Source organism: Citrobacter sp. RHBSTW-00986 (genome assembly GCF_013783065.1).
In the GTDB taxonomy this organism is placed as follows: domain Bacteria; phylum Pseudomonadota; class Gammaproteobacteria; order Enterobacterales; family Enterobacteriaceae; genus Citrobacter; species Citrobacter braakii.
The window spans coordinates 2,186,486-2,417,171 of the sequence record NZ_CP056200.1 but is presented as its reverse complement, the minus strand read 5'-3'; the positions used below and the strand labels follow the sequence as shown (position 1 = coordinate 2,417,171).

The window sequence follows — 230,686 nt, the reverse complement described above, 5'->3', positions numbered from 1 at the left end:
TCGATCATGCGTTACCTGCGGGATCGCCAGCGTTTGATGTGCTGAGCGTGCCGTTACAGGTGCAGTTCAGGCAGTTACAAGAAGCGTTACTGGCGGGCCAGTTTACCCTGACCTCCCCACTGCACGCGGTCTGTGAGGCCATTTCACACTATCGCTGCGATATTTTATTAGTGACCGGCAGACCCGCCTGTTTACCTGGCGTACAGGCGTTGATCCGCCATCTGCAGCCCGTTCCGGTTAATCGTATGATCTGGATGGATAACTACCGCGTACATGAGTGGTATCCGTTCAGCCAACAAGGGCGGATTGGTAACCCCAAATCCACCGCAGCAGTTGGTGCCATGTTGTGTAGCCTGGCGCTGGATCTACGCTTGCCGCGATTCAACTTTAAAGCTGCCGATATCGGCGCTTACTCGACCGTACGTTATCTCGGCGTGTTGGATAATACGGTCAATACGCTGCGTGATGAGAACATCTGGTATCACGATATCGATCTGGATAAGCCCGGCGCGAAACTGGATGCCCGCCTGCACTTCCCATTGCGCGGCAACGTAACATTAGGTTTCCGTCAACTGGCCAACAGCCGTTGGCCTGCCACACCGCTGTATACGCTCAGCATAAATTCTGCCGAACTGGCAAAAACCATCGCCGGAGATGGTGTGTTGAATGCACGGCTGCAGCTACGCGGTGGTAGCAAAGAAAGCGGCCCGGAATTTTTCGTACTGAGCGATGCGTGGTTACAGGATGGCACTCCCGTTGCCGCCAATGCCTTAACGTTAAAACTGAATACGCTGGCAGACCGACGCCATAGCGGGAGCCATTACTGGATTGATAGCGGGAGCGTGTACCTGAAATGAGTAAGATGTTAAACACCGCGCAGGCCGCCATCGAGTGGGTAACTGATACCCGTCAGCGTGCGGCGCGTCTTGATGATGAAGCGGATGCCCTGTTGGCACAGCTCACCCTGGCCACCGTTAATGAGTCTGCATTGAAGACAACCTTTTCATCGCGAGGATGCGTTGGGCTTTACGGACATTCGCAATCGGCAAAAGCGCACCTGCTCACAGCATTGTGCAGCAACGCCAATGGCAAAGTGAATATCGTTACCCCGGATCGCAGCTTTGATTACTTTTCACATATTAATCCTGGTCATGCGCCAACCAATATGGCGATCCGCTTTACGCGTGATGAAAATCCGCTCGATGGTGAATGGCCGTTGCGCCTGCGGCTACTCAGTGAAGCCGAACTGGTACAGCTATTTATTACCCAGTTCTGTGCGCTTGCGGACAACCGCCAGGTCGAGAAATTGATTATTGAAGCGCGCCTGGAAAAATGGCAAACGTTGCGCCAGCGTCATCCGGTGCCGGGCATTACCGCGCATGATGTCGCGGCAATTGGTCGTTTCTGGCGCGCCTGCGTACCGGCCAGACAGCAGCAATTTGACGACGCGCTATGGCATCAGTTTGCCACGCTGCTACCCGCTCTGGATCTGACTACCCGGGCAAACGCCTGGGCGTTACTGTGGGGAGAACAACCAGAGTTGACGCAACAGTGGTTGGCGCTGGCGCATACGCTGCAACAAACCGGGAGCGCGCAAGAACTCGCGGCTCCGCTGAGCCTGCTGGTTGACCATTTTGGTTTACCTGCAGAGAGTTTCCTGACTCAGGTAGCATTGAACGGGAATGAGGCGCAAAGCGATGTGGTGGTTCATCCAATAGAAAATGATCAGTTGCTCAATGCGGTCAGCCTTTCTCAGGCTTCGCTGGCGCTGCTCACGCGCGAGCTGGTCCTGACGGTTGAAGACGCGGTACTGGAGAATGTCGATCTGCTGGATATTCCCCTCGCCCCGGATGTTCATCCCCATCCATTGTGGCAGGCCAAATTAGGCTGGATGCTGGAACATTATCGCCAGCATCTGCAACCGGATGTACTTTTAATCTGTAATGCGGTATCTACCCGCTCCCAGACGCCCGCCATCACCCGCAAACTACTGGGCTGGGTTAACGACACTCAGCCCGTACATGACGCCGCATTGCCGGGAGTGGTCTGGGCCATTACTCCGCAGGATGCGCGGTTTAGCACTCAGCAAAATCTTGATGAATCTGTGCAGCAATTAATGGGCAAGCCCGGACTGCACTGGGGCACGCTGCAGGCGCTGGATAAACACAGCTTACAACGCCTCGTCGAATGGCTGACTCAGGCAACCTCGCCCCAGCAACGCCAGGCGAGATTGACCTCCCTGCGTGAGCAGCACCAGCAGCGCGTACGCGAAACCCTGATCGGCTGGATTAATCCCGTTGAAACCGAATCGGGTAGCAATGAGTCGGTGATCCGCCAGCTCCAGGCCCAGGCGGCAAAGCATGGCGAACTCCTGGACGGTTTGCTCCCGCCGATGCGCCTATTTGAGTCGCTGCTGCGTGTTCAGCAGCCGCGCGAGGAACAGGTGAGCGGATTATTTAATGAAGAGATTGACCTGTTTGCCGAGGTGCGTGACACACCGCACTCGCCGGAAAGCAAAGAGGCCGGGTATCAGGCGCACAAAATGTGGGTTAACCACGTGCGCCAGTGGTGTCGCGATGAAAATAATGCGCGCCGTTTACGTCTCGAGCCGCGTACGCTAAGGCAGGTTGCTGATATCCTCGTTACCACCAGCTATCGGCTGGAGATGCCGCAACGCTTACAGCGCATTATGCAGCGAGAAAACGTCTGCGCCGCGCAGCTTCACGCCGATATTGGGGATTTTATTACCTGGCTTGGATTTGCCAGCGTGGCAGAGGAACAGCGTCCGGCCAGCAGGATCCAAAAAGGATCGGCTATTTTTAGTGCCCCGGCGCAACAGCCGATGTTACGGTTGACGAAACTGGATGAACAACCTTCGCATGGCGCAAGCCGTTACGTTTACGACTGGCTGGTTGCTTTGTATACCCGCGCCAATGAAAACGTGGGATATCAGCATCCGCAGGATGTTTGCGCAGCCGACAAAAAACGATTAGATGCCCTGCTTTCCTCCTGAAACGGCGTTTACGCCGTCATCAGAAGAGAGAAAACATTAACGCGACGGGAAAACTCATCGGCCAGGTCGCCCCGACTAATACCGCGCTGAGAAAACGAATCCGCTTTTTATCGCGGGAAAGAAACCAGGTGATGATTGCCGTGATAGCGGCCATCACCGCATAAAAAACCAGCATTTTTTGGTACAGAGACATGTCAGGCATCCGGGCCGAAAGGTAAAATCGCGCGCAATATGCTCTTTTTCATGACCCACATCAAGTTTTATTAATTATTTTAAGAGAAACGCCGGTAAAACAAGCCGTTTTCATTATGTTCAGAATCCGTACTATTGCGGATAGTTATAACCCGTACTATACCCATAAGGGTTAAAACGAAAGGTGGCACAAATGAATGTTTCCAGTAAAACTGTGGTGCTGATAAATATATTTGCTGCTGTAGGACTTTTCAGTCTGATTTCCGCAAGGTTTGGCTGGTTTGCTTGATGTCGTTCTTCTTGATTAATTGCAGCGTCCGCTGGCAGAGAGGCTCTTCTCTCTGCCATTAGTACACGATTTTCCCACTCTCCTGCCACCCGGTAAATTATCCTTAGTATGTAATACCCCTAATCCTTCTGCGGCATTATATTGCCCGCATAACGGCTCGGTGTTGTGCCGGTATGCTGATGGAAAAAAGCGATAAAAGCACTGTCACTGACAAATTCCAGATATTGCGCCACCTGGCTGATCTGCCCCCCGTCAGCCAGCATCTCCATGGCTTTTAATAGTCTAAATTGCTGCCGCCAGCTCTGATAATTCATCCCGGTATCCCTGGTAAATATTCGACTGATCGTCCTCTCGCATGCCCCAACCCGTTGGGATAATTGATTTAGTCGTGGTGGCAATTCGCCCATACGTACTCCTTCAAGCCACACGTTCAGCCGTGGATCTGAGGGAAACTGCAACGTCCAGTTTTCACTGCGGGCGGCCCGCATTTCCTCACAGAAAACGGTGATAAGACTGGCCTGCTGCGCGGCAGGCATTTCCCACGGCCAGAAAGCCATACGTTCTATTACTTCAAAAAAGAGAGGATTAACGTCGACTATCTGCAGCGGTAACTTAGATAACGGCAATGTAGTTGAAAAATACAACGAACGATAAGCCATCACCCCGCGCATTATGGCGCGATGTACCGTACCAGCCGGGATCCAGACCGCGCGCCGTGGCGGTAGCAGACACAGGGCATGCTCCAGCTCAATCGTAATGCTTCCCGCTGCCGAAAAAAGTAGCTGATGACGAAGATGGCTATGCCGGCCGGAATCGTGTACGGCCATCTCGGAGGCAATCCCGATTACCGGTTTATCAAAGCTATCCGCATCGAAATCATCATCCGGGGCAATTTCCATTATCTGTCCGATATTTGATATTTAAAGTCTTGATAATGGTAATGCGACACCTCCCTTTCAGCAATAATGCCCGCCAGTTTTCTGTCTCTCTGGATATTGCTATGAACACTCTTCGCCGCCCGCCGCTGTGGCTTCTTACTTTGCTGATTATGTTTCCGCAACTGGTGGAAACCATTTATAGCCCGGCATTGCCAGGAATCGCCACGTCTTATCACGTAAGCAGTGAGCGCGCGGCGCAAACACTCTCCGTTTATTTTATTGCCTTCGCCATCGGCGTGGCGATGTGGGGTTGGCTGAGCGACTGCATCGGTCGACGTTGGGCGATGCTGGCAGGACTTATCAGCTATGGGTCAGGTTGTGCCCTGGCCGTGGTTGCCACTGACTTCAGCGTTTTGCTGCTGGCGCGGATGATCTCAGCCATCGGCGCGGCTGCCGGGTCAGTGGTGGTACAGACCATGTTACGGGACACTTATGAATCAACTGCGCTATCCCGCGTCTTTTCCGTGATGGGCGCTGCGCTGGCATTGAGTCCCGTTTTCGGCCTGCTAAGCGGAGGTTGGTTGGTTAGCCTGTATGGTCATACCGGTGTATTTATTGCCCTTGTGCTGCTGGCGCTGCTACTGCTACTACTGACTGCGACCATGCTGCCAGAAACCCGGCCCGAAAATACGCTCAGCCCCAGCCTTGCTGCACTGCTCTCCCGCATGATGCGTGACCGCGAGCTGTGGAAAAATACCATGCTGGTTGCGCTGCTGAACACCATGCTGTTTAGCTATTACAGCCTGGCTCCGTTTCTTTTCGGTCAATTGGGATGGAGTTCCAGAGCCTTTGGCTGGACGGGGGGACTACTTGCGTTTGCTTCGCTGTCGGGCAGCCTGCTGAACCGGAGATTATTGACGACAGACCTGACGTCGGAACAGAGGGTACGTTATGCCTGTGCGCTGGCAGCATTGTCAGGCCTCGCCGCGTGGTGGTTACAGCACTCCGCGTGGATTCTGATACCGGTTTTCGGCGCGGTGATTGCCTATGGCATCGCGATCCCTAATGTGCTGAGTCAGGCCCTACGCCACTATCGTGAACAGGCCGGGGCCGCCGGTGCATTATTCGGATTAAGCTATTACCTGTTGCTGGGAATGATGCTGGGGGCTGCAGGCATGGTGCAACAATTGGGGCTGGTTCTGAGCGTCTGTGCGCTACTCGCCTGGATTTGCAGCTTGCGCCGCGGATAACCGGATGAGGTTCCTGAAAGCACAAAGCCCTGACATTAATAAGCCGGGGCTTTGTTGTATTAATAGCCTGACCTCGCGGATATTTCCAACTTACCGCCGTCCGATGGCGACGAGGCCAGTGGCGCGAATAATATAGACACACGTTTGCCAGTATTTAGCTATCCGTGCCGCATTTATCGCTCGCGCTTAATACATTACTCATGCTTGATCATGACATGGCGAACAATCGTGTAATCTTCCAGCCCGTAAACCGACATATCCTTGCCATAACCAGACTGTTTTTGTCCGCCGTGCGGCATCTCGCTGACCAGCGTGAAGTGGGTATTGACCCAGGTGCAACCATACTGCAGGCGAGCGCTAAATCGATGCGCGCGCCCCACATCCCGAGTCCAGACGGAGGATGCCAGGCCGTATTTTGAATCGTTAGCCCACGCCAGCACCTGATCTTCATCCTCAAATACGGTGACGCTGACCACCGGACCGAAAACTTCCCGCTGCACGATAGCATCTTCCTGCTTCGCCCCGGCCAGTAGCGTCGGAGCAAAGTAGTAGCCTGCGCCGTCCACTTTTTTACCACCGGTGATGACTTTGATATGCCCCAGTGCTTTGGCTTCATCGACCGCTTTAGTCACGCGATCGAGGTGCGCCTGCGAGCTTACCGGCCCCAGCTCCGTCGATTCGTCATTTGGTGCACCGATTTTCAGACTGGCAACCGCGGCACCGAGTTTCTCAACCAACGCGTCATAAATGCCTTTCTGGGCATAGATTCGACAAGCGGCGGTACAGTCTTGCCCGGCGTTGTAATACCCAAAGGTTCGCACGCCGCTCACCACAGCATCCAGATCAGCATCATCAAAAATGATGACCGGGGCTTTGCCGCCCAGCTCCATATGTGTGCGCTTAATCGAAGGCGCGGTGTGCTGGATAATGTGTTCACCGGTCGCAATGGAGCCGGTCAGGGAAACCATCCGGACTTTTTCATGACCGGTCAGCGGGTCACCCACCGTTTTGCCACGGCCAAACAACACGTTGATAACGCCAGGCGGATAAATATCTTTGGCAAATTCTGCCAGTTTAAGTGCCGTTAGCGGGGTAATTTCTGACGGTTTAATCACCACACAGTTACCCGCCGCCAGCGCCGGTGCCAGCTTCCACGCCGCCATCATCAGCGGGTAGTTCCACGGCGCGATAGAGGCCACCACGCCCAGCGGATCCCGACGAATCATCGACGTATGCCCTTCCAGATACTCTCCGGCCGCCTGCCCTTGTAGAGTACGAGCAGCCCCGGCGAAGAAGCGGAAAACGTCGACGATTGCCGGAATTTCATCGTTAAGGACACAGTGCAGCGGCTTACCACAGTTAAGCGATTCCAGCTCAGCGAAGGTTTGCGCGTTATCGGCGATAGCATCCGCCAGTTTCAGCAGCAGTTCGGAACGAACTTTCGGTGTGGTTTGTCCCCAGGTGGCAAATGCGCTGTCTGCTGCACGTACCGCCGCATCAACCTGCCCGGCTGACGCCTCGGCAATCTCCAGAATGCGTTCTCCAGTGGCAGGGTTATAGACTGGCTGCTTTTCACCTTCACCGTTGACCAGCTCGCCATTAATCAGTAATTGATGTTGCATAGCAATTTCCCATATCGTCGTTTATTTACCGTTTCCGGCGAGAGTGTCGCCTTCACGCGTTAGCCACCAGGCCCCTAAAATTGGCAGTGTTGTCACCAGCATTACCAGCAATGCCACAACGTTGGTGACAGGCACATCTCGTGGTCGACCCAGTTGATTGAGCAGCCACAAAGGAAGTGTTCTTTCATGTCCGGCGGTGAACGTTGTCACGATGATTTCATCAAACGACAAAGCAAACGCCAGCATCCCTCCCGCCAGCAGTGCCGATGCCAGGTTTGGCAGCACGACATAACGAAAGGTTTGCCAGCCGTTGGCGCCAAGATCCATAGACGCTTCAACCAGACTCCATGAGGTACGGCGAAAACGCGCCACGACGTTGTTAAATACCACCACCACGCAAAACGTCGCATGGCCGACCACGATGGTGAGAAAACCGGGTTCCAGGTTGATAGTTTTAAACGCCGTCAGTAGCGCCAGACCGGTAATAATCCCCGGCAGCGCGATCGGCAACAGCAGCAACAGCGATATTGCGCTTTTACCAAAAAAGTCCCTGCGCCACAGTGCGGCAGCGGCCAGCGTCCCCAGAACGAGGGCAATGGCCGTCGACAACGCAGCGATTTTAAGTGACAACGTCACCGATTCCAGAATATCGCTACGTTGCGCCGCAACGCTAAACCACTTCAGCGTTAACCCCTGCGGTGGAAAACTAAAAGCAGCCTCCTCAGTATTAAAAGCATAGGTGGCGATGATGAGGATGGGAAAGTGCAGGAAAATAACCCCGCCCCATGCCGCCAGTTTGAGTAACCAGGGCGCGCGTTCAGAGTGCATCGAAAGCTCCCAGACGCTTCACGAACGCCAGATACAGTGCGATTAACACAATCGGCACCAGAGTAAATGCCGCCGCCATCGGCATATTGCCGATCGCCCCTTGTTGCGAATACACCATATTGCCGATGAAATAGCCTGGCGGTCCCACCAGTTGCGGCACGATAAAATCGCCCAACGTCAGAGAAAAAGTAAAGATCGACCCCGCCGCGATACCGGGTATCGCCAGTGGCAGGACCACATAGCGGAAAGTCTGATGCGGACGTGCGCCCAAATCAGCGGAGGCCTGTAAGAGCGAAGGCGGAAGTCTCTCCAGCGCGGCTTGTACCGGCAGGATCATAAACGGCAGCCAGATGTAGACGAACACCAGAAAACGCCCTAACCCTGAAGTCGACAACGTATTGCCGCCTACCGCAGGCAGCGTCAGGAACGAAAGCAGCAGCGGCTCCAGTCCCAGATGAGTTAAAAACCACTGCGCCACCCCGTCTTTAGCCAACAGTAACGTCCATGCGTAGGCTTTAACAATGTAGCTGGCCCACATCGGCAACATCACAGCAATGTAAAAAAAGGCTTTCATTTTGCCACTGGTATATCGCGCCATATACCACGCCATCGGAAACGCCAGAATCGCGCTGGCAATGGTGACCGCCACCGCCATCGTCAGGGTACGCAAAATGATGTCGTAGTTGGCGGGATTAAACAGCGCCTGCAAATTCGCCAGCGTCAGGTCGGGCGTGACCGACATGGTGAAATCATCGAAGGTATAAAAACCTTGCCATAACAGCGTCAGTAATGAGCCGAAGTAGACGATCCCAAACCACATCAGCGGTCCGAGGAGCAGCAAAAACAGCCCCAGACCTGGATTACGCCAGAAGAACCCTGAGATCCGGTTCAGACTTGTCGACTGTGGAGGCGAATGTAAGACATTCATAGCCATTCACCTCTCCTCAACCAGCGGTACCATCACGTCGCGTGACCACGATGCCATCACCTGTTGACCCGGCGACAGCGTTGTTGGCAGCATTTCTCCCGTCAGGTTCGCCTGGCTAACCAGTAATTTTTCACCGCCGACAAGTTTCAGCTCAAAACGTGTCGCCGCGCCCTGGTACTGCACCGCCTGGATAACCCCCCGGGCCTGGACTTCACCACTGGTATCATTCAAGCGAATGTGTTCCGGACGCAGGGAAAACATACCCTGTAGCCCGCAAACGTTCGCTGACATCGTTTCATCAAAAACATTTGACGTCCCGACGAAACTTGCCACAAACGGTGTGCGCGGACGCATGTACAGTTCACGCGGAGAATCCACCTGTTCGATGCGACCATTATTAAACACCGCCACACGATCGGACATCGACAGGGCTTCACCCTGATCGTGGGTGACAAAAATGAAGGTGATACCCAAGGATTGCTGTAACTTTTTCAGTTCCAGCTGCATCTGCTCACGCAGCTTAAGATCCAATGCCCCGAGCGGTTCATCCAACAGCAGGACCCGCGGTTCATTGACCAGCGCGCGGGCAATCGCCACGCGTTGCCGCTGACCACCGGAAAGTTGCGATGGTTTGCGTTCATAAACAAAACCTAGCGCAACCTTATCCAGCGCTTCACGTGCTTTTGCGTGACGCTGTTTTTTATCAATACCTTTGACCATCAGCCCGTAGGCGACATTGTCGAGAATCGACATATGCGGGAATAGCGCATAATCCTGAAATACCGTATTGACGTCCCGTTCCCAGGGCGGCAATTCGCTGGCCTGCTTACCAAAAATGGTGATTGCGCCGCCTGACAGTTGCTCAAACCCTGCAATAAGGCGCAGACAAGTGGTCTTGCCGGAGCCGGATGGCCCCAGCATAGAGAAAAACTCACCGTCGTTAATCGCAATACTCACCCCATCAACTGCACGAACATCCCCGTACAGACGCGAGACGTTATGAAACTCCACTGCGTACGTCATAAAACCCCCAGCGGAATTAACGACCGCCCATAATGGCGATGTAATCCTGCGTCCAGCGACTGTAAGGAACGAATTTGCCACCTTCTGCGATCGGCGTTTTCCAGAAGGCAATTTTGTCAAAGTAGCTATAGCCGTTGGTTTCACAGCCCTTTTCACCCAGCAGCGGGCTGGCTTTACAACCTTCAGGCACGACTGGCAGAGAACCAAACCAGGCTGCGACGTCGCCCTGAACTTTCGGGGTTAATGACCAGTTCATCCATTTGTAAGCGCACACCGGGTGTTTGGCTTCGCTGTGCAGCATGGTGGTATCAGCCCATCCGGTAACCCCTTCTTTTGGGAAGACCGTGGCAATAGGCTGACCTTCTCCTTTCAGGGCGTTCGCCTGATAAGGCCAGGCGCTGGACGCCACCACACCTTCGTTTTTGAAGTCGCTCATTTGCACGGTGGTATCGTGCCAATAGCGATGGATCAGCGCGTGCTGATCGCTCAGGACTTTGATCACCGCCTGATACTGTTGTTCGGTGAGCTGATAGGGATCGGTAATGCCCAGTTGCGGCTGAGTCGCCTTAACGAATAATGCAGCATCGGCAATATAGATCGGGCCATCGTAGGCTTGAACGCGCCCTTTATTGCTTTTTCCGTCCCCAAGTTTTTGCTCAACAAATACCACGTTCCAGCTATCCGGCGGCGTTGGGAAAATTTTGGTGTTGTACATCAGCAGGTTTGGCCCCCACTGGTACGGTGTGCCGTAAACTTTTCCGCCAACGTTAAACCACTCGCCTTTTACCACGCGCGGATCGATGCTTTTCCAGTTAGGGATCAGCGCGGTATTAATCGGCTGAACGCGTTTTCCCATAATCAGACGCAAGGAGGCATCACCGGAAGCGGTAACCAGGTCGTAGCCGCCTTTTGCCATCAGGCTGACCATTTCATCAGAAGTGGCCGCTGTTTTAACATTGACCGCGCAGCCGGTCTCTTTCTCAAACTGCGAGACCCAATCATATTGTTTATCGGTCTGTCCACGTTCGATGTAGCCCGGCCAGGCAATAATATCCAGACGGCCTTCCGGTTTATCTAAGGATGTCGGGGGTTCGGCTGCCTGTGCAGTCATCAGTGTCATACTGAGTGCGCACAGGCTACTGAGGGCAAACTGCTTGCTCATAACGTCTTACTCCTGTCTAAAAAATATTGAGCGGCAGCCTTGCCGTAAATATATGTCCTTTCCTAAAAATAGTCGGGGTGTTGTAAGCGTTCCTGCTGGCGCAAGGAAATTTAATCAGGTTGTGAGCTAACGCTCATTACGCTACTGACGCTAATCGGGAGCTTTAATCTTCTGGAGTATAGACAAGGAGTTAGGTGCAACGGTGGCAATAGTAAGAACTATTGATTTTTTGTATGGTAGCACCCGATATAAATAACATCGGGGTTAGGTATTCTCTATTTCGAAAATAAGAACGCGCTATTCTTTTATATTGAATAGCGCGTTACGTTTTATTTCATCATCTCGCGAATTAATTTTCCCAGCTGTTTCACAGCCTGTTCCTCACGCTCTCCCCAGTGCCATGCGGTATTAAAGCGAAAAAAACGAGTCCAGCTCCCCGAGGTCGAAAACATTTTTCCCGGTGCAATGCTGATATGGTGCGCCAGTGCCTGGGTGCTGAGCACGCCTGCATCAAGCGGTTCAGGCAGTTCCAGCCACAGAAAATAGCCGCTGTCGTTATGGTGAATTTTGACTTCCGCCGGAAGATGGCGCAGCAACGTTTGCCAGGCCTGCTGTTTGCGTTCCGCCAGTTGACGGCGTAAGCGGCGCAGATGCGCGTCATAGCGCCGGGTTGACAGATAATCCACGAGCGCAAGCTGCATGGGGGAACTGGTGGATAACGTGCTCATGAGCTGGAGTCGCTGAATACGTCGAGCATGCTTCCCGGCCGCCACCCAGCCCACTCGAAATCCGGGCACCAGGCACTTCGAGAAAGACGAACAATGCAAAACGCTGTCGGCGCGATCCCAGGCTTTGGCAGGCAGTGGTTTTTCGCGACCAAAGTACAGCTCGCTGTAGACATCATCTTCTATCAGCATTACATGATATTTTTCCAGCAATGCGACCAGGTGCGCCTTTTTCTCTGGGCTGAGCGTAAAACCCAGCGGATTTTGGCTGTTGGTCATCAGCCAGCAGGCTTTTACCGGATACTCCTGCAACGCTTGCTCCAGCGCGGTAAGATCGATCCCCTCTATCACGTCGGTGGCAATCGAAAGCGCCTTCAGCCGTAATCGCTCCAGGGCCTGCAACGCCCCATAGAAACAGGGATTTTCGACAATCACCCAGTCTCCCGGTTCGGTAACCGCCTGCAGGCTCAGGTTGAGGGCATCCAGCGCACCGGTAGTGATGACAATTTCATCAGGTGAAATGGTCATCCCCTGTTGAGCATAGCGGCGGGCAATGGCATGGCGCAGCTCATCATTTCCCGGCGGCAGGTTTTCTATCACGCTCATGGCGGTCGCGGTTTTACTGACCTGCGCCAGCGAGCGGTTCAACTGCTGGAGGGGAAACAGACGCGGATCGGGGAATGCAGAGGCAAATGGCATCACTGACGCATCCCGGCTGGCCTGCAGCATATCAAAAATATAGGTGTTGATATCCACCGCTTCATCGCGCATCACCTGCGCCTGCGGCGCTGCCAGCTCACGTTCAGGGCGCGCGGCAACATAGTAACCCGACTGCGGCCGGGCGATAATCCGGCCCTGACTTTCCAGCAACTGATATGCATGTCCGACGGTCATAAAACTCATGCCGCTGCTGACCACCTGCTCGCGCAAGGATGGCAAGCGATCGCCGGGCTGCCATACGCCAGACGCGATTTGATCGCGAATTTGCTCAGCCAGTCGCTGGTATTTTTTCATTTTTCGTCCTGATAATCGGTGTCGGTGACACGCACTGTATATATCAGTTTACATAATCAGGGCATTTTTTATAACTGTTATAGTTAACAGTTTTACAACATTGTTACTGACAGCTCCTTGCCTAAGGCGCGTGTTTCAAGACGTGGACGCTATTTGATAACAGGAATCCAGGTTCCAGATTTCATATCAGCCAGGCTAACCTATAACAGCACGACAACTGTTATGGTTAAAAAGAACTGTTCTGTTTCTGCCTTCCATTGCTTCGCAGCCTTAGAATTGCGCTAAATCAATTTTGCCTGCGGAGCTAAGCATGTTCGGTCTTGACGCGTTTCACCTGGCGAGGATCCAGTTCGCGTTTACGGTATCCTTTCACATCATCTTTCCGGCGATTACCATTGGCCTCGCCAGTTATCTGGCGGTGCTCGAAGGGTTATGGTTAAAAACGAAAAATCCGACCTGGCGCTCGCTATACCATTTCTGGTCGAAAATATTCGCCGTAAACTTTGGTATGGGCGTGGTTTCCGGGCTGGTGATGGCTTATCAGTTCGGCACGAACTGGAGTGGTTTTTCCGAGTTCGCCGGTAGCATCACCGGGCCGCTGCTGACCTATGAAGTATTAACCGCCTTCTTCCTCGAAGCGGGCTTCCTTGGGGTAATGCTGTTTGGCTGGAATCGGGTTGGCCCAGGACTTCACTTCTTCGCGACCTGTATGGTTGCGCTGGGTACTATTATTTCTACCTTCTGGATCCTCGCCTCCAACAGCTGGATGCAAACGCCACAGGGCTATGAAATTGTTAACGGGCAAGTCGTTCCCGTCGACTGGTTCGCCGTGATTTTCAATCCTTCCTTCCCTTATCGTTTGCTGCATATGTCCGTTGCTGCCTTCCTGAGCAGCGCGCTGTTTGTCGCGGCATCAGCCGCATGGCATTTATTGCGCGGTAATAGCACGCCAGCAATTCGCGCTATGTTTTCAATGGCGCTGTGGATGACGTTAATCGTCGCTCCGCTGCAGGCCTTAATTGGCGATATGCACGGGTTGAATACGCTGAAGCACCAGCCTGCAAAAATTGCGGCGATTGAAGGACACTGGGAAAATCCGCCTGGTAAACCGACCCCGCTGCTGTTGTTCGGCTGGCCGGATATGGAGCAGGAGCGCACCCGCTATGGGCTGGAAATCCCGGCGCTGGGCAGCCTGATCCTGACTCATAGTCTGGATAAACAGGTCCCGGCGTTAAAAGAATTTCCGAAGGAAGACAGGCCCAATTCCACCATCGTGTTCTGGTCGTTTCGCATTATGGCAGGGTTAGGCATGCTGATGATCCTGCTGGGCGCGTTTGCCCTGTGGCTGCGTTATAAGGAGCGGCTATACACCTCACGTCCTTTCCTGCGTTTTGCATTGTGGATGGGGCCCTCCGGTCTGATTGCCATCCTTGCTGGCTGGGTGACCACCGAAGTTGGCCGTCAGCCGTGGGTGGTTTACGGTTTGCAACGTACGGCGGATGCGGTTTCCGCACATGGTGATTTACATATGAGCATCAGCCTACTGTCTTTCTTTGTGGTGTATAGCTCGGTGTTTGGCGTGGGTTACAGCTACATGATCCGCCTGATCCGTAAAGGACCACAGGAAGATGAGCCGACCATTCCACCAACAGGCACGCCGGCACGGCCGCTTTCTGCTGTCGTTCTCGATTCTCAACCGGAGGCACACCGCTAATGGGTATCGATTTATCAGTTATCTGGTTTGTAATTATCGTGTTCGCCACGCTGATGTATATCGTGATGGACGGTTTTGATCTCGGGATCGGTATTTTATTCCCTGCGATTTCGGATGCGGATGACCGTGATGTGATGGTCAACAGCGTCGCCCCGGTATGGGACGGTAATGAAACCTGGCTGGTGTTGGGTGGCGCCGGATTATTCGGCGCTTTTCCCCTGGCCTATGCGGTGATTGTCGATGCGCTGACGATCCCGTTGACCCTGATGCTCATCGGCCTGATATTTCGCGGCGTCGCGTTTGAGTTTCGCTTCAAAGCCACGCCGGCGCATCGACCATTCTGGGATAAAGCTTTTCTCGGCGGTTCAATCCTCGCGACATTCACTCAGGGTATTGTGGTCGGTGCCGTACTCAATGGATTTTCCGTCACCGGACGCAGCTACAGCGGCGGTCCGTTCGACTGGCTGACCCCCTTTACCCTGTTCTGCGGCGTGGGCCTGGTTGTAGCCTGCGCCCTGTTGGGGGCAACATGGCTGGTGATGAAAAGCGAAAATCCGTTGCAGGATAAAATGCGCTGCGTGGCAAGAAAACTGCTGCTGGCGATGCTGGTTGTCATTGCCATTATCAGCCTGTGGACGCCGCTGGCGCACAGCGCCATTGCCGAGCGTTGGTTTAGCCTGCCCAATCTGTGGTTCCTGATGCCGGTTCCGCTCCTGGTTGCGCTGATTAGCCTCTGGCTGTGGCGCTCGCTGGGTCAGCAAAACAGCCATACGCTGCCTTTTGTATTGACGCTGGGGCTGATTTTTCTCGGGTTCAGCGGGCTGGGGATCAGTATCTGGCCCCACATCATTCCACCGTCCATTACGCTGTGGCAGGCGGCAGCTCCGGCGCAGAGTCAGGGCTTTATGTTGGTTGGCGCGCTGCTGATTATCCCGATAATCCTGGTGTACACCTTCTGGAGCTACTACGTTTTCCGCGGCAAAGTTCAACATGGTGAGGGGTATCATTGATGCAACAAACAATCTGGAAACGCCTGATGTGGCTGGTGATCCTCTGGGGTGGCAGCGTGCTGGCCCTGGCCGCCGTTGGTATGTTCTTTCGTCTCCTGATGACGGCCGCCGGATTTAAATCCTGATTCTCTCTCTGATAACAACCGGGCAGCGCTGCACTGCCCGGTTGTGACAAATCCCAACGTTATCTAAACAAAAATGTAAAAAACATCGAAATGACAAAACAGAGATTGTCATTAACCCGATTAAAATATTGAATAGTCACCTGGCGAAATTATCGTCAATTCCGCAGCTAACGTACCAGAGGGTGCATGATGTTTAAGAAAGGGTTAACGGTGTTATTGCTGGCCAGCGCGCTTTTTTCCGGTCAGCTTCTCGCTACTAATCAGGGACATGAATATATTCAGGTGCAGGATGCCGATCACTTATTACGACACACGGCCGACAGCGATGAGCTACGAATGACGGCGGAAGAATCCGCCGCCGATCTTCGCGAACACCATTACTGGCAAAAATCACGCAAACCCGATACACATCAGAGCTAACCGTTAGCTTTTACGCTTTGGCAACGTTTTCAGCAGTTCTTCAGGGCTGACGGAAGCCACCACGCTGCCCGGCAACGGCATCTTCAGAATGTGATGTTTCATCTTGCCGATCACGTGCATTTCGCACGGTCGGCAATCAAATTTCAGCGTCAGGACCTCATCGCCGTTAACCAGTTGCATCGGCGTGGCTTTCCAGCTTTTGATATTTCCTTTCGCCTGTTTCGGACACAGGTTAAACGCAAAACGCAGGCAATGTTTGGTGATCATCACCGGCACATCGCCCTTTTCTTCATGCGCCTCATAGGCGGCATCAATCAACTGCACGCCATAACGGTGATAAAACTCTCGCGCTTTATGGTTGTAGACGTTAGCCAGAAAGCTCAGATGTGTTTGCGGGTAAACCGGCGCCGGCTGGGCAACCGGTTTACGGCGACCGCGCTGATAGTTTTGCAAACGAGCTGCATCCAGCATGTCGACCGCTTCACGTCGCAGCTGATTCAGTTGACCGTTAGGCACGAACAATGCTCCCGGCAGATTCACCTGAATATTACGGGCGTAATACAGCGTTTGTCCCAGTTTTGCCAGGCCATCCTGCAGGTTGCTCAACGCTTTTTCTGCATTGTTCGCTTCCTCAAACTGGCCGGCCAGCGTATGGGTGATACTCACCCCCTCCTCACTGGTGAGCGTCAGGATCAACTGTTCCTGCCAGCCGCCCAGCTCAATATCGACCGCGACGCGGCGTTCGCTGGAGGTTTTGGTCAACGCTTGCTGCCAGTTATGATCGAGATTGCGGTTCAGCGGATGGTTGGCGCGCACTTTGTGCAGGTCGGCGGGCATTTCATTCGGCCACACCCGATAACGATTGTGCCCCGTTTTTTCAACGGTGTTGGCGCGAAATCCGACGACCTCACGCTTGATTAACACGTTCAGACCATCCCCGTTGGCCAGCGGTTCTGTTACCTCAACATCGAGATGATCTTTTGCCACCTTCAGGACTTCGCCAACCGGCAGACCGATGAACTTTGGTGAGTCGAATGCGCCGATATCCCCCTTACGGGCATTCACAAAATAATCGGTGCTGCCGCGATGGAAGGTCTTTTCCGTGGATGGAGTAAAGAAATGTTCGGTACGCCCGGCTGAAGAACGGGCAAGATCGCCGCGCTCTTCAATAATGGCGTCCAGCATCTGACGATAATGCGCGGTAATATTCTTCACATAGCTCATGTCTTTATAGCGCCCTTCAATTTTGAATGAGCGCACGCCTGCGTCAATCAACGCGCCGAGGTTGGCGGTCTGATCGTTATCTTTCATCGACAGCAGATGTTTTTCATAGGACACCACGCGCCCCTGATCGTCTTTCAGGGTATACGGCAGGCGACAAGCCTGAGAACAGTCACCGCGGTTAGCGCTACGTCCGGTTTGCGCATGTGAAATATAACACTGGCCTGAATAGGCGACGCACAGCGCACCGTGAATGAAAAATTCAATAGTCGCATCCGTAGCCTGATGGATGGCGTTTATCTGCTCAAGGCTTAGTTCGCGCGCGAGGACAATTTGGGTGAATCCGACGTCAGAAAGAAACTTCGCCTTCTCGACGCTGCGAATATCACATTGGGTGCTGGCGTGTAGCTCAATGGGAGGAATATCCAGCTCCAGAATCCCCATATCCTGCACAATCAGGGCGTCAACGCCGGTCTGATACAGATCGGTAATTAATCGCTGTGCGGGCTCCAGCTCATCATCATGCAAGATTGTATTCAGCGTCACAAAGATTTTCGCCCCGTAACGATGCGCAAACGGCACCAGTTCGGCGATATCTTTCAGGCTGTTACTGGCGTTATGACGCGCGCCAAAACCCGGTCCGCCAATGTAAACGGCGTCAGCGCCGTGCAAAATGGCTTCACGTGCAATGGCGGTATCCCGGGCCGGGCTTAACAATTCAAGGTGATGAGGCTGCTGACGCATACAGTTGTTACCATCCACAAGTGGTAAAAATGGCGGCTATTGTAGTCACAAGCGCGGCTTTTCGGAATAGTTTTCCCGATTAACCGCGCGGGTAATGGATCAGGGAATGAAAGTGAACCGTTTGTTCGCTACTGTTACGGTAGCTATGCGCCCTGTCTCCCGCAAAACGCACCCCCTCGCCGGATTTCATGGTGCGCCACTGCCCCTCAATACACATATCCAGCAGCCCATTTATCACCACCACGTGCTCTATAACGCCGGTTTCATGCGGAGTCGATTCACTGAGTGCGCCAGGTGCCAGCTGTATCGAAAAATGATCGAAGCACAGCTGTGGATCCCACGGAAACAGTGGCGTGACGACCATCGCCTGCTGCTGGGGATCGAATGTTGGCGCGCCGTCTGACTCTGGCGGTGAAATAAACGTCGAGAACGGCACGTTCAGTCCGGTGGCAATTTTCCACAATGTCGCCACCGTTGGGCTGGATTCGTTGCGCTCAATCTGCCCCAACATGGCTTTTGACACGCCGGTTTCCTCCGCCAAACGTGACAGGCTCCATTCCCGCTGGTGACGTAGCGTGCGGAGCGTTGTGGCCAGATAGTGAGTTAAGTTTTCCATTTTTCGCCTTCCTGACTCTCCTTTCTCAAGGCTACAGCTTAGCACTTGTACGCTATAACGCACAGTGCTACATTAATTGACCGTTATAACGCACACGGAGTGACTATGCGCGCATTTTCTATCCCACTACCCACCGTATTATCGGGTTTTGTGGCTGTCCTGGTCGGTTACGCCAGCTCGGCTGCCATTATCTGGCAAGCGGCCCTGGCCGCAGGTGCGACCACCGATCAAATTGCGGGCTGGATGACCGCGCTGGGAATTGCAATGGGCGTCAGTACGCTGGCGCTGACGTTATGGTATCGCGCTCCTGTGCTCACGGCCTGGTCAACACCTGGCGCCGCGCTGCTGGTTACGGGTCTGCACGGGGTATCGATTCAGGATGCTATCGGCGTTTTTATCGTAGCTAACGCGTTGATTGTGCTGTGCGGCATAACCGGATTGTTTGCCCGTCTGATGAAAATAATCCCTCACTCACTGGCATCAGCCATGCTGGCCGGGATCCTGCTGCGCTTTGGTCTGCAGGCCTTTAATAGCCTCAACAGTGAGCTTATTTTGTGCGGTAGTATGCTGATGGCATGGCTGGTATTTAAAGTCACAGCCCCACGGTACGCGACGATCGCCGCGATGCTGGCGGGTATCGCTATCGCGCTAATAAAAGGTGACATTGTCACAAGCGGAGTGAATTTATCGCCGGTCATGCCTGCGTTTATTGCCCCACACTTTTCATTTGCCCACAGTATCAGCATTGCGCTACCGCTGTTTCTGGTTACCATGGCTTCACAAAATGCCCCTGGTATTGCCACTATGAATGCCTCGGGCTATTCATTACCCGTTTCACCGCTCATTATCTTTACCGGCCTGCTGGCGCTGCTGTTTTCGCCGTTTGGTGTCTACTCCATCTGCATTGCCGCCATAACCGCCGCAATTTGCCAAAGTCCCGAAGCGCATCCTGATGCCAAACGACGCTGGCTCGCCGCCGCCGCGGCTGGCGTCTTCTATCTTCTGGCAGGGGTGTTTGGCGGTTCAGTCACAGGACTAATGGCGGCACTGCCCGTAAGCTGGATCCAGATGCTGGCCGGTCTGGCCTTGCTCGGGACAATTAGCGGTAGTTTGTATCAGGCGTTGCATAATGAAGCGGAACGCGACGCAGCCATCGTTACGTTTTTGGTCACGGCCAGCGGCCTGACGTTATTGGGGGTTGGATCTGCATTCTGGGGGCTGGTCGTCGGCGGTATCTGCTACGCCGTGTTGACGTTATTTCGCCGCACGTAGCTGCGTTGGCGTTTTACCGGTTACCTGTTTAAACCGGTTACTAAAATGGCTTGCCGAACTGAATCCGCAGGTCATCGCAATATCTGACAAACTGCGTGAAGTGTAACAGACCAGATGCTGTGCCAGCGCCATACGACGTTGCATCACGTACTGATGCGGTGCCATATTCATCGACTGGCGAAACATTCTGGCAAAATGGAATTCGCTAAGCGCCGCCTCGCTAGCCAGATCGTTCAGGGTGATTGGGTACGCCAGATGCGCGTCAATATAGGCCAGCACGTTACGCAAGGTGACGGGCGCGAGTCCCCCGGTGACGGTGGGCAGTCGCCATTGAACGTTGCTGTAATGCTGGATCAGATGCGTTAACAGTAGCGAAGATGCCGCGCTGAGCGTGAGGTGATTGGCCGGTTGCTGCCAGTCGTTATCAAGCAGAAACTGACGGTAAACCGCCGTGATCCCCGGGTCACTGCCAAACGTGTGCTCGTCCAGCGTGAAGCTATAGGGGCTTTTATCCCAGACTTTTTCACCCACTTCGCGCAGATGTTCGTCGGTACAATAGAGATGAACAAAGGAGAGAGCGTCGCGGATATCCCAACTTGACTCGCTCTCTTTCGGCATCAGGCAAAAACGGTCCGGTCCGCCGCCATTCTTCCAGCCCCCCGCCGTTTTGTGATAACTCTCGTAGCCATCCGCGATATATAAACTGAGCGTATGGTGATCGCAATACTGGGTGATGGTATCGCGCTTGTTTGACCAGGCCGCCAGTTGGATCCCTGAATGTAACGCAACCGATTCATGCAGCACGGCATTATGTTTGCGTAAGTTTTCAAAGGCATCGTAGGGCTGAGGCATACCATCACATTCAAAATAAGTTAGCAGGCTTTCAGTCTATAACAGCCACATATTGTTAACAGCTTCCTTTTCGCTTTTACGCTAAAAAAGCGCAAGATTTTGCAAGTCCGCCGCAAACCGATGAAAGCCTCCTGCCGCCAGACATGACACAGTGTGAACCTGAATCCAAAAAAGAGAGAGTTGTATGAACGCACTGTTGTACTGCCTGGTGGTGGTAATTTGGGGAACGACATGGATTGCGATTTATTTGCAGCAGGGCCCGGTTTCAGCGCCGGTTTCTATCTTTTGGCGCTTCGCCGTTGCCAGTTCGCTGATGATAGTGATCCTGCTGGTTAGCGGTAAATTACGCAAACTGTCTGGTCGCGATCATCTGTTTTGTCTGTTACAGGGTGGATGCGTTTTTTGCTTCAACTTCTGGTGTTTTTATACGGCTGCAGCCTGGATTAATACCGGCCTGGAGTCGGTGATTTTCTCAATGGCCGTCCTGTTCAATGCGGTCAATAGCTTCATCTTTTTTGGGCAAAAACCACCGCTGCGTTTCTATATAGCAGCCGGTCTTGGACTGACGGGCATTGTGACTCTGTTCTGGCAGGATTTGCTCAACAGCGGATTCAATCATTCCTTGCTGCTGGGTATCGGCTTAAGCGCCCTTGGAACCTTCGGTTTCTCATTGGGTAATATGATCAGCATGCGTCACCAGAAAAAAGGGCTGGAAGTGTTAACGACCAACAGTTGGGCCATGCTGTACGGCACGCTGTTGATCGCTGCCATTGCGCTGATGCGCGGGGACAATTTTACGCCACAGTGGACATTCAGCTATCTCAGCGCACTGTTATATCTGGCTATTTTTGGCTCAGTGATTGCTTTCGGCGCTTATTTCACACTGGTAGGTCGCATTGGTCCCAGTAGGGCGGCATACAGCACCCTGCTTTTCCCGCTGGTTGCGCTAACGCTGTCAACATTGTATGAAGGATACGTCTGGCAGGTTAACGCTATTGCCGGATTAGTGTTGATTTTACTGGGGAATATGGTGATGTTTGCCCGACCAGAAGTGCTGATGGGTAAACTATTCTATCGACGCCGGGTGGCATAAAAAAACGCACCATCCTGAGATGGTGCGTTGATTATTATTGTGGTTTTTTGTTCACGTCAAACATGGTGGCATCCGTCGCCATGTCATCAACAACTTTCTTCAACGTTTCGAATGTCATCGGCGTATTTTCGTTGCTCAGATCTTTACCTTCACCCTTACGTACAACTTTAACTACCGGTTTATTGGTCGCCGCATCAATCAACTCACCCTCGAAATAGAGGTTGGTATCCATGGTACGGTGACCCGTTGCCATTTGTGTTCCCGCAACGAGTAGCGCAACCGGGATCACTTCATAGAACTGCAGTCCTTCTTTGCTCGTTGCAACACCGGTAATCGCTCCGCGGAAAATCAGGCTACGTGGCCCAGGGGTAGTAACCAGGGGCTTACGCTTGCTGATGGCGGATTTCAACTGGGTATTGGTGTAGGTCAGCAGTTGATCAAGAACCTGCTGCCCTACCTGCGTGGTAGGTTTAGGAACCGGATAATACGTTACCGGGTTATATACAATGTTGTCATATTTGGATTCGTTGTAGCTTGGATCAACCCAACGGAGTACGGTTTGTCCCGATGCTGATTGTGTTTCCTTCAAATCAGAGTAATTTTTTAAAAACCCAGAATATTTATCCGGCGCGGTCACTTTTGACGCACAGCCGGATAATGCCAACAAGCCAGTAAGCACTGCAACTTTAAATAAAGTTTGAGTACGCATGAAACGATCCCTTTAGTTTTCGCAATGATGCTTAAAAAGGATAGCAAAACCGTTTCATTTTGGATGTACTAAAAATGGTAAACACCGCACAATTTTCTCTCTGCACCCGGCACAAAAAATGCTGAGCGCAGAAAGAGTTAACCCAGGCGGGAGGTTCAGGCAGTTTTGCGTGCCAGCATTGTGGCAAAGCGCAGTTTAATTCGATTACCGTTTTCATCCGTACGATGAAGTTCACCCACGTCTTCGTTATATTTCAGCAGATCCCATCCGCTGTAATAGTTGCGCAATTCTCCGGTTTTAAACGCGAACGGGAACCCCACGGTACACGGAAAATCATCGGTATCCATCGCCGCGACGATTAAGTTATATCCGCCCGGTTTAGTGCACCGCTGCATATTTTCAATAAGGCCAGGGATAGTTTTGGCTTCAAGGAACATCAGCACAACGGTAGAAAGAATAAAATCATATTCGCCATCAAAGCGTAATGCGTTGAGATCCGCGACGTTCGCGTGCAGATTGGTCAGCCCTTCCGCCGCTTTGATACGCTCAAGGTTAGCGATGCTCATGGGGTTTTTATCCCATGCTGTCACGTCATAACCGTTTGCCGCAAGGTACAGGCTGTTACGACCGTTACCGCAGCCCAGGTCTAACGTTTTACCTGGCTTAACAATTTTTGCCGCTTCAACAACATCGGAATGCGTACGAGTTAAATCGTATTTCTCAGTAAAGTAGTTTTCGTCGCAAAGGGTCATTATTTATCCTCAGATTTCAGTAATGCAGCACGCTCCGTGCGGATGAGCAGTTTCCCCTGCATCAGCAATGCAAACGTACGTACCAGTAATAATGCAATGACAAAATTGGTAAAAATAAACAGTGGGATCGCCAGCGTATGAAAAAATCCTGACTCGCTACCGTGGCCCAGATGCAGCCCTGTTGTTGCCAGAGCCGACACGCCAAACGAGAAGCTCCAGAAAGACGCATTAAATGGCTGTGACAAATACCACGGCATGAGCCGTAGCATGAACAAAAGTTGCAGCAGACCATAGCCGAACAACATTTTGGCTAACGTATCGCCCTCGCCGCCGTTGACGCTAAGCCAGGCGCTGCAGGCGACCAGCGCAGGCGCCAGTTGAATGCCAAGTGAAGTACGTAACACCGCAGGCAACTCGCCGCAGCTACGTAAACGTTGCAGAATCACCGGCTCCAGGCTGAGCCAGGAAAAAACCCCGGCGCCTAAAAACACCAATCCTGCGTCGTTGAAACCCAGTGCGCCACAGGCCATTGCACTGATAAAGTTATTGGCGACGGTCGGCAGATACAGACCCGGCGTGGTGGCTTCCTCTGGATGCGATCCACGCCACAACCCTGCCGTTTGCCAGGCGGCGTAGGCCAGCTGTATCACCACGCCAATGCTGAACAACCCAATCGCCAGCGGTCGATACCACGGGACAAAACCAATCGCGACCAGCATCGTTGTGGCCGGAAACAGACTGACAAAACTGCTCATCACCGGGTGACGAATTTCCGCCAATACGCTATGCGGAAAACGCAGTAAACGGCTCAGAAAAGCCAGCGTCAGCAGCCCCCAAATGACCATTGCGAGGATCACTAAACCTTCGCCAATCAAGTGACTCACTGGCCACACCTGACTGGCATAACGCCACGCAAACCCCATCCCAATGATGCCCAGTACCATGCCAAAATAACCGGCCGGAAGATTGAGGACCCGCTCACTCTGTTTGTTCTTACTCATTTTGTTTATTTTTTAAAGTATATTTGAAATGCATTTTATGGAATTTCCGCTGATTTAGCCAGTGCGGAAAACTTTGCTACGTTTAACTAAGGTGCGCAACATGGAAATGAGCTATGACCAAATATCGTCTCAGCGATGAGTCTCGATCCTTTAGTTACCAGGATAATGGCAATAAAAAAAGCGTATTACTACGCCAAATCATTGCGCTCACTGATTTTAATGATGTCCAGGCCGGCACGCCCGGTGGCTGGATCGACAATGAAAGCGTGCTGTCACAAAGCGGTGATTGCTGGATTTACGATGAAAACGCGCTCGCATTTTCCGGCGCGACGATTACAGGAAACGCCCGCATTACTCAGGCAAGCGTGGTCAGAGATGGCGCGCAAATTAGCGATGACGTGTGGATTGACCAGGCTGAAATCAGTCATAATGCGCAAATACGTGACAACGTCACCATTCAGGGTTCTGTGGTTCGCGGCGAGTGCCTTCTCTTTGGTGATGCGCGCGTGGTGTGTGACTCTGAAATCATCGCCGCCAGGGGGCTAACCCGTGAAAACGACCAGTTCTTGCAAATTTATGATCGGGCTTTTGTCAGCCACTCACGAGTGGTGCATCAGGCGCAGATCTATGGCGATGCGAAAATCAACTATGCCTTTATTGAACATCGGGCGGAAGTTTTTGATTTCGCACAGGTGGAAGGTAATGAAGAGAACAATGTCTGGATTTGCGATTGCGCCAAAGTCTATGGATATGCGCGCGTCATCGCCGGGAGCGAAGAAGATGCCATACCTACCCTACGCTACAGCTCCCAGGTGGCGGAGCACGCGGTAGTTGAAGGTAACTGCGTGCTGAAACACCACGTGTTGGTCGGCGGTCATGCGCAATTACGCGGTGGACCGCTCCAGTTAGATGACCACATCCTGATTGAAGGCCACGTCTGTGTGCTGGGCGAAGTGCTGATCGAGCATCACATTGAGATAACCGGTCAGGCGCATATCCAGGCGTTTGATGGCGATGCCATTCACCTACGCGGACCGAAAGTGATTAACGGTGAACAGCGCATTACGCGCACGCCTATCGCAGGTTTATTCTGAAGAGCCATCAATGATGCGGGCGTAGAGATTCACATCATAGTAATCACCATTAAGGAATTCCGCCTGTTGCATACATCCTTCCAGTTGGAAGCCATTACGTAGCGCCACCTGGTTGCTCTCAACATTTTCTACGCGACATTTAATCACGAAGCGGCGAATCTCCTGACGCTGCGCATAATGATGAATTAAGGCTTGTAGCGCCTGGGACATGATGCCTTTACCCTGATGCTCCTCATCCAGCCAGTAGCCGATATAAGCCGCTTTGTTCAACGGTTCTATCTGGTTAAACGAGATAACCCCGACCACATTTTCTTGCGCAAAAATCAGGAACATTTTGGCGTAACCGCGCTGGTGCAACATCATATTGCCCTGCACATTCTTGCGGGTGTCCTCCTCAGAGGCAACAAACTGCGGCCAGTTCAGCGACTGCTGGAGCCAGCTTTTATTTTTAAGCACCAACTGATGCAGAGGCGTGACGTGTTGCTCTTCTACGGCACGCAGTTCCAGCGTGTCATTGATGGTAATCACTTCTGACATTTTCATTCCGTTATGATGGTTAAGCAGGCCACCCTGCTCAATCAAATAAAAACAGGAAGGGCTCCCTTTTGGAAGCCCTTTTACACAGCGAGCGCCGTTTTACTTAGCTCTCACTGACACTCTCTTTTTGCAATATTTTGAGCAGATCTTCCTTCAGGTGGAGTTTCTGTTTCTTAAGGCGAACAATGTCCAAACTATACCCCCGACCATCCGAACCTTCCAGTCTGGAGATCTCATGATCAAGGCTGTTGTGTTTTTCGAATAAGGACAGAAAGCGAGGGTTCTCGGATTTCAGTCGGGAAATAAGGTCTCTGTATTCTGGAAACATACTTTCTCCCTGTTAGTGGAAAAGAACGTGTATAAGAAATACACACCTCCAGAGTACCCACTTGACTTACAGAAAAATGCGAACGGGATCGAGTAAATAGTGTACAGAATGGTTGTGAAGAGGATTACAGATACGGCTCCCCATTCGGAGAGCCGTAAAGGGAGTGATTAACGCATCTCGCGGTCGTCAACGTACTGACGTTTATCCGGCGCTGGCGGGAAGTACTGATACAGCCAGGTTTCACTGATGGCGTCGCCCTGACAACGCAGGAACATACGCATATCTACCGGATCGGTTGAGTCAGAGGTCGGATACCAGTCAAACTGAATGCGATAACCGTCGATAGGTTCCACGTAAAGGATCTCAATCTGTTTCGCTTCACCGCTGGAGAGCGTAATCACCGGTTCAATACCCTTCGGCGCGGCGGCTTTTAGATCGCCACCGACGAAATCAACAGCAAAACGTCGCGCCCATTTTTCCGGGTAGTGCTCGCCCGGCGCCCATCCTTCCGGGAAGCCGCCCATGCCTGTTCGGGTCGCCATCACGCGAGCCAGCGGTGAACGCACCGGCGGCTGAGCACTCCAGTACAGGCGATATTTGAATTCCAGATCATCGCCCGCTTTGATCGACCTTTCAGGCTGCCAGAAGCAGACGACGTTATCCAGCGTTTCGCCGGTCGTCGGGATCTCCATCAGGCCGATAGTCCCCTTGCCCCACTGGTTACGCGGTTCGACCCACAGGCTCGGACGCTTGTTGTACCAGCCCATGATATCCTGGTAATGGGAGAAGTCGCGATCGAGCTGCAGCAAGCCAAACCCTTTCGGGTTGTTATCGGTATAGGCGTTGAACTGCAGTTTTTGCGGGTTATTCAGCGGGCGGCAGATCCACTCGCCATTGCCCCGCCACATCGCCAGACGGTCGGAATCATGAATTTGCGGGTGAATGGTGTCACACATCCGACGTTCGTTGTTGCCGCAGCTAAACATGCTGGTCATCGGAGCAATACCGAGCTGCTTGATGTCTTTGCGCGTATAGATGTGGTTTTGTACATCCATGATCACCTGCGTTTTCTCGCAGTGGATCACGAACTTAAATGCACCGGTTACGCTGGGGCTGTCGAGAAGCGCATACACGGTAAAGGAGGTTGCGCCCGGTTTGACCGTTTCAAACCAGAAAGAGGTGAAATCAGGAAACTCTTCTTTGCTGTCGGTGTAGGTATCTACCGCCAGACCGCGGGCCGATAAACCGTACTGATAGGTGTCATCCACGGCGCGGAAATAGCTGGCGCCCAGGAAAGAAACGATATCGCGACGGGCTAATTCTGGCGCTTTAAACACGCGGAACCCGGCGAACCCGAGGTCAGTCTGCCCTTCCAACTGTTTGGTATCCACACCCGCATCATTGTATTTAAACAGTTCCGGACGGAAGTGGATTTCGCGCGCCATATGCGTGCTGCCATCAACCGAGAACATGCGTACGCGGCGACGGAAGCCCATTCCCACGTGGAAGAACTGCGCATCAAGCTGACGATTTTCAACATTGTTCCACAGAGACTGCTCTGCGTCATATTGAATGCTGTTGTAGGCCTGCGGCGTCAGTTTGGCCAGCGTGTCAGGTAACGCGCGCGGTGCGCCGCCCCAGGGCTTCTGTGCTAAGTCATGGGCCATCGATTGCAGAACGGAAAAATCAAAACGTACGGTTTTTCCGTCTGCAATGTCAGACTCTGCCGCAAAGGCGGCGCTGGAAAAGAGTGATGCAATACCACTGGTTCCGCACACGGCGGCCATTGCCATTGAACCTTTAATAAATCGTCTGCGATTCATGCCTGAAAGTAAGTCCTTCTGGTCGTGTAAATGGTCCCGCGCCGGCCATAATCAGCGGCAAGAGAGTGCACATTTCTGACCGCTCACTCTAGACAAAATTCATTAATAATCCAATTGTTGGTCGCCGATTATCTGTACAAAATCGAAAATATTTTATGTCGATGGGAACAGACCGAATCCCATGTAAATTCAATTAAAGTAAACCACACCGCCGTTTACTGCGATCTTGCGCCTCCTGATACAACGCAAACTCATCATAAACCGCACAACCCAGCGCCTGTTCAAACGCGTCGCGGCTGGAATTACCGTGGCTACGGGCCTGAGTTTCATTCCCCAAATTAGACTGGAAAATCCCTGCGGCGCTCACCGGTAAAAAATCTTCGTAGGTAATGGGTTGAGCAACCAGCCAACCCCGCTCAATGAGCGGTTGCGGGTCGTCATCCGGGCGAATCGCCTGTCGATGCGCCTCGCCCGACGGCGTCAGCCGGTAGCGGAACCAGGCAAGCCCCTGCTGGCGCAGCAGAAATTCGCTGTCCGGGAATGCTTTGAACACCTCCTGCAAATGCAGCTGATGCGTCAGGTTGTCTTTTCCCGTTCCCGCTTTATTCAGCAATTCGTCGTACAATGCTCTGCCTTTCGGCGTCAGGGCCACGCCGCGCTGTTCGATTTCACCAAAACGCGCCGTGTGAGTGCCACGCATTTCACCGGCAAATAACACCGGCTCTTCCAGCGCTTTAAAACTGGTCTGGCGCAATAAAATGGGCACCTCGCGGCGCGGCGGCCCTTCAATCAGTATTTTGGGTTCAATGCCGCACTCCGGCATCATCGACTGAACCCGGTCGATATCCAGCGTACGCGGCGTCAGATGGTTGATATGACACCCAGGGAAACACACCACATCAGCAATCAGCCGGTGCTCATTGTGCAATGCGTGATAGGTCGCCTCATCGACCGTGGCATGCTGATGCCAGCGGAAAGTTTCCAGCGCTTCTTGCACAAACTCCTGCGCCTGCTCAGACGTAAAACTGCCCTGCACATCAAACTCATCCAATAGTTCGTGACAACGACGGGTGAAAATATCGCGTTTCGCGAGGATCTCCGCGGCTTTTTGCCGTAGCGCGGCGTTTTCGATTAATTCGAGCCGCAATAACGAGGTGAATACCCGAAACGGGTTGCGCGAAAGCGACGCATCGTCAATGGGACGAAACGCGGTGGAATGCACGGGAACACCGGCCTGGGAGAGATCGTAATAACTCACCGGATACATGCCCATAATGGCAAACATCCGGCGTAGCGTAGAAAGCTCCTGCGCAGTGCCCACCCGAATGGCGCCGTGGCGCTCAACGTTTAGCCGGGCCAGCTCATCTGCATTCGCCAGTTTTTCATGCAGCGTAGGATTATTTTCCAGTACCGCCAGATTCACATCAGCGACAAGTTCCAGCAACGTGCCATATTGCGGGACTTCCTGCTGGTACATTGCTGACATTGCCTGCGAAAATTGTTCCCGAATCTCATCTGCCGTGATGGTGTTCGCCATAATGTCATGCCTCCAGTGAATATTACCTGGAGTGTAGAAAACGCCGCTGACTCCGGTGGGAAGAATTTACAAAGTGTGACCCCGCGTAAATTTCCCACCCCTACAGACGGTGAACAGAACCTACTGGCGTGGTTTTAAATGACTTTCCAGCCAGGGCAACATCTGTTTTTTACGGCTGAGCATCCCCTCCACCTTACAGGGCTGCGGGATGTCTGACAGCGCTGAACCGGCAAACCACAGGCTGGTGTCGCCCAGATTAATATCGGTGAGCATCAGTACAACCAGCGCGGCATTCTTTTCCTCTGCATAGCGCGCCATTTCCAGACGGAGATCGTCCAGCACCGCATCCACCTGTTGCAGCGCATACAGTTCAAGCTGCGCCACACAAACAGAATGTCCATGAATGGTGAAGGTTTTAATGTCTTTCTGCAGAAGCTCGCGAGCGCTCATGCCTTCCACGCTTGTTTTAGCAGACAGCAGGTCGCGACTAAACGCCTCGAGATCCACACCGGTTTTTTGGGCCAGGGCCTCCACCGCCAGGCGATCGTCAGAGGTGGTCGTTGGTGAGCGAAGCGTGACAGTGTCACTCAATGCGGCACCCATCAATAAAACAGCCTCAGCGGCAGACAACTGGCTGCGCTCCTCTTCCGTCATCAGTTGCCATAACAGCGTCGCGCTACTGCCGACTGGCTTCACCCATACTTCAGGTGGCAGACGAGTGACTAATCCACCGAGTCGGTGATGATCGATAATTCCCACGACGTTACTTTCTGCCAGCGATGCCGGCCCCTGGGCAGGCTCGGTGAAATCGACCAGCCACACATCACGATCGGTCAGTTCAAACGTCAGCCGTTCGGGCATCGTCAGTCCTGCATGTTCAAAGATAAATTGCGTTTCGCGGTTAGGTTCGCCCAGACGCCATGCCGTCGCCTGCTGGCCACGTAAAGTAAGCCAACGCGCCGTCATGGCGGCGGTACAAATGGCATCACTATCGGGGTTAAGGTGCCCTATTACATCTATCATTAATCAGTACCTTGTGAAGAGAATGGTTCAAAAGCAAACAATAACGAAAGTATATCGACTGGACGGATTCTCTTCCATGATCCCACCACCCGGTGGCGCTGTACAAAACATAAGCAAAACAAATCAGTTGTAAGTAAAATAGGATAAATGTTAATAATATTTTGCTATCAAGTTATCAAAATCGAACAACTTCACTTGTCACCGATACGACTCTGTTTTTAACATCGCTTATGGAAAAAAATGTTCTGTTCAATCAGCGCATTCGCTTGCGCCACCTTCATACTTTTGTCGCCGTTGCACAGCAGGGAACGTTGGGCCGCGCGGCTGAGACCCTTAACCTGAGCCAACCAGCCCTCTCCAAAACGCTGAATGAACTGGAGCAACTGACCGGTACCCGGCTCTTTGAGCGTGGTCGCCTTGGCGCACAATTAACGCTGCCCGGAGAACAGTTTCTTACCCACGCAGTCAGAGTGCTGGATGCGCTCAACACCGCCGGACAAGCCTTAAACCAGCGCGAAGAGTCACAGACGGATGTCGTACGGATTGGCGCCTTACCCACCGCGGCCCTGGGTATTCTGCCGGCGGTCATTGGCCCGTTCCATAAGCAGCAAATGGAGACCACGCTGCAGGTTGCCACCATGAGTAATCCGATGATCCTGGCGGGTTTAAAGTCAGGGGAAATTGATCTCGGCATTGGCCGTATGGCCGATCCGGAATTGATGGTTGGTCTGAACTACGAGCTGTTATTTCTGGAATCGCTTAAACTGGTCGTGCGCCCTAACCACCCGTTGTTGCAGGAAACCATCACGCTGAGTCGGGTGATGGAGTGGCCGGTGGTGGTTTCACCAAAAGGAACCGCCCCTCGCCAGCACGCAGAGGCGTTGTTGCAAAGTCAGGGCTGCAAAATGCCGCCGGGCTGTATTGAAACGCTGTCAGCATCACTCTCCCGCCAACTGACGGTCGATTACGACTATGTGTGGTTTGTCCCTTCAGGCGCGGTTAGAGAAGATTTACGCCAGGCGACGCTGGTGTCGTTGCCGATACCCACCCACGGTGCGGGTGAACCCATCGGCATTCTTACCCGTGTCGATGTGCAACTCTCTCAGGCCGCGCAGATCCTGATCGCCGCAATACGCAAAACTGTACCGTTTTGATGCCAAAAATTAAGGGACCATCAGGTCCCTTAATTGATTTTATTGTTAAAACGTTTCCCAGTTATCGCCACTGGCAGTTGCCGCCTGCGGGCGTGAATGGTCAGGCTTTGTCGTCACAGGCGCGCGTTTAATAGCACTTGTCCCTGTTAAACGGAATGTGCCAACAGCTTCCGTTAAGCGCGCCGCCTGCTCTTCCAGCGATGCCGCAGCGGCAGAGGCTTCTTCAACCAGCGAGGCATTTTGCTGCGTTACCTTATCCATTTCTGAAATTGCCTGGCTCACCTGGACGATACCCCGGCTCTGCTCATCAGAGGCCGCTGCAATTTCCAGCATAATGTCGGTGACGCGTTTTACCGCATCGACAATATCCGTCATCGTATTGCCCGCAGCGACCACTTCTCCGGAGCCCTGGTCAATCAGTCGGACTGATTCGCTGATCAATCCTTCAATCTCTTTTGCCGCCTGAGCGCTGCGGCTTGCCAGCGTGCGCACCTCACTGGCAACCACGGCAAACCCACGGCCCTGCTCTCCTGCCCGCGCTGCTTCAACCGCTGCGTTCAGCGCCAGAATATTGGTCTGGAAAGCAATGCTGTTAATAACGGCTGTGATTTCGGAGATTTTCTTCGAACTCGTTGAGATATTGCCCATGGTTTTGACCACGCCAGAAACCATCTGACCGCCCCGACTGGCCTTACCGGAGGCATCTTCTGCCAGCTTGCTCGCATGATGCGCGTTATCGGCGTTTTGCTTCACCGTCGCAGTCAACTCTTCCATGCTGGCCGCCGTTTGTTCAATCGCCGCAGCCTGTTGTTCGGTACGTGAAGACAGATCGGTGTTCCCCGCCGAAATCTCACTGGTACCGCGATAAATCTCTTCCGCGCCCTGACGCACCGTGCCTACCGTTGTCCCCAGCGAACGTTGCATTGTTTGCAGATGGCGGCTCAGGCGACCAATTTCGCTGCGCCCGGTCGGTTCCTCCGGCATGGTGAGATCCCCCGCTGAAATTTGCTCAATACGCTGGGCGGCACGCAACAGAGGATGAATGACGGTACGACGCAGAACAATGAACGTCATCACGGTCAGCGCCAGCGCAAGAACAAATGCGCCCAGCATAAAAGCCATACCAAGCTGTGTACGCTGATGCGCCTGTTCGCTTAACTGATTCGCCCTGGTGGTACGAATGTCGATCGCCTTTAACAGCACCTTGTTGTAAGCAGAGTCCAGCGGTCTGGCCTGTTCATTTTCATGGTTGATGATCGCTTCAAACATGCCGTTTTTAGCGTACTTCAGCATCGGCTGTAAGCCGTCGGTATAGGCTTTGAAGCTGGCGCTCAGTTCAGCGTCTAACGCTTCATCGGCAGGCGTTTTTACCGCGCGTGACATATAAGCATTGAAACCGTCCTGCGATTGCTTAATCCGTTTTTCTGCCTCGGCGATATTGGCCTTCATGTCATCCATTTCGGCAATACGGCTCGCCGCGCCGGCGTGGATCATGTTGATACGCGCGGTACGCAAGTGGTTAGAGCTGTTAGATAACCCCATCCTGACCTGAATCTCATCGGTTACGTCGCGCTGATCGCGATCGGCCTGCATAAGAAAATAGCTTGCCAGCCCGGAACTTAAGGCGAACAGCAGAAGGATGCCACCGAGAATGGAGGAAAACAGCGGAACCAGCCGGATTTGATGCAGAAAGCCCAGTTTATGCTGGGCTTGCATCGATGTAGTGTTGTCCATGACCGTCGACTCTCTTGTAGGGTTTATGCGTGAAAACACGCCCGTTAGATAGTCATCGGCAATCCGGGAAGTTTACTTACCGTGAAAAGCGCCGGATTCGTCACACTTTCACAACATAATTCTAAAAAATTCAGGAAAGTGCCAGCGGAGAAATCCGCTGGCCAATGAATCAGTTATCACCAAAGTGGATAACGGTACGGATGGATTTACCCTGATGCATTAAATCGAACGCGTCGTTAATCTGCTCCAGCGGTAAACGGTGGGTAATAAACGGATCCAACTGAATTTTCCCGCTCATCGCATCTTCAACCATACCAGGAAGCTGAGTACGCCCCTTCACGCCGCCAAACGCGGAACCGCGCCAGACACGCCCGGTAACTAACTGGAACGGACGTGTTTTGATCTCTTGCCCGGCTCCTGCCACGCCAATAATGATGCTTTCGCCCCATCCTTTATGGCAGCATTCCAGCGCCGCGCGCATCACGTTAACGTTACCGATACATTCGAAACTAAAGTCCACGCCGCCATCGGTAAGCTCGACAATCACATCCTGAATCGGTTTGTCGTAATCCTTCGGATTGATGAAATCGGTCGCGCCCATTTCACCTGCCAGCGTAAATTTTTCCGGATTGGTATCAACGGCCAGAATACGCCCGGCTTTCGCCTGCGCCGCGCCCTGAATCACCGCCAGGCCAATGCCGCCCAGACCAAATACGGCGACGGTATCGCCTTCTTTCACTTTTGCGGTGTTATGGACCGCTCCGATACCGGTGGTCACGCCACACCCCAGCAGACACACTTTGTCCAGCGGAGCCTGCGGGTTAACCTTCGCCAGAGAGATCTCCGCGCAAACGGTGTATTCGCTGAAGGTGCTGGTGCCCATATAGTGATAAATCGGCTCGCCGTTATACGAGAAACGGGTGGTGCCATCCGGCATCAGACCTTTGCCCTGGGTCGCACGTACGGCCTGACACAGGTTAGTTTTACCCGATTTACAGAACTTACACTCGCCACATTCTGCGGTGTATAGCGGGATCACATGATCGCCCGGTTTCAGGCTGGTAACGCCTTCACCCACTTCAACCACAATGCCGCCACCTTCATGGCCGAGCACCGCCGGGAAAACCCCTTCCGGATCGTCGCCTGAGAGCGTAAAAGCATCAGTATGGCACACGCCTGTGTGGGTAATTTTAACCAGCACTTCACCTTTCTTTGGCGGTGCGACATCGATTTCGACAATTTTTAACGGTTGGCCGGGGCCGAATGCAACTGCTGCACGTGATTTCATTTGTCTCTTCCCATTATTGCGAGGTGATGGTGTTATTTTAGATAAGCACGCAGAAGATGGCCGATTTCAGCCATGCGCACGGCACGCTGGTCTGGGGTTGTTTCCCCGCTGACCAGTTCGTCTTTCAGGTGGATCTCAACCATTTCGCCCATCAGGCCATTGGATGCGCCGCGCACGGCGGCAATTTGTTGCAGGATAGCCAAACACGGCTCGCCGGACTCCAGCGCGCGCTCAAGCGCATCAACCTGACCGCGAATACGGCGTACACGGGTGAGAATGCGTTTTTTATCTTCGGGTGAATGCGGCATACGCCCTCCAAATACTATAGGGGGGTATACTATCAGTATTTTTAACTAATTGTAAAATAAATAACTTGTTATTATTTAATACGTTGTACAAACAGCACATTTAGACATATGTGGACATATCACCGTGTAAAGCGGTTTTAGAGCTACAACACCGAGCGCTTTGTCGATGTATTCTGCATCGCTGAACAGTCCGGATTTTTTCTGGAGCAGCGTAACTGGATTGTCACTCGCAAAGAACAGGCAATTGAAAGACTCATGTAATTATGATCAATACGAATACCCCCGACTACAAACCGGGGATTTCTATTTTTTAATACGCTATATATAATAATTAGTTACTTATTCCGTAATTGCACACTCTGGCACGCGAATTTCCTTAATGAGCCTGGAAAAACTTTTTAACGAACACATTCCCTGACTATTTTTCTCTTCACATGCAATTAATTTTAAATCAACTTTGCCGGCAGGTTTTTCTAACGACAACGGTTGTATATCCCTCATATCTCTCAGCGTCTGATAAACAAATGAAACCTGAACCCAATCCGTATTATCACTGGTTCTTTTCCACTTTTCGAATACAAGCTCCCCACCAGGAGGGGTATTATCGGGTTGACCGGGTAGCGACCAGTTAAGATCTAAAGCCCCGCTTAAATTTGCAAGATTGGTATCATGACCAGCAATAAACAACAGAGATACGGGTAATTTTATGCCATACCTGTTTTCTGTTGTACCATTTGTCAATAATGCAGTGTCTATCATATCGAGTAATGGTGTGGCTCTACTACGGGCAACTTCTGGAGTTCTTTGCAAAAGATCAAACTGAGCGTTATGCAGACTTAACAAATCTCTCCATTCTTTTTCTCCCGTAATACGCCCCCAGGCTACCTGTGGCATTCCCTGGGCCTCTTGCAACAGAAATATCTCAGTCAGCGTGGAAGAAAGACTCCAGGCACCAGGTAATGATACATTGTCAGGAGTTACCTTAAGTTCAGACGGTAAAGCCTCTGGTAATGTGCATTTCGTAGACTTTTCTGTAGTCTTACATGTCTCCGATTGTGAGAAATTTAAAACATTTTCCAGGGTCCGAAATGAAGATTGATAGCGTTGGGTATACAGTTCAATATTTCCTCCGGCCCGTTCCAGAATAGAGTTTTTAACCTTCAATGTGTTAAACGAACATGTCCCCATTTTTACTGGATTAAAAAGAGGATCAGTTTTTTCTTCATCCTTCTGATAATGCACTTGAATTTGACATTTTGGTGCTAACCCAGCCAGAAACGCCTCACCCGTTTTACGGGTGCGTTGATCCGTGTCTGCAATAACAGCAACCTGCCCTGGAGATGGGCACGTTTGATTATTCAACAGACCTTTGCTCGTGAACCATAAACGTTGATACTGACCTAATTCAGAAACAAGTTCTCCCCCACGAGGCGTTAGCCATCCTAACGGCACATCCCATTGTGGCCATTGATCGGGTGTGACATCTTTCATTATTGGAGTGAACTTCGTAGGTGCTCTTACTCCATGACGACTCACTATCACAACCCGCTCAAGTTTCATACCGTTCTGCTCTTCAGCATGTATTGAGAAAGAACCGCATAAGAGAGAAAAAAATAATAAACGAATGATGAATGTACTCATTACCAGCACCACCTTTTCGTAAGTGAAAAACAATCAACTCGTATAAGCCAGTTCGATACCTGGTTCTATCAGATAGAAATAATCCTACTCCTGAGTTCACAACAATCCAACTTTTTGAATATCAACTTTGTATCTTATCGAAGTATTAAAGGAGCGCTAATTTAGCCGCGCTGGAAAGGTATCCAAGGTTATGTAATCGTTGGCAATTTACAACGTCCTGTCATTGAAAGGATAATTGATCCGGTATAAATAAGGTGGGCGGAAGCCTTGTTTGGCTATCAATTTACCCGCAGCAAATCACTGTATCTCGTTGTATAACGTGGTGAAAGCATGTCTCGCTTCATCGCCCACGGCTGCTGTATCCCTTGCCCGGCAAAGTAGAGCGTTCCTTTCCCCTTTTCAGCATTAAGAGTATCCAGTAGGTCCATCAATTTATCGCTGTTACGCCGCGGGGCGTTATTATCAAAAAGATTCAGCTGTGCAACGCCAGAGCTAAAAAAATCCCCCAGCATAACGCCCGCTTTTTGATAACGTAGCCCCTCTCGCCAAACGGCGTCCAGGCTGCGCGTGGCTGCTGTAATAATGTCCCGGCTATCCTGAGTTGGCGTCAGCAGTTTTATCGATGCGCTGTTACCGTAATAAGGTTCATTCAGGGCAAACGGACTGGTTTTGATAAACGTAGAGATAAACCGGCAGTACTGGTGTTCTCTGCGCAGCTTTTCCGCAGCACGTGAAGCATAGGTGCAAATGGCCTCTCTCATGGCGTTGTAATCCGTGAGTTTTTCACCAAACGATCTTGAGCAGATAATTTCCTGCTTATCCGGCGCAAACTCTTCCAGCGCCAGACAAGGCTCACCGCGCAATTCCCGGACGGTTCGCTCAAGCACGACGCTGAAATGTTTACGAATGAAGCGAATATCGGTATCCGCGAGGTCGAGAACCGTTTTAATGCCCATAACGTCCAGTTTTTTGCCGATACGGCGTCCGATGCCCCAGACTTCATCAACCGGGAGTGCTGCCATCAGCTTACGCTGGCGTTCAATATTTGAGAGATCCACGACTCCGCCCGTCTGTTCCTGCCACTTTTTGGCCGCATGGTTCGCCAGTTTGGCCAGGGTTTTGGTCTGAGCAATGCCGACCCCAACCGTGAGACGTGTTTTCTGCAAAATGGTTGCTCTGATTTCCTGACCAAAATCCGTAAGATCCCTGCAGTTTCGCACGCCCGTTATATCACAAAAGGCTTCATCAATACTGTATATCTCCACGCGTGGCGATAACTCCTCCAGAATCGACATCACCCTGCTGCTCATATCCGCATACAGTTCGTAGTTCGAACTAAAACAGAACACGCCATAGCGCCTGAACAGATCTTTCTGTTTGAAGTACGGAGCGCCCATATTAACGCCAAGCGCCTTTGCCTCTACGCTACTGGCAATAACGCAGCCATCGTTATTTGAAAGAACGACAACGGGCTTCCCTTTCAGATCAGGCCGGAATGCCGACTCACAGCTGGCATAAAACGCGTTAACATCCACCAGTGCAAACATCATCAGCCCGCTGCTTTAATGATAAATGTCACCACGCCAAATATATCCAGCGTGTCCTCGCTGCTAATCATGATCGGCGCGTAGGCGCTGTTCTCTGGCTTCAGCATCACAACCGGATGTAATTGCAGGCGTTTAACGGTGAATTCGCTCTCAACGGCGGCAATAACGATGTCTCCATGGGCAGGTTTTCTGGCGCTGTCGACAATCAGTAAATCACCCTCGCCGATCCCTGCTCCCCTCATAGAGTCGCCAGATGATTTAACAAAATAGGTTGCGCTGGGATGCCGTACCAGCAGGTCATTGAGGTCGATACGTTTCTCAACGTAGTCCTGTGCAGGAGATGGAAAACCGCAGGGCACAAGATCGCTAAATAACGGAAAGTGTTTAATTTCGCGGCGTTCCGCAGGCTGGAAAAACAACATAATAATCTGCCTCTCATTTACTGTATTTATATACAGTAGTTTTAATAAGAGCAGCAATCAAGTAGCGAGTGTGATGAATTGGACGTTGTTTAACCATCTTGCCGGTAAGTTTTTATGATGTCTGGAAAAATAATCGGCTAAAAAAATACCCCGCATTTGCGGGGCATTACATCAGGAGCGTTTTCGCGGCATCATGCGCAGCAGCGTATTGTCCTTCCAGAAATAGTGGTGCATCAGGGCCGCAGCGGCATGCAGAGCAATAACAAAATAGCCCAGATTTGCCAGCGTCACGTGCCAGGACTTCAGCATATCCACTACATCAAAATTGGCCTCTGCCGCATGCGGCATAACGATGCCGAATGCAATCCACGGGTTACCCCGGTTGTACATCATCACCAGTCCAATAATCGGCAGAACAATAAACAGCAGATAGATAACCAGATGCCCCAGATGCGCCATTCCGGTCATCATCGGCTTCGGTTTTGGCACAATCGGCGGTGCCGGATATTTTAGCCTGACCAGCAGACGCGCCACCATCAGCGTTAAAATAGTGATGCCACAGGATACGTGCACCATGTTAAATAAGGGACGATAGCTGCGCGGGAAAAATCCGCGAAACTCCATAGCGCTGTAGGCCACAATGACCAACAAAAAGACCAGCCAGTGAATGCCAATTTGCAGGCCAGAATACTTATTCCCCATAACACTTCCTGAATAAAAACAATAATGCGTCACCATAACGGGCTTTTGTTAAAAATTCATTAACTTTTGCTCACCCGGCTTATTCTTATGGATCGCCAGCAAAGTGTGAGAATTGCGCCGGGTGGCGTACAGGCTCACCCGGCGAAAACTTAGGACTGCAGATACACCACCTGCGTTTGCAGATATTCGTTCAGACCGTGTTTACCGTCAGCCCCGCCAATCCCGGACTTGCGCCAGCCAGCATGAAAGCCCTGCATCGCCTCGAAGTTTTCACGATTAATATAGGTTTCGCCAAACTTCAGCCCTTTAATCGCTTTCATCGCCGTATTCAGATTCTGCGTATAGATCGATGAGGTCAGACCGTAATCGCTGTCATTGGCCATCATCAGCGCCTGTTCCAGCGTATCAAACGCTACCACCGGTAGCACCGGACCAAACGTCTCCTCGTGCATAATCGCCATCTCCTGGCGCACGTCTAACAGTAACGTCGGTGGATAGTAATACCCTTTGCCGGAAACGGCCTTACCGCCCAGCACCACTCTGGCGCCTTCCTGCACCGCTCGTGCAACTTTCTGCTCTACACGCTCCAGCGCAGCGGCGTTAATCAGCGGCCCCATTGCAATATCATTGCGCTCAGCCGGATTGCCAAACTGCACGGCTTTCATCGCCTCGCCCAGACGATTGACGAATTGGTCATAAATACCTTTCTGAACGTACACGCGCTCGGCACAGTTGCATACCTGTCCGGTGTTGATCACCCGCGAGTCAACAATTGCCTTTACGGCCAGTTCAAGATCGGCATCATCCATCACGATAGCCGGGGCCTTGCCGCCCAACTCCAGACAAACTTTGGTGATATTTTTAGCCGCCGCAGCCATAATTTTCTCACCCGCCCCGACGCTACCGGTCATGCTCACCATGGCCACCTTCGGGTTTGCGGCCAGCGCCTGACCGACCGTTTCACCACGTCCCAGCACCAGATTAAATACGCCGCGCGGCAAGCCAATATCATCAACAATTTTGGCAAAGGCGATGGCGTTATTCGGTGTAAATTCACTCGGCTTAATGACAATGGTATTACCCGTCAACAGTGCGGGAGCCAGTTTGCGGGCAATCAGGAAAAACGGAAAGTTCCACGGCAGAATGCCCGTAGTCACGCCCAAAGCGCGCTTAAACAGCAGAATATTCTCGCCCGGACGATCGCTTTGCAGGATCTCGCCTTCATAGCGACGCGCCCACTCCGCCATATAATCGATATAGTCGGCGGTAAACGAGACTTCGACCTCAGCCAGTTGCTGTATTTTTCCACCCTCCGCCACAATCAGCGCGCTGATTTCACTGGCTCGCTGACGGATACCCGCAGAAATTTTGCGTAACCAGTTCGCCCGTTCAATGGCGGGCAGCGCTTCCCATTGCGGCTGAGCGCGCTGTGCAGCATCGATCGCTTTACACGCATCCTCGGCACGTCCATCGGGAATACGCGAGATCACCTCTTCCGTGGCAGGATTGACGACATCAATCCAGGCATCATCGTGCCAGGTCACAAACTGCCCATCGATATACATAGGATGTTGTACGGGTACTGACATGCGGCTCTCCTGTGATTGATTTGTTTTTAACAAGTAAAACTATTGTTAATTAATATCAATCATGCAGGTCGTATTATGGCTGGAGTGGCTGTTCTGTGAGCGGCTTCATAAAAGCGTCTGGCAAAGTGATGATGAAGGGAAAAAACAGGTGTGATTTTTGCCCGTTTGCCGCAAAACGCCGACAAACGGGCAACAGGAATTACAGAGAGCGGCTCTCCAGTAAGTCAGTCAGCACGATGTCATTTTGCAACTGCTGCCAGGCTTGCTCAACGTTCTGAGGAATATCAACATGGGCAATAAAATCGCGGCCACAAGGCCCATAACCGGTGGCATCATCACGCAGGCGAGGAAGTTCACCGGTTATGAGAGACAGATAGCGATCCACTGACCACAAACCTTCTGCTGCTGGCACAAAATCCACGCCGTCTTGCTGTTGGGCCAGCTCAGGGATGAATCCAGGGAAACTCAACCAGCGCGGCGCATGCGGCTCATCGCGGGTTACACGCTGAAAGGTTGCCATCGTGCGACGTTGCATAGTGGGATCCTGTACCACAATGACGGTATGAATACTTTCCGTCGCCTGATTCAATAATGCACAGCTAAAACGGGCATTCTCACCGCAGTTTGTTGACTGGTCTTCCACCCAAATCTTCTCACCTGGGATTTGCCAGAACTGATGTGCGATATCGGCAAGGATCGCCGCTTCCGCGCGCCCGGTGGTACGAATGATATTGTAACGAGGATGCTCTGCAATCGCGTCATACAGAAATCGTGTGGAGTGACCGATGCCACCGCTAATCAACAAGGGAACCTGTTGCTCTTTCGCGATCCGGCAGGCGGCGTCGATGGTCGGAATAACCGCGTTCCCTGCCAGAATCACGCAATCTGACTGAACGGTGATATTCCCCGTAAAATCATTCTGCGCCAACCATCGCCCTACGGTATTGATCGCCGCAAGCGTGGTTGCGGAAAGTGTCGGAAACTGGCTCATACTCATGACTCCTGATCTTAATACTTTATCGGGTTGCATACAGGGCGGTGACGTCACCTTACCCGGTATGCTGTCTGGTACCGATTTATCCCGAAATTTGCTCCATCGCCTGCAAAATACGTTTATCGGAAATCGGATACGGCGTACCAAGCTGCTGGGCAAAATAGCTGACGCGCAGCTCTTCTATCATCCAGCGGATCTCTTTGACATCGTCATCTTCACGGCGAGCGGGAGGCAGTTTATTGAACCACTGCTGCCAGGCCTGCTGCACGCTATCCACTTTCAGCATCTGCGCACGGTCACGATGCGGGTCGATAGCCAGTTTTTCCAGACGCTTTTCGATAGCCTGCAAATAACGCAGCGTATCGCCCAGACGCTTGAAACCATTGCCGGTAACAAATCCACGGTACACCAGCCCGCCCATCTGCGATTTGATATCCGCAAGCCCCAGCGCCATGGTCATATCCACGCGCCCTTTCAGACGTTTGTTGATATTAAACACCGCGGTCAGAATTTGTTCGACCTGCTTAGCAATATCCACCACCGTATCGTTCAGTTCAGCCCGCACTTTTTCATGCAGCGCCGCAAAGCCTTCTTCGGTCCACACCGGACCACCGTTGGCGTCGATCAGTTGATCCACACCACAGGATATACAGTCGTCAATCAAATCCAGCACTTTACCGTACGGGTTAAAATACAGCCCCAGCTTGGCTTTGTTGGGCAGTTTTTCATGCAAATATTTGATTGGTGAAGGAATATTCAGTAACAACAGGCGGCGTAAACCGCACCACATCGCCTGCTGTTGCTCCAGCGGGTTATCAAACAGTTTGATGGCAACGCTGTCACGCTCATCCACCAGCGCTGGCCAGGCTTTTACCTTATAGTTGCCGCGTTTTTGCTCGTAACTCTCCGGAAGCTGACCGAAGCTCCAGATGTGCAACCCGCTCTGTTCGATACCGTCATCCGCCACCGCAGACAATGTTTCCTGAACTTTACCCTTCAATGCGTCTTTCAGATCCTGCAGCGAACGTCCTTCCTGCAGCTTTTTGTTCTTATCATCCACTACCCGGAAGGTGATTTTTAGGTGATCGGGCACCTGATCCCAATGCCAGTCTTCACGGTCAACGGTCACGCCGGTCATGCGGCGCAGTTCACGCTCCAGCGAGTCGAGCAGCGGCAGTTCCAGCGGCGTGACGCGGCCTAAAAACGCTTCCGCATAGTTCGGCGCGGGCACAAAGTTGCGTCGTACCGGTTTCGGCAGAGACTTAATCAGGGCGATAACCAGTTCACGGCGCAGCCCCGGAATTTGCCATTCAAAACCGCTCTCTTCGATCTGATTGAGCAGCGGGAGCGGAATATGTACGGTCACACCGTCCGCATCGGCTCCGGGTTCGAACTGGTAACTTAACCGTAGTTTGAGATTGCCCTGATGCCAGAAGTTCGGGTAATCCAGCTTACTGATTTTTTCCGCACCCTCTTTGATGAGCATGCTCTTTTCAAAGTTGAGCAGATCCGGCGTTTCACGGCTGATCTTTTTCCACCAGCTGTCAAAGTGACGCGCGGAGACTACATCATGGCTGATGCGTTGGTCGTAAAACTCAAATAGCGTCTCATCATCAACCAGAATGTCGCGACGGCGTGATTTGTGCTCTAACTCTTCCACCTCAGCGCGTAACTTCAAATTGTCACGGAAAAACGCATGGCGCGTTTGCCAGTCGCCTTCCACCAGAGCATGGCGGATGAACAGTTCACGCGACAACGCGGGATCGATCTGGCTGTAGTTCACCTTACGGGCTGCAACAATCGGTAAACCGTAGACGGTAACCTTTTCTGTTGCCATCACTGCGCCCTGCGCACGTTCCCAGTGCGGTTCACTGTATGAACGTTTGATCAGATGCTGGGCAACCGGTTCGACCCACTCAGGATCGATGCGTGCAGCAATACGTCCCCACAGGCGGCTGGTTTCCACCAGCTCCGCTACCATCGTCCACTTCGGCGGTTTTTTAAATAGACCAGAGCCTGGGAAGATCGAGAAGCGAGCGTTACGCGCCCCGGTAAATTCCTGTTTATCGGCATCTTTCATCCCGATATGTGACAGTAAACCGGTCAGCAACGCGACGTGGATCTCTCTGTATTCAGCGGGTTCGCTGTTAACAGGAATCCCTAACTCTTTCACCACCTGGCGCAGTTGCGTGTAGATATCCTGCCATTCACGCACGCGCAGGTAGTTCAGAAAATCAAGTTTGCACTGACGACGGAACTGGTTTGACGACAGCGCTTTCTGCTGCTCGCCGAGATAGTTCCACAGATTCACAAATGCGAGGAAATCAGACTCTTTGTCGTGGAAACGGCGATGCTTCTCGTCGGAGGCCTGCTGCTTGTCCATCGGGCGCTCGCGCGGATCCTGAATAGACAGCGCCGAGGTGATAATCATCGCCTCACGTACGCAGCCATGTTTTTGCGCTTCCAGCACCATGCGCGCCAGGCGTGGATCCACCGGCAGTTGCGAGAGCTGACGGCCCAATGGCGTCAGTTTGTAAGCGGTTGCCTGTTCGTCGGTGGTTATCGCCCCCAGTTCTTCGAGCAGGCGTACACCGTCCTGAATGTTACGTTTATCCGGCGCTTCAACAAACGGAAACGCCGCGATATCGCCCAGCCCCAAGGCGGTCATCTGCAAAATAACGGACGCCAGGTTGGTACGCAGGATCTCCGGGTCGGTAAACTCCGGGCGCGACAGGAAATCGTCTTCAGAATACAGACGAATACAGATCCCCTCCGAAACACGACCGCAACGGCCTTTACGCTGGTTGGCAGAGGCCTGCGACACCGGTTCAATCGGCAAGCGCTGAACTTTGGTGCGGTAACTGTAACGGCTGATACGCGCAGTACCCGGATCAATCACATACTTGATCCCCGGAACGGTCAGCGAGGTTTCCGCCACGTTGGTCGCCAGCACGATACGGCGACCGCTGTGCGACTGGAACACACGGTTCTGCTCGCTGTTGGAAAGACGCGCATAAAGCGGTAGCACTTCGGTATGGCGCAAATCCAGCTTATTCAGCGCATCGGCGGTATCGCGGATTTCGCGCTCGCCGCTCATGAAGATCAAAATGTCGCCCTGACTTTCACGGCCTAACTCATCTACGGCATCAAAAATTGCCTGCAATTGGTCACGCTCGGTGTCATCTGCGTCTTCAACAATTGGACGATAGCGAACTTCCACCGGATAGGTTCGACCAGAGACTTCGATAATTGGTGCATTATTGAAATGCTTTGAAAAACGCTCCGGATCGATGGTCGCCGAAGTGATGATAATTTTTAGATCCGGACGGCGCGGCAGAAGCTCTTTCAGATAGCCGAGCAGAAAATCGATATTCAGGCTGCGCTCATGCGCTTCATCGATGATGATGGTGTCGTACTGCATCAGCAGCCGATCCTGCTGGATTTCCGCCAGCAGGATACCGTCCGTCATCAGCTTAACCATGGTGTTGTCGCTGACATGATCGCTAAAACGGACTTTATAACCGATACAACCGCCCGGCTCGGTTTGTAGCTCTTCTGCAATACGGTTCGCCACGGTACGCGCCGCCAGACGACGCGGCTGGGTATGGCCGATCAGCCCTTTTACCCCGCGCCCGAGCTCCATACAGATTTTGGGTAACTGAGTGGTTTTCCCTGACCCCGTTTCCCCGGCGACAATCACCACCTGGTTATCGCGGATCGCTTCCAGAATATCCTGTTTTTTCTGACTGACGGGCAGGTTTTCCGGGTATCTGATGACCGGACGCGCGGCTTCACGCAGCACAACTTTACCTGCAGCGTGATCAATCTCTTTTGCCATCTCCTGGTAAATGGCCTGTTGTGCATCAGGATTTTTAACCTTCTTCACGCCCTGCAGGCGGCGGGCAAAACGCTGTCTGTCACGCAGCATCAGTGAATCCAGCTGTTGCTGCAACATGTTGAAGGTTAATTTTTGTTGTTCTGTCATAGCGTTAAAAGGCAGTGCTCTGCCGGGTTAAATCTCTTTTAGATGATAGGTATAGAGTACCACATCAGCGCTTTTCATGTGTTGTTCAATAATTTCGAACATAGGATTCGATATATTGCGCTATCACTGCGACAGGATTGTGAATAAAGTGTCAACAAGCAACGGGGCACTCCCCCTTCAAACACATAAAAGGAAACACCCATGAGCAAGGTATTAGTTCTTAAATCCAGTATTCTGGCAGGGTACTCTCAGTCTGGTCAGTTGTCTGATTATTTTGTTGAACAGTGGCGTGAAAAGCACTCCGCTGATGAAATCACCGTCCGTGACCTGGCTGCAAATCCTGTTCCGGTACTGGATGGCGAACTGGTGGGTGCGCTGCGCCCGAGCGATGCACCGCTGACACCGCGTCAGCAGGAAGCGCTGGCGTTGTCCGATGAGCTGATTGCTGAGCTGAAAGCGCATGATGTGATTGTTATCGCCGCGCCGATGTATAACTTCAACATCCCAACCCAGCTGAAAAACTATTTCGATCTGATTGCCCGTGCAGGTGTGACTTTCCGTTATACCGAGAAAGGTCCGGAAGGTCTGGTGACGGGTAAACGCGCAGTCGTGTTGACCAGCCGTGGTGGTATCCATAAAGATACGCCGACCGACCTGATCACGCCGTATCTGAACGTATTCCTGGGCTTTATCGGCATCACCGACGTGAACGTCGTCTTTGCTGAAGGCATTGCGTACGGCCCGGAAGTGGCGTCCAAAGCGCAGTCCGATGCGAAAGCCGCTATCGACAGCGTCGTCGCTGCCTGATAATTCACCCTCTCACCATCCGGTGAGAGGGTTTCTCCAGCATTTACTTCTTTACCTGCACCTGTTTGCCGTGAATGCGGTTAATATCCCGCCAGATGGTTGCATAATCTCTGCACTTCGCCAGATTCTCTTCCCAGCAATGCAGCAAAAATTGTTCTGGCTCGGCAACATCCCGGCTTAACAGCTTGAATATCCAACGATTCCAGACATACCACTTGAAAAGCCACATGATTTCACTCCGCAACGCGACCGGTGTTGAACTATATCAGCCTCAGTTTGATGCCGTGTGGCAACTATTGCGATGTCGATGAATAAGTCAGCGTCGTGCCTCTCCGGTTGTGTGCAGAGAAGATTTATTATTTTCTCAACCACTTACCATTGATGCCCTGGACGTACTCTCCTGGTTTAGCCCGAGCGACCAGCTTTTGTCCGGCCATTTTCGCCACTTCATCTGGAGGAATGTTATTGCTCTCAGCCAGTTGCTGATAGCTGGCGCTGCGTGCTTTATTAATCTCACTCACCAGCGCCTGCGTTTCGGCGTCAGTTTGCAATGCCACCAGATAACCATTAAGCGTTTCGCCCACCCGCCCCTGGGTTCTGGCTTCATTCAAGGTCAATGCCCACCCATTGCCACTGAATAAACTCAATGCCACCAGGATCACTGCAAGCTGTTTTTTCATCGTGACCTCAGAACAAATCGCTGCGCGATTTTAATAAGCTCTCAACGTCTTTATCGACTTTGATATGGATCTCATGCTCGATTTTGACGTTCATATTAATAGTGATCGGCTCTTTAGGCGCAGCCACTTCGATTCTGGGTGTGCACCCGATCAGCAGAGATGAAGCCAGCAGACCCAGCATGGCAGCTATCGTTTTCATTGTTGTTCCTCACATTCCTTGCCTTCCGGGCAATGGGATTCCGGCAGCGCTGCATTTTGTTCAAGCCATGCCTGTAAATTGTCGCCAAAACGCAAACTACGCCATAGCGTAAAGACGTTTTCCTCATGGGTGTAATTCAAATTAACCGTCCCCACTTTGCCATCCACCCGGCTATTGCCAGTTACGGTTGCCTGCATGGTTAAGACACCGAGATTATCCAAATTTATTTTCGTCCAGGAATGGCTTATTTCCATATAACGCAGCCAGTTAATGGCCGCACCAGCTGCCATATTATCTTTGACGACGGCATCCGCCGTGTCTTTATCAATACGCAGCGTCATAGGCCCCGGGTTGGTCAGCCAGCCGTCTTTAATGATCCACTTTTCGTTATCCAGCCATAACGGCAACGCACCGCTGACCGGGCCAGACATGGCGAATTGCTTGGGATTAACCGCGCTGATAAGCTCGCTGGAAGAGATATTCTGCACCCGTAATAATGCCGGATCGTGCTGCGGCATCCGCAGTTGTTGCATGATGACTTTGCCCCCCAGCAGTTCGGCGCTGACATCGCTTAACAGTAACGGATTGTCTTCACTCCAGGGATACGCCCCCTGTAGATCGGCGGCGATATTTTTCACCGTCACCTGATTCACCACTTCCGCAATACGCAGTGAAATAGGTCCACGCGTACCCAGTTGCCATGCGCCTTCACTAAACCGGAAAGGCAACACAAAATCGACGCCATTAATTTGGTTATCGGCATCCAGGCGCTACCGCCTTTTAATACCCCATGGCCGCCCGCTTCAAAGCCCTGTTCCGGGGCAGCCGAAAACGCAACCTGCGCATACAGTTCACCTTCACGTAGCTTCATTTTCCAGTCTGGTGGGATGAGCGGTTGGAATACGGTGAGCGATTGTTTTGGCCACCAGGCCTGTCCGCGCAGGCGGATCCCGTCCCAACGTCCATTTACCTGTACTGGACCTATCGCGCCCGCGTGAAGCTGGCCTTTAAACTGGAAAATCGTCGGGTCGGTGCCTTCCACGCTGAACTTCAGGGTTGACGGCGGTAACACGCTCCCCCCGGTAAAAGTGGTGTTCCCTGCGTCCAGCGACAGCGCGCCGCTAAAAGTCGGTTTGTTGGCATCCCGTACCCAGATGATCGGCTCGTCCATCACCAGGCGTGGGGTTTCTACCTTCATGGTGCCGTATTGCAGGTGGTCAAATCCGGTGGAGAGATCAAAAAGCTTCAGGGTGTTGTCATGCCATTCGCCCTTACCCGCCACGTCCCAACGCGCATGCATTGGCGTAAAGCTGCCTTTGCCCCAGTACCGCCACTGCCAGCGACCCGCGTCAGGGAGAAAATCATTTGCCAGACCATCCAGATGCAATTCAAAACCGCCCATCTGGTTTTCATGCGCGCGCAATATAGCCTGCAGACGGCCATCTACGCCGCGCTGCGTTACTTTTACGCCCGCCAGCGGCCAGCGAATTTCGTCAATATCCAGCGAGTCAATCACCCGTCCACGCGAACGCAGCAGCGCTCCAGGCTCGAAAGCCAGCTGCGGGTCGTTCAGGCTTCCGGTGAGTCTGGCGGGTAATTTGGCGTAGAAGATCAGGTCACCCTGTTTCGCCTCGCCTATCAACTGTAACGGCATGTCGCTACTATCCACACCCAGCTTACCCGGCCCCAGCGTTAATACGGCGTTTCCTTTACCTGCATCGCCTTGGGTCAGTATGTTCAGACGCCCGCTCACCACCGCATTTTCCAGCCCGGCCTGCCAGTTTTCAACTTTCATGCCCAACCGCCCGCTGAGCGGGAATCCCTGATAAGGCCAGTTCCAGCGACCGTCGCTGATGGTTAATTGCTGGCGGGTTATTTCCCACGGAAGATCGAGCAACGGATCGGCATTGTCCCGCGCCATGACGATCAGTTGTCCGCTGTTTTCTTGCCACTCCAGTTCGGCGTCCACCAGTGAGGGCTCCTGCGGCAAGCTCAGAGTAGCAACCGCATGACCGCTCACCGGTAGTCCATCAGGAACCAGCGGCATGGTAAATTCACCGACCAGTTTTACCGGCGGTTGCCCTTCAAACGCGGCTATATCCAGCTCATTTACCGTGAGATTTTGCCCGTGCAGACGCCCCTGGAATTTCACTTTTTCACCCTGGTAGCGCAGTTGCTGGGTCGATGGCGTTAGCGAGAGAGACAGTTTTCCCTGCCACTCCTGCCAGGGGGAGAGAATAACTTTGTCGATGTTAATCCAGGTATTGGGCAGCATCGATTGCCATTCAGCCAGCGTTTTGGGCGCTGCCGGAGACGCTTCTGTCTGCGGTAATTTAGCCAGGCAAGCGGAATCCAGCTCAATTGTCCCGACATTGAGCAACCAGCGGCTGGGATGAGAAAGATCGGCCTGAGTAATGCGCGCTAGCGGGCAATCATCGACCAGATAACGGAGTTCCGGAATATGCAGCCCATGCCGTGTCAGCCGAGGGCTCTCATCCAGCGCGATGCGCGTGCCAACAGGTAACCAGACGCCCACCAGCGTAGGAACCCACAGGCCAAGCGTCATCACCAACGTCAGCGGCACGAGAATCAATAATAAGAGAAGTGCCAGAGCGGCTTTATATTTACCCTTCATGGGTAGTTAATATCCTGATTTAGCGAAAATTTAAGCCGGTTTAGGCCAGTATTGTGGCATGTTTAACAGGATATGCCCACATTAAGAATAAATTCCCATGAAGTATATGCACTATTTATTAATCAACGGGAATCAATAAAATAATAATTAATTCAATAATATAGTGCATTATTTTATATGGCACGCTGTTACACGTGCCGTCGGGAATATAAAGAACTCAGACTCAATGAGGCCTCAGTTCTCCATCGCTATGTTTAGGTCCTAAACGACCAGCTTCTATCAGAATTTCCTCAATGAGCTCTTCGAGGCACTCTCTACCATGATGATCGCAGACCAGATGTACCTGCCGGGAAATCTCCTCAGGTTTCATACCATCACATAATGCCGCCTTAAGCATTAAGGTGGCCCATCGCTTTGCTTCAGAGTGAGTTAACATGACCCCTCCCGATATTTGCTACCTGTATAAGCGTAGCTGTCTGGATGTGATTCGGCTGGCTTTTTACCTGCATCGATTACGGGTATTGAGTTGGACGGAAAAATATCCAGTTGTTGAAATTGAGTAACCTGCCCACACTAACAACAGATGCGCTGAAATTATTCATTACGCCTATGACTATCAATAACTTTTTAGATTTTGTAAAATAATTTGAATTGGATTAATGTGACGTCAAAATCACTGGAGAAAGTCTTATGAAACTCGCCATCTATAGTACAAAACAGTACGACAAGAAGTATCTGCAGCAGGTTAACGAGGCTTTTGGTTTTGAACTTGAATTCTTTGACTTTCTGCTGACGGAGAAAACAGCCAAAACAGCCCATGGCTGTGAAGCTGTCTGTATCTTCGTCAACGACGATGGCAGCCGCCCGGTTCTGGAAGAGCTGAAAAAGCATGGCGTGAAATATATTGCGCTGCGTTGCGCCGGCTTCAATAACGTCGATCTCGACGCGGCAAAAGAACTCGGCCTGCAGGTCGTCCGTGTGCCAGCCTATTCACCGGAAGCCGTCGCTGAACATGCGATTGGCATGATGATGACGTTGAATCGCCGTATTCACCGCGCCTATCAGCGTACTCGTGATGCCAACTTCTCTCTTGAGGGGCTGACCGGCTTTACCATGTATGGCAAAACGGCTGGGGTGATCGGTACCGGTAAGATTGGGATTGCGGCACTGCGGATCCTGAAAGGTTTTGGGATGCGCCTGCTGGCGTTTGATCCCTACCCAAGCGCTGCCGCACTGGAGTTAGGCGTTGAATATGTCGATCTTAAAACGCTGTTCGCGGAGTCCGATGTCATCTCCCTGCACTGTCCGTTAACGCCGGAGAATTATCACCTGCTCAATCACGAAGCCTTTGAGCAAATGAAAAATGGCGTGATGGTTATTAACACCAGCCGCGGGGCATTGATCGATTCACAAGCCGCTATCGATGCGCTGAAAAACCAGAAAATTGGTTCTCTGGGTATGGACGTGTATGAAAACGAACGCGACCTGTTCTTTGAAGATAAATCCAATGACGTGATTCAGGATGATGTGTTCCGCCGCCTGTCGGCCTGTCATAACGTGCTGTTCACCGGTCACCAGGCGTTCCTGACGGCCGAAGCATTGACCAGCATTTCTGAGACCACGCTGCAGAATCTGGCACAGATATCCAAAGGCGAAACCTGTCCAAACGCCCTCTTCTAATCCCTGTGCTCCCCTGGATTCAGGGGGGCATTTTCAGATAATCACCGATGCTAAAATCTTCAGTATCATTATTATATTGAATATATTCCCGTCACAAACGTAGAGAAATTGAATGAAAAAAGTTGTCACGTTGATTGCGCTCAGCATGCTGATGGCTGGCTGTGTGAGCAATGGAAAAGTTTCCGTCAATCGCGAACAGTTGCAGCATCACCGCTTCGTTTTGCAGAGCGTGAATGGTAAAGCCGTCACCGTCGCTAATAACCAACCTGAATTGAGTTTTGGCGAAAACATGACGGTATCGGGAAAGATGTGTAATCAATTCCACGGTCAGGGCAAACTGTCCGACGGCGAGTTGAAGGTTAAAGATATGGCGATGACACGCATGATGTGCGCCGATCCGCAGCTTAACGCGCTCGACGGGATCGTCAGCGACATGTTTAAGCAAGGCGCACAGGTCGATCTGACTGCTGACCAGTTAACACTGGCGACAGCAGAACAAACGCTGACGTATAAACTCGCGGATTTAATGTAGGAAACGCGGTGGCTTAATAGTTGCCACAGCTTCCGGCGGCAAGCGACTGCTCACTACAGCGTTTGCCGTTGGGTAACGCACACATTCCGATAGCTGAACCATCAAGCTGACGGGCAACGGAGAGCGAACCACCAATCATGGCGCAATTAGCTTCTCCAGAACTGGACATTGCGGCCTTCATCCCCGGTGCGACATGCGCGGCGGTTGCCTGCTGAACAGGTTCACTACTACAAGCCGATAATAATAACGCGGCACACCCTACCCAAAACGCTGCGCGCATCTTACTCCCCTCTGAATATTAACCAAACGACACAGCCATAAATAATAGGCAGCGGAAACACCGCCGTCGAGAGGCAATATGCGCATTTATGCGCACTGTTTACATTTTCTGGCAATTTTTTGGCTGCTCCTTTGATCAAACCATTCATTCTGTTTATTCGGGGGACACAAAAGCGAAAATCTGTCTTTAGCGCTTTTGCTAAACTAAAAGGATAACTACAGGATTCGCCGCTGTTACGCGTGTCCCTTTTTTTGCGCAATGTAAGGGTGTCAGTATGATCACAATTGACGGTAATGGTGCGGTTGCTTCGGTCGCATTTCGTACCAGCGAGGTTATCGCCATCTACCCGATTACGCCCAGTTCGACGATGGCTGAACAGGCGGATGCCTGGGCCGGGAACGGGCTTAAAAACGTGTGGGGGGATACCCCTCGTGTCGTAGAAATGCAGTCGGAAGGCGGTGCGATAGCGACCGTTCACGGCGCGTTGCAGACCGGTGCGCTCTCTACGTCGTTTACTTCATCGCAGGGCCTGTTGCTGATGATCCCGACGCTGTACAAACTGGCTGGTCAGTTGACTCCGTTTGTGCTGCACGTTGCGGCGCGTACGATTGCCACTCACGCATTATCCATCTTTGGCGATCATTCCGACGTGATGGCGGTGCGCCAGACGGGATGCGCAATGCTGTGCGCCAGCAGCGTTCAGGAAGCACAAGACTTTGCGCTAATTTCGCAAATGGCCACCCTGAAAAGCCGGGTCCCGTTTATTCATTTCTTTGATGGTTTTCGCACATCGCATGAAATTAATAAAATAGTGCCGCTGGCCGATGACACAATCCTCGGGCTGATGCCGCAGGCGGAAATCGATGCTCATCGCGCGCGCGCGCTCAACCCGGAGCATCCGGTTATTCGCGGTACGTCTGCGAACCCAGACACCTACTTCCAGTCACGCGAAGCAACAAACCCGTGGTACAACGCGGTTTACGATCACGTAGAACAGGCGATGAACGATTTCGCTGCTGCGACGGGCCGTCAGTACCAGCCATTTGAATACTACGGTCATCCGCAGGCAGAACGCGTCATTATTTTGATGGGCTCGGCGATTGGAACCAGTGAAGAAGTCGTCGAAGAGCTGCTGGCACGCGGCGAGAAAGTTGGCGTTCTGAAAGTGCGTCTGTTCCGCCCATTCTCTGCCAGACATTTACTGCGCGCCCTGCCGGAAACGGTACGGAGCATCGCCGTCCTGGATCGCACCAAAGAGCCCGGCGCGCAAGCTGAACCGTTGTATCTGGATGTAATGACCGCGCTGGCGGAAGCCTTTAACTGCGGCGAACGAGAAACGCTACCGCGCGTGATTGGCGGGCGTTATGGACTTTCTTCTAAAGAGTTTGGCCCGGACTGCGTCATGGCGGTCTTTAATGAGCTGAGTAGCGCGAAGCCGAAATCTCGCTTTACGGTCGGTATCTATGATGATGTCACCAACTTGTCGCTACCGTTACCGGAAAACACCCTGCCCGGTACCGCGAAGCTCGAGGCACTGTTTTACGGGCTGGGCAGTGACGGTAGCGTGTCGGCCACCAAAAACAACATCAAGATTATCGGTAACTCTACGCCGTGGTATGCGCAGGGTTATTTCGTCTATGACTCGAAAAAAGCAGGCGGTCTGACGGTTTCTCACCTGCGCGTTAGTGAACAACCTATTCGCTCAGCGTATCTGGTGTCGCAAGCCGATTTTGTTGGTTGTCACCAGTTGCAATTTATCGATAAGTATCAGATGGCTGAGCGCCTGAAACCTGGCGGTATATTCCTGCTTAATACCCCGTACAGTGTAGATGAAGTCTGGACACGTCTGCCGCAGGAAGTTCAGGCTGTTCTGAATCAGAAGAAAGCGCGTTTCTACGTGATTAATGCGGCCAAAATCGCCCGCGAGTGCGGTCTGGCTGCACGTATTAACACCGTTATGCAGATGGCGTTCTTCCATCTGACGCAAATCTTACCAGGCGACAGCGCTCTGGCTGAATTGCAGGGTGCGATTGCGAAAAGCTATAGCAGTAAAGGGCAGGATCTGGTTGAACGTAACTGGCAGGCGCTGGCCCTGGCGCGTGAATCCATCGCCGAAGTGGCGCTTCAGCCAGTTGATCCACATAGCGCTAATCGCCCACCGGTGGTTTCTGATGCCGCACCTGATTTCGTGAAAACCGTCACCGCGGCGATGCTCGCCGGTCTGGGCGATGCCCTCCCCGTTTCAGCGCTGCCGCCAGACGGCACCTGGCCGATGGGCACCACGCGTTGGGAAAAACGCAATATCGCTGAAGAGATCCCCATCTGGAAAGAAGAGCTGTGTACCCAGTGCAACCACTGCGTAGCCGCCTGCCCGCACTCGGCTATCCGCGCCAAAGTGGTTTCACCAGAAGCGATGGAAAATGCCCCTGCCAGCCTGCATTCTCTGGACGTGAAATCACGCGATATGCGCGGTCAGAAATATGTCCTGCAGGTTGCGCCAGAGGATTGCACCGGGTGTAATCTGTGCGTCGAAGTATGCCCGGCGAAAGATCGCCAGAACCCGGAGATCAAGGCCATCAATATGATGTCGCGCCTTGAGCACGTGGAAGAAGAAAAAGTTAACTATGACTACTTCCTCAATCTGCCGGAAATCGATCGCACTAAACTGGAACGCATTGATATTCGTACCTCGCAGTTGATAACACCGCTGTTTGAGTACTCTGGGGCCTGCTCTGGCTGTGGTGAAACGCCGTATATCAAATTGCTTACGCAGTTGTACGGCGACCGTATGCTGATTGCCAATGCGACCGGTTGTTCATCAATTTATGGCGGTAACCTGCCCTCAACGCCTTATACCACCGACGCCAATGGTCGCGGGCCTGCGTGGGCAAACTCCCTGTTTGAGGATAACGCCGAGTTTGGGCTGGGCTTCCGCCTGACGGTGGATCAGCACCGTGTACGCGTCATGCGTTTAGTGGAACAGTTTGCTGATAACATTCCGGCTGAACTGAATGACGCCCTGCACGCTGAAGCTACGCCAGAGGTGCGCCGTGAGCAAGTTGCAGCACTGCGCCAGCACCTGAAAGATGTCGACGGCGCACAGCAGTTGTTAACCGATGCCGATGCGCTGGTCGAGAAATCTATCTGGCTGATTGGCGGTGATGGCTGGGCTTACGATATTGGTTTTGGGGGACTGGATCACGTCCTGAGCCTGACCGAGAACGTCAATATTCTGGTTCTGGATACCCAGTGTTACTCCAATACAGGCGGACAAGCGTCGAAAGCTACGCCGCTCGGGGCCGTCACTAAATTTGGTGAGCATGGCAAGCGCAAAGCTCGCAAAGATCTTGGCGTCAGTATGATGATGTACGGGCACGTGTATGTTGCACAAATCTCTCTGGGCGCGCAGTTGAACCAGACGGTGAAAGCTATCCAGGAAGCGGAGGCCTATCCAGGTCCGTCGCTGATTATCGCGTATAGCCCATGTGAAGAGCATGGTTACGATCTCGCACTAAGCCATGATCAGATGCGTCAGCTCACGGCAACCGGGTTCTGGCCGCTGTACCGCTTTGATCCACGTCGAGCAGATGAAGGTAAGCTGCCGCTGGCGCTGGACTCTCGCCCACCGTCTGACGCCCTGGCCGAAACATTGCTTAACGAGCAGCGCTTCCGTCGCCTGAACGCCCAACAGCCAGAAGTCGCAGAACAGCTCTGGAAAGACGCCGCAGCCGATCTGCAAAAACGCTACGACTTCCTTGCGCAGTTGGCAGGAAAAGCGGAAAAGAGCGGTACCGAGTAATGCGTTTATCTCAGTATTAACCTGGAACCCAAAAAAAAAGCCCGAACAGTTGTTCGGGCTTGTCAATTTATTCGCTGGCTAATTAATAATAGCTATCAATACGTCAACGAAAAATAAAACGTGACAATAAAGGCATATAACACGCGCAGAATAGCCCAACACACTTCACTTGTATAATTTTTATTTTATATATTTGTCACCAATACATTCACCACAACTATCATCATTTCCGTAGAATTATTTATTTAAGGTTTTACTTAAGGCGTAACAATTCATATTTATCCCTTTACGGAACTTCTCCTTTAGCATGCTTTTACTCCCTACATGGGTAGTCACAGGTTAATAAAAAAACTAAAGGATTATTTCAATGAACAGAAAAGTACTGGCTCTCGTAATTCCTGCCCTGCTGGCTGCAGGCGCTGCTCACGCGGCTGAAGTTTATAATAAAGACGGCAACAAATTAGATCTCTATGGCAAAGTAGACGGCCTGCATTATTTCTCTGATGATTCTTCCAAAGATGGTGATCAGTCTTATGTTCGTCTGGGCTTCAAAGGCGAAACTCAGATTAACGACCAACTGACTGGTTACGGTCAGTGGGAATACAACGTTCAAGCTAACAATACTGAATCTTCAGAGAATCAGTCCTGGACCCGTCTGGCATTTGCTGGCCTGAAATTTGGCGACTACGGCTCATTCGACTACGGCCGTAACTACGGCGTTCTGTACGACGTGGAAGGCTGGACTGATATGCTGCCGGAATTTGGTGGCGACTCTTACACCAACGCCGATAACTTTATGACAGGTCGTGCTAACGGTGTGGCAACCTACCGTAATACTGATTTCTTCGGTCTGGTTAACGGTCTGAACTTTGCCCTACAGTATCAGGGTAACAATGAAGGTGCTTCTAATGGTCAGGAAGGCACCAATAACGGTCGCGATGTTCGTCATGAAAACGGCGACGGCTTTGGTATTTCCACCACTTATGACTTTGGTAAGGGCTTCAGCGCTGGCGTGGCATACGCATCATCTGACCGTACGAATGAACAAGTCAGTGCAGGTAATGCTCTTGGTCAGTATGCAGGCGGTGACAAAGCTGACGCTTGGACTGCGGGTCTGAAATACGATGCAAATAACATCTATCTGGCAACCATGTATTCTGAAACCCGCAACATGACTCCGTTTGGAAGCACGGATAGTGATAACGGCGGTGGCATTGCAAACAAAACTCAAAACTTTGAAGTTACTGCTCAGTACCAGTTTGACTTCGGTCTGCGTCCGGCAGTGTCTTTCCTGATGTCTAAAGGTAAAGATCTGAACAATGTCGATGGCGACAAAGATCTGGTTAAATATGCTGACGTAGGTGCGACTTACTACTTCAACAAAAACATGTCTACCTACGTTGATTACAAAATCAACCTGCTGGACGAAGACGATAGCTTCTACGCTAACAACGGCATCTCTACCGATGACGTAGTAGCACTGGGTATGGTTTACCAGTTCTAATCCGTCAGCCCGCTGGCAACAGCGGGCTCTCTTTATGTTCTAACAATTCTGTTTTATCCAGATCAAAACATTATATCTGTTGCGCTAAAACACATCTCTGATAGATGATATCTTGCATTAAGACCTGTAGTAGAGGATACCTGCAATGAATCATCATCCTGTAAAATCATCCCGTATTGCATCCGTCGGCTATGACGAATCCTCCCGCACGCTAGAAATTCGCTTTCACCAGTTGTCTACTCTGCAATATCAGCATGTCCCTGCTCGTATTTTTCGTGATTTCCTGAGCGTCGTTTCTAAAGGTCGATTTTACGATGGAGTAATAAAAGGAAAGTTTCCTGAAATAAAAATAAAGTGATGCCAAAATGTGATCTTTGTCATTGTACATAAAGTGCCATTACGCGGTAAGCTTTGGGTGGATACTTAAACAGGAGGTTTTATGAACAGAACGATTCTTGTACCCATCGATATTTCAGACTCAGAATTAACTCAACGTGTTATTGCCCATGTTGAAGCAGAGGCAAAAATTGACGATGCACAGGTTCATTTTTTGACCGTAATTCCGTCACTACCCTACTATGCTTCCCTGGGATTGGCCTACTCGGCAGAGTTACCGGCCATGGAAGATCTGAAAGCCGAAGCAAAATCTCAACTGGAAGAGATTATCAAGAAGTTCAATATCCCAACGGACAGAGTGCACGTTCATGTCACAGAAGGTGCGCCAAAAGATAAGATTCTGGAGATGGCCAAAAAATTACCGGCTGATATGGTCATTATTGCCTCACATCGACCTGACATCACTACCTACCTGCTGGGGTCTAACGCCGCAGCCGTGGTGCGTCATGCGGAGTGTTCGGTACTGGTAGTCCGCTAAGCTGTCTGGCCCGCACATCGCTGCGGGCTTTTTGTTTCTACCTCTTATACCCCACGATTCCTGTCCTAAATGTGCTGACATTTTTCCCGCTTATCCGTACCATACACGCCACAGTTTTTATATCAGACTTCTTTTGCCGGACTATCCGGCGTGATGCATACTCTTCTGATGCCACACTATGAATTGAGCCTCTATTAAATGTCGCAAAATCAAGATATTAGTAAGAAAGAACAATACAACCTGAACAAATTGCAAAAACGTCTGCGCCGTAACGTGGGCGAAGCCATTGCCGACTTCAATATGATCGAAGACGGCGATCGCATTATGGTGTGCCTTTCCGGGGGGAAAGACAGCTATACCATGCTGGAGATCCTGCGTAATTTGCAGCAAAGCGCCCCGATCAGTTTTTCCTTAGTTGCGGTTAACCTCGATCAGAAACAACCTGGCTTCCCGGAGCATATTCTGCCGGAATATCTGGAACAACTGGGCGTGGAGTATAAGATTGTCGAAGAAAACACCTACGGGATCGTCAAAGATAAAATCCCTGAAGGTAAAACGACCTGCTCGCTCTGTTCTCGCCTGCGTCGCGGCATTCTGTACCGCACGGCAACTGAGTTAGGCGCCACCAAGATTGCGCTCGGTCACCATCGCGACGACATCCTGCAAACGCTGTTTTTAAACATGTTCTACGGCGGGAAGATGAAAGGTATGCCGCCGAAGTTGATGAGCGATGACGGTAAACATATCGTTATCCGTCCGCTGGCTTACTGCCGTGAGAAAGATATCGAGCGTTTCTCCGAAGCGAAAGGTTTCCCGATTATTCCATGTAATCTGTGCGGCTCACAGCCTAACCTGCAGCGTCAGGTCATTGCCGATATGCTGCGCGACTGGGACAAACGCTATCCAGGGCGTATTGAAACCATGTTCAGCGCAATGCAGAACGTTGTACCTTCACATCTGAGCGATATCAATCTGTTCGATTTTAAAGGCATCAGGCACGGTTCAGAGGTTGTGGACGGCGGTGATTTAGCGTTCGATCGTGAAGAGATTCCGTTGCAGCCTGCGGGCTGGCAGCCAGAAGAAGATGATGCTCAACTGGATGAGCTGCGCCTGAACGTCGTGGAAGTGAAGTAAGTCGATAGTACCGGATAAGCGGAGCGCCATCAGGCGCTCCGACGAGTGGTTATTTCAATAACCGAACCCGGCAAGTCTTGCCTTTTATCTTACCGTTTTGCAATTGCTTCCATGCCTTATGCGCTACAGTCTGGCGAACCGCGACATAGACATGCGCCGGATGAACGGCAATTTTGCCGATATCGGCGCCTTCCAGACCAATATCACCGGTCAGCGCACCGAGAACATCGCCGGGACGCATTTTAGCCTTTTTACCGCCATCAATGCATAACGTCGCCATCTCAGCTTCCAGCGGCAGGATTGGGCCGTTAGCTGGAGCTGGCAGCCAGTTCAGCTTCAGTTGCAGCATTTCAGAAAGAATATTGGCCCGCTGCGCTTCTTCCGGTGCACAGAAGCTTATCGCCAGACCACTGTTGCCGGCACGTGCGGTACGCCCGATACGATGGACGTGGACTTCCGGATCCCACGCCAGTTCGAAGTTAACCACCAGCTCAAGTGATTTAATATCCAGACCACGCGCGGCCACATCGGTAGCAACCAGAACGCGCGCGCTGCCGTTGGCAAAACGGACCAGCGTTTGATCGCGATCGCGCTGCTCAAGATCGCCATGCAGTGAGAGAGCGCTTTGCCCCGCCGCATTCAGCGCGTCACACACGGCCTGACAATCTTTTTTGGTATTACAAAAAACTACGCATGATGCAGGTTGATGCTGACTGAGCAATTTTTGCAGCAGCGCAATTTTGCCGTGGCTGGAAGTTTCGAAAAACTGCTGCTCAATCGCCGGCAGCGCGTCAACGGTATCAATTTCGATCGTTAATGGATTTTGTTGCACCCGGCCACTAATGGCGGCAATGGCTTCCGGCCAGGTCGCAGAAAACAGTAAGGTCTGACGCGAAGCCGGCGCAAAGCGAATGACATCATCAATCGCATCGCTAAAGCCCATATCCAGCATGCGATCGGCTTCATCCATCACCAGCGTATTCAGGGCCTCCAGAGAAACAGTGCCTTTTTGCAGATGGTCGAGTAAACGCCCCGGCGTGGCGACAATAATATGTGGCGCATGCTGCAGGGAGTCACGTTGTGCGCCAAAGGGCTGCCCACCGCACAACGTTAAGATCTTGGTGTTTGGCAGAAAGCGCGCTAAGCGACGCAGCTCACCCGCCACCTGGTCAGCAAGCTCGCGCGTTGGGCACAGCACCAGGGACTGCGTCTGAAACAGCGCGACATCAACATGCTGTAACAATCCAAGACCAAAAGCCGCCGTTTTGCCACTGCCGGTTTTAGCCTGCACGCGAACATCTTTCCCCGCCAGAATTGCCGGTAACGCAGCAGCCTGAACAGGCGTCATTTCAAGATAACCCAGCTCGTTAAGATTCTCGAGTTGGGCAGCAGGTAAAACATTCAGGGTTGAAAAAGCGGTCACAATTTAATCTCGCGGTAAAAACTCACAATCAGCAGGCGCGTATCCTCGCAGATCTGCGCCCGCGATGCGACAATTTAATCGGCTCTTCATCCGGTGGCGGATCCGGCATTGGCTGCGGACGAGGTATGGGATCGGGAATGGGAACCGGGTCGGTCGGTAGCGAATCAGTGTGCGGCGTTGCAATCAGACAGTTCATATACCCCTCCAGTTATTCAGGTTGGCTCTTTTAGGGTAGACGCTGATTTCCTGCAGGCAAAAAAAAGCCGACTAATCTAAGTCGGCGTCGTACGAATCAATTGTGCTATGCAGTAATTCAAAAAAGGAAGTAAGACAATATGGAGCGCAACGCCCATCGCTTGACGTTGCATTCACCTGCGAGAGAGATATTGCCCCGAATAGGTAGATGGTTTATTGACTTCGCTCAAAAACCAGGACGTTTTCATGCGCAAAAGTCACTAAAAAACGTTGTTGTTACAACCATTTACTACGATGCAACCATAAAGTAACACCACCAATCAGGACCACTAACAGAATACAAAAAAGTGAGAAGCCAAACTGCCAGCCACCGCCAGGGATACCGCCGAGGTTAACGCCAAACAGCCCGGTTAAAAATGTGCTGGGAAGAAAAACCATTGCCATCAATGACATTGTATACGTTCGGCGAGCCAGAGACTCCTGCATAACCTGCGCAATTTCATCCGCCATAATACCGGTCCTGGCAATACAGGCATCTATTTCATCCAGCCCTCTCCCTAGCCTGTCAGCGATATCCTGCATCCGCCGCCGATGGTCGTCGGTCATCCAGGAAAAACGTTCGCTCGCCAGCCGGGAATAGACATCGCGTTGAGGCGCCATATAGCGGCGCATCACAATTAACTGCTTACGCAGCAATGCCAGGAAACCACGCGGCGGAATCTGCTGATCAAGCAGGTTATCTTCCAGATCGATAATCTTATCGTGCAGTTGTTCGATAAACTCACTGGCATGATCGGTTAGTGCATCGCAAACATCCACCAGCCAACTACCACAATCAGCCGCTCCCGTGCCTTCCTGGAGATCGCTGACCACATCATCCAGCGCCAATACTTTACGTTGACGCGTTGAGACAATCAGACGTTCATCCATATATAAGCGCATCGCAACCAGTTGGTCAGGTCGCTCGTCGGTGCTGCCGTTAATACAGCGCAGCGTAATCAACGTACCTTCCCCTACCCGGCTTACGCGTGGGCGCGTGCTTTCACCCGCCAGCGCATCACGCACGTTATTGGGAAGTAAAGGCGTTGTCGCCAGCCATTGCGCGCTTTCAGGATGGGTATAATTAAGATGCAGCCAGCAGGGATGTTGACTGTCGATAACATCGTTATCTTCCAGTGGCTTCACCCCACCACGGCCATCCAACAGCCAGGCAAACACGGCATCCGGCACATTAACATCCGTTCCCTTAATGGCTTCCACAGCGCCTCCACAAAAATTCAGCTTTTTTCGTTAGTCTAGCTGTCAGAATATGTTAAGCAATATCTCATTGTCCCATTGTGCTGAAATGATTCATAAAAAGTATCTGATAATAAGAAAAGCGCCGACGAATGCGGCGCTGGTTACGAGATGCCCGTCTCAGGCCCGCTGGCGTCTCTCTGATTCAAGCGCATGACTTAAGCGAAATTTATGCGTTCGCGATTGAAGGTCAATCACCTGATTTTTCAGGATACCTGAGGAGTCAGAAAGCTCATCAACCATAATGGCATTACTTTGGGTGACGTTCTCCAGTTCGGCCAGAGCATGGGTAATTCTGATTATTCCTTTCTCCTGCTCCTGCGTAGTGGTTAATATCTCGCCCATCAGTTGGTTTAATTGCCCGGCCCCCCCGACAATATCATGCATGTTTTTCTCAGCTTCACGCACAATAGCAGCGCCTTGCTGAACATTTTGATGGGTTTGGGCAATCAGTTGCTTAATATTCTTAGCTGCATCTGCACTGCGGTGTGCAAGCATTCTTACCTCACCGGCCACCACAGAAAAACCTTTGCCATGTTCACCGGCCCTTGCAGCTTCCACAGCAGCATTCAATGCCAGAATATTGGTCTGGAATGCAATACCATCTATCAGCGTAATAATTTCTGTCATTTGCTGTGCGCATTCGGTAATTGAACGCATATTTGTCGCAACCTGCACCATTAATTCGCCACCCTGACGGGCGCATTGCGTGGCAATTGTTGCCTGGGCGCTGGCTATTTGCGTGTTATCAGCATTATTTCGCGTATTAACCGCTATTTCATCCATGTTGGCAGCCGTCTGCATTAATGCTCCGGATTGCTGTTCTGTTTTCACTGAAAGCTCGGCGCTGCGTTCCGCCAGCTGTTCAGAAAGCGTCATCGCCGTTTGCGAGGATGTTCTGATCTCATTAACGAGTGCTGAAATATTACTTGATAAGCTATTGATGCCAGGAATTAGTCTACCCGCACAGTTATTACCAAATTCGGGAATACTGATTGCCAGATTCCCGGATGTTACTTCTTCAATGCTTCTTTTAACCGTATTAATCGGCATGACCAGATATTTCGTCATGTACCACCACAAACATAATATAGAAATAATGCTTACCGCATTAGTGCCAATAATAATTTCTGGGGTAGCCGAAAAAATCATTTCAACAACATTGAGCGCAACCGCTGTAATGAGCAGAAATAAAATAATAAAGGTTCTGACGCTAATATCATTTAACATTTTAACCCTGTGCACCAAGAAATAACGTGGATGTTATTTTTATAGCATCTGCAATACAGATTTCCATTGCTCTGTGACGAAAGCTGAACTTTCAATGAGAGCCAGCAGACCTTTTACTTAAGTCAATAAATTACACTAGCCATTCATAATAGCTCAGCACTTTATCCCGCCAATGGCGGTAATGTTCCCCACCATCAGATTATTGTGATGGCGAGCACGTGACGAGCATAAAACACACAAAAACATAGTTTTTATGAATGCTTATATAAGTAATGGCTTGTCATTTTCAATATCTTGCCCTTCGCTCTAATACTCATTGTAAAAACACAAGAACATTCCTGGTTTTATCAGGTTAACTGGACAAAACCTGCTAGATTTATCATCACGGCTTTTTTTCGATAGGTAGCAAGATGTTGCACGTGTCGTGGGACCCTGTATTGATTGGGATTTCCTTTATTGTCGCGTTTATTGCCTCCTTTATTGCCCTCGACAGTGCGGGTAAGGTAGCAATCTCCAGCAAACGTGAATCTACCTTCTGGCGGCTATCTGGCGGCGCTACGCTGGGTATGGGGATCTGGTCGATGCATTTTATCGGTATGCTGGCCATGAAAATGACTATGCCGATCAATTATCACCTAGCACTCACCGCGTTTTCGTTCTTTATTGCGCTCATTTCTGCAACCCTCGCCATCAATATCGCTATTTCCGGTAATACGTTATCAACAAAACGACTGGTCATTGCCACCAGCATATTGAGTGCCGGCGTTGTCACGATGCACTACGTTGGCATGTATGCCATTATCGAACATGTGGCCATCTCATGGGATCGCTCGCTGATTTTTCTCTCTGTAATTATTGCCGTCGTTGCGTCTGGCGTAGGTTTATGGCTGGCCTTCCATTTACGCCAAAACACCCGTCGCGTGCTGATTAACCGACTTATTGCTGCCCTTATTATGGCGCTGGCAATTGCTTCTATGCATTACACCGGTATGGGAGCGGCAACGTTCACCCATTTTGGACACACTGTGCACGATGGGCTCAGTACGCTGGAACTCTCTGTCTGGGTCTGCGCCGTCACGCTGATTATTTTGGGTATCATGCTGGTCGTCTCGATGGTGGATTCACAACTGCGCACTTCCCGACTGGCTGACAACCTGCATCAGTTGAACTGCCAGCTTGAACATCAGGTCCACTTCGACGCGCTGACCGGACTAGCTAATCGAACGCAAATAGATACCCGCTTACAGGCCTGCCTGCGGCATTCCAAATTGCATCAACAGCATTTCGCGTTGGTATTTATCGACCTCGATCGTTTTAAAGTCGTTAACGATACCTGGGGGCATCACATCGGCGATCAACTGCTGATTGCCAGTACACAGCGTATCTACAGTTGCCTTGATGATTCAATGACGCTGGCAAGACTGGGGGGAGATGAATTTATCCTGCTGGTTCCAGACTGCAACCAGCAGGCTATCTCCGCCTTGCTTGCGCAAATTTCAGATGCGATCGGTGACCCCTTTACCTTATTCGGTCATACCATTCGGGTTTCGTTAAGTGCGGGGAGCAGTATTTATCCCGAACATGGCTCGACACTGCATGAGCTAAAAGTGAAGGCCGATATGGCGATGTATCATGTCAAACAGGCGGGCAGAAACGGCTGGGCTATTTATAGTCCCCAGATGGAAGCTATCGCTGATACGCCGCCGACATTTCTACAGGAACTTTCACAAGCGCTTGAACGCAACCAGTTTGAGCTATGGTATCAGCCTAAATATACCGCCGGAGATCATTCCCTGACTGGTTTTGAAGCGTTATTACGCTGGCATCATCCGGAGCGCGGCATGCTGCTACCGGCTGAATTTCTGCCTGCGCTGGAAGAAACGGGCCTGATTATTCCCGTCGGCAAATGGGTTATCCAACAGGCATGTTTGCAGTTGCATCAGTGGACATTACAAGGGAATACAGAATGGACGCTCGCCGTTAACCTCTCCCCCGCCCAGTTTGAACAGCATGATATTATTGATGTTGTTTGCAACGCCCTGGCGCAATACCAACTTTCACCTGCCGGTCTCACGCTGGAGCTCACGGAGAGCACTGCACTTAAAAATTTAAAACGCAGTATTGAAATCCTGAATGCTTTTTCGGCTTTGGGGATCACCGTTTCTATTGATGATTTCGGCACTGGTTATTCAAATATATTGATGTTGAAGTCACTTCCGGCACGGGAATTAAAAATCGACAGGATATTTGTCAAAGATATTAGCGAGAACAGTAAAAATACAAAAATTGTGTCTACCATTATTGACATAGCTCACTCCATGAATATGCGCGTGGTGGCTGAAGGAATAGAAACCCAGGAGCAGGAATTACTTCTTACCCAGATGGGATGTAGCATGCTGCAAGGTTTCCTGTTTGCAAAACCGCTGCCAGCGCATAAGATTCATGAACTGATCCAATCAGAAAACAGCATCAAACAAAAGCCAGTCGTACAACCCTTGTCTCACCGACAATCAATAACTTTGTGAGACTGTAATATCTAAAATATTCGCCATTAAACGGGCAACACAGCAGATAAAGATAACGGGATTATCGATGAGCACAACCGAGCTGCATTCACTGGATTTGTTAACCTTTCCGGTGTGGATTGTTTCGCCACAAACCGAAGAACTGGTGTTCGCTAATATCGTTGCACGTGAGCTAATGCAGGATCTCTGTTTTTCCCCACTGCGCAAGGGCATATTCTCAACGCATTCTCAAAATGATTTAACCATGTATCTCAGTGACTTGAGCAATCATCATCACGTTGTTGAGATCCTCACGGTTTACCGCGATGGTGAGGAAATCGCGTTGGCTAGCCGCCTGTCCATTAAATCTCTGCCGGGCGTGGGGGATGTTATCCTTTTCGAAGGCATTGAAACTCCTACTGCGCAAGGTCTGAAAGCCAGCCGTTCAGCAACTTATCAACGAAAAAAACAGGGCTTTTATGCGCGTTTTTTCCAGACCAACTCCGCGCCAATGTTACTGATTGATCCGTCCCGCGATGGCCTGATCGTTGATGCAAACCTCAGTGCCCTGAATTTTTATGGTTACAACCTTGATGTGATGTGCCAGAAACATACCTGGGAGATCAACATGCTGGGCCGCCATATATTGCCGGTGATGCATGAAATCGCCCATCTGCCCGGCGGCCATAAGCCTTTGCACTTTGTCCATAAACTGGCAGACGGCACCTCACGTCATGTGCAAACCTACGCCGGACCGATTGAAATTTACGGTAATAAACTCATGTTGTGCATTATTCATGATATTACCGAACAAAAACGGCTGGAACAGGAGCTTGAGCATGCCGCTCTGCGTGACCCCTTAACGGGATTACTTAATCGCCGACATTTTTATCAGGTAACCGAGCCGGAGCAGACGCATGCGGTATCATTGACGCAGGACTACAGTCTGTTGTTGATCGACATCGATCGTTTTAAAAGCATTAACGATCTCTTCGGTCATTTAAAAGGCGATGAAGTGCTTTGCGCTCTGGCCCGCACACTGGAATCCTGTGCACGAAAAGACGATCTTATTTTTCGCTGGGGTGGTGAAGAATTTGTGCTGCTGCTGCCGCGAACCTCGCTGGATGTCGCCCTCAATCTTGCAGAAGTGATCCGCGCAACGGTAGCCAAGGTTACTCTCCCTGGTCTTCCCCGCTTTACCGTCAGCATTGGCGTTGCGCGGCACGAAACGAACGAAAGTATTGATGAATTATTCAAACGCGTGGACGACGCGTTGTACAAAGCCAAGCACGAAGGCAGGAACAGAGTATTGGCCGCCTGATGAATACGTGGCTCAGCGGCTGCGCTTAGCGTGACGCTCCCAGTTTTCCTGTTTTGCCTGCGCGGTTTTACGTAATGCCACATAGCATGCCCCGCTGCCGCCGTGATGCGGCAAAGCGGCGCAGTAGGCCTGGACGTCATCAAATTCTGTCAGCCAGCGCGCCACATAGCTGCGAACAATATTGGCATGAGCGTTATCGTCACGCCCCTTACCGTGTATCACCAGCACGTTACGTAATCCATCTTGCTGTGCCTGCAGAATAAAACTGAATAGCATCTGGCGGCATGTTTCTACGGGCTGGCGGATGAGATTAAGGCTCGCCTGCTGCGGATATTTTCCGGTTCGCAGTTTGTCAGTCACGCCGTGCTGCAAACCTTCGCGACGAAACTCCAGCGGCTCGTTCAACGGGATAATATCGAGAAACCCCGTCGTGAGAAAGTTATCCAGTTGAAGCGTATCGATACGCGCTGGAGTGCGGATATTACGCGTTGGCTGCCAGTGTACATTGGCGCAGCCCTTCAGCGGTTGGACATCCCCCATAGCATCCAGAAACAGCGAAGCATCATCAAGATTCATGTTTCTTCCTCCAGCGAATTACGACGAGCATTATCATAACCGCGCACTATTATACCGACAACGGTTTACGATTATTTCCAATAATTCACCCGGCTCGCTCCGCTGAAAAGATCTACTCACGACATACAGATATCCGTTTTTAGGGGTATAGCTGCAACTGTTGCTGGCGTGATAATGTGTAACCTCGCCTGAACGCTGTAATGAGAGAAACGGATGCTGAACTTACTGGAAGACACCATCGACACGCCGCTGGGCCCACTGTGGGTTATTTGTGATGAGCAATTTCGCCTGCGCGCGGTGGAATGGGATCAGCACCGAGATCGCATGGAACAATTGCTGGATATTCATTACCGCACAGAAGGTTATCAGCGCATTACAGCCAAAAACCCTGGCGGATTAAGCGATAAACTGTCGGAGTATTTTGCCGGGAATCTCAGCATTATTGACACGCTGGAAACGGCAACGGCTGGCACGCCTTTCCAACGTGAAGTCTGGCAAGCATTACGCACTATCCCGTGTGGGCAGGTCATGCACTATGGTCAACTGGCCGAACAGTTAGGGCGCCCCGGTGCTGCAAGAGCCGTCGGTGCGGCCAATGGCGCCAACCCGGTAAGCATTGTGGTCCCCTGCCATCGCGTCATTGGGCGTAACGGCACCATGACTGGATATGCTGGCGGCGTGCAGCGAAAAGAGTGGTTATTGCGTCACGAAGGCTATTTGCTACTCTAGATTCCAGGCAATTAATGCCTTATTCGTCACACTTTCGCATAATGTGACCACAAATTAAATGCGGTTAATCAAGGAGATACAAACATTCATTCCGGTTATACCTGAATTATTCTCTATTGGGAGTAGCTCAGACTTACGTGCTCACCAAAAAGATGTTAAAATTGACAAATATCAATTACGGCTTGAGCAGACCTATGATCCCGGAAAAGCGAATTATACGGCGCATTCAGTCTGGCGGTTGTGCTATCCATTGCCAGGATTGCAGCATCAGCCAGCTTTGCATCCCGTTCACACTTAACGAGCATGAGCTTGACCAGCTCGATAACATCATCGAGCGCAAAAAGCCTATCCAAAAAGGGCAAACGCTCTTTAAAGCAGGTGATGAACTTAAATCACTCTACGCTATCCGCTCCGGAACGATTAAAAGCTATACCATTACCGAACAAGGCGATGAGCAAATTACCGGCTTCCATCTGGCAGGTGATCTGGTCGGTTTTGACGCGATCGGCAGCGGACATCACCCGAGCTTTGCCCAGGCGCTGGAAACCTCAATGGTTTGCGAAATTCCTTTCGAAACCCTTGATGACCTGTCCGGAAAAATGCCGAATCTGCGTCAGCAGATGATGCGTCTGATGAGTGGCGAAATCAAAGGCGACCAGGATATGATCCTGCTGTTGTCGAAGAAAAATGCAGGAGAGCGCCTGGCGGCCTTTATCTACAACTTGTCTCGCCGCTTTGCCCAGCGCGGATTCTCGCCTCGTGAGTTCCGCCTGACCATGACCCGCGGCGACATCGGTAACTACCTGGGCCTGACGGTTGAAACCATCAGCCGCCTGTTGGGTCGTTTCCAGAAAAGCGGTATGCTGGCAGTGAAAGGCAAATACATAACTATTGAGAATAGCGACGCGCTGGCAGTTCTTGCTGGCCACACGCGTAACGTAGCGTAATCTTTCCGCAAGCATTTCTGTTATCCTTCTGTCAAATCGCTAAATTTTCCCGGTTTATTGATCTGGCAGGAGGTTCTCCCCTGTTTCAATCCACATTATTGGGTTACTCTTTTAATTACAAACTGCGATGACAGTTGTAAGGAGACCCTGTATGGCTATGTATAAAAATATGCTGGTCGTCATCGATCCAAACCAGGACGATCAACCAGCATTACGGCGAGCTGTTTATTTGCATCAACGGATTGGTGGCAAAATTAAAGCCTTTTTGCCAATCTATGACTTTTCCTACGAGATGACTACCCTGCTGTCGCCAGATGAGCGTACGGCAATGCGTCAGGGGGTCATCAGCCAGCGAACAGCATGGATCCGTGAACAAGCAAAATACTACATCGAAGCAGGGATCCCTCTTGAAATAAAAGTGGTATGGCACAACCGTCCCTTTGAAGCCATCATCCAGGAAGTCATTAGTGCTCAGCATGACCTGGTCCTCAAAATGGCACACCAACACGACCGCCTAGAAGCCGTAATTTTCACGCCTACCGACTGGCATTTATTGCGCAAATGTCCAAGCCCGGTATGGATGGTTAAAGACCAGCCATGGCCTGAAGAGGGTAAAGCGCTGGTTGCGGTGAACCTCGCCAGTGAAGAGCCTTATCACAACGCGCTCAATGAAAAACTGGTCAAAGAGACGCTGCAACTGGCAGAACAGGTTAACCATACTGAAGTGCATCTGGTTGGCGCCTACCCTGTTACGCCAATCAATATCGCAATTGAACTACCAGAGTTTGACCCCAGCGTTTATAACGACGCGATCCGTGGACAGCATCTGCTGGCCATGAAGGCGTTGCGCCAGAAATTCAGTATCGATGAGAAAGTGACGCACGTTGAAAAAGGATTGCCTGAAGAGGTCATTCCTGATTTAGCCGAGCACTTGCAGGCGGGTATTGTAGTACTGGGTACCGTCGGTCGTACCGGTATTTCTGCCGCGTTCCTTGGTAACACCGCTGAACAGGTTATCGATCACCTACGCTGCGACCTGCTGGTCATCAAGCCGGATGAATATCAGACGCCAGTTGAACTGGATGATGAAGAAGACGATTAACCACACAACTCAATGCCGGATGGCGATCTCATCCGGCATAACAAACGCTTAGTGTTGCTCTTCGCCGCCGAGGAAATAGATTCCCAGCGGGATAGCCAACAGAATCGTAAACACCATGCTGTAGACACAAATCATTGCCGATTGAATAGCGTACATTGAAGCGGTCCAGTCGGATAGCGGAATGTCATACTGTTCAATCACACCACCGATCGTCGCTCGCGTCACGACCGACGCTGCGATAATAAACACCCCAAGCAGGCACAACAGAAACTTCCGTCCCTTCGCTGTCTTCAGCTTAGCCATGATCATAGTACTGTCCTTTTGCAGATGAAAACCTTGTTACTTTGCGCTAACAATACCATGACATCAACTGACTGTCTGCTACATAAACCGCTTTCAGTGGTGGATACCAGCGCTATTTCGCCGAAAATAGCGCTAATTGCATTATATATCTCCCCTATGGATTAATGATCTGACCGCCAGAACTGAGTAAAATATTCGAGGATTAGGATATCAGAAGATATTTCACTACCACGGAGCTGTTGGAAGAATCATGATCGCTGAACTGTTTATAAATAATGCGTTTAATTTGACGGTAATTCTCAGCTGCTGTGCCGCGCTGGTTCTGATGAGCGTCTGGTATCATCGTGGAGAGCGTCGCTGCAAAGGATTCATATTTCATGCCGCGCAATTTCTTGTCTATGCCATTATCATCGGGACGTTAGGCAGTATTGCTAATAACGTTATCGAAAATTACAGCCTGAAATTTATCTCCTCCAGCGTGGTCGACTTTATCTGCACCTCGTTTATTGCGCTGATCCTTACCATCAAACTTTTTCTGGTAATTAATCAGTTTGAAAAGACGCAGATTAATAAAGGTAGAGATATCACCAGCGCGAGGATCCTGTCGCGAATCATCAAGATTACCATCGTGGTTGCCATCATTTTGCTGTATGGCGAACATTTCGGAATGAGCTTATCCGGCCTGTTAACCTTCGGCGGCATCGGCGGTATCGCTGTAGGTATGGCAGGCAAAGACATTCTGAGCAACTTTTTCTCAGGGATTATGCTCTACTTCGACAGACCCTTTAGCATCGGCGACTGGATCCGCTCCCCGGACCGCAATATTGAAGGTACAGTTACGGAAATCGGCTGGCGAATGACCAAAATAAACACCTTCGATCATCGTCCGTTATATGTCCCAAACTCGATTTTCTCCTCTATCAGCGTAGAAAACCCAGGAAGGATGACGAACCGCCGCATCAAAACGGTGATCGGGTTACGATATGAAGATGCTGATAAAGTCAGTGCCGTTGTCGAGTCGGTCAGACAAATGCTGCAAAACCATCCGGGAATAGACCAGAAACAAACCCTGCTGGTTTATTTTAATGAATTCGCCGATTCATCGCTGAATATCATGGTGTATTGCTTCACGAAAACCACCGTGTGGCAGGAATGGCTTGCGGTACAGCAGGACGTTTATTTAAAGATTATTTCGATAGTCAAGGCACACGACGCCGACTTTGCGTTCCCCAGCCAGACGCTGTATATGGATAATCCTGAAGTATCGCCATCGACACACTAACAAAAGAAAAGGCGCGGAAATCCGCGTCTTTTTTCTGCACTTATTTCAATGAGGCAATATCAATTACAAAGCAGTACCAGCGCCAGCGTTGGAATATACGGATTCAGGTCATGTAGATACGGGACTGTATCAATAATCAGCTCAAACTGATTCACTTCGGGCATCGGATTCTTTACCTGCAGAACGCGTGCCCCGCACAGCTCAGGGGAGCAGGTTGTACTCAGCGTCGCTTACCGGTTCAAGCCACTCGTTCGATGCGCCAGCTGCCGGGATTTCCACAGCGATATGGGCAAACCAGCTATCACGCGCGGCGCCGTGCCAGTGTTTCATTCCCGCCGGGATGTGTACGACATCACCGGTTTTCAGTTCACGCGCCGGTTGATTCCACGCCTGATACCAGCCTCTGCCGCCGGTCACCAGCAAGATTTGTCCCCCTTGATGATGGATATGCCAGAAGTTACGACAGCCCGGCTCAAATGCTACGTTACCAATGACCACGCCTTCCATGGAGAGCATAGTCAGATAGCTGTCGCCAGTGAAATATTTCGCATACGCTTCATTTTTCTCTCCGCGAGGAAAGACGCTGTTACCATCAAATTGTTGACTCATAATCTCCGCGCCGGCGCTGGAGACGGTATTCCGTTGATTTTGCATTTCGACTCTCCAAAACGGTGGCAGCACGCGCCACCGATGCTGAAAACTATAAAAATTATAGAGACTCGACAGGCGGGTGATTAGAGGTGAAAAGAAGGACAACCTTATGAATCATGCTCATCAATAGTCGGTAACAGGTACAACATTTCTACTGGAGATGGCGTGAAGCCTTAGGCCACAATTTCAATCAAATTGCCGTCAGGATCGCGTATCACCGCTTCGTAATAGCCATCACCGGTGGTGCGCGGGTCAGAAACTAATATCCCCTGTTCTTTTGCATGCATCGCCATGGCATCAACGTTTTCACTGCCGCCAACTGAAATGGCGAGATGCACCCAGCCTGAGGTGTTATTGTCGGGAGCATGTTTTGTCAGTCCAGGCTTAGTCATTAACTCAATCGCGATATCCTCACCAATTTTGACAAAATAGGATTCAAATCCAGGATTGGTTTTACTGCAGTATTTTTCGTTGATCTTTGCGTCAAAAAACGTGACCCAGAATTGAGCTTGTTGCTCAAGATCCCGTGTCCATAACGCCACATGCGCAACCTTCATAGCTAACCTCTTCTTGTTGTATCCAAACAATAGGTTCCCTAAAGGGATGTTGACATCGTGAACCATAATGCACAATTATGCTTGTTATTGCTCGATGTTTATTTCACTGGAGTATTGATGCTCGATTACGCAGCATTCCCTGAACAGCGCCAGGCGCTTATCTATCAGATCCTGCAGGAAAACGGCAGAGTCATCTGTTCCGAACTCGCCAGCAGGTTAGGCGTTTCGGAACATACAATCCGCCGCGACCTGCATGAACTGAGTAAAGACGGCGTGTGTAAAAAAGTCTATGGCGGCGCGGTCATTGCACTCCCTGAATCCGAAGACATCACCGTGCGCAAGAGTATTAATGTGGCGAAAAAGAGCAATATCGCGCAGAGATGCGCCCGGATGGTCAAATCCGGAAGCTGCATTTTTATCGACACGGGCAGTACTAATCTGGCGATGGCTGAAGCCCTACCCGCCGAGCTGGCGTTAACTGTGGTAACAAATTCCCCGGAGATTGCCGCCGTTTTACTAAAAAAACCACTGTTTGATGTCATTATGCTGGGCGGCGCGGTGCAACGATCTTCTGGAGGGTGCGTGGGTGCCACCGCTATCTCGCAGGTGCAGGGCATTTTATTCGATCAGGGATTTATTGGCGGCTGCGCGATGTCGCCAGAATCCGGCTTAACCGGATTTGATTACGCGGATTGTGAGTTCAAAAAAGCGGTGATCAAACAGTGTAATGAAACTATTGTCGCGCTGACGGCTGAAAAAATCCCGGCTGTCGCCCGTTATGTCGTTACCGAAAGCAGCAATATCGATGTAATTGTCGTCGAGGAAAATATCAGCAAAGAGTATGCCACGGCGTTTCAGGCGCACGACATTCGTATTTATACAGTGTAACCCATTCTATTGGGTGATACCTTTTCCATTGCTTTCATGACTCACCTTCTCCACAGCCTTGTCTGTTCGGGAAATCGCCAATGCAACGTCCCGAACATGCCAGCGATATCAGTGCTTCACAATATACATTGTGCGGCTATAAGCCACATCTTCAGGGTTAGTAATCGGATACCCTTTCAGCCACGGTTTAATTAAACGCCCGTTGGTGTACTGATAAATCGGCGCAATGGGAGCCTGTTCCATCAGAATGTTCTCCGCAGCGTTATAATCAGCATTGCGCGCTTTCTGCGTATTCTCCAGGGTTGCCTGGGTCAACACTTTATCGTACGCCGGATTATTAAAGCGGGAGATATTGCCCGTATGGGTTGATGTTAATAGCGACAGGAACGTAGATGGCTCATTGTAATCGCCCACCCACGAGGCGCGGATCACATCAAAATTGCCGGTATTGCGGCTATCGATATAAGTTTTCCACTCCTGGTTTTGCAGTTTCACGTCAACGCCGAGATTTTTCTTCCACATAGACGCGACAGCAATAGCAATCTTCTGATGATTTTCAGAGGTGTTATACAGCAGCGTCAGTTTAAGTGGTTTCTGTGGACCATAGCCCGCCGCACGCAGCAGCGTTTTCGCCTGCGCGTTCAGCTCTTCCTGACTCATTTGCTCAAACGGTGAAGGTTCCGGCACAAACCCTGCCGTTACATCCGGCGTAAAATGCCATGCGGGCTTTTCGCCGGTACCCAGAACTTTCTCCGCCATCAGGCGACGATCGATAGTCATGCTGAGCGCCAGGCGCACGCGTGAGTCGGCAGTCGGTCCCTTCTGGGTATTAAAGGCATAGTAGTAAGTGCCAAGCTGCGGCGGGGTGTAAACCTGGCCCGGGATGTCCTTCAACAGTTTCTGATACATGTTTTTCGGGAACGACTCGGTAATATCGATATCACCAGCAAGATAGCGCTTGGTCGCTGCCGATTCCTGGTTAATAGGCAGGAAGGTGACTTTTTGCAGCACCGTTTTGGCGTTGTCCCAATAATGCGTGTTCGGCACAACGTCCAGTTTTTCGTTCACCACGCGATCTTTGAGCACATAGGCGCCGTTACCAATTAGATTGCCTGGTTTGGTCCAATCTTTACCGCTCTCAACGTTAGCTTTTTGTACCGGATAGAAAGCAAAACTCGCCGTCAGATTAGCAAACCAGGGCAGCGGTTTATCCAGTTGGACCTTCAATGTACGCGCATCGATCGCGCTAACGCCGAGCTTATCTGGCGAGGCTTTTCCATCGATGATCGCCTGTGCGTTGTTAATACCCGCCAGCGCAGCAAACCAGGCAAACGGCGACAGCGTTTTCGGGTCAACCAGACGCTGCCAGCTATAGACAAAATCCTGCGCCGTTACCGGCGTACCATCTGCCCATTGCGCATTGTCGCGCAGCGTAAACGTCCAGATACGGTTATCGTTGCTTTTCCACTGAGTGGCAACACCGGGCACAATCTCGCCCTTCTCATTCTGGTTGACCAGCCCTTCAAATAAATCACGAATAACCTGAATTTCAGGAAGCCCGACGGCCTTTGCCGGATCCAATGACGCCGGTTCGTCTTTGATATGACGCACCAGTTCTTGTTTTTCTGCCAGTACCGTTCCGCTGGGAACATCAGCAGCCCAGGATAATGAAATGCTGCTTACCAATAGCGCACAACAGGTTACTGAAACAGAATGCTGCATAAAATACCCTCAATTCCGGCTACTAAGTGAATGTGTAATTATTTGTATCGCCAGCAGGAAATGCAATTAACTTTCGACAAGGAAATAATATTACATCTGAAAAGATAAGTGTGTGAAAACGATTTGATTATCCATACATTTTGCACAACACTGCGAGTAACAATCCACGCATTCAGAGATGACTATGACCGTTACCCGACCCCGTGCCGAGCGCGGCGCATTCCCACCTGGAACCGAACATTACGGACGTTCATTATTAGGCGCGCCGCTAATCTGGTTTCCCGCAATGGCGGCCGATCGCGAAAGCGGTCTGATACTGGCAGGAACGCACGGCGACGAAAACGCATCGGTCGTCACCCTTTCCTGCGCATTGCGTACGCTTAACCCTTCCTTACGTCGTCACCATGTGGTGCTGGCGGTTAACCCTGACGGTTGCCAGCTCGGGCTGCGCGCAAATGCGAACGGAGTGGATCTAAACCGTAACTTTCCCGCTGCCAACTGGAAAGCGGGTGAAACGGTGTATCGCTGGAACAGCAGCGCAGAAGAACGCGATGTGGTGTTGTTGACCGGCGAAAATCCGGGCTCAGAACCAGAAACCCAGGCGCTGTGCCAGCTTATTCACCGAATTCATCCTGCGTGGGTGGTCTCTTTTCACGATCCGCTGGCCTGTATTGAAGATCCCAGGCGCAGCGAATTAGGCGCGTGGCTGGCGCAGTCGTTTGAATTACCTCTCGTCACCAGCGTAGGTTATGAAACGCCCGGCTCATTTGGAAGCTGGTGCGCAGACCTGAACTTACACTGTATAACCGCCGAATTTCCGCCCATCTCTTCAGATGAAGCGAGCGAGAAATACCTGCTGGCCATGTCCAATCTCCTGCGCTGGCACCCTAGAGATGAAGTTGTCCGGTCGTAAAATGCAGGGCCGGCTCCGCGTCGCTGGCAAGCCAGGTAGGGCCATCAAGATCGGCAAAGTTAACCTGCGGCGTAAGGGGTAACGCCGCGCCAATCGCCCGGGAAGTACACAACATGCAGCCCAGCATTAGCGCAAATCCCTGCTCGCGGGCTTCGGTTGCCAGCGCCAGCGCCTCCGTCAGGCCGCCTGTTTTATCCAGTTTGATATTGACCATTTCATAGCGCCCGTGCAGCGCTTTCAGGCTGCTGCGGGTGTGGCAGCTTTCATCTGCGCAGATCGGCAGCGGATGCACAAAATTTTCCAACGCGGCATCGTCCTGCGCTGGCAGCGGCTGCTCCAGCATCGCCACCCCTAAATCAGCCAGAAGCTGGCAGCGTGCCGCCAGACCTTCTGCCCGCCAGGATTCATTGGCGTCGACAATAATCGTGGCATCAGGGACTGCTGCACGAATAGCAACCATCCGCTCGCTAATCAAGCGCGCATCCAGTTTAACTTTTAGCAGTTTCGCGCCATTTTCCCACAGTGCAGCCGCACTCACCGCCATTTGTTCCGGCGTGCCAATTACCACGGTTTGCGCCGTCGTCACCACTTCCGCCAGCTCACTTCCCACCAACTCTGCCAGTGACAGTTGCTGTTGACGCGCACTCAGATCCCACAACGCGCAGTCCACAGCATTACGCGCGGCTCCCGCTGGCAGCAGCTTTTGCAGCTCTTCACGCGTCAGTCCATTTTCCAGTTGTGGGGCAATGCTCATAATTTGCGCCAGCACTGAGGCATCGCTTTCACCATAGCGCGGATACGGTGTGCACTCGCCAATACCCGTGACGCCGTTTTCTGCCACTTCAACCACCACCACATGCGCTTCGGTTCTGCTCCCACGGGCAATAACAAAGGGAGTGTGCAGCGGCCAGGCTTCCTCATACACCTTAACTGTTCTCATTTGCTTTCCTTAATGCAGTCCCTGAAGCGGATATCCGCAAATAGCGTTTGCCGTGTTAACTGCTGATGGCATAAACTAGCCTCGACGTTAACTATATGTAAACAGGAAGATAACCATGTCACAAACCGTTCATTTCCAGGGCAACCCGGTTACAGTTGCCGGCTCAATTCCTCAGGCTGGAAGCAAAGCTCAGGCTTTTACCCTTGTGGCTAAAGACCTGTCTGACGTTACGCTGGGCCAGTTCGCAGGCAAGCGCAAAGTGCTGAATATTTTCCCAAGCATCGATACCGGCGTTTGTGCGGCATCGGTACGTAAGTTTAACCAACTGGCGACAGAAATCGACAATACCGTCGTACTGTGCATTTCGGCCGACCTGCCATTCGCCCATTCACGTTTTTGCGGCGCGGAAGGTCTGAGCAACGTTATCACGCTGTCCACCCTGCGCAACGCAGAATTTCTGAAAAACTACGGCGTAGAAATCGCTGAAGGCCCACTGAAAGGTCTGGCCGCACGTGCCGTGGTCGTTATTGATGAAAATGACAACGTCGTTTTCAGCCAACTGGTCAATGAAATCACCAACGAGCCAGACTACACTGCTGCGCTGGACGTACTGAAAGCTTAAGCCACGTCTTGCACATACGGAGGTAATGAATCTGTTGCCTCCAGCGTATTGCTACGTTCACCTCATGTTTGTCACTTCTCTGAGGCAATACGACCTGTGAACGTGTTAAGGGTACTATCGCCGTACCCTTAACAATCCCGGCTCCCGGCGGGAAAATTGCCGCTCCGCGGTCCCCTCCGTTTATTCCTCCAGGCTACCGGGCCGGGCGCGAGGTAGCGTCCCTGCAAAACGCGCCCTGAACCCGCATCCCTGCGGGTTCTCCCGGCCTTACGGAAACACGTCGGCAATTTTCAGCCGGACCAGCCCACACCTGACTACCTGCGTTTTTTATCTGAATAGCAAAACAGAGTTAACTGGAAGTCAGTGCGTTGCAGCGATGACCCCGTCCGGCTGAAAATCGATGAGGCGTTGACGGCTGACCGGGTTTGCCCGCAGGGATGCGGGCAGAGGGGACGGCCTGCAGGGACGCAGGCTCGGCCCCGACCCGACAGGCAGACGGCATAAGACGAATGAATCGCGCAGCGACGATTTTCCCGCCGGGAGCCTGGGTTGCAAGGGAAGCGGCGGTGAGCCTCCCTTGCACGTTCACAGGTATCTGCGCTTCAGAAAAGTAATACCACTGAGGTGAACGGAACCCTGAGCCGAAATCACATGTTCTCCATAATGCTTAACTGACAAGTATTACTCCGGCCAGGAGGCATTTTCATTTACCGCGTTACTCTTCGCTTTTTTTCTGCTGGCTCAGGCCGTATTCACGCAATTTGTTGGCAATCGCGGTGTGCGAAACGCCGAGGCGCTTGGCCAGTTTGCGCGTGCTGGGATAATTCATATAAAGCTGCGTCAGCACAGAGCGTTCAAAGCGGCTGGTAATTTCATCCAGCGATCCTTCCATCACCTCTTCTCCGACCGCAACCGTTGCCGCATCGTAATCCGGCAGTAAAATATCCTGCGGCCGCAGCTCATAGCCTTCAAGCTGGGTCAGCGCCCGGTAGATGGCATTTTTAAGCTGACGCACGTTGCCCGGCCAACCGTAGCGGGTTAACACCGTGCTGAGATCGGCAGATAGCTTCGGACGCGGCACGCCCTGCTCGTCGGCGAAGCGCGCCACAAACAGTTCGGTAAGCGGCATAATATCCTGCGGGCAATCGCGTAGCGGCGGCAGATTTAGCGTCAGTACATTCAGACGATAATAGAGATCTTCACGGAAAAGCCCTTTCTGCACCATTTCCACAAGGTTCTTTTGCGTCGCGCAAATCACGCGGACATCAACATGAACTTCGTGATCTTCTCCCACGCGGCGGAACGTGCCGTCATTGAGAAAACGCAGCAATTTGGTCTGCATACGCGGCGACATTTCGCCAATTTCATCTAACAGAACCGAGCCGCCATTCGCCTGCTCAAAGAAGCCTTTTTTGCCTTCCGGGGCATGGCCAAACAGCTCACTTTCGACCGCATCCTCAGGAATTGACGCGCAGTTCAGCGCCAGATACGGCTTCGACGCACGCGGGCTTGCCAGGTGGCAGGCATGGGCAAAGAGATCTTTGCCGGTGCCGGTATTACCAGTAATCAGCAGCGGCGCACTCAGTGTCGCCAGCTTACGCGCCTGTTCCACTACGTGTTTCATTTTGGCGCTGACGGCAATAATCTGGCTAAACGCGCTCAGATCCTGCGTAGTCATATTTTGCAGCTGACGCCCCATCCGGATGGTGGAGCGCAGCATGACAACAGCACCGGTCAGCATCTGCTCCTGATTTTCACCCTGCAAATGGACAGGCGTAATCTCCATCAGGAAGTTCTGTCCGTTAATTACGACATGCTCGCTATGAGAATCCTGCGGATTGCTTTCGAGCCAGCGCTGGAAGTTAAACCCATTGATTAACTGGGCGGCGGTATGATTGCGCATCCGATCCTGAGTGTGCGCGAAAAGCTGACAGCTCGCAGGGTTCGCCATCTCGATTTTGCTTTTCATATCCAGAGAAAGGACCGGTTCTGGTAACGCCTCAAGCAGCGCACTCAACGCAAGATGTTCTCGTTCGGAAGGCATCCAGGGCACGGTACGCACATCCGTAACCCCTGAAATACGGCGGATTTCAGCCATCAGACTACTGAAGTTGGTGAACTCCAGTTCCGCAAAATTGAGGTAAATCCGCCCGATGGGGTCAATCTCGATACCGCGTAAATCAATGCTTCTCAGCACCAGTAAATCGAGCAATTCGCGGGTCAGACCAAGTCGGTCTTCACAAAAGACTTCCAAACGCATAGGAACCTTCACCTGGACAAGGGATTATGTATTAAATGATAAGACAGTATTGGGTTTGCAGGAAGAACTCTGTCAACAAATATTGACAGCTCGCTGGAAAATCAGGCGCCGGGACGTAAAGTTAAACGACTGGCGCCCAATTTTTAGCTAACTTTCGCGCGGAGATTTGTTCTTTTGTAAGGTTTCTTTCACCTGACCAATTAGTTGACGGCGAAAATCGCCCAGTCGTGGCTTATCGTCATCGATCCACGGTAGCGGTCGGCAAAGTTCCATGGCTTTAATACCCAGACGCGCCGTTAATAACCCCGCGCCAATACCCTGCGCGGCACGCGTCGATAAGCGGGCGGCTAAATCCTGCGACATCCAGTCCATTCCCACTTCCCGCACCAGCTCACTGGCCCCGGCAAAAGCGATATTTAGCAGCACCAGGCGGAACAAACGCAGGCGGCTGTAATAACCGAGTTCAATGCCATACAGCGATGCAATGCGATTAATCAGCCGCAGGTTTCGCCAGGCAATAAACGCCATATCCACCAATGCCAGCGGACTGACGGCAATCATCAGCGTGGACTCCGCCGCTGAACGGCTAATCTCACGTCGGGCCTGCGCGTCCAGCACCGGCTGCACAAGATGGGCATACAGGCTGACGACTTCGCGATCGTTCTGCGTTTCATGAATTGAGGCATACCAGCGCTGTAGCGCCGGATGGGACTGATCGATACCCGCCTGCTGCGCCAGCTTTTCACAAAATGCACGACCTTTTCCGGTTCCATGGCTGTGGAGCAGATCACGCGCTTCATCGCGCTCGTGTGCACGCTGGCGCAAACGCCATAGCCGACGCCACTCGGTCGCAACCGATCCGACACCTGCGCCGATAATCAATGCGCCAGCGGCACATCCTCCCAGCGCGACCCAGTCCTGAGTTTGCCAGGCATTCATGGTCCATTGTACGCCCTGAGCGACAACGCTCGCGCCAAACAGCGCCAACCCGCCCATCACCATTTTGCGCCACAAACTGCGTTTGGGGCGTAGGGCCGCATCAATGACGGCCTCAGCCTGACCTTCGTCTTGCAGAGGTTCATCCACTGTCGCCGGAGAAAAAGTCTGCGCCTCTGTTTCATTGAACATCTGCTGCGCTTTAAACGCCGCGTTTTGTTGCACGTCTAGCGGACCTGAGAAATCGATACGCGGTTTTAACGGCTCGCTCATCGCAATTTATCTCCTATTAAAAACTCCATCGCGGCATCAAGACGAATATGCGGTAAGGGTTTATCAACATCCATAACCTGCGGGCGAAACGCCTCAAACTGAAAGCCCTGGCTGTCCCAGAATGCTTGTCCAGGTAAACGCGCGGGCACTTCCCCCGGATAAACGGTTAGCGGTTCACCATCGCTCAGACGATGACCACGCAGCGCCGGGATCTTTTCGCCCTTCACATCGATCAGGCCGCTGGTGGTTGCCTGTACTGATGCCAGTCCCAGACAATCCATGCTGATACCTTCGAACGCAGCGTTTTGCCAGGCGTCCTGGATCAACTGCTGCAATAACGACACCATATTGGCGTGCTGATCGACCGTGACGTGGTCGGCTTTGGTGGCGGCAAACAGCAGTTTGTCGATCACCGGGGAAAAAAGCCGACGAAACAGCGTACGCTGTCCGTAATGGAAGCTTTGCATCAGTTGGGTGAGTGCCAGACGCATGTCGTTAAACGCCTGTGGCCCGCTATTGAGCGGTTGCAAACAATCGACCAGCACAATCTGACGGTCAAAGCGCAGGAAGTGATTCTTATAAAATCCCTTCACGACTTTTTCACAGTAATAATTAAACCTGTCGCGCAGCATGCCCGCATTGGTGTGTTTGTCTGCCTGCGCCAGCTTCGATTCCCCCCAGGCATCAACGTCCGGCCACGGGAAGAACTGCAGCGCAGGCGCGCCCGCCATATCTCCAGGCAGAACAAAACGGCCCGGCTGAATAAAATGCAGTCCCTGCTGCTTGCACTGGTGCAGATACTCCGTCCAGGCGGCAGCGATTTCCGCCAGACGGTTTTCATCAGCAGGCGCCAGCGGATCCAACCCCTGGCATAACTGCCGCCATCTTGCCGACCATTCGCCCCGCTGTCCCTGTAATAATCCGGTCATTTGCCGCGACCAGCTGAGATAATCCTGGGCCAGCATCGGTAAATCGAGCAGCCACTCCCCCGGATAATCGACGATTTCCAGGTACAGCGTGGAGGTGTCTTTAAAGTGGCGCAGTAAAGAATCATTGGATTTGTAGCGCAGCGCGAGGCGTATTTCACTCACACCGCGCGTAGGTGTCGGCCAGGTCGGCGGAGAGCCATACAGCTGCGCCAGTCCCTCATCATAGGTAAAGCGCGGAATACCAAAATCGCGTTGTAGAACCCGTTTAACGCCGAGCAGACGCTCTTCGCGCACGCAACTGAGCAACGGCAGACGCGCACCGGCATGAATATTGAGTAACTGGTTTACCATCGCGGTGATAAACGCCGTCTTACCGCTACGGCTAAGTCCGGTGACAGCCAGGCGCAAATGCCGGTCTACGCCGCGATTAACCAGCGAATTGAGTTCATTTTTAAGTCGCTTCATCGCCATCCCGTTTTGCTGAAGGAACCGAAGAAATTATAACAAACAGGAAGTAAAGATAGGGGTCAATTCTTACTTATCAACTACCTGATCTGTAACAGGCGGCATTATTCTTACCGCCTGGAGCAGAAGGAATGCGAGCGGTTTATTGATTCTCTACTTTAGGAAGCGCTATCTGATTGATGCCACCTTCGTTGGTCACCTGCGTGTAGCCCATTTCCGTCAACATATCCTTCGCCTGCCCCGATTGACGCCCGGAGTTGCAGTACAGCTTCACGGTGTCGGTCTTATCAGGAACTTCAGCAGCGATACGCGCCTTCATCTCTTTTAATGGAATGTTGACCGCCCCCTGAATATGCTGCTGTTGATACTGTTCAGGAACGCGAACATCAATCCAGTGCTCGGCTGCAAAAACCGGCATGCCGATGACCAGTGCCAACGCTAATACGCCTTTTTTCAACATAATATCTTCCTGACTGATAGTTGGATTTAACCAACACACTATACGCCAGTTCTTAAGAAAATATTGCGACCGCATTATCACCCTCGGCACCCGTGGACGACTCTTCCTCTGGTTGCGCATACTGCGGTTAGTTTTTTGATTTTTCTGCCCGCATTCCGATATTGTTGTCATTCGCCAATTAACTCCATAATATGTTCGCCATTGACTCTCGGACGGAGCTTGGGATCTATGTCTCCTACCATTTATGATATTGCACGAGCCGCTGGCGTATCAAAATCCACGGTATCGCGCGTGCTTAATAAGCAAACCAATATCTCGCCGGAAGCGCTTGAAAAAGTGCTGCGTGCTATTGATGAGTTACAGTACCAGCCCAATAAACTTGCTCGCGCACTCACCTCTTCCGGGTTTGATGCAATAATGGTGATATCTACCCGTTCAGCAAAAACAACCGCCGGTAATCCGTTTTTCTCTGAAGTGCTGCATGCTATTACTGCCAAGGCTGAAGAGGTCGGTTTTGATGTCATATTACAGACGTCGCGAAGCACTGAAGATGATTTACAAAAATGTGAGAGCAAAATTAAGCAGAAATTGATCAAAGGTATCATTATGCTGAGTTCTCCCGCCGATGAATCTTTTTTTGCGAGGCTGGATAAATACAACGTACCGGTCGTGGTTATTGGAAAGGTTGAAGGCGACTACGCCAATGTCTATTCTGTAGACACAGATAATTATCGCGACAGCATTACGCTAACTGATGCGCTGATTGAGAGTGGACACCGTAATATAGCCTGTTTGCACGCGCCGCTTGATGTTCATGTTTCTATCGATCGCGTTAACGGATATAAAGCCAGCCTTCAGGCGCATAATATTAAAATGCGCGATGAATGGATTGTTGACGGGGGCTATACCCATGAAACAGCCCTGCTTGCTTCACGAAAATTACTGAGTCAGCAGCCGTTACCCGACGCCGTATTTGCCACCGACAGCTTGAAATTAATGAGCTTATATCGCGTGGCGGCTGAGAAAAATATAACCATCCCGCAACAACTTGCCGTTGTGGGCTACAGTAATGAGCTGTTGTCTTTTATGCTCACGCCCGTTCCTGGGGGAATTGATGTGCCTACCCAGCAGTTGGGTGAACAAAGCTGTAATTTATTATTTAACCTGATTGCGGGCGAGAAAGGATTACAAAATATCACGGTGAGCACACAAATATCGCTGGCCGACTCACTGGTGTAAAAACTGGGGCATAAATGCCCCAGTATATTTTAGAATGCGTAGTTCACGCCTATACCAGCATAATGGAATCTGTCGCTTTCACCTTCGTCGTGATCTTCCCACTCATAGGCATACTCCAGTGACATTGATAAACCATTCTGGAAATCATATGCATACAGTAAACCGAGACGATTGAAATTATGGCCTTCACGTTCCGGATCATCTCGCCAGTCCCAGTTTGACCAGCGATCAAGCCCCAGACGGGTATACGGCGTCAGGGTGGTATTGCCTAAAGACAACGGTAAATATGCACGAATTTCCTGGGTTGAGAACTCACCATTATTGCGCGAATCAGCCAAATTAAAGCCGCGCTCAAGGTAATAGTTGACCGTTAAGCCCACCGTTTCGTTAAACCTGTAATTCAGACCGGTCTCGCTTTCGACACGACTATCGGAGTAGCCAGTAGTATTCAAATCATTAACGAATTGATACATCGACAGCCAACCGCTAAAGCGCAGGTCGTCGGTCAGTTTAACATCCCAGTCCGGCTGAACTTTCCAGCGCTGCATATTAGCGGTGTCGTTTCCTGGTTCATTGACATAGTGATAACCGTAATTACGGAAGCCACCGGTCAAACCGAAATTAACATCCTCACTTTCCAGAAATTGATAGCGAATTTCCAGTTCCGGACGATCAAACCAGGTACCACGCTTACCTTCGCTGTAATCAACCGGTCCTTCCTGATAATAGGCCAGCGATATTTTCCATGGCCCATTAGATGCGTTGAAATAGACGGACGGCTCAGCCAGTCCATCCATATCTTCGCCCTGACCTTCAACGTTTTCTATTTCGTACATAGCACCAATATTAAAGTGCCAGTCATTATTTTCAGCAGCCTGCGCGCAGGCCATTCCTGCGCTCATAATCAGCGCAGTAGCGGACAGTAGGGTTTTCATTATTATTCCTTGTTAAAATACTCGCAAAAATGCCCCAAGGCTTGGGGGGGATTTATCCCCCCGGAATTTTATTGAATAGCCACTTCAGTTTCAGCATCAAAGAAATGGCATTTCGCCATATCAAAATGAATAGTGATATTTTCTCCTGCATGATAATCATTCACTGCCCCAGCACGGACCACCAACTCATGCCCCCCAACAATGGTATAAAGCATAAATTCAGCGCCGGTTAATTCTGCAACGCTAATTTTTGCCGATATACTATTTTCGTTATTAAGCTGCGGGTGTATATCTTCAGGACGAATTCCCAGAGTGACCGCCTGATGTTCATAACCCTGCGCTTTTAATTGTGCTAATTTATTTTGTGGAATCGTTAATTTCAGTGTTTCAGTAACAAACTTATCACCATCAATCGCGCCACGAATAAAGTTCATGGCCGGTGAGCCAATAAATCCGGCGACAAACATATTAGCCGGGTGGTTATAAACCGTTTTCGGCGCACCAACCTGCTGAACAATGCCATCCTTCATAATCACAATACGCGTCGCCATAGTCATGGCTTCGGTTTGATCGTGGGTAACATAGATCATGGTGGTATTGAGTTTCTGATGCAGTTTGCTAATTTCAGCCCGCATCTGAACGCGAAGTTTGGCATCGAGATTCGATAAGGGTTCATCCATCAGGAAGACCCCCGCTTCACGAACAATCGCACGCCCCAGCGCCACACGCTGACGCTGACCACCGGATAACGCGCCGGGTTTACGCTGCAGATAATCGCGCAGGCCAAGGATCTGCGCCGCCCAGTTGACGCGCTCCTCAATCACAGCAGGCGCTATTTTCTGCATTTTCAGACCAAACGCCATGTTGTCATAGACGGTCATGTGTGGGTACAACGCGTAGTTCTGAAAAACCATCGCAATGTTGCGTGATTTCGCCGGCACATCGTTCATCCGTTTACCGTCAATCAGCAGATCGCCGCCGCTGATCTCCTCCAGACCGGCGATCATGCGTAACGTAGTTGACTTCCCGCAGCCGGAAGGTCCAACAAAAACAATAAACTCTTTATCTTCAATTTCCAGATTGAAGTCTTTAACGACGTGTACCTGGTTGTCGTAAATTTTTTGAATGTGTTGCAACGAAAGCTGTGCCATGTTGAATCCTTTACTTGTCGTGTTGCCAGAAAGCCGATAAGCACGGCCACGTCAGAAATTCGGTTGCCGGAAGCAGCAAGTCTGCCCCATTCAGCCCTTTACCGATGCCGACAGAAAGCATGCCGCAGGCGTTGATTGCATCAATTCCCGCTTGTGCATCTTCTATGCCAATACATTGTTGCGGGTCAACGCCAAGACCCGCGCAGGCTGCCAGGAAAATTTCCGGATCCGGTTTCGAGCGGGTGATCAATGCCGCATCCGCACAAAAATCAAAGCAAGAGCTAAGATTAAGCGCTTGTAAAATAGCCGGGGCATTGCGCGACACAGAGGCCAACCCCACCGGAATCCGTTCTTCCCGCAACGTCATCAACAGCTCACGTATTCCCGGTAATACCGAGTTAACCGTCAGCTGGCGCAAAGAATGGACATACAGTCTGTTTTTTCTCTCGGCCAATTGTGCGCAGGCCTCGGGAGAAAACGCCCCCGCCTTCCCACCATGGTGCAAAATACGCTGTAGTGATTCGCCGCGACTAATCCCTTTCAGGCTGTCATTAAATACTTCGTCGATCACAATCCCTATTTCATCGGCTACCTGCCGCCAGGCCAGAAAATGCAGATGCGCGGTATCGGTAATCACGCCATCCAAATCAAAAATGATGGCCTGTGGTTTGAGTATCATTCATCGCCCCTTTCTGTGGTAGCGGTCCCATAAGTGGGCGAAATAATGGCGTCATTGCGGATTACGGTTTCCCCCTGCACGGAGACCTTTTCACCATTGACCCAAAGGACAATCTGCTCAGTGCTGTTAATACGGATTTCAGCCGCATTAATGATTACCTGCATATCGATGCCCTGCCAGCGCAGCGGGAAAGACAGCGTTTGCCAATGAGTCGGTAAGGCAGGAGCAAGGTGTAACTCCCCGTGGCGAATATTCACGCCGGCAAAACCCTGGATTGCACCCAGCCAGATGGCGCCCGTTGCCGCAGCATGAATGCCGTCATCGCAGCTATGTGGGTCCTCCCCGAGATCGATAAGCGACCCTTCACGCCAGAACCGATAGCCCTGTGCCGGATCACCGCAACGCGCTGCCACAATCCCGTGGATCGCTTTACTCAACGAGGAGTCATGAATTGTGCGCGGCTCGTAAAAGCGCAGGTTTGCCAGACAGGTTTGCGGGCAAAATTGCTCCGGTAACATGTAGGTCAGCATCACCACATCGGCCTGTTTGAGAATTTGCATCTCATTGACTTCTGCACGGGAGTAATCGAGCAAAATCGTCTGCTTGCCCGCTTTGGCTTTGTACTGTGACAGATCGATAGCCGGTTTGCTCAGGAAGGTATCGTCCTGAGGTAGCACGCCATCGGGCTGAACTTCCGGTCGCCAGAGATGCTGTAAAAAATACTCTGCGCGGTGAATAAACGTCTCATCACCGCAGCCCAACCGACGGGCAAAGCCCAGCGCCTGTTCCACGTTGTACCAGGCCATGTAGTTGGTGAACGCGTTGTTGTTCACATGCTCAGTGTATTCATCCGGGCCAATCACATCGTGGATCTCTAAACGATCATTAACCATGACCGCCCTGCTGATCCAGAACTTCGCCGTTTCCAGCAGCAACGTCATTCCCTCACGGGACATGAAGTTTAGATCCCCTGAGGCATGCCAGTAATTGACTACCGCCCAGGCAATATCCGCCACGAGGTGATGTTCAGCCTGCGCGGAGGCCACTTTCTGACGCAGTCCGGTACGGATGTTGATCGCCGCAAATTCAGGCGTTTCCTCATCACCGCTGCGAGCGCTTTCCCACGGGAAAAGCGCTCCCTGCCAACCGTTACGGCGGGCTTTCTCACGCGCCCCCGACAGATTATGCCAGCGGTAACGCAACAAACTTCTCGCGGTTTTCGGCTCGGTAAAGAGATGAAACGGTAACAGAAAGACCTCGGTATCCCAGAATATGTGGCCTTTATACCCTTCCCCCGTCAGACCTTTGGCCGCAATACTGCTGCGCTCATCGTGGTCAGGAGTCATCACACGCAGATGATAGAGCGCATAGTCCAGCGCTCGCTGATCGCTGGCATCAGTGCTGGTGACCTGAACGCGACGATTTTGCCACCAGGCATGCCAGTTAGCAGCCGACTCCGCCAGCAGAGCGTCATAGCCCTGCTGCGCGCACGCTTCCAGGTTGCGCAGCGACTGGCGTCCCCAGGTCTCAAGCGACAGGCTGCGTTCGCTCGCCCAGTCCACCCAGCTAATTTTTGTCAGCGTGACGCGCTGTCCGGCTTTCGCCTGCACGCTGTTGTGTTGTAACAGCCGACGTTCTTTCGCGGTGAAGCAGCGCTGCGCTGCACCGTCTACATCGCAATACGTGGTGATAGCGATATCATTGCGGTTGTCCTGGGTGGTGTAAATCCCTTGCATAAGATGCTGGCCAAAGACCCGGACCTGCGTTTCATCCAAATGCTGACGACCATGATTGGTCATCGTGGCGTCAATTCCGGTCGAGATACCAATGCTGGCATCGCCGTCCAGTGGCGTGACGACAACTTCCATAGCAAAAAGCGGCAGTTTTTGTGCCGAGACAAATCGCCGGCTCTCAATGGCAAAACGCGCCCCGCCAGACGCACGCCAGGTAAGCGCACGGCGTAATTCCCCACTGGCAAAATCCAGTTCACGTTGCCAGCTTTCGATAACGCCGCTGGTGAGCGAGAAAATCTCACCATTGAGTGAAATCTCCACCCCCACCACATCAGGCAGATTAACCAGTTCATTAATCTCGCCTTTCCCTGCCCGGTGATACAGTCCAGCAAGGTACATGCCGCGAGTTTGTAAGGTGTAGGCTTCCTCGTGGCTGGCGCGAATCCCCATATAACCGTTACCGGTCGTCATGAGGGACGCATATTTATTCAGGTTGTGTGGGCAAAAAGCCGGTTCAGTTAGCATTACTGGCCTCGTCATAAGTCTACGTAGGTCCCTGTTTCAGCCGATTGATACAGTGCGGCAACCAGTTGTTGAATAACGACGCCTTGCTCTGCGTCAGCAATAGTGACAGGCTCGCCCTGGACATGATTCACAAAAGCTTCCATGCTGCGATAATGTCGATTGTCATCGGCCATTTCACGCTGAAGCAGTACGTCAAGCGTACCCTCACGATCGGTATAAACCTGGGCTGGGAATAACGTCGCCCCTGCCAGATCGCCGCAGAAATTTACGTTCATAATCGATTGTTCCGGGATATTCAGCGCGAAAGAGGTTTCCAGTCGCAGGATACCGCCGTTATGAAATTCAATCGTCCCGAACAGAGAATCCTCCACGGTATACGTCTCGGGATCCCATTTCCCAAACTGGCCGCTGTTTTTACGCGTGCCAATGCGTTGATAACTGTGTGCGTTAACACGCTTTACTGCCGGAAACCCCAGCACATACATGGCGGCATCAAGCATATGGATGCCGAGATCAATCAGCGGCCCGCCGCCCTGCAGTTCTTTGTTGGTAAATACCCCCCAGCCGGGCACGCCGCAGCGGCGCAAAGCGCGGACATTAGTGACATAGATTTCACCCAGCACGCCGGCCATCACCTGCTCACGAAGCAGCTGCGTATCCAGTGCGAAACGATGATGAAAATCATAAGCCAGAACTTTCCCCATTCGACGCGCCGTGTTACACATTTCCAGCGCCTCGGCTGGCGTCATCGCCGGAGGTTTCTCACACATCACATGGCATCCGGCGTTCAGCGCCAACATGGTGTGTTCATAATGAAAACGATTGGGTGAACAGATGCTGACGATATCTGGCTTAGCCTCGCGTAGCATCGTCTGAGGATCGTCCCAAACCTGCGGATTGCCGTATTTCTCTGCCAACGCCTGCGCCTGTGACAGGCGGCTGTCACAGACAGCCACCAGTTCCAGATCGTTGCGGGTGCAGTAGTACGAAGCATGAACTTTATCCGCCACCTGCCCGGCGCCGATAATGGCGATGCGTAGCGGAGAGCTTGTCAGTGCACTTTTCACAGAAATCCTCTTAGCAGGTACGCAGCCAGGCCAGTGACTGACGGTACGCTTCCGGCAGGTTCTCTGCCCGTACACGCCCTTCGTACACGACGTAACCCTGATAATTATCTTCACGCAACTGATCAAACAGCGCAGTGAAATCCAGCGTACCGCTCCCCGGCTGATAACGATGGTTATCCGCAATATGGACGTGTCCCAGCAGATCGCGATTGTCATGCAGCGCCTGAGCCATATCGTCTTCTTCGATATTCATATGGTAAAAATCACCAATGATTTGCACATGCTTCAGGTTGTTTTCCACGATATAGCGACGGGCATCCGCCAGGGTGTTGATCATATGATCCTGATAGCGATTAAGCGGCTCCAGATACACCACCGTCCCCGTACGCTCGGCAACTTTATCGAGATAAATCAATGAATCACTTACTGCTTTACGATCACCCGCCAGGCTGCGCGGAGAGGTCATCGGCGGTAAGCGGAAGGTAAACATGCCCCATGCAGCGGGTACAATAATGCCCTGCCCACCGACTTCGGCCAGCGCTTCGAGAATGCGGGTAATCTGCTGTAAGCCATTCAAACGACGCTCTTCGATAAAATCACCGATCCAACCGTCATATCCTCCACAGGCGGTGGTGACGGGCAGGCCTGTTTCTTTGATTGCTGCTTTCACTTCTGCCAGGTTGTTAACCAGCAGCTTGCCGTCAATTTCAAAACCGTCAAACCCCATCTCTTTGATGTAACGGAATTTCTCGAGAATATTTTCCGGAAAAAAAGCCTGGTTCTGTGTTCCAATTTTCATCTTCTGCATTCCTTAATTAAAACGTCACACCCATTTTGATGCTCTTTTCCGGATGGCGATCGACATACTGCATATAGCTTTCCGGGCTGCTGGCAAATGTTACTACCGGGTCAATAAGTTCTTCACAGTTCAGGTAACCGTTCATCAACAGTTCCCAACAGGTCTCCTCAATACGCTTGCGGCTCCAACGCGGATAATCCGGATTTGGCTCACTGCAGGCACGAGAGAAGACAATTTTGGCGTTGTTGAAGTGCGCTTCACGCCCCAGGTTGAAGCCTTCAGCAAAAGGTTTCGCGAAAGCGACATAGGAGATGGTTCCACCATAGGCCAGACCGCGTAACGCCGATTGCAACGCATCCGCATAGCCGCTGGTTTCGATAATCACATCCGCGCCCTGCTTGCCAGTCAGCTTCTTAATTTCCATGCCGACATCGGTGCCAATAGGATTCAGACAGAAATCCGCGCCATGACGACGCGCGATATCGCAACGATGGGCAATCGGATCCACACCAATGACCACCGAGGCTCCCGCTTTCTTAGCCAGTTGGACGGCAATCTGGCCAATCGCCCCTAAGCCGACGATGACAACAAAGTCGCCGACACGCACATTGGCGTCGCGCACGCCACTCATGGCGAACTGTGCCGGGTCATAGCACACGGCATTTTTCCACGAACTGCCTTCCGGCATTTTGCGCAGTTTGTAGTTGTTTACCGCATTAAAGAAAACCGTTTCTGCCAGTGGGCCGTAGCCGCAAACTGAATCGCCAACGGCGTATTCGGTCACATCGCTGCCACACTCAATAACATCGCCCACCACCATGTTGCCAAGCTGGAACTTGCCGAATTCAATCCCGCGCGGCGCCCCTTCCGGACGCGGCATGAACATTTGCCATTCGCCGTTAAAATCTTCGTCAATAAACGGACTGGCAGCGCGAAAATCGACCACTTCCGTGCCATGTTTTGGCGCACCAAAGCGAACGCGAACTTTCACTTCATTGGCGGATACAGCTCTGTCTTCATATTCCACCAGCGCCGCAACACGCGGTTCTGTGGCAACTAACTTCTTCATTTACAACTCCTTAATTAAACTGGCCGCTTAGCCTTTCACGCCGCCTGCGGTCAAACCACTTTTAATAAAACGTTCGGAAAGCGCATACATAATGACGACCGGCAATGCGGTGACTAACGATGCCGCCATCATGCGTCCCCAGATATAGTCAGGCGTACTGAACAGCGCGTTCAGACCGACCGGTAAGGTAAAATTGCTGGCGCTGGAGAGGAAAATCAAGGCAAACAGATAGTCATTCCACGCCACCATAAAGCAGTACACAAAGACCGAAACCAGACCGGACATCGCCAACGGCACGGTAATGCGAAAGATGATCTGCAGACGGTTCAATCCATCCATCATCGCGGCTTCTTCTATCTCATCCGGAATGGTGTCGAAGTAGCTTTTCAGCATGAACACCGCGGTCGGCAGCGTCTGGGTGACCATGGTGATAATCAACGCCATTTCGGTGTCATAGATGCCAAGTGCCGTAATGATTTTGAATAGCGGCACCACCAGCAGGATCCCCGAAAACATGTACACCGTGTAAAAGCTGGCATTGATAGTCATTCGCCCCTTAAAACGCAGGCGGGAAAGCGCATACGCCCCGAGCACGCCGAGAAACACCGCCACCACCGAAGAAGTGACCGATACCACCAGGCTATTACGGAAGTAGTCAACAAACGGGAAAATCATCGGGTTGAAGATGTCGATGTAATGTTCCAGCGTCCATTGCTGCGGTAACAACGTCGAATGCAGCGAGATCGCCTCTTTGGCGCTTTTAAATGAGGTCATCAGCATCACAAAAAATGGGAATAGCGTGATGCCCAGGAAGACAATTAATCCACAGTAAAAGCCGATGCGGCCAAGTGTGCGCTTATTTGTTGCCATTGAGGTTCACCCGTTTTCTGGTCAGCAGGATAACAGCGAAAATAATGACGAAGAGGACGACAGAAATAGCTGCCGCTTTGCCTAAGTCGTTAAATGCAAACGCTGTTTTATAGAGATAGACCCCGAGAATATCGACTTTAGTGGTCAGCAGATAAACATCGGCGAACATGTAAAACATCCAGATCGTGCGCAGCGTGACCACGGTTGCCAGCACCGGCATAATCGCTGGCAGCGTGACGATACGAAACCGTTGCCAGGCATTCGCGCCGTCCATTTCTGCCGCCTCATACAACGATTTATCAATCGTCTGTAAAATCGCCAGAAACGAGATAAAGGCATACGGGAAGTAGCGCCAGATGGCGAACAGCACGACCAGCGCGAAGCTGCTGCCGGGATTGTCGAACCACAGCGGTGCCTGATCGTAGAGATGCAACAGATCCACACCGAGGTAGTTCACAATGCCGTAGCCGTTGTTGAACATGTATTTCCAGGCAAACACCAGCGAAATTGATGGCGTCACGTAAGAGAGGATGACCAGTGAGCGCGCTGTTTTCCGCAGACGAAACTCACGGTTAAAAAACATCGCTACGCCCAGCCCCAGTACCGTGCTTCCTGCCACAACCAGCGCGGTATACCAGACCGTCATCCACAGCGAATGCCAGAATCCGGGATCGGATAAGATACGAATATAGTTGCTCAACCCGACAAATGTAGACTCAATTTGCGGATTCAGCGGCAGTCGCATAAAGCTGATTTCGATGTTAGATATCATCGGCCACGCCACTAAACCGCCCAGCAACAGCAAGCTGGGCGCCAGCAGCAGCATGGCGAATGGCATATCAGATCGACCTGAAAAGAACTTATTCATCACGGCTTTCCATTTCCCCATTAGCGCTGTTCAACGAGGTCATCCAGTTTTTTCTGGCTCGCTTCAATCGTGGTGACGAGGTCGGCTTTGCCTACCGTCACGTTGTGCACCATTGAGCTCACAACACCGGAGCCTGTGACGTCGCCCATGCGGGTGAAGTTCTTATCGCCGACGGCACCAAACACCTGGATATTCGGCAGTTCGGCAATCAGCTGATCGGGTAATTCACCCAGCGCTTTGATGACAGTGTTATCTTTCCACGTCGGGGTATTCACCACTGCTTTGTTGACCGGCAGCGCCGCCCCTGGCGACATCATGACCCAGTCCGCGATGTTGTCGGCCTGCTCCATAAAGGTGACAAATTTCTCTGCCGCTTCTGTCTCTTCAGACTTTTGACCCGCGGTAATGGTTAACGACGTCAGCATGCCGTAAACAGCAGAGTTTTTTTCCGTCGGCACCATAAAGCCCACATTTTTAGGATCGCCCTCTTTAATCACCGCCGGGAGGATATAGGTGGAATAAATCGCCATCGGCGCCGTGCCGTTCATGAACGCGTCTTTGACTTCCATGATGTCGTTTGAGCCCGGCATGGTGTTCATTGCCAATTGGCGGTAATACTGCAGCGCCTGCGCCATTTCAGGTGTGTTGAGCGTTATCTTTCCTTGCGCATCAAAAACGTTGGCCTGGTTTGAGAGCGCGAACTGGGAAAATGACTGTTCGGTCAAAACGCTTTCCGCCGTGGGCAGCGCAATACCATATTTCTTACTACCAGGATTGTTTAGCTTCTGCGCCACGCTCAGCAGTTGTTGCCAGTCTTTTGGCTCTTCCAGCCCAGCTTTTGCCAGCACATCTTTGCGATACCAGATCCCGCCAATCCAGGCGCTAACCGGAACCCCGGTCCAGGCGGTACCGTCTTCAGTGCGCACAATACGCAGCACGCCATCATAAAAAGTACCTTCACCTACGGCGTTGATGACCTGCGCTACGGCTTTACGATCGATAAGTGATTCTTTATCCATAACTTTCGCGTAGTCATGGCTGGTTTCAATGACTTCAGGCAGTGAACCGCTCCGCGCCAGGGTAATGACCTTGGTGTTGTACGCATCTTCTTCTACAGGAACCTGTTTGACACTGATCCCCGGGTTCTCTTTTTCAAAACGCTCAATCAGTTTTGCAATAACCGCCTGCCGCTCCTGTTCAACAGAAGAGTGCATAAATTCAATCGCAACAGAGGACGTTTTATCATCCTTACACCCGGAAACCAGGGCGCAGGAAACCAGTGCTGAAATCAGCACAATTTTAGTTTTAAGCATGAAATGTTCCTTTTTATTACTTAACCCACATGACCTGCCAGGCGTTCAACGTTAATTCTTTACCTGAAATAGTTTTACCGCTAATCAAATCAAATCCATTTTCAACATCAATACTAATGGTTTGCGTATGACCGCTGACATTAAATAATCCGGTAATTTTTTCGCCTGTTTCCGCCGTACGTTTAATTTGCATTACAGTCGGTGTAACACTGCTAATCTGAAAATCACTATCAGGGTGAAATGCTTTATTACTACGACGTATTACAATTAACCGGGATAATTCATGATAAATAGCGTGGCGCAAACTGGTTTCATCTGCCAGCTCCGTTTCGATTTGGTTTATTTGATATTTTTTGCGGTTGATCGCGCGGTTATAACCTAACGCCTCGACACCTTTATAATCATTGCGTGACCCAAGAATGCTTTGAATGTAAACCGCAGGTACACCCGGAAAACTCAGCAAAATGGCATGTGCGAGAATAAAACGGGAAAAACGTTCGGCATCACTACAATTGCCTGGCGTCAGTGCGTCCATATATGTCACGTTAATTTCATACGGACTGCGACTACCATCAGGATTATTTTTCCAGTTAACCAGCGCGCCTTCCTGTTGTAATTCCGTCACCAGGCGCACAATCTCGTCTTCAGGTAACAAACCACGTAATGGGTTGAGACCAATACCGTCATGCGATGCGAGGAAATTAAACCAGGTGGTCTCACTGGACGGCAGTTCCAGTGATTGCGCCCACTGGCACAAGGTTGAGGTATCCTGGCGTTGTACCGCATGCAGCACCAGCGGCGGTAACGAGAACTGGTACACCATATGCGCTTCATCACGGCCATTTCCGTAGTAGGACACATTATCCTTATGCGGAACGTTTGTTTCAGTAATAATCGCCGTACCAGGCGCCGCGCAGTCAGCAATAGCGCGAAATAGTTTGATCAGCTGATGCGTTTTTTCCAGGTGAATACAGGTCGTTCCTGGCTCTTTCCACATAAAGCCAACCGCATCCAGGCGGACATAATCAGCGCCCTGCTCAAGATAACTCAATAGCACATCGACCATCGCCAGTAACACTACCGGGTTGGCATAGTTGAGATCGATCTGGTCGTCGCTGAACGTCGTCCATAAATAGCGTACGGTGTTATCTTTCAGCGTAAAAGGCGTCAGTAACGGTAATGCGCGTGGACGCGTTACGTTGCTCAGGTCCGTATCAGGATCCATCGCAATAAAGAAATCTTCATAACCGTCAAGCTGTTGCAAATAGTTATTAAACCATTCGCTTTTCGCTGACATATGGTTACAAACAAAATCAAACATCAGTCGACTGGATTTACCCAATTGCTTAATATCATTCCAGTCACCGGTTTCTTCGGCAACCTGATGGTAATTAATTACGGAAAAACCATCATCCGATGACCACGGATAAAACGGCAACAGATGCACATGAGAAAATGTCGACTTAAGCCATTCATTATAAAACTGATTAAACATCGGCAGTGGTTTTTTGCCTGCCCCGTGGAATTGATCGGCGTAGGTAATAAGAACTACATCGCCCTCGTCCCAATGCGCTTTACGGATTTTTTTAATTAATCCCTGTGATTTCTCTAAACGTGCAATCAGCGCTTCATAGTGGCATGAAGTAAACGTATCACCATAAACTTCTGCCAGGCATTTTTGGATTTTTTGGTTCACCTTCAATTCTCGTGGTAGCGGTCCCATGAGTCAAGAGACTACTCTGCGGGAAATAAGCTGTCAATCGGCTGAGGTGGCCAGGAGGGGGATAATAAAAGAATTTCGGCAGCCAAAAAATCGTATTTGTGAGCTGCCGCAAATTAACAGTGGGAATGTTGATTAATTGTTGCTTGCTTTTGCTGATTCGGATATCAGCGTTGATTACCTGAATAGAGTTTCGATAATTTTGCCGCTGCCCGACTCAAAACCGGCTCCAGGACCAACGCCAGCAGCATTTTAAGCGGGCGTCGGGCGACGGACTTTACCGCCCACCCTGCTACCCCCGCCGGGCCGTAACGAAGCGCAGTTAAAAGCACCAGCTTACCTGCTATTTTAAAGCCCGGCTTAACCCTTTGCCCGGCACGTTGCCAGCGATTGTTCATTTCTATCCTCACAATTGGCGGAAACGGCTGCGCAATGAAAAGGTATCAGAGGTGACATAACGCTCCATTTCACGCAAACGCTTTTCACTTGCCGCCAGCTCGCGATCGACGGCATCCAACAGCTCGCCGCTTGATGGCTGCTGCTCACCGGAAACCACATTGTCCGGCATCGGGTCCAACACAAACGTCAGCACGATGTAAGCGACGAAGGTGAAAAAGGCCAGACCAAAAAAGACGGACAACACCACCAGGATCCGCACCAGCTTCACAGGCACATCGAGGTAATGCGCAATACCTGCGCAAACCCCCTTCACCATGCCCTGTTGCGGAATACGCCACAGTTTTTTGTTCAGATTAACGCCTCCCATTAGCGGTCCCTCCAGTTTGGATGTTCAGCATCAAGGATGTCTTCCAGCGCCTGAATGCGCTCGCGCATCCGCTGTGCGTCATCGTTGAGTTCTACCAGACGTTGCTGTTCACTTTGCGCCAGTTCGCCACGACTGGAACGGTTGCTGTAATGCAGCCAGAGCCAAATCGGTAAAACGAACAGCACAAAGATGGTTAATGGGATAGCCAGAAATAGCGCGCTCATGAGTACTCCTTACAGGTGATGAGCGGCGGCGCGTTCGGGCGCCGCCAGATGTTATTATTGCTTATCTTGCTGCATTTTGGCTTTAAGTTGCGCCAGTTGCTCGCTGATTTCATCATCTGCTTTCAGGTCAGCAAATTGCTGATCCAGAGACTGCTGTTTACCGAAGTTATGGCTTTCGGCCTCAGCTTCCATCTGATCGATACGACGCTCGAAAGATTCAAAGCGTGCCATCGCTTCATCCAGCTTACCGCTGTCCAGTTGACGACGAACATCACGCGAAGAGCTCGCAGCCTGATGGCGCAGCATCAATGCCTGCTGACGAGCACGGGTTTCACTGAGTTTATTTTCCAGCTCACCGATCTCTTTTTTCATTCGCGCCAGCGTATCGTCAACCAGCGTCACCTCATGCTCCAGAGAAGCAATCAGATCAGTCAGTTTCTGTTTTTCGATTAAAGCAGAACGCGCCAAATCTTCTTTCTCTTTACGCAGCGCCAGCTCGGCTTTTTCTTGCCACTCTGCCTGTTGTGCGCTGGCCAGTTCGATACGGCGAGATAATTGTTTCTTTTCTGCCAGAGCGCGTGCGGAGTTTGAGCGCACCTCAACCAGCGTATCTTCCATTTCCTGGATCATTAACCGCACCAGTTTCTGCGGATCTTCAGCCTTTTCCAGCAACGCATTAATGTTGGCGTTCACGATGTCGGCAAAACGAGAAAAAATACCCATAATGTAATCCTCACTTACTGTTCTGATATCGGGCTATGCCCTGCTGTTTTCGTAATGCACTTGGCGTGCCAACTTTTTAACTAATTGATTTTAATGTAAATATCCAATTTTACCTGACGGGAGAATTAGGGTAAATTGGTGAATAACACTAACAAGTGGTGAATTTCATCATGGCAGGATACAAAGACAATATTCTGGGCGAAGCGAACAGCTTTATTGAAGTGCTGGAACAGGTTTCTCATCTGGCGCCGCTGGATAAACCTGTACTGGTTATCGGTGAGCGAGGTACGGGGAAAGAGCTTATTGCCAACCGCCTGCACTACCTCTCCAGCCGTTGGCAGGGCCCATTTATTTCGCTTAACTGCGCGGCTCTCAACGAAAACTTACTTGATTCCGAACTGTTTGGTCACGAAGCCGGTGCGTTTACCGGTGCACAAAAACGCCATCCAGGACGTTTCGAACGCGCTGACGGCGGCACGCTGTTTCTTGATGAACTGGCGACCGCGCCAATGTTGGTACAGGAAAAACTGCTGCGCGTAATTGAGTATGGCGAGCTGGAACGCGTCGGCGGCAGCCAGCCCTTGCAGGTTAACGTGCGACTGGTCTGCGCGACCAATGCCGACCTGCCACGTATGGTCAGCGAAGGCACTTTTCGCGCAGACCTGCTGGATCGTCTGGCCTTTGACGTGGTGCAACTTCCCCCACTACGCGAGCGTCAAAGCGACATCATGTTAATGGCCGAACACTTTGCCATTCAGATGTGCCGCGAGATCGGGTTACCGCTTTTTCCGGGATTTAGCGCCGAGGCCAGAGAAACCCTCCTCCATTACCGTTGGCCGGGTAATATTCGTGAACTGAAAAACGTCGTGGAGCGCTCCGTTTACCGGCACGGTACCAGCGATTACCCGCTGGATGAGATCATCATTGACCCCTTCCGCCGCCACGTTGCGCAGCCACAGGCAGCACCACCAAAGCAGACATCTGTAGCATTACCGCTGGATCTGCGTGAATTCCAGCAGCAACAAGAGAAAGACTTTCTACAAACCAGCTTGCAGCAGGCGAAATTTAATCAGAAAAAAGCCGCTGAGTTACTGGGTCTGACTTACCATCAGCTACGCGCGTTGCTTAAGAAACACCAGATTTAGCGCGCCTCTGCCAACGTTATATTGGAGGGTTTGACGCTTTATTGTCAGCACTCGTCCATTAAAGTCACTTTCCCCTCTGACTTTTCGACTCACGGAGCATAAACGTCAGAGGGTCCCTGTCCCCCCATCAGAGCACCAAACTTGGCCGGATGTATAACTGTTCTCTTCAGCGGCCAAAGTGACATAAAGCGGCGCAATTTCCACTGGTTGACCCGGACGACCCAGCGGTGCATTTGCCCCAAACTTCTCCACTTTTTCCTGTGGCTGACCGCCACAGCATTGCAGTACAGTCCAGTATGGGCCTGGCGCTACGGCATTAACCCGTATCCCTTTCGGTGCCAGCTGTTTCGCCAGCGATTTAGTAAATGCCACGATCGCCGCTTTGGTCTGAGCATAGTCAAGCAGGATTTCACTAGGCTCATAAGCCTGTACCGAGGAGGTATTAATTATCACGCTGTCTCGTGAAAGATGGGGGATAGCCGCTTTGGTGATCCAAAACATAGCGTAGACATTAGTCTTGAATGTGGCATCGAAATCTTCTGTGGTGAGCGCCTCAATAGACTCGCAAAATTGCTGACGACCCGCATTATTGACGAGGATATCCAACCCACCCAGCCCTTTTACCGCCTGTTTAACCAGTTGGCCGCAAAAAGTTTCATCTCGAATATCTCCGGGGATAGCCACGACATTTCTGCCTGCTTTTTTTATCAAGTCGACCACTTCACGCGCATCGTCTTCTTCATCAGGTAAATAGTTGATCGCAACATCAGCGCCTTCACGGGCATAAGCAATGGCAACAGCACGGCCAATCCCTGAATCCCCCCCGGTAATTAATACCTTGCGCCCATTCAATCGACCGCTTCCCTGATAGCTCTCCTCCCCATGATCGGGACGCGGTTGCATTTTTCCGGCCAGCCCTGGGAAGGGTTGCTTCTGCTGTGGAAAAGGCGGTGCCGGAAAACGCGCAGAATGAGTTTTATTGATGGTCTTTTTTTCATTGTTTAAGTCAGCCATTTAAATACCTCTCATTTTTTATCACAAAGATTATTAAGCGTAGACCAAAATGAGTGGCATGACCTTTGTAATTCACCGCAATTTAATATTTCGCGTAATGTCACCTCTACCGATACACTAATCACCGCATCGCGCTTTCGAGTATTTTATGAGATTAATCCCTGCTTAACCCATAGCACTTAAATCCATATATATCAATGAGCTATATAAATAAAACCTTAACAGGCCAGACAATTTTATTGAGTAACGAGATACCACTCAGAAGCGAGAGGTTAATAGAGTCCTATGCAATTGTTTTTCCTGTATTCATCTACCTACGTCGCCTCGCTTATATTTTACCAACGTTATGATTCAATACTCGTTATCATTTAAGAATTATCCAACAATCAGCATAAATAAATAGCAACCAAATTTAACATCTCAGCCCTATCGAAATGGAGAACGAATGAAATTATCCATAGCGCCATTATGAGATTATTTTTATATTTCACTTTCCCCGCGATATTGCTGATGCTCTCTCCTGGCGGTCATGGTCACTTTCCCCCACGTCCCCCTCACATTTTTCTGTCAGCCAGCGAATCCCGCGTTTTAACGAGTCAGATGGGTCATGAAAATGCTAAGATAGTTAACAGAGTAAATTCAAAGTGGATAGCGGGTATGAAGGGTGACCCTGTCGCGATGTTGAATTCGCGGTTATCACCTGTGCGGTCCCCAAACACAAACGGTAATGGCAAATGTCATTAAATATTAGTAAGATAGCCTCTTTATTTATAATCCTTTAAAATTATGCGCCTGGTTTTATCATCTCTGATCGTGATGGCTGGATTTCTGAGTGGTCAGGCTGCTGCCGCGCCTGAACAGGCTTCGCATGCTGATATTCGTGACAGCGGCTTTGTCTATTGCGTTAGCGGGCAGGTCAATACGTTCAACCCGCAAAAAGCGAGCAGCGGTCTTATCGTCGACACCCTGGCAGCCCAGCTGTATGACCGACTACTCGATGTCGATCCGTACACCTATCGACTGGTGCCTGAGCTGGCTGAAAGCTGGGAGGTGCTGGATAACGGCGCAACCTACCGCTTCCATCTGCGTCGTGACGTCCAGTTTCAGAAGACGGCCTGGTTCACCCCCACCCGCAAACTGAATGCAGACGACGTGGTGTTTACCTTCGAGCGCATCTTTGATCGCCAGCATCCGTGGCACAATGTAAACGGTAGCAGTTTCCCCTACTTCGACAGCCTACAGTTCGCCGATAACGTCCAAAGCGTACGCAAGCTGGACAACAACACCGTTGAGTTCCGCTTAACTCAGCCCGATGCCTCCTTCATGTGGCACCTTGCCACGCACTATGCCTCCGTGATGTCAGCAGAATATGCGGCTAAATTGGCAAAACAGGATCGTCAGGAGTTGCTCGACAGACAACCCGTCGGCACCGGACCGTACCAGCTTTCGGAGAATCGCGCAGGGCAATATGTTCGACTGCAGCGCCATGAAAAATTCTGGCGTGGTACTCCTCTGATGCCGCAGGTGGTTGTGGACCTCGGCTCTGGCGGCACCGGACGTCTATCGAAACTCCTGACCGGTGAGTGTGATGTTCTGGCCTGGCCTGCCGCCAGTCAGCTCAGCATTTTGCGTGATGACCCGCGCCTGCGTCTGACCCTGCGCCCGGGGATGAACATCGCCTATCTGGCATTCAATACCAATAAACCACCGATGGATAATCCCGCCGTGCGGCATGCGCTGGCGCTGGCCATTAATAACCAACGGCTGATGCAGTCCATCTACTACGGGACGGCGGAAACCGCAGCATCTATTTTGCCTCGCGCCTCGTGGGCTTATGACAACGAAGCTAAAATTACAGAGTACAATCCGGCAAAATCGCGCGAGCAGTTAAAAGCACTGGGGCTGGAGAACCTGACATTACAGCTTTGGGTACCCACCAGTTCTCAGGCCTGGAACCCCAGTCCACTGAAAACCGCCGAGCTGATTCAGGCTGACATGGCTCAGGTGGGTGTGAAAGTTAAAATCATTCCGGTAGAAGGTCGTTTTCAGGAGGCGCGATTAATGGATATGAACCATGATCTAACGTTATCCGGTTGGGCGACGGACAGTAACGATCCTGACAGTTTTTTCCGACCGTTGCTAAGCTGCGCCGCCATCAACTCGCAGACTAACTTCGCCCACTGGTGTAATCCGGAATTTGACAGCGTTCTGCGCAAGGCCCTCTCTTCGCAGCAACTCTCATCGCGAATTGATGCCTATGACGAAGCGCAAAATATTCTCGCGAAAGAGTTACCGATCCTGCCGCTGGCCTCTTCACTGCGTCTACAGGCTTATCGTTACGATATCAAAGGACTGGTGCTGAGTCCGTTCGGCAATGCATCTTTTGCCGGGGTTTCCAGGGTAAAGAAAGATGAGGTGAAAAAGCCATGATTATCTTCACCCTGCGTCGTTTTTTATTGCTGCTGGTCACCCTCTTCTTCCTGACCTTTATTGGATTCAGCCTGAGCTACTTCACGCCTCATGCGCCGTTACAGGGTGCATCGCTGTGGAACGCCTGGGTATTCTGGTTCAATGGCCTCATTCACTGGGATTTTGGTGTATCCAGTATTAACGGTCAGTTGATTTCAGAACAGTTGAAGGAGGTGTTCCCGGCGACGATGGAACTGTGCATTCTGGCCTTTGGTTTTGCGCTGATGGTTGGGATCCCCGTTGGTATGCTGGCAGGGATCACGCGGAACAAATGGCAGGACCGCTGCATCAGCGCCTTAGCGTTGATGGGCTTTTCCATTCCGGTTTTTTGGCTGGCGCTGTTGCTGACGTTGCTCTTCTCACTGACTCTCGGCTGGCTTCCCGTTTCGGGACGCTTTGATCTTCTCTATGAAGTGAAGCCCGTTACCGGATTTGCCATTATTGATGCGTGGATCTCCGACTCGCCCTGGCGCGATGAAATGCTGGTCAGCGCAATCCGTCACATGGTGCTTCCGGTGTTGACGCTTTCCGTCGCCCCTACCACGGAAGTTATTCGCCTGATGCGAATCAGCACCATTGAGGTCTTTGATCAAAACTATGTTAAAGCGGCCGCCACGCGCGGTCTGTCACGCTTAACCATCCTGCGCCGTCACGTTCTGCACAACGCCCTTCCGCCGGTGATCCCGCGTCTGGGCTTACAGTTTTCCACCATGCTGACGCTGGCGATGATCACCGAGATGGTCTTTAGCTGGCCAGGTCTTGGCCGTTGGCTGATTAACGCAATTCGCCAACAGGATTACGCGGCAATTTCGGCGGGCGTCATGGTGATTGGCTCACTGGTTATCATCGTTAACGTCATCTCTGATATTTTGGGTGCTATGGCTAACCCTCTGAAACATAAGGAATGGTATGCCTTACGATAGCGTCTACAGCGAAAAGCGCCCGCCGGGTACGTTGCGCACCGCATGGCGCAATTTTTACGGCGATGCGACTGCGATGATCGGCCTGTATGGCTGCGCAGGATTGGCGATTCTGTGTATTTTTGGTGGTTGGTTTGCCCCTTATGGCATCGACCAGCAATTTCTCGGCTATCAGCTTTTACCGCCGTCATGGTCGCGCTATGGCGAAGTCTCATTTTTCCTCGGAACTGACGATCTCGGGCGTGACGTGCTAAGTCGCCTGCTCAGCGGCGCGGCCCCAACCGTTGGCGGCGCGTTTGTCGTCACCCTCGCCGCCACACTATGTGGCCTGTTACTGGGCGTGGTTGCCGGCGCAACGCACGGTTTGCGCTCCGCGGTGCTGAACCACATTCTGGACACCCTGCTCTCGATCCCTTCGCTGCTGTTGGCGATTATTGTGGTGGCCTTTGCCGGACCGCATCTGACACACGCGATGTTTGCCGTCTGGCTGGCGCTGCTGCCGCGCATGGTACGCTCCGTCTACAGCATGGTGCATGACGAGCTGGAAAAAGAGTACGTTATCGCCGCTCGCCTGGACGGTGCAACCACGCTCAATATCCTGTGGTTTGCCGTTCTGCCCAATATTACCGCCGGACTTATCACTGAAATCACCCGTGCGCTGTCGATGGCGATTCTGGACATCGCCGCGCTGGGTTTTCTCGACCTTGGCGCACAGTTGCCGTCACCAGAATGGGGAGCCATGCTTGGCGACGCGCTGGAGCTGATTTATGTCGCACCGTGGACGGTTATGCTGCCTGGCGCGGCGATTATGATAAGCGTGCTGCTGGTTAACCTGCTGGGTGATGGCGTGCGCCGGGCAATTATTGCGGGGGTGGAATAATGCCATTACTGGATATCCGCAACCTGACCATTGAATTCAGAACCGGCGACGACTGGGTGAAGGCGGTTGACCGCGTCAGCATGACCCTCAATGAAGGTGAAATCCGCGGACTGGTTGGCGAGTCTGGATCGGGCAAGAGCCTGATCGCCAAGGCCATTTGCGGCGTCGCTAAAGATAACTGGCGCGTAACCGCAGACCGCATGCGCTTTGATGATATCGATCTGTTGCGCCTTTCAGCGCGTGAACGACGCAAGCTGGTCGGCCATAACGTTTCCATGATCTTTCAGGAACCGCAATCGTGTCTCGATCCGTCTGAGCGCATTGGACGACAACTGATGCAAAATATTCCGGCATGGACTTATAAAGGCCGCTGGTGGCAGCGTATCGGCTGGCGTAAACGCCGCGCGATTGAACTCCTGCACCGCGTCGGGATAAAAGATCATAAAGATGCGATGCGCAGCTTCCCGTATGAGCTGACCGACGGCGAATGCCAGAAGGTGATGATCGCAATCGCCCTGGCTAATCAGCCGCGTTTACTGATTGCCGACGAACCAACGAACGCGATGGAGCCAACCACTCAGGCGCAAATTTTCCGCCTGCTGACCCGTCTGAACCAAAACAGCAATACCACCATTTTGCTGATCAGCCATGACCTGCAAATGCTCAGCCAGTGGGCTGACAAAATTAACGTGATGTACTGTGGGCAAACGGTGGAAACTGCGCCCAGTAAAGAGCTGGTGACTATTCCGCATCATCCTTATACCCAAGCGTTGATTCGCGCCATTCCTGATTTTGGTAGCGCAATGCCGCACAAAAGCCGCCTGAATACCATGCCAGGAGCCATTCCATTGCTGGAACAATTACCTATCGGCTGTCGTCTGGGGCCGCGCTGCCCTTATGCTCAGCGCGAATGTATCGAAACCCCAAGACTGACCGGAGCAAAGAATCATCTCTACGCCTGTCATTTCCCACTGAACATGGAGAGAGAGTGAGATGGTAGAAACCCTGCTCGAAGTTCGTAATCTGAGCAAAACCTTTCGCTACCGGACGGGCTTATTCCGCCGTCAGACAGTTGAGGCCGTTAAGCCGCTGAGCTTTACCCTGCGCGAGCGTCAGACGCTCGCCGTCATAGGTGAAAATGGTTCCGGTAAATCTACGCTGGCGAAGATGCTGGCCGGTATGATTGAGCCCACCAGCGGTGAGCTGCTGATTGACGATCACCCGTTAAAATATGGTGATTATTCATTCCGTAGTCAGCGTATCCGTATGATTTTCCAGGATCCGTCAACGTCGCTTAACCCACGGCAACGTATTTCGCAGATCCTCGATTTTCCGCTACGTCTGAACACCGATCTCGAGCCTGAACAGCGCCGCAAACAGATCATCGAGACCATGCGGATGGTCGGTCTGTTGCCTGACCATGTGAGTTATTACCCGCATATGCTGGCTCCGGGACAAAAACAGCGTCTGGGTCTTGCCCGAGCGCTCATTTTGCGACCCAAAGTCATTATCGCCGACGAAGCCCTGGCCTCTCTGGACATGTCGATGCGTTCGCAGCTCATCAATCTGATGCTGGAATTACAGGAAAAACAGGGGATTTCATATATCTATGTGACTCAGCACATCGGCATGATGAAGCACATCAGCGATCAGGTATTAGTCATGCACCAGGGTGAAGTGGTTGAACGCGGCAGTACAGCAGATGTTCTGGCCTCTCCGTTGCATGAGCTGACCCGTCGCCTGATCGCCGGTCATTTCGGCGAAGCGCTTACCGCTGACGCGTGGCGTAAAGATCGCTAGCAGATGCAGCCCTCCTCAACCGGAGGGCAATTTTGCAATCAGTGACAAACATTTGGTAAGAGCAGTGTATCAACCTCGCTAAACGCGACCGAAGGGAAAAGAGATCCCTGCATCACCCAAACACCAGCCGCGCCTACTTCGTCGATAAGCTGTTTGGTTTCCACGCCCTCCACCGCAATGCGGTCGCAATATTCGCGGATGTTTTTAATTAGCACCGGGAACATCGGTTTTTCAGCCTGATCCAGGAAAAAACCACGATCCAACTTTACAACATCAAAACGACCGCAAACCAGCGGACTGGCCCCAATGCTGCCGGAGCCCAGATCGCCCAGCCATAATGCGTTTGGACCGTCGCAAAGTGAATTAATCAGCAGATTATTCAGACATACGGTATTCGTCAGAAAGCGCTCTGAAAGTTCTAGTGCGACAAAAGGCATGGCATGTAGCGCCGATTTGACGCTCGGGTCGCCAATTGCCAGCAGCGCCATTTCATCAATGAGGTTCAGAGTACAGAAAAGGTTGTGGCTCTCAAACCAATTACGCTTTTCGGCAATTAATCGAATTTGCTCGAGCATGAAATTACGTTTTTGTTCGCTATTCCACGCTGAAATGATGAACTCTGGATGTATCGGCGAAACCGTATCTGAAGCAAACCGGACGCTCATCTCAACACCCAGTAACGTATCAGTTGTGTCTCTCATCGGTTCCGCGATGAAATGATAGTGCATAAGACCACTCCAATTGATCATAACTTCCTGATAATGCACTTTTAATCACAATCAATCAATAATAACGATCAATGTGTCAATATTGATCGATAAAAACAATATATCATAACGAACTGAATACGGTCATATTTTTTGTTTTAAGAAAGTTCTTACATTGCTATGTTTTAAAACATAAGCTAGCAGTTAATAATACCATTGAGATGCCTTTAAAGCCTTGTATTTTCTCCATCCCCCCCGCGCTTCGCAGAATGAATGAGACTTAACCAGGGAAAGTGTTATAACCCTCATGTGTAATGAAAAGTGATTATCAGTAAGGGATGATAACTATTCTACAAGGCACAAAGAGTGGGATATAATTGCAGCCCCATTTCGAACCGCCTTCAAATTGTGATCATAACTCATTGATTGCTAAAAATAAGCAATGACCATAAGGATTAAAGCTATGGGTTTTCTTTCCGGTAAGCGCATTCTGGTAACGGGTCTTGCCAGCAAACTGTCCATCGCCTGGGGTATCGCTCAGGCCATGCATCGCGAAGGGGCTGAACTGGCGTTCACCTACCAGAATGACAAACTAAAAGGCCGCGTCGAAGAATTTGCAGCTCAACTGGGTTCCAGCATCGTACTGCAGTGTGATGTGGCGGAAGATGCCAGCATTGATGCACTGTTTACCGAACTGGGCAAAGCCTGGCCGAAATTCGACGGTTTCGTGCACTCCATTGGTTTTGCGCCCGCAGACCAACTGGATGGCGACTATGTGAATGCAGTCACCCGCGAAGGCTTCAAAATTGCTCATGACATCAGCGCTTACAGCTTTGTGGCGATGGCAAAAGCCTGCCGTTCCATGCTGAACCCAGGCTCGGCGCTGCTGACGCTATCCTATCTGGGCGCAGAGCGCGCCATCCCTAACTACAACGTGATGGGCCTGGCAAAAGCCTCACTGGAAGCGAACGTCCGCTATATGGCTAATGCGATGGGTCCTGAAGGCGTGCGTGTGAACGCTATTTCCGCCGGTCCTATCCGTACACTCGCCGCTTCCGGCATTAAAGATTTCCGTAAAATGCTGGCGCATTGTGAAGCGGTTACGCCGATTCGCCGCACTGTAACCATTGAAGATGTGGGCAACTCCGCAGCATTTTTGTGCTCCGATCTTGCTGCCGGCATCTCTGGTGAAGTCGTTCACGTCGATGGTGGCTTCAGTATCGCGGCAATGAACGAGCTGGAACTGAAATAATCGTAAGTCTTCTATGGGCGGTCTTGCCCCGCCCATGACTCTCCTCTGCCCGTCGCCATATATGCTTTTCTGATATTTATTATCACGGAACAATCTTTCATCCCCTCTTCTGCTTACGTCAGGATATTGCAGCGCAAACGATCCGGCGTAGTAGTAGACGACGTGTCCGGGTCGCCACTTTTTAGACCAAGGACCGCCCATGGAACAACGCCGAATTGAAGGCAAAAGCCACTGGTATCATGAGACGCAATCCAGCAAGCATCCGCAAGATATTCTGCCGCTGGTGCCGGAAGCCGCTCATGTCGACGACAGCTTTTTACTGGATCTGGCGATACCTGATGACGCCCTTTTGCCTTTTCAATCCTGGTTAACCCCTGCCCGTAAACTTGCCCAGGTTCTCTTCCCGGTTCACGTAAACCTGAATCAGATGCACACATTCAGCGCCTATGAACGGATGAGTACGGCGCTTACCGTCGCTCAGGTGTATGGCGTCCAGCGATTGTGCAATCACTATGCCGCGCGGTTAACACCGCTTCCTGGTCCTGACTCGTCACGGGAAAGTAACCATCGGCTGGCGCAAATCACCCAATATGCTCGCCAACTTGCCAGCTCTCCTGACGTGATAGGCGCACGCGATCGCCAGCATCTGGATGCGGTCGGGCTGACTACCAGCGATAGTATTTTGATGAATCAAATCATCGGCTTCGTCGGTTTTCAGGCCCGGACCGTGGCTCTGTTTCAGGCCTGGTTTGGACATCCGGTACGCCGAATACCGGGGCTGGATATACAGCAATTCGCTCACGCTTCGCCATTTAGTGCAACAAACGCTACCTGGCACGCTGCACCATTCCCAATCGAAAAATATCCTGCTCAGGACGAGACGAAGGCCAGACATTTTCCCGATGAACTGCAAGCGTTGGTGCCATTACTGATTCATTCACCGGTCATTTTAGATTTATTCACGACACTGATTTCCAGTACCCGGCGCAGCGCAGTACCGGTGCAGGCATTTTCACTGGCGGCGCTAATGACCTCACGGATTAACGGCAGCGTGGCCTGCTTTAATGAACAGGCACATACAGCCGATGAATTAGCCAACGTTATCGCCCTGCTTCGCCAGGAGGAACGTGAATTACAGCGCTGGGAACAGCGACATCCGGTTGAGCGCGTCACCCTGCAGGCGGTACAATGGCTAACCCGAGCGCCCGACCGTTTTAGCGCCGCGCTGTTAACCCCTTTGTTCGATCAGGGCATCTCTTCTGAACAAGCGATTAACCTGCTGGCCTGGAGCGGATTGTGCGGATGGTTGAATCGCTTGAAAATCGCGCTGGGCGAGACTTATTAACCGATCCACTTACTGAAAGAGCGCTTGCCGCAACTGAGAGAATCGCGTAAAACTGTCAGCCGCTCTTTTAGCCACGAAAATAGACAATTATGCTTCAGGACAACCCGCTGCTAGCGCAGCTTAAACAGCAACTGCATTCCCAGACGCCACGTGCTGAAGGGGTGGTAAAAGCCACGGAAAAAGGCTTTGGCTTCCTGGAAGTCGATGCACAAAAAAGCTATTTCATTCCACCGCCGCAGATGAAAAAAGTGATGCATGGCGACCGCATTGTTGCGGTTATCCATACAGAAAAAGATCGTGAATCTGCCGAGCCGGAAGAACTGATCGAACCCTTCCTGACGCGCTTCGTGGGTAAAGTTCAGGGCAAAAATGATCGTCTGTCCATTGTGCCGGATCATCCGTTACTGAAAGAAGCGATCCCTTGCCGTGCCGCCCGCGGCGTTGAGCACGACTTTAAAGAAGGTGATTGGGCCGTCGCTGAAATGCGCCGCCACCCGCTGAAAGGCGATCGCACCTTCTATGCCGAGTTAACCCAATTTATCACTTTTGCTGATGACCACTTTGTCCCGTGGTGGGTCACGCTGGCACGCCATAATCTCGAAAAAGAAGCGCCGGACGGTGTGGCAACTGAGATGCTGGATGAAGGTCTGGTTCGTCAGGATTTAACCGCCCTCAACTTTGTCACCATCGACAGCGCCAGCACCGAAGATATGGACGATGCGCTGTATGCTGAAGAGCTGGCCGACGGCAAACTGCAATTAACTGTCGCCATTGCCGACCCTACGGCCTGGATTGCAGAAGGCAGCAAGCTGGATAAAACGGCAAAAATTCGCGCGTTTACTAACTATCTGCCGGGGTTCAATATCCCGATGCTACCACGCGAGTTGTCTGACGATCTGTGCTCTTTACGCGCGAACGAAGTGCGTCCGGTTCTGGCTTGTCGTATGACCATCACCGCGGATGGAGCGATTGAAGACAACATCACCTTCTTCGCAGCGACGATTGAGTCGAAAGCGAAGCTGGTCTACGACAACGTCTCCGACTGGCTGGAAGATACCGGTGACTGGCAGCCTGCAAACGACGCGATTGCTGAACAAATCCGTCTGCTACACCGTATTTGCCTGAGCCGCGGTGAATGGCGTCATAACCATGCTCTGGTATTTAAAGATCGCCCGGATTACCGTTTTGTTCTTGGTGAAAAAGGTGAAGTCCTGGACATCGTTGCTGAGCCACGCCGCATCGCAAACCGTATCGTGGAAGAATCCATGATTGCGGCAAACATTTGCGCCGCCCGCGTGCTTCGCGACAAGCTCGGCTTCGGTATTTATAACGTCCATATGGGATTCGACCCTGCCAACGCCGACGCTCTGGCCGCGCTGCTAAAAACCCATGGTATGCACGTTGATGCCGAGGAAGTCCTGACGCTGGAAGGTTTCTGCAAACTGCGCCGCGAGCTGGATGCGCAGCCTTCTGGTTTCCTCGACAGCCGAATTCGCCGTTTCCAGTCTTACGCTGAAATCAGTATCGAGCCAGGGCCGCACTTTGGGCTGGGTCTGGAGGCTTATGCCACCTGGACCTCTCCTATTCGTAAATATGGCGATATGATTAACCACCGCCTGCTTAAGGCCGTCATCAAAGGTGAAACCATTTCCCGCCCTGGGGATGATACCACGGTGCAAATGGCGGAACGTCGTCGCCTGAACCGGATGGCTGAACGTGATGTGGGCGACTGGTTATACGCCCGTTTCCTGAGTGACAAAGCCGGGACCGATACCCGCTTTGCGGCCGAGATAATTGACGTCAGCCGCGGCGGTATGCGCGTGCGTTTAATTGATAATGGCGCAGTCGCATTTATTCCTGCCCCATTCCTGCACGCCGTTCGGGACGAGCTGGTATGCAGCCAGGAAAGCGGCACGGTGCAAATTAAAGGTGAAGTGGTTTACAAAGTCACGGATGTGATTGACGTAACCATCGCCGAAGTTCGCATGGAAACCCGCAGCGTTATCGCGCGTCCAGCCGCGTAACACGTATCAATCCAGCGACCTTTCTCATTTTGTGAAAGGTCGTTTCTTTTTTCCGCCCAAATTCCCACCACCGCACTACACTTCTTTCATTCAGTCAATTTTATTTTTTTACTTTTTTCAGTTCCGCTGGCTTTGCTTTTTACGGATTCTGGATTAAACATAAATATATAAAAAAAACAATACGTTCAGCCATAATCACCCCGAATGAATCATGGCTACCCATACTTTTGAGGCTCTATGCGCTTTAAACGGGATAGTACACATGATGAAAGACGTCCGGGAGCTGGTTACGTTGTATAGCTATGTGGGCACTCATAACCCCTACTGGCGTTTGTCAGAGGATTGCAACATCCTGCATTTCTCTATCGACGAAGCGTCAGAAGCTGATCAGACCATCGAATTATTACCTGAACAAGCCGATCGCATTCGCGAAATGACAGTGATCACGTCAAGTCTGTTAATGACGTTGCCCATTGAAGATGACGACATTCCCGTGCATCTGGTCGGTCGAAAAATCAATAAGCGCGAATGGGCCGGTAGCGCATCCGCCTGGGATGACACCCCTTCCGTCGCCCGCGATCTGGCCCACGGCCTCTCTTTTGCCGAACAAGTCGTTTCCGAAGCCAATTCCGTTATTGTCATTCTTGACCGCATGGGCAACATTCAGCGGTTTAATCGCCTGTGCGAAGAGTACACCGGCCTCAAAGAACGTGAAGTCATTGGTCAAAGTGTATTCACATTATTTATGAGCCGTCGTGAAGCAGCGGCTTCACGGCGCAATATTGAGGTCTTTTTTCGCGAAGGTAACTCGTATGAGGTTGAACGCTGGGTCAAGACCTGCAAAGGCCAGCGTCTGTTTCTGTTTCGCAATAAATTTGTGCATAACGGTAGCGGCAAGAACGAAATTTTTCTGATCTGTTCCGGGACCGATATCACTGAAGAACGCCGCGCGCAGGAACGACTGCGGGTGTTGGCAAATACCGACTCCATCACTGGATTACCAAACCGCAACGCAATTCATGAACTGATCAGCAATGCAATTGAGAACGCGGGCGATACGCAGGTCGGTATTGCGTACCTCGATCTGGATAACTTCAAAAAGGTAAACGATGCCTACGGGCATATGTTTGGCGATCAGCTACTACAAAGCGTGTCGCTGGCAATCCTCAGTTGCCTCGAAGACAACCAGATCCTGGCGCGATTTGGCGGCGATGAATTCATTGTTCTTGCCACCGAAACATCCCAGGGCACACTGGAAGCCACCGCATCACGCATTCTGACGCGCCTGCGCCAGCCCTTCCGCATCGGTCTGATTGAAGTCTATACCGGATGCTCTATTGGTATATCCCTCGCACCTCAGCATGGCCAGGACTGCGAGAGCGTCATTCGTAACGCGGATACAGCCATGTACACCGCGAAAGAAGGCGGCCGTGGGCAGTTTTGTGTTTTTTCTCCGGAAATGAATCAGCGGGTATTTGAATATCTGTGGCTGGATACTAATCTGCGTAAGGCGCTGGATAACGATCAACTGGTTATCCATTATCAGCCAAAGATAACCTGGCGCGGTGAAGTGCGCAGCCTGGAGGCGCTGGTTCGCTGGCAATCTCCGGAACGCGGCCTCATTCCACCGCTGGAGTTTATATCCTACGCCGAAGAATCGGGGCTCATCGTCCCGCTGGGGCGTTGGGTTATTCTCGACGTTGTGCGCCAGGTCGCGAAATGGCGTGACAAGGGAATAAACCTGCGCGTGGCGGTAAACGTTTCTGCCCGCCAGCTCGCCGACCAGACGCTTTTTACCGCACTTAAGCAGGTGCTTCACGAGCTCAACTTTGAGTATTGCCCCATCGATGTTGAATTAACGGAAAGCAGTTTGATAGAAAATGAGCAACTGGCGTTGTCAGTCATTCAGCAGTTTAGCCAGTTAGGAGCGCAAATCCATTTGGATGATTTTGGTACCGGTTATTCGTCGCTGTCTCAACTGGCCCGCTTTCCGCTAGATGCCATTAAACTGGATCAGACCTTTGTCAGAGAGATCCACAAACAACCTATTTCACAATCGCTGGTACGGGCCATAGTTGCGGTAGCACAGGCGCTCAACCTGCAGGTCATCGCCGAAGGCGTGGAAAGCGCGAAAGAGGATGCGTTTCTGACCAAAAATGGCGTCAATGAGCGTCAGGGGTTTTTATTCGCCAAACCAATGCCAGCCGCCGCATTTGAACGTTGGTATCGCCGCCATCTGAGTAAAAAAATGCGCTAATGCAGAGGGAATGAAGGTGATGAATAGCCATAAATGGACATTACATGACGACGCTATCCGCATGTAATCACAGAATATATAATATTCTTCAATCGTTCAGGTTAATACTATTTTTCCCTTCTCTTTTGCCATGAAATTCTGCATCATGAAATTCAAACTCTATTGCCATTAGGATGACGACCATGTCTGATATCGACGCTCAGCGTCTGGCCGAACGTATTGATACTGTGCTGGATATCCTCGTTGCAGGTGATTACCACTCAGCCATCCACAATCTTGAAATTCTGAAAGCTGAACTGTTAAACACGGTCAAAGAAGATGCCGAATCTTTGGCGAAAAAGCAGAAGGCGCCATGGGAGATCTGATGACAGTGATCTTTTGATGTCGCTGCTATCAGCAACTGCAGATAATGCAGTTTCCGTTTAATTTCCGATACGATATCGCAATAAAATTAATACTATGAATTCCCGACAACAATCTATTTTGCAGATGGTGACCGATAAAGGTCAGATGAGCGTCGCCGATCTGGCAAAAGTCACCGGTGTCTCCGAAGTGACGATTCGACAGGATCTGAACACGCTGGAAAAACAGAGTTACTTACGCCGAGCCCACGGTTTTGCTGTTTCATTGAACAGCGATGATGTTGAAACGCGCATGATGACCAATTTCACTCTGAAACGTGAACTGGCTGAATTCGCTGCATCTCTGGTCAGTCCAGGCGAATCCGTATTCATTGAGAATGGCAGCAGCAATGCACTTCTGGCCAGAACGCTGGCAGAGCAAAAAGATGTCACCATCATCACCGTGAGCAGCTACATTGCTCATCTGCTCAAAGAAACGCCCTGTGAAGTGATACTTCTCGGTGGAATTTACCAGAAAAAAAGTGAGAGCATGGTCGGCCCCTTAACTCGCCAGTTTATCCAGCAGGTACACTTCAGTAAGGCCTTTATCGGCATTGACGGCTGGCAGGCTGATACCGGTTTTACCGGACGCGATATGATGCGTTCTGACGTGGTTAACGCGGTGCTGGAAAAAGGCGCAGAAGTTATTGTGTTGACCGACAGCTCAAAATTCGACGCCATTCACCCTTACACGCTGGGTCCATTAGAGCGATTCAGCCGCGTAGTAACGGACTCCAGACTCAGCGCCAGCGTACAAATGCAGCTCGAACATTCAGGATTAATCGTCAATATCATTGATGCCCACGCATAAAATCTTCAGTAGATGGTTTGTCAGCAGACAAATCATCTGCTCTCTGAGAGTTATCTGACAATCCAATTAAGACTTTTTACCTGTCGTTAACAGGATAAAGTCGTAAAATTAATGTTAGCGATATAACAGGAACGAACCTCCAACTTCAGGATAGTGTTTGTAATGACTTCGCTAAACGGTTTCACGGAAATATCTTCGATAGTCTTAATTTGACGCTATCCTTAAAGAACACTGGATTCCGTGAATCAATAATTCAGGAGAAAGTATTATGTTAGTAACGAGCAAAAAAATGACCGCTGCCATTCTGGCGATTACTCTGGCAATGTCGCTGAGTGCCTGCTCTAACTGGTCCAAACGAGATCGTAACACCGCAATCGGTGCTGGTGCAGGTGCAATAGGTGGTGCAGTCCTGACTGACGGTAGCACGCTGGGTACGCTGGGTGGTGCTGCAGTAGGTGGTATTATCGGCCACCAGGTGGGTAAATAATCTACGGTTAAACGGCTCGATATAATAATACGTTTACTTTTTCAGGTCTGTATTATTAAAAAGCCACGGAAAGTTTCCGTGGCTTTTTTATTAACCGCCAGCCAGTTTAACTTTCATTCCTTTAGCTTCCAGCAGCGATTTAATCAGGTCGCGTTTATCCCCCTGAATTTCAATCACGCCATCTTTCACTGCTCCACCGCAACCACACTTTTTCTTCAGTTCTGCGGCTAATTTGGTCAGTTCGGCATCGTCTTGGTCAATACCGGTAATCAGGCACACGCCCTTCCCTTTGCGACCACTGGTCTGGCGCTGGATACGAACAATGCCATCGCCTTTTGGACGCTCAGGCGCTGTTTTCGGTTCATCAATACGCCCAGAGTCGGTTGAGTAGACCAGACGAGAGTTTGAGTCGTTCATTTACGCACCTCGTTTCAGGGAAGCATTGATCATCTTCAGCGTCTGCGCGGGATCGGCCGACTGGGTGACCGGACGACCAATCACCATGTAATCCACACCTGCTAATTGCGCCTGTTCCGGTGTCATAATACGACGCTGATCGCCCGCCTCGCTGCCTTCTGGACGAATACCCGGTGTCACCAGCTTAAATGCCTGGCCCAACGCCTGCTTGAATCGCACCGCTTCCTGAGCTGAGCATACGACACCATCCAGACCACAATTCTGGGTTAAGCGCGCCAGTCTTTCAGCATAATCCGCAGGTAACAACGTCACGCCTAGATCGGCGAGGTCGCTGGCTTCCATACTGGTCAGAACCGTCACGGCAATCAGCAGCGGCGCGTCCTGGCCAAAAGGCACTAAGGCTTCACGGGCTGCAGTCATCATACGCACCCCGCCAGAAGCGTGAACGTTAACCATCCAGACGCCAAGTTCGGCAGCAGCGGCAACTGCATGCGCGGTGGTATTGGGAATATCATGAAATTTCAAATCAAGAAAGATGTCAAAACCACGCTGTTGTAGATCGCGAACCAACTGAGGCCCAAAAAGCGTGAACATCTCTTTGCCCACTTTCAAACGGCAATCACGAGGATCAATTCTGTCGACAAAAGCTAATGCTTTATCACGATTAGAATAATCGAGAGCGACAACGACAGGAGAATCGGTAACAGCACGAGAAGAAGATGAAGCAGTAAACGTCATGACCAGACCTTCTTGAGGATGGGCGCCCACGGCGGCGCGAAATGGGTAAACGGCGTGCATTCTACCTGCGGTAATAGAAAATTAACAGGCGCGATTACATTTCTGCCAGGCGAGCCGGCAGCGGAGGTTGAGGATGGATCGATTACACACCAATAGTATGTTGTAACTAAAATGAGGTTTTTTTAAAAATTACAGCCCATCAAGTCCGCGAATGGGCTTAATGGTTGACCATGAACGGCAGGATGGACAGTGCCAGTACAGCGTATACGCCGTAAAACCGCACTTCTGGCAGCTGTAACGCGGTTTACTGCGTACCTGCTCTCCGACCATATCGCGCAGAACCATCAGGCTCTCTTTGGCACGCCCTTCTTCGGCTTCGTGGAGATGATAATCCATCAGCTTGTGGAACACGCGCATCGTAGGATGACGTTGCAGCTGACGAGTGATATAGACCTGAGCGGTATCAGCCCCCTCACGCGCCTCAAGAATATCCGCCAGCATCAGTTCGGCGGCGGCACCAGTATTTTCCTCGACGGCCCGACGTAAAAACTCCGCCCACTCATCGTTTTTCCCCAGATGCTGGTAGCAGCTTTGCAGCATTTCCAGCGTTTCGCTGACCAGCTCTTTATCCTGGGAAATGACCCGTTGCAGGCTTTCAACCGCCTTCGCGTAATCACCTTTTTCCATGTACACGCGACCCATCATGATGGATACCCGTGCACTGTTTTTGTCTGCCGCCGCGCCTTTTTTCAACAGCGTCATGGCGCGATCCATATCGTCGCTACCCATTTGCTGTAAGGCCAGTTCGCAGTAGAAGTGGGCTATCTCATTACGCTGCTTGTCTTTGCCGAGTTTTACCAGACGCTCTGCTACATCAATGGCTTTTTGCCATTCGCTGGTGGCCTGATAAATTTGCAACAGTTGCTGTAATGCGCCAACCCGAAAATCAGTTTCATCGGTAAGCTGATTGAACATGTCTTCCGCGCGGTCGTACAGTCCCGCGGCCATGTAGTCGCGCCCCAGCTGTTGCACGGCCAGCAAACGCTGCTCGTAGGTCAGCGAGGCACTTTCCATTAACGTTTGATGGATGCGGATTGCGCGATCGACTTCACCGCGAGAGCGGAACAGGTTTCCGAGGGTGAGATGAGCCTCAACGGTGCCTGTGTCCTCTTTTAGCATATCAAGGAACAGATCCACCGCTTTATCTTGTTGATTGCTCAGGAGGAAGTTAACCCCGGCGACATAGTCACGAGAAAGACGGTTAGCTTCATCCTGCTTGATTTGTTGCGCACTTCTGCGACCCATATACCACCCATAGGCAGCGGCTACAGGTAAAAGCAGAAACAACAACTCCAACATAAATAATTATTCCTTCACAACCGACGAATCGGCAGATACCGCAACGTCGGTCGCAGGCGCAAGCTGGTTTTCCAGTCGTTTGATTTTACGTTCGGCGCGCGCAAGAGACACACGAACCTTCAGCCAGAAAAGGCCGCAAATTAGCCAACCAATCGCAAACCCTGCGGCAAACAATACAGCAAGCAGCGTAGAGATACGATACTCACCCTGAGCCAGCAGGTAATTAAACGTAACCTGTTGATCGTTTTGCGCACCCAATGTCACCGAAATAACAAAAATCGCCAACACCAGTAAGAAAATGAGTAAATATTTCACATTACTTCCCGTTATGTGGTTTGAGCGAATAAATCGTGTCCAACTTACCGCGTTGAGCCCTTTAAATTACCATTTTCACAACGAGTGCGAAACGGAAAAGCGCTTTCCACTTTCTGATTTAAGGGCAAAATTTGAAAAATCAATCATCGCTAGCTTTCTTGTTCTCGCTGCGCGATTTCTTTTTCCTCCTGCACTGGTGGGGTTAATGGTCCGCATACCCGCTGTGCAAGCCAGGTTGCCAGCGTCACCAACAGCCACGAAATCAGCGTTGCCACCACCAAATCACGGGGCCAGTGCATGCCTAACAGCAAGCGGCTGCCCATCACGCCGGTCGCCCAGATCAGCAGAAACACAATCGTCAGCGTACGTCTGCGCGGCCATAACAGCCCTACGCCCAGTAAAGCCCAACTGGCGGCAAACATCGTATGTCCGGACGGAAAGGCAAAACCCGTTTCTTTTTGCCAGTGCTTGCGTAAAAACGTTGGAATATCCTGCTGTTCGGCCAATTGTTCTTTGACTAAATGCCCACGATCTTTACGTTTTAAAGTGTAGAACTCATCAACCGGAATATGGTGCGTTTTTTCCAGCCACACGACAAAAGGTCGCGGTTCTTGCACCCTGTCTTTTACCCAGGACTTCACGCCCTGTCCCACTAAAATCGCCGCTGCCAGAATAGCAAACAACATTATCGCGGCTTTAAGACGAAAACGCAGGCACCACAGAAACCATGCACAAAGCGCAACGTGAGTGATAATTCCCCACGGCTGCGTCACCGTTTCCGTTACCCAGTACAAGGACTTTAACCACCAGACATTGTGCCCCGGCTGCCAGCTCCAGCCTGATACCCATACGGCAACCGGCATGATAAGTAGCAGTCCGGTCCCCACTGCGGTGCGCTTTGCAATAGACAGCATTGCCTCTCCTTTCGTCGATAAGTATCACAATCATAACTGAAAAATTCACACGTCGGGAAAATTGACAATTTTGTGCCATTCCAAAAGCGAATCCGTGGTCGCGATTAGGTGAACGTCGTTGCCTTATGGCAAAATAGTGTAATACAGAACAGAAGCCGACAGGCGAAGGCACGACGAGTGCCAGCATAATCTGGAGAATTACATGCAGCTTAAACGTGTGGCAGAAGCCAAACTGCCAACCCCCTGGGGTGATTTCCTGATGGTGGGATTTGAAGAACTGGCAACCGGACACGATCATGTCGCACTGGTTTTTGGCGATATCACAGGCCAAACACCTGTCCTGGCGCGCGTCCACTCCGAATGTTTGACTGGTGATGCGCTGTTTAGCCTGCGTTGCGATTGCGGTTTCCAGCTTGAAGCGGCCCTCACCCACATTGCTGAAGAAGGGCGTGGTATTCTGCTTTATCACCGTCAGGAAGGACGCAACATTGGCCTGCTCAACAAAATCCGCGCTTACGCGTTGCAGGACCAGGGTTATGATACCGTTGAAGCGAATCATCAGTTGGGATTTGCGGCAGACGAGCGCGATTTCACGCTGTGTGCCGATATGTTCAAGCTGCTGGGCGTGGATGCGGTACGTTTGCTGACCAATAACCCGAAGAAAGTAGAAATCCTGACCGAAGCGGGAATCAATATTGTTGAACGCGTACCGCTGATCGTGGGCCGTAATCCAAAAAATGAACATTATCTGGACACCAAAGCCGCCAAGATGGGACATTTGCTGGGCAAATAATCGTTGTCACCGCCTATCAAAAAGCCTGCTCTCGCAGGCTTTTTTGCATTTTAATTCAACATATTACGAATCACGTAGTGCAGAATGCCGTCGTTTTGGTAATACGTTAGCTCCGTCGCGGTATCAATGCGACAGCGGCATAGAATCACCTCTTTACGCCCATCTGCGCGTACCATACTCACCGGAACTGTCGCCCCCGGTTTAATGTTTTGTAGGTCCGTAATATCGATCGCCTCCTCACCGGTTAATCCCAGCGTTTTACGCGTGACGCCCTGCGGGAATTCCAGCGGTAAAATGCCCATGCCAATCAGGTTAGAACGGTGAATTCGCTCAAAAGACTCTGCGATAACCACGCGAACGCCCAGCAAACGTGGGCCTTTCGCCGCCCAGTCACGGCTGGAGCCAGATCCATACTCTTTCCCGGCAATCACTGCCAGAGGCACGTTCTCCTGCTGGTATTGCATGGCCGCATCATAAATAGCCACCACTTCGGTTCCCGGCAAATGACGCGTCATGCCACCTTCCACGCCGGGTACCATCTCATTGCGAATACGAATATTGGCAAAGGTACCACGCATCATCACTTCATGATTCCCGCGTCGTGAACCGTAAGAGTTAAAATCTTTACGCTCAACGCCATGGCTTTGCAGATAGCGCCCCGCCGGGCTGTCTGGCTTAATACTGCCGGCAGGAGAAATATGGTCGGTGGTAACAGAATCTCCGAGCATCGCCAGAATACGCGCACCGTGAATGTCCTGAACCGGATCCGGCGTAGCCTGCATACCATCGAAGAACGGTGACAAACGGATATAGGTCGAGTCAGACTGCCAGCCATAGGTATCAGCGCGATCAACCTGGATTGCTTTCCATTCTGGCGTGCCTTCAAAGACTTCAGCATACTCTTTGTGGAACATGGCGGTAGAGACCTGCTCAACGGCGCGGGCAATTTCCTTGGCTGTCGGCCAAATATCTTTCAGATAAACAGGATCGCCTTTTCTGTCATGGCCTAACGGATCTTTCGTCAGGTTGATATTCATATTCCCCGCCAGCGCGTAGGCCACCACCAGCGGCGGAGACGCCAGCCAGTTGGTCTTCACGAGCGGATGGATACGACCTTCAAAGTTACGGTTTCCAGAAAGCACTGCCCCAACTGTAAGATCGCCTTTTTTGATGGCTGTTTCGATAGGATCGGGTAAGGGTCCAGAGTTGCCAATACAGGTGGTACAGCCATAACCCACAAGATTAAATCCCAGCTCATCAAGGTACGGAGTGAACCCTGCCTTTGCCAGATAATCGGAAACCACCTTCGATCCTGGCGCCAACGAGGCTTTCACCCATGGCTGACGTTTCAAACCAAGCGTGACGGCTTTTTTCGCCAGCAGCCCCGCCGCCATCAATACGCTTGGGTTTGAGGTGTTGGTACAAGAGGTGATAGCGGCTATCACCACCGCGCCGTCCGGCAGCTTATACTGCTGACCGCTCATGGTATAGTCCACTGGCTGACGGTCTTTCAGCGAGCTATTCACCTCAAGTTCATTACTCGCCGAAAAGGCTTTCGGCACATCAGCCAGCGCCACCCGATCCTGCGGACGCTTCGGTCCAGCAAGGCTTGCCTCTACGCTGCCCATATCCAGCTCCAACGAACTGGTAAACACAGGTTCATCCCCTGGGTTACGCCACATTCCCTGCGCTTTGGCATAGGCATTGACCAACTCAACCTGTTCCTCACTGCGCCCGCTCAGACGCATATACTCAAGGGTAATGTCATCGATCGGGAAGAAACCGCAGGTTGCGCCGTATTCCGGTGCCATGTTCGCAATGGTTGCTCGATCGGCCAGAGGTAAGGTGTCCAGCCCATCACCGTAGAATTCAACGAATTTACCGACTACACCGTGCTTACGCAGCATCTGGGTGACGGTCAGAACCAGGTCGGTGGCAGTGATACCTTCCCGCAGTTTACCCACCAGTTTAAAGCCCACAACATCCGGGATCAGCATTGAGACCGGTTGACCCAGCATTGCCGCTTCAGCTTCAATGCCTCCAACGCCCCAGCCCAGCACACCGAGACCATTAATCATCGTGGTATGGGAATCGGTACCGACCAGTGTATCGGGATAAGCCACCCACTCACCGTCCTGTAACTCGCTCCAGACAGCTTTGCCAAGATATTCAAGGTTAACCTGGTGGCAAATCCCCGTACCCGGCGGTACAACGCTGAAGCGACTAAATGCCTGCTGTCCCCATTTCAGGAACACATAACGTTCATGGTTACGTTCCATTTCCAGGCGCACGTTTTCTTCGAAAGCATCATCATCACCGAAACGATCCACCGTTACCGAGTGGTCAATGACAAGATCCACTGGCGAAAGCGGATTCACTTTTGCCGTATCCCCACCCAGACGTTTTACCGCTTCGCGCATGGCGGCGAGATCGACCACCGCCGGCACGCCGGTAAAATCCTGCATCAGAACACGAGCAGGTCGATAGGCAATTTCTCGATCGGCATGGGCGGTCTTCAGCCAATGCGCAAGCGCATGAATATCATCTTCGGTAACGGAATTACCGTCCTGCCAGCGAAGCAGGTTTTCCAGCAAAACTTTTAGCGATTTCGGTAAACGGGTGATATCACCCAGTGATTTAGCGGCCAGCGGCAGACTGTAGTAACGGTAGGTTTTATCTTTAACCTGCAATGTGTCCTTACTGGCTTCTCGTAGGGTCGACGACATAGCTCCTCCTTAATGACAGGGTTGGATCCCCTGATTTTCCTCAGGGTTAGTATTAAAGATAACACAAACAAAATGTAACGCTTTGATAACAACTCAAATTGATAAAAGTGGAGGGCTACAAAAGGGGCAACTGAAGTATCTGGCGAGGAGAAAGGTTTAAGCGGTCAAGGTTAATACGGTGATAAGCATGGCTCATCACGATTGCCCGGAATAAAATATTTGCAGTACAAGACAACGAACTAATAATAATTATAAAATTCGTATCAATTATTGTTTCTGTTCATCATCATCCGCAAACAGATCGATAAACGCCCGTTGTTCAGGAGAGAGTTTCCAGGTCGCTGGAATATTCGGCTTATTCTCTGCGCTGCGTTGACTCTCTTGTTCATGGTCATCCGGAGATGGCATCACGGTGGAGCGTTGTTCCAGTGTGGACATGACCTACCCCCACACGTTCCAGGCCACGAGCGCGACAATAACCCAGAACACGGCAGAGCCAAGAAACACAGCGAACCAGGCTTTACGTTTCATCACGGGATCCCGGCGTGCTGGCTGGTTTCCTGAAGGCATCGCTAACCTCATACTATAGAAATCACTTATCATTTAAGCACCAAACAATCGGTACAATTAATCATCAGATAGGAGGAATCCTAATAAAAAAGGTCAAAAAAAGCCAGATAATTTTCATACTCGACCTGATAAATAAATTAATTATTTGATCGGTTATAAATATTTGAGAGGGATTTTTGGCGACCTTACTAATTTGAAACTACTTTAGCAAGTGTTTACCATAAACAATATATGGTTAATATATAGAGGAAAAATATTGAATAGATTCAGACTCTGCCGTCGGTATCGCTTTATGTTTGAGGATACCGACGAGGTAACAGCCGTTATTATTTCTCAGGCAATTTAATATCTTTAAACATGGCTTCAATATCGTCGTTGGAACGTAGCGCCACCGCCGTATCCACCACATCACGCGTCAGATGCGGCGCGAAACGTTGAATAAAATCATACATGTAACTGCGTAAAAAAGTGCTGCGACGAAAACCAATCTTGGTGGTGCTATGGCTGAAGATATCATGGGCATCAACGCGCACCAGGTCAGGGTCGGAGACAGGATCAACCGCCATACTGGCAATTACCCCCACGCCGAGGCCCAGGCGTACATAGGTCTTAATGACATCGGCATCGGTCGCGGTAAAAACTATACGCGGCTCCAGACCCGCACGATTGAACGCGGTGTCCAGTTCCGAACGTCCGGTAAATCCGAACGTGTAGGTCACCAGTGGATACTGCGCCAGTTCTTCAATGGATACGGCGGATTTGCCCGCCAACGGATGGTCCGGCGTAACGACAATCGAACGGTTCCAGTGGTAGCAAGGCAGCATCACCAGATCGTCATACAGGTGCAGGGCTTCCGTCGCGATAGCAAAATCTGCATTCCCTTTCGAGACGGCTTCGGCGATTTGCGTCGGCGACCCCTGGTGCATATGCAATGAGACGCGAGGATAACGCTCAATAAAGCCTTTAATGACGTTCGGCAAAGCGTAACGCGCCTGAGTGTGCGTGGTGGCGATATACAGTGAGCCTTTGTCCGGCCAGGTATGTTCGCCAGCAACGGACTTAATGGCGTCCACCTTCGACAAAACTTCTCGCGCGATTCGAATGACTTCCTGCCCCGCTGGCGTAACCTGGGTCAGGTGCTTACCGCTACGGGCAAAAATCTGGATGCCAAGTTCATCTTCCAGCATACGAACTTGCTTACTGATACCTGGCTGCGAGGTATAAAGCCCTTCCGCCGTTGAGGAGACATTAAGGTTGTGGTTCACCACCTCAACAATGTAGCGAAGCTGCTGTAATTTCATGTTAAGCCATCCCGATTTGCGCCATCAAATCATCGTTTCAGAGCAGGCTTGTTGGCGCTGCTAATACGATTTAATAATAAAAAGTGTGTTAACTATAACCACTATATCATTTCTATGTGAGCTGTATAGGGATGACAAAAAATAATACGCCAGAAACAAAAAGGGCCGCTTACGCGACCCTTTGAGGAGAAATTCAGCCGGAATGCTGTTATTTCTTCCCTTCTACCCATTTACCGTCAACGAAGAACGCGGACCAGCCGGTCGCCTTACCGTCTTTCTCCGCAGCAACGTATTGCTGCTTGGTTTTACGGCTGAAACGAACCATCGACTTGTTGCCGTCCGGGTCAGTCTGCGGCGCATCTGCCAGATAGCGCAGTTTTTCCGGCAGACGATCGCGGAAGCGGTACAACTCTTCAACCAGCGGCGCACGTGTCTCACGTGATTTCGGGAACGTATTTGCCGCCAGGAAGATACCTGCAGCACCATCACGTAACACGAAATACGCATCAGATTTTTCACACGGCAGTTCTGGCAACGGAACCGGATCCTCTTTCGGTGGAGCAACTTCACCGTTACGCAGGATCTTACGGGTATTTTTGCACTCGTCGTTGGTACACGCCATGTACTTGCCGAAACGTCCCATTTTCAGGTGCATTTCAGAGCCACATTTCTCGCACTCAACAATAGGACCGTCATAACCCTTGATGCGGAATTCGCCTTCTTCGATCTCATAGCCGTCGCAGGTAGGGTTATTACCACATACATGCAGCTTGCGCTTAGGATCGATAAGGTAGCTGTCCATCGCCGTGCCGCACTTCTGGCAGCGACGTTTGGCGCGCAAAGCGTTGGTTTCCGCATCGTCGCCTTCCAGCACGTTCAGCACTTCGTTTTCCGGCACCAGATTAATGGTGGTTTTGCAACGCTCTTTCGGGGAAAGCGCATAGCCAGAACAACCCAGGAAAACGCCGGTGCTGGCGGTACGAATACCCATCTTACGTCCGCAGGTTGGGCAATCAATGCTGGTCAGCACCATCTGGTTCGGACGCATACCGCCCTCTTCAGGATCTTTCTCGGCTTTATCCAGTTGCTGAGTAAAATCAGTGAAGAAGTTGTCGAGTACGCCCTTCCATTCGGCTTCGTGATTTGCCACCTGGTCGAGACTGTCTTCCATCTGCGCGGTAAAGTCGTAGTTCATCAGTTCGCGGAAGTTTTCTTCCAGACGATCGGTGACGATTTCACCCATTTTTTCAGCGTAGAAGCGACGGTTCTCAACGCGAACATAACCGCGATCCTGAATCGTAGAAATGATCGACGCATACGTGGATGGGCGACCAATCCCACGTTTTTCAAGCTCTTTCACCAGCGAAGCTTCACTGAAGCGCGCAGGCGGTTTGGTAAAGTGTTGCGCAGGTGTCAGTTCGATGAGCGTCAACGTATCGCCTTTATCCACCGCTGGTAAAATGCGGTCTTCATCGCCCTTACGCAGCGCAGGCATCACTTTCGTCCAGCCATCGAAGCGCAGAATACGACCACGCGCCTTCAGACGGAAATCACCCGCACCCACCGTCAGCGTGGTGGAATCATATTTAGCAGGCGTCATCTGACAGGCAACAAACTGGCGCCAGATCAGCTGATACAGTTTTTGCGCATCGGCTTCCATATCTTTCAGCGATTCCGCCTGAACGGCGACATCGGAAGGACGGATAGCTTCGTGCGCTTCCTGCGAGTTCTCTTTGCTGGCGTACTGGTTCGCGCTCTCCGGCAGATACTTTTTGCCGAAATTATCGCTGATGTATTCGCGAACCATGTTCACCGCATCCTGGCTCAGGTTGGTTGAGTCAGTACGCATATAAGTGATGTAGCCCGCTTCATACAAGCGCTGCGCCATCATCATGGTTTTCTTCACGCCGAAGCCCAGACGCGTGCTGGCGGCCTGCTGTAGCGTGGAGGTGATGAACGGCGCACCCGGCTTGCTGCTGGTCGGCTTATCTTCGCGTTCCAGAACGCTGTAGCGCGCTTTTTCCAACAGGCTAACGGCGGCAAGCGTTTGTTCCCGGTTGACCGGACGGAACGGTTTATCATTCTGATGCGTCACCTCAAGCGGTAACGCGTCACCGCCTGGCGTGGTCGTGTTAGCATCAATTTCCCAGAACTCTTCAGGAACGAATGCTTTGATTTCGCGTTCACGCTCAACCACCAGACGCACGGCAACCGACTGTACGCGGCCTGCTGACAGGCCTCGCGCAATTTTTTTCCACAGCAGCGGCGACACCATATAGCCCACAACACGGTCCATAAAGCGGCGCGCCTGTTGCGCATTGACGCGGTCGATGTTCAGCTCGCCCGGCTTTTCAAACGCCTGACGAATAGCGTTTTTGGTAATTTCGTTAAACACCACGCGACTGTAGCGGGTGTCGTCGCCGCCGATCACTTCCCGCAGGTGCCACGCAATGGCTTCCCCTTCGCGGTCAAGGTCGGTTGCGAGATAGATGTGGTCGGCTTTTTCAGCCAGTTGCTTCAGTTCAGAAACAACTTTTTCTTTCCCGGGCAGCACTTCATAGCGCGCATCCCAGTTGTGCCACGGGTCAACACCCATACGATTGACGAGAGCGCCACGTTCATCCTTTTTGGGCTTTTTAGCCGTTTTGGTGGAGGTTGAGTCGGCGCTCTTTTTAGTTGCTGAGCCACTGGTCGGCAAATCACGGATATGACCGACGCTGGATTTCACCACGTAGTCATTACCCAGATACTTGTTGATCGTTTTGGCTTTTGCCGGGGACTCAACGATGACAAGAGCTTTACCCATATTCACCTTTACCTAATTTGATTCTTCCAGAATGCGTCGCACGTTGATTCACCTTCCACTGGCGACGAGACATCGATATGGTCTCTGCGTCGGCGGATATCAACCCTTAAACTGATTCGCGATTGTAATGTAACTCTCATGTAACTGAGTTAACAGGCTTTTTCGCTCACAAACGCTATAGCACGACGGAGTATTGGTCGAATGTCAAGCAAATCTGTTGCCAGATTGACGAAAGCGTCACACTGTACCTGATAAAATGCGTTACGCAACTTTATTAGCATGCAAAAACAAATCTCGCCACTTGCAACACTGTCGTAAGACCTTCATTTAAGTCAGGGAATATTTGCCCATAAGCCGGGCTCGGCGTAGACTAATGTCCTTGTTTAAGGAGTAAATAATGCATAAAGACACTCAACCCATCGATCGCGAAACACTGCTGATTGAAGCCAACAAAATCATTCGTGAGCATGAGGACACGCTGGCGGGGATTGTCGCCACCGGCGTAACGCAGCGAAATGGCGTGCTGGTTTTCAGCGGAGATTACTTTTTAGACGAGCAAGGGCTACCGACGCCCAAAAGTACGGCGGTGTTTAATATGTTTAAACATCTGGCGCACGTACTTTCTGAAAAGTATCACTTGATCGATTAACACGAGAAATGATTTGCCGGATGACGGCTGCGCCTCATCCGGCAATTACAATTTTACATCAGCGGTTTTTGCCCCCGCTGCCACCAACGCATCAGTAAACGATCGGCGCTCTCGGCGGCACTGCCGGTAAAACGGTCCATCAGTTTTTTACGCTGCAGATAACGTACGTTTAATACGTCACGACCGTCCATCAGTCCGAGGATCACCTCATCGCTGGTATTGATCTCATCCACCAGCCCGTTGGCCAGCGCCTGTTGACCAAACCAGTGTTCACCCGTGGCAACCTGCTCAATGTCCAGAGCCGGACGCATGCGCTGTACAAAATCTTTAAACAGATGATGGGTTTCGTTCAGGTCTTCGCGGAATTTCTGCCGCCCTTCTTCCGTGTTTTCACCAAGTAAGGTCAGCGTACGCTTATACTGTCCGGCGGTGTGCAGTTCGATATCAATATCTTTCCCTTTAAGGAAGCGGTGAAAGTTCGGGATCTGTGCCACAACGCCAATAGAGCCGACAATAGCAAACGGCGCCGAGACAATTTTATCCGCCACGCAAGCCATCATATATCCGCCGCTCGCAGCGACTTTATCTACCGTAACGGTCAGCGGGATCTGCTTATCGCGCAGACGTTGTAACTGGGACGCGGCCAGGCCATAGCCGTGTACTACGCCGCCCGGACTTTCCAGACGAACCACGACCTGATCCTGGGGTTTAACGACCGCCAGCACTGCCGTCACCTCTTCGCGTAATGCGCTGACCTCATGGGCATCCATACTGCCTTTAAAATCAAGCACCCATACCCGTGGTTTATCAGATGACGTACTGTCTCCCAGTTTCGCTTTTGCCTTAGCGGCCTTCACCTCAAGCTTGTGTTTCTTTTTCTGCGCCTTATGCCAGAATTTTTGCTGATGCCCATCCAATAAGGCCAGCGACAGGTCTTCTTTCATCTCTTTATATTGATCGCTGAGATTAATAACCCGCAATTCCCCACGCTGACGTTTGCGTTGTGTCGCGTTTACGATCAGCATAACTACCACCGCAATAGCCACCACGACAGTGACAATTTTTGCCAAAAACAACCCATATTCAGACAACAATTCCACGTGACCCACCTTGGTTAAACAACGCTACTTTCGCTCAGTGTACAACAGCCTCGTTAACCCGTCTTGCTTCATCCATTCAGTAAAAAGCATGACAACGCGTTCATTTTGCGGTGTTATTGCCTTTGGCTGATTGAAAAAGAACAGGGTTTAAGGCATAAAGCCCAAAAGTTATCGCGAACGAGATGGCCAGGACGTCGCCGAGGAGTAGCCGTGCATTATCAACCGAAACAAGATCTTCTACAGGACCGCATTATTCTGGTCACCGGTGCCAGCGATGGTATCGGGCGAGAAGCCGCACAGACCTACGCGCGTTACGGCGCGACCGTTATTCTGTTAGGGCGTAACGAAGAAAAACTGCGTCAGGTTGCCCGCTCCATCGCCGAAGAAAAAGGTACGCAACCACACTGGTTCACGCTAGATCTGCTCACCTGTACGTCTGACGAATGCCACCAGCTCGCACAGCGCATTGCCGCGCATTTCCCGCGTCTGGATGGCGTACTGCATAATGCCGGATTGCTCGGTGACATTTGCCCGATGAGCGAGCAAAACCCGCAGGTATGGCAGGACGTGATGCAGGTAAACGTGAACGCCACCTTTATGCTGACTCAGGCATTGCTGCCGTTGTTGCTCAAATCCGATGCCGGATCGCTGGTCTTTACCTCCTCCAGCGTCGGTCGCCAGGGGCGCGCCAACTGGGGGGCATACGCCACCTCCAAATTTGCTACCGAAGGAATGATGCAGGTTCTGGCTGATGAATATCAGAACCGCCACCTGCGCGTAAACTGTATCAATCCTGGTGGAACGCGTACCGGCATGCGAGCCAGCGCGTTCCCGACGGAAGATCCGCAAAAATTGAAAACCCCCGCCGATATTATGCCGCTCTACCTGTGGCTGATGGGCGATGACAGCCGCCGTAAAACCGGTATGACTTTCGATGCCCAGCCGGGCCGTAAACCAGGAATCGCCCAATGAGTGAAGAACGCTATCAGCAGCGCCAGCAGCGCGTAAAAGACCGGGTTGACGCCCGTGTTGCCGCCGCCAGAGACGAGCGCGGGATTATTATTGTGTTCACCGGAAATGGTAAGGGTAAAACCACCGCCGCGTTCGGTACCGCCACGCGCGCAGTAGGCCACGGTAAAAAAGTCGGCGTAGTGCAATTTATTAAGGGGACGTGGCCAAACGGTGAACGTAACTTACTCGACCCCCACGGCGTTGAGTTTCAGGTCATGGCGACAGGATTTACCTGGGAAACGCAGAACCGCGAGTCGGACACCGCAGCCTGTATGGCAGTGTGGGAACACGGCAAGCGGATGCTGGCCGACGCTGAGCTGGATATGGTGATACTGGACGAGCTGACCTACATGGTTGCATACGACTATCTGCCGCTCGACGAGGTCATCAATGCCCTAAACGCGCGCCCTGCCCATCAAACGGTCATTATCACCGGTCGTGGATGTCATCGCGATATTCTGGAGTTAGCGGATACGGTCAGCGAACTGCGGCCGGTTAAGCACGCCTTTGAAGCGGGTGTGAAAGCCCAGATGGGGATCGATTACTGACAGTAGGCCGGATAAGGCGCTTACGCCGCATCCGGCTCCACGCTAACGCCTGATGGCGCGTTGCTTATCAGGCCTACTCATGATTAACCGTTGTTGCTGCGACCGCCCGGACGACGGCTGCCGCCAACCTGAGAGTGGCGCTTCACCGCACGGCGGATCTGGTTTGCCTTCATACGGCGACGATCTTTCTCGACGGCAACTTTAGAGGTGGTTTCCGGCTTCAGTTCCACCAGTTCACGCAAATAGTTGGTCTGCGCGAGGTCAAGTTCCGTCCAGCCGCCACGCGGCAGGCCCTTCGGCAGTGGGATATCACCGTAACGTACACGGATAAGACGACTTACCTGCACGCCCACGGCTTCCCACAGGCGACGGACTTCACGGTTACGCCCTTCGGTCAACGTGACGTTATACCACTGGTTGATCCCTTCACCGCCGCTGAACTTGATCGTTTTAAATGCGGCCGGACCATCTTCCAGCTGCACGCCACGACTCAGATCGCGCAATTTCGCGTCATCAACCTGACCAAACACACGCACCGCATATTCACGTTCAACTTCGCGGCTTGGGTGCATCAGACGGTTCGCCAGTTCGCCATCGGTGGTAAACAGCAGTAAACCACAGGTATTCACGTCCAGACGTCCCACGGCAATCCAGCGCGCATCGCGCAGTTTTGGCAGACGATCAAACACGGTCGGACGACCTTCCGGGTCGTTACGGGTACACAGTTCACCTTCTGGCTTGTAATAAGCCAGAACACGGCAGATTTGCTCCGCAGATTCTTTCACCGAAATCAGATGACCGTCGATACGGATTTTCAGACCCGGCGTAACTTCAACGCGATCGCCGAGCGTGGCAATTTTGCCATCAACGCTCACGCGACCCGCGGCAATTATGGATTCAATTTCACGGCGAGAACCGTGGCCAGCGCGCGCCAGCACTTTTTGTAACTTTTCGCTCATAGAGCTTCCTTTAGATGTCGCCTTCACAGGCGTCGAACAGGAGAATCAACGGCGCCAGTCAGCGCCATTTTAAGGCCGCGTAGTATAGCGGTTCGCGCCCTTATAAGAAAGGTTTAACGTCGCCGACGCCTTCGCGCAATACCACCGGGGAATCATCGGTTAAATCAATGACCGTGGTTGGCTGCTGGCCGAGATATCCACCGTGGATAATCAAATCCACCACTTTCTCCAGACGATCTTTGATTTCTTCCGGATCTGACTCGGTAAATTCGCTGCCCGGCAGCATCAGTGATGTAGAGAGCATAGGCTCGCCCAGCGCTTCCAGCAGCGCCAGCGCAATCGGATTCGAGGGTACACGCAAGCCGATGGTCTTACGTTTTTCCTGCAACAGTCGACGTGGTACTTCTTTCGTCCCCTTCAGGATGAACGTGTAGTTACCCGGCGTGTTGTTTTTAATTAAACGGAAGGCCACGTTGTCGACAAACGAATAGGTCGACAGTTCGGACAGGTCACGACACATCAGCGTAAAGTTGTGCCCGTCCGGCAGGTGACGGATGCGACAAATGCGCTCCATTGCGCCTTTATCTTCAATTTTGCAACCCAACGCATAGCCGGAATCAGTTGGATAGACGATCACCCCTCCTTTACGCACGATTTCAACGGCCTGATTGATCAGGCGCTGCTGTGGGTTTTCGGGATGAATATAAAAAAACTGGCTCATACTTTCCTCTCTGTGGTCTCGGGCTGTTCCCAAAGTTGCCAGACGCCTTCTACGCCTGCGGGCAACCAGAGTTTACGACCCAGCTCAATCCATGGGCAGGGTAGATGAAAATCAGACCCTTGCGATGCCCACAGTTGATGCTGACGCGCAAGCGTCGCCAGATGGGTGCGTTCATTGGGAGACTGCTGGCACTGTGCCACTTCCATCGCGTCGCCGTGATGTTCAGCAAAATGCGCAACCAGTCTTTTCAGCCACTTAGCGCTAAGATCGTACCGCCCAGGATGAGCCAGAACTGCCTTACCGCCAGAATGATGAATGACATCAATAGCTTGTTCTATTGTACACCACTGTGGCGGAACGTAACCGGTTTTCCCACGAGCAAGATATTTTTTAAAGACATCCGCCATGGTTGTGGCTTTTCCGCACTCCACCAGGAAACGCGCGAAATGCCCCCGAGTGATCGCCCCGCCATCAGCCAGGCGTAATGCCCCTTCCCACGCGCCGGGAATATGTGCTTTGTCGAGTCGTTCAGCAATCAGGCGCGCGCGCTGCTGACGACGTTCCGTTTGCTGCGCCAGAAATTCGCACATCATTGGATGGGCGATATCAATGTTCAGACCCACGATATGGATCTCATGGTTTTCCCAGACTGTTGATATCTCGACGCCAGGGATCAAATTTAACGCTAAACCCGCACGTGAAATTTCTTCTCTTGCCGCCGCAATACCCGCCGTGGTGTCATGATCGGTGATCGCCAGTGTACCGACTCGCATCTCTACCGCACGGTGTACTAAGGCTTCTGGCGTTAATCGCCCATCGGAGGCTGTAGTATGACTGTGCAGGTCATAAATCACTGCGTAATTCGTGTCGCTCAATGCGGCTCCCGTTTCACTAAATGTCTTAACCCGCTCATCATAGCGGTTTAGACAAATATACTGAAATCAGGTGTTGACTTTATTCCATCGAACTAGTTAACTAGTACGCAAGTTCACATGAAGAAGGTATCTGAGATGAAAGCAACATTCGTTCTGCACGGTTGGTGGCGCACTTCCTGATTTCGGGCAGTGTCTTACGTCTGCAATATGCAACCAGATACCCGGCCCGCCAAATGAGCGGGCTTTTTTTTGAACAAAATTAATGAGAATAACGATGCAAACACAAAAACCGACACTCGAACTGCTTGCCTGCGATGCCGCCTACCGTGAAAATCCGACGGCGCTGTTTCATCAGGTGTGTGGCGCACGTCCGGCAACGCTGCTGCTGGAATCTGCCGATATCGACAGCAAAGACGATCTGAAGAGCTTGCTGCTGGTCGACAGCGCATTACGCATTACCGCCATCGGTGACACTGTCACCATTCAGGCATTATCCGCTAACGGCGCATCGCTGCTGCCGCTGCTGGATGCTGCCCTGCCAGCGGGTGTTGAGAACAAACAACAGCCGAATGGTCGCCATCTGCGATTCCCTGCCGTTAGCCCGCTGCTGGATGAAGACGCCCGCTTATGTTCCCTTTCCGTATTTGATGCCTTCCGTTTATTGCAGGAGCTGGTTAATGTTCCTGCGCAAGAACGTGAAGCGATGTTCTTCGGCGGTCTGTTTTCCTACGACCTGGTTGCCGGTTTTGAAGATTTACCTCAGCTTGAAGCGGGCAACCGTTGCCCTGACTACTGCTTCTATCTGGCAGAAACGCTCATGGTCATCGACCATCAGAAGAAAAGCACCCGCATTCAGGCCAGCATATTTACCCCCAGCGATGCAGAAAAACAGCGTCTTAATGCCCGTCTGGCGCAACTGAGCCAGCAGCTTACCGAACCTGCGCCGCCGCTGCCCGTCACTGAAGTTCCGCACATGCGCTGCGAATGCAATCAGAGCGATGAAGAGTTTGCCGCCGTGGTTCGTGGTATGCAAAAAGCCATTCGCGCTGGCGAAATTTTCCAGGTGGTTCCATCCCGTCGTTTCTCGCTGCCCTGCCCGTCACCGCTGGCGGCCTACTATGTGCTGAAGAAAAGTAACCCCAGCCCGTACATGTTTTTTATGCAGGACAACGATTTCACACTGTTCGGCGCCTCTCCGGAAAGCTCGCTGAAATACGATGCCACCAGCCGGCAGATTGAAATCTATCCGATTGCCGGGACCCGCCCACGCGGTCGTCGTGCGGACGGTTCGCTGGACCGCGATCTCGACAGCCGTATTGAGCTGGAGATGCGTACCGATCATAAAGAGCTTTCCGAGCACCTGATGCTGGTAGACCTGGCGCGTAACGACCTGGCGCGCATCTGTACGCCCGGCAGCCGCTACGTTGCTGACCTCACCAAAGTGGATCGTTATTCCTTCGTTATGCACCTGGTTTCCCGCGTAGTCGGCGAGCTGCGTAGCGATCTGGATGTGCTGCATGCTTACCGCGCCTGTATGAACATGGGCACGCTAAGCGGAGCGCCGAAAGTTCGCGCCATGCAGCTTATCGCCGAGGCCGAAGGCCGTCGTCGCGGCAGCTATGGCGGCGCAGTGGGTTACTTCACGGCCCATGGCGATCTGGATACCTGTATTGTGATTCGTTCCGCCCTCGTGGAAGACGGTATTGCCACCGTACAGGCTGGCGCCGGAATTGTTCTGGATTCCGTTGGGCAGTCAGAAGCCGATGAAACCCGTAATAAAGCGCGTGCGGTTCTGCGTGCTATCGCCACCGCACACCACGCACAGGAGACCTTCTAATGGCTGATATTCTGCTGCTCGATAATATCGACTCTTTTACCTATAACCTGGCAGATCAGCTGCGTACTAACGGTCATAACGTGGTGATTTACCGCAACCATATTCCGGCCCAGACATTAATAGACCGCTTAGCGACCATGAAAAATCCGGTGCTGATGCTCTCTCCAGGTCCAGGTGCGCCAAGCGAAGCGGGCTGCATGCCGGAGCTGTTAACCCGCCTGCGCGGCAAGCTGCCAATCATCGGCATTTGTCTGGGGCATCAGGCCATTGTCGAGGCCTATGGTGGATACGTGGGACAGGCGGGGGAAATCCTGCACGGCAAAGCGTCCAGCATTGAACACGACGGTCAGGCAATGTTCGCCGGTCTGGCAAATCCGTTGCCGGTGGCGCGCTATCACTCGCTGGTTGGCAGCAACGTTCCGGCCGGATTGACCATCAACGCCCACTTTAACGGCATGGTGATGGCGGTACGTCACGATACCGATCGCGTATGTGGCTTCCAGTTCCATCCAGAATCCATTCTGACCACCCAGGGCGCACGTCTGCTGGAGCAAACGCTGGCCTGGGCGCAACAGAAACTCGAACAGACCAATACCCTACAACCTATTCTGGAGAAACTGTATCAGGCCCAGACGCTGTCTCAGCAGGAAAGCCACCAGCTGTTCTCCGCCGTGGTACGCGGTGAACTGAAGCCGGAACAACTGGCTGCGGCGCTGGTGAGCATGAAAATTCGTGGCGAGCACCCGAATGAAATTGCCGGTGCGGCAACCGCGCTGCTGGAAAACGCCGCCCCGTTCCCGCGACCTGATTATCTGTTTGCCGATATTGTCGGTACCGGCGGTGATGGCAGCAACAGTATCAATATTTCCACCGCCAGCGCCTTTGTGGCGGCCGCTTGCGGACTGAAAGTCGCCAAACACGGCAACCGCAGCGTCTCCAGCAAGTCGGGCTCTTCGGATCTGTTAGCGGCTTTTGGCATCAATCTGGATATGAACGCCGATAAATCCCGTCAGGCACTTGACGACCTCGGTGTGTGTTTCTTGTTTGCGCCGAAATACCACACCGGTTTTCGCCATGCTATGCCGGTACGCCAACAGTTGAAAACCCGTACGCTGTTTAACGTCCTCGGCCCGTTGATTAACCCGGCACATCCGCCGCTGGCGCTGATCGGCGTTTACAGTCCGGAACTGGTGCTGCCGATTGCCGAAACGCTGCGCGTGTTGGGGTATCAGCGGGCAGCCGTGGTGCACAGCGGAGGCATGGATGAAGTTTCCCTGCATGCACCGACCATTGTGGCAGAGTTGCATGATGGCGAAATCAAGAGCTATCAACTGACGGCAGAAGACTTTGGCCTGACGCCTTACCACCAGGAACAGCTGGCTGGCGGCACGCCGGAAGAAAACCGTGACATTCTTAGTCGCTTGTTACAAGGTAAAGGTGAAGCCGCTCATGAAGCTGCTGTTGCCGCGAATGTCGCCATGTTAATGCGCCTGCACGGTGAAGAAGATTTAAAAGCCAATGCGCAAACCGTGATTAATGTACTGCGCAGCGGCGCGGCCTATGACCGTGTCACTGCACTGGCAGCAAGAGGGTAAATGATGCAAACCGTTTTAGCGAAAATTGTCGCAGACAAGGCGATTTGGGTAGAAGCCCGCAAACAGCAACAACCGCTGGCCAGCTTTCAGAATGATGTTCAACCCAGCGCTCGTGATTTCTACGATGCGCTGCAAGGTGCACGCACCGCCTTTATTCTGGAGTGCAAAAAAGCGTCTCCGTCAAAAGGCGTGATCCGTGATGACTTCGACCCGGCACAGATTGCGGGCGTATATAAACAATATGCTTCTGCGATTTCCGTACTGACCGATGAGAAATATTTCCAGGGGAGCTTTGATTTCCTGCCCATCGTCAGCCGCATCGCACCGCAACCGATTCTGTGTAAGGACTTTATTATCGATCCTTACCAGATTTACCTGGCGCGCTTCTATCAGGCGGACGCCTGTCTGCTGATGCTGTCGGTACTTGATGATGAGCAATATCGTCAACTCGCCGCCGTCGCCCACAGTTTGAAAATGGGCGTACTGACCGAAGTCAGTAACGATGAAGAGCTGGAGCGTGCTATCGCACTGGGTGCCAAAGTCGTCGGTATCAACAACCGTGATTTACGCGACCTGTCGATTGATCTGAATCGCACCCGCCAACTGGCGCCGCGACTGGGTCATGGCGTAACCGTCATCAGCGAGTCCGGTATCAATACCTATGGTCAAGTGCGAGAACTCAGCCACTTCGCCAACGGTTTTCTGATTGGCTCAGCGTTGATGTCGCATGATGATCTGCATGCTGCCGTGCGTCGCGTTCTGCTCGGCGAAAATAAAGTCTGCGGTTTAACCCGGGCTCAGGATGCAAACGCGGCATACGAAGCGGGTGCCATTTACGGCGGGTTGATTTTTGTGTCCACATCGCCACGCGCGGTCAGCGTTGAACGCGCACGCGAGGTCATGACCGGCGCACCGCTGCAATATGTCGGGGTGTTCCGCAACACAGAGATCACCGACGTGCGCGAAACAGCGGTGGCTCTGGGGCTAACAGCCGTGCAATTGCATGGTAGCGAAGACCAGGCCTATGTTGACGCCCTGCGCGACGCGCTCCCCGAACAGGTGCAAATCTGGAAGGCGTTAAGCGTCAGCGAAACGTTGCCAGCTCGTGATTATCAGCACGTCGATAAATACGTATTCGACAATGGTCAGGGCGGCAGCGGTCAACGCTTCGACTGGTCACTTTTAGGCGGACAATCGCTGGATAACGTTTTACTGGCTGGCGGACTCGGCGCTGATAACTGCGTTGACGCGGCAAAAACCGGCTGTGCCGGTCTCGATTTCAATTCTGGCGTAGAGTCACAGCCGGGCATCAAGGATGCACGTCTTTTGGCTTCGGTCTTTCAGACGCTGCGCGCATATTAAGGAAAAGGACATGACAACATTACTCAATCCGTATTTTGGTGAATTTGGCGGTATGTATGTGCCACAGATTCTGATGCCTGCCCTGCGCCAGCTGGAAGAAGCTTTTGTCAGCGCGCAAAAGGATCCTGAATTTCAGGCGCAGTTTACAGACCTGCTGAAAAACTATGCTGGTCGTCCAACTGCCCTGACCAAATGCCAGAACATTACTCAAGGCACCAACACTACGCTGTATCTCAAACGTGAGGATTTGCTGCACGGCGGCGCGCACAAAACCAACCAGGTGTTGGGCCAGGCGTTGCTGGCGAAGCGTATGGGGAAAACGGAGATCATCGCCGAAACCGGCGCGGGCCAGCACGGTGTTGCATCGGCTCTCGCCAGCGCACTGCTGGGGCTGAAATGCCGTATTTATATGGGTGCAAAAGACGTTGAACGCCAGTCGCCAAACGTTTTCCGTATGCGTCTGATGGGGGCTGAAGTTATCCCGGTTCACAGCGGTTCTGCAACGCTGAAAGATGCCTGTAACGAAGCGCTGCGCGACTGGTCTGGCAGCTACGATACCGCGCACTATATGCTCGGTACGGCGGCGGGTCCACATCCCTTCCCGACCATTGTTCGTGAATTTCAGCGCATGATCGGCGAGGAAACTAAAGCGCAGATCCTTGAAAAAGAAGGTCGCCTGCCGGACGCGGTTATCGCCTGCGTGGGCGGAGGTTCTAACGCCATCGGTATGTTCGCGGACTTTATTAATGAAACCAGCGTCGGTCTGATTGGCGTCGAGCCTGGCGGCCATGGGATTGAATCAGGGGAACATGGCGCACCGTTGAAGCATGGTCGTGTCGGGATTTACTTCGGCATGAAGTCCCCGATGATGCAGACCGAAGAAGGACAGATTGAAGAGTCTTACTCTATTTCCGCGGGGCTGGATTTCCCGTCTGTCGGGCCGCAGCATGCGTATCTGAACAGCATTGGTCGCGCCGATTATGTTTCGATCACCGACGACGAAGCGCTCGAGGCCTTCAAAACGCTGTGTCTGCACGAGGGGATTATTCCGGCGCTGGAGTCCTCCCATGCCCTGGCACACGCATTGAAAATGATGCGTGAAAACCCGGAAAAAGAGCAGTTACTGGTGGTTAATCTCTCCGGTCGCGGCGACAAAGACATTTTCACCGTACACGATATTCTGAAAGCGCGAGGGGAAATCTGATGGAACGTTACGAAAACCTGTTTGCACAGCTGAAGGACCGCAAAGAAGGTGCTTTTGTCCCCTTCGTAACCCTGGGTGATCCGTCTGTTGAGCAGTCACTGAAAATCATTGATACGCTGATTGAAGCCGGTGCTGATGCCCTTGAGCTCGGTATTCCGTTCTCCGATCCGCTGGCTGACGGTCCAACCATTCAGGAAGCCACCTTGCGTGCGTTTGCCGCCGGCGTCACGCCGTCGCAATGCTTTGAAATGCTGGCGCTGATTCGCCAGAAGCACCCTACGATTCCCATTGGCTTGCTGATGTATGCCAACCTGGTGTTTAGCAAGGGCATTGACGAGTTTTACGCCCAGTGTGAAAAAGTGGGCGTGGATTCCGTGTTAGTAGCCGATGTTCCCGTTGAAGAGTCCGCGCCATTCAGAGCTGCGGCGCTCCGCCACAACATTGCGCCAATTTTTATCTGCCCACCGAACGCTGATGAAGAACTGCTGCGCCAGATAGCCTCTCATGGCCGCGGCTATACCTATTTGCTTTCGCGTGCGGGCGTGACCGGTGCAGAAAATCGAGCGGCATTACCGCTGCATCACCTGGTCGAAAAGTTGAAAGCATATGATGCTCCACCTTCTTTACAGGGGTTTGGTATCTCTGCGCCTGAACAGGTAACCGGCGCGATTGACGCTGGCGCTGCTGGCGCTATTTCCGGCTCGGCAATTGTGAAAATCATTGAGAAAAATGTTGCGGCACCGGAACAGATGCTGGCTGAGCTGAAAGCTTTTGTCAGCGCGATGAAAGCCGCCACCCGGCAGTAAGCTAAATCAACCGCCAGAGACTTCTGGCGGTTTTACGCTTCTTTCGTGTGCTTCATTTTATACATGGCGCTATCTGCATTCTGAATAGCCACATCCAGTTCACCGTTCACCTCTGCAATCCCCCACGATACTGACAATGGCACGGTATGACCGTCCACTACAAACACATGGCTGGTCACCTGCCCGCTGATACGTTGAGCGATTGCGATGGCATCAGTTGCCTGCGAGCGAAACAGCAGGATCATAAATTCATCCCCGCCGGTACGAATCACAATATCGTGGCTGGTGCGGGTGTTTGATAACATCCTGTTGGCGATAATTTGCAGCGCACGATCGCCTGCCGCGTGACCCCAGGTATCATTGACGGCCTTGAACTTATTGCAGTCCAGTAGCACCACCGAACAGTGGGATAAATCACGGCGCTTGATGATGTCGAGTATTCGGCGATTAAAGCAACCGGTCAGGGTGTCTATATAAACCTTCAGGTCGCTTTCGTTTAGCCATGATTTTAGCGAGAAACTAATCATGATGAAAAAGAACGGCGCCAGCAGGATCACGATCCCGGCATGGGTATCGCGCGTCATAAAACGGCCTAATGAAAGCGAATAGTGCAGCGCATATTTCTCCGAAAAATTGCGCACTAAAAAACGGGATTGACCTGTACATTTACCGGATAAACAAAGACTTTCATTGTTGGTCAAATTTACCAATTCCACATTCAACTCTGGTGGGAGCTGGTAGTCAAATGCTTGAGCCAACGCTTCCTGCAATTCGGGCTTTGAATGGTCATAAACCAGATAGGCCACGATTTGGTCTGATATCTCTTTGCCAGACAGATCGTAGATATAGCTCACCACGCTGTAAGCTTTTTCACCGGTAATTTTATCGGTATAGAAGTTCGTTGAACTAAGGGCTTTGTTTTTGACGTTTTTTTGCAACAGTCGGGTATAGAAATCGACCGGCGGATAGAAAAAGTTGGTGAGATCCCGCGCCATTTCAGAATTTGAGAAACTGAAGTTGCGCGAATCGGAAGCCATAAACCAATAAAAATAATCTGAATTTTTGGCGATAATATATCGATGTGCATCGAAGCTGCCCGGATTTAGCTCATTAACCATACCACGAATAAATTCCGCCGCCGTATACATACACAGCGCGTTGTGGCTGGCTTGCTGGGCAATAATTGTCCCCGTTACCGAATGCAGACGCTTTGGGTCGGCGTTAATTCCCCATTCATTCTCATTGCGGGGAACAAATTGTGAAATATCGCCACATTGCTCACCCGATTTAATATGGTGATAGCGCTCACCAATCGCATCGGCGATCAGCTCATTATCGTTAAAAATGTCCATCATGCGCGCTTGCATGCGGTTAACACCGTCACTGACTGCAGCCATCCGCTGCTCATAAATTATAAACAGAAACAACGACGTAAATATCAACGTAATGAGCCCTGATACCAGCAGTGCTTGCCTGTTTCTGAGCTTGTCCTGCACAATCTTCACGAGTTCACCCTGATAGTTAACATATTGCCAAACCGGTTACCCGTTTCTGTCGTTGCATAACTGCGCTGTATGTTGATTGAGAATGTTAACCGTCCCTAAGCTGATGCCTTAGAAGCCCGCCATTGTGTGCGCTAAAGTTACAGACTTATACAATAAAAGCACATTTTTGTTAACATAAATGCAAACTAATCATCACCCTCAATCGGATACCCTGCCCGACGAATGGCCTCACGACAATCGCTCACGCCTGCGGCATAGCCCGCTTCAATCTCACAAACAGGACTGGCGCTGCAATAAGGTAGTTTAACCGGAGTCGCAATGCGTTTCTCCAGCACTTCAATTTTATCCATAAAATTCAATAAATCACGCGCGGCACTCACGGCGAACTCTGCCGTTTCATCTCCGGTGAATGGTTCCAAAAGTGTGATTTTTTGTTGTAGCAGGTGGCGAGTCAACATCATCGTCAATACCCTCAAAGCCAGTTTGCTTAAAGAGTAGCATTACATCGACGGGGAGAAAGGCAGGAAGAAATAAACTGGTAATAAAAAAGCTGATCGTGGAACGATCAGCTTTTCCTTATTTTAATCACGGACTTAGAAGCGATAACCCGCGGAGAACATAAACACCCACGGATCGAGGCGTACGCTGTCATGCTGCTGCGCGCCAGCCAGTTTGTAGCTCGCGGTGGTGTCGATATCCATGTACCAGACCGACATGTTAATCAGCCAGTCGCGGTTAATCAGATAGTCCATACCCACTTGCCCTGCTGCGCCCCAGGAGTCTTTCAGGCTCAGGTCAGATAAACCGGTTTCTTTGCCGTTATTGTTAAAGCCTTCGTCAAAGAAGGTGGTGTAGTTCACACCGACACCAACGTACGGACGCAGTTTGCTGCTGGAATCGCCGAAATACCACTGTGCCATTAAGGTTGGTGGTAAATGGTGAACGGTCGCAATATCACCTGTTGTGGCAGTGCCAATTTTATGGCGGAACGGCGTGGCTGCCAGTAATTCAACACCGATATTGTCGGTTGCCATGTAGGTAAATGTCAGACCCAACTGCGTGTTATTGCTGACATCAAAGCCACCCAGGCTCCCCAGCGTACCACCCGCGCCTTCCGTCGGTCTGACGGTGGCAGAACCTGCACGAATAAAGAATTCTCCGGCTTCATGCGCAAATACGTTACCAGAGAGAAGAGTTGTTAAAGCCACTGCTGCAACTGTTAATTTTTTCATGTCCGCTCCATCGTTATGGTTATAAAAGCGGAACGAATATACCTACATTGGAGTAATAAGTGATCTAACCTGGATCACATTGACTTTGATAATTTAACATTTATTGATCCAGATTAAGTTAGAACTTGCATTCAAAATCCTGGTTAACCTAATTCAGATCAATTTTGATATATTTTCGCCACGCAAGTACCTGACCTCCGTTACAGAATAGCGATGGTTATTTGTTCGTGATGCGCAGAGAACAACCAACGTTCTTGCATGACGCTGAAGTCATAGTCAAAAATTACCGGGGCTTTACAAAGATATGCTTTTCCATACACCGCGCGATGCTGCCACTGTAGAGTTATCCAGGGTACAATTGCCCACAAATGAACACCTGCAAAACTCAAGGAGAGTGCATGTCTATCACGGCGAAATCCGTTTACCGTGACACGGGAAACTTTTTCCGTAATCAATTCATTACCATCTTGCTGGTATCGTTGTTGTGCGCGTTTATCACAGTGGTGTTAGGGCAAGCCTTTTCTCCCACCGACGCACAAATTGCGCAACTCAGTGAAGGCAATCAGTTAACCAGCAGCGTGGGATTGTTCGATCTGGTGCAAAACATGACCCCGGAGCAACAGCAAATTTTGCTACGCGCTTCCGCGGCGTCGACGTTTTCCGGTCTGATTGGTAATGCCATCCTCGCCGGGGGTATTATCCTGATGATTCAGCTGATTTCAGCCGGTCATCGGGTCAGCGCGTTACGCGCCATCGGTGCCAGCGCGCCGGTTTTGCCGAAGCTGTTTATTCTGATTTTTCTGACTACTCTGCTGGTGCAAATCGGTATTATGCTGGTGGTGGTACCCGGTATTCTGCTGGCTATCCTGCTGGCACTTGCACCGGTGATGTTAGTACAGGACAAAATGGGTGTCTTTGCCGCGATGCGCAACAGTATGCGTCTGGCGTGGTCGAATATGCGCCTGGTTGCACCAGCAGTGATCGGTTGGCTGCTGGCAAAAACGTTGTTGTTGCTTTTTGCGCCAAGTTTTGCGGTACTTACGCCAAATGTAGGCGCGGTATTGGCGAATACGCTGAGCAATATGATCTCCGCCGTATTGCTGATCTATTTGTTCCGCCTGTACATGCTAATTCGCCAATAAACCCTGAACGCATTCCGGGCTTGTACCCGGTGCTTTTGATGACGGAATCGAAGAATGAAGCAGTTTCTTGATTTTTTACCGCTGGTTGTCTTTTTTGCTTTTTATAAGCTCTATGACATCTATGCGGCGACCTCGGCGCTGATTGTTGCGACGGCTGTGGTTTTGATTTACAGCTGGGTCCGCTATCGCAAGGTCGAGAAGATGGCATTGATCACTTTTGTTCTGGTAGCCGTGTTCGGTGGCCTGACCATCTTCTTCCACAATGATGAATTCATTAAGTGGAAAGTAACGGTGATTTACGGGCTGTTTGCCGGTGCACTGCTGGTTAGCCAATGGGTAATGAAAAAGCCGCTGATTCAGCGCATGTTAGGTAAAGAGCTGAGCTTGCCACAGCCGGTTTGGACAAAACTTAACTTCGCCTGGGCCGTCTTCTTTATCCTGTGCGGTCTGGCGAATATCTATATCGCGTTTTGGCTACCGCAGAATATTTGGGTCAACTTTAAAGTATTCGGCCTGACCGCCCTGACTTTACTATTTACGTTACTGAGCGGAGTCTATATTTACCGCCACCTTCCGCAGGAAGATAAATCGTAATAAATGCTCGCCAGATCTCCGGATCTGGCGAATTTTTATCCCTTCGCGTTCCTTGTTGCCATCAAACCTTGCTTACTTCCGTCCCGCAGGCCGCATCACCTCTGTTCTCAGCGCGTAAATTCTAGTAGCATCGCGCCTGTAATCTTTCTCTATAGTCGGTTCTACAATGACAACAACGAATAACACTCCCCAGGGCGAACTGGTTTTACGCACTCTGGCTATGCCTGCCGATACCAACGCGAACGGTGATATTTTTGGCGGCTGGCTGATGTCACAAATGGATATAGGTGGCGCTATTCAGGCCAAAGAGATCGCACATGGTCGCGTGGTAACGGTGCGGGTTGAAGGAATGAGCTTTTTGCGCCCGGTTGCCGTGGGCGATGTGGTTTGTTGCTATGCACGCTGCGTGAAACGCGGGACGACCTCGATCAGCATTAATATTGAAGTCTGGGTGAAGAAAGTCGCTTCAGAACCTATCGGCCAGCGCTATAAAGCTACCGAAGCCCTGTTTATCTACGTTGCCGTTGATAAAGACGGTAAACCGCGGCCGATTCCCTCCCTGGCCTGATAGCACGCGCAAGAATCGCCATCCGGCAACCATTCTGCCGGATTTGGCGGTGTAACGCCAAATCCGGCCTGATGCTTACTCGATCTGTGTTGTGCCGTTCAGGCGGAAAACAATATTCACCACCAGCCCGGAACCAGGCTTACCGGCTTCATAACGCCATCTGCGCATCGCATTTTTCACTTCACGCTCAAACATATTCGCAGGCTGTGCGGACAGAACTTCCACATTTTCAACCCGGCCATCCGAGGTCACGTCAAATTTGACCTTCACACGGCCTTCAATGCGCAACGCCTGTGCACGTGCCGGATATTGAGGCTGATTACGACTTAAGGCTCGCGGACCCGATGGAGCACTCACCGCCGGTTTAGTGGTTGCCGGAGCGGTACTGGTTGTTGGACGCGCAGGCGCCGTATTTTCAAACGGGGACGTCGGACGCGGCTCTGCTGGTTTAACATCACGCTTCGGCTGCTCTTCCACCTTTTTCACCGGTTTTGGCTTCGGCTTAGGTTTCGGCTTCGGTTTCTCAATCACTACCGGCGCTTCTTTTGGCGGTTCGGGGATCGGTTCTGGCTCCGGTTCAGGCTCGACGACGGGTTCCGGCGGCGGCTGAACGGCCTGAGGCGGTTCAAGATCGGCAGGCGCAACCATCGTAACGGAGATCGGCTGCGCTGGCGCAGGCAGTTCAATAACCTGATGTACCGAGGTATACAGCAAACCTGCCACTACAGCACCATGAATGCCGACAGAAAGTAACGTAGGCCAGGGAAAGCGACGAGGTAAATCAAGGGTCATTGAAGTCATAATCGTTTCAGTAAAAAAACCAGGCCCTGATTTTAAATGCAAATAGCAATCATATTCAATAAGACCGTGAAGCTAACTGGCATTTAAAACGCGATTTTATGATAAAAAACCATTTTCAAAGTATGGCCTTAACATATTAGTTATCTTTCCGTTGCAGTTACCAGGCCTTTCCAATAACGTAAATATGACCTTTTACCGTTCAAGGAGCTCTACCCGTGCTGTACGTTATTTACGCTCAAGATATCGCAGACTCTCTCGAAAAACGTCTTTCCGTACGCCCTGCTCATCTGGCTCGTCTGCAACTCCTTCATGACGAAGGCCGTTTGCTCACGGCGGGTCCTATGCCAGCGGTTGACAGTAACGATCCGGGCGCCGCAGGCTTTACCGGCTCAACGGTGATTGCAGAATTTGAATCTTTAGAAGCCGCGCAGGCGTGGGCGGAAGCCGATCCCTACGTGGCGGCAGGTGTTTACGCGCAGGTTTCAGTAAAATCTTACAAAAAAGTATTTTAAAAACAAAACGAAAAGCAGACATTGGGCACCGACAGCGGTGCCCTTTTGAGATCAGATGTTGTGGATCGCAAACAGCAACGAGTTACGTTGATGGTTGAGAATACACTTTCTGATGGTATGGATACGCATATTACGGCGCGATTGTCCTTCAAGCCAACGTGCTTTACGGCGGCTAGCCTGACGCAGCATCCGCCAGCGTCCCACTTCCGTTCTACTACGCTTCATGTTTACTACTCTTTCAGTCACTGAGCGGCCATTATAACGCCACACCGAATGCAGACCAGTGGTTTTCCCGTGTTTTTATTTGCCAGATTAATCCTGATGCGTAAACTCTTAACAATACGCTTTCAAAAGGATTTTTAAATTTATGACAACCTTCTACACCGTGGTGAGTTGGCTGGTCATTCTGGGTTACTGGGTACTCATTGCTGGCGTAACATTACGCATTCTAATGAAACGACGCGCAGTGCCCTCCGCAATGGCCTGGCTTTTGATCATCTATATTCTGCCATTGGTAGGGATCATTGCTTATCTGTCCTTCGGTGAGCTCCACCTTGGTAAACGTCGCGCCGAACGCGCCCGGGCAATGTGGCCGTCAACGGCCAAGTGGCTGAACGATCTAAAAGCCTGTAAGCATATTTTTGCGCAGGAAAACAGCAGCGTCGCGTCATCCTTATTTAAGCTGTGCGAGCGTCGTCAGGGAATCGCTGGCGTTAAAGGGAATCAATTGCAGTTGCTCACCAGTTCAGAGGACGTGATGCAGGCATTGATCCGTGATATTCAACTGGCGCGTCACAACATCGAGATGGTGTTCTACATCTGGCAACCAGGTGGTATGGCCGATCAGGTCGCCGAGTCATTAATGGCTGCCGCAAGGCGTGGAATTCACTGCCGCCTGATGCTGGACTCCGCGGGTAGCGTGGCGTTCTTTCGCAGCCCATGGGCTGCGATGATGCGTAACGCGGGTATCGAGGTTGTTGAAGCGCTGAAAGTAAACCTGATGCGTGTATTTTTACGCCGTATGGACCTGCGTCAGCACCGCAAAATGATCATGATCGATAACTATATTGCTTATACCGGCAGCATGAACATGGTCGATCCCCGTTTCTTCAAACAAGATGCAGGCGTCGGGCAATGGGTGGATTTGATGGCGAGAATGGAAGGCCCGGTAGCCACCGCTATGGGCATTGTCTATTCCTGCGACTGGGAAATTGAGACCGGCAAGCGCATTCTGCCCCCGCCGCCAGACGTCAATATCATGCCGTTTGAGCAGGCCAGCGGCCACACCATTCACACTATAGCTTCGGGACCTGGTTTCCCTGAAGATTTGATTCATCAGGCGCTGTTAACCGCGGCTTATTCGGCGCGTGAATATTTAATTATGACCACGCCCTACTTCGTTCCCAGCGACGATCTGCTGCACGCGATCTGTACAGCGGCGCAGCGCGGGGTCGACGTCAGTATTATTCTTCCACGCAAGAATGATTCCCTGCTGGTTGGCTGGGCAAGCCGGGCCTTTTTCACTGAGCTGCTGGCGGCTGGAGTTAAAATCTATCAGTTCGAAGGTGGCTTACTGCACACCAAGAGCGTACTGGTCGATGGCGAGCTGAGTCTGGTCGGTACTGTTAACCTGGATATGCGCAGTTTGTGGCTCAATTTTGAAATCACGCTGGTCATTGATGATGCCGGATTCGGTGGCGATCTCGCGGCAGTACAGGATGATTATATTTCGCGTTCCCGTCTGCTTGATGCCCGTTTGTGGGTAAAACGACCACTCTGGCAGCGGATCGCTGAGCGACTGTTTTACTTCTTTAGTCCGTTGCTGTAAAACGTGCCCATCAGACAGTAAACAGGTAGTCATTATGGATATGGATTTGAACAATCGCCTGACTGAAGACGAAACGCTTGAGCAGGCTTACGATATTTTTCTCGAACTGGCTGCGGACAACCTGGATCCAGCCGACATCATTCTGTTCAATTTACAGTTTGAAGAGCGCGGTGGTGCCGAGTTATTCGACCCGGCAGAAGACTGGCAGGAGCATGTTGATTTTGACCTGAACCCTGACTTCTTTGCCGAAGTGGTGATTGGTCTGGCAGATACAGAAGACGGCGAGATTAACGATATTTTTGCGCGCGTTTTATTATGTCGCGAAAAAGATCACAAACTCTGCCATATTCTCTGGCGCGAATAACAAACAAAAAAGCTGCTCTCGCAGCTTTTTTCATTTTTAGCCCGGCAGTTTACTTCCGCAGCGGTTACAAAACTGCGCACTATGTTCATGCTGCGCCTGCTGACACTGTGGGCATCTACGCTGATATCCGCGCTGTTGGAACGCACTGCTCATGTGTGTGGTTATCAATCCGGTCGGTATCGCAATCACAGAGTATCCAATCAGGATAAGCACTGACGCCACCATGCGTCCCAACGGCGTGTGCGGTGTAATGTCACCGTAGCCGACGGTGGTGACCGTAACAATAGCCCAATACACAGACGCATTCAGCGTAGTAAAGCCATATTTGGGCCCTTCTATCAGATACATCATCGCGCCGAAAACAACCATCAGAATGGCAATAAAGGAATAGAACAACATCAGTTGATGACGGGCGCTTTTTAACGCATTCCAGAACACTCGCAGAGAAGGCATAAAACGCAGCAGCTTGAGAATACGCAAGACGCGCAGGACACGCATCGCTCGCCAGGCGAAGACATAACTCAAACTGATTTCAGGCCATAGCCACATCACGTACAGCGGTAGAATGGTGGCCAGATCGATAATCCCCCAGAAGCTAAACACATATTTAGCGGGATTGGCCCAGCTGCATAAGCGAAGAAAATATTCGAGGGTAAAGACCAGAGTAATAAAGATCTCCAGCCAGACAAAAATGCGCCATTCCTCAAAGGTTAAATGGTATTGCGTCCCGACGCCGGACTCAATGAAGATAACAATAACGCTGAGCAAGGCGAACAGCGCGCACATACCCTCAAAGCGACGCCCTGAACGGGTGTTTAAATCGAATAATTTGCGATAGAGCGCGCGGCGGACAGAAGAGACTAAACCTGACACATATACCTCACCAAAAAGAAGGGCTGACCTTTGTCAGCCCTCAGAATTATAGCGGGTCTACTTTCAGACAGGAAACTGCGTGACGGAAACTTCCTTCGAGAACCGGACGGGTTTTTGCGCATTCCGGTCCGGCAATCGGGCAGCGCGTACGGAACACGCAGCCGGAAGGAGGATTAATCGGCGACGGCAATTCGCCTTCCAGCAACTGGATAACCTTGTTCCTTTCCTGATCCGGGTCGGGAATCGGCACTGCAGACATCAACGCTTTGGTATAAGGGTGCAGCGGATTATGGTACACCTCATCATAAGTCCCTAATTCCACCGCATGTCCGAGATACATGACCAGCACGCGATCGGAGATATGTTTCACCACCGCCAGGTCGTGAGCAATGAAGATTAACGATAATCCCATTTCACGCTGGAGCTGTTGTAACAGGTTCACCACCTGGGCCTGAATGGATACGTCCAGCGCCGAAACCGGTTCATCGCAAATAATCAGCTTCGGCTCGAGGATCAGCGCACGGGCAATACCAATACGCTGACACTGACCGCCGGAAAACTCATGCGGGTAGCGGTTAATCAGATTTGGCAGCAACCCCACCTTCATCATCATCGTCTTCACACGGTCGCGGACTTCCTGACCAGACAGGTTCGGATGATAAGTCCGCAGCGGTTCGGCAATGATTTCACCGATGGTCATGCGCGGGTTCAGTGATGCCAGCGGATCCTGGAAAATCATCTGAATATCGCTACGCACTTCCCGCCACTCATCGGGTTTCATGCCCAGTAAATCTTTACCCAGCCAGGCGACTTTTCCATCGGTGGCTTTCACCAGGCCAATAATCGCACGGGCAAAAGTCGATTTTCCACAGCCTGATTCGCCGACCACGCCCAGGGTTTCACCTTCATACAGTCGCAGAGTCACGCCATCAACCGCTTTCAGGGTTTTAGACGGCTGCCAGAACCACTGCTTGCCGTCTTTAATGTCGAAATGGACTTTAAGATCGGCAATTTCAAGGAGCACTTTTCGTTGTTCGGTGACCGCATTCATACCAGTTCCTCCACCGGTTTAAAGCAGGCGCGCAGGCGGCCCGGACTAAACTCTTCCAGTGGCGGAGCACTGCTACAGATTTCCATCGCATGCGGGCAACGCGGCTGGAATGGACAGCCTTTTGGTAGACGCAACAGGTTCGGCGGGTTGCCCGGAATAGTCAGCATCTCTTCCCCTTCGGCATCCAGACGAGGTACGGCATTCAGCAAACCAATCGAATACGGATGAACGGGCTTATAAAAGACATCCCGCGCACTGCCATATTCCATGGTACGTCCGGCGTACATCACCAAAACTTTATCGCAAATACCGGCAACTACTCCCAGATCGTGGGTGATCATGATAATCGCAGTGTTGAATTCGCTTTTCAGTTCATTCAGCAGGGTCATGATTTGCGCCTGTACCGTAACATCGAGCGCGGTAGTCGGCTCATCGGCTATCAGTAATTTAGGCCTGCACAACAGCGCCATGGCGATCATTACGCGCTGACGCATCCCGCCGGAGAATTCATGCGGATACATTTTCATACGCTTACGCGCTTCCGGCATTTTCACCGCATCCAGCATTCTGACCGATTCTTCAAAGGCTTCCGCTTTGCTCATGCCTTTATGCAGCATGAGAACTTCCATCAACTGCTCGCCGACTCGCATGTACGGATTGAGAGAGGTCATCGGGTCCTGGAAAATCATCGAGATTTGCTCGGCGCGCAGTTTGTTCAACTCACGTTCCGGTAAATTCAGAATTTCACGTCCGTTGAAAGTTGCAGATCCTCCGATACGGCCATTTGCCGCCAGCAGGCCCATCAGGGCAAAGGCCGTTTGCGATTTCCCTGAACCGGATTCCCCAACAATACCCAGCGTTTCTCCAGCTCGCAGAGAAAAGTTTAAATCGTTTACCGCAGTCACATCGCCGTCGGGGGTGGCAAACGTCACGCGCAGATCTTTAACGTTCAGCAGTGCGTTAGCCTGTTGTTGCGCGAGCGGCGCGGTTGAGGTTTCAATTACGCTCATGGCTGCACTCCTTAACGGTCTTTCGGATCGAGGGCATCACGCAGGCCATCGCCAATAAAGTTAAAACAGAACAAAGTGACCACCAGGAATCCTGCCGGGAACAGCAGCAGCCATGGTGAGACTTCCATCGAGTTGGCACCATCACTCAGCAACGCCCCCCAGCTACTTAACGGCTCCTGCGTCCCTAATCCCAAAAAGCTCAGGAAGGATTCAAACAGGATCATGCTGGGCACCAGCAACGAAGCGTACACCACCACCACGCCCAGCACGTTCGGCACAATATGACGGATAACGATGCGCACGGTAGATACCCCACCCACTTGCGCAGCTTCAATAAACTCTTTGCGCTTGAGACTCAGCGTTTGTCCACGCACGATACGCGCCATATCCAGCCAGGATACCATCCCGATAGCGACAAAAATCAGCAGGATATTTTGCCCAAAGAAAGTGACCAGCAGAATCACGAAGAACATGAACGGGAAGGAGTTGAGGATTTCCAGCAGACGCATCATCACGGAGTCAATTTTACCGCCGAGGTAGCCCGACAGAGAACCGTATAGCGTGCCGACAACCACCGCGACCAACGCCGCGGCAATGCCGACCATCAGCGAGATGCGACCGCCAATCGCCACACGAACCAGCAGGTCTCGACCTGACGAGTCGGTGCCGAAATAGTGTCCGGATTCCGTATCCGGCGCGCTGGACATCATGCCCCAGTCGGTATCGAAGTAGGTAAACTGCGACAGCATCGGCGCCAGCGTCACAAACAGCGCAATAATCACCAGCACGACCAGGCTTGCTACCGCCGCGCGGTTATGCATAAAGCGTCGACGCGCGTCCTGCCACAGACTGCGGCCCTCGACCTCCAGCTTTTCACTGAAATTCTCCAGCGCTTCGCTGTTTTTCTTACTTAACATCATAGCGAGCTCCAGTATCAGTAACGAATTTTCGGGTCGATAACGGCATACAGCACGTCAACAATCGCGTTAAACACGATGGTCAGCGTCCCTACCAGTATGGTGAGGCTCAGGACCAGCGAATAGTCGCGGTTTAACGCACCATTGACGAACAGCTGGCCAATGCCCGGCAAACCATAGATGGTTTCAATAACCATCGAACCGGTAATAATGCCGACAAATGCTGGTCCCATATAGGACAGCACGGGCAACAGCGCAGGTTTTAACGCATGGCGGAAAATAATCCGCCGCATCGGCAACCCTTTAGCGCGCGCGGTACGAATAAAGTTAGAGTGCAGCACTTCAATCATCGAACCGCGGGTAATACGGGCGATACTGGCGATATATGCCAGTGACAAGGCCACCATCGGCAGGATCATAAATTTCAACGCCCCGCCGTTCCAGCCGCCTCCGGGCAGCCATTTCAAGGTTATGGCAAATATCATGACCAATAAGGGAGCGACCACGAAACTGGGGATAACCACTCCGGTCATTGCCACCCCCATCACCGTGTAGTCCCAACGCGTATTTTGTTTCAGCGCGGCTATCACCCCAGCGCTAACGCCAACGAGGACCGCCAGAATAAAGGCCGCAGCTCCCAGCTTCGCAGAAACCGGAAAGCTCGAGGCCACGAGGTCATTTACCGTATAGTCTTTATATTTAAAAGATGGCCCAAAATCGCCATGTGCCAGCTGCTTGAGGTAGCTGAAGTACTGCGTCGAGATAGGATCGTTAAGATGATATTTCGCTTCGATATTAGCCAGTACCTCTGGCGGTAACGCACGTTCCCCGGTGAATGGACTTCCCGGCGCAAGGCGCATCATAAAGAATGAAATCGTAATAAGTATAAACAGCGTCGGAATCGCTTCCAGACAGCGACGTAATATAAATTTTAACATTGCCCGTACCTTCTGGCGTGTGCCTTTACACCTCTTCTACCCCGACGTTCAGGTAAAGCGGTGTTAATAGTTCGAAGAAAAAGACACTGTGGGGCAAAATGATTGCCCCACGTCTTGCCATTAATGCTTGATAATATACAAGTCTTTAACGTGGATATTATCCATCGGGTCTTTACCGGAGTATCCGCCAACCCATGGTTTTACCAGGCGGGCGTTAACATAGTAATAAACCGGTACAATCGCAGAATCTTTATCCAGCTGCTGTTCCGCTTTCGAATACAGTTCGCTGCGCTGCGCTTCATCAGTCACTTTCAGCGTATCCGCAATCAGCTTATCAAACGCCGGGCTCTTATAGTGGACGGTGTTGTTGGAGCTGTCAGACAGCACCATATTCAGGAAGGATGTTGGTTCGTTGTAATCCGCACACCAGCCTGCACGCGAAACATCATAGTTACCCTGATGGCGCGTATCGAGGAATGTTTTCCATTCCTGGTTTTCCAGCTTCACGTTGGCGCCCAGATTTTTCTTCCAGATAGATGCCGCAGCGATGGCCAGCTTTTTATGCAGATCTGAGGTGTTATACAGCAGGTCAAAGGTCAACGGTTTTTCAGCGGTATACCCGGCTTCAGCCAGCAGTTTTTTCGCTTCTTCATTGCGTTTTTCCTGAGACCATTTGAACCACTCTGGTTCAACCAGTTTCGCGCCATCGGTGTAAGGAGGGGTAAAGCTATACGCCGGCAGGTCCCCCTGGTTCTTAACTTTGTTGACGATAATGTCACGATCCAACGCCAGTTTCAGGGCGGTACGAACACGAACATCGTTGAACGGTGCTTTCTGGTTGTTGATTTCGTAATAATAGGTGCACAGATAAGGGTCAACGTGAACTTCGTTCGGGATCTCTTTTTTCAGTTTCTGGAATAACTCGATCGGCATGTTGTTATAGGTCATGTCGATTTCGCCGCTGCGATAGCGGTTAACGTCAGTCACTTCAGAAGAAATTGGCAGGTAGGTAACCTGGTTAATAACCGTTTTGGCGTTGTCCCAGTAGTTGGTGTTACGCTCAAGTACAATGCGCTCGTTGACCACCCAGTCTTTCAGCTTATAGGCGCCGTTGGTGACGATGTTAGCGGGCTGGGTCCATTTCTCACCGTATTTTTCAACCGCTGCTTTAGGAACCGGAGAAACGGATGAGTGCACAAGCAATTTGTAGAAATAAGGAACCGGCTCGCTCAGGGTGACTTCAAATGTATGATCGTCGAGAGCTTTGACACCGAGATCGGTGATCGGCTTTTTGCCGGCGATAATATCGTCAATATTGACAATGTGACCGTACTGTAAATAACTGGCGTACGGTGACGCGGTATTTGGATTAGCCAGGCGTTGCCAGCTATACACGAAATCTTGCGCGGTAACAGGCGTGCCGTCAGACCATTTAGCGTCTTTACGCAGATGGAATGTCCACACCTTAAAGTCTTTATTTTCCCACTTTTCAGCCACGCCAGGCGATGGTTTACCATCGACATCGCTGATTAATAAACCTTCAAACAGGTCACGGTTGATATTGGATTCAGGTACACCTTCGATTTTATGTGGATCGAGTGACTGAACTTCCGAACCGTTATTACGCACCAGAGTCTGCTTTTCAGCAAGCTGCACACCTGCTGGTACAACTGCCGCCGTAGCAACATTCCCAGCGATTAGCGCAGTTAGGATCCCCGCAGCTACTAAACTTTTTTTAGTGATGTTAGTCATTGTGTTTGTACTCCCTCATTATTATGGCTGGTTTTTTAACCAGACTGTTAATCCTGTCAGGATCCCTGTACGGCACCGGAGATTTTCTGCCGTCAGGTAGTTTCTTGTTTTACTGCTTGCTATCACCGACTTTATTTATTTCTGGCGATTCGTATGACCGCCTTGCGTCGATTATCTACGTGCCTCCCCTGCCGGAAACACGCTATTACCCTGTTGAGAGAAACTAATTGAAAATGATTCTCATCAACGTGAATTCTTCTGCATAATACCTGGCCGGAAAGTATCAAATGCGTTTCTTAACCGCCAATACATTTTACAAATTTGTTAACCAATTCTCTTTTATTGGAAATAAATCTCACTAAAAAAGTCTTACGAATGAAAGATTGTGACAATAAAACGATAAAAATCATTATGTTGCATCCAGCGCAGTGTTAAACCCCCGGACCTTTGTCAACACCACGCCAAAATGCACATAAATTTAACAATTGGTTATTAATTAGCACATTCATCTAAATAAAACGCTGAAATAACTAATAACATTTCGATAATCCTTCAGCAAGCCCCAGAGTATGATGTTAATAAAATAACAGTGACATCGGGATCCCTCTGGTGGACCATTGAGTGTTATATCCATAAAATCAATGAATAAATTAATGAATCACCATCAGATATTTTTATATTTCTATGCTGATTTTCAACTTTAGTGAGAAGTTTTACTAATAATGAAAGGAAACGGAGCCGAAAGAGGCTCCGTTGATACTAGGAGGAATATCAGGCAAGTAAACCGGGGAAAATGGACTTGATTCCAGTCACAATGAATTCGATCCCTAAGGCCATTAACAACAACCCCATAATACGCGTAATGACGTTGATACCGGTTTGGCCCAGCAGCCGTACCAGCCACGGTGCCATGCGAAAAAGTCCCCAACAGCACAGGGCAAACAACGCAATCGCCACAAAAAAACCAAACAGGTTAATCGCACTGTGATAGCGCGTACCCCAAACAATAGTTGAGCTTATCGCCCCTGGCCCCGCCATCAGCGGCAATGCCAGCGGCACTACGCCGATACTTTCGCGGATTGCTGTTTCTGATTTTTCCTGTTTGTTTTGCTTATCTTCGCCCAGTTTTCCGCTAATCATGGACATTGCGATAGTCACCACCAGAATGCCGCCGGCAATCCTGAACGAATCTATCGAGATACCGAAGAGCTGCAGAATACCGTCACCAAGGAACAGCGAAGTCCACAGGATGATGGCAACCGACAGGTTTGCCGTAAGGTTGGTTTTATTTCGCGCAGCAGCCGTTTGATAGCTGGTCATACTGATAAAGACTGGGATGATCCCGACCGGGTTAACCAATGCGAATAACCCAATGAAAAACTTAAAATAGACAGGAAAATCAAATAGCGTTTGGATCACGGTTAGCTCCGAAGCGTTAGCCGGATAAAATGAGTCATAAAAATTGATAAAATCCGCGCTGAAGATACGCCTTTTGTCAGCATACTTCACCTTCTATCTGTGTATATCTACGTAAATACACATCCAATACTTAGTGTTATTAATATGTATTAAATATGCTAATGTTAATGGCATTCACCCCATCAATTTATTAACACTTACCGATAAACGCTAAAAGGGCCTGCTGAAAGGTGTCAGCTTTGCGAAATTTTGATCCAGATCACGCAATTACTACTCAGAAGTGAGTAATCTTGCTTACGCCACCTGGAGGTAGCGCGTTAGAATTAAGTGGCGCTAGCGTATAAGCTCTTTTAGTAAATCAAGGTAAAGTGGACGTTAATTAACCGTTTGATTTTCAAAACGTTACACAAATTTTCGTCGATCTGTCTATACTCTCGTATCGAGCAGATGATTTACTAAAAAAGTTTAACATTATCAGGAGAGCATTATGGCTGTTACTAATGTCGCTGAACTTAACGCACTTGTAGAGCGCGTAAAAAAAGCCCAGCGTGAATATGCCAGTTTCACTCAAGAACAGGTTGACAAAATCTTCCGTGCCGCCGCTCTGGCTGCCGCAGACGCTCGAATCCCTCTCGCGAAAATGGCCGTTGCAGAATCTGGCATGGGCATCGTCGAAGATAAAGTGATTAAAAACCACTTTGCTTCCGAATACATTTATAACGCATATAAAGACGAAAAAACCTGTGGTGTGCTGGCTGAAGACCACACTTTCGGTACCATTACCATCGCTGAACCGATTGGTATCATCTGCGGTATCGTTCCAACCACTAACCCGACTTCTACTGCAATCTTCAAATCACTGATCAGCCTGAAGACGCGTAACGCCATCATCTTCTCTCCGCATCCGCGTGCTAAAGATGCCACTAACAAAGCGGCTGATATCGTTCTGCAGGCAGCAATTGCTGCTGGCGCACCGAAAGATCTGATCGGCTGGATCGATCAACCTTCCGTAGAACTGTCAAACGCGCTGATGCACCACCCGGACATCAACCTGATCCTTGCGACCGGTGGTCCAGGCATGGTTAAAGCAGCATACAGCTCCGGTAAACCGGCAATCGGTGTAGGCGCAGGTAACACCCCTGTGGTTATCGATGAAACCGCTGATATCAAGCGTGCTGTTGCATCTGTTCTGATGTCTAAAACCTTCGATAACGGCGTAATTTGTGCTTCTGAACAGTCCGTTGTTGTCGTTGACTCTGTATACGACGCAGTACGTGAGCGTTTCGCGACTCACGGCGGCTACATGCTGCAAGGCAAAGAGCTGAAAGCCGTTCAGGACGTTATCCTGAAAAATGGCGCGCTGAACGCGGCTATCGTTGGTCAGCCGGCATACAAAATTGCTGAACTGGCAGGCTTCTCCGTACCAGAAACCACTAAGATTCTGATCGGTGAAGTGACAGTTGTTGACGAAAGCGAACCGTTCGCTCACGAAAAATTGTCTCCGACGCTGGCAATGTACCGTGCGAAAGACTTCGAAGACGCCGTTATTAAAGCTGAAAAACTGGTTGCGATGGGCGGTATCGGTCATACCTCTTGCCTGTACACCGACCAGGACAACCAGCCAGAACGTGTTGCTTACTTCGGTCAGATGATGAAAACCGCACGTATCCTGATTAACACCCCAGCTTCTCAGGGTGGTATCGGTGACCTGTACAACTTTAAACTCGCGCCTTCCCTGACTCTGGGTTGTGGTTCCTGGGGTGGTAACTCCATCTCTGAAAACGTTGGTCCTAAGCACCTGATCAACAAGAAAACCGTTGCTAAGCGAGCTGAAAACATGTTGTGGCACAAACTTCCGAAATCTATCTACTTCCGTCGTGGCTCTCTGCCAATCGCACTGGATGAAGTGATTACCGATGGTCACAAACGTGCGCTGATCGTGACCGACCGCTTCCTGTTTAACAATGGCTATGCTGACCAGATCACCTCCGTGCTGAAAGCTGCTGGCGTTGAAACCGAAGTGTTCTTTGAAGTTGAAGCTGACCCAACTCTGACCGTTGTACGCAAAGGTGCTGAGCTGGCTAACTCCTTTAAACCAGACGTGATCATCGCGCTGGGTGGCGGTTCCCCGATGGATGCCGCGAAAATCATGTGGGTTATGTACGAACACCCAGAAACCCACTTCGAAGAACTGGCACTGCGCTTTATGGACATCCGTAAACGTATCTACAAGTTCCCGAAAATGGGCGTAAAAGCGAAGATGGTTGCCGTCACTACCACTTCCGGTACTGGCTCTGAAGTTACTCCGTTTGCGGTTGTTACTGACGATGCAACTGGTCAGAAATACCCGCTGGCAGACTATGCGCTGACTCCGGATATGGCGATTGTTGACGCCAACCTGGTGATGGATATGCCTAAGTCCCTGTGTGCGTTCGGTGGTCTGGATGCCGTCACTCACGCTCTGGAAGCTTACGTATCCGTGCTGGCTTCTGAGTTCTCCGACGGTCAGGCTCTGCAAGCGCTGAAACTGCTGAAAGAAAACCTGCCAGCGTCCTACCACGAAGGTTCTAAGAACCCGGTAGCGCGTGAGCGTGTACACAGTGCAGCAACCATCGCCGGTATTGCGTTTGCTAACGCCTTCCTGGGTGTATGTCACTCAATGGCGCACAAGCTGGGTTCTCAGTTCCACATTCCTCACGGTCTGGCGAACGCCCTGCTGATCAGCAACGTTATTCGTTATAACGCGAACGACAACCCGACTAAACAGACTGCATTCAGCCAGTACGACCGTCCGCAGGCTCGTCGTCGCTACGCTGAAATCGCAGACCATCTGGGTCTGAGCGCACCGGGCGACCGTACTGCTGCAAAAATCCAGAAACTGCTGGGCTGGCTGGACGAAATCAAAGCTGAACTGGGTATTCCTAAGTCTATCCGTGAAGCAGGCGTTCAGGAAGCTGACTTCCTGGCACACGTGGACAAACTGTCTGAAGATGCGTTTGATGACCAGTGTACTGGTGCTAACCCGCGTTACCCGCTGATTTCTGAACTGAAACAGATCCTGATGGATACCTACTACGGTCGTGAATACAGCGAAGATCAAACCGCCGTTAAGACTGAAGCAGTAGCTGCTCCGAAAGCTGAGAAGAAAGCGAAGAAATCCGCTTAATTCAACCAGATAAGTTTTAGTCTCACCATAAACGGTCCCAATTTGGGGCCGTTTTTTTTACATCTTACGTTATCAGAATCGATACATGACCAATTCAGCGACGTTCAAAGGGTGAACCTGTAAAAGGATGCTTAGGAGGATGCTTAGGAGGATGCGAGAATAGCGTCAGGAGAGTGTCTGACAGGGTAGCGAACATGAGCGAATGTCGTAGCCTACCCTGTGCTAATAAGCGCCCAGAAGCGCGTAGAGTTAATCGTGGTTGTGTCGTTCTTGTATCGCCGTCAGAGAGCCCTCAGACTGTGCTTGCTTATAATGCTTACGGCATACCGATACATAGCGTTCGTTCCCGCCAATCACCACCTGTTCGCCCTCGTTATAAGGTCGTCCTGCCTGATCAAGACGCAACACCATACTGGCCTTACGCCCACAGAAACAAATGGTTTTTAATTCAACCAGTTTATCTGACCACGCCAACAGGTATTCGCTGCCGCCAAATAACTCGCCACGAAAATCGGTACGCAAGCCGTAGCACAACACGGGAATATCCAGCTGATCGACAACTTCAGATAATTCATAAACCTGCTGTCGAGTCAGAAACTGCGACTCATCAACCAGTACACAGTGAATTCTTTGCTGCTCATTCTCAGCCCGAATCTCTTCGAACAATGATGAATTTTGGTTAAACAATTTTGCAGGTGACGACAGACCTATACGCGAACTTACTTTTCCAGCACCAAAGCGGTCATCAATTTCCGCTGTATATACCACGGCACGCATCCCACGTTCCTGATAATTGTACGAAGATTGCAGCAATGCAGTCGACTTACCGGCATTCATTGCAGAATAGTAAAAATATAGCTGTGCCATTGACCGTAGGCCCTCACCCGGGGAAATAAATATGGGCAGGATTGTACCATATTTCACGAACGTGTCGGTGTAGCGTTGCCTGCATAGGCGTATAAATAGGCGTTCAGACTCGCTCAGTGTCGCCTAAATAACCGATCCTTTAAGTGACATGGGAGCGCTAGTACACTCCAGTCATAGCCCAGGTAGCCTGAAACTGGACGGGTATATACACACTCTTTCACAAATAGTGCTCATGAAATTTATCCATACCTCTTATCTTCTTACGGCAATAAAGAAACCCTTCCCTTATTGTTATTGAATCTACCCACTGTCGCCATGTATTAGCGAATTCATGTAAGCAAAACTAATACAAAAGGTTGAAATCACTGCAAAGAGGTACTATTTGAACACCATAAAATGTGACCTGAATCTTGAATTTTTACTCTCAGCCGCTGAGAAGCCCCCTCACCAATAAGCCTTTTTTATGCCCAACGTCGCGAAGAATTTAAGACAGATGAATTAATTCTGATACTAAATAAAGCGCAATTTTGAATTCCTTACATTCCTGGCTATTGCACAACTGAATTTATCGCTCTATTATTAGCTCAACAAACCACCCCCAATATAAGTTTGAGATTACTACAATGAGCGAAGCACTTAAAATTCTGAACAACATCCGTACTCTTCGTGCGCAGGCAAGAGAATGTACTCTGGAAACGCTTGAAGAAATGCTGGAAAAATTAGAAGTTGTTGTTAGCGAGCGCCGTGAAGAAGAAAGCGCTGCAGCTGCTGAAGTTGAAGAACGTACTCGTAAACTGCAACAATATCGTGAAATGCTGATCGCTGACGGCATTGACCCGAACGAACTGCTGAATAGCATGGCTGCTGTTAAATCTGGCACCAAAGCTAAACGCGCTGCACGTCCGGCTAAATATAGCTATGTTGACGAAAACGGTGAAACTAAAACCTGGACTGGTCAGGGTCGTACACCGGCAGTGATCAAAAAAGCGATGGAAGAACAAGGTAAACAACTGGACGATTTCTTAATCAAAGAATAATTCAGAAATAGTTTGCTTAAAATCCCGCCAGTGGCGGGATTTTTTTTACCTGTACTTCGCACAGTCCCTACCCAGTTCAGGTATAAAAAAACGGTGCTGGATTAACAGCACCGTTCAGACCTGATAATACCAGGAGGTTACTTCTTAATACCCATCTCATCTTCCAGCCAGGCTTTAAATTCAGCGCCGAGAGTATTATGGCGAATACCATATTCAACGAACGCCTGCATATAGCCCAGCTTATTACCACAGTCATGGCTTTTGCCCTTCATGTGATAAGCTTCAACCGTTTCTTTTTCAATCAGCATATCGATAGCATCAGTCAGCTGAATTTCGTCACCGGCTCCCGGAGGCGTTTTTGCCAGCAGAGGCCAGATATCCGCGCTAAGGACGTAACGCCCCACGACGGCCAGATTAGATGGCGCCACATTCGCTTTCGGCTTTTCAACAACGCCAACCATCGGTACGCTTTCGCCCGGCGCTAATTCAACGCCTTTACAATCAACAACACCATAAGCGGTAACATCTTCTACCGGCTCAACCATAATCTGGCTGCTGCCTGTTTCATCGAAACGATGAATCATTTCGGCAAGGTTGTCGCGTGATAAATCAGATTCGTATTCGTCAAGAATGACGTCCGGCAAGATAACCGCAACGGGCTCATCGCCAACCACCGGGTGCGCGCACAATACCGCGTGGCCCAGACCTTTGGCCAGTCCCTGACGCACCTGCATAATAGTGACATGTGGCGGACAAATAGATTGCACTTCTTCCAGAAGCTGGCGTTTTACACGTTTTTCCAGCATAGCTTCAAGTTCAAAGCTGGTATCGAAGTGGTTTTCAATCGAATTTTTAGACGAGTGAGTTACAAGTACAATTTCAGTGATGCCCGCAGCAATACATTCGTTTACGACGTACTGAATTAATGGCTTATCAACCAACGGTAGCATCTCTTTCGGGATTGCTTTCGTAGCCGGTAACATCCTGGTTCCTAATCCCGCAACCGGGATAACGGCCTTTTTGACTTTTGAATTAAGGGCAGCCATTTAAAACTCTCCTGGACTGTTCATGTATTGAACGTGTTCATCAATCTGTATCGCATCCAAGTATATCAGTACCGCGACAAGCTTCTGGTCTGAAAAGGACGCGCGTCGGTATAATTAAGATAAATACGAATAAATCTGGCGCTGATAGTAGCACTCACAGCATGAGGGGAGTGAGCCAATTTCATTCTCACTCCACTCGGTTGTTCATTCTGCAGACAACATCAGGCGCAGCCGACCACCGGCCCCCCAAATTTGGCATTGCCAGGATTCGCAACGTTGGCTCAGTTGATTAAGATACGCATTCCCTAAGGTTCCCAACGGAACGCCATTGCTGATTTGTACATTGTGGGAACCTGTATTTAATGTCGCATTCAGCCCTGCTGATACCAGAATCAGGTTTTTTAATCCGCTGTGGTAATAACCCACCAGCAAAGGGAATTGTCCGGGCAAATTAGCCTGGCGCAATAAATGGTTAACCTGTTTCAATAACGCACCGAGCTCCGGCAATCGTTGATTTTGATGCGCGAGCTGTTCCTGCAGCAAACCGTTAAATAGCGCCCGCAGTAACAATGCAGCCAGAACACCATTATCCCCTGCCCGCGTCACATCCAGACAATAAAACGCAAGGTCATGGTCCGATAGCGGTGCAATATCCAGTACCAGCCCCGGCTGATCGGCGGCTACCAATTGACGATAGTTGATCCGACATCGTGAAATAACTTGCGACACAGGAGGCTGTAATTCTTGCAACAGCTTTGCTGCAGCGGCGGGATCACCAACCATAGCATCCCAGTCGCGAAACAGCCGCTCTTCTTCTTCCACGCGTGAATTAAACATATTCGGATACAGACACGCAAAGACGGTTTCGCGCAGGCGGTTCAGGTCCTTTACCGGCTTTAGCAGCACATCATCCACACCCAATCGCAGTGCTTTGGCTATATCAGACATGTTTTCCGTCGCTGATATCACCAGGATGGGGGTCTGATCGCCACGATTACGCAGATACTCTACTAGCTTAAGGCCGTTCATTCGTGGCATAGCCAGGTCGCAGATAATCAGGTCGGGGTTAAAGTGCCCGAGTAATTCAAGTGCTTCAAGTCCATCGCCAGCTACCGCCGTTGTCGCTCCCAAAGAGGAAAACCATGAGTCCATGAGTGAGCGAAATACCGGCTCATCCTCAACGATAAGAATCTGTTTTCCGACCAATGGCTGCGTCATATTCTCCCCCCTGACTGGCTTTAGTAAATAGTGGCATGCTATTGCTACTCACGCCTGTCAGAATTTGCTTAAGTGTTGATAAAAAATGCGTTAGATGTTGGTTTTCACCAGGGGTAGAAGCTCATCCATTTTCTTCTCGACCGCCAGTTGTCCAGCAGCAATTGCTGCGCTGGCGCGGTGAAAATCCAGCGTGGATATTTGCGGACAAAACGGCTGAATCAGGATATCTGGCGGGTCACCGGCCATGCGGTTACGTTTCAGACGATTTTCCAGAACCTGAATAGAAGTCGTCATGATCTCCATCGCCGTCGGCGCGGTTACCGCACGCCTGGCCGTTATGTTGCTCAAGCGCTCTTTCAGTCGGGCACGCCATGAAAGCGCGTCGACATCATCACCCGTTTCGGCATCACTGCTGACGTTAAAGGAGAGTAAATCTTGCTGCATAAGATGCGCATCGTGTTGCAGATCGACGGCAATAACGATGTCAGCGCCCAGCGCGCGAGTTAAGGATACAGGAACGGGATTCACCACCGCGCCATCGACCAGCCAGTAACCATTATGCGCTACAGGGGACATCAGACCTGGAATGCTGCAGGAGGCCCGAACAGCCAGGTGCAAATCACCTTCCGTGAACCAGAGCTCCCGACCCGTACTCAGATTAGTAGCCACAGTTGCAAAACGGCGAGTGCATTGCTCAATTGCTTCTACCGGCATGACATTACGGTACTGATTGAATACTCGTTCACCACGCAGTAAACCGCCCCTGCGCCACGAGAGATCCATCAGACGTAAGACATCCCAATAGCTGAAAGAACAAACCCATTGTTCGAGAGCAGGTAACTTATTGCATGCGTAGGCTGCACCAACCAGCGAACCAATGGAGCACCCTGCCACAATATCAACATCAATGCCCATATGCTTTAGGGCTTTAATAACGCCAATATGCGACCAACCTCGCGCCGCGCCGGAACCTAGCGCCAGCCCAATTTTTATTTTTCTCATTGTACGTACAAACTTCCCCTGGCTTGCAGACGTAGCAACATCGCTACCGCTCAGTTAACATAGTGCTACCCTGGCGTTTTTACGCCGTTTTTTTATTCCAGGGAGTACTTTGTGTCTCAGCTTTGTCCCTGTGGTAGCGCTGTCGAGTATAGCCTATGTTGCTACCGTTATGTGTCCGGCGCGCAAGTAGCACCTACGCCATCACACCTCATGCGTTCTCGTTACTGTGCTTTTGTGATGAAAGACGCAGATTACCTTATCAAGACCTGGCATCCGGACTGTCATGCAGCCGAGTTTCGCGACGACATTATCGCAGGATTTAGCCACACTGAATGGCTCGGGCTGACCGTTTTTGAACAACAAACGGCAGACACAGAAAATATCGGCTATGTCAGCTTTGTTGCGCGATTTACTGAACAAGGTAAAACAGGTGCAATTATCGAGCGCTCTCGTTTTTTAAAAGAAAACGGTCAGTGGTACTATATAGACGGTACACGCCCTCAAATTGGACGAAACGATACCTGCCCTTGTGGCTCCGGTAAAAAATTTAAAAAGTGCTGCGGCTAATCAACGCCCGACAGTATCAATTTTGCAAACATTCTCAACAGGATCACCGCTGCAAATGCATTCATTACAACGAAAAGTGCTGCGTACTATTTGCCCGGACCAAAAAGGTCTGATCGCGCGCATTACGAATATCTGTTACAAGCATGAACTGAACATCGTGCAGAACAATGAGTTCGTGGACCACCGGACCGGGCGCTTTTTTATGCGTACCGAACTGGAGGGTATTTTTAACGACGTCACGCTGCTTGCCGATCTGGATAGTGCCCTTCCAGATGGCTCCATTCGTGAATTAACACCAGCAGGACGCCGCCGTATCGTCATTTTGGTCACCAAGGAGGCACATTGTCTGGGTGACCTGTTAATGAAGGCCAATTATGGCGGGCTGGATGTTGAAATCGCCGCTGTGATCGGCAACCACGAGACGCTGCGACCTTTGGTTGAACGGTTTGATATCCCATTTGAGCTGGTCAGCCACGAAGATTTAACGCGTGACGAACATGACCTGAAAATGGCCGACGCTATCGACGCGCACCAACCTGACTATGTCGTGCTGGCAAAATACATGCGCGTTCTGACACCAACATTTGTTTCACGCTTCCCGAATAAGATTATCAATATTCACCATTCATTCCTGCCAGCGTTTATTGGCGCTCGCCCTTACCATCAGGCTTATGAGCGCGGTGTGAAGATCATCGGTGCAACAGCCCACTACGTGAATGATAACCTCGATGAAGGCCCAATCATTATGCAGGACGTAATTCATGTCGATCACACCTACACCGCGGAAGACATGATGCGTGCGGGCCGCGACGTTGAGAAAAATGTATTAAGCCGTGCGCTGTATCAGGTTCTGGCTCAACGCGTCTTTGTTTACGGTAACCGAACGATTATTCTGTAATCGATTGATAATTGAATTGGTTACCTTTACATCTTTACGCGTAAAAATCAGACAACCAGTTCTTTTTTATCAACGGAATACTTTACAGGGGCGCATCATTTGATATGATGCGCCCCGCTTCCAACGGAAGCAGGCCAGTAACTAGCATTACCCCGTGGTGGGGTTCCCGAGCGGCCAAAGGGAGCAGACTGTAAATCTGCCGTCATCGACTTCGAAGGTTCGAATCCTTCCCCCACCACCATTCATTCCGATAGATTCATAAAATTAGTATACCCCTGGTGGGGTTCCCGAGCGGCCAAAGGGAGCAGACTGTAAATCTGCCGTCATCGACTTCGAAGGTTCGAATCCTTCCCCCACCACCATCACCTCATAAAGCACCAGCATCCAATCCATCTGTAATGTCTCATATTCTGCCCAAGCGGGAAGGATGAGAAGCTTCGACTAAGGTTCGATTCGAGCGTTAGCGAGAAAGCGTTGCCGCAGGTAACGACCCGAAGGGCGAAGCGCACCGCGCTGAGTAATCCTTCCCCCACCACCATCACTTCATAAAGCACCTGTATCAAATCCATCTGTAATGTCTCATATTCTGCCCCAGCGGGAAGGATGAGAAGCTTCGACTAAGGTTCGATTCGAGCGTTAGCGAGAAAGCGTTGCCGCAGGCAACGACCCGAAGGGCGAAGCGCACCGCGCTGAGTAATCCTTCCCCCACCACCATCACCCCATAAAGCACCAGCATCCAATCCATCTGTAATGCCCCATACCCGACCCTCGATCAAGCCTCAATTCTGGTCGGCAATTTGCCTGATGCACAATGCTTATCCGGCAATTAGTCGTAAAAAAACCCCGCCGGAGCAGGGTTTTGTCTTACACAGATAACTGATTAATGACGCGCACGAACAACCTGGTATTTGCGCGTCAGATATTCGACCGGAACGCTCCAGATGTGCACCAGACGCGAGAACGGGAACAACAGGAACAGCGTCATACCCAGCACCAGGTGCATACGGAAAATGAACGCAACGCCATCCAGATATTGAGACGCACCCCCCTGGAAGGTCACCACTGTCTGCGCCCAGTTCACCAGCTTCATCATCTCGCTGCCGTCCATATGCTGGGCGGAGAACGGAATGGTCAGCAGGCCCAGCGCACACTGGATCACCAGCAGGGAGAGGATCAGAATGTCCGCTCCGGTAGTGGTCGCCCGCACACGTGGGCTGAACAGGCGGCGTTTCAGCAGCAGGACGCCGCCAATCAAACACATCACACCACTGGCACCACCCGCGAACATCGCCATCTTTTGTTTCACTTCAAGCGGCAGCCACGCTTCATACATCCAGTGTGGTGTCAGCATGCCAAGGAAGTGCCCGGCAAAAATCCCCAGGATCCCGATGTGGAACAGGTTTGACGCCAGGTTCATCCCTTTGCGATCCAGCATCTGACTGGAAGCCGCGCGCCAGGTATACTGCCCATAGTCATAACGCAGCCAACTGCCAATCAGAAAGACAGAACCCGCGATGTACGGATAGATGTCAAAGAAGAACGTATTCAGGAAGTGCATTATTGCTGTCCTCCGGTGGTGATATTCAGATACTGCGGCGCAACGGCCCCGGCAAAACGACGCTGGTGAGCGGAAATTTCCGACTCACCACACCCCTGATCGGCGAAGAATTTCACCTGCTCTTCTTCCCAGACCGCATCCAGGGCTTGTGGGGTATCGTCACGCGCTTCATCTGCAATTTTTTCAGCCACTTTATCGCTGTCGATAACGGTATTCGCCAGTTTTAACAGCAGATCGAATAGCACCGCATAACGGCTTTCACGCTGTTGCAAGCGAGCGCTGAGCAGCGCCAGAATCGGCGCGATATCCTGTAACCCCCCTAATGCTTCGCTTTTCGGCAACTGCGCAAGGTATTCCAGATACAGCGGCAGATGATCGGGAAGTTCGCGGCTGTCGAGCTGCAGACCGTGCTGTTCATACTGCGCCATCAGGTCAACCATAGCCTGACCACGATCGCGGGACTCGCCGTGTACATGTTCAAACAGCAGCAACGAGGTGGCGCGGCCTCGGTCAAACAGTTCGCTATAGCTTGCCTGCACATCCAGCATGTCCTGCGCAGTGAGATCGCGCAGGAAAACGCCCAGAGTCTGGGCATCCTCTTTATCCAGGTTTTCAGATGACGCGAGTGCATCGAAAAGTTCCTGCTGATGCTGCCACAAGGCAGCATCCGGGTACTCGAGCAGACGCGAAACAATGACAAGTTCAATCATTGGTGCGGCTCCGTTTTGCTGGTCACATCGACAGCGTCGATGCGGCGGCTGTTGAACAGATTGAATTTAGTATCAGAACCGTGGCAACCATCACCGAAGGTAAAGCCACAACCGCTTTTCTCCGGGAACGCGTCACGTGCCAGTTCACGATGGCTGCTCGGTACCACGAAACGATCTTCGTAGTTAGCAATCGCCAGATAACGATACATTTCCTGTGCCTGCGCTTCGCTTAAGCCCACCTCTTCCAGCGCGCGGGTATCAACTTTACCGTCAACGGTTTCCGCACGTTTGTAGTGACGCATCGCCAGCATACGTTTCAGCGCCAACAGTACCGGCTGAGTGTCGCCTGCGGTCAGCAGGTTCGCCAGGTACTGAACCGGGATACGCAGACTGTCAACGTCCGGCAGAATACCGTTGCTGCCCAGCTCGCCCGCATCGGCGGCAGACTGGATCGGTGACAAAGGCGGCACGTACCAGACCATCGGTAGCGTGCGGTATTCCGGATGCAGCGGCAGCGCCAGCTTCCAGTCCATCGCCATTTTGTAAACCGGCGACTGCTGTGCGGCATCAATGACGCTCAGCGGAATACCATCTTTCAGCGCTTGTTCAATAACAGCCGGATCGTTCGGATCGAGGAACACGTCCAGTTGACGCTGGTACAGATCTTTCTCGTGCTCCGTGCTTGCCGCACTTTCGATCGCATCTGCGTCATACAGCAGTACGCCGAGGTAACGAATACGGCCTACGCAGGTTTCGGAGCAAACGGTCGGCTGACCGGCTTCGATACGCGGGTAGCAGAAAATGCACTTCTCAGATTTCCCGCTCTTCCAGTTGAAGTAGATCTTCTTATACGGGCAGCCAGTGATACACATACGCCAGCCGCGGCATTTGTCCTGGTCGATCAGCACGATGCCATCTTCTTCACGCTTGTAGATAGCGCCGCTTGGGCAGGTCGCCACGCACGCCGGGTTAAGGCAATGCTCACACAAACGCGGCAGATACATCATGAAGGTATTTTCGAACTGACCGTACATCGCCTTCTGCATGTTTTCGAAATTCTGGTCTTTGGCGCGTTTTTCGAACTCGCCCCCCAGAATTTCTTCCCAGTTCGGACCGCTGGTGATTTTATCCATCCGCTGACCGGTGATCAGCGAACGCGGACGCGCAATCGGCTGCGCCTTACTGTCTGCTGGGGCGTTGTGCAACGTTTGGTAGTCAAAATCAAACGGCTCATAGTAATCATCCATGCCCGGCAGATGCGGGTTAGCAAAGATTTTACCCAGCAGTAGTGCTTTGTTACCCATGCGCGGCTGCAGCTTGCCATTGATTTTACGGATCCAACCGCCCTTCCATTTTTCCTGGTTTTCCCAGTCGTTCGGGAAGCCAACGCCAGGCTTACTTTCGACGTTGTTGAACCAGGCGTACTCCATACCTTCACGGCTGGTCCAGACGTTTTTGCAGGTCACTGAACAGGTGTGGCAGCCGATGCACTTATCGAGATTCAGCACCATGCCGACTTGTGAACGAATTTTCATTTTACGCTCTCCTGTACCTGGTCATTGCCTTCGCCATCCAACCAGTTAATGTTCTTCATCTTACGTACAACTACGAACTCATCGCGGTTTGAACCGACGGTACCGTAGTAGTTAAAGCCGTATGCCAGTTGCGCATAACCACCGATCATGTGAGTTGGTTTCGGCGTAATACGGGTTACCGAGTTGTGGATCCCGCCGCGCTGCTGAGTGATTTCAGAACCCGGCAGGTTAACGATACGTTCCTGCGCGTGGTACATCATGGTCATCCCGGCCGGCACACGCTGGCTGACAACTGCACGCGCCGTCAGCGCCCCGTTGCTGTTGAAGACTTCGATCCAGTCGTTATCTTCGATACCCAGATCCTTCGCATCAACTTCACTCATCCACACAATCGGACCACCGCGAGACAGCGTCAGCATCAGCAGGTTGTCGCTGTAGGTGGAGTGGATACCCCATTTCTGGTGCGGCGTCAGGAAGTTGAGCGCTTTTTCCGGGTTACCGTTAGATTTCTCGCCGATCACCGCTTTCACCGAACGGGTGTCGATTGGCGGACGATACACCAGCAGGCTCTCACCGAAGTCACGCATCCACTGGTGATCCTGATACAACTGCTGGCGACCAGATAGCGTACGCCATGGGATCAGCTCATGAACGTTGGTATAACCGGCGTTATAAGACACATGTTCATCTTCCAGACCTGACCAGGTCGGACTGGAGATAATTTTGCGCGGCTGCGCCTGGATGTCGCGGAAACGAATTTTTTCGTCTTCTTTATTCAGCGCCAGATGCGTATGGTCACGACCGGTAAATTCACTCAGCGCCGCCCAGGCTTTAACGGCAACCTGACCGTTAGTTTCCGGAGCCAGCGTCAGGATCATCTCAGCAGCATCAATTGCGGTATCCAGCATCGGTTGGCCTTTCGCCGGACCGTCAGCCTTGGTGTAGTTGAGCTTACGCAGCAGATCCATTTCGCTCTGGGTGTTCCAGGCAATCCCTTTACCGCCGTTACCTATTTTTTCCATCAGCGGACCGATGGAGGTGAAACGCTCGTACGTTGCCGGATAATCACGCTCAACGGTCATGATGTGCGGTGCCGTAACACCTGGAATCAGGTCGCATTCCCCTTTTTTCCAGTCCTTCACGTCCAGCGGCTGCGCCAGTTCAGCGGCGGAGTCGTGCTGAATCGGCAGCGTAACGACGTCGGTTTCTTTACCGAGGTGGCCCACACAAACTTCAGAGAATTTCTTGGCGATGGCTTTATAGATTTCCCAGTCGCTCTTCGATTCCCAGGCCGGGTCAACGGCCGCAGACAGAGGATGAATAAACGGATGCATATCCGAGGTATTCATGTCGTCTTTTTCATACCAGGTAGCGGTCGGCAGCACGATATCGGAATACAGACAGGTACTCGACAGGCGGAAGTCCAGCGTAACGACCAGATCCAGTTTGCCGTCCAGTCCGTTATCCTGCCATTCCACTTCTTCTGGCTTCACGCCGCTCTGCTGGCCGAGATCTTTACCCTGAATACCATGTTCAGTACCCAGCAGATACTTGAGCATGTACTCGTGGCCTTTACCGGAAGAACCGAGCAGGTTTGAACGCCAGATAAACAGGTTACGCGGATGGTTTTTACCGTTTTCCGGCTGCTCTGCCGCAAAGCGAATAGAACCTTCTTTCAGGGATTTAACGGTGTAGTCCACCGGCGTCATACCTGCTTTCTGCGCTTCTTTCGCGATATACAGCGGGTTAGTTCCTAACTGCGGCGCAGACGGTAACCAGCCCATACGTTCAGCGCGAACGTTAAAGTCAATCAAATGACCGCTATAGCGGGATTTGTCTGCCATCGGGGACAGCAGTTCCTGCGCAGTCACCGTCTCATAGCGCCATTGGCTGGAGTGGTTATAGAAGTAGGAGGTGCTGTTCATATGACGAGGTGGACGCTGCCAGTCAAGAGCAAACGCCAGCGGCTGCCAGCCGGTTTGCGGACGCAGTTTTTCCTGCCCTACGTAGTGGGCCCAGCCGCCGCCGCTCTGGCCGATACAGCCACAGAACACCAGCATATTGATCAGGCCACGATAGTTCATATCGAGGTGGTACCAGTGGTTCAAACCGGCGCCGACGATAATCATCGAACGACCGTGCGTTTTATCTGCGTTATCCGCAAATTCACGGGCAATGCGCACAATCTGAGAACGTGATACGCCTGTAATTTTTTCTGCCCACGCTGGCGTGTACGCTTTCACGTCATCGTAGCTGGTCGCGCAGTTTTCATCGTTCAGACCACGTTCCAGGCCGTAGTTAGCCATAGTCAGATCGTAAACGGTGGTCACCAGCGCCGTAGAGCCATCGGCCAGTTGCAGGCGTTTAACGGGCAATTTATGCAGCAGAATGTTTTCCAGTTCGACTTTGCTGAAGTGCTCGGTGCCTTCGCCACCAAAGTACGGGAAGCCCACTTCAGCGATATCATCCTGGCTACCCAGCAGGCTGAGCTGCAGTTCAGTTTCATCACCGGACGTGCCATCGCGCTGCTCAAGGTTCCATTTGCCTTTTTCGCCCCAACGGAAACCAATTGAACCGTTCGGCGCAACCATTTCGCCGTTGCTGTTGATAGCGACAGTTTTCCATTCCGGGTTATTTTCCTGGCCCAGAGAGTCAACCAGATCCGCAGCACGCAGCATACGACCAGCAGCATAGTAGCCGTCGCGCTCTTCGAGCATCACCAGCATTGGCATGTCGGTATAACGACGAACGTAGTCGGTGAAATATTGGCTCGGGTTATCGAGGTGGAACTCGCGCAGCATGACATGACCCATCGCCATTGCCATCGCCGCATCGGTTCCCTGCTTCGGAGCCAGCCACAGGTCGCACAGTTTGGCGATTTCTGCGTAGTCCGGGGTAATTGCTACTGTTTTGGTGCCTTTATAACGAACTTCAGTAAAGAAGTGCGCATCCGGGGTACGGGTCTGCGGTACGTTAGAGCCCCATGCCAGAATGTAGCTGGAGTTATACCAGTCGGCAGATTCCGGTACGTCGGTCTGCTCGCCCCAGGTCTGCGGGGAGGCTGGCGGCAGGTCACAGTACCAGTCATAGAAGCTCAGGCAGGTCCCGCCAATCAGCGACATATAACGTGCGCCGGACGCATAAGAAACCATCGACATCGCTGGGATCGGCGAGAAGCCTGCGACGCGGTCAGGACCATAGGTTTTGATGGTGTAAACGTTAGATGCGGCAATCAGCTCATTCACTTCCTGCCAGGAAGAACGAACGAATCCACCACGACCACGCGCTTGTTTGAAGCTTTTTGCTTTATCGGCGTCTTCGATAATGGATGCCCATGCATCTACCGGATCGCTGTGCAGTCTTTTTGCTTCACGCCACATCTTCATCAGACGTTTGCGCATCAGCGGGTATTTCAGACGGTTAGCGCTGTAGAGATACCATGAATAGCTTGCACCACGCGGGCAGCCGCGAGGCTCGTGGTTGGGCATATCTGGACGAGTGCGTGGGTAGTCAGTTTGCTGGGTTTCCCAGGTCACCAGACCATTTTTCACATAGATTTTCCAGCTGCATGAGCCAGTGCAGTTTACACCGTGGGTTGAACGCACGATTTTGTCATGCTGCCAACGCTGGCGGTATCCATCCTCCCAGTCCCTGTTGGTATTGAGAAGCTGGCCGTGCCCATCGGCAAAGGTTTCGCCCTTCTGCTTGAAGTAGCGAAACCGGTCCAGGAATTTACTCATCGGTTTTCTCCTGTAGGAGCCTGACGGCTCTCTGATAAATCGACATTGCTTGATTGAGAGCGAAGGTAACGCTCTGAAAGGGCGTGAGAATTGATAACGATCAAGGCAGGCAGGGATGAAAATTGAGGGCCGATTTTCACATACCCCCTTAGTGGGATATCAATAAATCAATCAACATATTGAATTTTATTGATTTTTTTAAACTCACTTATCATACAAATGTTAAATTCTTTATAAGTGGGTATTAAGGGGTATCCCCCCTGTTTAGCATATTGCGAGCACCGTTCTAACAGGCTGTTGTCGTGCCACAACATAAAAGTATGTTGTAACTAATTGCAGGCAAAAAAAAAAGCGCGGTCTAACACCGCGCAATGGATAATCAACAGTTACTACTTTTTTACTTTTTAGAATGACGTCCGTACACCGCCCAGGTGATAACCACACAGGCGACATAGAAGATCAGGAATACTTTCATCGCATCGACCGGAGAGCCAGTTAATGCCAGGGACGTACCGAATGCTTTCGGGATAAAGAAGCCGCCGATCGCACCAATAGCTGAGATAAAGCCCAGCGCTGCCGCGGTGTCGGTCGCCGCCTCGCGCATCGCTTTCTCTTCTGAACCGCCTTCAGCTTTCACTCTGTCCATCGTCAGCTTGCGAAAGATAACGGAAATCATCTGGAAGGTTGAACCACTCCCCAGACCAGCCGTCAGGAACAGCGCCAGGAACACCGCAAAGAAGGCGATGAAGTTGCCACCGACACCGTTTGATGGCAGCGTCAGGAACAGTAAGGCACTGAAAATAGCCATCAGCACGAAGTTCACCAGCGTTACGCGGGTCCCCCCCAGTCGGTCAGAGATTGCGCCGCCTGCTGAACGTGCCAGGGCGCCAATCAACGGTCCAAAGAAGGCGTAATGCAGGATCTGTACCTCAGGAAACTGCGTTTTTGACAGCATCGCGAAACCGGCAGAGAAACCGATAAATGAACCGAAGGTTGCCAGATACAGCAGGCTCATAATCCACAGGTGCCCGCGTTTCAGCACCGGCAGTTGCTCTTTCAGCGAAGCTTTTGAGGTTGCCAGTTCATTCATACCAAACCATGCGGCCAGCGTTAATACAGCCAGGAACGGTACCCAAATCCATGCGGCGTTTGCCAGATACAGCTGCGTACCATCCGGTTGTTCAACACCCTGGCTGCCAAATGCGGCAAAGATTGACAGTGAAACCACCAGCGGAGCGACTAACTGCATCACGCTGACGCCCATGTTACCCAAACCACCGTTCAGACCCAGCGCGCCGCCCTGTTTCTGTTTTGGAAAGAAGAAGCTGATGTTTGCCATGCTGGAGGCAAAGTTCGCACCGGCAAAACCGCACAACAGCGAGATAATGATAAAGGTACTAAATGGCGTGGAGGTATCCTGCACCGCAAAACCTAACCATACGCAAGGAATGATCAGGATACCGGTGCTGAACGCCGTCCAGCGACGTCCACCAAACAGGGGGACCATAAAGGAGTACGGTACACGCAGCAGCGCGCCGGACACCGAAGGTAATGCCGTCAGCATGAACAGTTGTTCAGTGGTGAAATCAAATCCGACTTTCGGTAAGTTCACCGCCACGGCGCTAAATAACATCCACACGCAAAACGCCAGCAGCAAACAAGGGACGGAAATCCACAGGTTACGGCTGGCGATTCGATGACCACGCTGCTGCCAGAAGGCGGGATCTTCCGGCCGCCATTCAGTAATTACAGCTCCAGATGCCCTTTCCGGGGCAGATGAGTGACTCATAGACACCTCTGATACTTGTTTCGATGCCTGCCACATTAGGGTTTACAGCTGGAGGTAAGTTGATATAAATCAAAGGAAAAGGTGTCATTATTGATGCCTGAAATTTATCATCATCCTAAATGAGTACATAACTTCGGTAAAAAAGATGTGGTTTTTCACGCTTCTGTCGTCCCCTACTCCCCCTCGTTTAGGATCTCTCCCTCTGGCGGCAATTAAGGGGTAGCCCGTTTGAGGTGTGGGTATACTCCAGTGTATCGCCGAGAATAACGCCACTGCCTGCAGCAGAATCGTCATTCAATAAGGTTTTCGGTTTTACGAAAACCCGAAGGAACAAGTCACCATGTTTAAACGTTGTCTTTCCCCGCTTACGCTGGTCAACCAGGTGGCGCTGATTGTTTTATTGTCTACTGCCATCGGCGTGGCGGGTATGGCAGTCTCTGGCTGGCTGGTTCAGGGCGTTCAGGGTAGCGCGCATGCAATCAACAAAGCGGGATCGCTACGCATGCAAAGCTATCGCCTGCTGGCGGCCATACCGCTGGACGCCAACGATCAACCACTGCTGGATGAAATGGAGCAAACGGCGTTTAGCCCGGAATTGACGCGTGCCGCGCAGCGTGACGGACAACAGGCGCTGTTAAAAGCCTTACAGGATTACTGGCACACCAAACTGGCACCGGGGCTTGCGCATGCGCAAACGCCTGATGCGGTAGCGCAGGATGTCAGGCGCTTTGTGGGCGGACTGGATAAGCTGGTCACCGCCTTTGACCATACCACCGAGTTACGCATTGAACGCGTCGTCTTGCTGCATCGCCTGATGGCCGTATTTATGGCATTGCTGCTGGTCTTCACCATTATCTGGCTACGCGTGCGCCTGTTACAGCCGTGGAAACAACTGCTGGCGATGGCGCGAGCCGTCAGTCAACATGATTTTACCCAACGCGCACATATCAGTGGGCGTAATGAGATGGCAGCGCTGGGCTCGGCGCTGAATAATATGTCGGAAGAACTGGCCGAAAGTTACGCGGTGCTGGAACAGCGGGTACAGGAGAAAACGGCGGGTCTGGAGCATAAAAATCAGATCCTCTCTTTCCTGTGGCAAGCCAACCGCCGCCTGCACTCTCAGGTGCCGTTGTGCGAACGCCTCTCTCCGGTACTGAACGGCCTGCAAAATTTGACCCTGCTGCATGATATTGAACTGCGGGTCTATGATCTGGAAGATGAAGATAATCATCAGGAATTTACCTGCCAGTCCAATGTTAGCTGTGATGAGAAAGGCTGCCATTTGTGTCCGCGCGGTACGCTACCCGCCATTGACGGCGGTATCACACTGAAATGGCGGCTAACCGACGCCCATACCCAGTATGGTATCCTGCTCGCGACTTTGCCGTACGGACGCCATCTCAGCCACGATCAGCAGCAACTGGTTGATACCCTGGTTGAGCAACTGACCGCAACGCTTGCACTCGACAGGCATCAGGAGCGTCAGCAGCAGTTGATCGTGATGGAAGAGCGTGCCACCATTGCGCGCGAACTTCATGATTCTATTGCACAATCGCTCTCCTGTATGAAGATGCAGGTGAGCTGTTTGCAGATGCAGGGCGATGCGCTTTCAGATAACTGCCGCGAGCTGCTCAGTCAGATTCGTAACGAGTTGAACGCCTCCTGGGCGCAACTGCGCGAGCTGTTAACGACATTCCGTTTACAGCTGACGGAACCTGGATTAAGACCGGCGCTGGAAGCCAGCTGTCAGGAATACAGCGCGCGTTTTGGCTTTACGGTTAAGCTGGATTATCAGCTGCCACCGCGTCTGGTCCCTTCGCATCAGGCGATTCACCTGCTACAAATTGCGCGCGAAGCCCTGAGCAACGCCCTCAAACACTCTCAGGCCGATGAAGTAGTCGTGACGGTGGTGCAAAATGGTAAGCAGGTCAAACTTACAGTGCAAGATAACGGCTGCGGCGTACCGGAAAACGCCGAACGCAGTAACCACTACGGCATGATAATCATGCGCGACCGTGCGCAAAGCTTGCGCGGCGATTGCCGTGTACGCCGTCGCGAGACAGGCGGTACTGAAGTTGCTGTCACTTTTATTCCCGAAACAAACTTCACAGAAGTCCAAGGAGATACCCATGAGTAATCTGGAACCGGCAACCATCCTGTTGATCGACGATCATCCGATGCTGCGAACCGGTGTAAAACAGCTTGTCAGCATGGCGCCCGAAATCACCGTTGTCGGCGAAGCCAGCAATGGTGAGCAGGGTATCGAGCTGGCAGAATCCCTTGATCCCGACCTGATCCTTCTTGATCTCAACATGCCTGGCATGAACGGTCTGGAAACACTCGATAAGCTGCGTGAGAAATCACTGTCAGGCCGTATCGTCGTGTTTAGCGTATCCAATCATGAAGAAGACGTGGTTACTGCACTGAAGCGCGGTGCCGACGGTTATCTGCTGAAAGATATGGAGCCGGAAGATTTGCTGAAAGCATTGCAGCAAGCGGCTGCCGGTGAAATGGTGCTGAGCGAAGCCTTAACGCCGGTTCTGGCCGCCAGCCTACGCGCCAATCGTGCAACGTCCGACCGTGATGTTACCCAACTGACGCCGCGCGAACGCGATATTCTTAAGCTCATCGCCCAGGGCCTGCCTAACAAGATGATCGCCCGCCGCCTGGACATCACCGAAAGCACGGTAAAAGTTCACGTGAAGCATATGCTGAAGAAAATGAAGCTCAAATCACGTGTTGAAGCCGCGGTATGGGTGCACCAGGAACGTATTTTCTGATAACGCGCGCATGCGTCATTGTTAACGAGGATCATTTTCCGAAACGGTAGTAAACGGTTCGGTCAGTGATAGCGTGATCTCATTGGAAGAGACACGCTGGCCCTGCTCATCTTCTACCACCACAGACAACCGCCAGCGGTTCGTCGCACCTTCTCTGCTGTCCCACTTCGGCATAATAATCGTCCAGCCCTGCGCGCTTCGGTTATTGCTGCCAGCCGTTAAGCTCAACGCCTGAGTATCGCCCTGCCACGTCAGGTGGCGGATCCCATGCAAACTACGCACCTGCAGCTTCAGCGCCACCGTCTCTCCCGGTTTGAGATCCCAGGGGGGCGTGGCCAAAAATACCGACAGCGTTTTACGCTGGCGATACTCCAGCGTCGGCAAATTGTTACGCTGCGGATCGTCATAACGACTGCCGCGCAGTGAACGGCTGTTCGCCACCTCACTGACCATCAACTGTTTTTTTAACGGCACGCCAAAACGGTAACTAAGGGTTAAGCCGAGGTTATTCTGGCTGATGCCGCTTTCCCCCTGCTTATGCTGCGCTGTCACCGTGATCAGCGGCACCGGTGTATAGCTCAGCCCGAGGTTCACCGCCACCGGATTGTGATACCCGGTTCCCGAATGAAATAGATCCACCCGGTCGCCAAAATACTGTTCCACGCTGACGCTGGTATTGAGGTGTTGATAGAACGGCATCCGCATTTGCGCGGTCAGATCGTAGCCGCGGGCCATCCGTTGTTGCTGGGTTGCAAAACGATCCTGCCAGGAAGACAACGGTTGATAATAGTTAGCGGATAAGCGCAAATATTCGCCCCACGCCTCTGCGCCGAGGCCTCCGCGGGGCAGATTTTCATCCAGTAAGTTGTCATAAAAGGTGTTGTAACCCAGTAACCAACCGTCGCGTACCCAACGTTGCCCAATCCCCGCATTACTGACTAAGCCATCGTCCCGTTGCGTCACTCCTAGCTGGCTCCAGGTAAGATAACGTTGGTTATCCTGCCACGGCACAAACCAGCTTCCCCGACTCCCGGTAAAACTGCCTTCGTTATCAACTTGCAACCCGATGCTGGCGTTTCCCCAGGGAGAAAGCCAGGATTCCAGTTGCTGATTCACCTGTTCGCTGACCGTATCTCGCACCTGGCCAAACGCGAACTGCTTCGCCTGTTCACCGGTATCAAGCCCGTTATCAGTCATGCTGGCTTCACCAAACGCTTTGACCATTTCGGCAAAATGCTTTTCGCCTGCCCGCGACTCCGGGGCCATACCAAGATCGGGCAAGCCATCACTATTGTTATCGAAAGGGTTTTCAGCCTGGTGCACAAAGGACGACTGCGCGTTAGCAGTACCGCCTGCCAGCGGCAAGAGTGCGAATACAGCAAGAGAAGAACAGATAATACGGCTCAAATCGTTAGTGGTTTCTTACATCAATTAGCCACAGTGGCATACTTATCTTAAACCATAACGTTTTCAGCGTTGATTTTCAGCCCCTCCCCCTTTTTTCGGCATTATCCTGGCATTGAGAAATAGGTGTAACATACGTGTCGGTTATTAACGCTTACATGCAGTAACAGGAGTAAAAATGCAAAAGATAGTGATCGTCGCGAACGGAGCGGCTTATGGAAGCGAATCGTTATTTAACAGCCTGCGTCTGGCTATCGCCCTGCGCGAACAGGAAGCCGGTCTCGACCTGCGTCTGTTTTTAATGTCTGACGCCGTAACCGCAGGATTACGTGGTCAGCAACCCGCGGAGGGCTACAATATTCAGCAAATGCTGGAGATCCTGACAGCGCAAAATGTTCCGGTAAAACTATGCAAAACCTGCACCGATGGTCGTGGGATCACGGCGCTGCCGTTAATTGACGGAGTGGCCGTCGGCACGCTGGTAGAACTGGCTCAATGGACGCTGGCTGCAGATAAAGTGTTGACCTTCTGATACACCGTTTTCAGGCAAGCGCACTGAAAGTGTCGATAATTTCCGGATTTAATATTTGATGGGCGCGGTTTCGTTGAACGTTAGCACGCCCGTTCAACCCTTTTGAGGTGTTTTGTCACTTTTGTTTAATCGTTATGCCATTTTTTGATCAAAATCAGCATCCTGTTGCTCCCCCTTTGGTGTTATGCAATGAGTGAAATGTGAACAACATCACGCAGCACTTTCGACAGAAAGTACGTTGTTTTCAAGAACGGGGTGAAAAATGGCATTAGTGAAGGCAAGTTTAAAGTTATTTGGTGGCGATACGGTGGTTGTGCGCTGTTCCGAGCGCTGTCACATCCATCTGATGAGCGAAAAAAATCACGTCAAAGACACGCAGTCCGACATCTTAAGCGTGCAGGATCGTGATAACGCATGGTTGACCGTGCCCTATACCGGCGTCTGGAACGTGCTGATCGACAGCCACAGTCAGTCGCTTGAGCATTCGATAAGTTATATTGCAGCCTAAGCGTGACATGCCCGAAAAGCACCTGGCTTTCGGGCATACAATTCCACGCCGGGTTCAGGCAAACCCTGGCCGCATAACGCCTTCCGGCAGGTTCTCTCCCAACAATCGTTTGACCGTAATCACCAGATCATTAAGACAATCATCCTGCATCCCCAGCTTGACCAGCTCTTGTTCCAGCGAGAACAGATACTGGGCATTAGTGCCTAAAGGTCCGCTGGCCGCGGCAATAAGCGGCGCGATCACCTGCGCGCGCGTGTCTGACTCAAACAGCGGATGGCGCGGATCCATAATAAACACCAGCGCGTTCACCGTACGGCCGTCATCAAGCGCCAGCTGGCACCAGGTCGGCAGATAGCATCCGGTGATCATTTCTCGCTTCCACAACAGAGAAAGCTCTTGTTCCAGCGACGCGTCCGGCAAGCGGTAGGCCACACCGGTGGTACGTCCGCCCTCTTTCAGGGCCAGCATGCGTCCTGGCTGACACGCCGTTCCTCGCCCCGCCGTCAGGCGCAGACAAAATGCACGGTGCCAGCCGACTAATGTGCCGGTACAGGACTCTTCAAACTCTAAGGCCGGGTTCCACATCAACGATCCATAACCGAAGATCCACACCGGTCCATCATCTGGTCGACAAGCGAGCGTGGCGGCCAGTGAGGCTGCACGTTGTTCCGCTGACCAGAGTAGTGATTCTTCAATAGCACCAAATGCCGTCTTACAGTCGGCATTCAATAAAAAATCACGCGTTAACACCTTACACCTCCGCCACTGCTGCTTCCCTGCGACAACTTTTTTGACGCCTTCCGGGCTTTTTTACTGCTCATTTTGAAACCAATAGCTGGACAATAGGCAATTCACCGCTCGCTTGCAAGCCAGTAACCGCGCGGCGTAGCACGATTCGCTAACGCCTGATGCAAGCGAGTTTATAAAGGCATTATAATTGATACTGTTACGTCTTTTTATGCCATTTACCATCATCACCTTTTTGGTAATCATTTTTAACCGCGGCCCACGCCACCTTATGTGCCGTCTCTTCTCGGGTGGCATCGTCACGGCGGTCAGATTTGTCTTTATACTGTTCCCAGGCGCTGTTGAAAGCTTCTTTATAAATGTCCTGAGCATGGGGTGGCAGAACGTGCTGCACGCTGTCAGGCAGATCGCTTTTAGATTTATAGGGCATTGTGAACTCCTCTTTTTAGGCTAAACCTTAAGTGTGGTTAACAATGCGGCGAGACGCCAATAATGGACATTTTTAGAAATTTTCTTTACCTAACCTTCTGTTAATTAAACAGTCTATAAACAAGAAATTGGTTTTTGGCCGCTTTGAGAGGGAAAATAGGTGATGTAGTAAAATTTCGTAAAATGTCACCTACAAAACCACGTTTTCTGTTATTTTTTACATTCTTTAATACTTTTTATAATTATAAATACCTGCAGAGATGGAGAATTAATGCAATGACACAAGCACATGAGGCGGTAAAAACCCGCCACAAGGAGACCTCTCTCGTCTTCCCGATTTTGGCGCTGGTAGTCCTGTTCTTCTGGGGGAGCAGTCAGTCACTACCAGTGGTCATCGGTATTAATGCGCTGGCCCTTATTGGTATATTAAGCAGCGCATTCAGCGTTGTCCGTCATGCGGACGTATTAGCCCATCGACTTGGCGAACCCTACGGGTCGCTGATCCTCAGTTTGTCCGTTGTTATTCTTGAAGTCAGCTTAATCTCCGCATTAATGGCAACCGGCGATGCCGCACCTACGCTCATGCGCGATACGCTGTATTCAATCATTATGATCGTAACCGGGGGTCTGGTCGGTTTTTCATTACTGTTAGGTGGCCGTAAATTTGCCACTCAGTATATGAACCTATTTGGTATTAAGCAGTATTTAATCGCCCTGTTCCCACTGGCCATTATTGTACTGGTATTCCCGATGGCGTTGCCGGGGGCAAATTTCACTACCGCGCAGGCGCTGTTGGTGGCGTTAATTTCTGCGGCGATGTACGGCGTATTTTTGCTGATTCAAACTAAAACGCACCAAAGTCTGTTCATTTACGAGCATGAAGACGAGGGTGACGACGATGACCCGCATCACGGTAAGCCGTCTGCGCACAGCAATCTGTGGCACGCCGCCTGGCTTATCATTCATCTGATCGCTGTTATTGCCGTGACCAAGATGAACGCCAGCCCGCTTGAGACCTTGCTGACTGAACTGAATGCGCCAGTCGCATTTACGGGTTTCCTGGTCGCGTTACTGATCCTCTCGCCTGAAGGACTGGGCGCACTGAAAGCGGTTCTGAGCAATCAGGTACAGCGGGCAATGAATTTATTCTTCGGTTCGGTGTTAGCCACAATTTCGCTGACCGTACCGGTGGTGACGCTGATTGCATGGGCAACCGGGAATGATTTGATGTTTGCGCTGGGTGCGCCAGAGATGATTGTGATGGTTTCATCACTGGTTCTGTGTCAGATCTCTTTCTCCACCGGACGCACCAATGTGCTTAACGGTGCAGCGCATCTGGCACTGTTTATCGCTTATCTGATGACAATATTTGCCTGAGTATTATTTTAGACGTACCCCACGGTCCTCTTCAGGGCCGTTTTCTTTTCTGCCGATATAACACAATCGATGGCGCGTCTGGTGCCTGACGGCGACCTTTATACCCTTTTCAAATAGCAGGCCGGAGGGAAATTCCGGCCTGTCACACTCTCTTAGTTCTCGGTATCCAGCTCGTCGAAGCTTTTCACCAGGTCATCAATCGCTTTAATCTGCGTCAGGAACTGTTCCAGCTTCGCCAGCGGCAGCGCGGATGGACCATCGCATTTCGCATTGGCTGGATCCGGATGCGCTTCAATAAACAGACCTGCCAGACCAACCGCCATACCGGCACGCGCCAGTTCGGTAACCTGCGCACGACGACCGCCGCTTGCTGCGCCAAACGGATCGCGGCACTGCAGCGCATGGGTAACGTCAAAAATCACCGGTGAGTTGCCGGAGACTTTCTTCATCACGCTGAAGCCCAGCATGTCCACAACCAGGTTGTCATAACCAAAGTTCGCACCACGGTCACACAGAATAACCTTATCGTTGCCGCCTTCATGGAATTTATCCACGATGTTGCCCATCTGAGCCGGGCTGATGAACTGCGGTTTCTTCACGTTGATAACGGCACCGGTTTTCGCCATTGCTTCCACCAGATCGGTCTGACGAGCAAGGAATGCCGGAAGCTGAATCACATCCACCACATCAGCAACAGGCTGTGCCTGGCTGGCTTCGTGAACGTCGGTGATCACTTTTACGCCAAAAGTCTGTTTCAGTTCCTGGAAGATTTTCATCCCTTCTTCAAGGCCCGGTCCACGGTAAGAGTGGATGGAAGAACGGTTGGCTTTATCAAAGGAGGCTTTAAACACGTAAGGGATACCCAGCTTTTGAGTAACGGTTACGTAGTGCTCACAAATGCGCATCGCCAGATCGCGGGATTCCAGCACGTTCATTCCGCCAAACAGCACGAACGGCAGGTCATTTGCCACGTTGATGTCGCCAATGCTAACCACTTTTTGTTTCATAGGATCGCCTTAAACGGTAGGTAAAGTGTGATTAATCAATGCAATACAATTTGTTTGTGCGAAATAGTATTAATTTGCGCACGAATCATTTCGCTGATCGGGTCTTCCGGACACTGTTCAACGAAATAACTTAAATCTGTCAGCGCAACATGTTCGCACTCGAGTTGCGCGTATATTAAACCACGATCGCGAATTTCATACGGATCTTCAGGATTAAACTGCAATAGTGCTTCACTGGCACGCAGCGCCAGCTCCATTTGCCGCTCTTCCATCAGTGATGATTTCAGCGTGTCGAGCAGTTTGCGGATCACTTCCGCGTTATCCGCCTCATCCAGGTCTTCGTTAAACAGCTCCGCGACCGGGCTGATGTTCCCCTTCAACCACACTTCCAGCGTGTGCTCATTTAACGTTTCGCCATTGAATGGATTGATTAGCCACATTTCACCATCGAGCGACTCAATACGAAGGATCAGTTGCGTCGGGAAAATCACCGGTACCAGCGGCAGCTCCAGTCTGTTGGCAATCCACAATAAAATTGCCCCCAGAGACACGGCGCTGCCCTGCCGATTTTTCAGTACCTGGTCAAGCCAGAGTGCATCAGAAAGACGATAGACGCCGTGGGTATCCGTAAATCCCCATTCGCCGTAAAAAAGTGCCAGCAGTTTTTCCAGTTGCTCATCCTGAGACAGGAGCTGGCTAATTTCTTCTTGCGCCAGACTGACCAGACGTTCCAGTTCGTCATAGACAGTTTGTGTTGGAAAATCCAGACGGATAGACTCCGACGCCAGGATCATCCCATCACACAATGGCGCTTTATTAAATTCGAAATCAGCTAACGACCTCATGCTTACCCCAGTAACGGTATTTTTGTGGTGGCGAGTTTAATGATGATGTACAGCACCACCAGCGCCAGCGGAAATGCGACTAATCGCGCCTGCTGACTGCGCGCCCGACGATAATCGAGCGCAATAAAACCCAAAACGATGTAAATGATAACCCCAAACAGCTTTTCAGTCAGCCATGTCCCGTACTCAGTGAATGGCAGGATGTGCGCTTTAACCATTAGCGCCACGCCGCTGAGTAATAAAACGGTATCCACAACCGGTGGCACAATGCGCGTCCAGCGTGCGCAGGCAAGACGCGAGTCGGTGTAACGCCACCAAAAACGCAGCGTCAGCAAGCCAACGGAAAGCGCAATACTGATGAGATGAATGTTGAGTAACACACTGAAGGTACTCATGATGGGATGCGTCCAAGCGTAATTCGCTCGTTGCCGCCATAATCACGGCAGGTTTCAACCGTCTGGTAACCCGCACGAGTAAAGACGTCCCGGACGGCCTGCCCCTGCTGCCAGCCATGTTCCAGCAACAGATAGCCGCCAGGCGTTAACACGCGCTGAGACTGGTCAATGATATGCACGATATCCGCCAGTCCCCGATCGCCCGCCACCAGTGCCGACAGAGGTTCAAAGCGTACATCGCCTTGCGCCAGGTGGGGATCCTGTTCGTCGATATACGGCGGATTGCTGACAATCATGTCAAACTGCTGTCCCTGCAAAGCGCTGAACCAGTTGCTTTGCAGCACGCAAACATTGTCAATGCCCAGATGCTGTTTGTTGCGAGTGGCCAGCGCAACGGCATCCGGCATGCGGTCAACCGCCGTTACTGCGCAATCCGGACGTTCGGTTGCCAGCGCCAGCGCAATGGCGCCCGTGCCAGTTCCCAAATCGAGAATGCGGCATGCTGAGGCCGGCAGGCGAGCCAGCGCCTGTTCCACCAGACACTCAGTATCCGGACGAGGGATAAGCGTAGCCGGAGACACAAACAGCGGCAGCGACCAGAACTCCCGCACGCCGGTTAAATGCGCCACCGGCTCACCCCGCTGACGGCGCTCCAGTAATGTGTCGAGCTGTTGACGCTGCGCCTCGGTTAATACCGTTTCACCGAAAGCCAAAATAAAGGTGCGTCCCTTACCGGTAACAAACTCGAGCAAAATCTCGGCGTCACGGCGCGGGCTTTCACTTGCCTGTAATTGGCTTATCGCTTCACGCAGCCAGTGCTGATAATCCATTAATCCTGCTCGGACAACGCCGCCAGTTGGTCGGCCTGGTATTCCTGGACAATTGGCTCAATGAGCATATCCAGTTTGCCTTCCATCGCTTCATCCAGACGGTAGAGCGTCAGGTTAATGCGGTGATCGGTCACGCGACCCTGCGGGAAGTTATAGGTACGGTTGCGATCGCTGCGATCGCCACTGCCCAACAGATTGCGACGCTCAGAGGCTTCGGCCTGTTGACGTCTTGCCACTTCGGCGGCACGAATTCGCGCCCCCAGCACCGACATCGCTTTCGCTTTGTTTTTATGCTGCGAACGTTCGTCCTGGCATTCCACTACGATACCGGTCGGCAAGTGGGTAATACGGATTGCGGAGTCGGTGGTGTTAACGTGCTGCCCCCCTGCGCCTGATGAGCGGAAGGTATCAATACGCAGATCGGCCGGGTTGATGTCCGGCAGTTCGGTATCCGGCAGTTCCGGCATGACCGCGACCGTACAGGCAGAAGTGTGAATACGGCCCTGTGACTCCGTCGCAGGTACGCGCTGCACACGATGCCCACCGGACTCAAATTTCAGTCGACCGTACACGCCTTCGCCGCTAATTTTGGCAATGACTTCTTTAAACCCGCCATGTTCGCCTTCGCTGGCGCTCATGATCTCTACCCGCCAGCGACGCGATTCAGCGTAACGGCTGTACATGCGGAACAGATCGCCGGCAAACAGCGCGGCCTCATCACCACCGGTTCCCGCACGCACTTCGAGGAAGGCGTTACGTTCGTCATCAGGATCTTTAGGCAACAGCAGAACCTGCAGATGTTGCTCCAGCTGCTCGCATTTATCTTTTGCTTCACGCAGTTCATCCTGCGCCATTTCACGCATTTCAGGATCGTCGAGCATCATCTGAGCCGTCTCGATATCTTCCTGAACCTGTTGCCAGTCCGTAAAACAGCGAGATACATCGCTTAATTGCGCATATTCGCGCGACAGTGCACGAAAGCGTTCCTGGTCTGCGATAGTACCCGCATCCCCGAGCAGCGCCTGAACTTCTTCATGGCGTTCATGCAGGGCTTCCAGTTTGGCAACGATAGAAGGCTTCATAGGCGTAAATGCACCCTGTAAAAAATAAGATTGGTGTGCTGCTACTCCAGCCCGAGGCTGTCGCGCAGAATATTCAGGCGTTCACTATCCCCGTCACGGGCGGCCTGTTGAAGTGATTTGGTTGGTGCATGGATCAAGCGGTTGGTCAGTTTCCAGGCCAGATCCTGCATAATGGCTTGCGCATCACCACCCTGTTGAAGAGCGGCCAACGCTTTGGCAGTCAGTTCATCACGGATCTGTTCTGACTGACTGCGATACTCGCGGATAGTTTCACTTGCGCCCTGAGCGCGTAGCCAGGCCATAAATTCGCTGGTTTCCTGCGCCACAATGGTTTCGGCTTCCACGGCCGCCGCTTTGCGCTGGGCCAGGTTATGCGAAATGATGCTTTGCAGGTCGTCAACGCTGTACAGATAGGCGTTGGACAACTTACCCACTTCTGGCTCGACATCGCGCGGTACGGCGATATCCACCAGCAGCATAGGTTGATTACGGCGATTTTTAAGCGCGCGCTCCACCATTCCTTTGCCGATAATCGGCAGCGGGCTGGCGGTAGAACTGATAATAATATCGGCATCCTGTAAACGCGCATCGATATCACTCAGTGAAATCACTTCGGCGCCGACTTCATCCGCCAGCACCTGCGCCCGCTCGCGGGTACGGTTGGCGATGATCATCTTCTTCACTTGATGCTCACGCAGGTGTCGCGCCACCAGCTCAATGGTTTCGCCTGCGCCCACTAACAGCACGGTCACCGTGGAGAGCGATTCAAATATTTGCCGCGCCAGCGTACAGGCGGCAAAAGCCACGGACACGGCGCTGGCACCGATGTCTGTTTCTGTTCGTACACGTTTAGCGACAGAGAATGATTTCTGGAACATGCGTTCCAGCGCACTGGCGTTCAGGTGACCTTTTTGCGAATCCGCAAAAGCTTTTTTCACCTGCCCCAGAATCTGCGGTTCACCAAGCACCAGCGAATCCAGACCGCTGGCAACACGCATCAAATGACTGACGGCGTCGTTGTCCTGGTGCCAGTACAGGCTATTGCGCAAGTCTTCTTCATTAAGATTATGGTAATCGCACAGCCAGCGAACCAGCGCTTCTTGCAGGTTATCCTGCTCTTCAACGCTGAGATACAGTTCCGTACGGTTACACGTCGACAGCACCACCCCGCCCTGCACCATTGGCTGCGCAAGCAGGCTGTCCAGCGCCTGATCGAGCGTATCCGGCGAAAACGTTACGCGTTCTCGCAGCGATACAGGTGCCGTTTTATGGTTAATACCAAGCGCTAAAAGGGTCATGTGTGCGGGAATAGTACCAGCGTTGATAAGGTTAGACTGGGTGCATCATACAGGATGCGTGCGGTCAATAAAAGAGACTGCCCCCTTTTGGAGTAATAGGTTAGTGCACAAATTTGAGCGATTTAAGATAACTTGAACGTAGACGATGTATGATGGCGGCGCTAGCATTAAGAGTTATAACTGCAACGTATCTCAAGGATTTGTCATCATTATGACCCTGCCTGATTTTCGCCTGATTCGCCTGCTGCCGTTGGCGGCCCTGGCTCTTACCGCCTGTACGCTCAACGCGCCGAAAGGTCCCGGCAAAAGCCCTGACTCTCCACAGTGGCGCCAGCACCAGCAGGAAGTACGCGCCCTGAACCAATATCAGACGCGCGGTGCGTTTGCGTATATTTCCGATCAACAGAAAGTCTATGCCCGCTTTTTCTGGCAACAAACCGGACAAGATCGCTACCGTCTCCTGCTGACCAATCCCCTGGGCAGCACTGAACTGGAACTCAATGCCCAGCCGGGCAACGTCGAACTTGTCGATAACAAAGGCAAGCACTACACCGCTGACGACGCCGAAGAGATGATTGGTAAACTGACCGGCATGCCTATTCCATTGAATAGCCTGCGCCAGTGGATCCTTGGCCTGCCGGGAGACGCCAGCGATTACAAACTCGACGACCAGTATCGTCTGAGTGAAGTGAACTACAGCAAAGACGGTAAAAACTGGAAAGTGGTCTATAGCGCCTACGACAGCAAAATTAAGCCTGCGATGCCGGCAAACATGGAACTGTCCGACGGCGATCAGCGTATTAAGCTGAAAATGGATAACTGGATTGTGAAATGATGACCCACTGGCCCTCTCCGGCAAAACTGAATCTGTTTTTATACATCACCGGGCAGCGTGCGGACGGTTATCACACTTTGCAAACGCTATTCCAGTTTCTTGATTATGGCGACACGTTAGGTATTGCGCTGCGTGGCGACGGCGAAATCCGCCTGTTAACGCCGGTGGAAGGCGTTGCACATGAAGACAATCTCATTGTCCGTGCGGCGCGCTTGCTGATGAAGGCGGCGTCTGAAAGCGATCGCCTTCCCAAAGGGAGCGGCGCCGACATCAGTATCGAAAAACGCCTGCCGATGGGCGGCGGTCTTGGCGGAGGTTCGTCTAATGCAGCTACCGTCCTGGTGGCGCTGAATCACCTTTGGCAGTGCGGACTTTCGGTTGATGAACTGGCAGGACTCGGCTTAACGCTGGGGGCGGACGTTCCCGTATTCGTGCGCGGCCATGCGGCCTTTGCTGAAGGCGTAGGTGAAATTCTGACGCCGGTCGAGCCAGAGGAAAAATGGTATCTGGTCGCACACCCGGGAGTCAGTATTCCGACGCCGGTGATTTTTAAAGATCCCGACCTCCCGCGCAACACGCCAAAAAGGTCAATAAAAACGTTACTAAAATGTGAATTCAGCAATGATTGCGAGGTTATCGCAAGAAAACGTTTTCGCGAGGTTGATGCGGCGCTTTCCTGGCTGTTAGAATACGCGCCGTCGCGCCTGACTGGTACAGGGGCTTGTGTCTTTGCTGAATTTGACACTGAGTCTCGTGCTCGCCAGGTGCTTGAGCAAGCCCCGGAATGGCTCAAAGGCTTTGTGGCGAAAGGTGTCAACCTCTCCCCATTGCACAGAGCGTTACTCTAAATCGTTCGGGTTTCAGGAAGATGGCGAAATATGCCAGCACACATGAAACGTGAAAGATGACGAGTAAGCCGGGCAAGCTGAGTTGCGGTGACAACGTCACCCTGTTCCAGACGTTGCATCGCGCTCTTTAATACACCGCATGGAGAGGATACTGCCTGGCCCGCACAGTTTTCGGCAGATTCTTTCCACCAATGGACGCATGCCTGAGGTTCTTCTCGTGCCTGATATGAAGCTTTTTGCTGGTAACGCCACCCCGGAACTAGCACAACGTATTGCCAACCGCCTGTACACTTCACTCGGCGACGCCGCTGTAGGTCGCTTTAGCGACGGCGAAGTCAGCGTACAAATTAATGAAAATGTACGCGGTGGTGATATTTTCATCATCCAGTCCACTTGTGCCCCTACTAACGACAACCTGATGGAATTGGTCGTTATGGTTGATGCGCTGCGCCGTGCTTCCGCAGGCCGTATCACCGCCGTTATTCCTTACTTCGGCTATGCACGTCAGGATCGTCGCGTACGTTCCGCTCGTGTACCGATTACTGCTAAAGTCGTCGCTGATTTCCTGTCCAGCGTTGGCGTTGACCGCGTCCTCACCGTTGACCTGCATGCTGAACAGATCCAGGGCTTCTTTGACGTACCGGTTGATAACGTATTCGGTAGCCCGATCCTGTTAGAAGACATGCTGCAGCTGAATCTGGACAACCCGATTGTGGTTTCTCCGGACATCGGTGGCGTCGTGCGTGCCCGCGCTATCGCTAAACTGCTGAACGATACCGACATGGCTATCATCGACAAACGACGCCCGCGCGCGAACGTTTCTCAGGTGATGCACATTATTGGTGACGTTGCAGGTCGTGACTGCGTGCTGGTTGATGATATGATCGATACCGGCGGTACGCTGTGTAAAGCAGCAGAAGCACTGAAAGAACGTGGTGCAAAACGCGTATTTGCTTACGCTACCCACCCGATCTTCTCAGGTAATGCGGCAAACAACCTGCGCAATTCAGTGATTGATGAAGTCGTTGTCTGTGACACTATTCCACTGACTGACGAAATCAAAGCACTGCCAAACGTGCGTACATTGACCCTGTCGGGTATGCTGGCCGAAGCGATTCGTCGTATCAGCAACGAAGAATCCATCTCTGCTATGTTCGAGCATTAATCGAGCCCGGCTCAAAAACCCGCTGCGGCGGGTTTTTTTATCTGCAACATCTATTTGTATGACTTATGCCTCCTTCACCTGCCATTTAGTTGACAGATGATGCGCTCATGGATGAAACATTATTGTGAACAGATTATTTTCCTCACATGTGATGCCTTTCCGCGCCCTCATCGACGCTTGTTGGAAAGAAAAATATACCGCTTCTCGCTTTACCCGCGACCTGATCGCCGGGATAACCGTTGGGATCATTGCCATTCCGCTGGCGATGGCCCTGGCAATAGGCAGTGGCGTGGCGCCGCAGTACGGCTTGTATACCTCAGCCGTGGCTGGGATTGTTATCGCCCTTACCGGGGGTTCACGTTTTAGCGTATCTGGACCAACTGCCGCCTTCGTGGTGATTCTGTATCCGGTGTCGCAACAGTTTGGGCTGGCAGGCCTGCTGGTCGCAACGCTAATGTCCGGGATATTCCTGATCCTTTTCGGCCTCGCCCGTTTTGGTCGCCTGATCGAATATATCCCGGTATCCGTTACGTTAGGTTTTACATCGGGTATTGGTATCACCATCGGTACCATGCAGATTAAAGATTTTCTCGGTCTGCAAATGGCCCATGTCCCGGAGCACTACCTGCAAAAAGTCGGCGCGCTGTTTATGGCCCTGCCAACCCTCAACGTTGGCGATGCCGCAATTGGCGTGGTGACGCTGGGGATCCTGATTTTCTGGCCGCGTCTGGGGATCCGACTGCCGGGCCACCTTCCTGCGCTGCTGGCAGGCTGTGCGGTAATGGGGATTGTGAACCTGACCGGCGGCCATGTCGCCACCATCGGTTCTCAGTTCCACTACATTCTGGCTGATGGCTCGCAGGGTAATGGCATCCCGCAGTTGCTGCCGCAACTGGTATTACCGTGGGACATGCCGGAGTCAAACTTTACCCTGAGCTGGAGTTCGTTACAGGCGCTGTTACCGGCCGCCTTCTCCATGGCGATGCTCGGGGCGATTGAATCTCTACTGTGCGCCGTCGTACTTGATGGGATGACTGGCACCAAGCATAAAGCCAACAGTGAGCTGATTGGCCAGGGCCTGGGTAACATCGTGGCACCGTTCTTCGGTGGTATCACCGCCACGGCGGCAATTGCCCGTTCTGCGGCAAACGTCCGCGCCGGGGCGACCTCACCAATTTCAGCGGTCATCCACGCGATTCTGGTGATCCTTGCCCTGCTGGTGCTTGCGCCGCTGCTTTCCTGGTTACCGCTTTCCGCCATGGCCGCCCTGCTGCTGATGGTGGCATGGAACATGAGTGAAGCGCATAAAGTGGTGGATCTGCTGCGTCATGCGCCAAAAGACGACATCATTGTCATGCTTATGTGTATGTCGCTGACGGTGCTATTCGACATGGTGATCGCCATCAGCGTCGGTATCGTTCTCGCCTCCCTGCTGTTTATGCGTCGTATCGCGCGCATGACGCGTCTGGCGCCGGTCAACGTAGACGTACCTGACGATGTGCTGGTGCTGCGCGTTATTGGCCCACTTTTCTTTGCCGCTGCGGAGGGATTATTTACCGATCTCGAATCGCGCATTGCAGGTAAACGTATTGTGGTCTTGAAGTGGGACGCGGTCCCGGTACTGGATGCCGGTGGTCTGGACGCTTTCCAGCGTTTTGTAAAACGCCTCCCGGAAGGGTGTGAACTGCGGATCAGTAATCTGGAATTCCAGCCGTTACGTACCATGGCGCGCGCGGGCATTCAGCCGATTGCCGGACGCCTGACGTTCTTCCCGAATAAAGACGCCGCGCTGGCAGATATCAGCTGACGTGTAGCCCGGCCAAGCGAAGCGCCACCGGACTACAAATGACAGGCAAAAAAATGGCTCCCGTGTGTGGGAGCCTTTTTTATAATCAGCTTATTGCTTACGCGTTCAGCAGTTGCTCAGCTGTCGCTTTCACGCTTGCCAGCAGGACTTTGACATCCTCCAGACACACCGTTGGGTTCAGCAGCGTCAGCTTCAGGCAGGTTACGCCATCTGCTTCGGTCACGCCAACGTTGGCGCTACCAGAAGCCAGCAGAACGTCGCCAATACGCTGGTTCAACAGCCCAACGAACGCCATGTCGTCACTGTGCGGACGGAAACGGAACAGCACGCTTGCCAGCTGCGGCTCCATCACCAGTTCCAGGTGTGGCTGAGTTTTCACAAACGCAGCCACATCACGCGCCAGCGTTACGCCGTTATCAATGATTTCGGCATACTGCTTTTTGCCCAGCGCTTCGAGCCCCATCCACAGCTTCAGCGCGTCAAAACGGCGCGTGGTCTGCAGCGATTTCGACACCAGATTCGGTACGCCCGCCTCTTCATCGAAATCAGAGTTCAGATACGCCGCCTGGTAACGCATCAGCTCGTAGTGGCGCGCGTCTTTCAGCAGGAACGCGCCGCAGCTGATGGTCTGGAAGAACTGTTTGTGGAAGTCCAGCGTCACGGAATCCGCCAGTTCAAGGCCGTTCAGGAAGTGACGATACTGCTCAGAAAGCAGTAACGCCCCGCCCCATGCTGCATCCACATGCATCCAGATCTGGTGTTCTGCCGCCAGCGCCGCAATGTCCGCTAACGGATCGATTGCGCCCGCATCGGTAGTACCCGCAGTGGCGACAATCGCCATCACCTGTTCGCCGTTGGCTTTCGCCTGGGCCAGCTTGTCTTTCAGGTCAGCCAGATCCATGCGTGAGAACGCATCGGTCTTCACCTGGGTGACGGAACGGTAACCCAGCCCCATCAGCGCCATGTTCTTCTGCACAGAGAAGTGCGCGCTTTCAGAGCAAAATACTTTGATTTTGCTCAGGTCGCCGGTCAGACCATTCTGCTGAATGGAATGCCCCTGGCGGGCAAAGAAGGCGTCGCGCGCCAGCATCAGGCCCATCAGGTTGCTCTGGGTGCCACCGCTGGTGAACACGCCCGCGTCGCCTGCCGCATAGCCCACCTGCTCACGCAACCATTCGATCAGTTTGATCTCAATGATGGTCGCCGACGGGCTCTGATCCCAGGAGTCCATACTCTGGTTGGTGGCGTTGATCAGCACTTCTGCCGCCTGGCTAATCACCAGGCTCGGGCAGTGCAGGTGCGCCACGCACTGCGCATGGTGAACCAACAAGCTGTCTTTCAGAAAGTATTCAACCGCACGCTCAATCGCGGCCTGGTTGCCCAGGCCCTGAGACGTAAAATTCAGGTTGATACGTTCGCGCAGTTGCTCAACGGTTTTGCCCTGATACATCTCAGGTTGCTTCAACCATTCAACGACCGCTTGCGTACTCTGCTCGATAGCGTCCTGGTAGGCAGCGATGCTTTGTGCCGAGCCGGACAGAATCGGATTTACGTCTGACATTCGATCCAACTCCGTTTAAACCGGCTTCACGCCAGCGCCCAGCAGGGCATTTTCGAATTTATCGAGGAAAATCTCCAGCTCTGCGTTGGTGATCAACAGAGACGGCAGCAGACGCAGTACGCAACCGTTACGGCCGCCACGCTCCAGAATCAGGCCGTTTTCGAAACATTTTTTCTGCAGCAGCGCGGAAAGCTCTCCATCGGCCGGGTAGCAGCCCATGTGATCCTGCGCTTCGTTCGGCTTAACGATTTCCAGACCAATCATCAGGCCCAGACCACGTACCTGGCCGATAACCGGATAACGTTTCTGCAGGTCAGTCAGTTTGCCTTTCAGCCACTCGCCCTGCGCAGCAACTTTATCGGCAATCTTGTCGTCTTTGAGGATTTTCAGCGTTGTCAGACCGGTCGCCATCGCCAGTTGGTTGCCGCGGAAGGTGCCAGTGTGATGGCCCGGAGCCCACGCATCGAACTGCTTTTTAATGCCCAGTACCGCCAGTGGCAGACCGCCGCCAACCGCTTTGGACATCACGATGATATCCGGCTCAATACCGGCGTGTTCGAAGGCGAACAGTTTACCCGTGCGCACGAAGCCAGCCTGAACTTCATCGATAATCAGCAGAATGCCGTGTTCCTGGGTCACTTTACGAATACGCTGCAGCCACTCGATCGGAGCCGGGTTTACCCCGCCTTCGCCCTGCACCGCTTCGAGGATCACGGCAGCCGGTTTACGCACGCCGCTCTCAACGTCGTTGATCAGGTTTTCGAAGTAGTAGGTCAATGCTTTGACGCCAGCGTCGCCGCCGATACCCAGCGGGCAACGGTACTGATGCGGATACGGCATAAACTGCACTTCCGCCATCATGTTGCTGACGGCTTCTTTCGGCGACAGGTTGCCGGTCACGGACAGCGCGCCGTGGGTCATCCCGTGGTAGCCACCGGAAAAGCTGATGATGCTGGAACGGCCGGTAACTTTCTTCGCCAGCTTCAGCGCCGCTTCAACGGCATCGGCACCGGACGGCCCGGTGAACTGCAGGCAATACTCTTTGCCCTGGCCCGGTAATAAAGAAAGTAAATACGATGAGAATTCATCTTTTAACGGTGTGGTAAGGTCAAGCGTATGTAACGGTAAGCCGCTTGTGATGACACTTTGAATGCTCTGCAGCACTTCAGGATGATTATGACCAAGCGCCAGGGTTCCGGCACCTGCCAGGCAATCAAGATATTGATTATTTTCTACGTCAGTAATCCAGACGCCCTGCGCTTTAGCAATCGCTAATGGCAGTTTACGTGGATAGCTGCGGACATTAGATTCAAACTCAGCCTGTCTTGCTAAAAAGGTATCATTGCTCTGTGGTAATGAATTAGCACTTAAAGTATCAATACGGACTTTATCCGTCATCATATCACTCCTACAACCAGGTGTAGATTAACGCCTGATTGAATAAATGGTTATAAGGGTTACCTGTAAAAAAGCGCGGCTAATATATGTTGTTTTAGCCCTGGACTCAATCATTTATTTTTCAACACATTTAGCAGGTGTTTTTTCTTTATAATTCAAAGTGTAACAGCCACCCTTCATTACGAAATCCTAAAGAAATATATCTATTTAATTAACAATTACCGTAGCCAATTGCAACGCATACGATGTTATAAAAACCATGGAATTTTCATGCTTTTATTATTTTTTTACACGTTTTTACCATTAATAATGTACGCATTTTCTTGTTACGACATGATTTTTCACTTATTTGTCGATAAATCGAATAAAAAAGTCGATCCCTAAATATAAATCACTTAGTATGGCGCGCTTATTTGCAGGCTATGTAAATAAAATTAATGCGCAGCACCCGGTAACGCGTACAGGCGACACGCGTTTTCGACAACAGGAATTCCCTGGGTTGTCAGCAGAAATGTTCGCGGGCGGACATTTCGTAAGGCGAACACCGTTTCCCCTTATGCCGAGAATGAAAATTTTCTAGCCATACTTTTATGGCGCCCTGATATGAGATTGTTATGACTCGCATTTATCCACCATCCGTCGTTGCCAAATTTGGCGGCACCAGCGTCGCTGATTTTGATGCGATGAACCGAAGCGCCAGCATTGTCCTTGCTGATCAAGATGTCCGTTTAGTCGTACTGTCTGCTTCAGCAGGCGTTACAAACTTACTGGTCGAGCTTTCTGAAGGTCTGGAAACGCATCAACAATTAGATAAGCTTGAGACCTTACGCGCCATCCAATACAACATTATTTCCCGCCTGAAGCAGCCGTCCGTTATCAGCACGGAAATCGATAATCTTCTCAACAACATCCGCCATCTTGCACAAACGGCGACCGTTTCACCGTCTGATGCGCTAAGCGATGAATTGGTCAGTCACGGCGAGCTGATGTCCTCTTTACTGTTTACTGAAGTCTTACGTGAACGGCATGCCGAGGCCGGGTGGTTTGACGCCCGCAGCGTGATGCGTACCAACTCGAGTTTCGGCTGCGCCGAACCCGAACTCAGTACCCTGCACCACCTGGTGGAGACTCACCTGCACCCTCGTCTTGAGCAAGCGATTATGGTGACCCAGGGGTTTATCGGCCGGGATGCCGCAGGGCATACCACTACGCTGGGACGCGGTGGTAGTGATTACACGGCGACGCTTCTCGGTGAGGCGCTTCACGCCGCACGCGTGGACATCTGGACCGATGTCGCAGGGATCTACACCACCGATCCGCGCATTGCGCCGCGGGCCAAACGGATTGACCACATCTCATTTTCCGAGGCCAGCGATATGGCCGCCTTCGGTGCGAAGGTCCTCCACCCGGCTACGCTGCTTCCGGCAATGCGTAAAAGCATTCCGGTCTTTGTTGGCTCAAGTAAGGATACGGCTGCCGGTGGTACGCTGGTGCATAACACCACCGACAACCCACCTCGCTATCGTGCGCTTGCCGTGCGCCGTAAACAGACGCTGTTGCGATTACATAGTCTGGAGACACAACCGTCCGGTTCTTTCCTGGCGCAGTCCTTCGCCATTTTAGCTCGCCACGCGGTCACGGTGGATTTGGTTACAACCTCAGAGAACAGTATTGCGCTGGCGCTGGACGCGACTCACGCTACCTCAGGTGAAGATCATATACTGACCAGCGCATTGTTTACCGCATTATCCTCCCACTGTCGTGTGGAAGTGGAAACCGGACTGGCATTAGTCACTTTGGTGGGGAATCGGCTGACTCAGGCGGCGGGGGTTTGCAAAGACGTTTTTGCCTGGCTTGAAGGGCATACGGTGCGAATGATTTGCCACGGCGCGTCAAATGACAACCTGTGTTTCCTGTTGCCCGCTGAAGACGCGGATAGCGCGGTTAAAACGTTACATTATCGGTTATTCGAATAACGTTTCTTATATTCCGTAGCGAATATAAAAGTGCGTTCTATGCAAGGATAATGAACAAGCAGAGTCCTGGTTTTTCAACCAGGACTTTGTATTCAAACCGCAGCCCTCTCTACCGGGAAACGATTTAGTTATGACGATGAGTGGTATCACCGCGACGACAGCGTTTGTCATAATGGCGTACCCACCAGTAACGGTCACTGATTTGCTCGTGCCCGCCCACTCTGGCTCCCGCCAACCACAGAACACCACCTACAAAAATACTGAGCACGGCACCATGTGCGAAAAACTGTGGCAGATTAAATTGCGGCAATTGGTTTAAAATAGAGTAACCAACACCCCCCACCATCACCACCAACCCTAAAGCCATGAGCACGTTACCGAGTAACGAAGCGTTTTTGCGTTTCATGTGTCACCTCCGGAACTTTGGGTTGCTACAGGGAATACCCCTAATCCTTATGTGTAAAGTATAGACAACACTGCCGTTCGCAAGTGCGGGAGCGATCACAATTACAAACACTCGCGCAACAAAACTTTACAAATAAGCTACTGAACATACTCAATTTCTAATAGTCCATTTGTGCAATTATTTAGTTTTTGGCGATTAGAACGCAGTTTTTTGTCAAGAGCAGCATCAGACAGTAAACTACACGTCGTTTATGGAAACACTCAGGACAAAACACGTGACGATTAAATTGATTGTCGGCCTGGCGAACCCCGGCGCAGAGTATGCGGCAACGCGACACAACGCAGGCGCATGGTATGTCGATTTACTGGCAGAGAGATTACGCGCGCCCCTGCGTGATGAGCCGAAATTCTTCGGCTACACCTCCAGAGTAACGCTCGAAGGGGAAGATGTCCGTTTGCTGGTACCGACCACATTTATGAATCTCAGCGGCAAGGCCGTAGGTGCGATGGCCAGTTTTTATCGTATCAATCCCGATGAAATTTTGGTCGCGCACGACGAATTAGACCTGCCGCCTGGCGTGGCAAAATTTAAGCTCGGTGGCGGTCATGGCGGACATAATGGCCTGAAAGACATCATCAGCAAGTTGGGCAATAACCCCAACTTTCATCGTTTACGCGTGGGAATTGGTCATCCGGGTGATAAAAACAAAGTTGTCGGATTTGTTTTAGGCAAACCGCCTGTTTCAGAACAGAAGTTAATTGATGAAGCAATTGACGAAGCGGCACGTTGTACCGAGATTTTATTCAAAGATGGCCTGACCAAGGCAACGAGCCGGTTACACACCTTTAAAGCGCAATAAGCAGGGATGTGCGGCATTTTTCTCGCGTGCTGTGTATAATAGGCAGAGTTATTTACTTTTCTACAATCTGTTTTCCATAACAGGTTGAATATCAAAAGATTAAGGTGATTTAAACATGGGATTCAAATGCGGTATCGTCGGTTTGCCAAACGTAGGCAAATCCACCCTGTTCAACGCGCTCACAAAAGCGGGTATTGAAGCGGCAAACTTCCCGTTCTGCACTATCGAGCCGAACACAGGTGTTGTCCCGATGCCCGATCCGCGTCTGGATCAGTTGGCCGAAATCGTCAAACCGCAGCGTATCCTGCCAACAACGATGGAATTCGTCGACATTGCCGGTCTGGTAAAAGGCGCGTCCAAAGGCGAAGGTCTGGGTAACCAGTTCCTGACGAACATCCGTGAAACCGAAGCTATCGGCCACGTGGTTCGCTGCTTTGAAAACGACAACATCATCCACGTTAATAACAAAGTGGATCCGGCTGACGACATTGAGGTTATCAATACCGAACTGGCGCTGTCTGACCTGGATACCTGTGAGCGCGCTATCCATCGCGTACAGAAGAAGGCTAAAGGCGGCGATAAAGACGCTAAAGCGGAACTGGCTGCACTGGAAAAATGCCTGCCACAGCTGGAAAACGCTGGCATGCTGCGTGCGTTGAAAACGCTGACCGATGAAGACAAAGCGGCTATCAAATACCTGAGCTTCCTGACGCTGAAGCCAACGATGTATATCGCCAACGTCAACGAAGACGGTTTTGAAAACAACCCATACCTCGATAAAGTGCGTGAAATCGCCGCAGCTGAAGGCTCCGTGGTTGTTGCAGTTTGCGCTGCCGTTGAAGCTGACATCGCAGAACTCGATGATGCTGACCGTGAAGAATTCATGGCTGAAATGGGTCTTGAAGAACCTGGTCTGAACCGCGTAATCCGCGCTGGTTACGAACTGCTGAACCTGCAGACCTACTTCACCGCTGGCGTGAAAGAAGTTCGTGCATGGACCATTCCTGTTGGCGCAACGGCTCCGCAGGCGGCGGGTAAAATTCATACTGACTTCGAGAAAGGCTTTATCCGCGCACAAACCATCGCGTTTGAAGATTTCATCACCTATAAAGGTGAACAGGGCGCGAAAGAAGCCGGTAAGATGCGTGCAGAAGGTAAAGATTACATCGTTAAAGATGGCGATGTGATGAACTTCCTGTTCAACGTCTAAATAAAACTTCTCGTCTCATGAGGTTTCATCAAATCTCATGAATATCGAAAAAGTCTATAAAATCCACGCAATTGCGTGGATTTTTTCATTTCATAGAGTGTGAATCCATCTCGTAACGAGACAGTACAAACAAGAGCTCGTTATGCTCACCGGAATTCAATGCCGTAATGCTAAACCTAAAGTTGGCCTGTACCACGAAGTATAACCTTACAGGCAAAAAATAATCCTTACATCTCCCTGCCGTTTTATGAATTTCATTCATAGCGGCTATTTAATGTGCGTAATTATCTTTCTTCCCGACTTCGTTAGTCTTGGTCACATGCGGATAAACACTCATTATGTCCTGATATGACCAGCCTGACCGGCTGGCCAAAGGTATCGTCTGATAGGGGTTAAATACTCTTATCGAAGAAGACGTCTAACTTTTGCAAAGCCTTGTCAACGTACTCAGGAATCCAATACGTCTCGATATGGGTAGCGCCATCGATCAGGAAGAGTTCTTTGTCTTTTGTACCGGTGGCTTTCGCAAACGCATCTTCCGTCATATAGAGCGTATCGGCTTTTGTACCAGCAATCATCAGCAGCGGTTTATTGATGAGATTGATATGGTCCGTAACGTCAAAACTCATCAAATCTAACAGGCTGCTTGTCGTGTATTTAAACGTAGAGTTCGGGTGCGCGTGAGTTTTCCAGTAGTACTCATAGCCCTGTCGATATAAGGCAAAAGGTAACTTAGCGATCTGTTCATCAGTCAGATTGGCATCACCGGAGTACAGGACTTCGCCTCCGGAAGCTTCCTGAGCACGTGCGTCAGAAGCCTGCTGAAGACGCTGCTGAATAGTATCCAGCTGTGAGTCCTGAAAACCGTTGCGGCGCACCAGGCCTGAATTAAACATGCTGATGGTTGCGATCGATTTAAACCGTTGATCCGTTTCGGCCGCAACAAGTGAATAACCGCCACCTCCGCAAATACCCAGCAGACCGAGGCGGGAAGTATCCACTCCCGGATACTGGCTGATGTAGTCAGCCATGCCGTGGATATCCTCGATGCGATTAGCGGGTTTATCCACGCTGCGAGGCATCCCACCGCTCGCGCCCTGATAAGCCGCGTCGGCAGTAATCGTGATGTAGCCCTGCTCGGCGAGACGCTGGGCATACAAGCCTGCGACCTGCTCTTTTACGCCGCCATTCGGATGTGCAACCACTACGGCAGGGTATTTTTTGGCGGGATCGTAGTTAGCAGGGGTATAGACATTCGCAGCTATCTGAATGCCATGCAGATCGTACTTCACCGGATGAATGTTGACCTTGCCTTTGACGTTCTCAGTGATGGCGCCGTCATAGGCCAGGGTGAATGGATTTTTTTTGTAATCAGCCGCATTGACTGAGGTGGCCCCGGTTATTGCCGTGAGCAGTATTGCAGTTAACAGATTGAATTTCATGGTCTCTCCCGATGAGTTTCAGGCTTGCGGATTTAAATGTGCAGACTCAGGTTAGAGAGAGAGGCCTGTCAGCATCGTGACAGGTAAATAACATTTTTGTCAGCAAGCAGGCAGAGATGGCTTCATGTTTCTGACAATGCTGTCAGGTAAGCGTCAGCTTTATGTTGGCAATCAAGAGGCAGAATAAGCCCGATTGAACAGTTAAGAGGAAATCCCGTTATGCGCCTGTTGTTAGTCGAAGATGAAGAAAAAACGTCAACCTATCTCAACCGTGCGTTGAGTGAATCCGGATTTACGGTAGATGTCTCTGCAGATGGCGCAGAAGGTCTTCATTACGCGCTGGAGCTTGACTACGACGCGATAATCCTTGATGTGATGCTGCCGGGGATGGATGGCTACCGGGTACTCGAGGGGGTGCGGGCCGTCAAACAAACGCCGGTACTGATGCTCTCGGCCCGCGGTTCGGTCGACGAGCGCGTCAAAGGGCTTCGGCTTGGCGCGGATGATTATCTCCCCAAGCCCTTCTCTCTTATCGAACTGGTGGCGCGCATTCAGGCACTGGTGCGTCGCCGCGCTACGGATGGCGCAGACATCACCCAACTGCAAATTCACGATCTGCATCTCGACCTGCTGGCTCGCCGCGTATTTCGCGCCGGAACGCGACTGGAATTGACCGCAAAAGAGTTTTCCCTGTTAAGTCTTCTGGCCCGGCATCAGGGGGAGATCCTGTCAAAAATGATGATTGCTGAGCAGATATGGGACATGAATTTTGACAGCGATGCCAATGTGGTTGAAGTCGCCATTAAACGTCTGCGAGCCAAAGTTGATGCCCCATTCGACGTCAAACTGTTACATACCGTTCGTGGCATGGGGTATGTCCTCGAAGTCCGGTCGGAATAAATGAAGAGACTCAGCATGCCTAAACGTTCCATCTCCGTTCACCTGGCGCTGATGTTTGCCTTATCCGCGCTGCTGATTGTGTCCATTATCGGTATCTTGCTCAGAAGCTCCTTACATGACTCTTTGCAAAAGCAGATGCATAACGAACTGTTGTTCCGGGAATCATTAATGAGTCCGTGGTTCGCCGCACGAACATCGGCTGACGGCTGGTCGACGTTGGCTAATAAATTTACTCTGCTAACCAATTCTGAAGGTGAGCGCGTTCGCTACTGGATAGTGAGCGATAACCCGCGCTTTAGCATGGGGGGAATACCACCGGTGGGCGTTCAGTGGTCCTCTTTGCAGGAGGGATTTAATAAAGTGCCCGGCGCATCGGAAGGTGCATGCTCACTGTTCCTGTTAGTGAAAACCATCCCCGCCAACGGTGAAAGGCCTGAGCTGCGCTATGTGGTTGCCATCGACTCTACGCCGTATATGGGCACACTTGATGCGTTCACACGAACGCTGCTGATTATTGCCGCGCTGGGCGTACTGATTGTCGCCTTACTGGGATACGTTGTTTCACGGATTGGCCTGCGTCCGGTGGGCATGCTCAGTCAGCAGGCACAACACCTTGCACCAGGTGACCATGGCCAGCGCCTGAATACCCGCGCGTTGCCCGAAGAACTGCAGCAACTGGCATCATCATTTAACGGTGTGTTAGAGCGTCAGGAAATCGCCTGGCGACAGCTCGAGAGCTTTAATGCCGATGTTGCGCATGAACTTCGTACCCCGCTGACTAACCTGATCGGCCAGACGCAACTCGGGCTATCACGCCGACGTTCACAAGATGAACTGGAAGAGTTATTGGGTTCAAACCTGGAGGAGCTTGAACGCATGACGTCGATAGTTAACGACATGCTGTTCCTGTCTCATGCGCACGCGGGTGAACATGCTTCCCAGCTTACGCAAGTCTCCCTGCGCGAAGAAACCCTGAAAACAGCGGAATATGTTGAACCCTCTTTTGCTGAAAAACAGCTTTCGCTGGAGGTTGAGGGCGACGTCACGGCGCATATCGACAGGCGGCTGTTTCACCGTTCACTGGCTAATTTGCTGGAAAATAGCGCCAGGCATTCCCCCTCCAATAGCACGGTTACGGTGCGCTTAAGCGAAAAAGGCAATCAAGTTTGTGTAGACGTTTCTAACCCTGGCGATCCGATAGCGCCAGAGCACTTACACCGGCTTTTCGAACGGTTCTATCGTGTTGACACCTCCCGAGCCAGGAGTGATACCCATCATGGGCTGGGCCTGTCGATTGTCCGTGCCGTCGCCATTATGCACCGGGGAGATGTCTTTGCCCGTAGCGAGAACGGTATCAATACCTTTGGCCTGACGTTTGCTAAACAGCCTGACGCTATCCGAATCGGGAGACTGATTTCAGAGACAAAATCGGGATCTCCGCGCGCAAAGACTTCTGACAAAATTGTCAGAGAGTCGTCAGTCTGATGTCAGGCTATCTGCGCCAGAATCACTGCTGATACTCACCACGGCTGATTGAAGGAATGAAACAGTGAGAATGAAAAAGGTATTTAGCGGGTTTCTGGCGATGATGGTCATGGGGCTTCTGGGGCAGCCCGCGTTCGCATCAGAGGATTTATCCGCACACGCCCGCACGCTGATTATCTACTTTTCACAGCCAGAGGAGATGAAACCTGGTGCCGTGGATGGTTTTTCCGGGGCCAGCGTATTACAAAAAAATACGCCGGAGACCGGCAGCACGCAGTTTATTGCGCAACTGATTCAGAAGCAGACTCACGGCGACCTGTTTCGCATTGAAACCGCCACTCCCTACCCTCGCCAGCATGATGCACTTTTGCGCGTTGCCGAAAAGGAACAGCAAACGAAAGCCAGACCCTCGCTAAAAACGCCGCTCCCTGACCTGAGCAGTTACGACACCATTTACGTCGGCTACCCCATCTGGTGGTATACCATGCCAATGGTGATATACAGCCTCTTTGAGCAAAATGACTTTGCAGGCAAAACGGTCGTTCCCTTTACCACCCATGGTGGCAGCAGGTTAGCCGACTCCCTGCGAGAAATTGCTCGCATGCAGCCACAGGCCAAATTAGTCACTCGTGCGCTCGCGATCTCACGCAACGATATTTCAGCTCCTGACGTACCCGCGCAGGTTGAGCAATGGGTAAAACAAGTCCAGCCACAGCGTTAATCCATCGACATGAAGAAAATTTATATTTTCCAGGTCATGCAGGATGCGCTGATGACGTTACTTCTGTTGGTATTGATGGGATTTCACCTTCACGGTGAAATCGTGCATGAATGGGCGGGTATTATTTTTACGCTGCTCATCATGCTGCATTTATATCTTAACCGGCATCGCTTGTGGTCACTGTCGCCCAATATTCCGTTAACCATGCTGGTAGTTAACAGAATCATTAATGCAGTGACATTCGTTGTCATTCTGACCGCGATTGTCTCGGGCATGATGCTGTCCCGACATATCCTTCTGGACCAGGCGTTCCACAACCCGGCGAGCTGGGTCAGGAAAGTACACATGACGTCGGTCCACTGGGGAATGCTCATTCTGGCGCTGCATATCGGGTTGCACTGGAAAATGCTGGCGACTTTTTTCTGCCGGGTCCTGAACATCTCCAGCAATTCATTCTTTGCAAATGTCATGATGCCAGGAGTTTTTTCGCTAATCGCACTACTGGGATTGTACGAATTACTGAACCAGGACTATCTCGATTATTTGTTGATAAAGGTCGATTTCTCCTTTTTCGATTACGATGAATCTGCCCTACTTTTTTATCTACGCTACCTGGCCATTATTGTTTTATTTTCATTAATGACACGGTTTTCGCTTTGGTGCCTTATTTTTAGAAAAGACAAAGCAGCGTCACCATAATAAGGGTTAACTGACAGAATTGTCAGGCTGGCGTCAGTCTGACGACATCTCCCCCTGATTAGAATCATTGCAGACCCTCTCCATCATTGTAGATAAGGACGCTTTGCATGATCAGACATTTACGTTACCTCGGGCTGTTACTGCCCCTCTTTACGTTTTCATCCTGGGCGGCGGAGCAAAATCCCGCTGTCCATATCGCCACCGCCGGAAGCCAGAATGCGGTGTACGGGGCAGCAGAGAACTTTATCGGTCGCGTCCGGGTTGATCCTCTCTTCAAACCAGATAACGAAATTAGCGTTTCCGGGGCTTATGTCACCTTTGAGCCAGGTGCTCGTTCCGCCTGGCATACGCATCCGGCAGGGCAGCGGCTGATTGTGACCTCGGGAATTGGGCTTACCCAACAAGAAGGCCAGCCGGTGCAGGTCATCCGCGCTGGCGACGTTGTCTCTTGCCCGGCGGGCGTCAAACACTGGCACGGGGCGGCACCCGGCAGCGCAATGACGCACCTGGCGATAACCGGGATTGTGGATGGCAAAAGCGTTAACTGGATGGAGAAAGTGACAGATGAACAATACCACGCCCATTAAGGCATTAACGGCAGCGGTACTGCTGACCTTTGGTTTGGGTCTCACGGCACATGCTGCGCCCGTCAATAAAGGAGCCTCAGAAATGAACCACGAACAAACGGTTTCAGATACGCTGTCAGCTCGCCAGCAAGCCATCCCGTTGATTGCGGCATCAATGGCCAGCAGTCAGATGGATAAGCTGAATGCGGCACTGAATCAGGGGCTTGATGCAGGACTCACGATAAACGAGACCAAAGAGATTCTCGTCCAGCTCTATGCCTATACGGGATTTCCCCGTAGCCTGAACGCGCTGAATGAACTGATGAAAGTCGTCGAAGCACGTAAACAACGTGGCGTTGAAGACGTTGAAGGTAAAGAGCCGGTCGCCGCCATCCCTGTCGGAGATGAGCTTCGCCGTGTCGGTACCGCAAACCAGACTAAAATCTCCGGCGCCCCCGTCCAGGGACCTCTGTTTGATTTTGCCCCGGTCATTAATCAATTCCTACAAACGCATCTGTTCGGCGACATTTTCGCCCGCGATAACCTCGACTGGCAAAGCCGCGAGCTGGCAACGGTTGGCGCATTAGCCGCCACGCCGGGCGTTGAAGCTCAGCTGTTATCGCATACGCGAGCCAGCATGCGAGTCGGCCTGACGGCAGCGCAACTGCGCCAACTGGCACAAGTTCTGCGTGAACATGGCGAAGAAGATGCGGCTACGCGGGCGGAACAGGCGCTGCAACGGGCGTTAGCAAACAGTTAGGCGTTGGTTTGAGACGATACGGTGCTAATCCTCCGCATTCATGAGTCTGCCAAATAAGGGCAATCAAAGGTGCTAAATAATTCACGCTGACAACTCAGATATGATTGAACGGCAAACATAACAGAGGATGTAATCTTGAAAACTGTCTTAAAAACGCTGGCCATCTGCGCGATGGCGGGTGGCATGGTGGCTCAGTCGGTATACGCCGAGCCGCTGGTCATTAAGGAACAGGGAAGCTTTTCTGCTGGTGGCACAATCATCACCGCACCAGGGAAATTTGACGCGAAAACGCCGCTGGACTCTGCGGGTCAAACCTGGCATGGCGATCATGCGTCTGTGTTCTACCAAATTCCGGAAAATCCGCATAAATACCCTATCGTCATGCTGCACGGCGCAGGTCAGTTCTCCCGCACCTGGGAAACCACGCCGGATGGTCGCGAAGGGTTCCAGAACATATTCCTGCGTCGTGGATTCTCAACTTATCTGGTCGATCAGCCGCGTCGGGGCAGCGCCGGGCGCACGACGGTAGAAGGTACTGTTACGCCTAAACCGGATGAACAGATGTGGTTTAACCAGTTCCGCGTTGGCGTGTGGCCGGAGTATTTTAAGGGCGTTCAGTTTTCTCACGACAAAGAAGCCCTGAATCAGTATTTCCGTCAGATGACCCCGAATACCGGGCCGTTTGATATCAATGTTATCTCTGATGCGATGTCCGCCGTCGTGGATAAATCTGGCCCGGCTATCCTCTTCACCCACTCTCAGGGTGGCGGACCAGGCTGGTACACGGCGATGAAAAATGACAAGGTCAAAGCCATTGTCGCCTTCGAGCCTGGTAGCAGCTTTGTCTTCCCGGAGAAAGAGCTCCCTGCCCCAATGCCAAGCGCGTTCGACACGCTGAAGGGTGAACCGGTGCCGATGGAGCAGTTTATGGCACTGACTAAAATTCCGATTCTGATTATTTACGGCGATAACATCCCTGATAAACCTGTCGCCATGCCCGCGCAGGACAGCTGGCGCGTACGTCTGGCAATGGCTCGCGAGTGGCGTGACGTGGTGAATAAGCATGGCGGGGATGTCACTGTGACGCATCTGCCTGAAGTGGGAATCAAAGGTAATACCCACTTCCCGTTCTCCGATTTAAATAATGTGCAGATTGCTGATTTGGTGAGTCAATTCCTGAAGGAAAAAGATCTGCAATAGAAAGAGATAATATTGAGCCTTCATTATTGAGGGCTCAATACAATCATCAGTTATATCAAAAAAAATAAAATGGGGGAGCGAAAGTCTGCTATAAGGGAGAGGCGGAATTTTGCTTCCCGCTAATTTTACATTATATTAAGGATAGCATCCCAGTTGGTGTTCTTTCACCATATACCCGAGCATAAATACCGGTATTTACTTCTAAAAAAGGGGCATATCGTAAAGCCGTTAACGAAAGTGATGAATTATAGATAGAAAACCTTAAAGTTTTATTAAATTTGGAAAATTTAAATAATCAGTCATCTTAAGGTTAACATAATAATATCTCCCCATTATTGATAGGACATCTGTGAGAGGTCTTATCATGCGAATAATCTCGCCCTACACATTAAAATGGCTACATGGCGGAAGCGAACATAATGATATTTCTGCATTAATACGCGAAAACTATCATCAGGTTTACCATGCTTCACTTTCCCGCTGTATGCCCTGGCTTCTTGGTATGTATGACGCCAACGGTGAACTTAAAGCCGCATGCGGCGTCCAGGTGGCATCTCATGGAACGTTATACCTGGAACAATACCTTGATACTCCAATTGAAACGACATTATCGTCGCGGCTGGAACTGCCTGTTCCGCGTGAAGCAATTGTCGAAATCGGCAATTTCGGCGCGCGTGATGGTGCCAGCGCGCGGATTATGTATGCCGCCCTCTGTCTGTTGCTTAATCAATATCACTACGGATGGATCGTGTTTACTGGTACGAAGAAAATCCGCAACACCTTCTACCGTCTGAATCTACATCCCATTCAGTTGATGTCTGCTGATCCTGGCAGACTGGGCGATGCGGCCCTGGAATGGGGTGAGTACTACCAACATGATCCACAAATAATGGCAGGAGAACTGACTGGCGGATACACAGCGCTGAGTCAGAACACCATGCTGTTAGCCCTGTTTACGCCATTACCAGATGCCCCATGGACTGATCTTTCAGGAGGACGCTGTAGATTCAATCTGTCAATGCAACACCCCTTTCAATTATCTCTTTCGGTGTTTTGAACTTCAGTGTCTTTCTCGGTCTGTTGTTTAGCTGAGCAGCAACCAGATCTAGTTCATGTTGAGTATATTGGGCAAGACATGTCTTTTTAGGAAAGTACTGCCGAATTAGCCCATTTGTGTTCTCATTTGTTCCCCGCTGCCAAGGACTCTGAGGATCGCAGAAGTAAACTTTAACGCCGGTGCTGACAGTAAATTCTAGATGTCTGGCCAGTTCCATTCCTCTGTCCCATGTCAGTGATTTTCTGAGTTCTGACGGTAAACTCAGGAATTTGTCGGTAAGAGCCTGATTTACTGAGACAGAATCTTTGCCCCTGAGTCTAAGGATGATCGTATAACGTGATTTTCGGTCTACAAGTGTGGCTATATGAGAGTTTTTTGTACCTGAGACTAAATCGCCCTCCCAATGCCCCAGAGAGCGTCTGTTATCGATATTTCGGGAACGTTCGTGAATTGGTGTTCCGTTCACTATGTTAATCGTACCTCTTTCGCCTTTGCGGGTATGACGCCTGCCATGGCGAAGGCTATGCGACCGTCGCAGATGCTGTATATTCAGGTGGTGTAGCGCTTCACGGCTACGAAAGTACAGCGTTTTATAAATTGTCTCAGGTGATATTCGCAGCGTTTTTTGACGTGGTTTTGTTCGCCTTAACCATCCTGATATTTGCTCTGGAGACCATTTCATCTCCAGCTTTTCCAGAACAAGCTTTCGCAATGGCAAATTTTGATCCAGTAAGCACGGTTTTGGCCTTTTCGCCATTCTGTTGGCTCGGTTATTAGCATCAACAGCTTTGTAATAGCGTCTGCCCCGATTACGCTGAACTTCACGTGAGATCGTCGAAGGACTGCGATTCAGCGCAGTAGCTATCGCACGAATGCTCATTTTGGCTGACAAACCAGCTCGTATCTCCTCGCGCTCAGACAGTGTCAGGTGAGCTACAGCCCGCTTACGCTCATGGGGTTTTATGCCGCCAGTATCCCTTAACATAGTGAAGATCGTTCCGGGTTTTGAACCCAGGATATTCGCTATTTCACTGAAGCCTGTTCCGTTCTTCCATAGTTCAAAAACAGAGGCTTTTTCCTCTGCTGTAAATGTTCGTCTCATTCAAAAAACCTCCGCAACCCCATGTTTTCACATAACTGTTGCGTTGACCAATTGAATCTACAGCCATGTTTCTTAACGCGCTTGAGCAGCAGGCTCGTCTACATCCCGATAGCGTAGCCCTGCAAGGAGAAACCCGGTTCTGGAGCTGGCGGCAATATCATGAAACCGTGATTGACACCGCAACACGATTACAGTCACTCGGAGTTAAATGTCTGGCGCTGGAAGCCGACAACAGCCCGGAGTGGGCGATCATCGATCTCGCCTGTCTGGCTTGTGGGATCATTATTATCCCTGTCCCCGCCTTCTTCACCGACGCACAAAAAGAGTGGGTACGCGCATCGGCATCGGTTGATGCGCAAATCGGCGGCGAGTTGATGGTCGGCTGGCTGAGGCATGATTTCCCATTCGGCAGACTGCAAACTCGCCAGATTACTGCTCCAACGCCCCTGCCTGCCGGGACGGCCAAAATAACGTATACCTCTGGCACTACAGGTGAACCTAAAGGCGTCTGTCTGAGCCAGGAAGGGATGTTCTGGACTGCACAAACGCTGGCCAGGGCCCTGCAGAATATCAATTCGCAAAAGCATCTGGTCACACTACCGCTCAGCATTCTGCTGGAGAATTTGTGCGGAATCTATATCCCTATGTTGCTGGGCGCACAGACAGTGGTACTGCCCTCTGCACAGATTGGATTCGCAGGTTCCAGCCAGTTTAATCCCTCTCAGTTTTTCCACGTGTTGATGAAATGGCATCCACAAAGTCTGGTGTTGGTGCCAGAACTGTTACGGGCGCTGCTCCACCTGCACCAGCAGATCCCGGAAAGCACGCAATCCTTGCGCTTTATCGCCGTCGGCGGTGGAAAAATTTCAACCCAGTTGTTGGCATTGGCGGGACAAAGCGGTCTACCGGTATTTGAAGGGTACGGCCTTTCGGAATGTGGTTCCGTTGTGGCACTGAATCTGCCTGATGCGGCAAAAGCGGGCAGCGTCGGCAAACCGTTACCGGGTATCAAGGTATCGGTTGATGCCAGTCAGCAACTGTATGTAAACAGCCCGGCCAATGCGCTGGGCTATCTGGGGACTGAACCACCCTCGCAGAATGTTGCGACTGGCGATCTCGGCAAAGTGGATGAAGAAGGATTTATATATCTTCATGGGCGTCTAAAAAATATTCAGATAAATGCTTTTGGTCGCAATTTCTCGCCAGAATGGCCGGAAGCTGAAGCAATGGCATGTTCGGCGGTCCGACGTATTGTGATCTTCGGCGAGGGATTGCGACGCAATGTTGCCCTGGTTGATGTCTTTGAAGGTCAACAGGAACTGGCCCGTGAGCAACTTCAGGCCCTCTCCGCTCGCTTGCCTGACTATGCCCGGTTCCATCGACTGCTTTTTACTTCAGTCCTGTCATCTCCCGATATATTTACCGCCAATGGGCGTCCCCGGCGGAGCGCCATCTGGCACTCCCTGAAACAAGATATTCTCACCTGCAGTGAGGAGGAATAATCATGAGTTTTTATCAGGAACTGCAAAAACAAACCGCTGAGGACCGTCAGCGGTTACTGGCATCGCCAATCATCGCCCGCTGCCAGCAAGGCGATATTTCCCGCGCAATGTATATCCACTTTCTGACGCAGGCATATTACCACGTCAGCCATACCGTACCGCTGCTGATGTGCGCCGGCAGTCGTCTTGGTGCTTCACATGAAGCAGTGCGAGGAGCCATTGCCGAATATATTGATGAAGAGTACGGACATCAGGAATGGATCCTCAATGATATTCGCACCTGTGGTGGCGACGCGGAAAAAGTCAGAAATGGAACGCCTGGGCTGCCAATCGAAATGATGATCGCTTACCTCTACTATCGTATTGAACGAATCAATCCAATGAGCCTCTTTGGCATGGTCCAGGTACTGGAAGGTACCAGCGTGTCGATAGCATCAGCCGTTGCCGCACAAGTTGAGCATACGCTGGCGCTACCTGAGCAGGCTACCACTTATCTGCGTTCACATGGCGAGCTTGATCAGGGACATTTGCGATTTTTTGCATCTCTGATGGATACCATTACCGATAAGGACGATCAGACTGCCATTATCCACACCGCCCGTCGTGTTTATAACTTGTATGGGCAGATGCTTGAGCAACTGGGAAATGACGCAAATGAACCTGCATGACAAGACGGTTTTACTCACCGGCGCAAGCGGGGGTATCGGTCAATCGCTGGCACTGTCGCTGGCGAAAAAAGGGGCACGGCTTTGCCTTGTCGGGCGCAACGAACAGGCAATGAAGCTTCTGCAACAGACACTTCCCTATGCGGAGCGGCACAGCATTGCGCTAATGCGTAATTATTCTGATGATGAAATCAACGCGCTGGCCGCACGATTTAGCCAGGATGGTGGGCTGGATATCCTGATAAACAATGCGGGAAGTAGTCGCTTTGCGTTGTTTGAACAGCAATCTTTTGACGATATTCGTGAGCAGATCCGCGCCAACATTGAGATCCCGGCCTTACTCACCCGTGCTTTAATGCAAAAGATGAATACACCAGGGATCGTGCTCAATATAGGGTCTATCTTTGGGGAAATTGGTCATCCAGCCTGGAGCGTTTACAGTGCGACCAAAGCAGCGACACACCGTTTTTCTGAAGCATTAGGGCGTGAATTACAGGGTAGCGGCATCACGGTACTGTATGCCGCTCCGCGTTCAACAGAAACCTTGCTGAACAACGAACATGTGTATGCCCTGAATCAGAAACTCGGCAACAGTAGCGATTCCCCCGACTTTGTTGCCGCGCGACTCACCCGTCTACTTGAAACTGAACAGAAACGCTACCGCTTTGGCGTGATGGAACGCCTGTTTGTCAAAATCAATGCCTGGTTTCCCACCGTCATCGATGGGGCATTAGGAAAGAAATTACCTGTGATTCAGTTATTTGCCAGAAAACCGCTCAAGGGAGAACATAAATGAGAATTCTACATGTACTCATTATTGCGACAGTGATACCTGTCTCTGCAATGGCGAATACGACGCTGGAAGATTTACAGCATGAGTGGTCCATTTGCCAATATCAGACGTTAGCCGCGAAAAAAGAGAGTTGTTTCAGTGCGCTTAGCCAAAAGACCCACAATGCTATTCAAGCTAACAATACCGATGCACCGTTGTTAATCTGGTCAGGTATTATTGACAGCAGTTGGGCTGGCGCCAAAGGCGGTCTTGGCGCGCTGAGCCTTGTTAAACAGGCGCGCAGTAATCTGGAAAAAGCCATTGAGATTGATCCAGGCGCATTGCAGGGGTCAGCCTGGACTAGCCTCGGTGCGCTGTATTATCAGGTACCAGGCTGGCCGATTGGTTTTGGTGATAAAGAAAAAGCCGAAGAAATGTTAAAGAAAGCGCTGGCGATCAATCCTGACGGTATTGACCCTAACTATTTTTATGGTGACTTTCTATTGCAGGAGAAAAAAAACCAGGACGCGAAGCGCTATCTGGATAAAGCACTGAAAGCTCCGGCGCGCCCAGGACGAGAGATTGCTGATAATGGACGCCGTCGTGATATTGCGAAGGATCTGGCCAGTATTAAGTAAAAAACCAGTACCCGCAGAATATACTGTGCCGCCCACTGTTCCCTGTGAACGGTACAGACATTCCCTTTTTCCTTTGACGAGAATAGCCATCACTGTGGTGATGCCTTCGTCTTTTTCAGGCTTGTCATCCACACCCAGCTCACCTATTGTAGGCGTCATTTCAGCACCGTCTGGCAGACTCTCAATTTTCTGACAGCATAGCGGACACCAAATAAGATGGGCGCTATCCATGAAATTGTTAACTACAGTGCGTAAAAAAGCCCTAATTATCTCGTTGAGTTCAAAATCAAAATGGTTGAACGCTCAGATCGACCAGAGATCTCCGTGGCGAAACTCGCTCGTGAGCATGGAATCAACGATAATCGGCTGTTCAAGTGGCCAAATGTACTGTGCCACTACAGATTGACCAGGTTCGGCAACACGACGGCGATGAGGCCTGAACATTTGCCGCTCAGTTGAATCGCGCTTTTACTGGGCACATAACACAGGAAATCCATTGCATCACGTACCGCCTGACGCGTTTCAGGCACTACGCTGGGATGATTGTTAAGCACCCGCGATACAGTAGCCGTTGATACTCCTGCTTTTTTTGCAACATCTTTAATGGAAGCCATGATGATGAAATGTGTCCTCTAAAAAGTAATGTCACTATAAAGTGTGATAGAGGTCAAAGATGTAAGCCAGTTCACATGTTGTTGCGTTACATGAAACCCAGTTCGCGCTCTCACTTCCATTGGCGTTAGCGCCGCAAAAAATTCAATCCCCGCGAGTTTGCTGATTTACGAGGTATTATAGGGTCTGAGGTGCGACGGGCAGCTGCATGGACTGTCTCCCGACGGATAAATGCCTTTCCTTAGTGTTTAAAACGTTCATTTCTTACACAAAGCCGCCCATCAGCCCTCCTCAAAATTAATGAACACATCTAATAAACCCTAGCTAATTACCCCATCTAATCGAATAAATAACTTTGCGTTATGCTTTTCCTCGACAACAGCCAAAGGATAACGTCATGCAAACTGTAAAACTGAACAACGGTATTGAAATGCCCCTGCTGGGCTTTGGTGTGTTTCAAATGTCTGATGCCGCTGAATGCGAAAGAGCCGTGATTGATGCCATCGATACGGGATACCGCCTGATCGATACCGCCGCGTCTTACCAGAATGAAACCCAGGTCGGGAACGCTCTGAAACAAAGCGGTATCGACCGTAACGAACTCTTTGTAACGACCAAGCTGTGGCTGCAGGATACTAATTACGAAGGCGCTAAAGCCCAGTTCGAACGCTCCCTGAATCGTCTGCAACTTGATTATGTTGACCTGTATCTGATTCACCAGCCTTACGGTGATGTTCATGGGGCATGGCGTGCCATGGAAGAATTACAACAGGAAGGAAAAATTCGCGCCATTGGCGTCAGCAACTTCCATCCTGACAGACTGGCCGACCTTATCGCCTTCAACAACGTGGCTCCTGCGGTAAACCAGATTGAAGTTAACCCCTTCAACCAGCAGCTGCATGCCGTTCCCTGGAATCAAAGCCGTGGCATTCAGCCGGAAGCCTGGGCTCCGTTTGCTGAGGGGAAAAATGGTCTGTTCCAGCATCCCGTATTAACGGCAATTGGTCAGAAGTACGGCAAAAGCGTGGGCCAGGTTGTTCTGCGTTGGATCTTCCAGCGAGGCATCATTTCACTGGCGAAATCGGTGCGCAAAGAACGCATGGCAGAGAACATTAACATTCTCGATTTTGAACTCAGTTCTGAAGATATGCTGCAGATTGCTGCCCTCGACACTGCAACCAGCGCCTTCTTCTCTCACCGCGATCCGGCGATGGTGGAATGGCTGACCGGCCGCAAACTTGATGTTTAAGTCGCGATAAAAGAGGTATTCATTCAATGCAAAAACGTTATCTGGGTAAATCCCGACTCGAAGTATCCGCGCTTGGGCTCGGCTGCATGGGCTTAAGCCATGGCTACGGTCCGGCGACCGATACCCGTCAGGCTATCGAGCTCATTCGCGCTGCGGTTGAACGTGGTGTCACCTTCTTCGATACCGCTGAAGTGTATGGCCCCTTTCTTAATGAAGAGGTTGTAGGCGAAGCCTTAAAACCGTTTCGTGACCGTGTGGTTATTGCCACCAAGTTTGGTTTTACCTTCGGCGCGGACAACAAGCAGCAGATTTTAAACAGCCGCCCGGAGCATATCCGTGAAGCTGTGGAAGGATCATTACGCCGCCTTAAGACTAATGTCATTGATCTGCTGTACCAACACCGTGTCGACCCGGATGTCCCTATTGAAGATGTTGCGGGAACCGTGAAAGACCTGATAGCGGAAGGCAAAGTCAAACATTTCGGTCTGTCCGAAGCGGGCGCACAAACCATTCGTCGTGCGCATGCTGTTCAACCGGTTACTGCGCTGCAAAGCGAATACTCTCTATGGTGGCGCGAGCCTGAGCAGGAGATCCTGCCTTTACTGGAGGAACTGGGTATTGGTTTCGTTCCCTTCAGCCCATTAGGCAAAGGCTTCCTGACGGGATCGATTAAGCCAGGAACCACTTTTGGCAAGGATGATTATCGCAGCACCGTGCCGCGTTTCGCCGAGCAGGCGATTGAAGCCAATGAAAAGCTGGTCTCCTTGCTGGGTGAACTGGCGGCAGAGAAAGGTGTGACGTCTGCACAAATCGCGCTGGCATGGCTGTTGGCACAAAAGCCGTGGATTGTTCCTATCCCTGGTACCACCAAACTACACCGGCTGGAGGAAAACCTGGGGGCTGCCGACATCATTCTTTCACAGAAGGATACGCAGCAGATAACCCAGGCGCTGGAAACGATTAACATCGTCGGTGAACGTTACTCTCCTGAGCACCAGGCCCGCGTAGGCCGTTAATATCCGAACGGGTCTACGGACCCGTTATTGGGCGTAGCGAAGTGCATCGATCATCAGCGCAAATGCGGGCGGGTGCTGCTTACGGCTCGGGTAGTAGAGATAATAGCCGGGAAAAGATGGACACCAGTCCTGCAGAACCTGAATAAGCTCTCCTGACTTTATATAATCCTGCACCCTGTCTTCAGGCATACAGGCAATGCCAAAACCGGATAAAGCAGCATCAATCCTTTCTGCCTGCTGATTAAACGTTACCTGCCCTTCCACTCTGACCCGTAACGGTTTCCCTTCCTTCTCAAACTCCCAGTGATAAAGCCCACCGGCAGTCGGCAGGCGCATATTGATGCACCGATGATTTTGTAGCTCGTGCGGCGTTTCAGGTGCAGGGTTTGCCGCGAAGTAAGACGGTGCTCCCACCACGGCCATGCGCATGTCCGGGCCAATTCTTACAGCAACCATATCCTTATCCACGCTTTCGCCCAGGCGGATCCCGGCATCAAAACGGCCCTCAACAATATCGACAAAGCCGTTATCAACCACCAGTTCGAGATTAATTTCCGGATATTCCCTGAGGAAAGGTTTTAACTTTGGCCATACCAGACTTCGCGCGGCATGCTCCCCAGCAGATAAGCGGATATTGCCGGAGGCAGTGCCGTTCAGTTGAACCAGCGATTCCAGCTCCTGTTCAAGATCGGCAATACGCGGTTCAAGGCAGGCAATAATTCGCTCACCGGCTTCCGTAGGGGCAACGCTTCGGGTCGTACGGGTCAGAAGGCGGATATTGAGCCTTTCCTCCAGCGCCTTCATCGCATGGCTGAGTGCAGACTGAGAAACACCCAGTTTGCCCGCTGCTTTGGTAAAACTTCGCTCCCTTGCCACCACCAGAAAGATTTGCAGTTCGTTGAAGTTTTCTTTAAGCATCGGCGATTTCCTTATGGTGGCATTCCCTTCATCGCGCACTCATGAAGGGTGTTCATAGACACAATCATTTTAGCCCTATTACTGACAATAATGATAATTGATATTCTGACTGTAGAGAAAATAAGTCTGAATTATCAGAAGGTTTATCATGAAAATACTCATTGCAGGCGCGACCGGAAGTATTGGTCTTCATGTCGTGAATACCGCTATCGAAATGGGTCATCAGCCCGTGGCGCTGGTCAGAAATAAACGGAAAGTAAAATTACTTCCGCGTGGAACGGATGTTTTTTACGGCGATGTTTCAATGCCTGAAACACTTACCGATTTGCCGAAAGATATTGATGCCATCATCTTCACGCTCGGTTCCGATGGCCAGGGGCGTATTGGCGCCAGAGCGATAGATTACGGCGGTGTGCGTAACATTTTACGACTCTTCAGGGATACACCTGTACGCATCGGTTTAATGACCACGATTGGCGTGACTGAACGACTCAGTACCTGGAATCAACGCACTGAGGTTCATGACTGGAAAAGACGTGCCGAACGTCTGGTCAGAGCGAGTGGTCACCCCTATACCATCGTCAGACCCGGCTGGTTTGATTACAACAATGATGATGAACACAGAATTGTTTTGCTCCAGGGGGATCGTCGCCATGCAGGAACACCAGAAGATGGTGTGATATCAAGGCAGCAAATCGCCCAGGTTCTGGTCAGTGCCCTGACCAACGAGGCAGCAAAAAATAAAACGTTTGAGCTGGTGGCCGAACGAGGCGAAGCACCGCAGGATCTTACTCCACTGTTTGCAGACCTGCAGGCTGATGATCCACAAAAAAATGATGGCGTTTTAGATATAGACAATATGCCTTTGTATGAAGAACCTGAGTGCATTATTAACGAGCTGAACCGCACGGGGTTGCTGAAATCTATAAATAAATCATAAGCATCTCGACAAGGCTGTATCATCGCCCTCTTATAATGAACGTTAATTTATGTTCACAACAGAAGACATCATCGATAAGATAACCCGAGCGATTGATTTAAACTTACACAAATCGCTGAAGGTAAGTTTAGCGTATCGATGATCAGGCATGCTTCAGCCAGTTTCGGAATATTTGCGCTTGCAGTATTCCCTGAAAATCAATCAGCCCTGAGCAACCAAGTTTCTTGATCAGATTCTGCCTGGCCTGGTAAATGGTTTTTAAGTGTAGATTTAACATGGCAGATATCTCAAAAACAGTTCGCCCCTCCCCTAGCTGCGTTAAAATATATTTATCTCGCGCAGTCAAGGAGATATTGAGTTCCGATTGATGCTCGTGCTTTCCACCAGCACGAGTAATATCAATAATAAATTGCTTGATTGAGGCAACATCGCTATCTACTGGCAGTCTGTAAAGTGAGATGTCATTGAGATACTGATACAGATGGCCATCAATCAGCAGCACCAGGCGATATGTATTCAGATCGTAATTTTGCTTTTTTACCGCGTCAAAGTGATTAGCGGTGAAGAAAACAAATCGCGCCTTGTCATCTTCAAAAACGATATCTGCAAGGATATTCTTTAACCCTTGCCTGATATAGATATCATCAATCCATAAAACTGCGTTTCCAGCATGTTCCTGCATGATGTTCATCATTATGACCTCAACGAAAAATCACCATTGACCTCACCGGGCTGCGAAGTTTTATCGAGTTGAAGATGTGCCAGAATCTGTGAATAGAGATCGGTCAGTATCACATTCTTCTCATTCTTCAACTGCGTGCTGAATGCCTGAATAAGAACATCATTACTGATACAACCCTGTTTTAACATGACATTACGCTCTATATCCTTATACAAAGCGCAGCGGAAAATAAAATCTTCCGGAATTGAATTAGCCATATCAACTCCATAATATGCAGTCATAAAAATAAGAGGATGCTATGTATAGTCTTAATCCAAACAGCGAAGCGACAGAACTTACATCATACAATAATTGTGCTGTGTATTTATATTAATGTGCTATCTCATTAGACGTCATCAGCCGTATAACGTAACACTATTTCCAGGGTTTTTCTGATAATGTCTGCCTTGACAACGTCAGTTGTTGACTCCAGAGAACTAATCAGGCTTAAAATGATGTTTTTATTATTAACATTATCACCTGCCAGAATTACATTTGTCACCGCCTGCCCCAATACCACTGACTCATCTGCTAATAGTTCACCTGCATTATGGAAGTAACTTGATAAAGCTTTATCCGTCATTACACTGTGGACATTAATTTCATGAAGCATGTTAACCTCGCTTGTATAGTCTGGAGAATTATCTTTAATGTAATTTAGGGTTTTTGCTGGCACTGAAAGCACTCTCATCTCTCGTTTGTTCCGGTTTTCTGCTTATCTTCCCCGGATTAACATTTGTGAAATCATTGATAACGCTGTCAATTAATTGTTTACGTGTACCATCCATTTCACTGGCATGCATAAGCCGCAATTGCTTAATCAGTGCAGCTAACGAAACGTCTTTATGCATTCGCAAAATTTCTAGCACAGCCAAACCTGTAATTTCATGTTTCAAGCGTTCACTGTCAGGTTTCTTCATAACTCCTTCACTACTTACCCATTATCATAGTAGGGCTTTATTTTATTCGAAAAGCAGGCCGATTAACGCATTGTAATGTTTCTGTTCATTCTCACCTGATGCATTTTCAAGACGGTGCAGAAGTTTGGTACACAGTGATTTGCGACTGAGATTGCGCCCATCTTTTAGTATCTCAGTCACGATTTCGCCCAACGTTTCCTGTTGGGTTGGCAGATGCGCTTTAGCAAAGTAACGAGAAATCGCGCTTGCAGAATCAGTGCGAACGGTATGCTGCTGCATGGAGTGCTCCTGTAACAAAATGCTGGTGAATATTAAGTTTTATAACAGTAGCAAAGCTGTACCGAAAATGTGTACAACATAGCACGCTAATTTTTAGCAAAAAATGCTAAATAAATTAAATCATGTAGTTACGATGTTTCAAATCTTCATGAAATTCAATTTCTTTGTACAAATCACTTTGTGTTATCAATGAAATTGATCTGTATTAGCCCGATCACTTGTAAAGACAAAGTTAGAATTATGTATTAAAATCAGGGCGTAACCTGGTTTGTCTGATACTGACCAGACCTCTTCTCCTTCCTTGATCCCGGACTGTCCATGCTCACGACCATTATTTACCGTAGCCATCTACGTGAAGACGCCCCTCTCAAAGCGCTTGAGGATATGGTGACAGCCGCAAATATCAAAAACAGGCGATCAGATGTTACGGGGATCTTACTCTTTAACGGCCATCACTTTTTCCAACTGCTTGAAGGCCCAGAGGAGCAGGTAAAAGAGATCTATCGTTGTATTTGTAACGACCCCCGGCACCACAATATCGTTGAACTGATGTGTGATTACGCGCCTGCGAGAAGATTCGGAAATGTAGGGATGGAGTTATTTGATTTACAAAAACATGAACGGAATGACGTCCTGCAAGCTGTACTCAATAAGGGTACGTCCAAATTTCAGCTCACGTATGATGACAGAGCATTACAGTTTTTCCGCACATTTGTCCTCGCCACGGAAAAATCGAGCTATTTTGAAATACCTGCGCCTGATTACTGGAGTTTTATAACCGACAATACCTGTACCATCCTGGATGAAAGCACACTCCCGTCAGATACAGATTTCAGCTTTGCTTTTCAACCAATTATCGATCCTATGTCACAGCGCGTCATTGCGCTGGAAGCCCTTATTCGCGGTAAAGACGGTGAAACGCCCGCAACGTATTTTGACAAATTCAAACCTGAAGATGTGTATACCGCTGATCTGCAGAGCAAAAAGACTGCATTTGCAATGGCAAGCGCACTGGGACTTAATCACAAAATGCTGTCGGTTAATCTGTTACCCATGACCCTGGTAAACAGACCCGATGCAGTCAGCTTTCTTATAAACGAAATCGCGGCGCATGGACTGGTGCCTGAACAAATCATTGTTGAGTTTACCGAAAGTGAAGTTATTTCGCGTTTTGATACGTTCGCGCAGGCCGTGAAGTCACTCAAGGCAGCGGGAATATGTGTGGCGATAGATCATTTCGGGGCAGGTTTTGCCGGGCTTCAGCTTTTGTCTCGCTTTCAACCGGACCGAATTAAGATAAGCCGCGAACTCATCACTGATGTGCATAAAAGTGGACCACGGCAGGCCATCATTCAGGCCATAATCAAATGCTGCGCTTCACTGGAGATAATGATTTCTGCGGTCGGCGTCGAAAAACCTGAAGAGTGGATGTGGCTTGAATCCGCGGGTATTGAGATCTTCCAGGGTAACCTGTTTGCAAGAGCCTGCCTGAATGGTACTCCGTCTGTCGCGTGGCCAGAGAAAAAATGATTTCTCAGCGTTATAATAATTAACGTATTGTTATTACACAATAATCCCACCACCTCTTTTATGCTGAACATAAAAATTCAGCATTTACTCCCTACGTGATAGTAAAGTAAATCTTAATTTTGCTAGAATCCTATGTATGTTTTGTACAATTTGATGCATGTTGTACAAAGTAGCAGGAACCGCATATCGGTGACGGAGAATCATGAGTGTCTGGGGGAATTATGGCTTATTACAGCATTGGGGATGTCGCAGAACGTTGCGGGATAAATCCTGTCACCCTTCGGGCATGGCAACGACGTTACGGTTTACTCAAACCTCAACGCAGCGAAGGTGGCCACCGACTCTTTGATGAAGAGGATATTCAACGTATTGAAGAAATAAAACGTTGGATTAGCAGTGGCACACCCGTTGGCAAAGTTAAAGCATTGCTGGAAACCAGTACTCGTGAAACTGACGACGACTGGAATCAATTGCAAGAAGAGATGATGGGCATTCTTCGTATGGCGTATCCCCCGAAGCTGCGAGCCAAAATTATCGCACTCGGTCGCGCCTACCCCGTAGATGCGTTGATTGATCGCGTTTATCTTCCTGTGCGTCAGCGGTTGATACTTGACCATAATACATCCCGCATCATGAACAGTATGCTTGATGGCGCATTGATTGAATATGTAGCAACCCTGCTGTCTGAAACGCGCCGCAAATCAGGGAAAGATGCCATCCTGATGGCTTGGGATGTTGAAGACCGAACCCGTTTATGGCTCGAAGCCTGGCGTTTATCGCAATCGGGCTGGCATATTGCCGTGCTTGCTGAACCCATTGAATCGCCAAGACCTGAACTTTTCCCCGGGCAAACGCTTTTTGTCTGGACTGGTATTACGCCAACCCGCAGACAAAATGAACTTCTACAACACTGGAACGAACAAGGTTATAAAGTCATTTTTCACAGCCCGTAACCAACATGTATCGCAGTAATGAGCTGAGTGAGATAAATCTTACTAATTCTCATTTTTTGGGTGGTTATTTTGAATGCCATCCAATGAATCTGTGTTCACCACCAGCCTGACTTAATACCCGCAGTAGCATAAAAACAAAACAATATACTCACCCGTGGGTATTATTTTTTTGCAAACGACATCACCTTTTTCCTAAGTAAAATTTATTAGATCAACTGGCGCACGCCTAATACTTATTCTAGGGTTAAACCATGTCTTCTTGTACCACATTATTGTTTTTCTAAAGTAATAAATGTGGTTATTTGAAAAAGGTAAAGGATATGGCTCTAGTCTTAGACAAACGCTTAATTCTTTGTTGCTGCGCCTTTTCCATTGTTCCCGTGGCAAATGCAGCAACCGTTAACGGAACATTTCAGGTACTGATGACGATTCAAAAGGCCTGTACCGTGACTGCCGGTTCGGCTTCAAATATCACGCTTGGGCCGGTGAATACCACGGCAACAAATACCAATGCAAGCAACACGATTTCGATTAATTGCTCAAAAACCACGCCCTATTTTATCGGTCTGGCGCCGTCGGCCGCCAATGGGGGAACGACGACGGGCTCAGGCGCCATGTCCTCCGTGGCTAACGCTGCCACCAATACCGATAAAGTGCCCTACCAGCTAAATCGAACATCAGCAACAGGTCCGGTGTGGGGGAACACCGCCACCGACACCGCGCCTGGAAACGGCGTAGCGGCGACGGGGACCGGGCTGGTGCAAACGTTTACGGTTTATGCCACCGCACCGAGCGCCAACTTCACTCCTGACGACTATGCCGACACGGTAACGGTTAACGTTAACTACTAACTTCAGGAAGCCACATGAGAGTAAAACTGCCTGTTCAGCAGTGTGCCTGCGCATGCCTGTTAGGGATGGTTGCGAGCCTCAACCCTGCCGCCGCCAGCGGGCTGCAAATCGCCCCGGTCACATTAACTTTGCTCGCGACGCAAAATGCCGATGGTATCTGGCTTAGTAATGCGGGTGAAAATGTGCTCAATGCCCAGGTTCGGGTTTTTCGCTGGAGCCAGAGCGCTTACGGCGACAAACTTTCCCCCTCTCAGGGGCTGGTCATTAGCCCGCCGATGCTGGCATTAGCCCCTGGAGAACGTCAGTTGATTCGCGTTATTCGGACCGGCCCACCTTCGGCACATGCTGAAGACGCTTATCGGTTATCGATAGATGAGTTACCGCCTGCAAAAGTAGAAAAAAATAAGCTTCAGTTTGTGCTGCATTATTCCGTTCCCGTTTTCATTCAACCAACATCACCAGCGCAAACGCAGGCTAAATTGCAATGGAAATTACAACAGCTTGATGGCAAAAAATTTATTGAAGTGAGTAACCAGGGAAATGGGCATGCACAATTATCTGCTGCAACATTTATAAGCCCTGACGGTGCTAAAAAAGTTATTACGCCCGGACTGTTAGGCTACGTTTTACCCGGCTCAACAATGCGCTGGATAGTCTCTCCGTCGGCCAGTAATACTCATGATGGCGGGAAAGTTGAAGTCACAATCAATGGCCAAAAAACAGTACAAGATCTGTAACAGATCCTGGCTTCTGGTGAAATATTGCTTTCTCAATGGAGTATTAATATCGGGAATGGTTTGCGCACAAACGCTGAATAATAACCAGAGCGAAGATGGTGTTATTAATGGCGCAGCGCAGCTCGTGGGGGTCAATTTGTATCTCGACGTCACCTTAAATGGGAATCCCGTTGGGCTGGTGCATTTGGGTTACGATAATGGAAAGCTCTATGCAGGGGCAGATACCCTGCGAAAAATGGGCTTTCGCTTTGCGCCTGACGCCACTCACGCCGTCTGCCTGAACGATATCCCCGAGCTAACGATTGACTATAACGTTCAGTTGCAAACGCTTTCGCTTACTGCACCACTCAGTTCACTCGATCTTGCGACCACGCAGCTTAACTCCCCCGTAGAGACCGCGCCGACGGCGACAACATCACGCGGAGCGCTGCTCAATTACGATATCTATACCCAACAGGGGGATGAAAGCGCAATAAATACCTTCAGCGAACTCCGCGCTTTCAATGCTGCAGGCGTGCTCAGCACCACCCAGTTGACGCAGTATTCCACCGAGGAAAATGCGGATAACAGCGTTGAGCGACTCGATACCAGCTGGCGTACGTCATTTCCCGAAACGATGCTGGCGGTAACCGTTGGCGATACCCTGACCAGTTCACTTATCTGGTCCCGGCCGACGCGTATCGGCGGCATTCAGATAGGAACCGATTTTGGTTTGCGGCCCTATATGCCAACCACCCCGCTCCCTGCATATCTTGGCTCCGCAACGTTGCCGTCAAACGTTGAGCTGTACGTCGACGGCGTCAGGTACTACAACGGAGAAGTCCCCGCGGGTAGCTTTCAGATCAACACAATGCCGAACATCAGCGGCGCGGGAACGGGTCAGGTAATGATGACGGATGCGCTGGGCAGAACGAGCGTACAAAATTTCTCGTTCTACAACGATCAGCAACTCCTGCGGGAAGGATTAACTGCCTGGTCTGCAGAATTGGGTACGGTACGCGAAAACTATGGTTACTCCTCTTTTGATTATGCCAGCGCACCGGTACTGAGCGGTACATGGCGTCGGGGGTTTAGCAATACGTTCACCGCCGGGACTCACGCTGAAACCAGCGATGGACTGATTAACGCGGGCTTCAGTAACGACTGGATCCCAGGCACCCGCAGCGGCACGTTTTCGACCTCAATTGCCGCAAGTACCGACGCAGGAAAGAACGGTTTTCTGTACAGTTTTGGTTACCGTTGGTCCGGCGAACGGTTTAATTTCAGTACCAGTACGACGGCCACTTCCGGTGATTATCATGATGTCGCCACCCATTATGGCGAGCCGCCACCGACGCTTAACAGCAATACGGTCATTGGCTATTCGCTGGAAGCTGCCGGTAATGTCAGCCTGAGTTACCTGCAGTTTCGTTATCCGCACGAAAATGCGGTGCGCTACGCCAACGCCAGCTGGTTCAAATCGATCACCGACAACATTTCACTAAATGCCGGATTCAACCAAAACATCGACGATAACCGCGATCGCAGTCTCTATCTGATGGTGACAATGACCACTGATAACAATCTCAGTGCCAGCAGCACCCTACAACGCACCAATGATGAGACCGGCTACCAGCTCAACGCCAGCCTGACGCCTCCTGCCGACGGCGGTTGGGGCTGGAATCTGGCCGCCAGTCAGCAGGCTTCCCGGCAAAGCGGTCAGGGAGAAGTGGGATATCTGGGTCGTTATGGTAAAGCGTACGCGGGATTCAGCCGTTTACCGGATAACCATTACGGCTACGCAGGCGCCACCGGATCGCTTGTTACCATGGGAGGCGGCCTGTTTGCAGCACGTGAAATCAACAATGGCTTTGCCGTCGTATCAACTGACGGCGTTCCTGACGTCCCGATTAAATTACAAAATAACCTGATTGGTCGCAGCGACGACCAGGGGCTATTGCTGGTCACGCCGCTGAACAGTTATCAAAAAAACCTGATCAGTATTGACCCAATGGATCTCCCCGCCAATATGCGGATCGCACGCGTTGAGACGAATGCAACGCCTGCCGATCGTTCCGGTACATTGGTTAGCTTTGGCATTACCCCGGTACGCGCTGCGCAGGTCATCCTCGTCGACAATCAGGGTAAACCCATTCCCGAAGGCAGCATGGCATACGCCATCAACGAAACAGGACAATCGTCTGTCGTTGGTTTTGATGGGATGACCTGGTTCGACACGCTGGAACAGCACAACGCGCTACGCGTTGAGACAGACACCGGCAGTTGTCGCGTGCAATTTGACTATCCCGCTTCCGCAAAGGGGATTGTGCAAATAGGTCCACTGGTTTGCCGGCCACACTAACAGGAGTGCGCTCATGAGGTTAAGGCATCTGTTACTCATCGCAGCCGTACTCTTTTGTCCGGCGATTAGCCATGCCGTAACCTGTTCGGTGAGCAATGTACAACCCATAAATTTGGGCTCAGTCAATCCGCTGTCTGCGACAGGCGCAACGTCATCAATGACGTTCAACTACACCTGCACCAAAGAGCTTGGCGACGCGCTGGCAGGGATCAACCTCTGTTTTAATATTGGCGCCTCAGCCGTCAGTGGCCAGGTGACACCCCGAAATATGTCATTAAACGGAACACCTGCCAGAACGCTGGCATACCAGCTTTACCAGGATGCCGGACACACCAAAGTCTGGGGGAGTCAGTATCAGTCGGGAACAACTTTTCCAATGGTACAGCTTAACCTGCTGAATCTGACGCCAGTGACGGGCTCACTCACGGTATCAGCGCAGATTGTCACGCCACAAACCTCAGCGGTCCCCGGAAGCTATCAGGATAGCTATACGGCGGCGACAGCCCTTGTCACCCTCAATCCTGGATTGCTTTTCCCGCCGACCACCTGTGGCGATACCGTTGCCG

General features: G+C 51.2%; 216 protein-coding genes, 2 tRNA genes, 2 other RNA genes, 3 pseudogenes and 1 other annotated feature (2 of these 224 cut by a window edge). Of the genes and pseudogenes, 102 read left to right on the top strand and 121 right to left on the bottom strand.

The annotated features are described in order from the left end of the window. Positions 1 to 857 carry the 3' end of a virulence factor SrfB gene (locus tag HV345_RS11890; protein WP_181636668.1) on the top strand. The gene continues 2,125 nt to the left of window position 1, outside the view, so the window shows 857 of its 2,982 coding nt (coding positions 2,126-2,982); its start codon lies beyond the left edge, outside the window; its stop codon occupies positions 855 to 857. Beyond that, positions 854 to 3,013, top strand: coding sequence for a virulence factor SrfC family protein (locus HV345_RS11885; RefSeq protein ID WP_181636667.1), 2,160 nt, complete (start codon positions 854 to 856; stop codon positions 3,011 to 3,013). The genes HV345_RS11890 and HV345_RS11885 overlap by 4 nt, the downstream gene beginning before the upstream one ends. 19 nt (positions 3,014 to 3,032) lie before the next feature. Here HV345_RS11885 and HV345_RS11880 read toward each other — a convergent pair whose 3' ends face one another. Further along, positions 3,033 to 3,206, bottom strand: coding sequence for a GhoT/OrtT family toxin (locus HV345_RS11880; protein WP_016153148.1), 174 nt, complete (start codon positions 3,204 to 3,206; stop codon positions 3,033 to 3,035). A 192-nt stretch (positions 3,207 to 3,398) separates the two neighbouring features. On the opposite strand from HV345_RS11880, the gene yncL reads away from it, so the two are divergent. Next, positions 3,399 to 3,494, top strand: coding sequence for a stress response membrane protein YncL (yncL, locus tag HV345_RS11875; RefSeq protein WP_071524268.1), 96 nt, complete (start codon positions 3,399 to 3,401; stop codon positions 3,492 to 3,494). 119 nt (positions 3,495 to 3,613) lie between these two features. Here yncL and HV345_RS11870 read toward each other — a convergent pair whose 3' ends face one another. Further along, complete coding sequence (locus HV345_RS11870; RefSeq protein ID WP_181636666.1) at positions 3,614 to 4,393, bottom strand: helix-turn-helix domain-containing protein; 780 nt, start codon at positions 4,391 to 4,393, stop codon at positions 3,614 to 3,616. Positions 4,394 to 4,494: 101 nt separating this feature from the next. On the opposite strand from HV345_RS11870, the gene HV345_RS11865 reads away from it, so the two are divergent. Beyond that, the gene (locus tag HV345_RS11865; RefSeq protein ID WP_049271610.1) at positions 4,495 to 5,622 is read left to right on the top strand and encodes a multidrug effflux MFS transporter; all 1,128 of its coding nucleotides are present in this window, start codon (positions 4,495 to 4,497) and stop codon (positions 5,620 to 5,622) included. A gap of 194 nt (positions 5,623 to 5,816) precedes the next feature. Here the strand turns inward: HV345_RS11865 and patD are convergent, their stop codons facing one another. The 6 genes from patD to HV345_RS11835 all read right to left on the bottom strand — a co-directional run bounded on the left by patD (position 5,817) and on the right by HV345_RS11835 (position 12,924). Further along, positions 5,817 to 7,244: an aminobutyraldehyde dehydrogenase gene (gene patD, locus HV345_RS11860; RefSeq protein ID WP_016156580.1), complete on the bottom strand. Its 1,428-nt coding sequence runs from the start codon at positions 7,242 to 7,244 to the stop codon at positions 5,817 to 5,819. Positions 7,245 to 7,265: 21 nt separating this feature from the next. Beyond that, positions 7,266 to 8,072: an ABC transporter permease gene (locus HV345_RS11855; RefSeq protein WP_003020204.1), complete on the bottom strand. Its 807-nt coding sequence runs from the start codon at positions 8,070 to 8,072 to the stop codon at positions 7,266 to 7,268. Further along, the gene (locus tag HV345_RS11850) at positions 8,062 to 9,006 is read right to left on the bottom strand and encodes an ABC transporter permease (RefSeq protein ID WP_016153152.1); all 945 of its coding nucleotides are present in this window, start codon (positions 9,004 to 9,006) and stop codon (positions 8,062 to 8,064) included. Before HV345_RS11850 ends, HV345_RS11855 begins: the two co-directional genes overlap by 11 nt. Beyond that, complete coding sequence (locus HV345_RS11845) at positions 9,007 to 10,023, bottom strand: ABC transporter ATP-binding protein (protein WP_016156582.1); 1,017 nt, start codon at positions 10,021 to 10,023, stop codon at positions 9,007 to 9,009. A 16-nt stretch (positions 10,024 to 10,039) separates the two neighbouring features. Then, positions 10,040 to 11,185 carry a putative ABC transporter substrate-binding protein YdcS gene (ydcS, locus tag HV345_RS11840; RefSeq protein WP_016153154.1) on the bottom strand — a complete coding sequence of 382 codons (1,146 nt, stop codon included), beginning with the start codon at positions 11,183 to 11,185 and terminating at the stop codon, positions 10,040 to 10,042. Between the two features lie 329 nt (positions 11,186 to 11,514). Then, positions 11,515 to 12,924, bottom strand: coding sequence for a PLP-dependent aminotransferase family protein (locus HV345_RS11835; RefSeq protein ID WP_181636665.1), 1,410 nt, complete (start codon positions 12,922 to 12,924; stop codon positions 11,515 to 11,517). 310 nt (positions 12,925 to 13,234) lie between these two features. Between HV345_RS11835 and HV345_RS11830 the strand changes: the two genes are divergently transcribed. From HV345_RS11830 to HV345_RS11815, 4 genes are all read left to right on the top strand, one after another. Further along, complete coding sequence (locus HV345_RS11830; protein WP_181636664.1) at positions 13,235 to 14,638, top strand: cytochrome ubiquinol oxidase subunit I; 1,404 nt, start codon at positions 13,235 to 13,237, stop codon at positions 14,636 to 14,638. Then, the gene (cydB, locus tag HV345_RS11825; protein ID WP_181636663.1) at positions 14,638 to 15,648 is read left to right on the top strand and encodes a cytochrome d ubiquinol oxidase subunit II; all 1,011 of its coding nucleotides are present in this window, start codon (positions 14,638 to 14,640) and stop codon (positions 15,646 to 15,648) included. The genes HV345_RS11830 and cydB overlap by 1 nt, the downstream gene beginning before the upstream one ends. Continuing rightward, positions 15,648 to 15,773: a DUF2474 domain-containing protein gene (locus HV345_RS11820; protein WP_003020230.1), complete on the top strand. Its 126-nt coding sequence runs from the start codon at positions 15,648 to 15,650 to the stop codon at positions 15,771 to 15,773. The genes cydB and HV345_RS11820 overlap by 1 nt, the downstream gene beginning before the upstream one ends. A 189-nt stretch (positions 15,774 to 15,962) precedes the next feature. Beyond that, the gene (locus HV345_RS11815; RefSeq protein ID WP_016156585.1) at positions 15,963 to 16,193 is read left to right on the top strand and encodes a DUF2554 family protein; all 231 of its coding nucleotides are present in this window, start codon (positions 15,963 to 15,965) and stop codon (positions 16,191 to 16,193) included. 3 nt (positions 16,194 to 16,196) lie between these two features. Here HV345_RS11815 and HV345_RS11810 read toward each other — a convergent pair whose 3' ends face one another. Both HV345_RS11810 and HV345_RS11805 read right to left on the bottom strand, forming a co-directional pair. After that, entirely contained in the window at positions 16,197 to 18,158 is a 1,962-nt protein-coding gene (locus tag HV345_RS11810; protein WP_181636662.1) for a U32 family peptidase, read from the bottom strand. A gap of 79 nt (positions 18,159 to 18,237) precedes the next feature. Next, a complete protein-coding gene (locus HV345_RS11805) occupies positions 18,238 to 18,774 on the bottom strand; it encodes a helix-turn-helix domain-containing protein (RefSeq protein ID WP_016153160.1) in 537 nt (178 codons plus the stop codon). Between the two features lie 105 nt (positions 18,775 to 18,879). On the opposite strand from HV345_RS11805, the gene HV345_RS11800 reads away from it, so the two are divergent. Next, positions 18,880 to 20,046: a benzoate/H(+) symporter BenE family transporter gene (locus tag HV345_RS11800; RefSeq protein ID WP_181636661.1), complete on the top strand. Its 1,167-nt coding sequence runs from the start codon at positions 18,880 to 18,882 to the stop codon at positions 20,044 to 20,046. On the opposite strand, the gene HV345_RS11795 is transcribed toward HV345_RS11800, so the two are convergent. Further along, a complete protein-coding gene (locus HV345_RS11795; RefSeq protein WP_016153162.1) occupies positions 20,029 to 20,898 on the bottom strand; it encodes an AraC family transcriptional regulator in 870 nt (289 codons plus the stop codon). The genes HV345_RS11800 and HV345_RS11795 overlap by 18 nt on opposite strands. Positions 20,899 to 21,082: 184 nt before the next feature. Between HV345_RS11795 and HV345_RS11790 the strand changes: the two genes are divergently transcribed. Next, positions 21,083 to 21,991, top strand: coding sequence for a DMT family transporter (locus tag HV345_RS11790; protein WP_016153163.1), 909 nt, complete (start codon positions 21,083 to 21,085; stop codon positions 21,989 to 21,991). Between the two features lie 34 nt (positions 21,992 to 22,025). Here HV345_RS11790 and HV345_RS11785 read toward each other — a convergent pair whose 3' ends face one another. From HV345_RS11785 to tehA, 3 genes are all read right to left on the bottom strand, one after another. Then, a complete protein-coding gene (locus HV345_RS11785) occupies positions 22,026 to 22,700 on the bottom strand; it encodes a DUF3313 domain-containing protein (protein WP_016153164.1) in 675 nt (224 codons plus the stop codon). A 155-nt stretch (positions 22,701 to 22,855) separates the two neighbouring features. Next, complete coding sequence (tehB, locus tag HV345_RS11780; protein WP_016156592.1) at positions 22,856 to 23,452, bottom strand: tellurite resistance methyltransferase TehB; 597 nt, start codon at positions 23,450 to 23,452, stop codon at positions 22,856 to 22,858. Then, entirely contained in the window at positions 23,452 to 24,453 is a 1,002-nt protein-coding gene (gene tehA / locus HV345_RS11775) for a dicarboxylate transporter/tellurite-resistance protein TehA (protein WP_181636660.1), read from the bottom strand. The genes tehB and tehA overlap by 1 nt, the downstream gene beginning before the upstream one ends. A 113-nt stretch (positions 24,454 to 24,566) precedes the next feature. Here tehA and ydcK point away from each other — a divergent pair, with 113 nt between their 5' ends. Further along, a complete protein-coding gene (ydcK, locus tag HV345_RS11770) occupies positions 24,567 to 25,547 on the top strand; it encodes a YdcK family protein (protein ID WP_181636659.1) in 981 nt (326 codons plus the stop codon). On the opposite strand, the gene rimL is transcribed toward ydcK, so the two are convergent. The 5 genes from rimL to HV345_RS11745 all read right to left on the bottom strand — a co-directional run bounded on the left by rimL (position 25,539) and on the right by HV345_RS11745 (position 30,795). Then, positions 25,539 to 26,084, bottom strand: coding sequence for a 50S ribosomal protein L7/L12-serine acetyltransferase (rimL, locus tag HV345_RS11765; RefSeq protein WP_016156595.1), 546 nt, complete (start codon positions 26,082 to 26,084; stop codon positions 25,539 to 25,541). The two genes, ydcK and rimL, sit on opposite strands and share 9 nt — an antisense overlap. Positions 26,085 to 26,187: 103 nt before the next feature. Beyond that, positions 26,188 to 26,412, bottom strand: a complete 225-nt coding sequence (locus tag HV345_RS11760) for a YdcH family protein (RefSeq protein WP_003833168.1) — start codon at positions 26,410 to 26,412, stop codon at positions 26,188 to 26,190. A gap of 167 nt (positions 26,413 to 26,579) precedes the next feature. Further along, positions 26,580 to 28,235: a glucan biosynthesis protein D gene (locus HV345_RS11755; protein WP_181636658.1), complete on the bottom strand. Its 1,656-nt coding sequence runs from the start codon at positions 28,233 to 28,235 to the stop codon at positions 26,580 to 26,582. 193 nt (positions 28,236 to 28,428) lie between these two features. After that, a complete protein-coding gene (locus HV345_RS11750) occupies positions 28,429 to 29,772 on the bottom strand; it encodes a VOC family protein (protein ID WP_053389633.1) in 1,344 nt (447 codons plus the stop codon). Positions 29,773 to 29,892: 120 nt separating this feature from the next. Then, positions 29,893 to 30,795: a manganese-dependent inorganic pyrophosphatase gene (locus HV345_RS11745; RefSeq protein ID WP_181636657.1), complete on the bottom strand. Its 903-nt coding sequence runs from the start codon at positions 30,793 to 30,795 to the stop codon at positions 29,893 to 29,895. A gap of 230 nt (positions 30,796 to 31,025) precedes the next feature. Here HV345_RS11745 and pcaQ point away from each other — a divergent pair, with 230 nt between their 5' ends. Further along, a complete protein-coding gene (gene pcaQ / locus HV345_RS11740) occupies positions 31,026 to 31,949 on the top strand; it encodes a pca operon transcription factor PcaQ (protein ID WP_003020288.1) in 924 nt (307 codons plus the stop codon). A gap of 45 nt (positions 31,950 to 31,994) precedes the next feature. Here pcaQ and HV345_RS11735 read toward each other — a convergent pair whose 3' ends face one another. The 10 genes from HV345_RS11735 to hrpA form a co-directional block, all read right to left on the bottom strand. Next, positions 31,995 to 33,683 carry a methyl-accepting chemotaxis protein gene (locus HV345_RS11735; RefSeq protein ID WP_065554424.1) on the bottom strand — a complete coding sequence of 563 codons (1,689 nt, stop codon included), beginning with the start codon at positions 33,681 to 33,683 and terminating at the stop codon, positions 31,995 to 31,997. 169 nt (positions 33,684 to 33,852) lie between these two features. Then, entirely contained in the window at positions 33,853 to 34,971 is a 1,119-nt protein-coding gene (locus tag HV345_RS11730; RefSeq protein ID WP_016153173.1) for an S-(hydroxymethyl)glutathione dehydrogenase/class III alcohol dehydrogenase, read from the bottom strand. A gap of 32 nt (positions 34,972 to 35,003) precedes the next feature. Then, positions 35,004 to 35,279 (bottom strand): metal/formaldehyde-sensitive transcriptional repressor, encoded by a 276-nt coding sequence (locus HV345_RS11725; protein ID WP_003833178.1) that lies wholly within the window; start codon positions 35,277 to 35,279, stop codon positions 35,004 to 35,006. A 339-nt stretch (positions 35,280 to 35,618) separates the two neighbouring features. Then, positions 35,619 to 36,920: an AppA family phytase/histidine-type acid phosphatase gene (locus HV345_RS11720; RefSeq protein WP_181636656.1), complete on the bottom strand. Its 1,302-nt coding sequence runs from the start codon at positions 36,918 to 36,920 to the stop codon at positions 35,619 to 35,621. A gap of 278 nt (positions 36,921 to 37,198) precedes the next feature. Beyond that, positions 37,199 to 38,467 carry a Y-family DNA polymerase gene (locus HV345_RS11715; protein WP_181636698.1) on the bottom strand — a complete coding sequence of 423 codons (1,269 nt, stop codon included), beginning with the start codon at positions 38,465 to 38,467 and terminating at the stop codon, positions 37,199 to 37,201. Between the two features lie 2 nt (positions 38,468 to 38,469). Beyond that, on the bottom strand, positions 38,470 to 38,889 hold the full coding sequence (locus tag HV345_RS11710) for a translesion error-prone DNA polymerase V autoproteolytic subunit (RefSeq protein WP_181636655.1): 420 nt from the start codon (positions 38,887 to 38,889) through the stop codon (positions 38,470 to 38,472). Between the two features lie 171 nt (positions 38,890 to 39,060). After that, complete coding sequence (cybB, locus tag HV345_RS11705; protein WP_019076843.1) at positions 39,061 to 39,591, bottom strand: cytochrome b561; 531 nt, start codon at positions 39,589 to 39,591, stop codon at positions 39,061 to 39,063. A 149-nt stretch (positions 39,592 to 39,740) separates the two neighbouring features. Beyond that, positions 39,741 to 41,180: an aldehyde dehydrogenase gene (gene aldA, locus HV345_RS11700; protein WP_181627380.1), complete on the bottom strand. Its 1,440-nt coding sequence runs from the start codon at positions 41,178 to 41,180 to the stop codon at positions 39,741 to 39,743. A 199-nt stretch (positions 41,181 to 41,379) separates the two neighbouring features. Beyond that, a complete protein-coding gene (locus HV345_RS11695) occupies positions 41,380 to 42,171 on the bottom strand; it encodes a YdcF family protein (RefSeq protein ID WP_047417340.1) in 792 nt (263 codons plus the stop codon). An 85-nt stretch (positions 42,172 to 42,256) separates the two neighbouring features. Continuing rightward, complete coding sequence (hrpA, locus tag HV345_RS11690; RefSeq protein ID WP_181636654.1) at positions 42,257 to 46,159, bottom strand: ATP-dependent RNA helicase HrpA; 3,903 nt, start codon at positions 46,157 to 46,159, stop codon at positions 42,257 to 42,259. A gap of 201 nt (positions 46,160 to 46,360) precedes the next feature. Between hrpA and azoR the strand changes: the two genes are divergently transcribed. Continuing rightward, a complete protein-coding gene (gene azoR, locus HV345_RS11685; RefSeq protein ID WP_006684422.1) occupies positions 46,361 to 46,966 on the top strand; it encodes an FMN-dependent NADH-azoreductase in 606 nt (201 codons plus the stop codon). 43 nt (positions 46,967 to 47,009) lie between these two features. Here the strand turns inward: azoR and HV345_RS11680 are convergent, their stop codons facing one another. The 4 genes and pseudogenes from HV345_RS11680 to HV345_RS11665 all read right to left on the bottom strand — a co-directional run bounded on the left by HV345_RS11680 (position 47,010) and on the right by HV345_RS11665 (position 50,480). Further along, complete coding sequence (locus HV345_RS11680; protein WP_016153181.1) at positions 47,010 to 47,195, bottom strand: hypothetical protein; 186 nt, start codon at positions 47,193 to 47,195, stop codon at positions 47,010 to 47,012. 127 nt (positions 47,196 to 47,322) lie between these two features. After that, a complete protein-coding gene (locus HV345_RS11675; protein WP_019076847.1) occupies positions 47,323 to 47,646 on the bottom strand; it encodes a YdbL family protein in 324 nt (107 codons plus the stop codon). A 7-nt stretch (positions 47,647 to 47,653) separates the two neighbouring features. Then, positions 47,654 to 47,845 (bottom strand): YnbE family lipoprotein, encoded by a 192-nt coding sequence (locus HV345_RS11670; RefSeq protein ID WP_016156612.1) that lies wholly within the window; start codon positions 47,843 to 47,845, stop codon positions 47,654 to 47,656. Beyond that, a pseudogene (locus HV345_RS11665) lies at positions 47,842 to 50,480 on the bottom strand (YdbH family protein). Before HV345_RS11665 ends, HV345_RS11670 begins: the two are co-directional and overlap by 4 nt. Positions 50,481 to 51,170: 690 nt before the next feature. On the opposite strand from HV345_RS11665, the gene HV345_RS11660 reads away from it, so the two are divergent. Beyond that, positions 51,171 to 52,160, top strand: a complete 990-nt coding sequence (locus HV345_RS11660) for a 2-hydroxyacid dehydrogenase (protein WP_003833196.1) — start codon at positions 51,171 to 51,173, stop codon at positions 52,158 to 52,160. Between the two features lie 112 nt (positions 52,161 to 52,272). Further along, entirely contained in the window at positions 52,273 to 52,692 is a 420-nt protein-coding gene (gene hslJ / locus HV345_RS11655; RefSeq protein WP_046274558.1) for a heat shock protein HslJ, read from the top strand. Between the two features lie 13 nt (positions 52,693 to 52,705). Here the strand turns inward: hslJ and HV345_RS11650 are convergent, their stop codons facing one another. Next, entirely contained in the window at positions 52,706 to 52,972 is a 267-nt protein-coding gene (locus HV345_RS11650; RefSeq protein ID WP_003020360.1) for a DUF333 domain-containing protein, read from the bottom strand. Positions 52,973 to 53,246: 274 nt separating this feature from the next. On the opposite strand from HV345_RS11650, the gene nifJ reads away from it, so the two are divergent. The 5 genes from nifJ to ttcA all read left to right on the top strand — a co-directional run bounded on the left by nifJ (position 53,247) and on the right by ttcA (position 60,283). Further along, positions 53,247 to 56,771, top strand: coding sequence for a pyruvate:ferredoxin (flavodoxin) oxidoreductase (nifJ, locus tag HV345_RS11645; protein ID WP_181636653.1), 3,525 nt, complete (start codon positions 53,247 to 53,249; stop codon positions 56,769 to 56,771). Between the two features lie 367 nt (positions 56,772 to 57,138). Beyond that, positions 57,139 to 58,275 (top strand): porin OmpC, encoded by a 1,137-nt coding sequence (gene ompC / locus HV345_RS11640; RefSeq protein WP_047417332.1) that lies wholly within the window; start codon positions 57,139 to 57,141, stop codon positions 58,273 to 58,275. 145 nt (positions 58,276 to 58,420) lie between these two features. Next, positions 58,421 to 58,633 carry a KTSC domain-containing protein gene (locus HV345_RS11635; protein ID WP_016153189.1) on the top strand — a complete coding sequence of 71 codons (213 nt, stop codon included), beginning with the start codon at positions 58,421 to 58,423 and terminating at the stop codon, positions 58,631 to 58,633. Between the two features lie 81 nt (positions 58,634 to 58,714). Continuing rightward, on the top strand, positions 58,715 to 59,149 hold the full coding sequence (uspF, locus tag HV345_RS11630; RefSeq protein WP_016153190.1) for a universal stress protein UspF: 435 nt from the start codon (positions 58,715 to 58,717) through the stop codon (positions 59,147 to 59,149). A gap of 198 nt (positions 59,150 to 59,347) precedes the next feature. Then, a complete protein-coding gene (gene ttcA, locus HV345_RS11625; RefSeq protein WP_016156617.1) occupies positions 59,348 to 60,283 on the top strand; it encodes a tRNA 2-thiocytidine(32) synthetase TtcA in 936 nt (311 codons plus the stop codon). Between the two features lie 49 nt (positions 60,284 to 60,332). Here the strand turns inward: ttcA and dbpA are convergent, their stop codons facing one another. The 4 genes from dbpA to HV345_RS11605 all read right to left on the bottom strand — a co-directional run bounded on the left by dbpA (position 60,333) and on the right by HV345_RS11605 (position 64,427). Then, entirely contained in the window at positions 60,333 to 61,706 is a 1,374-nt protein-coding gene (dbpA, locus tag HV345_RS11620) for an ATP-dependent RNA helicase DbpA (RefSeq protein WP_016153196.1), read from the bottom strand. A gap of 28 nt (positions 61,707 to 61,734) precedes the next feature. Beyond that, positions 61,735 to 61,902 (bottom strand): hypothetical protein, encoded by a 168-nt coding sequence (locus tag HV345_RS11615; RefSeq protein ID WP_016153197.1) that lies wholly within the window; start codon positions 61,900 to 61,902, stop codon positions 61,735 to 61,737. A 275-nt stretch (positions 61,903 to 62,177) separates the two neighbouring features. Continuing rightward, entirely contained in the window at positions 62,178 to 63,161 is a 984-nt protein-coding gene (gene zntB, locus HV345_RS11610; RefSeq protein ID WP_016153198.1) for a zinc transporter ZntB, read from the bottom strand. Between the two features lie 156 nt (positions 63,162 to 63,317). After that, complete coding sequence (locus HV345_RS11605; protein WP_094761295.1) at positions 63,318 to 64,427, bottom strand: methyl-accepting chemotaxis protein; 1,110 nt, start codon at positions 64,425 to 64,427, stop codon at positions 63,318 to 63,320. Between the two features lie 410 nt (positions 64,428 to 64,837). Here HV345_RS11605 and HV345_RS11600 point away from each other — a divergent pair, with 410 nt between their 5' ends. Both HV345_RS11600 and HV345_RS11595 read left to right on the top strand, forming a co-directional pair. Beyond that, on the top strand, positions 64,838 to 66,952 hold the full coding sequence (locus tag HV345_RS11600; protein ID WP_181636652.1) for a bifunctional diguanylate cyclase/phosphodiesterase: 2,115 nt from the start codon (positions 64,838 to 64,840) through the stop codon (positions 66,950 to 66,952). A 67-nt stretch (positions 66,953 to 67,019) separates the two neighbouring features. Continuing rightward, a complete protein-coding gene (locus HV345_RS11595) occupies positions 67,020 to 68,252 on the top strand; it encodes a sensor domain-containing diguanylate cyclase (RefSeq protein WP_019076853.1) in 1,233 nt (410 codons plus the stop codon). A 12-nt stretch (positions 68,253 to 68,264) separates the two neighbouring features. Here HV345_RS11595 and smrA read toward each other — a convergent pair whose 3' ends face one another. Further along, on the bottom strand, positions 68,265 to 68,828 hold the full coding sequence (smrA, locus tag HV345_RS11590) for a DNA endonuclease SmrA (RefSeq protein WP_181636651.1): 564 nt from the start codon (positions 68,826 to 68,828) through the stop codon (positions 68,265 to 68,267). Between the two features lie 213 nt (positions 68,829 to 69,041). Between smrA and ogt the strand changes: the two genes are divergently transcribed. From ogt to uspE, 3 genes are all read left to right on the top strand, one after another. After that, complete coding sequence (gene ogt / locus HV345_RS11585; protein WP_075848156.1) at positions 69,042 to 69,557, top strand: methylated-DNA--[protein]-cysteine S-methyltransferase; 516 nt, start codon at positions 69,042 to 69,044, stop codon at positions 69,555 to 69,557. 194 nt (positions 69,558 to 69,751) lie between these two features. Beyond that, positions 69,752 to 70,504 carry a fumarate/nitrate reduction transcriptional regulator Fnr gene (gene fnr, locus HV345_RS11580; RefSeq protein ID WP_181636650.1) on the top strand — a complete coding sequence of 251 codons (753 nt, stop codon included), beginning with the start codon at positions 69,752 to 69,754 and terminating at the stop codon, positions 70,502 to 70,504. A gap of 151 nt (positions 70,505 to 70,655) precedes the next feature. Then, positions 70,656 to 71,606, top strand: coding sequence for a universal stress protein UspE (gene uspE / locus HV345_RS11575; protein WP_016153204.1), 951 nt, complete (start codon positions 70,656 to 70,658; stop codon positions 71,604 to 71,606). 48 nt (positions 71,607 to 71,654) lie between these two features. On the opposite strand, the gene HV345_RS11570 is transcribed toward uspE, so the two are convergent. Next, a complete protein-coding gene (locus HV345_RS11570) occupies positions 71,655 to 71,915 on the bottom strand; it encodes a DUF2534 family protein (protein ID WP_003020403.1) in 261 nt (86 codons plus the stop codon). Positions 71,916 to 72,159: 244 nt separating this feature from the next. On the opposite strand from HV345_RS11570, the gene HV345_RS11565 reads away from it, so the two are divergent. Then, positions 72,160 to 73,191 carry a mechanosensitive ion channel family protein gene (locus HV345_RS11565; protein ID WP_181636649.1) on the top strand — a complete coding sequence of 344 codons (1,032 nt, stop codon included), beginning with the start codon at positions 72,160 to 72,162 and terminating at the stop codon, positions 73,189 to 73,191. A gap of 201 nt (positions 73,192 to 73,392) precedes the next feature. Here HV345_RS11565 and HV345_RS11555 read toward each other — a convergent pair whose 3' ends face one another. Together HV345_RS11555 and HV345_RS11550 are read right to left on the bottom strand one after the other, a co-directional pair. Beyond that, on the bottom strand, positions 73,393 to 73,800 hold the full coding sequence (locus tag HV345_RS11555; protein ID WP_172976620.1) for a cupin domain-containing protein: 408 nt from the start codon (positions 73,798 to 73,800) through the stop codon (positions 73,393 to 73,395). A 215-nt stretch (positions 73,801 to 74,015) separates the two neighbouring features. After that, positions 74,016 to 74,399, bottom strand: a complete 384-nt coding sequence (locus HV345_RS11550; RefSeq protein ID WP_181630555.1) for a VOC family protein — start codon at positions 74,397 to 74,399, stop codon at positions 74,016 to 74,018. 117 nt (positions 74,400 to 74,516) lie between these two features. Here HV345_RS11550 and HV345_RS11545 point away from each other — a divergent pair, with 117 nt between their 5' ends. Next, positions 74,517 to 75,287, top strand: coding sequence for a DeoR/GlpR family DNA-binding transcription regulator (locus HV345_RS11545; RefSeq protein ID WP_065554831.1), 771 nt, complete (start codon positions 74,517 to 74,519; stop codon positions 75,285 to 75,287). Positions 75,288 to 75,395: 108 nt separating this feature from the next. Here the strand turns inward: HV345_RS11545 and mppA are convergent, their stop codons facing one another. Next, positions 75,396 to 77,009 (bottom strand): murein tripeptide ABC transporter substrate-binding protein MppA, encoded by a 1,614-nt coding sequence (gene mppA, locus HV345_RS11540; RefSeq protein ID WP_016153209.1) that lies wholly within the window; start codon positions 77,007 to 77,009, stop codon positions 75,396 to 75,398. 184 nt (positions 77,010 to 77,193) lie between these two features. On the opposite strand from mppA, the gene mpaA reads away from it, so the two are divergent. Next, positions 77,194 to 77,922: a murein tripeptide amidase MpaA gene (gene mpaA, locus HV345_RS11535; RefSeq protein ID WP_016153210.1), complete on the top strand. Its 729-nt coding sequence runs from the start codon at positions 77,194 to 77,196 to the stop codon at positions 77,920 to 77,922. On the opposite strand, the gene ycjG is transcribed toward mpaA, so the two are convergent. Then, complete coding sequence (gene ycjG / locus HV345_RS11530; protein WP_016153211.1) at positions 77,897 to 78,862, bottom strand: L-Ala-D/L-Glu epimerase; 966 nt, start codon at positions 78,860 to 78,862, stop codon at positions 77,897 to 77,899. The two genes, mpaA and ycjG, sit on opposite strands and share 26 nt — an antisense overlap. A 115-nt stretch (positions 78,863 to 78,977) precedes the next feature. On the opposite strand from ycjG, the gene tpx reads away from it, so the two are divergent. Beyond that, a complete protein-coding gene (tpx, locus tag HV345_RS11525) occupies positions 78,978 to 79,484 on the top strand; it encodes a thiol peroxidase (RefSeq protein WP_016153212.1) in 507 nt (168 codons plus the stop codon). A 715-nt stretch (positions 79,485 to 80,199) separates the two neighbouring features. Here tpx and tyrR read toward each other — a convergent pair. From tyrR to pspE, 4 genes are all read right to left on the bottom strand, one after another. Beyond that, a complete protein-coding gene (gene tyrR, locus HV345_RS11520) occupies positions 80,200 to 81,744 on the bottom strand; it encodes a transcriptional regulator TyrR (protein ID WP_016153213.1) in 1,545 nt (514 codons plus the stop codon). Positions 81,745 to 81,891: 147 nt separating this feature from the next. Beyond that, on the bottom strand, positions 81,892 to 82,953 hold the full coding sequence (locus HV345_RS11515; RefSeq protein WP_181636648.1) for a YcjF family protein: 1,062 nt from the start codon (positions 82,951 to 82,953) through the stop codon (positions 81,892 to 81,894). Continuing rightward, complete coding sequence (locus HV345_RS11510) at positions 82,950 to 84,347, bottom strand: YcjX family protein (RefSeq protein ID WP_181636647.1); 1,398 nt, start codon at positions 84,345 to 84,347, stop codon at positions 82,950 to 82,952. The genes HV345_RS11515 and HV345_RS11510 overlap by 4 nt, the downstream gene beginning before the upstream one ends. Positions 84,348 to 84,489: 142 nt before the next feature. Then, a complete protein-coding gene (gene pspE, locus HV345_RS11505) occupies positions 84,490 to 84,807 on the bottom strand; it encodes a thiosulfate sulfurtransferase PspE (RefSeq protein ID WP_016153216.1) in 318 nt (105 codons plus the stop codon). A gap of 228 nt (positions 84,808 to 85,035) precedes the next feature. Between pspE and HV345_RS11500 the strand changes: the two genes are divergently transcribed. Beyond that, the gene (locus tag HV345_RS11500) at positions 85,036 to 86,046 is read left to right on the top strand and encodes a LacI family DNA-binding transcriptional regulator (protein ID WP_016153217.1); all 1,011 of its coding nucleotides are present in this window, start codon (positions 85,036 to 85,038) and stop codon (positions 86,044 to 86,046) included. Positions 86,047 to 86,075: 29 nt separating this feature from the next. On the opposite strand, the gene HV345_RS11495 is transcribed toward HV345_RS11500, so the two are convergent. The 15 genes from HV345_RS11495 to pspA form a co-directional block, all read right to left on the bottom strand. Then, the gene (locus HV345_RS11495) at positions 86,076 to 86,981 is read right to left on the bottom strand and encodes an OmpG family monomeric porin (RefSeq protein ID WP_016156630.1); all 906 of its coding nucleotides are present in this window, start codon (positions 86,979 to 86,981) and stop codon (positions 86,076 to 86,078) included. 68 nt (positions 86,982 to 87,049) lie between these two features. Beyond that, on the bottom strand, positions 87,050 to 88,132 hold the full coding sequence (locus HV345_RS11490; protein ID WP_016153219.1) for an ABC transporter ATP-binding protein: 1,083 nt from the start codon (positions 88,130 to 88,132) through the stop codon (positions 87,050 to 87,052). Between the two features lie 10 nt (positions 88,133 to 88,142). Beyond that, entirely contained in the window at positions 88,143 to 88,811 is a 669-nt protein-coding gene (gene pgmB / locus HV345_RS11485) for a beta-phosphoglucomutase (RefSeq protein ID WP_181636646.1), read from the bottom strand. Continuing rightward, complete coding sequence (locus tag HV345_RS11480) at positions 88,808 to 91,084, bottom strand: glycoside hydrolase family 65 protein (protein WP_181636645.1); 2,277 nt, start codon at positions 91,082 to 91,084, stop codon at positions 88,808 to 88,810. Before HV345_RS11480 ends, pgmB begins: the two co-directional genes overlap by 4 nt. Beyond that, positions 91,081 to 92,136 carry a Gfo/Idh/MocA family protein gene (locus HV345_RS11475; RefSeq protein WP_016156633.1) on the bottom strand — a complete coding sequence of 352 codons (1,056 nt, stop codon included), beginning with the start codon at positions 92,134 to 92,136 and terminating at the stop codon, positions 91,081 to 91,083. The genes HV345_RS11480 and HV345_RS11475 overlap by 4 nt, the downstream gene beginning before the upstream one ends. Before the next feature lie 10 nt (positions 92,137 to 92,146). Continuing rightward, positions 92,147 to 92,935, bottom strand: coding sequence for a sugar phosphate isomerase/epimerase (locus tag HV345_RS11470; RefSeq protein ID WP_016156634.1), 789 nt, complete (start codon positions 92,933 to 92,935; stop codon positions 92,147 to 92,149). A 16-nt stretch (positions 92,936 to 92,951) separates the two neighbouring features. Beyond that, a complete protein-coding gene (locus HV345_RS11465) occupies positions 92,952 to 94,004 on the bottom strand; it encodes a zinc-binding alcohol dehydrogenase (RefSeq protein WP_016153224.1) in 1,053 nt (350 codons plus the stop codon). A 27-nt stretch (positions 94,005 to 94,031) separates the two neighbouring features. Continuing rightward, positions 94,032 to 94,874, bottom strand: coding sequence for a carbohydrate ABC transporter permease (locus HV345_RS11460; RefSeq protein WP_181636644.1), 843 nt, complete (start codon positions 94,872 to 94,874; stop codon positions 94,032 to 94,034). Further along, on the bottom strand, positions 94,861 to 95,742 hold the full coding sequence (locus HV345_RS11455; RefSeq protein ID WP_003840754.1) for a carbohydrate ABC transporter permease: 882 nt from the start codon (positions 95,740 to 95,742) through the stop codon (positions 94,861 to 94,863). Before HV345_RS11455 ends, HV345_RS11460 begins: the two co-directional genes overlap by 14 nt. Before the next feature lie 20 nt (positions 95,743 to 95,762). Beyond that, the gene (locus HV345_RS11450) at positions 95,763 to 97,055 is read right to left on the bottom strand and encodes an ABC transporter substrate-binding protein (protein ID WP_019076863.1); all 1,293 of its coding nucleotides are present in this window, start codon (positions 97,053 to 97,055) and stop codon (positions 95,763 to 95,765) included. 16 nt (positions 97,056 to 97,071) lie between these two features. Beyond that, positions 97,072 to 98,778, bottom strand: coding sequence for a sugar phosphorylase (locus HV345_RS11445; RefSeq protein WP_286469849.1), 1,707 nt, complete (start codon positions 98,776 to 98,778; stop codon positions 97,072 to 97,074). Positions 98,779 to 98,942: 164 nt separating this feature from the next. Next, positions 98,943 to 99,173 (bottom strand): phage shock protein PspD, encoded by a 231-nt coding sequence (pspD, locus tag HV345_RS11440; protein WP_181636642.1) that lies wholly within the window; start codon positions 99,171 to 99,173, stop codon positions 98,943 to 98,945. An 8-nt stretch (positions 99,174 to 99,181) separates the two neighbouring features. Further along, on the bottom strand, positions 99,182 to 99,541 hold the full coding sequence (gene pspC / locus HV345_RS11435; protein WP_003020497.1) for an envelope stress response membrane protein PspC: 360 nt from the start codon (positions 99,539 to 99,541) through the stop codon (positions 99,182 to 99,184). After that, positions 99,541 to 99,765: an envelope stress response membrane protein PspB gene (pspB, locus tag HV345_RS11430; protein ID WP_016153227.1), complete on the bottom strand. Its 225-nt coding sequence runs from the start codon at positions 99,763 to 99,765 to the stop codon at positions 99,541 to 99,543. The genes pspC and pspB overlap by 1 nt, the downstream gene beginning before the upstream one ends. A 54-nt stretch (positions 99,766 to 99,819) precedes the next feature. Continuing rightward, the gene (gene pspA / locus HV345_RS11425; RefSeq protein WP_016153228.1) at positions 99,820 to 100,488 is read right to left on the bottom strand and encodes a phage shock protein PspA; all 669 of its coding nucleotides are present in this window, start codon (positions 100,486 to 100,488) and stop codon (positions 99,820 to 99,822) included. 155 nt (positions 100,489 to 100,643) lie between these two features. Here pspA and pspF point away from each other — a divergent pair, with 155 nt between their 5' ends. After that, positions 100,644 to 101,633: a phage shock protein operon transcriptional activator gene (pspF, locus tag HV345_RS11420; RefSeq protein WP_029139556.1), complete on the top strand. Its 990-nt coding sequence runs from the start codon at positions 100,644 to 100,646 to the stop codon at positions 101,631 to 101,633. 105 nt (positions 101,634 to 101,738) lie between these two features. Here pspF and HV345_RS11415 read toward each other — a convergent pair whose 3' ends face one another. Further along, positions 101,739 to 102,647: an SDR family oxidoreductase gene (locus HV345_RS11415; protein WP_016156638.1), complete on the bottom strand. Its 909-nt coding sequence runs from the start codon at positions 102,645 to 102,647 to the stop codon at positions 101,739 to 101,741. Between the two features lie 786 nt (positions 102,648 to 103,433). Here HV345_RS11415 and sapA point away from each other — a divergent pair. Genes sapA through sapF form a run of 5 tightly spaced genes read left to right on the top strand, consistent with a single transcriptional unit; the run spans position 103,434 to position 108,716 of the window. Beyond that, positions 103,434 to 105,077 carry an ABC transporter substrate-binding protein SapA gene (gene sapA / locus HV345_RS11410; protein ID WP_181636641.1) on the top strand — a complete coding sequence of 548 codons (1,644 nt, stop codon included), beginning with the start codon at positions 103,434 to 103,436 and terminating at the stop codon, positions 105,075 to 105,077. Next, positions 105,074 to 106,039, top strand: coding sequence for a peptide ABC transporter permease SapB (gene sapB, locus HV345_RS11405; protein ID WP_003020545.1), 966 nt, complete (start codon positions 105,074 to 105,076; stop codon positions 106,037 to 106,039). The genes sapA and sapB overlap by 4 nt, the downstream gene beginning before the upstream one ends. Then, positions 106,026 to 106,916 (top strand): peptide ABC transporter permease SapC, encoded by an 891-nt coding sequence (gene sapC / locus HV345_RS11400; RefSeq protein WP_016156640.1) that lies wholly within the window; start codon positions 106,026 to 106,028, stop codon positions 106,914 to 106,916. Before sapB ends, sapC begins: the two co-directional genes overlap by 14 nt. Then, on the top strand, positions 106,916 to 107,908 hold the full coding sequence (gene sapD / locus HV345_RS11395) for a peptide ABC transporter ATP-binding protein SapD (protein WP_016153234.1): 993 nt from the start codon (positions 106,916 to 106,918) through the stop codon (positions 107,906 to 107,908). Before sapC ends, sapD begins: the two co-directional genes overlap by 1 nt. Before the next feature lies 1 nt (position 107,909). Further along, complete coding sequence (gene sapF, locus HV345_RS11390; protein WP_016153235.1) at positions 107,910 to 108,716, top strand: peptide ABC transporter ATP-binding protein SapF; 807 nt, start codon at positions 107,910 to 107,912, stop codon at positions 108,714 to 108,716. A 38-nt stretch (positions 108,717 to 108,754) separates the two neighbouring features. Here the strand turns inward: sapF and HV345_RS11385 are convergent, their stop codons facing one another. Next, positions 108,755 to 109,444, bottom strand: a complete 690-nt coding sequence (locus HV345_RS11385; protein ID WP_047500365.1) for an EAL domain-containing protein — start codon at positions 109,442 to 109,444, stop codon at positions 108,755 to 108,757. Between the two features lie 442 nt (positions 109,445 to 109,886). Between HV345_RS11385 and fabI the strand changes: the two genes are divergently transcribed. The 7 genes from fabI to osmB all read left to right on the top strand — a co-directional run bounded on the left by fabI (position 109,887) and on the right by osmB (position 118,000). Beyond that, positions 109,887 to 110,675 (top strand): enoyl-ACP reductase FabI, encoded by a 789-nt coding sequence (gene fabI / locus HV345_RS11380; RefSeq protein WP_016156642.1) that lies wholly within the window; start codon positions 109,887 to 109,889, stop codon positions 110,673 to 110,675. Positions 110,676 to 110,874: 199 nt separating this feature from the next. Then, complete coding sequence (locus tag HV345_RS11375; protein WP_181636640.1) at positions 110,875 to 112,020, top strand: carboxymuconolactone decarboxylase family protein; 1,146 nt, start codon at positions 110,875 to 110,877, stop codon at positions 112,018 to 112,020. A gap of 89 nt (positions 112,021 to 112,109) precedes the next feature. Then, entirely contained in the window at positions 112,110 to 114,044 is a 1,935-nt protein-coding gene (locus HV345_RS11370; RefSeq protein ID WP_181636639.1) for an exoribonuclease II, read from the top strand. Positions 114,045 to 114,309: 265 nt separating this feature from the next. Further along, complete coding sequence (gene pdeR / locus HV345_RS11365) at positions 114,310 to 116,301, top strand: cyclic di-GMP phosphodiesterase (RefSeq protein ID WP_047502364.1); 1,992 nt, start codon at positions 114,310 to 114,312, stop codon at positions 116,299 to 116,301. Between the two features lie 182 nt (positions 116,302 to 116,483). Next, positions 116,484 to 116,666 carry a hypothetical protein gene (locus HV345_RS11360; RefSeq protein WP_016153241.1) on the top strand — a complete coding sequence of 61 codons (183 nt, stop codon included), beginning with the start codon at positions 116,484 to 116,486 and terminating at the stop codon, positions 116,664 to 116,666. A 94-nt stretch (positions 116,667 to 116,760) separates the two neighbouring features. Further along, positions 116,761 to 117,513 (top strand): DNA-binding transcriptional regulator YciT, encoded by a 753-nt coding sequence (locus tag HV345_RS11355; protein ID WP_016153242.1) that lies wholly within the window; start codon positions 116,761 to 116,763, stop codon positions 117,511 to 117,513. 268 nt (positions 117,514 to 117,781) lie between these two features. Beyond that, positions 117,782 to 118,000: an osmotically-inducible lipoprotein OsmB gene (gene osmB / locus HV345_RS11350; protein ID WP_003020583.1), complete on the top strand. Its 219-nt coding sequence runs from the start codon at positions 117,782 to 117,784 to the stop codon at positions 117,998 to 118,000. A 90-nt stretch (positions 118,001 to 118,090) separates the two neighbouring features. Here osmB and yciH read toward each other — a convergent pair whose 3' ends face one another. From yciH to pgpB, 5 genes are all read right to left on the bottom strand, one after another. Further along, entirely contained in the window at positions 118,091 to 118,417 is a 327-nt protein-coding gene (gene yciH / locus HV345_RS11345) for a stress response translation initiation inhibitor YciH (RefSeq protein ID WP_016153243.1), read from the bottom strand. Beyond that, the gene (gene pyrF / locus HV345_RS11340) at positions 118,418 to 119,155 is read right to left on the bottom strand and encodes an orotidine-5'-phosphate decarboxylase (protein ID WP_181636697.1); all 738 of its coding nucleotides are present in this window, start codon (positions 119,153 to 119,155) and stop codon (positions 118,418 to 118,420) included. It abuts the gene before it with no gap. A gap of 189 nt (positions 119,156 to 119,344) precedes the next feature. Beyond that, a complete protein-coding gene (gene lapB / locus HV345_RS11335; RefSeq protein WP_181636638.1) occupies positions 119,345 to 120,514 on the bottom strand; it encodes a lipopolysaccharide assembly protein LapB in 1,170 nt (389 codons plus the stop codon). Between the two features lie 6 nt (positions 120,515 to 120,520). Beyond that, complete coding sequence (locus HV345_RS11330) at positions 120,521 to 120,829, bottom strand: LapA family protein (protein WP_006684318.1); 309 nt, start codon at positions 120,827 to 120,829, stop codon at positions 120,521 to 120,523. A gap of 149 nt (positions 120,830 to 120,978) precedes the next feature. Next, the gene (pgpB, locus tag HV345_RS11325; RefSeq protein ID WP_016156647.1) at positions 120,979 to 121,743 is read right to left on the bottom strand and encodes a phosphatidylglycerophosphatase B; all 765 of its coding nucleotides are present in this window, start codon (positions 121,741 to 121,743) and stop codon (positions 120,979 to 120,981) included. A 202-nt stretch (positions 121,744 to 121,945) separates the two neighbouring features. Between pgpB and ribA the strand changes: the two genes are divergently transcribed. Then, a complete protein-coding gene (gene ribA, locus HV345_RS11320; protein WP_016153247.1) occupies positions 121,946 to 122,536 on the top strand; it encodes a GTP cyclohydrolase II in 591 nt (196 codons plus the stop codon). 50 nt (positions 122,537 to 122,586) lie between these two features. Here the strand turns inward: ribA and acnA are convergent, their stop codons facing one another. The 5 genes from acnA to topA form a co-directional block, all read right to left on the bottom strand. After that, positions 122,587 to 125,262 (bottom strand): aconitate hydratase AcnA, encoded by a 2,676-nt coding sequence (gene acnA, locus HV345_RS11315; RefSeq protein ID WP_016153248.1) that lies wholly within the window; start codon positions 125,260 to 125,262, stop codon positions 122,587 to 122,589. Positions 125,263 to 125,529: 267 nt separating this feature from the next. Continuing rightward, complete coding sequence (locus HV345_RS11310; RefSeq protein ID WP_016153249.1) at positions 125,530 to 125,700, bottom strand: hypothetical protein; 171 nt, start codon at positions 125,698 to 125,700, stop codon at positions 125,530 to 125,532. A gap of 3 nt (positions 125,701 to 125,703) precedes the next feature. Further along, complete coding sequence (locus tag HV345_RS11305) at positions 125,704 to 125,844, bottom strand: YmiA family putative membrane protein (protein ID WP_213083732.1); 141 nt, start codon at positions 125,842 to 125,844, stop codon at positions 125,704 to 125,706. A 314-nt stretch (positions 125,845 to 126,158) separates the two neighbouring features. Beyond that, entirely contained in the window at positions 126,159 to 127,133 is a 975-nt protein-coding gene (gene cysB / locus HV345_RS11300; protein ID WP_016153251.1) for an HTH-type transcriptional regulator CysB, read from the bottom strand. A 208-nt stretch (positions 127,134 to 127,341) separates the two neighbouring features. Further along, complete coding sequence (topA, locus tag HV345_RS11295; protein WP_133086445.1) at positions 127,342 to 129,939, bottom strand: type I DNA topoisomerase; 2,598 nt, start codon at positions 129,937 to 129,939, stop codon at positions 127,342 to 127,344. A gap of 397 nt (positions 129,940 to 130,336) precedes the next feature. On the opposite strand from topA, the gene HV345_RS11290 reads away from it, so the two are divergent. Further along, entirely contained in the window at positions 130,337 to 130,588 is a 252-nt protein-coding gene (locus tag HV345_RS11290) for a YciN family protein (RefSeq protein WP_003020616.1), read from the top strand. A gap of 53 nt (positions 130,589 to 130,641) precedes the next feature. On the opposite strand, the gene sohB is transcribed toward HV345_RS11290, so the two are convergent. Then, the gene (gene sohB, locus HV345_RS11285) at positions 130,642 to 131,688 is read right to left on the bottom strand and encodes a protease SohB (RefSeq protein ID WP_181636637.1); all 1,047 of its coding nucleotides are present in this window, start codon (positions 131,686 to 131,688) and stop codon (positions 130,642 to 130,644) included. A 210-nt stretch (positions 131,689 to 131,898) separates the two neighbouring features. Here sohB and HV345_RS11280 point away from each other — a divergent pair, with 210 nt between their 5' ends. Together HV345_RS11280 and cobO are read left to right on the top strand one after the other, a co-directional pair. Beyond that, complete coding sequence (locus HV345_RS11280; RefSeq protein WP_016156651.1) at positions 131,899 to 132,660, top strand: YciK family oxidoreductase; 762 nt, start codon at positions 131,899 to 131,901, stop codon at positions 132,658 to 132,660. Further along, positions 132,657 to 133,247 (top strand): cob(I)yrinic acid a,c-diamide adenosyltransferase, encoded by a 591-nt coding sequence (gene cobO / locus HV345_RS11275; RefSeq protein ID WP_181636636.1) that lies wholly within the window; start codon positions 132,657 to 132,659, stop codon positions 133,245 to 133,247. The genes HV345_RS11280 and cobO overlap by 4 nt, the downstream gene beginning before the upstream one ends. A gap of 83 nt (positions 133,248 to 133,330) precedes the next feature. On the opposite strand, the gene rluB is transcribed toward cobO, so the two are convergent. From rluB to rnm, 3 genes are all read right to left on the bottom strand, one after another. After that, entirely contained in the window at positions 133,331 to 134,206 is an 876-nt protein-coding gene (gene rluB, locus HV345_RS11270; RefSeq protein WP_006684306.1) for a 23S rRNA pseudouridine(2605) synthase RluB, read from the bottom strand. A 100-nt stretch (positions 134,207 to 134,306) separates the two neighbouring features. Beyond that, a complete protein-coding gene (locus HV345_RS11265) occupies positions 134,307 to 134,927 on the bottom strand; it encodes an L-threonylcarbamoyladenylate synthase (protein ID WP_016153256.1) in 621 nt (206 codons plus the stop codon). Beyond that, complete coding sequence (gene rnm, locus HV345_RS11260; protein WP_029139558.1) at positions 134,924 to 135,802, bottom strand: RNase AM; 879 nt, start codon at positions 135,800 to 135,802, stop codon at positions 134,924 to 134,926. The genes HV345_RS11265 and rnm overlap by 4 nt, the downstream gene beginning before the upstream one ends. A gap of 135 nt (positions 135,803 to 135,937) precedes the next feature. Here rnm and trpL point away from each other — a divergent pair, with 135 nt between their 5' ends. The 6 genes from trpL to trpA all read left to right on the top strand — a co-directional run bounded on the left by trpL (position 135,938) and on the right by trpA (position 142,606). Continuing rightward, positions 135,938 to 135,982, top strand: a complete 45-nt coding sequence (trpL, locus tag HV345_RS11255) for a trp operon leader peptide (RefSeq protein WP_012905981.1) — start codon at positions 135,938 to 135,940, stop codon at positions 135,980 to 135,982. Then, positions 135,959 to 136,053 (top strand) — a sequence feature (Trp leader region). Its footprint overlaps the gene before it by 24 nt. A gap of 23 nt (positions 136,054 to 136,076) precedes the next feature. Further along, the gene (locus HV345_RS11250; RefSeq protein ID WP_016156654.1) at positions 136,077 to 137,639 is read left to right on the top strand and encodes an anthranilate synthase component 1; all 1,563 of its coding nucleotides are present in this window, start codon (positions 136,077 to 136,079) and stop codon (positions 137,637 to 137,639) included. Then, entirely contained in the window at positions 137,639 to 139,234 is a 1,596-nt protein-coding gene (gene trpD / locus HV345_RS11245; protein ID WP_003020639.1) for a bifunctional anthranilate synthase glutamate amidotransferase component TrpG/anthranilate phosphoribosyltransferase TrpD, read from the top strand. The genes HV345_RS11250 and trpD overlap by 1 nt, the downstream gene beginning before the upstream one ends. Positions 139,235 to 139,237: 3 nt before the next feature. Continuing rightward, positions 139,238 to 140,596: a bifunctional indole-3-glycerol-phosphate synthase TrpC/phosphoribosylanthranilate isomerase TrpF gene (trpCF, locus tag HV345_RS11240; protein ID WP_103766496.1), complete on the top strand. Its 1,359-nt coding sequence runs from the start codon at positions 139,238 to 139,240 to the stop codon at positions 140,594 to 140,596. Between the two features lie 10 nt (positions 140,597 to 140,606). Further along, positions 140,607 to 141,800 carry a tryptophan synthase subunit beta gene (trpB, locus tag HV345_RS11235; protein WP_003020645.1) on the top strand — a complete coding sequence of 398 codons (1,194 nt, stop codon included), beginning with the start codon at positions 140,607 to 140,609 and terminating at the stop codon, positions 141,798 to 141,800. Next, the gene (gene trpA, locus HV345_RS11230; RefSeq protein WP_016156657.1) at positions 141,800 to 142,606 is read left to right on the top strand and encodes a tryptophan synthase subunit alpha; all 807 of its coding nucleotides are present in this window, start codon (positions 141,800 to 141,802) and stop codon (positions 142,604 to 142,606) included. The genes trpB and trpA overlap by 1 nt, the downstream gene beginning before the upstream one ends. A gap of 32 nt (positions 142,607 to 142,638) precedes the next feature. Here trpA and HV345_RS11225 read toward each other — a convergent pair whose 3' ends face one another. From HV345_RS11225 to ompW, 3 genes are all read right to left on the bottom strand, one after another. Continuing rightward, positions 142,639 to 144,111 (bottom strand): GGDEF domain-containing protein, encoded by a 1,473-nt coding sequence (locus HV345_RS11225; RefSeq protein WP_019076881.1) that lies wholly within the window; start codon positions 144,109 to 144,111, stop codon positions 142,639 to 142,641. A 185-nt stretch (positions 144,112 to 144,296) separates the two neighbouring features. Next, entirely contained in the window at positions 144,297 to 144,572 is a 276-nt protein-coding gene (locus HV345_RS11220; RefSeq protein WP_016153262.1) for a hypothetical protein, read from the bottom strand. Positions 144,573 to 144,704: 132 nt separating this feature from the next. After that, complete coding sequence (gene ompW, locus HV345_RS11215) at positions 144,705 to 145,343, bottom strand: outer membrane protein OmpW (protein WP_016153263.1); 639 nt, start codon at positions 145,341 to 145,343, stop codon at positions 144,705 to 144,707. A gap of 283 nt (positions 145,344 to 145,626) precedes the next feature. On the opposite strand from ompW, the pseudogene HV345_RS26415 reads away from it, so the two are divergent. From HV345_RS26415 to yciA, 4 genes and pseudogenes are all read left to right on the top strand, one after another. Further along, a pseudogene (locus tag HV345_RS26415) lies at positions 145,627 to 145,713 on the top strand (YkgJ family cysteine cluster protein); the annotation flags it as partial. 28 nt (positions 145,714 to 145,741) lie between these two features. Further along, positions 145,742 to 146,485 carry a YciC family protein gene (locus HV345_RS11210; protein ID WP_181636635.1) on the top strand — a complete coding sequence of 248 codons (744 nt, stop codon included), beginning with the start codon at positions 145,742 to 145,744 and terminating at the stop codon, positions 146,483 to 146,485. 54 nt (positions 146,486 to 146,539) lie between these two features. Further along, on the top strand, positions 146,540 to 147,079 hold the full coding sequence (locus HV345_RS11205) for a septation protein A (protein WP_016153265.1): 540 nt from the start codon (positions 146,540 to 146,542) through the stop codon (positions 147,077 to 147,079). 166 nt (positions 147,080 to 147,245) lie between these two features. Continuing rightward, entirely contained in the window at positions 147,246 to 147,647 is a 402-nt protein-coding gene (yciA, locus tag HV345_RS11200) for an acyl-CoA thioester hydrolase YciA (protein ID WP_016153266.1), read from the top strand. A gap of 75 nt (positions 147,648 to 147,722) precedes the next feature. On the opposite strand, the gene tonB is transcribed toward yciA, so the two are convergent. Beyond that, positions 147,723 to 148,439, bottom strand: a complete 717-nt coding sequence (tonB, locus tag HV345_RS11195; RefSeq protein ID WP_016156660.1) for a TonB system transport protein TonB — start codon at positions 148,437 to 148,439, stop codon at positions 147,723 to 147,725. A 224-nt stretch (positions 148,440 to 148,663) separates the two neighbouring features. Here tonB and HV345_RS11190 point away from each other — a divergent pair, with 224 nt between their 5' ends. Then, positions 148,664 to 148,960 carry a YciI family protein gene (locus HV345_RS11190; RefSeq protein ID WP_181636634.1) on the top strand — a complete coding sequence of 99 codons (297 nt, stop codon included), beginning with the start codon at positions 148,664 to 148,666 and terminating at the stop codon, positions 148,958 to 148,960. Between the two features lie 51 nt (positions 148,961 to 149,011). Here the strand turns inward: HV345_RS11190 and HV345_RS11185 are convergent, their stop codons facing one another. Continuing rightward, entirely contained in the window at positions 149,012 to 149,185 is a 174-nt protein-coding gene (locus HV345_RS11185; RefSeq protein ID WP_016153268.1) for a YciY family protein, read from the bottom strand. Positions 149,186 to 149,327: 142 nt separating this feature from the next. Between HV345_RS11185 and cls the strand changes: the two genes are divergently transcribed. Then, entirely contained in the window at positions 149,328 to 150,788 is a 1,461-nt protein-coding gene (gene cls / locus HV345_RS11180; RefSeq protein ID WP_016156727.1) for a cardiolipin synthase, read from the top strand. A gap of 34 nt (positions 150,789 to 150,822) precedes the next feature. Further along, positions 150,823 to 151,152, top strand: coding sequence for an HI1450 family dsDNA-mimic protein (locus HV345_RS11175; protein WP_003020691.1), 330 nt, complete (start codon positions 150,823 to 150,825; stop codon positions 151,150 to 151,152). Positions 151,153 to 151,188: 36 nt separating this feature from the next. Here HV345_RS11175 and HV345_RS11170 read toward each other — a convergent pair whose 3' ends face one another. The 7 genes from HV345_RS11170 to ychE form a co-directional block, all read right to left on the bottom strand. After that, positions 151,189 to 152,025 carry an ion transporter gene (locus tag HV345_RS11170; protein WP_049269434.1) on the bottom strand — a complete coding sequence of 279 codons (837 nt, stop codon included), beginning with the start codon at positions 152,023 to 152,025 and terminating at the stop codon, positions 151,189 to 151,191. 46 nt (positions 152,026 to 152,071) lie between these two features. Continuing rightward, positions 152,072 to 153,076 carry a murein tripeptide/oligopeptide ABC transporter ATP-binding protein OppF gene (oppF, locus tag HV345_RS11165; RefSeq protein ID WP_016153270.1) on the bottom strand — a complete coding sequence of 335 codons (1,005 nt, stop codon included), beginning with the start codon at positions 153,074 to 153,076 and terminating at the stop codon, positions 152,072 to 152,074. Beyond that, a complete protein-coding gene (gene oppD, locus HV345_RS11160) occupies positions 153,073 to 154,086 on the bottom strand; it encodes a murein tripeptide/oligopeptide ABC transporter ATP-binding protein OppD (protein WP_003833364.1) in 1,014 nt (337 codons plus the stop codon). Before oppD ends, oppF begins: the two co-directional genes overlap by 4 nt. 11 nt (positions 154,087 to 154,097) lie before the next feature. After that, the gene (gene oppC, locus HV345_RS11155; protein ID WP_003020701.1) at positions 154,098 to 155,006 is read right to left on the bottom strand and encodes an oligopeptide ABC transporter permease OppC; all 909 of its coding nucleotides are present in this window, start codon (positions 155,004 to 155,006) and stop codon (positions 154,098 to 154,100) included. Between the two features lie 14 nt (positions 155,007 to 155,020). Beyond that, positions 155,021 to 155,941, bottom strand: a complete 921-nt coding sequence (gene oppB / locus HV345_RS11150) for an oligopeptide ABC transporter permease OppB (protein ID WP_003020708.1) — start codon at positions 155,939 to 155,941, stop codon at positions 155,021 to 155,023. A gap of 120 nt (positions 155,942 to 156,061) precedes the next feature. Further along, positions 156,062 to 157,693 (bottom strand): oligopeptide ABC transporter substrate-binding protein OppA, encoded by a 1,632-nt coding sequence (gene oppA, locus HV345_RS11145; protein WP_016153271.1) that lies wholly within the window; start codon positions 157,691 to 157,693, stop codon positions 156,062 to 156,064. A gap of 771 nt (positions 157,694 to 158,464) precedes the next feature. Beyond that, positions 158,465 to 159,112, bottom strand: coding sequence for an NAAT family transporter YchE (gene ychE / locus HV345_RS11140; protein WP_003020714.1), 648 nt, complete (start codon positions 159,110 to 159,112; stop codon positions 158,465 to 158,467). A 487-nt stretch (positions 159,113 to 159,599) separates the two neighbouring features. Here ychE and adhE point away from each other — a divergent pair, with 487 nt between their 5' ends. Further along, positions 159,600 to 162,278 carry a bifunctional acetaldehyde-CoA/alcohol dehydrogenase gene (adhE, locus tag HV345_RS11135; protein ID WP_016153272.1) on the top strand — a complete coding sequence of 893 codons (2,679 nt, stop codon included), beginning with the start codon at positions 159,600 to 159,602 and terminating at the stop codon, positions 162,276 to 162,278. Positions 162,279 to 162,527: 249 nt separating this feature from the next. Here the strand turns inward: adhE and tdk are convergent, their stop codons facing one another. Then, the gene (tdk, locus tag HV345_RS11130) at positions 162,528 to 163,145 is read right to left on the bottom strand and encodes a thymidine kinase (RefSeq protein WP_019076935.1); all 618 of its coding nucleotides are present in this window, start codon (positions 163,143 to 163,145) and stop codon (positions 162,528 to 162,530) included. A 623-nt stretch (positions 163,146 to 163,768) separates the two neighbouring features. Here tdk and hns point away from each other — a divergent pair. Further along, a complete protein-coding gene (gene hns / locus HV345_RS11125; protein WP_003020723.1) occupies positions 163,769 to 164,182 on the top strand; it encodes a histone-like nucleoid-structuring protein H-NS in 414 nt (137 codons plus the stop codon). A gap of 137 nt (positions 164,183 to 164,319) precedes the next feature. On the opposite strand, the gene galU is transcribed toward hns, so the two are convergent. The 3 genes from galU to rssA all read right to left on the bottom strand — a co-directional run bounded on the left by galU (position 164,320) and on the right by rssA (position 167,448). Further along, a complete protein-coding gene (gene galU / locus HV345_RS11120; protein WP_016153274.1) occupies positions 164,320 to 165,228 on the bottom strand; it encodes a UTP--glucose-1-phosphate uridylyltransferase GalU in 909 nt (302 codons plus the stop codon). A gap of 204 nt (positions 165,229 to 165,432) precedes the next feature. Beyond that, a complete protein-coding gene (gene rssB, locus HV345_RS11115; protein ID WP_016153275.1) occupies positions 165,433 to 166,446 on the bottom strand; it encodes a two-component system response regulator RssB in 1,014 nt (337 codons plus the stop codon). A gap of 90 nt (positions 166,447 to 166,536) precedes the next feature. After that, entirely contained in the window at positions 166,537 to 167,448 is a 912-nt protein-coding gene (gene rssA, locus HV345_RS11110; RefSeq protein ID WP_016156731.1) for a patatin-like phospholipase RssA, read from the bottom strand. 111 nt (positions 167,449 to 167,559) lie between these two features. Between rssA and HV345_RS11105 the strand changes: the two genes are divergently transcribed. The 6 genes from HV345_RS11105 to HV345_RS11080 all read left to right on the top strand — a co-directional run bounded on the left by HV345_RS11105 (position 167,560) and on the right by HV345_RS11080 (position 169,627). Further along, positions 167,560 to 168,015 carry a YchJ family protein gene (locus tag HV345_RS11105; RefSeq protein ID WP_131346108.1) on the top strand — a complete coding sequence of 152 codons (456 nt, stop codon included), beginning with the start codon at positions 167,560 to 167,562 and terminating at the stop codon, positions 168,013 to 168,015. A gap of 55 nt (positions 168,016 to 168,070) precedes the next feature. After that, a complete protein-coding gene (gene purU, locus HV345_RS11100; protein WP_181636633.1) occupies positions 168,071 to 168,913 on the top strand; it encodes a formyltetrahydrofolate deformylase in 843 nt (280 codons plus the stop codon). Between the two features lie 156 nt (positions 168,914 to 169,069). Continuing rightward, a tRNA-Tyr gene (locus HV345_RS11095) sits at positions 169,070 to 169,154 on the top strand. Between the two features lie 36 nt (positions 169,155 to 169,190). Then, positions 169,191 to 169,275: transfer RNA gene (locus tag HV345_RS11090), tRNA-Tyr, on the top strand. Between the two features lie 44 nt (positions 169,276 to 169,319). Beyond that, positions 169,320 to 169,451, top strand: a non-coding RNA gene (locus HV345_RS11085) — RtT sRNA. 44 nt (positions 169,452 to 169,495) lie between these two features. After that, a non-coding RNA gene (locus HV345_RS11080) (RtT sRNA) lies at positions 169,496 to 169,627 on the top strand. Positions 169,628 to 169,793: 166 nt separating this feature from the next. On the opposite strand, the gene narI is transcribed toward HV345_RS11080, so the two are convergent. The 5 genes from narI to HV345_RS11055 all read right to left on the bottom strand — a co-directional run bounded on the left by narI (position 169,794) and on the right by HV345_RS11055 (position 178,245). After that, entirely contained in the window at positions 169,794 to 170,471 is a 678-nt protein-coding gene (gene narI, locus HV345_RS11075; protein WP_181636632.1) for a respiratory nitrate reductase subunit gamma, read from the bottom strand. Next, on the bottom strand, positions 170,471 to 171,181 hold the full coding sequence (gene narJ / locus HV345_RS11070) for a nitrate reductase molybdenum cofactor assembly chaperone (protein WP_049042853.1): 711 nt from the start codon (positions 171,179 to 171,181) through the stop codon (positions 170,471 to 170,473). The genes narI and narJ overlap by 1 nt, the downstream gene beginning before the upstream one ends. After that, a complete protein-coding gene (narH, locus tag HV345_RS11065) occupies positions 171,178 to 172,716 on the bottom strand; it encodes a nitrate reductase subunit beta (protein WP_003833388.1) in 1,539 nt (512 codons plus the stop codon). Before narH ends, narJ begins: the two co-directional genes overlap by 4 nt. Then, positions 172,713 to 176,456: a nitrate reductase subunit alpha gene (locus HV345_RS11060; protein ID WP_047358964.1), complete on the bottom strand. Its 3,744-nt coding sequence runs from the start codon at positions 176,454 to 176,456 to the stop codon at positions 172,713 to 172,715. The genes narH and HV345_RS11060 overlap by 4 nt, the downstream gene beginning before the upstream one ends. 397 nt (positions 176,457 to 176,853) lie before the next feature. Further along, the gene (locus HV345_RS11055) at positions 176,854 to 178,245 is read right to left on the bottom strand and encodes a NarK family nitrate/nitrite MFS transporter (RefSeq protein ID WP_016153284.1); all 1,392 of its coding nucleotides are present in this window, start codon (positions 178,243 to 178,245) and stop codon (positions 176,854 to 176,856) included. A gap of 340 nt (positions 178,246 to 178,585) precedes the next feature. Here HV345_RS11055 and narX point away from each other — a divergent pair, with 340 nt between their 5' ends. Beyond that, complete coding sequence (narX, locus tag HV345_RS11050; protein ID WP_181636631.1) at positions 178,586 to 180,382, top strand: nitrate/nitrite two-component system sensor histidine kinase NarX; 1,797 nt, start codon at positions 178,586 to 178,588, stop codon at positions 180,380 to 180,382. Beyond that, positions 180,375 to 181,025: a two-component system response regulator NarL gene (gene narL / locus HV345_RS11045; RefSeq protein WP_181636630.1), complete on the top strand. Its 651-nt coding sequence runs from the start codon at positions 180,375 to 180,377 to the stop codon at positions 181,023 to 181,025. The genes narX and narL overlap by 8 nt, the downstream gene beginning before the upstream one ends. Before the next feature lie 21 nt (positions 181,026 to 181,046). Here the strand turns inward: narL and HV345_RS11040 are convergent, their stop codons facing one another. Beyond that, a complete protein-coding gene (locus HV345_RS11040; RefSeq protein ID WP_181636629.1) occupies positions 181,047 to 182,432 on the bottom strand; it encodes a YchO/YchP family invasin in 1,386 nt (461 codons plus the stop codon). Positions 182,433 to 182,607: 175 nt separating this feature from the next. On the opposite strand from HV345_RS11040, the gene HV345_RS11035 reads away from it, so the two are divergent. After that, positions 182,608 to 182,961, top strand: a complete 354-nt coding sequence (locus HV345_RS11035) for a DsrE/DsrF/TusD sulfur relay family protein (protein WP_181636628.1) — start codon at positions 182,608 to 182,610, stop codon at positions 182,959 to 182,961. Positions 182,962 to 183,223: 262 nt separating this feature from the next. Further along, on the top strand, positions 183,224 to 183,469 hold the full coding sequence (locus tag HV345_RS11030) for a DUF1883 domain-containing protein (RefSeq protein ID WP_003833405.1): 246 nt from the start codon (positions 183,224 to 183,226) through the stop codon (positions 183,467 to 183,469). A 54-nt stretch (positions 183,470 to 183,523) separates the two neighbouring features. On the opposite strand, the gene HV345_RS11025 is transcribed toward HV345_RS11030, so the two are convergent. Then, a complete protein-coding gene (locus HV345_RS11025; protein ID WP_016156738.1) occupies positions 183,524 to 184,219 on the bottom strand; it encodes a gamma-glutamylcyclotransferase in 696 nt (231 codons plus the stop codon). A 196-nt stretch (positions 184,220 to 184,415) separates the two neighbouring features. Continuing rightward, on the bottom strand, positions 184,416 to 184,646 hold the full coding sequence (chaB, locus tag HV345_RS11020; RefSeq protein WP_095715908.1) for a putative cation transport regulator ChaB: 231 nt from the start codon (positions 184,644 to 184,646) through the stop codon (positions 184,416 to 184,418). A gap of 275 nt (positions 184,647 to 184,921) precedes the next feature. Here chaB and chaA point away from each other — a divergent pair, with 275 nt between their 5' ends. Continuing rightward, positions 184,922 to 186,022 (top strand): sodium-potassium/proton antiporter ChaA, encoded by a 1,101-nt coding sequence (chaA, locus tag HV345_RS11015; protein ID WP_016153289.1) that lies wholly within the window; start codon positions 184,922 to 184,924, stop codon positions 186,020 to 186,022. A 152-nt stretch (positions 186,023 to 186,174) separates the two neighbouring features. Here chaA and kdsA read toward each other — a convergent pair whose 3' ends face one another. Genes kdsA through hemA form a run of 6 tightly spaced genes read right to left on the bottom strand, consistent with a single transcriptional unit; the run spans position 186,175 to position 191,479 of the window. Beyond that, on the bottom strand, positions 186,175 to 187,029 hold the full coding sequence (gene kdsA, locus HV345_RS11010) for a 3-deoxy-8-phosphooctulonate synthase (protein WP_016156739.1): 855 nt from the start codon (positions 187,027 to 187,029) through the stop codon (positions 186,175 to 186,177). A gap of 35 nt (positions 187,030 to 187,064) precedes the next feature. Then, a complete protein-coding gene (gene sirB1, locus HV345_RS11005; protein ID WP_003020775.1) occupies positions 187,065 to 187,874 on the bottom strand; it encodes an invasion regulator SirB1 in 810 nt (269 codons plus the stop codon). Positions 187,875 to 187,876: 2 nt separating this feature from the next. Next, the gene (sirB2, locus tag HV345_RS11000; protein WP_181636627.1) at positions 187,877 to 188,269 is read right to left on the bottom strand and encodes an invasion regulator SirB2; all 393 of its coding nucleotides are present in this window, start codon (positions 188,267 to 188,269) and stop codon (positions 187,877 to 187,879) included. Next, a complete protein-coding gene (gene prmC, locus HV345_RS10995) occupies positions 188,266 to 189,099 on the bottom strand; it encodes a peptide chain release factor N(5)-glutamine methyltransferase (protein ID WP_075848720.1) in 834 nt (277 codons plus the stop codon). Before prmC ends, sirB2 begins: the two co-directional genes overlap by 4 nt. Next, on the bottom strand, positions 189,099 to 190,181 hold the full coding sequence (prfA, locus tag HV345_RS10990) for a peptide chain release factor 1 (RefSeq protein WP_181636626.1): 1,083 nt from the start codon (positions 190,179 to 190,181) through the stop codon (positions 189,099 to 189,101). The genes prmC and prfA overlap by 1 nt, the downstream gene beginning before the upstream one ends. Before the next feature lie 41 nt (positions 190,182 to 190,222). After that, positions 190,223 to 191,479 (bottom strand): glutamyl-tRNA reductase, encoded by a 1,257-nt coding sequence (hemA, locus tag HV345_RS10985; RefSeq protein ID WP_016153294.1) that lies wholly within the window; start codon positions 191,477 to 191,479, stop codon positions 190,223 to 190,225. A 211-nt stretch (positions 191,480 to 191,690) separates the two neighbouring features. On the opposite strand from hemA, the gene lolB reads away from it, so the two are divergent. From lolB to dauA, 4 genes are all read left to right on the top strand, one after another. After that, positions 191,691 to 192,314 carry a lipoprotein insertase outer membrane protein LolB gene (lolB, locus tag HV345_RS10980; RefSeq protein ID WP_047358971.1) on the top strand — a complete coding sequence of 208 codons (624 nt, stop codon included), beginning with the start codon at positions 191,691 to 191,693 and terminating at the stop codon, positions 192,312 to 192,314. Further along, complete coding sequence (gene ispE / locus HV345_RS10975) at positions 192,311 to 193,162, top strand: 4-(cytidine 5'-diphospho)-2-C-methyl-D-erythritol kinase (protein WP_047498056.1); 852 nt, start codon at positions 192,311 to 192,313, stop codon at positions 193,160 to 193,162. The genes lolB and ispE overlap by 4 nt, the downstream gene beginning before the upstream one ends. Positions 193,163 to 193,379: 217 nt before the next feature. After that, entirely contained in the window at positions 193,380 to 194,327 is a 948-nt protein-coding gene (prs, locus tag HV345_RS10970) for a ribose-phosphate diphosphokinase (RefSeq protein WP_001518537.1), read from the top strand. Positions 194,328 to 194,478: 151 nt separating this feature from the next. Beyond that, complete coding sequence (dauA, locus tag HV345_RS10965; protein WP_016153297.1) at positions 194,479 to 196,134, top strand: C4-dicarboxylic acid transporter DauA; 1,656 nt, start codon at positions 194,479 to 194,481, stop codon at positions 196,132 to 196,134. A gap of 97 nt (positions 196,135 to 196,231) precedes the next feature. On the opposite strand, the gene HV345_RS10960 is transcribed toward dauA, so the two are convergent. Both HV345_RS10960 and HV345_RS10955 read right to left on the bottom strand, forming a co-directional pair. Further along, a complete protein-coding gene (locus HV345_RS10960; protein WP_047498053.1) occupies positions 196,232 to 197,695 on the bottom strand; it encodes an aspartate aminotransferase family protein in 1,464 nt (487 codons plus the stop codon). 15 nt (positions 197,696 to 197,710) lie between these two features. Then, positions 197,711 to 199,096, bottom strand: coding sequence for a diaminobutyrate--2-oxoglutarate transaminase (locus HV345_RS10955; RefSeq protein ID WP_181636625.1), 1,386 nt, complete (start codon positions 199,094 to 199,096; stop codon positions 197,711 to 197,713). A 611-nt stretch (positions 199,097 to 199,707) separates the two neighbouring features. Here HV345_RS10955 and lysC point away from each other — a divergent pair. Then, a complete protein-coding gene (lysC, locus tag HV345_RS10950) occupies positions 199,708 to 201,069 on the top strand; it encodes a lysine-sensitive aspartokinase 3 (RefSeq protein ID WP_181636624.1) in 1,362 nt (453 codons plus the stop codon). A 124-nt stretch (positions 201,070 to 201,193) separates the two neighbouring features. Here the strand turns inward: lysC and ychH are convergent, their stop codons facing one another. Then, positions 201,194 to 201,475, bottom strand: a complete 282-nt coding sequence (gene ychH, locus HV345_RS10945) for a stress-induced protein YchH (protein ID WP_016153301.1) — start codon at positions 201,473 to 201,475, stop codon at positions 201,194 to 201,196. 274 nt (positions 201,476 to 201,749) lie between these two features. Between ychH and pth the strand changes: the two genes are divergently transcribed. Continuing rightward, complete coding sequence (gene pth, locus HV345_RS10940; RefSeq protein WP_016153302.1) at positions 201,750 to 202,334, top strand: aminoacyl-tRNA hydrolase; 585 nt, start codon at positions 201,750 to 201,752, stop codon at positions 202,332 to 202,334. Positions 202,335 to 202,449: 115 nt separating this feature from the next. Further along, positions 202,450 to 203,544, top strand: a complete 1,095-nt coding sequence (ychF, locus tag HV345_RS10935) for a redox-regulated ATPase YchF (RefSeq protein WP_016153303.1) — start codon at positions 202,450 to 202,452, stop codon at positions 203,542 to 203,544. A 392-nt stretch (positions 203,545 to 203,936) separates the two neighbouring features. Here the strand turns inward: ychF and HV345_RS10930 are convergent, their stop codons facing one another. Next, positions 203,937 to 204,986, bottom strand: coding sequence for an alpha/beta hydrolase (locus HV345_RS10930; RefSeq protein ID WP_142417380.1), 1,050 nt, complete (start codon positions 204,984 to 204,986; stop codon positions 203,937 to 203,939). 219 nt (positions 204,987 to 205,205) lie between these two features. Between HV345_RS10930 and HV345_RS10925 the strand changes: the two genes are divergently transcribed. From HV345_RS10925 to HV345_RS10890, 8 genes are all read left to right on the top strand, one after another. After that, on the top strand, positions 205,206 to 205,886 hold the full coding sequence (locus HV345_RS10925) for a heavy metal response regulator transcription factor (protein WP_049282242.1): 681 nt from the start codon (positions 205,206 to 205,208) through the stop codon (positions 205,884 to 205,886). A 15-nt stretch (positions 205,887 to 205,901) separates the two neighbouring features. After that, complete coding sequence (locus HV345_RS10920) at positions 205,902 to 207,371, top strand: heavy metal sensor histidine kinase (RefSeq protein WP_181636623.1); 1,470 nt, start codon at positions 205,902 to 205,904, stop codon at positions 207,369 to 207,371. A 70-nt stretch (positions 207,372 to 207,441) separates the two neighbouring features. Then, on the top strand, positions 207,442 to 208,092 hold the full coding sequence (locus HV345_RS10915; RefSeq protein ID WP_181636622.1) for a flavodoxin: 651 nt from the start codon (positions 207,442 to 207,444) through the stop codon (positions 208,090 to 208,092). Between the two features lie 51 nt (positions 208,093 to 208,143). Continuing rightward, positions 208,144 to 208,791, top strand: a complete 648-nt coding sequence (locus tag HV345_RS10910; protein WP_094761156.1) for a DUF4405 domain-containing protein — start codon at positions 208,144 to 208,146, stop codon at positions 208,789 to 208,791. 107 nt (positions 208,792 to 208,898) lie between these two features. Beyond that, positions 208,899 to 209,378 carry a cupin domain-containing protein gene (locus tag HV345_RS10905; RefSeq protein ID WP_181636621.1) on the top strand — a complete coding sequence of 160 codons (480 nt, stop codon included), beginning with the start codon at positions 208,899 to 208,901 and terminating at the stop codon, positions 209,376 to 209,378. Then, positions 209,356 to 210,117, top strand: a complete 762-nt coding sequence (locus tag HV345_RS10900) for a carboxymuconolactone decarboxylase family protein (RefSeq protein ID WP_137352333.1) — start codon at positions 209,356 to 209,358, stop codon at positions 210,115 to 210,117. Before HV345_RS10905 ends, HV345_RS10900 begins: the two co-directional genes overlap by 23 nt. A 135-nt stretch (positions 210,118 to 210,252) precedes the next feature. Continuing rightward, complete coding sequence (locus HV345_RS10895) at positions 210,253 to 211,317, top strand: alpha/beta fold hydrolase (protein WP_181636620.1); 1,065 nt, start codon at positions 210,253 to 210,255, stop codon at positions 211,315 to 211,317. 364 nt (positions 211,318 to 211,681) lie between these two features. Then, positions 211,682 to 212,374: a thermostable hemolysin gene (locus HV345_RS10890; protein WP_181636619.1), complete on the top strand. Its 693-nt coding sequence runs from the start codon at positions 211,682 to 211,684 to the stop codon at positions 212,372 to 212,374. Here the strand turns inward: HV345_RS10890 and HV345_RS10885 are convergent. After that, positions 212,325 to 213,476 carry an IS30-like element IS30 family transposase gene (locus tag HV345_RS10885; protein WP_001254932.1) on the bottom strand — a complete coding sequence of 384 codons (1,152 nt, stop codon included), beginning with the start codon at positions 213,474 to 213,476 and terminating at the stop codon, positions 212,325 to 212,327. The two genes, HV345_RS10890 and HV345_RS10885, sit on opposite strands and share 50 nt — an antisense overlap. A gap of 65 nt (positions 213,477 to 213,541) precedes the next feature. Between HV345_RS10885 and HV345_RS10880 the strand changes: the two genes are divergently transcribed. The 5 genes from HV345_RS10880 to HV345_RS26680 all read left to right on the top strand — a co-directional run bounded on the left by HV345_RS10880 (position 213,542) and on the right by HV345_RS26680 (position 217,512). Beyond that, positions 213,542 to 214,978, top strand: coding sequence for an AMP-binding protein (locus tag HV345_RS10880; protein WP_181636618.1), 1,437 nt, complete (start codon positions 213,542 to 213,544; stop codon positions 214,976 to 214,978). A 2-nt stretch (positions 214,979 to 214,980) separates the two neighbouring features. Beyond that, positions 214,981 to 215,646 (top strand): TenA family transcriptional regulator, encoded by a 666-nt coding sequence (locus tag HV345_RS10875; protein ID WP_047416676.1) that lies wholly within the window; start codon positions 214,981 to 214,983, stop codon positions 215,644 to 215,646. Continuing rightward, the gene (locus HV345_RS10870) at positions 215,624 to 216,439 is read left to right on the top strand and encodes an SDR family oxidoreductase (RefSeq protein ID WP_230852504.1); all 816 of its coding nucleotides are present in this window, start codon (positions 215,624 to 215,626) and stop codon (positions 216,437 to 216,439) included. The genes HV345_RS10875 and HV345_RS10870 overlap by 23 nt, the downstream gene beginning before the upstream one ends. Continuing rightward, entirely contained in the window at positions 216,436 to 217,053 is a 618-nt protein-coding gene (locus HV345_RS10865; protein ID WP_109017614.1) for a TRAP transporter TatT component family protein, read from the top strand. The genes HV345_RS10870 and HV345_RS10865 overlap by 4 nt, the downstream gene beginning before the upstream one ends. Before the next feature lie 291 nt (positions 217,054 to 217,344). After that, positions 217,345 to 217,512: a transposase gene (locus HV345_RS26680; protein WP_181636617.1), complete on the top strand. Its 168-nt coding sequence runs from the start codon at positions 217,345 to 217,347 to the stop codon at positions 217,510 to 217,512. On the opposite strand, the pseudogene HV345_RS10855 reads toward HV345_RS26680, so the two are convergent. Next, positions 217,455 to 217,667: pseudogene (locus HV345_RS10855) on the bottom strand (LacI family DNA-binding transcriptional regulator); the annotation flags it as partial. The gene HV345_RS26680 and the pseudogene HV345_RS10855 overlap by 58 nt on opposite strands. 395 nt (positions 217,668 to 218,062) lie before the next feature. Between HV345_RS10855 and HV345_RS10850 the strand changes: the two are divergent. Beyond that, entirely contained in the window at positions 218,063 to 218,914 is an 852-nt protein-coding gene (locus HV345_RS10850) for an aldo/keto reductase (RefSeq protein ID WP_142417387.1), read from the top strand. 26 nt (positions 218,915 to 218,940) lie between these two features. Continuing rightward, entirely contained in the window at positions 218,941 to 219,930 is a 990-nt protein-coding gene (locus tag HV345_RS10845) for an aldo/keto reductase (protein ID WP_181636616.1), read from the top strand. 24 nt (positions 219,931 to 219,954) lie between these two features. On the opposite strand, the gene HV345_RS10840 is transcribed toward HV345_RS10845, so the two are convergent. Beyond that, complete coding sequence (locus HV345_RS10840) at positions 219,955 to 220,848, bottom strand: LysR family transcriptional regulator (protein ID WP_016156764.1); 894 nt, start codon at positions 220,846 to 220,848, stop codon at positions 219,955 to 219,957. Positions 220,849 to 220,996: 148 nt separating this feature from the next. Here HV345_RS10840 and HV345_RS10835 point away from each other — a divergent pair, with 148 nt between their 5' ends. Next, positions 220,997 to 221,788 (top strand): SDR family oxidoreductase, encoded by a 792-nt coding sequence (locus HV345_RS10835; RefSeq protein ID WP_047358276.1) that lies wholly within the window; start codon positions 220,997 to 220,999, stop codon positions 221,786 to 221,788. Between the two features lie 142 nt (positions 221,789 to 221,930). Here HV345_RS10835 and HV345_RS10830 read toward each other — a convergent pair whose 3' ends face one another. The 5 genes from HV345_RS10830 to ycgZ all read right to left on the bottom strand — a co-directional run bounded on the left by HV345_RS10830 (position 221,931) and on the right by ycgZ (position 223,708). After that, entirely contained in the window at positions 221,931 to 222,482 is a 552-nt protein-coding gene (locus HV345_RS10830) for a LuxR C-terminal-related transcriptional regulator (RefSeq protein ID WP_181636615.1), read from the bottom strand. Next, entirely contained in the window at positions 222,482 to 222,727 is a 246-nt protein-coding gene (locus HV345_RS10825; RefSeq protein ID WP_016156767.1) for a hypothetical protein, read from the bottom strand. Before HV345_RS10825 ends, HV345_RS10830 begins: the two co-directional genes overlap by 1 nt. A 128-nt stretch (positions 222,728 to 222,855) precedes the next feature. Continuing rightward, positions 222,856 to 223,122, bottom strand: a complete 267-nt coding sequence (locus HV345_RS10820) for a biofilm development regulator YmgB/AriR family protein (RefSeq protein WP_016153343.1) — start codon at positions 223,120 to 223,122, stop codon at positions 222,856 to 222,858. 34 nt (positions 223,123 to 223,156) lie between these two features. Then, on the bottom strand, positions 223,157 to 223,429 hold the full coding sequence (locus HV345_RS10815; protein WP_047358278.1) for a hypothetical protein: 273 nt from the start codon (positions 223,427 to 223,429) through the stop codon (positions 223,157 to 223,159). 42 nt (positions 223,430 to 223,471) lie between these two features. Next, entirely contained in the window at positions 223,472 to 223,708 is a 237-nt protein-coding gene (gene ycgZ / locus HV345_RS10810) for a regulatory protein YcgZ (protein WP_016153345.1), read from the bottom strand. Between the two features lie 318 nt (positions 223,709 to 224,026). Here ycgZ and HV345_RS10805 point away from each other — a divergent pair, with 318 nt between their 5' ends. The 6 genes from HV345_RS10805 to HV345_RS10780 form a co-directional block, all read left to right on the top strand. Next, positions 224,027 to 225,238, top strand: coding sequence for a diguanylate phosphodiesterase (locus tag HV345_RS10805; RefSeq protein WP_016156768.1), 1,212 nt, complete (start codon positions 224,027 to 224,029; stop codon positions 225,236 to 225,238). A 221-nt stretch (positions 225,239 to 225,459) separates the two neighbouring features. Further along, on the top strand, positions 225,460 to 226,191 hold the full coding sequence (locus HV345_RS10800) for a MerR family transcriptional regulator (protein ID WP_032931597.1): 732 nt from the start codon (positions 225,460 to 225,462) through the stop codon (positions 226,189 to 226,191). A 320-nt stretch (positions 226,192 to 226,511) separates the two neighbouring features. Next, entirely contained in the window at positions 226,512 to 227,042 is a 531-nt protein-coding gene (locus HV345_RS10795) for a spore coat protein U domain-containing protein (protein ID WP_181636614.1), read from the top strand. Positions 227,043 to 227,056: 14 nt separating this feature from the next. Continuing rightward, complete coding sequence (locus tag HV345_RS10790; protein WP_141875269.1) at positions 227,057 to 227,779, top strand: molecular chaperone; 723 nt, start codon at positions 227,057 to 227,059, stop codon at positions 227,777 to 227,779. Between the two features lie 55 nt (positions 227,780 to 227,834). Next, on the top strand, positions 227,835 to 230,120 hold the full coding sequence (locus HV345_RS10785; RefSeq protein ID WP_181636613.1) for a fimbria/pilus outer membrane usher protein: 2,286 nt from the start codon (positions 227,835 to 227,837) through the stop codon (positions 230,118 to 230,120). 13 nt (positions 230,121 to 230,133) lie between these two features. Next, positions 230,134 to 230,686, top strand: partial view of a spore coat protein U domain-containing protein gene (locus HV345_RS10780; protein WP_181636612.1) — the 5' portion only. 416 nt of this gene lie beyond the right edge of the window; 553 of the gene's 969 nt are visible here — the first part of the coding sequence; it begins with the start codon at positions 230,134 to 230,136; its stop codon lies beyond the right edge, outside the window.

Coding starts and splice junctions, on each gene's coding strand:
- HV345_RS11885 (WP_181636667.1), top strand. CDS start 854: ATGAGTAAGATGTTAAACACCGCGCAGGCCGCCATCGAGTGGGTAACT.
- HV345_RS11880 (WP_016153148.1), bottom strand. CDS start 3,206: ATGTCTCTGTACCAAAAAATGCTGGTTTTTTATGCGGTGATGGCCGCT.
- yncL (WP_071524268.1), top strand. CDS start 3,399: ATGAATGTTTCCAGTAAAACTGTGGTGCTGATAAATATATTTGCTGCT.
- HV345_RS11870 (WP_181636666.1), bottom strand. CDS start 4,393: ATGGAAATTGCCCCGGATGATGATTTCGATGCGGATAGCTTTGATAAA.
- HV345_RS11865 (WP_049271610.1), top strand. CDS start 4,495: ATGAACACTCTTCGCCGCCCGCCGCTGTGGCTTCTTACTTTGCTGATT.
- patD (WP_016156580.1), bottom strand. CDS start 7,244: ATGCAACATCAATTACTGATTAATGGCGAGCTGGTCAACGGTGAAGGT.
- HV345_RS11855 (WP_003020204.1), bottom strand. CDS start 8,072: ATGCACTCTGAACGCGCGCCCTGGTTACTCAAACTGGCGGCATGGGGC.
- HV345_RS11850 (WP_016153152.1), bottom strand. CDS start 9,006: ATGGCTATGAATGTCTTACATTCGCCTCCACAGTCGACAAGTCTGAAC.
- HV345_RS11845 (WP_016156582.1), bottom strand. CDS start 10,023: ATGACGTACGCAGTGGAGTTTCATAACGTCTCGCGTCTGTACGGGGAT.
- ydcS (WP_016153154.1), bottom strand. CDS start 11,185: ATGAGCAAGCAGTTTGCCCTCAGTAGCCTGTGCGCACTCAGTATGACA.
- HV345_RS11835 (WP_181636665.1), bottom strand. CDS start 12,924: ATGAAAAAATACCAGCGACTGGCTGAGCAAATTCGCGATCAAATCGCG.
- HV345_RS11830 (WP_181636664.1), top strand. CDS start 13,235: ATGTTCGGTCTTGACGCGTTTCACCTGGCGAGGATCCAGTTCGCGTTT.
- cydB (WP_181636663.1), top strand. CDS start 14,638: ATGGGTATCGATTTATCAGTTATCTGGTTTGTAATTATCGTGTTCGCC.
- HV345_RS11820 (WP_003020230.1), top strand. CDS start 15,648: ATGCAACAAACAATCTGGAAACGCCTGATGTGGCTGGTGATCCTCTGG.
- HV345_RS11815 (WP_016156585.1), top strand. CDS start 15,963: ATGTTTAAGAAAGGGTTAACGGTGTTATTGCTGGCCAGCGCGCTTTTT.
- HV345_RS11810 (WP_181636662.1), bottom strand. CDS start 18,158: ATGCGTCAGCAGCCTCATCACCTTGAATTGTTAAGCCCGGCCCGGGAT.
- HV345_RS11805 (WP_016153160.1), bottom strand. CDS start 18,774: ATGGAAAACTTAACTCACTATCTGGCCACAACGCTCCGCACGCTACGT.
- HV345_RS11800 (WP_181636661.1), top strand. CDS start 18,880: ATGCGCGCATTTTCTATCCCACTACCCACCGTATTATCGGGTTTTGTG.
- HV345_RS11795 (WP_016153162.1), bottom strand. CDS start 20,898: ATGCCTCAGCCCTACGATGCCTTTGAAAACTTACGCAAACATAATGCC.
- HV345_RS11790 (WP_016153163.1), top strand. CDS start 21,083: ATGAACGCACTGTTGTACTGCCTGGTGGTGGTAATTTGGGGAACGACA.
- HV345_RS11785 (WP_016153164.1), bottom strand. CDS start 22,700: ATGCGTACTCAAACTTTATTTAAAGTTGCAGTGCTTACTGGCTTGTTG.
- tehB (WP_016156592.1), bottom strand. CDS start 23,452: ATGACCCTTTGCGACGAAAACTACTTTACTGAGAAATACGATTTAACT.
- tehA (WP_181636660.1), bottom strand. CDS start 24,453: ATGAGTAAGAACAAACAGAGTGAGCGGGTCCTCAATCTTCCGGCCGGT.
- ydcK (WP_181636659.1), top strand. CDS start 24,567: ATGACCAAATATCGTCTCAGCGATGAGTCTCGATCCTTTAGTTACCAG.
- rimL (WP_016156595.1), bottom strand. CDS start 26,084: ATGTCAGAAGTGATTACCATCAATGACACGCTGGAACTGCGTGCCGTA.
- HV345_RS11760 (WP_003833168.1), bottom strand. CDS start 26,412: ATGTTTCCAGAATACAGAGACCTTATTTCCCGACTGAAATCCGAGAAC.
- HV345_RS11755 (WP_181636658.1), bottom strand. CDS start 28,235: ATGAATCGCAGACGATTTATTAAAGGTTCAATGGCAATGGCCGCCGTG.
- HV345_RS11750 (WP_053389633.1), bottom strand. CDS start 29,772: ATGGCGAACACCATCACGGCAGATGAGATTCGGGAACAATTTTCGCAG.
- HV345_RS11745 (WP_181636657.1), bottom strand. CDS start 30,795: ATGATAGATGTAATAGGGCACCTTAACCCCGATAGTGATGCCATTTGT.
- pcaQ (WP_003020288.1), top strand. CDS start 31,026: ATGGAAAAAAATGTTCTGTTCAATCAGCGCATTCGCTTGCGCCACCTT.
- HV345_RS11735 (WP_065554424.1), bottom strand. CDS start 33,683: ATGGACAACACTACATCGATGCAAGCCCAGCATAAACTGGGCTTTCTG.
- HV345_RS11730 (WP_016153173.1), bottom strand. CDS start 34,971: ATGAAATCACGTGCAGCAGTTGCATTCGGCCCCGGCCAACCGTTAAAA.
- HV345_RS11725 (WP_003833178.1), bottom strand. CDS start 35,279: ATGCCGCATTCACCCGAAGATAAAAAACGCATTCTCACCCGTGTACGC.
- HV345_RS11720 (WP_181636656.1), bottom strand. CDS start 36,920: ATGAGTACATTCATCATTCGTTTATTATTTTTTTCTCTCTTATGCGGT.
- HV345_RS11715 (WP_181636698.1), bottom strand. CDS start 38,467: ATGTTTGCACTGGTGGATGTTAACGCGTTTTATGCCAGCTGTGAGTCG.
- HV345_RS11710 (WP_181636655.1), bottom strand. CDS start 38,889: ATGTTGTTTTTCCAGCCTGCGGAACGCCGCGAAATTAAACACTTTCCG.
- cybB (WP_019076843.1), bottom strand. CDS start 39,591: ATGGGGAATAAGTATTCTGGCCTGCAAATTGGCATTCACTGGCTGGTC.
- aldA (WP_181627380.1), bottom strand. CDS start 41,180: ATGTCAGTACCCGTACAACATCCTATGTATATCGATGGGCAGTTTGTG.
- HV345_RS11695 (WP_047417340.1), bottom strand. CDS start 42,171: ATGAGCCAGTTTCCGACACTTTCCGCAACCACGCTTGCGGCGATCAAT.
- hrpA (WP_181636654.1), bottom strand. CDS start 46,159: ATGACAGAACAACAAAAATTAACCTTCAACATGTTGCAGCAACAGCTG.
- azoR (WP_006684422.1), top strand. CDS start 46,361: ATGAGCAAGGTATTAGTTCTTAAATCCAGTATTCTGGCAGGGTACTCT.
- HV345_RS11680 (WP_016153181.1), bottom strand. CDS start 47,195: ATGTGGCTTTTCAAGTGGTATGTCTGGAATCGTTGGATATTCAAGCTG.
- HV345_RS11675 (WP_019076847.1), bottom strand. CDS start 47,646: ATGAAAAAACAGCTTGCAGTGATCCTGGTGGCATTGAGTTTATTCAGT.
- HV345_RS11670 (WP_016156612.1), bottom strand. CDS start 47,845: ATGAAAACGATAGCTGCCATGCTGGGTCTGCTGGCTTCATCTCTGCTG.
- HV345_RS11660 (WP_003833196.1), top strand. CDS start 51,171: ATGAAACTCGCCATCTATAGTACAAAACAGTACGACAAGAAGTATCTG.
- hslJ (WP_046274558.1), top strand. CDS start 52,273: ATGAAAAAAGTTGTCACGTTGATTGCGCTCAGCATGCTGATGGCTGGC.
- HV345_RS11650 (WP_003020360.1), bottom strand. CDS start 52,972: ATGCGCGCAGCGTTTTGGGTAGGGTGTGCCGCGTTATTATTATCGGCT.
- nifJ (WP_181636653.1), top strand. CDS start 53,247: ATGATCACAATTGACGGTAATGGTGCGGTTGCTTCGGTCGCATTTCGT.
- ompC (WP_047417332.1), top strand. CDS start 57,139: ATGAACAGAAAAGTACTGGCTCTCGTAATTCCTGCCCTGCTGGCTGCA.
- HV345_RS11635 (WP_016153189.1), top strand. CDS start 58,421: ATGAATCATCATCCTGTAAAATCATCCCGTATTGCATCCGTCGGCTAT.
- uspF (WP_016153190.1), top strand. CDS start 58,715: ATGAACAGAACGATTCTTGTACCCATCGATATTTCAGACTCAGAATTA.
- ttcA (WP_016156617.1), top strand. CDS start 59,348: ATGTCGCAAAATCAAGATATTAGTAAGAAAGAACAATACAACCTGAAC.
- HV345_RS11615 (WP_016153197.1), bottom strand. CDS start 61,902: ATGAACTGTCTGATTGCAACGCCGCACACTGATTCGCTACCGACCGAC.
- HV345_RS11605 (WP_094761295.1), bottom strand. CDS start 64,427: ATGTTAAATGATATTAGCGTCAGAACCTTTATTATTTTATTTCTGCTC.
- HV345_RS11600 (WP_181636652.1), top strand. CDS start 64,838: ATGTTGCACGTGTCGTGGGACCCTGTATTGATTGGGATTTCCTTTATT.
- HV345_RS11595 (WP_019076853.1), top strand. CDS start 67,020: ATGAGCACAACCGAGCTGCATTCACTGGATTTGTTAACCTTTCCGGTG.
- smrA (WP_181636651.1), bottom strand. CDS start 68,828: ATGAATCTTGATGATGCTTCGCTGTTTCTGGATGCTATGGGGGATGTC.
- ogt (WP_075848156.1), top strand. CDS start 69,042: ATGCTGAACTTACTGGAAGACACCATCGACACGCCGCTGGGCCCACTG.
- fnr (WP_181636650.1), top strand. CDS start 69,752: ATGATCCCGGAAAAGCGAATTATACGGCGCATTCAGTCTGGCGGTTGT.
- uspE (WP_016153204.1), top strand. CDS start 70,656: ATGGCTATGTATAAAAATATGCTGGTCGTCATCGATCCAAACCAGGAC.
- HV345_RS11570 (WP_003020403.1), bottom strand. CDS start 71,915: ATGATCATGGCTAAGCTGAAGACAGCGAAGGGACGGAAGTTTCTGTTG.
- HV345_RS11565 (WP_181636649.1), top strand. CDS start 72,160: ATGATCGCTGAACTGTTTATAAATAATGCGTTTAATTTGACGGTAATT.
- HV345_RS11555 (WP_172976620.1), bottom strand. CDS start 73,800: ATGAGTCAACAATTTGATGGTAACAGCGTCTTTCCTCGCGGAGAGAAA.
- HV345_RS11550 (WP_181630555.1), bottom strand. CDS start 74,399: ATGAAGGTTGCGCATGTGGCGTTATGGACACGGGATCTTGAGCAACAA.
- HV345_RS11545 (WP_065554831.1), top strand. CDS start 74,517: ATGCTCGATTACGCAGCATTCCCTGAACAGCGCCAGGCGCTTATCTAT.
- mppA (WP_016153209.1), bottom strand. CDS start 77,009: ATGCAGCATTCTGTTTCAGTAACCTGTTGTGCGCTATTGGTAAGCAGC.
- mpaA (WP_016153210.1), top strand. CDS start 77,194: ATGACCGTTACCCGACCCCGTGCCGAGCGCGGCGCATTCCCACCTGGA.
- ycjG (WP_016153211.1), bottom strand. CDS start 78,862: ATGAGAACAGTTAAGGTGTATGAGGAAGCCTGGCCGCTGCACACTCCC.
- tpx (WP_016153212.1), top strand. CDS start 78,978: ATGTCACAAACCGTTCATTTCCAGGGCAACCCGGTTACAGTTGCCGGC.
- tyrR (WP_016153213.1), bottom strand. CDS start 81,744: ATGCGTTTGGAAGTCTTTTGTGAAGACCGACTTGGTCTGACCCGCGAA.
- HV345_RS11515 (WP_181636648.1), bottom strand. CDS start 82,953: ATGAGCGAGCCGTTAAAACCGCGTATCGATTTCTCAGGTCCGCTAGAC.
- HV345_RS11510 (WP_181636647.1), bottom strand. CDS start 84,347: ATGAAGCGACTTAAAAATGAACTCAATTCGCTGGTTAATCGCGGCGTA.
- pspE (WP_016153216.1), bottom strand. CDS start 84,807: ATGTTGAAAAAAGGCGTATTAGCGTTGGCACTGGTCATCGGCATGCCG.
- HV345_RS11500 (WP_016153217.1), top strand. CDS start 85,036: ATGTCTCCTACCATTTATGATATTGCACGAGCCGCTGGCGTATCAAAA.
- HV345_RS11495 (WP_016156630.1), bottom strand. CDS start 86,981: ATGAAAACCCTACTGTCCGCTACTGCGCTGATTATGAGCGCAGGAATG.
- HV345_RS11490 (WP_016153219.1), bottom strand. CDS start 88,132: ATGGCACAGCTTTCGTTGCAACACATTCAAAAAATTTACGACAACCAG.
- pgmB (WP_181636646.1), bottom strand. CDS start 88,811: ATGATACTCAAACCACAGGCCATCATTTTTGATTTGGATGGCGTGATT.
- HV345_RS11480 (WP_181636645.1), bottom strand. CDS start 91,084: ATGACGAGGCCAGTAATGCTAACTGAACCGGCTTTTTGCCCACACAAC.
- HV345_RS11470 (WP_016156634.1), bottom strand. CDS start 92,935: ATGAAAATTGGAACACAGAACCAGGCTTTTTTTCCGGAAAATATTCTC.
- HV345_RS11465 (WP_016153224.1), bottom strand. CDS start 94,004: ATGAAGAAGTTAGTTGCCACAGAACCGCGTGTTGCGGCGCTGGTGGAA.
- HV345_RS11460 (WP_181636644.1), bottom strand. CDS start 94,874: ATGGCAACAAATAAGCGCACACTTGGCCGCATCGGCTTTTACTGTGGA.
- HV345_RS11455 (WP_003840754.1), bottom strand. CDS start 95,742: ATGAATAAGTTCTTTTCAGGTCGATCTGATATGCCATTCGCCATGCTG.
- HV345_RS11450 (WP_019076863.1), bottom strand. CDS start 97,055: ATGCTTAAAACTAAAATTGTGCTGATTTCAGCACTGGTTTCCTGCGCC.
- HV345_RS11445 (WP_286469849.1), bottom strand. CDS start 98,778: ATGGGACCGCTACCACGAGAATTGAAGGTGAACCAAAAAATCCAAAAA.
- pspD (WP_181636642.1), bottom strand. CDS start 99,173: ATGAACAATCGCTGGCAACGTGCCGGGCAAAGGGTTAAGCCGGGCTTT.
- pspC (WP_003020497.1), bottom strand. CDS start 99,541: ATGGGAGGCGTTAATCTGAACAAAAAACTGTGGCGTATTCCGCAACAG.
- pspB (WP_016153227.1), bottom strand. CDS start 99,765: ATGAGCGCGCTATTTCTGGCTATCCCATTAACCATCTTTGTGCTGTTC.
- pspA (WP_016153228.1), bottom strand. CDS start 100,488: ATGGGTATTTTTTCTCGTTTTGCCGACATCGTGAACGCCAACATTAAT.
- HV345_RS11415 (WP_016156638.1), bottom strand. CDS start 102,647: ATGGCTGACTTAAACAATGAAAAAAAGACCATCAATAAAACTCATTCT.
- sapA (WP_181636641.1), top strand. CDS start 103,434: ATGCGCCTGGTTTTATCATCTCTGATCGTGATGGCTGGATTTCTGAGT.
- sapB (WP_003020545.1), top strand. CDS start 105,074: ATGATTATCTTCACCCTGCGTCGTTTTTTATTGCTGCTGGTCACCCTC.
- sapC (WP_016156640.1), top strand. CDS start 106,026: ATGCCTTACGATAGCGTCTACAGCGAAAAGCGCCCGCCGGGTACGTTG.
- sapD (WP_016153234.1), top strand. CDS start 106,916: ATGCCATTACTGGATATCCGCAACCTGACCATTGAATTCAGAACCGGC.
- sapF (WP_016153235.1), top strand. CDS start 107,910: ATGGTAGAAACCCTGCTCGAAGTTCGTAATCTGAGCAAAACCTTTCGC.
- HV345_RS11385 (WP_047500365.1), bottom strand. CDS start 109,444: ATGCACTATCATTTCATCGCGGAACCGATGAGAGACACAACTGATACG.
- fabI (WP_016156642.1), top strand. CDS start 109,887: ATGGGTTTTCTTTCCGGTAAGCGCATTCTGGTAACGGGTCTTGCCAGC.
- HV345_RS11375 (WP_181636640.1), top strand. CDS start 110,875: ATGGAACAACGCCGAATTGAAGGCAAAAGCCACTGGTATCATGAGACG.
- HV345_RS11370 (WP_181636639.1), top strand. CDS start 112,110: ATGCTTCAGGACAACCCGCTGCTAGCGCAGCTTAAACAGCAACTGCAT.
- pdeR (WP_047502364.1), top strand. CDS start 114,310: ATGAAAGACGTCCGGGAGCTGGTTACGTTGTATAGCTATGTGGGCACT.
- HV345_RS11360 (WP_016153241.1), top strand. CDS start 116,484: ATGTCTGATATCGACGCTCAGCGTCTGGCCGAACGTATTGATACTGTG.
- HV345_RS11355 (WP_016153242.1), top strand. CDS start 116,761: ATGAATTCCCGACAACAATCTATTTTGCAGATGGTGACCGATAAAGGT.
- osmB (WP_003020583.1), top strand. CDS start 117,782: ATGTTAGTAACGAGCAAAAAAATGACCGCTGCCATTCTGGCGATTACT.
- yciH (WP_016153243.1), bottom strand. CDS start 118,417: ATGAACGACTCAAACTCTCGTCTGGTCTACTCAACCGACTCTGGGCGT.
- pyrF (WP_181636697.1), bottom strand. CDS start 119,155: ATGACGTTTACTGCTTCATCTTCTTCTCGTGCTGTTACCGATTCTCCT.
- lapB (WP_181636638.1), bottom strand. CDS start 120,514: ATGTTGGAGTTGTTGTTTCTGCTTTTACCTGTAGCCGCTGCCTATGGG.
- pgpB (WP_016156647.1), bottom strand. CDS start 121,743: ATGCTGTCTATTGCAAAGCGCACCGCAGTGGGGACCGGACTGCTACTT.
- ribA (WP_016153247.1), top strand. CDS start 121,946: ATGCAGCTTAAACGTGTGGCAGAAGCCAAACTGCCAACCCCCTGGGGT.
- acnA (WP_016153248.1), bottom strand. CDS start 125,262: ATGTCGTCGACCCTACGAGAAGCCAGTAAGGACACATTGCAGGTTAAA.
- HV345_RS11310 (WP_016153249.1), bottom strand. CDS start 125,700: ATGTCCACACTGGAACAACGCTCCACCGTGATGCCATCTCCGGATGAC.
- HV345_RS11305 (WP_213083732.1), bottom strand. CDS start 125,844: ATGAGGTTAGCGATGCCTTCAGGAAACCAGCCAGCACGCCGGGATCCC.
- cysB (WP_016153251.1), bottom strand. CDS start 127,133: ATGAAATTACAGCAGCTTCGCTACATTGTTGAGGTGGTGAACCACAAC.
- topA (WP_133086445.1), bottom strand. CDS start 129,939: ATGGGTAAAGCTCTTGTCATCGTTGAGTCCCCGGCAAAAGCCAAAACG.
- HV345_RS11290 (WP_003020616.1), top strand. CDS start 130,337: ATGCATAAAGACACTCAACCCATCGATCGCGAAACACTGCTGATTGAA.
- cobO (WP_181636636.1), top strand. CDS start 132,657: ATGAGTGAAGAACGCTATCAGCAGCGCCAGCAGCGCGTAAAAGACCGG.
- rluB (WP_006684306.1), bottom strand. CDS start 134,206: ATGAGCGAAAAGTTACAAAAAGTGCTGGCGCGCGCTGGCCACGGTTCT.
- HV345_RS11265 (WP_016153256.1), bottom strand. CDS start 134,927: ATGAGCCAGTTTTTTTATATTCATCCCGAAAACCCACAGCAGCGCCTG.
- HV345_RS11250 (WP_016156654.1), top strand. CDS start 136,077: ATGCAAACACAAAAACCGACACTCGAACTGCTTGCCTGCGATGCCGCC.
- trpD (WP_003020639.1), top strand. CDS start 137,639: ATGGCTGATATTCTGCTGCTCGATAATATCGACTCTTTTACCTATAAC.
- trpCF (WP_103766496.1), top strand. CDS start 139,238: ATGCAAACCGTTTTAGCGAAAATTGTCGCAGACAAGGCGATTTGGGTA.
- trpB (WP_003020645.1), top strand. CDS start 140,607: ATGACAACATTACTCAATCCGTATTTTGGTGAATTTGGCGGTATGTAT.
- trpA (WP_016156657.1), top strand. CDS start 141,800: ATGGAACGTTACGAAAACCTGTTTGCACAGCTGAAGGACCGCAAAGAA.
- HV345_RS11220 (WP_016153262.1), bottom strand. CDS start 144,572: ATGATGTTGACTCGCCACCTGCTACAACAAAAAATCACACTTTTGGAA.
- ompW (WP_016153263.1), bottom strand. CDS start 145,343: ATGAAAAAATTAACAGTTGCAGCAGTGGCTTTAACAACTCTTCTCTCT.
- HV345_RS11210 (WP_181636635.1), top strand. CDS start 145,742: ATGTCTATCACGGCGAAATCCGTTTACCGTGACACGGGAAACTTTTTC.
- HV345_RS11205 (WP_016153265.1), top strand. CDS start 146,540: ATGAAGCAGTTTCTTGATTTTTTACCGCTGGTTGTCTTTTTTGCTTTT.
- yciA (WP_016153266.1), top strand. CDS start 147,246: ATGACAACAACGAATAACACTCCCCAGGGCGAACTGGTTTTACGCACT.
- tonB (WP_016156660.1), bottom strand. CDS start 148,439: ATGACCCTTGATTTACCTCGTCGCTTTCCCTGGCCTACGTTACTTTCT.
- HV345_RS11185 (WP_016153268.1), bottom strand. CDS start 149,185: ATGAAGCGTAGTAGAACGGAAGTGGGACGCTGGCGGATGCTGCGTCAG.
- cls (WP_016156727.1), top strand. CDS start 149,328: ATGACAACCTTCTACACCGTGGTGAGTTGGCTGGTCATTCTGGGTTAC.
- HV345_RS11175 (WP_003020691.1), top strand. CDS start 150,823: ATGGATATGGATTTGAACAATCGCCTGACTGAAGACGAAACGCTTGAG.
- oppF (WP_016153270.1), bottom strand. CDS start 153,076: ATGAATGCGGTCACCGAACAACGAAAAGTGCTCCTTGAAATTGCCGAT.
- oppD (WP_003833364.1), bottom strand. CDS start 154,086: ATGAGCGTAATTGAAACCTCAACCGCGCCGCTCGCGCAACAACAGGCT.
- oppC (WP_003020701.1), bottom strand. CDS start 155,006: ATGATGTTAAGTAAGAAAAACAGCGAAGCGCTGGAGAATTTCAGTGAA.
- oppB (WP_003020708.1), bottom strand. CDS start 155,941: ATGTTAAAATTTATATTACGTCGCTGTCTGGAAGCGATTCCGACGCTG.
- oppA (WP_016153271.1), bottom strand. CDS start 157,693: ATGACTAACATCACTAAAAAAAGTTTAGTAGCTGCGGGGATCCTAACT.
- adhE (WP_016153272.1), top strand. CDS start 159,600: ATGGCTGTTACTAATGTCGCTGAACTTAACGCACTTGTAGAGCGCGTA.
- tdk (WP_019076935.1), bottom strand. CDS start 163,145: ATGGCACAGCTATATTTTTACTATTCTGCAATGAATGCCGGTAAGTCG.
- hns (WP_003020723.1), top strand. CDS start 163,769: ATGAGCGAAGCACTTAAAATTCTGAACAACATCCGTACTCTTCGTGCG.
- galU (WP_016153274.1), bottom strand. CDS start 165,228: ATGGCTGCCCTTAATTCAAAAGTCAAAAAGGCCGTTATCCCGGTTGCG.
- rssB (WP_016153275.1), bottom strand. CDS start 166,446: ATGACGCAGCCATTGGTCGGAAAACAGATTCTTATCGTTGAGGATGAG.
- rssA (WP_016156731.1), bottom strand. CDS start 167,448: ATGAGAAAAATAAAAATTGGGCTGGCGCTAGGTTCCGGCGCGGCGCGA.
- purU (WP_181636633.1), top strand. CDS start 168,071: ATGCATTCATTACAACGAAAAGTGCTGCGTACTATTTGCCCGGACCAA.
- narI (WP_181636632.1), bottom strand. CDS start 170,471: ATGCACTTCCTGAATACGTTCTTCTTTGACATCTATCCGTACATCGCG.
- narJ (WP_049042853.1), bottom strand. CDS start 171,181: ATGATTGAACTTGTCATTGTTTCGCGTCTGCTCGAGTACCCGGATGCT.
- narH (WP_003833388.1), bottom strand. CDS start 172,716: ATGAAAATTCGTTCACAAGTCGGCATGGTGCTGAATCTCGATAAGTGC.
- HV345_RS11060 (WP_047358964.1), bottom strand. CDS start 176,456: ATGAGTAAATTCCTGGACCGGTTTCGCTACTTCAAGCAGAAGGGCGAA.
- HV345_RS11055 (WP_016153284.1), bottom strand. CDS start 178,245: ATGAGTCACTCATCTGCCCCGGAAAGGGCATCTGGAGCTGTAATTACT.
- narX (WP_181636631.1), top strand. CDS start 178,586: ATGTTTAAACGTTGTCTTTCCCCGCTTACGCTGGTCAACCAGGTGGCG.
- narL (WP_181636630.1), top strand. CDS start 180,375: ATGAGTAATCTGGAACCGGCAACCATCCTGTTGATCGACGATCATCCG.
- HV345_RS11035 (WP_181636628.1), top strand. CDS start 182,608: ATGCAAAAGATAGTGATCGTCGCGAACGGAGCGGCTTATGGAAGCGAA.
- HV345_RS11030 (WP_003833405.1), top strand. CDS start 183,224: ATGGCATTAGTGAAGGCAAGTTTAAAGTTATTTGGTGGCGATACGGTG.
- chaB (WP_095715908.1), bottom strand. CDS start 184,646: ATGCCCTATAAATCTAAAAGCGATCTGCCTGACAGCGTGCAGCACGTT.
- chaA (WP_016153289.1), top strand. CDS start 184,922: ATGACACAAGCACATGAGGCGGTAAAAACCCGCCACAAGGAGACCTCT.
- kdsA (WP_016156739.1), bottom strand. CDS start 187,029: ATGAAACAAAAAGTGGTTAGCATTGGCGACATCAACGTGGCAAATGAC.
- sirB1 (WP_003020775.1), bottom strand. CDS start 187,874: ATGAGGTCGTTAGCTGATTTCGAATTTAATAAAGCGCCATTGTGTGAT.
- sirB2 (WP_181636627.1), bottom strand. CDS start 188,269: ATGAGTACCTTCAGTGTGTTACTCAACATTCATCTCATCAGTATTGCG.
- prmC (WP_075848720.1), bottom strand. CDS start 189,099: ATGGATTATCAGCACTGGCTGCGTGAAGCGATAAGCCAATTACAGGCA.
- prfA (WP_181636626.1), bottom strand. CDS start 190,181: ATGAAGCCTTCTATCGTTGCCAAACTGGAAGCCCTGCATGAACGCCAT.
- hemA (WP_016153294.1), bottom strand. CDS start 191,479: ATGACCCTTTTAGCGCTTGGTATTAACCATAAAACGGCACCTGTATCG.
- lolB (WP_047358971.1), top strand. CDS start 191,691: ATGACCCTGCCTGATTTTCGCCTGATTCGCCTGCTGCCGTTGGCGGCC.
- ispE (WP_047498056.1), top strand. CDS start 192,311: ATGATGACCCACTGGCCCTCTCCGGCAAAACTGAATCTGTTTTTATAC.
- dauA (WP_016153297.1), top strand. CDS start 194,479: ATGCCTTTCCGCGCCCTCATCGACGCTTGTTGGAAAGAAAAATATACC.
- HV345_RS10960 (WP_047498053.1), bottom strand. CDS start 197,695: ATGTCAGACGTAAATCCGATTCTGTCCGGCTCGGCACAAAGCATCGCT.
- HV345_RS10955 (WP_181636625.1), bottom strand. CDS start 199,096: ATGATGACGGATAAAGTCCGTATTGATACTTTAAGTGCTAATTCATTA.
- lysC (WP_181636624.1), top strand. CDS start 199,708: ATGACTCGCATTTATCCACCATCCGTCGTTGCCAAATTTGGCGGCACC.
- ychH (WP_016153301.1), bottom strand. CDS start 201,475: ATGAAACGCAAAAACGCTTCGTTACTCGGTAACGTGCTCATGGCTTTA.
- ychF (WP_016153303.1), top strand. CDS start 202,450: ATGGGATTCAAATGCGGTATCGTCGGTTTGCCAAACGTAGGCAAATCC.
- HV345_RS10930 (WP_142417380.1), bottom strand. CDS start 204,986: ATGAAATTCAATCTGTTAACTGCAATACTGCTCACGGCAATAACCGGG.
- HV345_RS10925 (WP_049282242.1), top strand. CDS start 205,206: ATGCGCCTGTTGTTAGTCGAAGATGAAGAAAAAACGTCAACCTATCTC.
- HV345_RS10920 (WP_181636623.1), top strand. CDS start 205,902: ATGCCTAAACGTTCCATCTCCGTTCACCTGGCGCTGATGTTTGCCTTA.
- HV345_RS10915 (WP_181636622.1), top strand. CDS start 207,442: ATGAAAAAGGTATTTAGCGGGTTTCTGGCGATGATGGTCATGGGGCTT.
- HV345_RS10910 (WP_094761156.1), top strand. CDS start 208,144: ATGACGTTACTTCTGTTGGTATTGATGGGATTTCACCTTCACGGTGAA.
- HV345_RS10905 (WP_181636621.1), top strand. CDS start 208,899: ATGATCAGACATTTACGTTACCTCGGGCTGTTACTGCCCCTCTTTACG.
- HV345_RS10900 (WP_137352333.1), top strand. CDS start 209,356: ATGAACAATACCACGCCCATTAAGGCATTAACGGCAGCGGTACTGCTG.
- HV345_RS10890 (WP_181636619.1), top strand. CDS start 211,682: ATGCGAATAATCTCGCCCTACACATTAAAATGGCTACATGGCGGAAGC.
- HV345_RS10885 (WP_001254932.1), bottom strand. CDS start 213,476: ATGAGACGAACATTTACAGCAGAGGAAAAAGCCTCTGTTTTTGAACTA.
- HV345_RS10880 (WP_181636618.1), top strand. CDS start 213,542: ATGTTTCTTAACGCGCTTGAGCAGCAGGCTCGTCTACATCCCGATAGC.
- HV345_RS10875 (WP_047416676.1), top strand. CDS start 214,981: ATGAGTTTTTATCAGGAACTGCAAAAACAAACCGCTGAGGACCGTCAG.
- HV345_RS10870 (WP_230852504.1), top strand. CDS start 215,624: ATGACGCAAATGAACCTGCATGACAAGACGGTTTTACTCACCGGCGCA.
- HV345_RS10865 (WP_109017614.1), top strand. CDS start 216,436: ATGAGAATTCTACATGTACTCATTATTGCGACAGTGATACCTGTCTCT.
- HV345_RS26680 (WP_181636617.1), top strand. CDS start 217,345: ATGGTTGAACGCTCAGATCGACCAGAGATCTCCGTGGCGAAACTCGCT.
- HV345_RS10850 (WP_142417387.1), top strand. CDS start 218,063: ATGCAAACTGTAAAACTGAACAACGGTATTGAAATGCCCCTGCTGGGC.
- HV345_RS10845 (WP_181636616.1), top strand. CDS start 218,941: ATGCAAAAACGTTATCTGGGTAAATCCCGACTCGAAGTATCCGCGCTT.
- HV345_RS10840 (WP_016156764.1), bottom strand. CDS start 220,848: ATGCTTAAAGAAAACTTCAACGAACTGCAAATCTTTCTGGTGGTGGCA.
- HV345_RS10835 (WP_047358276.1), top strand. CDS start 220,997: ATGAAAATACTCATTGCAGGCGCGACCGGAAGTATTGGTCTTCATGTC.
- HV345_RS10830 (WP_181636615.1), bottom strand. CDS start 222,482: ATGATGAACATCATGCAGGAACATGCTGGAAACGCAGTTTTATGGATT.
- HV345_RS10825 (WP_016156767.1), bottom strand. CDS start 222,727: ATGGCTAATTCAATTCCGGAAGATTTTATTTTCCGCTGCGCTTTGTAT.
- HV345_RS10820 (WP_016153343.1), bottom strand. CDS start 223,122: ATGCTTCATGAAATTAATGTCCACAGTGTAATGACGGATAAAGCTTTA.
- HV345_RS10815 (WP_047358278.1), bottom strand. CDS start 223,429: ATGAAGAAACCTGACAGTGAACGCTTGAAACATGAAATTACAGGTTTG.
- ycgZ (WP_016153345.1), bottom strand. CDS start 223,708: ATGCAGCAGCATACCGTTCGCACTGATTCTGCAAGCGCGATTTCTCGT.
- HV345_RS10805 (WP_016156768.1), top strand. CDS start 224,027: ATGCTCACGACCATTATTTACCGTAGCCATCTACGTGAAGACGCCCCT.
- HV345_RS10800 (WP_032931597.1), top strand. CDS start 225,460: ATGGCTTATTACAGCATTGGGGATGTCGCAGAACGTTGCGGGATAAAT.
- HV345_RS10795 (WP_181636614.1), top strand. CDS start 226,512: ATGGCTCTAGTCTTAGACAAACGCTTAATTCTTTGTTGCTGCGCCTTT.
- HV345_RS10790 (WP_141875269.1), top strand. CDS start 227,057: ATGAGAGTAAAACTGCCTGTTCAGCAGTGTGCCTGCGCATGCCTGTTA.
- HV345_RS10785 (WP_181636613.1), top strand. CDS start 227,835: ATGGTTTGCGCACAAACGCTGAATAATAACCAGAGCGAAGATGGTGTT.